The sequence below is a fragment of the Nocardia speluncae NBRC 108251 genome, assembly GCF_001613245.1.
GTDB classification, from domain to species: Bacteria; Actinomycetota; Actinomycetes; order Mycobacteriales; family Mycobacteriaceae; genus Nocardia; species Nocardia speluncae.
The window spans coordinates 1-169,923 of the sequence record NZ_BDBZ01000004.1 but is presented as its reverse complement, the minus strand read 5'-3'; the positions used below and the strand labels follow the sequence as shown (position 1 = coordinate 169,923).

The 169,923-nt window shown below is 68.0% G+C and carries 160 protein-coding genes, 1 tRNA gene and 2 pseudogenes; 97 read left to right on the top strand and 66 right to left on the bottom strand.

The window, feature by feature from the left end:
* The coding region (qcrB, locus tag NS6_RS08055; RefSeq protein WP_068038932.1) for a cytochrome bc1 complex cytochrome b subunit at positions 1-1,319 on the top strand (1,319 nt) is incomplete at its 5' end.
* Positions 1,320-1,412: 93 nt separating this feature from the next.
* On the opposite strand, the gene NS6_RS08050 is transcribed toward qcrB, so the two are convergent.
* Positions 1,413-1,907 (bottom strand): polyadenylate-specific 3'-exoribonuclease AS, encoded by a 495-nt coding sequence (locus NS6_RS08050; protein WP_068038822.1) that lies wholly within the window; start codon positions 1,905-1,907, stop codon positions 1,413-1,415.
* Between the two features lie 125 nt (positions 1,908-2,032).
* Between NS6_RS08050 and NS6_RS08045 the strand changes: the two genes are divergently transcribed.
* Positions 2,033-3,418: a class II 3-deoxy-7-phosphoheptulonate synthase gene (locus tag NS6_RS08045; protein WP_068038819.1), complete on the top strand. Its 1,386-nt coding sequence runs from the start codon at positions 2,033-2,035 to the stop codon at positions 3,416-3,418.
* Positions 3,419-3,464: 46 nt separating this feature from the next.
* Here the strand turns inward: NS6_RS08045 and pknB are convergent, their stop codons facing one another.
* Complete coding sequence (gene pknB / locus NS6_RS08040; RefSeq protein WP_281211406.1) at positions 3,465-5,378, bottom strand: Stk1 family PASTA domain-containing Ser/Thr kinase; 1,914 nt, start codon at positions 5,376-5,378, stop codon at positions 3,465-3,467.
* A 139-nt stretch (positions 5,379-5,517) separates the two neighbouring features.
* Here pknB and NS6_RS08035 point away from each other — a divergent pair, with 139 nt between their 5' ends.
* Positions 5,518-5,886, top strand: coding sequence for an Rv2175c family DNA-binding protein (locus tag NS6_RS08035; protein WP_068038817.1), 369 nt, complete (start codon positions 5,518-5,520; stop codon positions 5,884-5,886).
* Between the two features lie 31 nt (positions 5,887-5,917).
* Here the strand turns inward: NS6_RS08035 and NS6_RS08030 are convergent, their stop codons facing one another.
* The 4 genes from NS6_RS08030 to NS6_RS08015 form a co-directional block, all read right to left on the bottom strand.
* Positions 5,918-6,865 (bottom strand): phytoene/squalene synthase family protein, encoded by a 948-nt coding sequence (locus tag NS6_RS08030; RefSeq protein WP_068038926.1) that lies wholly within the window; start codon positions 6,863-6,865, stop codon positions 5,918-5,920.
* 308 nt (positions 6,866-7,173) lie between these two features.
* Positions 7,174-8,856 carry an alpha-(1->6)-mannopyranosyltransferase A gene (locus tag NS6_RS08025; RefSeq protein ID WP_084470828.1) on the bottom strand — a complete coding sequence of 561 codons (1,683 nt, stop codon included), beginning with the start codon at positions 8,854-8,856 and terminating at the stop codon, positions 7,174-7,176.
* A 58-nt stretch (positions 8,857-8,914) separates the two neighbouring features.
* On the bottom strand, positions 8,915-10,501 hold the full coding sequence (gene crtI, locus NS6_RS08020) for a phytoene desaturase family protein (protein ID WP_068038814.1): 1,587 nt from the start codon (positions 10,499-10,501) through the stop codon (positions 8,915-8,917).
* A gap of 124 nt (positions 10,502-10,625) precedes the next feature.
* Entirely contained in the window at positions 10,626-11,771 is a 1,146-nt protein-coding gene (locus tag NS6_RS08015) for a polyprenyl synthetase family protein (RefSeq protein WP_371859314.1), read from the bottom strand.
* Positions 11,772-12,276: 505 nt separating this feature from the next.
* Between NS6_RS08015 and NS6_RS08010 the strand changes: the two genes are divergently transcribed.
* On the top strand, positions 12,277-13,194 hold the full coding sequence (locus NS6_RS08010) for a methylenetetrahydrofolate reductase (protein WP_068038920.1): 918 nt from the start codon (positions 12,277-12,279) through the stop codon (positions 13,192-13,194).
* Between the two features lie 10 nt (positions 13,195-13,204).
* Here the strand turns inward: NS6_RS08010 and NS6_RS08005 are convergent, their stop codons facing one another.
* The 6 genes from NS6_RS08005 to NS6_RS07980 all read right to left on the bottom strand — a co-directional run bounded on the left by NS6_RS08005 (position 13,205) and on the right by NS6_RS07980 (position 18,871).
* On the bottom strand, positions 13,205-13,567 hold the full coding sequence (locus NS6_RS08005) for a hypothetical protein (protein WP_068038807.1): 363 nt from the start codon (positions 13,565-13,567) through the stop codon (positions 13,205-13,207).
* Between the two features lie 101 nt (positions 13,568-13,668).
* Positions 13,669-14,838: a glycosyltransferase family 2 protein gene (locus NS6_RS08000; RefSeq protein WP_245669182.1), complete on the bottom strand. Its 1,170-nt coding sequence runs from the start codon at positions 14,836-14,838 to the stop codon at positions 13,669-13,671.
* A 218-nt stretch (positions 14,839-15,056) separates the two neighbouring features.
* Positions 15,057-15,833: an LppM family (lipo)protein gene (locus NS6_RS07995; RefSeq protein WP_084470842.1), complete on the bottom strand. Its 777-nt coding sequence runs from the start codon at positions 15,831-15,833 to the stop codon at positions 15,057-15,059.
* Between the two features lie 16 nt (positions 15,834-15,849).
* Positions 15,850-16,686: a carotenoid biosynthesis protein gene (locus tag NS6_RS07990; protein WP_068038911.1), complete on the bottom strand. Its 837-nt coding sequence runs from the start codon at positions 16,684-16,686 to the stop codon at positions 15,850-15,852.
* Positions 16,687-16,688: 2 nt separating this feature from the next.
* Entirely contained in the window at positions 16,689-18,254 is a 1,566-nt protein-coding gene (locus NS6_RS07985; RefSeq protein ID WP_068038804.1) for a phytoene desaturase family protein, read from the bottom strand.
* A complete protein-coding gene (locus tag NS6_RS07980) occupies positions 18,251-18,871 on the bottom strand; it encodes a GNAT family N-acetyltransferase (RefSeq protein WP_068038801.1) in 621 nt (206 codons plus the stop codon). The genes NS6_RS07985 and NS6_RS07980 overlap by 4 nt, the downstream gene beginning before the upstream one ends.
* 242 nt (positions 18,872-19,113) lie before the next feature.
* On the opposite strand from NS6_RS07980, the gene NS6_RS07975 reads away from it, so the two are divergent.
* The 4 genes from NS6_RS07975 to rsmH all read left to right on the top strand — a co-directional run bounded on the left by NS6_RS07975 (position 19,114) and on the right by rsmH (position 22,354).
* A complete protein-coding gene (locus NS6_RS07975) occupies positions 19,114-19,506 on the top strand; it encodes an SAV_6107 family HEPN domain-containing protein (RefSeq protein WP_068038798.1) in 393 nt (130 codons plus the stop codon).
* A 256-nt stretch (positions 19,507-19,762) separates the two neighbouring features.
* Positions 19,763-20,197, top strand: a complete 435-nt coding sequence (locus NS6_RS07970; protein WP_068038796.1) for an SCO2097 family morphological protein — start codon at positions 19,763-19,765, stop codon at positions 20,195-20,197.
* Between the two features lie 474 nt (positions 20,198-20,671).
* Positions 20,672-21,103, top strand: a complete 432-nt coding sequence (gene mraZ / locus NS6_RS07965) for a division/cell wall cluster transcriptional repressor MraZ (RefSeq protein ID WP_068038793.1) — start codon at positions 20,672-20,674, stop codon at positions 21,101-21,103.
* A 270-nt stretch (positions 21,104-21,373) separates the two neighbouring features.
* Positions 21,374-22,354, top strand: a complete 981-nt coding sequence (gene rsmH / locus NS6_RS07960; RefSeq protein WP_068038907.1) for a 16S rRNA (cytosine(1402)-N(4))-methyltransferase RsmH — start codon at positions 21,374-21,376, stop codon at positions 22,352-22,354.
* Between the two features lie 85 nt (positions 22,355-22,439).
* Here rsmH and NS6_RS36185 read toward each other — a convergent pair whose 3' ends face one another.
* Positions 22,440-22,565: a hypothetical protein gene (locus NS6_RS36185; protein WP_281211404.1), complete on the bottom strand. Its 126-nt coding sequence runs from the start codon at positions 22,563-22,565 to the stop codon at positions 22,440-22,442.
* Between the two features lie 24 nt (positions 22,566-22,589).
* Here NS6_RS36185 and ftsL point away from each other — a divergent pair, with 24 nt between their 5' ends.
* The 21 genes from ftsL to NS6_RS07855 all read left to right on the top strand — a co-directional run bounded on the left by ftsL (position 22,590) and on the right by NS6_RS07855 (position 48,069).
* Entirely contained in the window at positions 22,590-23,603 is a 1,014-nt protein-coding gene (ftsL, locus tag NS6_RS36180; protein WP_068038790.1) for a cell division protein FtsL, read from the top strand.
* Between the two features lie 143 nt (positions 23,604-23,746).
* Positions 23,747-25,534: a peptidoglycan D,D-transpeptidase FtsI family protein gene (locus NS6_RS07950; RefSeq protein ID WP_084470841.1), complete on the top strand. Its 1,788-nt coding sequence runs from the start codon at positions 23,747-23,749 to the stop codon at positions 25,532-25,534.
* A gap of 91 nt (positions 25,535-25,625) precedes the next feature.
* Positions 25,626-27,212: a UDP-N-acetylmuramoyl-L-alanyl-D-glutamate--2,6-diaminopimelate ligase gene (locus NS6_RS07945; protein WP_084470824.1), complete on the top strand. Its 1,587-nt coding sequence runs from the start codon at positions 25,626-25,628 to the stop codon at positions 27,210-27,212.
* Between the two features lie 163 nt (positions 27,213-27,375).
* Positions 27,376-28,908 (top strand): UDP-N-acetylmuramoyl-tripeptide--D-alanyl-D-alanine ligase, encoded by a 1,533-nt coding sequence (locus tag NS6_RS07940; RefSeq protein ID WP_068038901.1) that lies wholly within the window; start codon positions 27,376-27,378, stop codon positions 28,906-28,908.
* A complete protein-coding gene (mraY, locus tag NS6_RS07935; protein WP_068038784.1) occupies positions 28,905-29,981 on the top strand; it encodes a phospho-N-acetylmuramoyl-pentapeptide-transferase in 1,077 nt (358 codons plus the stop codon). Before NS6_RS07940 ends, mraY begins: the two co-directional genes overlap by 4 nt.
* Before the next feature lie 49 nt (positions 29,982-30,030).
* Positions 30,031-31,497 carry a UDP-N-acetylmuramoyl-L-alanine--D-glutamate ligase gene (gene murD, locus NS6_RS07930; RefSeq protein WP_068038898.1) on the top strand — a complete coding sequence of 489 codons (1,467 nt, stop codon included), beginning with the start codon at positions 30,031-30,033 and terminating at the stop codon, positions 31,495-31,497.
* Positions 31,494-32,927 carry a putative lipid II flippase FtsW gene (gene ftsW / locus NS6_RS07925; protein WP_068038781.1) on the top strand — a complete coding sequence of 478 codons (1,434 nt, stop codon included), beginning with the start codon at positions 31,494-31,496 and terminating at the stop codon, positions 32,925-32,927. The genes murD and ftsW overlap by 4 nt, the downstream gene beginning before the upstream one ends.
* A 77-nt stretch (positions 32,928-33,004) precedes the next feature.
* Positions 33,005-34,099 carry an undecaprenyldiphospho-muramoylpentapeptide beta-N-acetylglucosaminyltransferase gene (gene murG, locus NS6_RS07920; protein ID WP_068038892.1) on the top strand — a complete coding sequence of 365 codons (1,095 nt, stop codon included), beginning with the start codon at positions 33,005-33,007 and terminating at the stop codon, positions 34,097-34,099.
* Between the two features lie 68 nt (positions 34,100-34,167).
* Positions 34,168-35,607 (top strand): UDP-N-acetylmuramate--L-alanine ligase, encoded by a 1,440-nt coding sequence (gene murC / locus NS6_RS07915; protein WP_068038895.1) that lies wholly within the window; start codon positions 34,168-34,170, stop codon positions 35,605-35,607.
* 33 nt (positions 35,608-35,640) lie between these two features.
* Positions 35,641-36,309, top strand: a complete 669-nt coding sequence (locus tag NS6_RS07910) for a cell division protein FtsQ/DivIB (RefSeq protein ID WP_068038779.1) — start codon at positions 35,641-35,643, stop codon at positions 36,307-36,309.
* 12 nt (positions 36,310-36,321) lie between these two features.
* Positions 36,322-36,543 carry a hypothetical protein gene (locus NS6_RS07905; RefSeq protein ID WP_068038777.1) on the top strand — a complete coding sequence of 74 codons (222 nt, stop codon included), beginning with the start codon at positions 36,322-36,324 and terminating at the stop codon, positions 36,541-36,543.
* Between the two features lie 151 nt (positions 36,544-36,694).
* Entirely contained in the window at positions 36,695-37,987 is a 1,293-nt protein-coding gene (gene ftsZ / locus NS6_RS07900; RefSeq protein ID WP_068038773.1) for a cell division protein FtsZ, read from the top strand.
* 273 nt (positions 37,988-38,260) lie between these two features.
* Complete coding sequence (gene pgeF / locus NS6_RS07895; protein WP_068038771.1) at positions 38,261-38,989, top strand: peptidoglycan editing factor PgeF; 729 nt, start codon at positions 38,261-38,263, stop codon at positions 38,987-38,989.
* Between the two features lie 132 nt (positions 38,990-39,121).
* Entirely contained in the window at positions 39,122-39,985 is an 864-nt protein-coding gene (locus NS6_RS07890; RefSeq protein ID WP_084470822.1) for a YggS family pyridoxal phosphate-dependent enzyme, read from the top strand.
* A gap of 211 nt (positions 39,986-40,196) precedes the next feature.
* Positions 40,197-40,973 (top strand): cell division protein SepF, encoded by a 777-nt coding sequence (locus NS6_RS07885; protein ID WP_068038768.1) that lies wholly within the window; start codon positions 40,197-40,199, stop codon positions 40,971-40,973.
* Between the two features lie 92 nt (positions 40,974-41,065).
* The gene (locus NS6_RS07880; RefSeq protein ID WP_068038887.1) at positions 41,066-41,368 is read left to right on the top strand and encodes a YggT family protein; all 303 of its coding nucleotides are present in this window, start codon (positions 41,066-41,068) and stop codon (positions 41,366-41,368) included.
* A gap of 63 nt (positions 41,369-41,431) precedes the next feature.
* Positions 41,432-42,277: a DivIVA-like cell division protein Wag31 gene (wag31, locus tag NS6_RS07875; protein ID WP_068038765.1), complete on the top strand. Its 846-nt coding sequence runs from the start codon at positions 41,432-41,434 to the stop codon at positions 42,275-42,277.
* Positions 42,278-42,333: 56 nt separating this feature from the next.
* Positions 42,334-42,531, top strand: a complete 198-nt coding sequence (locus tag NS6_RS07870; protein WP_068038762.1) for a hypothetical protein — start codon at positions 42,334-42,336, stop codon at positions 42,529-42,531.
* 358 nt (positions 42,532-42,889) lie between these two features.
* Positions 42,890-46,054: an isoleucine--tRNA ligase gene (gene ileS, locus NS6_RS07865; protein WP_068038759.1), complete on the top strand. Its 3,165-nt coding sequence runs from the start codon at positions 42,890-42,892 to the stop codon at positions 46,052-46,054.
* Positions 46,055-46,343: 289 nt separating this feature from the next.
* Positions 46,344-47,273 carry a hypothetical protein gene (locus tag NS6_RS07860; protein WP_068038757.1) on the top strand — a complete coding sequence of 310 codons (930 nt, stop codon included), beginning with the start codon at positions 46,344-46,346 and terminating at the stop codon, positions 47,271-47,273.
* A gap of 280 nt (positions 47,274-47,553) precedes the next feature.
* Positions 47,554-48,069, top strand: coding sequence for a C40 family peptidase (locus tag NS6_RS07855; RefSeq protein ID WP_068038884.1), 516 nt, complete (start codon positions 47,554-47,556; stop codon positions 48,067-48,069).
* 38 nt (positions 48,070-48,107) lie between these two features.
* Here the strand turns inward: NS6_RS07855 and NS6_RS07850 are convergent, their stop codons facing one another.
* Positions 48,108-48,983 carry a UTP--glucose-1-phosphate uridylyltransferase gene (locus tag NS6_RS07850; protein WP_068038753.1) on the bottom strand — a complete coding sequence of 292 codons (876 nt, stop codon included), beginning with the start codon at positions 48,981-48,983 and terminating at the stop codon, positions 48,108-48,110.
* 386 nt (positions 48,984-49,369) lie between these two features.
* On the opposite strand from NS6_RS07850, the gene NS6_RS07845 reads away from it, so the two are divergent.
* The 5 genes from NS6_RS07845 to NS6_RS07825 all read left to right on the top strand — a co-directional run bounded on the left by NS6_RS07845 (position 49,370) and on the right by NS6_RS07825 (position 58,378).
* On the top strand, positions 49,370-51,052 hold the full coding sequence (locus NS6_RS07845) for a DNA polymerase IV (RefSeq protein ID WP_068038880.1): 1,683 nt from the start codon (positions 49,370-49,372) through the stop codon (positions 51,050-51,052).
* 94 nt (positions 51,053-51,146) lie between these two features.
* Positions 51,147-51,653, top strand: coding sequence for a WKL family lipoprotein (locus tag NS6_RS07840; protein ID WP_068038877.1), 507 nt, complete (start codon positions 51,147-51,149; stop codon positions 51,651-51,653).
* A gap of 310 nt (positions 51,654-51,963) precedes the next feature.
* A complete protein-coding gene (locus NS6_RS07835) occupies positions 51,964-55,119 on the top strand; it encodes an arabinosyltransferase domain-containing protein (RefSeq protein ID WP_245669185.1) in 3,156 nt (1,051 codons plus the stop codon).
* A 34-nt stretch (positions 55,120-55,153) separates the two neighbouring features.
* The gene (locus NS6_RS07830; RefSeq protein ID WP_068038748.1) at positions 55,154-57,580 is read left to right on the top strand and encodes an HAD-IC family P-type ATPase; all 2,427 of its coding nucleotides are present in this window, start codon (positions 55,154-55,156) and stop codon (positions 57,578-57,580) included.
* 177 nt (positions 57,581-57,757) lie between these two features.
* Positions 57,758-58,378: a GNAT family N-acetyltransferase gene (locus NS6_RS07825; RefSeq protein WP_068038741.1), complete on the top strand. Its 621-nt coding sequence runs from the start codon at positions 57,758-57,760 to the stop codon at positions 58,376-58,378.
* Positions 58,379-58,385: 7 nt separating this feature from the next.
* Here NS6_RS07825 and NS6_RS07820 read toward each other — a convergent pair whose 3' ends face one another.
* Positions 58,386-59,153, bottom strand: coding sequence for an AraC family transcriptional regulator (locus NS6_RS07820; protein WP_068038739.1), 768 nt, complete (start codon positions 59,151-59,153; stop codon positions 58,386-58,388).
* Between the two features lie 137 nt (positions 59,154-59,290).
* Here NS6_RS07820 and NS6_RS07815 point away from each other — a divergent pair.
* From NS6_RS07815 to NS6_RS07805, 3 genes and pseudogenes are all read left to right on the top strand, one after another.
* Positions 59,291-60,411: pseudogene (locus NS6_RS07815) on the top strand (MFS transporter).
* Complete coding sequence (locus tag NS6_RS07810) at positions 60,408-60,644, top strand: hypothetical protein (protein ID WP_068038737.1); 237 nt, start codon at positions 60,408-60,410, stop codon at positions 60,642-60,644. The pseudogene NS6_RS07815 and the gene NS6_RS07810 overlap by 4 nt, the downstream one beginning before the upstream one ends.
* Positions 60,645-60,728: 84 nt before the next feature.
* Positions 60,729-61,547 (top strand): PhzF family phenazine biosynthesis protein, encoded by an 819-nt coding sequence (locus tag NS6_RS07805; protein ID WP_068038734.1) that lies wholly within the window; start codon positions 60,729-60,731, stop codon positions 61,545-61,547.
* Position 61,548: 1 nt separating this feature from the next.
* On the opposite strand, the gene NS6_RS07800 is transcribed toward NS6_RS07805, so the two are convergent.
* Genes NS6_RS07800 through lspA form a run of 3 tightly spaced genes read right to left on the bottom strand, consistent with a single transcriptional unit; the run spans position 61,549 to position 63,938 of the window.
* Positions 61,549-62,205, bottom strand: a complete 657-nt coding sequence (locus NS6_RS07800) for a hypothetical protein (RefSeq protein WP_068038731.1) — start codon at positions 62,203-62,205, stop codon at positions 61,549-61,551.
* Positions 62,206-62,265: 60 nt separating this feature from the next.
* Positions 62,266-63,192: an RluA family pseudouridine synthase gene (locus NS6_RS07795; RefSeq protein WP_068038727.1), complete on the bottom strand. Its 927-nt coding sequence runs from the start codon at positions 63,190-63,192 to the stop codon at positions 62,266-62,268.
* Entirely contained in the window at positions 63,189-63,938 is a 750-nt protein-coding gene (gene lspA / locus NS6_RS07790) for a signal peptidase II (RefSeq protein WP_371859313.1), read from the bottom strand. The genes NS6_RS07795 and lspA overlap by 4 nt, the downstream gene beginning before the upstream one ends.
* 135 nt (positions 63,939-64,073) lie before the next feature.
* Here lspA and NS6_RS07785 point away from each other — a divergent pair, with 135 nt between their 5' ends.
* The 7 genes from NS6_RS07785 to NS6_RS07755 all read left to right on the top strand — a co-directional run bounded on the left by NS6_RS07785 (position 64,074) and on the right by NS6_RS07755 (position 70,767).
* The gene (locus NS6_RS07785; protein WP_307647236.1) at positions 64,074-65,021 is read left to right on the top strand and encodes a hypothetical protein; all 948 of its coding nucleotides are present in this window, start codon (positions 64,074-64,076) and stop codon (positions 65,019-65,021) included.
* Between the two features lie 94 nt (positions 65,022-65,115).
* The gene (locus NS6_RS07780; protein ID WP_068038724.1) at positions 65,116-65,577 is read left to right on the top strand and encodes a VOC family protein; all 462 of its coding nucleotides are present in this window, start codon (positions 65,116-65,118) and stop codon (positions 65,575-65,577) included.
* A 109-nt stretch (positions 65,578-65,686) separates the two neighbouring features.
* A complete protein-coding gene (locus tag NS6_RS07775; RefSeq protein WP_068038721.1) occupies positions 65,687-66,427 on the top strand; it encodes a LytR/AlgR family response regulator transcription factor in 741 nt (246 codons plus the stop codon).
* Entirely contained in the window at positions 66,424-66,792 is a 369-nt protein-coding gene (locus tag NS6_RS07770) for a hypothetical protein (protein WP_068038718.1), read from the top strand. The genes NS6_RS07775 and NS6_RS07770 overlap by 4 nt, the downstream gene beginning before the upstream one ends.
* Before the next feature lie 67 nt (positions 66,793-66,859).
* Entirely contained in the window at positions 66,860-68,611 is a 1,752-nt protein-coding gene (locus NS6_RS07765; RefSeq protein ID WP_245669180.1) for a sodium/solute symporter, read from the top strand.
* 174 nt (positions 68,612-68,785) lie between these two features.
* Positions 68,786-69,139, top strand: a complete 354-nt coding sequence (locus NS6_RS07760) for a DUF485 domain-containing protein (protein ID WP_068038713.1) — start codon at positions 68,786-68,788, stop codon at positions 69,137-69,139.
* Positions 69,136-70,767, top strand: a complete 1,632-nt coding sequence (locus tag NS6_RS07755; protein WP_068038711.1) for a monocarboxylic acid transporter — start codon at positions 69,136-69,138, stop codon at positions 70,765-70,767. The genes NS6_RS07760 and NS6_RS07755 overlap by 4 nt, the downstream gene beginning before the upstream one ends.
* A gap of 78 nt (positions 70,768-70,845) precedes the next feature.
* Here NS6_RS07755 and NS6_RS07750 read toward each other — a convergent pair whose 3' ends face one another.
* Complete coding sequence (locus NS6_RS07750; RefSeq protein WP_068038709.1) at positions 70,846-72,024, bottom strand: sensor histidine kinase; 1,179 nt, start codon at positions 72,022-72,024, stop codon at positions 70,846-70,848.
* 244 nt (positions 72,025-72,268) lie between these two features.
* Positions 72,269-72,718 carry a hypothetical protein gene (locus NS6_RS07745; protein WP_068038707.1) on the bottom strand — a complete coding sequence of 150 codons (450 nt, stop codon included), beginning with the start codon at positions 72,716-72,718 and terminating at the stop codon, positions 72,269-72,271.
* 287 nt (positions 72,719-73,005) lie between these two features.
* Between NS6_RS07745 and dnaE the strand changes: the two genes are divergently transcribed.
* Positions 73,006-76,551, top strand: coding sequence for a DNA polymerase III subunit alpha (gene dnaE / locus NS6_RS07740; protein WP_210747323.1), 3,546 nt, complete (start codon positions 73,006-73,008; stop codon positions 76,549-76,551).
* A gap of 377 nt (positions 76,552-76,928) precedes the next feature.
* On the opposite strand, the gene NS6_RS07735 is transcribed toward dnaE, so the two are convergent.
* Entirely contained in the window at positions 76,929-77,543 is a 615-nt protein-coding gene (locus tag NS6_RS07735; protein ID WP_068038870.1) for a class I SAM-dependent methyltransferase, read from the bottom strand.
* Positions 77,544-77,630: 87 nt separating this feature from the next.
* On the opposite strand from NS6_RS07735, the gene NS6_RS33730 reads away from it, so the two are divergent.
* A complete protein-coding gene (locus NS6_RS33730; RefSeq protein ID WP_081595447.1) occupies positions 77,631-77,798 on the top strand; it encodes a DUF4236 domain-containing protein in 168 nt (55 codons plus the stop codon).
* A 111-nt stretch (positions 77,799-77,909) separates the two neighbouring features.
* Here NS6_RS33730 and NS6_RS07730 read toward each other — a convergent pair whose 3' ends face one another.
* Positions 77,910-78,635, bottom strand: a complete 726-nt coding sequence (locus NS6_RS07730) for an amino acid ABC transporter ATP-binding protein (RefSeq protein ID WP_068038705.1) — start codon at positions 78,633-78,635, stop codon at positions 77,910-77,912.
* A gap of 3 nt (positions 78,636-78,638) precedes the next feature.
* A complete protein-coding gene (locus tag NS6_RS07725; RefSeq protein WP_068038702.1) occupies positions 78,639-80,423 on the bottom strand; it encodes an ABC transporter substrate-binding protein/permease in 1,785 nt (594 codons plus the stop codon).
* A gap of 360 nt (positions 80,424-80,783) precedes the next feature.
* Between NS6_RS07725 and NS6_RS07720 the strand changes: the two genes are divergently transcribed.
* Positions 80,784-81,335: a hypothetical protein gene (locus tag NS6_RS07720; protein WP_068038699.1), complete on the top strand. Its 552-nt coding sequence runs from the start codon at positions 80,784-80,786 to the stop codon at positions 81,333-81,335.
* 14 nt (positions 81,336-81,349) lie between these two features.
* On the opposite strand, the gene NS6_RS07715 is transcribed toward NS6_RS07720, so the two are convergent.
* Positions 81,350-82,210 (bottom strand): helix-turn-helix domain-containing GNAT family N-acetyltransferase, encoded by an 861-nt coding sequence (locus NS6_RS07715; RefSeq protein WP_068038868.1) that lies wholly within the window; start codon positions 82,208-82,210, stop codon positions 81,350-81,352.
* A 229-nt stretch (positions 82,211-82,439) separates the two neighbouring features.
* Between NS6_RS07715 and NS6_RS07710 the strand changes: the two genes are divergently transcribed.
* The gene (locus NS6_RS07710) at positions 82,440-83,663 is read left to right on the top strand and encodes a serine hydrolase domain-containing protein (protein ID WP_068038695.1); all 1,224 of its coding nucleotides are present in this window, start codon (positions 82,440-82,442) and stop codon (positions 83,661-83,663) included.
* Between the two features lie 16 nt (positions 83,664-83,679).
* Here NS6_RS07710 and ilvA read toward each other — a convergent pair whose 3' ends face one another.
* Positions 83,680-85,035 (bottom strand): threonine ammonia-lyase IlvA, encoded by a 1,356-nt coding sequence (gene ilvA, locus NS6_RS07705; protein ID WP_068038692.1) that lies wholly within the window; start codon positions 85,033-85,035, stop codon positions 83,680-83,682.
* Between the two features lie 84 nt (positions 85,036-85,119).
* Entirely contained in the window at positions 85,120-85,554 is a 435-nt protein-coding gene (locus NS6_RS07700) for a nitroreductase family deazaflavin-dependent oxidoreductase (protein ID WP_068038689.1), read from the bottom strand.
* A gap of 130 nt (positions 85,555-85,684) precedes the next feature.
* On the opposite strand from NS6_RS07700, the gene NS6_RS07695 reads away from it, so the two are divergent.
* Positions 85,685-85,912 (top strand): hypothetical protein, encoded by a 228-nt coding sequence (locus NS6_RS07695; protein ID WP_068038686.1) that lies wholly within the window; start codon positions 85,685-85,687, stop codon positions 85,910-85,912.
* 138 nt (positions 85,913-86,050) lie between these two features.
* A complete protein-coding gene (locus NS6_RS07690; protein WP_068038683.1) occupies positions 86,051-87,451 on the top strand; it encodes an amidase in 1,401 nt (466 codons plus the stop codon).
* 15 nt (positions 87,452-87,466) lie between these two features.
* Here the strand turns inward: NS6_RS07690 and treY are convergent, their stop codons facing one another.
* Both treY and NS6_RS07680 read right to left on the bottom strand, forming a co-directional pair.
* Positions 87,467-89,869 carry a malto-oligosyltrehalose synthase gene (gene treY, locus NS6_RS07685; RefSeq protein ID WP_068038680.1) on the bottom strand — a complete coding sequence of 801 codons (2,403 nt, stop codon included), beginning with the start codon at positions 89,867-89,869 and terminating at the stop codon, positions 87,467-87,469.
* Between the two features lie 223 nt (positions 89,870-90,092).
* Positions 90,093-90,635: a cupin domain-containing protein gene (locus tag NS6_RS07680; protein WP_068038677.1), complete on the bottom strand. Its 543-nt coding sequence runs from the start codon at positions 90,633-90,635 to the stop codon at positions 90,093-90,095.
* 30 nt (positions 90,636-90,665) lie between these two features.
* Here NS6_RS07680 and NS6_RS07675 point away from each other — a divergent pair, with 30 nt between their 5' ends.
* Both NS6_RS07675 and NS6_RS07670 read left to right on the top strand, forming a co-directional pair.
* The gene (locus NS6_RS07675) at positions 90,666-91,133 is read left to right on the top strand and encodes a MarR family winged helix-turn-helix transcriptional regulator (protein WP_068038674.1); all 468 of its coding nucleotides are present in this window, start codon (positions 90,666-90,668) and stop codon (positions 91,131-91,133) included.
* Positions 91,134-91,495: 362 nt separating this feature from the next.
* Positions 91,496-92,794 (top strand): adenosylmethionine--8-amino-7-oxononanoate transaminase, encoded by a 1,299-nt coding sequence (locus NS6_RS07670; protein WP_068038671.1) that lies wholly within the window; start codon positions 91,496-91,498, stop codon positions 92,792-92,794.
* A gap of 133 nt (positions 92,795-92,927) precedes the next feature.
* Here NS6_RS07670 and NS6_RS07665 read toward each other — a convergent pair whose 3' ends face one another.
* The 4 genes from NS6_RS07665 to NS6_RS07650 form a co-directional block, all read right to left on the bottom strand.
* The gene (locus tag NS6_RS07665; protein ID WP_068038668.1) at positions 92,928-95,195 is read right to left on the bottom strand and encodes a DUF2339 domain-containing protein; all 2,268 of its coding nucleotides are present in this window, start codon (positions 95,193-95,195) and stop codon (positions 92,928-92,930) included.
* A 181-nt stretch (positions 95,196-95,376) separates the two neighbouring features.
* The gene (locus NS6_RS07660) at positions 95,377-96,045 is read right to left on the bottom strand and encodes a response regulator (RefSeq protein ID WP_068038665.1); all 669 of its coding nucleotides are present in this window, start codon (positions 96,043-96,045) and stop codon (positions 95,377-95,379) included.
* A gap of 211 nt (positions 96,046-96,256) precedes the next feature.
* Positions 96,257-96,976 carry a GNAT family N-acetyltransferase gene (locus NS6_RS07655; protein ID WP_245669179.1) on the bottom strand — a complete coding sequence of 240 codons (720 nt, stop codon included), beginning with the start codon at positions 96,974-96,976 and terminating at the stop codon, positions 96,257-96,259.
* A 137-nt stretch (positions 96,977-97,113) separates the two neighbouring features.
* Positions 97,114-97,734 carry a TetR/AcrR family transcriptional regulator gene (locus NS6_RS07650; RefSeq protein ID WP_068038662.1) on the bottom strand — a complete coding sequence of 207 codons (621 nt, stop codon included), beginning with the start codon at positions 97,732-97,734 and terminating at the stop codon, positions 97,114-97,116.
* A 73-nt stretch (positions 97,735-97,807) separates the two neighbouring features.
* Between NS6_RS07650 and NS6_RS07645 the strand changes: the two genes are divergently transcribed.
* On the top strand, positions 97,808-99,010 hold the full coding sequence (locus tag NS6_RS07645; RefSeq protein ID WP_068038659.1) for a cytochrome P450: 1,203 nt from the start codon (positions 97,808-97,810) through the stop codon (positions 99,008-99,010).
* Positions 99,011-99,226: 216 nt separating this feature from the next.
* On the opposite strand, the gene NS6_RS07640 is transcribed toward NS6_RS07645, so the two are convergent.
* The 6 genes from NS6_RS07640 to NS6_RS07610 form a co-directional block, all read right to left on the bottom strand.
* Positions 99,227-99,655 (bottom strand): DoxX family protein, encoded by a 429-nt coding sequence (locus NS6_RS07640; RefSeq protein ID WP_068038657.1) that lies wholly within the window; start codon positions 99,653-99,655, stop codon positions 99,227-99,229.
* A 124-nt stretch (positions 99,656-99,779) separates the two neighbouring features.
* Complete coding sequence (locus NS6_RS07635; protein WP_068038861.1) at positions 99,780-100,652, bottom strand: alpha/beta fold hydrolase; 873 nt, start codon at positions 100,650-100,652, stop codon at positions 99,780-99,782.
* A gap of 140 nt (positions 100,653-100,792) precedes the next feature.
* The gene (macS, locus tag NS6_RS07630; protein WP_068038654.1) at positions 100,793-101,983 is read right to left on the bottom strand and encodes a MacS family sensor histidine kinase; all 1,191 of its coding nucleotides are present in this window, start codon (positions 101,981-101,983) and stop codon (positions 100,793-100,795) included.
* Between the two features lie 8 nt (positions 101,984-101,991).
* Positions 101,992-102,723: a dethiobiotin synthase gene (bioD, locus tag NS6_RS07625; RefSeq protein ID WP_068038651.1), complete on the bottom strand. Its 732-nt coding sequence runs from the start codon at positions 102,721-102,723 to the stop codon at positions 101,992-101,994.
* Complete coding sequence (locus NS6_RS07620) at positions 102,720-103,886, bottom strand: 8-amino-7-oxononanoate synthase (protein WP_068038649.1); 1,167 nt, start codon at positions 103,884-103,886, stop codon at positions 102,720-102,722. Before NS6_RS07620 ends, bioD begins: the two co-directional genes overlap by 4 nt.
* A 383-nt stretch (positions 103,887-104,269) precedes the next feature.
* Positions 104,270-104,848, bottom strand: a complete 579-nt coding sequence (locus NS6_RS07610) for a TetR/AcrR family transcriptional regulator C-terminal domain-containing protein (protein WP_068038643.1) — start codon at positions 104,846-104,848, stop codon at positions 104,270-104,272.
* A 147-nt stretch (positions 104,849-104,995) separates the two neighbouring features.
* Between NS6_RS07610 and bioB the strand changes: the two genes are divergently transcribed.
* The 4 genes from bioB to NS6_RS07590 all read left to right on the top strand — a co-directional run bounded on the left by bioB (position 104,996) and on the right by NS6_RS07590 (position 107,704).
* Positions 104,996-106,024 (top strand): biotin synthase BioB, encoded by a 1,029-nt coding sequence (bioB, locus tag NS6_RS07605; RefSeq protein ID WP_068038640.1) that lies wholly within the window; start codon positions 104,996-104,998, stop codon positions 106,022-106,024.
* Positions 106,025-106,056: 32 nt separating this feature from the next.
* The gene (gene bsaP / locus NS6_RS07600) at positions 106,057-106,284 is read left to right on the top strand and encodes a biotin synthase auxiliary protein BsaP (protein WP_068038637.1); all 228 of its coding nucleotides are present in this window, start codon (positions 106,057-106,059) and stop codon (positions 106,282-106,284) included.
* A gap of 2 nt (positions 106,285-106,286) precedes the next feature.
* A complete protein-coding gene (locus NS6_RS07595; protein ID WP_068038858.1) occupies positions 106,287-107,027 on the top strand; it encodes a DUF2567 domain-containing protein in 741 nt (246 codons plus the stop codon).
* Between the two features lie 146 nt (positions 107,028-107,173).
* Positions 107,174-107,704 (top strand): DUF1353 domain-containing protein, encoded by a 531-nt coding sequence (locus tag NS6_RS07590; RefSeq protein WP_068038634.1) that lies wholly within the window; start codon positions 107,174-107,176, stop codon positions 107,702-107,704.
* 60 nt (positions 107,705-107,764) lie between these two features.
* Here NS6_RS07590 and NS6_RS07585 read toward each other — a convergent pair whose 3' ends face one another.
* Complete coding sequence (locus tag NS6_RS07585; RefSeq protein WP_068038855.1) at positions 107,765-108,514, bottom strand: NUDIX hydrolase; 750 nt, start codon at positions 108,512-108,514, stop codon at positions 107,765-107,767.
* 76 nt (positions 108,515-108,590) lie between these two features.
* Between NS6_RS07585 and nadA the strand changes: the two genes are divergently transcribed.
* The 3 genes from nadA to nadC all read left to right on the top strand — a co-directional run bounded on the left by nadA (position 108,591) and on the right by nadC (position 112,560).
* Positions 108,591-109,646, top strand: coding sequence for a quinolinate synthase NadA (nadA, locus tag NS6_RS07580; protein WP_068038631.1), 1,056 nt, complete (start codon positions 108,591-108,593; stop codon positions 109,644-109,646).
* 198 nt (positions 109,647-109,844) lie between these two features.
* On the top strand, positions 109,845-111,593 hold the full coding sequence (locus tag NS6_RS07575) for an L-aspartate oxidase (protein WP_084470835.1): 1,749 nt from the start codon (positions 109,845-109,847) through the stop codon (positions 111,591-111,593).
* 106 nt (positions 111,594-111,699) lie between these two features.
* Positions 111,700-112,560 carry a carboxylating nicotinate-nucleotide diphosphorylase gene (gene nadC / locus NS6_RS07570; RefSeq protein ID WP_068038628.1) on the top strand — a complete coding sequence of 287 codons (861 nt, stop codon included), beginning with the start codon at positions 111,700-111,702 and terminating at the stop codon, positions 112,558-112,560.
* Positions 112,561-112,605: 45 nt separating this feature from the next.
* On the opposite strand, the gene NS6_RS07565 is transcribed toward nadC, so the two are convergent.
* Positions 112,606-113,424, bottom strand: a complete 819-nt coding sequence (locus NS6_RS07565; protein WP_068038625.1) for a maleylpyruvate isomerase family mycothiol-dependent enzyme — start codon at positions 113,422-113,424, stop codon at positions 112,606-112,608.
* Between the two features lie 272 nt (positions 113,425-113,696).
* Between NS6_RS07565 and NS6_RS34555 the strand changes: the two genes are divergently transcribed.
* Positions 113,697-114,074, top strand: a complete 378-nt coding sequence (locus NS6_RS34555) for a winged helix-turn-helix transcriptional regulator (RefSeq protein ID WP_245669177.1) — start codon at positions 113,697-113,699, stop codon at positions 114,072-114,074.
* A gap of 73 nt (positions 114,075-114,147) precedes the next feature.
* Positions 114,148-115,029, top strand: a complete 882-nt coding sequence (locus NS6_RS07555; RefSeq protein ID WP_068038622.1) for an arylamine N-acetyltransferase family protein — start codon at positions 114,148-114,150, stop codon at positions 115,027-115,029.
* Here NS6_RS07555 and NS6_RS07550 read toward each other — a convergent pair.
* The gene (locus tag NS6_RS07550) at positions 115,003-115,305 is read right to left on the bottom strand and encodes a hypothetical protein (protein WP_068038619.1); all 303 of its coding nucleotides are present in this window, start codon (positions 115,303-115,305) and stop codon (positions 115,003-115,005) included. The two genes, NS6_RS07555 and NS6_RS07550, sit on opposite strands and share 27 nt — an antisense overlap.
* 570 nt (positions 115,306-115,875) lie before the next feature.
* Here NS6_RS07550 and NS6_RS07545 point away from each other — a divergent pair.
* The 3 genes from NS6_RS07545 (at position 115,876) to NS6_RS07535 (ending at position 118,681) form a co-directional block, all read left to right on the top strand.
* The gene (locus NS6_RS07545) at positions 115,876-116,109 is read left to right on the top strand and encodes a DUF397 domain-containing protein (RefSeq protein ID WP_068038616.1); all 234 of its coding nucleotides are present in this window, start codon (positions 115,876-115,878) and stop codon (positions 116,107-116,109) included.
* 59 nt (positions 116,110-116,168) lie between these two features.
* On the top strand, positions 116,169-117,086 hold the full coding sequence (locus NS6_RS07540; protein WP_084470814.1) for a Sco1979 family transcriptional regulator: 918 nt from the start codon (positions 116,169-116,171) through the stop codon (positions 117,084-117,086).
* Between the two features lie 281 nt (positions 117,087-117,367).
* Positions 117,368-118,681, top strand: a complete 1,314-nt coding sequence (locus NS6_RS07535; RefSeq protein ID WP_068038615.1) for a cytochrome P450 — start codon at positions 117,368-117,370, stop codon at positions 118,679-118,681.
* Positions 118,682-118,731: 50 nt separating this feature from the next.
* Here the strand turns inward: NS6_RS07535 and NS6_RS07530 are convergent, their stop codons facing one another.
* The 5 genes from NS6_RS07530 to NS6_RS07510 form a co-directional block, all read right to left on the bottom strand.
* The gene (locus NS6_RS07530; RefSeq protein ID WP_068038612.1) at positions 118,732-119,568 is read right to left on the bottom strand and encodes a hypothetical protein; all 837 of its coding nucleotides are present in this window, start codon (positions 119,566-119,568) and stop codon (positions 118,732-118,734) included.
* A complete protein-coding gene (locus NS6_RS07525) occupies positions 119,565-120,302 on the bottom strand; it encodes an ABC transporter ATP-binding protein (protein WP_068038608.1) in 738 nt (245 codons plus the stop codon). The genes NS6_RS07530 and NS6_RS07525 overlap by 4 nt, the downstream gene beginning before the upstream one ends.
* Before the next feature lie 16 nt (positions 120,303-120,318).
* Positions 120,319-120,801: an MTB12 C-terminal domain-containing protein gene (locus tag NS6_RS07520; RefSeq protein ID WP_157112653.1), complete on the bottom strand. Its 483-nt coding sequence runs from the start codon at positions 120,799-120,801 to the stop codon at positions 120,319-120,321.
* 101 nt (positions 120,802-120,902) lie between these two features.
* On the bottom strand, positions 120,903-121,715 hold the full coding sequence (locus tag NS6_RS07515; RefSeq protein ID WP_245669176.1) for an SAM-dependent methyltransferase: 813 nt from the start codon (positions 121,713-121,715) through the stop codon (positions 120,903-120,905).
* A 272-nt stretch (positions 121,716-121,987) separates the two neighbouring features.
* Positions 121,988-123,055, bottom strand: a complete 1,068-nt coding sequence (locus tag NS6_RS07510) for a hypothetical protein (protein ID WP_084470812.1) — start codon at positions 123,053-123,055, stop codon at positions 121,988-121,990.
* Positions 123,056-123,389: 334 nt separating this feature from the next.
* On the opposite strand from NS6_RS07510, the gene NS6_RS07505 reads away from it, so the two are divergent.
* Positions 123,390-123,854 (top strand): MarR family winged helix-turn-helix transcriptional regulator, encoded by a 465-nt coding sequence (locus tag NS6_RS07505; protein ID WP_068038601.1) that lies wholly within the window; start codon positions 123,390-123,392, stop codon positions 123,852-123,854.
* Between the two features lie 17 nt (positions 123,855-123,871).
* On the opposite strand, the gene NS6_RS07500 is transcribed toward NS6_RS07505, so the two are convergent.
* On the bottom strand, positions 123,872-124,510 hold the full coding sequence (locus NS6_RS07500) for a GNAT family N-acetyltransferase (protein WP_068038597.1): 639 nt from the start codon (positions 124,508-124,510) through the stop codon (positions 123,872-123,874).
* A 26-nt stretch (positions 124,511-124,536) separates the two neighbouring features.
* Positions 124,537-125,715 carry a winged helix DNA-binding domain-containing protein gene (locus tag NS6_RS07495; RefSeq protein ID WP_068038594.1) on the bottom strand — a complete coding sequence of 393 codons (1,179 nt, stop codon included), beginning with the start codon at positions 125,713-125,715 and terminating at the stop codon, positions 124,537-124,539.
* A gap of 373 nt (positions 125,716-126,088) precedes the next feature.
* Here NS6_RS07495 and NS6_RS07490 point away from each other — a divergent pair, with 373 nt between their 5' ends.
* A complete protein-coding gene (locus NS6_RS07490) occupies positions 126,089-127,060 on the top strand; it encodes an alpha/beta hydrolase family protein (RefSeq protein WP_068038590.1) in 972 nt (323 codons plus the stop codon).
* A 13-nt stretch (positions 127,061-127,073) separates the two neighbouring features.
* Here the strand turns inward: NS6_RS07490 and NS6_RS07485 are convergent, their stop codons facing one another.
* Positions 127,074-127,868 carry an SDR family NAD(P)-dependent oxidoreductase gene (locus NS6_RS07485; protein ID WP_068038587.1) on the bottom strand — a complete coding sequence of 265 codons (795 nt, stop codon included), beginning with the start codon at positions 127,866-127,868 and terminating at the stop codon, positions 127,074-127,076.
* Positions 127,869-127,920: 52 nt separating this feature from the next.
* Here NS6_RS07485 and NS6_RS07480 point away from each other — a divergent pair, with 52 nt between their 5' ends.
* Entirely contained in the window at positions 127,921-128,316 is a 396-nt protein-coding gene (locus tag NS6_RS07480) for a MerR family transcriptional regulator (protein ID WP_068038584.1), read from the top strand.
* Positions 128,317-128,371: 55 nt separating this feature from the next.
* On the opposite strand, the gene hisH is transcribed toward NS6_RS07480, so the two are convergent.
* From hisH to NS6_RS07445, 7 genes are all read right to left on the bottom strand, one after another.
* Entirely contained in the window at positions 128,372-128,995 is a 624-nt protein-coding gene (gene hisH / locus NS6_RS07475) for an imidazole glycerol phosphate synthase subunit HisH (protein WP_371859312.1), read from the bottom strand.
* Between the two features lie 5 nt (positions 128,996-129,000).
* A complete protein-coding gene (hisB, locus tag NS6_RS07470) occupies positions 129,001-129,633 on the bottom strand; it encodes an imidazoleglycerol-phosphate dehydratase HisB (protein WP_068038842.1) in 633 nt (210 codons plus the stop codon).
* A 20-nt stretch (positions 129,634-129,653) separates the two neighbouring features.
* On the bottom strand, positions 129,654-130,820 hold the full coding sequence (locus NS6_RS07465; protein WP_371859309.1) for a histidinol-phosphate transaminase: 1,167 nt from the start codon (positions 130,818-130,820) through the stop codon (positions 129,654-129,656).
* Positions 130,817-132,154 carry a histidinol dehydrogenase gene (gene hisD, locus NS6_RS07460; protein ID WP_068038578.1) on the bottom strand — a complete coding sequence of 446 codons (1,338 nt, stop codon included), beginning with the start codon at positions 132,152-132,154 and terminating at the stop codon, positions 130,817-130,819. Before hisD ends, NS6_RS07465 begins: the two co-directional genes overlap by 4 nt.
* An 85-nt stretch (positions 132,155-132,239) precedes the next feature.
* Positions 132,240-132,671: a hypothetical protein gene (locus NS6_RS07455; RefSeq protein ID WP_157112652.1), complete on the bottom strand. Its 432-nt coding sequence runs from the start codon at positions 132,669-132,671 to the stop codon at positions 132,240-132,242.
* 37 nt (positions 132,672-132,708) lie between these two features.
* Positions 132,709-133,311, bottom strand: coding sequence for a maleylpyruvate isomerase family mycothiol-dependent enzyme (locus NS6_RS07450; protein WP_068038837.1), 603 nt, complete (start codon positions 133,309-133,311; stop codon positions 132,709-132,711).
* Positions 133,312-133,357: 46 nt separating this feature from the next.
* Positions 133,358-134,929, bottom strand: coding sequence for a serine/threonine-protein kinase (locus NS6_RS07445; RefSeq protein WP_245669175.1), 1,572 nt, complete (start codon positions 134,927-134,929; stop codon positions 133,358-133,360).
* A 196-nt stretch (positions 134,930-135,125) separates the two neighbouring features.
* On the opposite strand from NS6_RS07445, the gene priA reads away from it, so the two are divergent.
* From priA to hisI, 4 genes are all read left to right on the top strand, one after another.
* Positions 135,126-135,857, top strand: coding sequence for a bifunctional 1-(5-phosphoribosyl)-5-((5-phosphoribosylamino)methylideneamino)imidazole-4-carboxamide isomerase/phosphoribosylanthranilate isomerase PriA (gene priA, locus NS6_RS07440; RefSeq protein ID WP_068038572.1), 732 nt, complete (start codon positions 135,126-135,128; stop codon positions 135,855-135,857).
* A 100-nt stretch (positions 135,858-135,957) separates the two neighbouring features.
* Entirely contained in the window at positions 135,958-136,899 is a 942-nt protein-coding gene (locus NS6_RS07435; protein WP_084470832.1) for an inositol monophosphatase family protein, read from the top strand.
* Complete coding sequence (hisF, locus tag NS6_RS07430; RefSeq protein WP_068038569.1) at positions 136,896-137,669, top strand: imidazole glycerol phosphate synthase subunit HisF; 774 nt, start codon at positions 136,896-136,898, stop codon at positions 137,667-137,669. The genes NS6_RS07435 and hisF overlap by 4 nt, the downstream gene beginning before the upstream one ends.
* A 1-nt stretch (position 137,670) precedes the next feature.
* Positions 137,671-138,021, top strand: coding sequence for a phosphoribosyl-AMP cyclohydrolase (hisI, locus tag NS6_RS07425; protein ID WP_068038566.1), 351 nt, complete (start codon positions 137,671-137,673; stop codon positions 138,019-138,021).
* 268 nt (positions 138,022-138,289) lie between these two features.
* Here hisI and NS6_RS07420 read toward each other — a convergent pair whose 3' ends face one another.
* On the bottom strand, positions 138,290-139,165 hold the full coding sequence (locus tag NS6_RS07420) for a sigma-70 family RNA polymerase sigma factor (protein WP_068038563.1): 876 nt from the start codon (positions 139,163-139,165) through the stop codon (positions 138,290-138,292).
* Between the two features lie 81 nt (positions 139,166-139,246).
* Here NS6_RS07420 and NS6_RS35690 point away from each other — a divergent pair, with 81 nt between their 5' ends.
* Complete coding sequence (locus NS6_RS35690) at positions 139,247-139,420, top strand: hypothetical protein (RefSeq protein ID WP_245669174.1); 174 nt, start codon at positions 139,247-139,249, stop codon at positions 139,418-139,420.
* Positions 139,417-139,785: a DoxX family protein gene (locus NS6_RS35685; protein WP_068038560.1), complete on the top strand. Its 369-nt coding sequence runs from the start codon at positions 139,417-139,419 to the stop codon at positions 139,783-139,785. The genes NS6_RS35690 and NS6_RS35685 overlap by 4 nt, the downstream gene beginning before the upstream one ends.
* Before the next feature lie 87 nt (positions 139,786-139,872).
* On the opposite strand, the gene NS6_RS07410 is transcribed toward NS6_RS35685, so the two are convergent.
* Both NS6_RS07410 and NS6_RS07405 read right to left on the bottom strand, forming a co-directional pair.
* The gene (locus NS6_RS07410; RefSeq protein ID WP_245669173.1) at positions 139,873-140,340 is read right to left on the bottom strand and encodes a MarR family winged helix-turn-helix transcriptional regulator; all 468 of its coding nucleotides are present in this window, start codon (positions 140,338-140,340) and stop codon (positions 139,873-139,875) included.
* 145 nt (positions 140,341-140,485) lie between these two features.
* A complete protein-coding gene (locus NS6_RS07405; RefSeq protein WP_068038554.1) occupies positions 140,486-140,950 on the bottom strand; it encodes a peroxiredoxin in 465 nt (154 codons plus the stop codon).
* Between the two features lie 77 nt (positions 140,951-141,027).
* On the opposite strand from NS6_RS07405, the gene NS6_RS07400 reads away from it, so the two are divergent.
* The 9 genes and pseudogenes from NS6_RS07400 to NS6_RS07360 all read left to right on the top strand — a co-directional run bounded on the left by NS6_RS07400 (position 141,028) and on the right by NS6_RS07360 (position 151,518).
* Positions 141,028-142,608: an anthranilate synthase component I gene (locus NS6_RS07400; protein WP_068038833.1), complete on the top strand. Its 1,581-nt coding sequence runs from the start codon at positions 141,028-141,030 to the stop codon at positions 142,606-142,608.
* The gene (locus NS6_RS33715) at positions 142,605-143,582 is read left to right on the top strand and encodes a TIGR02234 family membrane protein (RefSeq protein WP_084470810.1); all 978 of its coding nucleotides are present in this window, start codon (positions 142,605-142,607) and stop codon (positions 143,580-143,582) included. Before NS6_RS07400 ends, NS6_RS33715 begins: the two co-directional genes overlap by 4 nt.
* 145 nt (positions 143,583-143,727) lie before the next feature.
* Positions 143,728-144,546, top strand: a complete 819-nt coding sequence (trpC, locus tag NS6_RS07390) for an indole-3-glycerol phosphate synthase TrpC (protein WP_068038551.1) — start codon at positions 143,728-143,730, stop codon at positions 144,544-144,546.
* Positions 144,543-145,835, top strand: coding sequence for a tryptophan synthase subunit beta (trpB, locus tag NS6_RS07385; protein ID WP_068038548.1), 1,293 nt, complete (start codon positions 144,543-144,545; stop codon positions 145,833-145,835). The genes trpC and trpB overlap by 4 nt, the downstream gene beginning before the upstream one ends.
* Complete coding sequence (trpA, locus tag NS6_RS07380) at positions 145,832-146,632, top strand: tryptophan synthase subunit alpha (protein WP_068038546.1); 801 nt, start codon at positions 145,832-145,834, stop codon at positions 146,630-146,632. Before trpB ends, trpA begins: the two co-directional genes overlap by 4 nt.
* Positions 146,633-146,754: 122 nt before the next feature.
* Positions 146,755-147,882: pseudogene (gene lgt, locus NS6_RS07375) on the top strand (prolipoprotein diacylglyceryl transferase); the annotation flags it as partial.
* Between the two features lie 540 nt (positions 147,883-148,422).
* Positions 148,423-148,968 (top strand): TM2 domain-containing protein, encoded by a 546-nt coding sequence (locus NS6_RS07370; RefSeq protein ID WP_068038543.1) that lies wholly within the window; start codon positions 148,423-148,425, stop codon positions 148,966-148,968.
* Between the two features lie 212 nt (positions 148,969-149,180).
* Positions 149,181-150,599, top strand: coding sequence for a pyruvate kinase (pyk, locus tag NS6_RS07365; RefSeq protein WP_084470809.1), 1,419 nt, complete (start codon positions 149,181-149,183; stop codon positions 150,597-150,599).
* 25 nt (positions 150,600-150,624) lie between these two features.
* Entirely contained in the window at positions 150,625-151,518 is an 894-nt protein-coding gene (locus tag NS6_RS07360; protein ID WP_068038540.1) for an acyl-CoA thioesterase, read from the top strand.
* Positions 151,519-151,533: 15 nt separating this feature from the next.
* Here the strand turns inward: NS6_RS07360 and NS6_RS07355 are convergent, their stop codons facing one another.
* A complete protein-coding gene (locus tag NS6_RS07355; protein ID WP_068038536.1) occupies positions 151,534-151,941 on the bottom strand; it encodes a hypothetical protein in 408 nt (135 codons plus the stop codon).
* A 126-nt stretch (positions 151,942-152,067) separates the two neighbouring features.
* The gene (locus NS6_RS07350) at positions 152,068-152,694 is read right to left on the bottom strand and encodes an arsenate reductase/protein-tyrosine-phosphatase family protein (RefSeq protein ID WP_068038534.1); all 627 of its coding nucleotides are present in this window, start codon (positions 152,692-152,694) and stop codon (positions 152,068-152,070) included.
* A gap of 176 nt (positions 152,695-152,870) precedes the next feature.
* Between NS6_RS07350 and NS6_RS36175 the strand changes: the two genes are divergently transcribed.
* Positions 152,871-153,005: a hypothetical protein gene (locus NS6_RS36175; protein ID WP_281211400.1), complete on the top strand. Its 135-nt coding sequence runs from the start codon at positions 152,871-152,873 to the stop codon at positions 153,003-153,005.
* 99 nt (positions 153,006-153,104) lie between these two features.
* Here NS6_RS36175 and NS6_RS07345 read toward each other — a convergent pair whose 3' ends face one another.
* Positions 153,105-154,361, bottom strand: a complete 1,257-nt coding sequence (locus tag NS6_RS07345) for an ATP-binding protein (RefSeq protein ID WP_068038531.1) — start codon at positions 154,359-154,361, stop codon at positions 153,105-153,107.
* Between the two features lie 535 nt (positions 154,362-154,896).
* Positions 154,897-154,983 (bottom strand) — tRNA-Leu (locus tag NS6_RS07340).
* Positions 154,984-155,203: 220 nt separating this feature from the next.
* Between NS6_RS07340 and NS6_RS07335 the strand changes: the two genes are divergently transcribed.
* The 10 genes from NS6_RS07335 (at position 155,204) to NS6_RS07295 (ending at position 165,775) form a co-directional block, all read left to right on the top strand.
* The gene (locus NS6_RS07335) at positions 155,204-155,800 is read left to right on the top strand and encodes an ANTAR domain-containing response regulator (protein WP_068038528.1); all 597 of its coding nucleotides are present in this window, start codon (positions 155,204-155,206) and stop codon (positions 155,798-155,800) included.
* A 262-nt stretch (positions 155,801-156,062) separates the two neighbouring features.
* The gene (locus tag NS6_RS07330; protein ID WP_068038827.1) at positions 156,063-157,253 is read left to right on the top strand and encodes a branched-chain amino acid ABC transporter substrate-binding protein; all 1,191 of its coding nucleotides are present in this window, start codon (positions 156,063-156,065) and stop codon (positions 157,251-157,253) included.
* 115 nt (positions 157,254-157,368) lie between these two features.
* A complete protein-coding gene (locus NS6_RS07325) occupies positions 157,369-158,382 on the top strand; it encodes a branched-chain amino acid ABC transporter permease (protein WP_068038825.1) in 1,014 nt (337 codons plus the stop codon).
* Complete coding sequence (locus NS6_RS07320) at positions 158,379-159,773, top strand: branched-chain amino acid ABC transporter permease (protein WP_068038525.1); 1,395 nt, start codon at positions 158,379-158,381, stop codon at positions 159,771-159,773. The genes NS6_RS07325 and NS6_RS07320 overlap by 4 nt, the downstream gene beginning before the upstream one ends.
* A 41-nt stretch (positions 159,774-159,814) precedes the next feature.
* Positions 159,815-160,813 carry an ABC transporter ATP-binding protein gene (locus tag NS6_RS07315; protein ID WP_084470830.1) on the top strand — a complete coding sequence of 333 codons (999 nt, stop codon included), beginning with the start codon at positions 159,815-159,817 and terminating at the stop codon, positions 160,811-160,813.
* Entirely contained in the window at positions 160,813-161,565 is a 753-nt protein-coding gene (locus tag NS6_RS07310) for an ABC transporter ATP-binding protein (RefSeq protein ID WP_068038522.1), read from the top strand. Before NS6_RS07315 ends, NS6_RS07310 begins: the two co-directional genes overlap by 1 nt.
* Before the next feature lie 104 nt (positions 161,566-161,669).
* Positions 161,670-164,414, top strand: a complete 2,745-nt coding sequence (gene polA / locus NS6_RS07305) for a DNA polymerase I (protein WP_068038519.1) — start codon at positions 161,670-161,672, stop codon at positions 164,412-164,414.
* Positions 164,415-164,466: 52 nt separating this feature from the next.
* Positions 164,467-164,916 carry a hypothetical protein gene (locus tag NS6_RS07300; RefSeq protein ID WP_068038516.1) on the top strand — a complete coding sequence of 150 codons (450 nt, stop codon included), beginning with the start codon at positions 164,467-164,469 and terminating at the stop codon, positions 164,914-164,916.
* Positions 164,917-165,109: 193 nt separating this feature from the next.
* On the top strand, positions 165,110-165,244 hold the full coding sequence (locus NS6_RS36170; RefSeq protein ID WP_280463986.1) for a hypothetical protein: 135 nt from the start codon (positions 165,110-165,112) through the stop codon (positions 165,242-165,244).
* Positions 165,245-165,334: 90 nt separating this feature from the next.
* On the top strand, positions 165,335-165,775 hold the full coding sequence (locus tag NS6_RS07295; RefSeq protein ID WP_068038512.1) for a 2-isopropylmalate synthase: 441 nt from the start codon (positions 165,335-165,337) through the stop codon (positions 165,773-165,775).
* 94 nt (positions 165,776-165,869) lie between these two features.
* Here the strand turns inward: NS6_RS07295 and trxA are convergent, their stop codons facing one another.
* On the bottom strand, positions 165,870-166,253 hold the full coding sequence (gene trxA, locus NS6_RS07290; RefSeq protein ID WP_068038509.1) for a thioredoxin: 384 nt from the start codon (positions 166,251-166,253) through the stop codon (positions 165,870-165,872).
* A 125-nt stretch (positions 166,254-166,378) separates the two neighbouring features.
* Positions 166,379-166,912 carry a 2'-5' RNA ligase family protein gene (locus NS6_RS07285; RefSeq protein WP_068038505.1) on the bottom strand — a complete coding sequence of 178 codons (534 nt, stop codon included), beginning with the start codon at positions 166,910-166,912 and terminating at the stop codon, positions 166,379-166,381.
* A gap of 240 nt (positions 166,913-167,152) precedes the next feature.
* Here NS6_RS07285 and NS6_RS07280 point away from each other — a divergent pair, with 240 nt between their 5' ends.
* Genes NS6_RS07280 through NS6_RS07270 form a run of 3 tightly spaced genes read left to right on the top strand, consistent with a single transcriptional unit; the run spans position 167,153 to position 169,723 of the window.
* Entirely contained in the window at positions 167,153-168,016 is an 864-nt protein-coding gene (locus tag NS6_RS07280; RefSeq protein ID WP_068038503.1) for an ABC transporter substrate-binding protein, read from the top strand.
* 4 nt (positions 168,017-168,020) lie between these two features.
* Positions 168,021-168,950 carry an amino acid ABC transporter permease gene (locus NS6_RS07275; protein WP_068038499.1) on the top strand — a complete coding sequence of 310 codons (930 nt, stop codon included), beginning with the start codon at positions 168,021-168,023 and terminating at the stop codon, positions 168,948-168,950.
* A gap of 20 nt (positions 168,951-168,970) precedes the next feature.
* Entirely contained in the window at positions 168,971-169,723 is a 753-nt protein-coding gene (locus NS6_RS07270) for an amino acid ABC transporter ATP-binding protein (RefSeq protein ID WP_157112654.1), read from the top strand.
* A 16-nt stretch (positions 169,724-169,739) separates the two neighbouring features.
* Here the strand turns inward: NS6_RS07270 and NS6_RS35145 are convergent.
* A partial coding sequence (locus NS6_RS35145) for a hypothetical protein (protein ID WP_169812500.1) occupies positions 169,740-169,923 on the bottom strand: 184 nt, incomplete at its 5' end.

The window sequence follows — 169,923 nt, the reverse complement described above, 5'->3', positions numbered from 1 at the left end:
GGCAGGTGCACCACTGGGCGGCGCTGCTGTTCGCGGCGTCGATCATCATCCACTTGTTCCGCATCTTCTTCACCGGCGCGTTCCGCAAACCGCGTGAAGCGAACTGGGTGATCGGGTCGCTGCTGCTGATCCTGGCCATGTTCGAGGGCTTCTTCGGCTACTCGCTGCCGGACGACCTGCTCTCCGGTACCGGTCTGCGCGCCGCGTTCTCGGGTATCACCATCGGCGTCCCGGTGGTGGGCACCTGGCTGCACTGGCTGATGTTCGGTGGCGATTTCCCCGGTGACATCATCGTGCCGCGTCTCTACATCGCCCATGTGCTGTTGTTGCCGGGCATCATGCTGGCGCTCATAGCCGCGCACGTAGCGATCGTGTGGTACCAGAAACACACCCAGTTCCCCGGCCCGGGCCGCACCGAGAACAATGTGGTCGGTTCCCGTATCGTCCCGGTGTTCGCCGCCGACCAGGGCGCGTTCTTCGCGTTCACTCTCGGCTTCGTTGCCCTGATGGGCGGATTGCTGCAGATCAACCCGATCTGGAACATCGGGCCGTACAACCCGTCACAAGTGTCGGCCGGCTCGCAGCCGGACTTCTACATGATGTGGACCGACGGTATGGCCCGCCTGATGCCGGCCTGGGAGCTCTATCTGGGCCCGTACACCATCCCCGGGGCCTTCTGGGTGGCACTGATCATGGGGCTCGTGTTCACGGTCCTCATCGCCTACCCGTGGATCGAGAAGAGACTCACGGGTGATACTGCCCGGCACAATCTGCTGCAGCGGCCGCGTGACGTCCCGGTGCGCACGGCGATCGGCGCCATGGCGATCACGTTCTATGTGGTGCTCACGTTGTCCTGCGTCAACGACATCATCGCGTTCAAGTTCGATATCTCGTTGAACGCGACGACCTGGATCGGCCGTATCGGTCTGCTGGTCGGACCGCCGATCGCGTACTTCCTGGCCTACCGGTTCTGCATCGGCCTGCAGCGCAGCGACCGGGCGGTCCTGGAACACGGTATCGAAACCGGTGTGATCAAGCGTCTGCCGCACGGCGAGTACATCGAGGTGCACCAGCCGCTGGGCCCGGTCGACGACCACGGCCACCCGCTGCCGCTGGAGTACCAGGGTGCGGTGGTACCCAAGAAGATGAACCAGCTGGGTGCGGCAGGCCAGCCGGGCACCGGTAGCTTCCTGCGTCCCGACCCCCGTGCGGAGAGCGAACAGCATTTCGCGACCGAACTGGAAGAGGAGCACAGGCAGCTCGCCATCCTCAAACGAGTGCAGGACGAAGCGCGCTCGAACGGCGACCACGGGCACTGACCCGTGGGCCGGGCGGCGAGGCCCGCCCGTACCGCATACAACAGGCCCCCTGGTTATCCAGGGGGCCTGTTGGCGTTCCGGTGCCGGGCGACCTCAGCTCGCGCGACGGCGGGCCACTTCGATGGCCTCGAATTTGGCGAGATTGTGCCGTGCGTCGGCCAGCGCGTCGTGCGCATCGCGCGGGGGCGGCGGTAGCTCCGGGCGGCCGTGCGCGTCCCAGTGCTGCCGCAGCTCGTTCGTGTAGCGGGGCAGGTCGGGCGGTAGATCCACCATCGAACCCCACAGCTGGCACAGCACCACATGGTCGTAGGCGCCGACCCACGCCCACATCTCGGGCTGCACGGTCGCGCGCGGTACCAGGAACCGGTGCAACTCCTCCCGGATCTGTGCCCGGGTTCGCCACAGTGGCGATGTCTGTGGGGGCAGCTTCGGTAGTACATGCTTGCTCACCCAGGGCCCGGCTCGACCGGCATCGAACTCCGTGGAGACGGCATAGAACTCCCGCCCGTCCTCACAGACGACGCCGATCGATACGAGATCGATCACGCGACCGTCCTCGATGAATTCCGAATCGTAGAAATACCTCAAACCGGTGGGTCTCCTCGGTGGTCGACAGAACGCACCGAGCTTAGTTGTGCGCTCCGACGCGCCGGAGCGCGCCCGGAAACACCTCCGGAAATACCCCGGGATCGGCCACCACTTATCCTGAACTGGTGAATTGGACCGTCGACGTACCCATCGACCGTTTGCCCGAGCTGCCGCCCTTGCCCGCCGAACTGCGTAAACGGCTCGACGACGCGTTGTCGCGCCCGGCTTTGCAGCAACCGTCCTGGGATGCCGGGCAGGCAGCGAATATGCGGACGGTACTGGAGAGTGTGCCGCCGATCTGCCTGCCCGCCGAGGTGGACGAGCTGCGAGAGCAGCTCGCCGAGGTCGCGCGCGGCGAGGCCTTCCTGATGCAGGGCGGGGACTGCGCGGAAACCTTCGCCGACAACACCGAACCGCATATCCGCGGAAACCTGCGAACGCTGCTGCAGATGGCCGTCGTGCTCACCTACGGCGCCAGCCTGCCGGTGGTGAAGGTCGCGCGGATCGCCGGCCAGTACGCCAAGCCACGGTCCTCCGATACCGACGCGCTCGGCTTGAAGTCCTATCGCGGCGATATGGTCAATTCGCTGGTAGCCGAGGCCGGTGTGCGCCAGCACGACCCGTCCCGCCTGGTACGGGCCTACGCCAATGCCAGCGCGGCGATGAACCTGGTACGGGCACTCACCAGTGCGGGTATGGCCGATCTGCATCGGGTGCACGATTGGAACCGGGACTTCGTGGCCCAGTCGCCGGCCGGTGCCCGCTACGAGGCGCTGGCCGAGGAGATCGACCGCGGCCTGCGGTTCATGACCGCCTGCCGGGTCAACGACCCCAGCCTCAAATCGGCCCGCATCTACGCATCGCACGAGGCGCTGGTGCTGGATTACGAGCGCGCCATGCTGCGCCTGGCCGAGAACTCCGCAGGCGATCCGGTTCTCTACGACCTGTCCGCGCATTTCCTGTGGATCGGGGAACGCACCCGCGGGCTCGACGGGGCGCATATCGCGTTCGCCGAACTCCTCGCCAACCCGATCGGCGTGAAGATCGGCCCGAAGACCACCCCGGCGCAGGCGGTGGAGTACGTGGAGCGGCTCGACCCGAACAACGAGCCCGGCCGGTTGACGCTGGTCTCCCGGATGGGCAATACGAACGTCCGCGAAGTATTGCCCGCGATCGTGGAGAAGGTGCAGGCCACCGGCCATCAGGTGATCTGGCAGTGCGATCCGATGCACGGCAACACCCACGAATCCTCGACCGGATTCAAGACCCGCCACTTCGACCGGATCGTCGACGAAGTGCAGGGCTTCTTCGAGGTCCACCATGCCCTCGGCACCCACCCGGGTGGCCTGCATATCGAGCTCACCGGTGAAGACGTCACCGAATGCCTCGGCGGGGCCCAGGACATCTCCGATCTGGATCTGTCCGGCCGTTACGAAACGGCCTGCGACCCCCGGCTCAACACTCAGCAGTCGCTGGAACTGTCCTTCCTCGTCGCCGAGATGCTGCGGTAGTCCTGCGGCGGGAGAAATCGACCTCGAACGTGCCGGCGCGCGAAAACTACGGCACGGCGACCAGCGAGACCGAGGCACCGGATTCGACGTTTGCGTTGGCAGCGGGCCGCTGCGAGATCACGACCGAGGAGTCGAGAGGCGCGAACTGACGTACCTCGACCTGCAAACCCAGCCCTTCCAACGTGCGCCGGGCTTCACTGACAGATTTGCCGACCACCGACGGCATGGTCACCGCCTCGGAGATCATCAAGGTGACCGAGGAACCGGCGTCGACGGTGGTGCCGACGCCGGGTTCGGTGCCGATGACGCGGCCCACCTCCACCAGTTCGTCGTATACGTGCTGCTCACCGGCGACGGTGAGACCGAGGTCCTCGAGTTTCGCGCGGGCCTGCTCCGGGGTGTCGGCGCGGATATCGGGCAGTTGGACCGGTCTGGAACCATTGCTCTTCCACACCTGGACGTGCGCGCCCGCGGGAAGCACGGTGCCGGGCGCGGGATCGATCCGGGCCAGAGTGCCCTCGGGTGCGGTGCTGGCGACTTCGCCGGCGTCGACCGGTTGCAGGCCCTGATCACGGACCAGCTGCTGGACCTCGTCCCAGTCGGCACCGGGCGAGACCGCGGGAACTTCCGGTTTACCGCTGGACACGAGGATATCGACGGTCGAGCCCTTGGTTTCCCGAGCGCCCGGCCCCGGATCCGTGCCCACCACACCACCGACGGGCACGGTATCGGAGGCCTTGTCTCGGGTACCGGTCTCGAAACCGGCCTCCTGGAGTTCCGCGGTGGCCTGTTCGACCGTCATCCCGGCGACCGAAGGCACCGAGTTGTAGCGGCCCATACCCAGCCACCAGCCACCGATCCCGACCAGCAGCGTCAACACCACCACCACGGCCGTCCAGATCATGCCGTTGCGGCGCTTGGCGGCCTGGCTTTCCTGGTAGGCGCTGTACTGGGTGGGGCGCTGCGGTGGAATATAGGCCGGCGGCGGGGGTTCGTTACGCGGCTGCGCCGTGGTCACCATCCGGGTGTGCTGCGGGCCCTGCGGCGTGACGGGTTCGGGCACCGGGCGGGCAACGGGCTGGTGGGCGCTGGTGTGTTCCGCCGATTCCTGCGGCGCGGGGACCTGGTAGTCGGGTAGGTTCAGCCGCCCGGCGACGGCTCGTAGTTCGGCCACCATCTCTGTGGCGTCGGCGAACCGGTGCCCGGGTTCTCGGGCGGTCGCGCGGGCCACCAGCCGGTCGAATTCGGGCGGCACCCCGGAGATGAACTCGCTCGGGCTCGGAACGTCGTTCTCGACCCGCTGATAGGCCACCGAGAGCGAATTGTCGCCGGTGAACGGCACCTTGCCGGTGAGTAGTTCGAAGATCAGGATGCCGAAGGCGTACACATCGCTGCGAGCGTCGGCGTTGCCGCTGGTGACCTGTTCGGGCGAGAGATAGGCGGCGGTGCCCAGGATGACGCTGGCGGAGGTGGTGTTGGCGGCGGCGACGGCGCGGACCAACCCGAAATCGGCGATTTTGACATCGCCGCCGTCGGAGATCAGCACATTCTCCGGTTTCACATCGCGATGCACCAAGCCGGCCGTATGCGCGACCCCGATCGCGGCCAGCACCGGTTCCGCGACGGCGCGGACTGCATGCGGCGGCATGGGCCCGCGTTCGCGCAGCAGCTCCCGCAACGTCCCGCCCTGGACCAGTTCCATCACCAGGAACGGGTACTCGCCGTCCATGCCCTGGTCGTACACCTCGACGAGGGACGGATGTTTGAGCCCCGCCACCGCGCGAGCCTCGAACTCGAACCGGGTCAGGAACTGTGGATCACCGGCGAACTTGGGATCCATCACCTTGATGGCGACCTGCCGGCCCAGCCGCGTGTCCACACCCCGGAACACCATCGACATCCCGCCCCGGGCGATCGGTGCGTCGATCCGGTAGCGCCGATCCAATACGGCGCCGATCAATTCTGCTCCGGCTGTCACGAACCTCTCCACCCTCGTACCGCGTCCACACGGTCGCCGCCGATGCGGCTCCCACATGTTATCGGCCGAGCCGGTGCGGGTGTCTCACTGCGTGCGGGGGCCGCCGTCTACGGTTGTTCCTGTGAGTACCTTTCCCTGCAGTGCCGATGTCCTTCCCGCTTCGGTACCGCTGCTCTCGTTACCCGATGTCGCGAAGAATCTGGGTGTCGTGGTGACCCGGGTCCACCAGATGCTGCGGGACAATCAGCTGCTCGCGGTTCGCCGCGACCGCGTAGTGGGGATCCCGGAGATCTTCTTCGACGAAACGGGTGCGGTGCTGAAGTTCCTGCCCGGCCTGATCACGGTGATGCGCGACGCCAAGTACACCGACGAGGAGATTATGGAGTGGATCTTCACCGACGACGACACACTGCCCGGTAAACCGGTGGAGGCCCTGCACGGGCCGCTGGCCCGCGAGGTACTGCGCCGCGCCGCCGCCGACCCGTTCTGACACCACCGTCGACCGGAACGGCCGCCGGTGGCTACCGCAGCGCGGCGCCGGCCGCCAATCGCAGCCGACGATGACTCGGGACCACGGCGCGCCGCGCGAATACGTCGTAACCATTGTCTTCGATACGGTCCAGGATGGCCGCGTACACGGTGGCGGCGGTGCGGATACCCGGCCGCACCCGCGGACTGAGCAGCGCGATGCCAGGGTATGCGCGGCGGTAGAGGTGGCGGTTGACGGCGATGAGGTGCGCGAGTGCGCGGCGGACCCGGCGATCGGTGCTCCGGGTCCGATGGCAGTACACCAGCAGCTCCTCGCCGACGCCGAATGCGGCGAGCTCGTCTGCGGGCAGGTAGATCCGGTCGCGGTCGAGATCTTCGCCGATATCACGCAGGAAATTGGTGAGCTGGAACGCATTGCCCAACGCTGCCGCCGCAGGCTCGGCCGCCGCGCGGGGCACAACCGTACCGAGCACCGGCAGCAACTGCAGGCCGATGGCCGCTGCCGATCCACGCATGTATTCGTCCAGAGCGGCCATGGTGGGGTAGCGGTTCCGGAACAGCGGTGAACCGGGGGCGTCCATGCGCATGGAGTCCAGGAACGTCCAGAAATGGCGCGGGTCGATAGCGAACCGGGTGACGGTGTCGGTGAGCGCTGGGGCGATCTCGTCGAACTCGGCGGGGAGCGCGCCGGGCCGGGGTGAGTCGAGCGAGGTGGTCGCACAGGAACGAGGTGGGGCGGGCGGCGTGGTCACGCTGGGCGGTGACCACGCGGTGCGAAGGGCGAGCTCGACGGAATCCAGCACTGCTGCCGGGGCCTGCCGAAGCGCCGGGCCGTCGACGATATCGTCCACCATTCTGGCGAAGGCGTAGAGGGCGTGGACGGCGGGGCGCTGCCCGGCGGACAGCAACCGGGTCGCCAGGTAGTAGGTGCGTCCGTGGACAGCCGCCGTCCGGCGGCAGCGGGCGTACGCCCGGCGCAACGTTGCGGCGTCGGCGTCGCGGCGGGAACCGGTGGTGAAGGCGGCCTGGTGCTCGCGTAGTTCCGGGCGGGCCCGGCGATCGACATCCTGTCCAGCTGCGGTGTCGTAGGTAGCGGTAGCGGCGGCACCGGGATCAGGGGGCCGGCCGCCTCTCACATTCCTCGAAATGCGATCCGACGGGGGCTGCGACATCGAGGCCGGTGCGGGTGACTGCGGTGTCGTCGAGGGCGGGGCAGATGCTGCCTCCCCGGACTGTCCCGCGGCGCGGAGACCGAGTTCGCGGGCGATCTGCGGACCGCGCTCGGCGTTCACGGTCCAGCGGTGACAGTGGGCGTCGAGACCTGCCGCGGCGTTCCGCGCAGGCGCAGCGGATCCACTGTCCGCAGCGAGAGCGCAGCGACGACGGCTGCGAAGGTCGCGGCGGCGACATGCCAGAAGTTGTAGAGCCCGATCGAACCGTCCGGCTGGAACACCAGCATCAACCAGGTGCAGACGCCGACCAGTGTCATGAGCGTGGTGGTCGACAGTGCGAACCCGGCGGCCAGCGCCAGCGGCCACGAGTAGTACCAGGGCAGTGCGGCGGGCGACAGGATGATGATCGCGACAAAGGCGATCGAGATACCCAGCACCGCATCGCGTTCGGAGAGCTTGAACCGCCACCAGGTCCATACCAGCAGCGCCAGCAGCGCCAGCATGCACAGGAAACGGGTCACATCGAGTACGGGGTCCTGGTCGAAGGGGGTGATCCAGGTGGTGGCATGCGCCAGGATCGTCGGGAGTGACAACCAGTTGATGATCTTCTGCGACCCGGACAATGCGGTGAGCCAGCCGATCCCGACCCCGGCGATCGCCGACGCTGCCACGAACACCACCGCGAACACCGCCAGGCCGAGTGAGGCGATCTTGGTGAACATCTTCCAGTGGTGCGCCAGGAATTCCCGGCTACTCGTCGCGAGCGCAGTACGCTGGCCGTCCTCGGCGCGTCGGTCGCGTTCGTGCAGCATCCAGATCCACACCAGGAACGGCAGTGCCACACCGGCGGTGGCCTTGATCGCGACCCCGATGGCCACCACCACGATCCCCGCCACATGATGACGCTCCAGGACCAGCGCGATCCCCGCGCACATCAGGCCGACCATCAGCATCTCGTTGTGCACGCCGCCGATCAAGTGGATCAGCACCAGCGGATTGAGTACGGCCAGCCACAGCGCGACCGTGGGCCGGCCACCGAGATGTTTGGTCAGATAGGGCACCGCCCACATCATCAGCACCAGACCCGGCAGCATCACGAACCGTAGCGCGATGGTGCCCGCGACCACGCTGTCACCGGTGACCGCGGTGATGGCGCGACCCATCAGCAGGAACACCGGGCCGTAAGGGGCCGTGGTGGTGGTCCAGACGGTGCTCACGTTGTCGAGCAGGACGCCCGGGTTGGCGACCGGGCCCACCTGATACGGGTCGAAACCGTCGCGCAGTAGCGCGCCCTGGGCAAGGTAGGAGTAGGCGTCGCGGCTGAACATCGGCACCGCGAACATCAGCGGGGTGATCCAGATACCGACGATGGCACGTAATTCGTTGAGGCGCACATCACCGGAGTGGCCGCCGAAGCCCAGTGTGATGCGGCCCAGCCGCACCCAGGCGGCCACCATCATCAGCACGCCGGCCCATACACAGATCATCGACAGCGCGTATCCGTGCCCGAATCGCAACCAGGACAGGTGCACCGCTTCGAGTAGCGGATCGCGTTTGCGCACACTGCCGGCCCCGAACCCGCCGAAGGTGATCATGATCGCCCCGGTGAAGCCGAGTAGCGCCGCATGTCCTTCCGGGCTACGCAGGAAATCAGCGCAGAACCGCAGCCAGCCCAGTACGCCGGGCGCGAAACCGGCCCGGCCGGATACCTGCGCAGGAGCGGGCACGGCCGGTGCAGGGGCGTCGGCGCCGGGGAGCTGGACGGCGGTGGCGGCAGTGTGCGTATGGGGGGCTGGCATCAGTTGTCGTTCCCCCCGGGTGGTCGGCGGTCGCAACCGCAGGCGAATAGGTCGGCGCTCAGTTTACGGCTTCCCTCCGGGAAGCCCGCCGGACGGTCGCGGGGGCACGCGTCCGGGCACCGCGATTCTCGCCCACAATGCGCTGTGCCGCGAGTTTTCCCGACAGCAGCGCGGTGGGAACTCCGACTCCCGGCGTGGTCCCGCAACCTGCCAGGACCACGTTCTCGCTGCCGCGCGGGAAGTTGCGCGAACGAAACGGGCCGGTCTGGCGGAACAGGTGCGCCGCCGAGAAAGGAGTCCCGGCGATCATGCCCTGATCTCGCCACGTCGCGGGCGTGTCGAGCCGGTCGACGACGAATTCGCTCGTAATCCGGTGGTATCCGCGCGCTTCCAGTGCCGAGAGGAGTTCCCGCAAATAGGCCGGGCCCAGCCGGTCCCAATCCAGTGGCGCCGAATCCAGGTTGGGGCACGGTGCGAGTAGTGAAAACGGTTCGTAGCGGACCCCGTCACGAATGAGGTACAGGCCGGGATCGCTCAGGGCGGGGCGGGTGAGCAGCAGCGACGGGTCGCTCATCGGCCGGCCGCCGCGCCGCGCAGTGATCTCGCGGAAGGTCTGCGCCCAGGCGGCACCGAAGTCGATGGTGTGATGCGCCTGCACCGGCCACTGTCCGGTCACCGCGACCGGTACGAGCCCATGCGCGACCACCGCCGCCGGCGAGGCCCGCAGACCGCGGCGCGGCCGGACTCCGAAGCGGTCCAGCGATCCGAGATCCGCGGTGAGCACGACCGCGTCGCAGGGCAAGGTCCGGCCGCCGGCCGTTACCACGCGCTGTGCCCGGCCCAGGTGGTAGTCGATACCCGTCACCTCGGTGCCGAGTGCCAGCCGGCCGCCCGCGGCGGTGAATGCCCCGGCGAGAGTATCGGCGACCGCCCGCATACCTCCTTCGGGGAAAAAGACACCGAGACCCGTATCCATATGAGGAATGGCGCCGTACACGCCCAGCGCCTGCGCGGGCGCCATACCGGCGTACAGCGCCTGGAAGGTGAACAGGCGGCTCAACCGGGGGTCGCGCAGCGTACGGGTGACGCGCCGGCCCAGCCGGCCGAATGCTCCGAGCGCGACGAGGTCGAGCAGAGCCGCGCGTTTCGCCGGAATCCGCACCAGATCCAAGGGGGAATCGAAATTCGCCGCCAGGAATTCGTCGTATTCGGCGCGGTATACCCGCCCGAGCCAGTCACGCAGCCGGCGGTAGCGTACGGCCTCGTCCGGGCCGCAGACCCGCGTCACCTCCGCGCTCATCCGATCGGCGTCGGAGTAGACGCGCAGATCGGATCCGTCGGCGAAGCGGGCGTGATACGCCGGGGCCAGCGGCCGGATCCGTAACGGGGGCACCGCGGAATCGGTATCGAGACCCACGGCGGCCAGCGCATCGTCCACGAGTTCGGGAAGGGTGAGGATGGTGGCGCCGGAGTCGATGTCGTACCCGTCGAACCGGTAGCGCCCCATCCGGCCGCCGGGGTGGTCCGCGCGCTCCAGCACGGTGACGGAGCAGCCGGCGCCGGTCAGGTACAGCGCCGCCGACAGCCCGGACAGCCCGGCCCCGACCACCACGACCCTATCCACCGGGCCCCGCACGGTCCTCATCCGAGCTCACCGAACCCGGACCTCGCAGCCGCCTCCGGTCCTGACCTGTTCATGCTGTGTCGATGGGGCATGTGCGGGGGCCCTGCGTGGTGACGCTGCGCTACCGCCTCCGGGCCCGGCCCGCTCATGCCGCGCGCCGGGTGGCGGCGAGCGCCATCGCCTCGAGCCGGTCCTTGGCCTCGGGAGTGGCGGAGCTGGCTTCGATGGCGGCGAGGCCCTGGTCGGTGAGTTCGGCGATCCGGGTTTCCACGGCATCGACCGCGCCCAGTTCGATCAGCAGTTCGCGTAGTTCGCCCACCTGCTCGTCGGAGAGGTCGGTGCCGATGGCGGTGCGTAACCGGTCGCCGGCGGCGGGGTTGTCCGCCGCGGCCCGCTGCAGCGCCTCGGCGACGAGGACGGTGCGTTTGCCCTCGCGCAGATCGTCACCGGAGGGTTTTCCGGTGACCTCCGGATTTCCGAACACACCGAGCAGATCGTCGCGCAATTGGAAGGCGATCCCGATATCGGTGCCGTAGGTACGGTAGGCCGCGACCAGACTTGCCTCGGCGTCGGCGAGGGCCGCACCGAGATGCAGTGGGCGCTCTACCGTATAGGCAGCGGTCTTGTACCGGTTGATCCGCAGCGCCGCCGCCACGGATTCGTCGCCGCTGGCCTCACCGTGCACATCGAGCAGCTGACCGCCCAGCACCTCGGTGCGCATACCTGCCCACACCGGGGCGAAGCGGCCCAGCGCCGCCGGGTCCAGGCCGCTGCTGTGCACCATATCGTCGGCCCAGGACAGGGCCAGATCGCCGAGTAGAATCGCGACCGATTCGCCGTAGTGCGCGGAATCGCCCGCCCAGCCCTGGTGGCGATGACGCTGTTCGAAGTCCACGTGCACGGTGGGGAACCGGCGGCGGGTGCGGGAACAGTCGATGATGTCGTCGTGGATCAGCGCGCACGCCTGTACCAGTTCGAGCGCGGCGCAGGCCTGGAGAACGGCCGCGGCCCGGTCGCCGGCCGGGTCGCCCCCGGCGCCCAGCCAGCCCATCCAGGCGAAACCGGGCCGGGTGCGTTTACCGCCGCGCAGCACGAACGATTCGAGCGCGCCGACCGCCTCGACGAATACCGGCCCCAGTGCGGTGACGGCCTCCGCGCGGGTGGCGAAGTAGCCGGTCAGCGCCTGTTCGACGGCGGTCGCGAAGGCCGCTGTCCCCGGGACGGCCGAGAGGGGACCCGAACAGTTCGGAGTTTCGGTTCCGGTTCCGGCGGACAGGATGACCTCCCAGATCGTTGCTCGCTATGGGCGCCGGCCACCGAGATCGCCCGCAGGGGTCCCTCCGATGGTGTCCCATGGTCACCCGCCGTGGCGGCGGGACCTGATCGCAGAATACGCGCGGGCAGGGCTCCAGCAGCAACGGGCGGTGCGCTGTGCAAGGGAGAGGCTCCGGACGCCCGGACTCACGGCTCTAGACTGGCCCGGTGACCGGAAAAAGTAGCGCGCAGGCTCGGCCCTTCGGGACCGGGTCGGTCCAGAGCCGATTGTGCTGGTATGGCGCGGCGCATCCTCGTCGCCGGGCGGGCGGGGAGGCCGAACGCCTGCGGAACGGATACGGGACCTCTACCTGTGGGGGCGGTCTGCTGTGAAGCCGGAACCCACCGAGATACCGCACGGCGGTACGGCAGGAGTTCCGGTCGGCAACAGCCGGGAGGACGTCGATCTCTACAACGAGCGAGTCCAGGCCTCCGGCCGGGGGAATCCCACGACACCGCAGCTCTCCACGACCCCTTCGGTCGTGCAGAGCCTGGATCGGCACGCCGGTGCGGGCGTGCCTTTCTCCGTGGAATTCTCGCCGCCCCATGACGAAGCCGGTGAGCAGCGGTTGTGGCGTGCGGTGCGCACCTTCGAGCGCATGCATCCGGCCTTCGTTTCCATGACCTACGGCGCCGGCGGCAGTACCCGAGATCGGACGGTGCGGGTCACCGGGCAGCTCGCTGAAGAGACCACGCTGCTACCGGTCGGGCATCTGACCGCTGTTGGGCACAGTGTCGCGGAACTCCGGTCCATTGTCGGCGCATACGCCGATTCCGGGATCACCAATATTCTCGTCCTGCGCGGCGACCCGCCGGGGGATCCGTTGGGGGAATGGGAGAAACACCCCGACGGTGTGGAGTATGCCGAAGAGCTGGTGCGGATCGTGCGCGATCTCGGCGATTTCCATGTCGGGGTGGCATCGTTCCCGCAGGGGCACCACCGCTCGCCGGACCTGGATTGCGATACCGCCTATCTTGCCGCGAAACTGCGTGCGGGCGCCGAGTATTCGATCACCCAGATGTTCTTCGATGTGGACGACTATCTGCGGTTGCGTGACCGGATCGCCGCCTTGGACCCGGTCGAGGCCGCGAAACCGATCATTCCCGAGTTGATGCCGATCACCTCGCTGCGCACCGTGGAGCGCGCCGAACAGCTGTGTGGCCGCCCGCTTCCGGAGCGAGTCCTGGAGCGGTTGCACCGCGCCGCGGGATCCGGTGCGGAGGAGGATCGCGCCGCGGTCCGGGCCGCCGGGATCGAGATCGCCACCGAAATGGGTGAACGACTGATTGCCGAAGGCGCCCCCTGCCTGCACTTCATCACGCTGAATTTCGCCAAGGCCACCAGTGAGGTGCTGACCAACCTCGGTTATGGGGTTACTGCGGCACCCTTGATCGCCTGACCCCGCGGAACTACGTGGTCCGCACGACGATCGGCGCGTGGACGCGGATCGTCGTGCGTTCGCCTTTCCGGAGAACTTCCAGAGCACGGTTTTCATGGCGCAGGATCAGCCCGGGGGCGCCGTCCACGGGGTCGATGATCTCGATCCCGGCGATCCGGTCGCCGTCGTGGTCGAGCCGGTCGCCCGGTTTGGCGGCGATGAACACCCGCCCGCCGACGACCCACCAGGTGCCCGGGAGGCCGGGCAATTGCTCGGGTGCTTCGCCGAGGTCGTGCTGGGCAATGGGGTCGTGCTCGCGGTGCCCACTATGCAGGAGGTTCGTGTAGCGGCTGTGCCACTGTGCCCACTCGGTCTCGACAACGGCGATGGTCATATGAGCCTCCTCGAACCCGGCCGGAAAGGGCCTGGTGCCCGCCGATCGGTCCGGGCCGGTTCATCATCCGGCGCGGTGCACACCGGGCACAAGACCAAGAATCAGCGAGAGTCCAGCTCTTTGCCCGGGTACAGGGCACGACCTTTCCAGGTGAGAGCATTGCGGCGGCGGTCACTCTGTGAGCGGGCCCACAGAGTGAAATAGACGGTCACGCCCAGTGGGTGAGCCGCGGCGGCGGCGATATCGCGAAATTTCGGCGGCCGGCCGGTTTCCAGGGAGCGGGCGAGCACTCGTCCGGCACCGGCGGCGGCGTACCCGGACAAGCCCCACCACCGCGCCGGTCCACGACCGAATACGGCGGCAAGCGGCGGCAACAAGTATGCCCAGGCGGCGACGACCGCGACCGCGAGCCCACCGGCAACCGAACCTCCATAGGCGGACCACAACCAGCGCCGGTATCCGGCCGCCAGTTCCCGCGCATCCCGGTACATCCGCGTCCGCGCCAGGTCACCGGCCGTCGCCAGCCCGGTGCGGAAGCCGGCGCGACGCAGTGCGCGGGCGATATCGAGGTCCTCGGTGGCACTGTCGGCGACCGCCGCGTGACCGCCGATCGCACGGTAGGCGGCCGCGTCGAACACCAGGAACTGCCCACACGCGACCACCGTCGAGGTCCGGATCCCGCGATCGGTGCAGACCACCGGCAATGTCGACGCCCACGACCAGCACAGCAGCGGTTGTACGAGGCGCTCGGCGAACGACCGTGCCTGCTGCCGCGGCCAGGGCGACAGCAGCGCGATATCCCGGCGGAGCAGTTCGGTCACCGCCGCGGAGAGGGCGCCCGGCGCGAGCCGGATGTCGGCGTCCAGGAACACCAGCACGCCGGCCGCGGTAACAGTGGTGCCGGCGAACTGTTCCGCGGTATCGGCGAGTGCGTGGCAGGCCGCGGCCTTCCCGGTCCAGCCGGGCGGTGGTCCGGTGGTCCCGCGCAGCAGCGTGCAGCGGGGGTCAGCGTCCATGGCCTCGCGTGCGCGCGCGGCCGTATGGTCGCCGGAGGCATCATCGAGCACGAGTATGCGCAGCCGCGGGATGCCGGTCTGGGCGCGTAGATCGCTGATCAGGGCCGGTACCCGTTCGGCTTCGTCGCGGGCGGGTACACAGACCGTCACCGTCTCGGTGATCGGCCCGGTTGCGCGTGACAAGCGGGGCACGGTGACCCGGTTCCACACCGTCAGTGCCGCACCACCCGCGGCGAGCCCGGCTCCCACTGTCACCAGCCGCCGGAGCGCAAGCCCCGGGAAGCGCCCTCGGCTGGACAGTCCGGAGCGGCCCGCTGCGTGGCGCGCTCCGGCGAGGCGGGGCACAGGGGACAGCTCGGCCGGGCGCGCTCGACGAGAGAACGCGAAATAAGCCGGCGTGCGGGCCGATTCCCCCGGCTCCCGCCGGACGGCCGATGGGGGCGGACCCGACGGGCGACTCCGCGTAGTCGTTCTCATGCGTCGTTCTTGACCTGGTCCCACCAGCGGCGCAATGAGAAACCGGCCGGGGCGCCGGAAGCAGGCGGGTTGCGGTAGAGATACGCCAAAGCAGCGACGACGGCTGCGACGGCCAGCGTGATACCGCCGACGATACCGGCCCAGCCGGCGAACGAGCGGGTGTTCGGATCGGCGTAGCCGACCTCGGCGCGCACCGTGCTGACTTCACCGGCGGGTAGCTTCCAGGAGACCACCGCATCGCCCTCACGGGTGCCGTTGGTTTTCGCGACCCGCGCCGGGAACGCCACACTCAACTGCACATCCGAACCGTGCGGGGCCAGCGTCTCCAGATCGACCCGGCCGTTGAGGCTGACCAGATCGCCGTTGCGCTGGAACTTCAGCTCGAACAGGCCCTGTGCCTGCTCCGACAGCTGGCTGAGCTGTTCGACCTCGCCGAAGTTCAGGTCGTCGAAGTAGATTTCGCTGCCGACGTAGCCGTCCTGGTTGTACGGTTCGATCCGCACTTGGGTGGCCAGAGCCTCCGGAGCGGTGAACTGGGGCCCCTCGTCTGCACTGTTCTCCGGGATGACCGCGGCCACGATCCGGCCCGATACCCGGTCGTTGGACGACAACCCCATCGATGCCTGGACCCGCAGGCATCCCGCCAGGGCGGGTACCAGCAGAGCGGCCAGCACGAGGGCCGCTGTCACCCGCGCCCGCAGGCGGCGTGCGCGCAGAACAGGGACCGGGGAGCCGGGTTTCGCGGTAACGGGACTCGAAGGCACGGATGACATGGTGCCAGGCCGCGACTCACCGACGCCATGCGACGGGCCCGGCCGCGTCGCCACCGGGCGAGTCGTCGTGTCCGGTTCCGGTCCGGACTGTCCGGACCAGCAGCGCAACCCCGAGTAGTCCCAGCGTGACTCCGCCGTAGGCGGCCGAGTAGGGCAGGCCGAGAAAAACGGCGTGTGCCAGCACCGAACCCAGCCACGTCCACAGGAACATTGCCACCGGCACGCCCAGCCGGCGGGGGGACGGTGCGGTCCGTTCCCACAAGGTCAGCGCACCGGCGATGAGGCCCGCAACCAGGAACCAGCCGAGATAGTTCGTCCACGGGATGGCTGCGAGCCCCGGAAGCCCCGAATCGGTATCGGCCCACTGCCACTGCCCGTCTGCCACCATCTGTGGGTCCAGGAACAAATCCCAGCCCACCGCACCCGCCGCGGTGGCGGCTATTCGCGCCGCGGGCGTACGGCACAACATTCCCGCGACCACCCAGATCGGATATATCCCGCCGGTCCACGCGAGCGGAACCACCAGCGGCACCTCGAACAGTGCCGGGCCCAGCCGCCCTGCCGCGTAGTCGTAGGAGCCGAACGGGAACCCGGTGGCGGTGCCGATGGACTCGGCGGTGAGACCGATACCGGACACGATCACGCCGAAACCCACCGCATACCGCAAGCCGCGCGTCACTGCCGCGTGCACCAGGGCGGTGCCCGCCGAGGCGAGAACCACCGCCACCGTGACGGTATCGCGGGCGAACCCGCTCGTCAGCGGATACGCGATCTGCACGGCGATGAGCAGGATCAGGCAACCGGCCGGCGCCAGCTCACGCGGGCTGTCCCTCCGGGTCTTCGACGCCGGCATGCTCACCTGCGCAGCCACCGCCACCCGCGCCGGCTGTCGCGCAGGACCAGCCGCGCCGCGGTTCGCCCGCTCGCTCCGGATACCCCGCCGCCCGGATGTGTGGAGGCACCGGTGAGATAGAGACCGGGCGCGCCGGGCACTCGCTGCCCGGACAGTTCCGGTAACGGCCGCCACAGCATCATCTGGTCGAGGCTCATCTCGATATGCATGACATTGCCGCCGCGCAGCCCCATCTCGGTTTCCAGATCGACCGGGGTCTGGATATGGCGGCGCAATACCGTCGCCGCAGCGCCGGGTGCATACCGGTCCAGTTCACCGATGATCCGGTCGGCTTCGGATTCGGCGTGCGACGCCCATTGTGTGCCGTCGGCGAGCCGGTAGGGATGCCACTGCGACCACAGCGAGAGCTGATGCTGGCCGGCCGGGGCGATACCGGGGTCCAACGCGCTGAAACTCATCCCCAGCACCACCGGCCGCGGTGGCAGCCGGCCGCCGAGGGCATTTCCGTGCGCGAGTCGCAATTCCCGGCGGTCGGTGACCAGCAATTGCAGGCCGGTCGCGGATTCGGCGGTCGTCGCGCCCGGATACTGCGGTAGTGCACTGGTCGCGGCACGCACCACCATGCCGATACCGGGGCCGACCCGGATCCGCCGCCGCCACCCGTCCAGCGTTTCCGGGTCGAAACCGCCGGCGCGCAGCAGTTCGAGGGTGGTGAGGATATGGGTTCCGGCGATTACGGTATCGGCGGTGTGGTCGCGACCCGTGGCGGTACGGATCTGCCACCGGTCGCCGCTGCGGGTGAGCGCGGTGACCGAATCACCGGCCACGATCTCCCCGCCGTCGGCGCGCAGCCGGGCCACGAGCGCTTCGGTGAGCGCGCCACTGCCGCCGACCGCGCGCCCTGGTGGCAGGGTATGCATGAGCGCCGCGAACCCCACCATCGGCGCCGTCCCCGGTTCCGACATCGGCGGGCCCGATTGCGCGCCGAACCAGGCCAGCGCGGCCTTGAGCCGCTCGTCGTCGAACCAGCTGTCCAGCAGCGCGTCACCGGTCTGCAGGAATTCCCGTGACAGGGCGCTACCGCCGGCGCGGGCATCCAGACCCCAGAACGAACGCAGGAGATGGCCCGGGGCCGGGGTGCCCCCGAACGAGCGCATCACCCGGCGGGCACGCGGTTCCCAGACCGCCACGAAACGCCGGTAGGCCGCCGCGTCACGGTCGCCGCAGGCGGTGGCCAAGGACGCACAGGTGCGGTCGAGGTCGCGGTGGAAGACGATCGGGGCGGCGCCGGTATCGGGGCAGGCGGGTACGAAAGCCCACGGGTCGCAGTCGAGATAGCGCAGGCCGAACAGGTCCAGCGCCAATTCCTCGATGATGCCGGTATGCCGGATCATCAGATGTGCCGATGATCCGCGATCCACGCGGTGCCCGGGGAAGCGTTCCACGGTCGATACCGCACCGCCCAGTACGCTGTCGCGTTCCAGCACGCGCACCGGGCGGCCCGCCCGGGCCAGATAACACGCGGCGACCAGCGCGTTGTGCCCGGAACCGATGATCACCACCGTCATGGCGGCGGAAGCGGCAACGGCCGGCCGAGAATGCCGAAGCGGCGGCTGTCGCCGGCGAAGACGAAATCGCGCAGCACGTCCTGGAAACCCATCCGCCGGTACAGCCGCCAGGCGCGGTTGTCCTCGGCCGATACTTCGGGTGTGGACAGGAGTACGGCGCGTTCGAGCCGGTCACGCAGGAGTCTGCGGAGCAGGATCGCGCCGATACCGCGACCCTGCGCGCTCGGATGAACATGCAGTTCGGTGAGTTCGAAATAGTCGCCGAGCAGCCCCTGGATCGCCGCTTCCGGCCGGCCGGACCGTCGCATACCCGCGTGTACCTGCTGCTGCCACCACTGATGTGGTCCGCCGCGATAGCCGTAGGCGATGGCGACAAGGGGAGAGGTGCGGATATCGAAGCCGCCGTTGTCCTCGGGGACCACTGCTGCGACGGCCTGCCAGCCGGCGCGCTGGGTGTGCTCGGTCCACATCGGTGCGCGATGGTGTTCGGTGCCGCGCGGATAGTCCATGGCCGCGACGTACACCGACAGCGCATCGTGCAGTCGGGCGCGCAGCGCGGCCACCGAGAGGTCGACGACGACCGGGGCGGGGAGTTGGTTGGGTTTGACGGCGGTCATTGCGGTATCGGTGGGCTCTTTCGCGGTCGGCGGGGCGGAGCTGGGACTTCCGGCGGGCGAACATGTCGGTGGTCGTCTCTATATTCAAGCTCGAGCCAAACGTTCGAATACCTGTTCGGCCCCCCACGGTGCACGCTCAGCCTGCCATACCGGCGGACCGCCACGGGGGTCGGCGGGGGAGATACGGAGGGACGGCCATGGCGGACCGAAACGTTCACCCGGGTCACTCGGGCCGGGCGGGGATGCTGTTGCAACGCGCCGACGGACTGTTGATGGAGGCGGCGGGGGAGAGCGACCCACGGGAGCGGTTCCGGGTCGCCTATCTGGCCGCGTTGCGCGGGGCGGGGGCAGTGCTGGCACTCACCGGCGCTGATGCCGCGCCGCGGGCCCGTTCTCGTAACGCTTGGGTGATGCTGCAGCGCGCCGCGCCCGAATTCGTGATGTGGGCGGACTATTTCAGCGGCCATTCCGCGACCCGGGCGGCGCTGGAGGCCGGGCTGCCGCGCGAGATCGACGACACCCGCGCCGACGAATTCTCTGCGCGGGTGGGCGCATTCCTCCACGATGTGGAGGATCTGATCGCACCGGCGGTGCGGCTGCGGGCCGTGGGGGACGGGAGCGACACACCGCGCTAGCGCGATCGCCGCCGGGATGCCCCCCACAGGCGGCGGGTCGGCAGGCTTGCACTGGTGTCCGGCGCCCGGGCACGGGCCGCCGACCACGGCTTTCGCTGTCGCTCGGGCTCGCTGCGATCACGAAGTTCGCTCAGCTGTACCCATATGGTGGTACCACTCTGGGGGAACTCGTATCATTGATGACAGATAGCCGCCAAGGGGTTATCTGTCGCCTACCCGGAGGCGACAGCCACGTCCTAGTGCCGGGGGAGGTACCGTGCCACTCTCCGAGCACGAGCAGCGCATGCTCGAACAGATCGAGAGCGCTCTCTATGCTGAGGATCCGAAGTTTGCGTCGTCCGTCCGCGGTGGACGCTTCCGTACACCGTCGAGTCGCCGCCGACTCCAGGCCGCGGCCTTGTTCTTACTCGGCCTCGTCCTGCTGATCGCCGGTATCGCCCTGCCGGTGCGGCTGGGTGGGTTCCCGATCATCAGTCTGATCGGATTCATCGTGATGTTCGGTGCGGGAGTACTGGTCCTGCTCGGCGGAACGAAGGGTGGACCGGCGGATGGGGGCGATACATCCCCGAACGATCCGCCGGCCGCGTCGGGATCGTCGCCGCGCGGCGGTGGCCGCGGTCGCCAACGCCGTTCCGGTGGATTCACCGAGCGGATGGAAGACCGGTTCCGTAGAAGGTTCGAACAGGAGTAGTAGCCGGCCGAGGCGAACCTCTCACATATTGCGCGAACAGCGATGCCGCACCGGATTCCGGTGCGGCATCGCTGTTCGCGCTTGTCCGGTGCGGTGCGACCCGCCCTGGCGGTGCGGCTCGTCCAGCGCGGGAGCGCCTCTTTCCACTTCCCCCCACCGGAGTCCCCCACAGCGCCCCACTGCGCGCCGTCACGGCGCGTGAACAGGGGGTTTGCTGGAAGTTGACGGGCGCCGTCTGATGCTCCTTGCGTGGACGCGCGCAAGGAGGCAGAGCGCGCGAAAAGTTCACTCGGTCCGTGATAGCTGGGATGACCTGCGAAATCCGTGAACCGGGGAGCCACATCACCCCGTGTTTCGATTGAAAGTGGGGGAAAGTGGGGTAATGTGGAGCGCGCACTACAGGAGAGGCCGTAAGGCGCTCGGCCGGTCCAGCGGCCGACACCATTCGAGGTGGTCCAGTAGGAGGTATCGGGGTTGTTTCTCGGTACTTACACACCTCGGTTGGACGACAAAGGGCGACTCACGTTGCCCGCGAAGTTTCGAGACGATCTGGCGGGAGGGTTGATGGTCACCAAAGGGCAGGACCACAGCCTGGCCGTCTATCCGAAGGAAGAGTTCAGTGCTCTCGCCCGGAGAGCTGCTTCGGCATCCCGGAGCAATCCGCAGGCGCGGGCATTCATCCGGGCGCTGGCGGCGGGAACCGACGAGCAGCAGCTGGATACGCAGGGCCGGATCGTATTGTCGGCCGAACATCGCCGGTACGCCAACCTCACCCGCGACTGTTCGGTCATCGGTTCGGTGGACTTTCTGGAGATTTGGGACAAGCAGGCGTGGGAGACCTACCTCGCCGAACACGAGGAGGACTACGCGCAAGCGAGAGACGAGGCATTGGGCGGAATCTTCTAGCCCGCGGCGAGTGCCACGCGGCCTCTGCCCGGACGCGGACCCTGACGTACTTCCCCGACGCCAGGTGCCGCTTCGGTCAGAGACCCCGCGGCATTCGTCCGGTCACCGATTTCCTTATGTCGCACATTCTGTGGCCCTCCCTGTCGTGGCGGCGCCGCATCTCACGCATATTTCCGCACCGCTTCGGCGACGGCATACATGCCGGCGCCACGGTCCGATACGACCCGCAGCCGGTCGTTCCGCCGGCAAGGCACAATTCCGGGAGGTCAGGTGAACCGTGAGCAGTACGGCACGCGACACGTCCCCGTTCTGCTCACTCGCGCGGCGGAATTGCTCGACCCGGTGCTCGATCGGCCGGATGCGATATACCTCGACGCCACCCTCGGGCTGGGGGGCCATGCCGAATACTTCCTGCGGACCCACCCGGCTCTGCGCCTGGTAGGGCTGGACCGGGATACCGAGGCGCTGTCCCTTGCCGCCGAACGGTTACAGCCTTACCGGGACCGGACCACTCTGGTGCACACCCGCTACGACGGGATAGCCGATGCGCTCGCCGAAGCGGGGCTGCCTGCCACGGGGTCGGTGCACGGCCTGTTGATGGACCTCGGGGTCTCGTCCATGCAATTGGACGAAGCCGAACGTGGTTTCGCCTATTCGGTGGACGCTCCACTGGATATGCGGATGGATCCGACCACCGGCCTCACGGCCGCCGATGTGCTCAACACCTACAGTCACGGCGAACTCGCCCGGGTGCTCAAAGTTTACGGCGAGGAGCGTTTCGCGAGCCGGATCGCGGCGGAGGTCGTACGGCGCCGGGCAAAGCAGCCGTTCCGGACCAGTGCCGAACTGGTTGCCTTGCTCTACGACGCCATTCCCGCGGCCGCCCGGCGGACCGGCGGACATCCGGCCAAGCGCACCTTCCAGGCCCTGCGGGTGGAGGTGAACGCCGAACTGGAGTCGCTGCGGGCCGCGCTGCCCGCCGCGCTGGACGCGTTGTGCCCTGGTGGGCGGATCGTCGTCATGTCGTATCAATCGCTCGAGGACCGGGTGGTCAAGCACGAGCTGGCCGATCGGGCGAAATCGCGTACGCCGCTCGACCTTCCTGTCGAACTGCCCGGTATGGGTCCGCTGTTCCGGATCCTGACCCGTGGTGCCGAACAGGCGAGCGCCGCGGAGATCGAGGAGAACCCGCGCGCGGCGCCGGTACGGATGCGGGCTGCGGAGAAGATCGCACAGGAGGAGACGGAATGAGCCGGCACCCCCGCCCGTCCCTTCGCCCTGGATCCGGCCGTGCAATTGTATCGAATTCGATTGTCCGCAAAGGAAATATCGGGTACTACATGGTGTATGCGGTACCGGTGTACCGCATCGCGAGCAGGTGTCCGGCGGTATCGGAGGAGAAGCGGCCGGACACAGCGGACGGATACAGCACAGGGGCACGCGCCACGACGTCGCGAGCCATCACACCGATACGGGGGTGTCTGGTATGAGTGTGGGAACACGTACCGAAACCGGCCGGCCGGCCCGGCGCGCACACAGCGCCGAGCGGGTCAAGTCCGGTGCGGCACAGCGGGCCTACGAGCGCCGCCGGCAACGGGTTACCACGCCCGCTGCGCCGGCCGGTTCCGAGCTGACCGGGCGGGCGCCGTTCGTCGCCGCGATCCTGGCCATGTTCGGCTGCGGGCTGGTGCTGACGTTGGTACTGACGACGCGCGCCGCCGAGGACAGCTACCAGCTGAGCGACACTCGCGAGGCCAACCGGGTGCTCTCCGACGAACGTGCGGCGCTGCAACGCGAAGTGGCCGCGGCCGATTCCGCCCCCGTACTCGCCGCCCGCGCCCGGGAACTCGGCATGATTCCCGCCGACGACCCCGCACGCCTGGTGGTGGCACCGGACGGAACGATCACCGTGATCGGTGAACCCGCACCGGCCCAGGGGCCTCCCGCACCGCCGCTGAACGCGCCGCCGCGGGCCGTCCCGCCCAACGGCGCGGATCCGGGGGAGCGGGTCGTTCCGGTTCCGGTGACGCCGCCGGTGCCCGCCGCGAGTCCCGCTCCGGGCACTGTGCTCGCTGCTCCGGGCGTCGATCCCGCACAGCCACAGCCGGCGCCTGCTCCCGGCAGCGCACCGGCACCGGGGCAGCCGCCGGCGGGTGTTGCCCCCGCGCCGGAAAATGCCGGTGCGCCGGTGGTTCCGGGCACGGGGAACGAGCCAGCACCTGCCGCTGTTCCGGAGCCGGGCGCGCCCATGGCGGGAGCTCCCGCTCCGGTGGACGGTGCCGCCGTGCCGGAGCCACCGGTCGAACCGGGCGCGGCGGCCGTACCGCCACCGGGGCCGGCGGGCTCGGACTCAGCTCCGGCCGCACCGCCGTCTGCCGGTGCACCGGTCGCCGGGGAAGGTCCGGCCGCCGGTGAAGGCGGCGCCGCTGTACCGCCGACGGCTCCGGCCGGGGTGCCCGCGGGGGCCCCGGGAGCGGTTGCCGGGGAGGAGATGCGGTGAATCCGCGCGGGTCGGGACGCGGGCGCGGCGCGCCGAAGTCTCGTACCGCGGTGAAACGGGGTTCGGCGAAGGGCCGTTCGGCCCCCGCCGCCGCCCGGCCCAAACGTTCGCGAGCCGGGGCGAAGAAGGACGGGCCGGTGCGGATGCGGCTGGGCGTGGGCCGGGTGATCATGCTCGTCGCGCTGGTCGTGGTGGCCCTGCAGCTGCTGTGGATCCAGACCATCTCCGCGCCTGCACTGTCCGCGCAGGCAGCCGGACAACGGACCACCTACCAGGACCTACCCGCCACCCGCGGAACCGTCACCGACCGGCACGGGAAATCGCTGGCACTCACCGTGATCGCCCAAGCGTTGAGCTTCCAGCCGGTACGGGTTCGCAAGGATCTCGCCGATGCGCGGGCCGCGGACGATACTGCACCCGAACCCGATGAGCGCCTGCAAGAGATCGCGCGCACCGTGCACGAGGTGCTCGGCCCGGACGGGCCCGAAGAGGATGAGCTGCTGGACAAACTGCGCAGTGACGAACCGTTCGTCTACCTGGCCCGCAATGTCGATCCCCGCAAGGCCGACACCATCACCGCACAGTTCTCCGAGATCGGGTCGGAACGGCAGGACCTGCGTGAATACCCGGGTGGCTCGCTCGCGGCGAATATCGTCGGCGCCACCGGATGGGACGGGCACGGCCGGGTCGGTCTGGAGGGCGCGCTGGATTCGGTACTGGCGGGCACCGACGGGTCCTATACCTACGATCGCGGTTCCGACGGCGCGGTTATCCCGGGCAGCTGGCGCGACCGCCAGCCCGCGGTGGATGGCAATGATGTCGAACTCACCATCGACTCGTATCTGCAGTACTACGTACAGCAGCAGATCCAGCAGGCCAAGGACCGATCGGGCGCGAAATCGGCGTCCGCGGTGGTTCTGGACGCCAAAACCGGCCAGGTCCTGGCAATGGCCAACGACAATACGTTCAACCCTGCGCTGGGGCCGGAGCATTGGGATCCCGCAGGACTGGACAACCCCTCGGTGACCCGGCCGTTCGAACCGGGTTCGGTGAACAAGGTGGTGACAGCCGCGGCGGCCGTCGAATACGGCCTCACCGATCCGCACGAGGTACATCAGGTTCCCGGCGAGATCCGGATGTCGGGGGTGACCGTCGGTGACGCTTGGGTGCACGGCGTCGAGCCCTACACCACCACCGGGATCTTCGGAAAATCCTCCAACGTCGGCACTCTGATGCTGGCGCAACGCATCGGGGAGGACCGGTTCGCCGATATGCTCGACCGATTCGGCCTGGGCCGGCGGACCGGCGTGGGGCTGCCCGCGGAGAGTTCCGGCTTGCTGCCCGCCCGCGACCAGTGGTCGGGGGGCACGTTCGCGAACCTGCCGATCGGTCAGGGGCTTTCGATGACGACACTGCAGATGACGAGTATGTACCAGGCCATTGCGAACGACGGGGTGCGGGTGCCGCCGCGTATCCTGCGCGCGACGGTCGCACCGGACGGTTCGCGCACCGAGGAACCGGCACCCGAGGGAGTGCGGGTGGTGAGCCCGGAGACCGCCCGCACCGTACGGACGATGTTCCAGTCGGTGGTGCAGGACGATCCGACCGGAGTACAGACCGGTACGGGGGCCGCCGCCGCGGTCGAGGGATACCGGATCGCCGGGAAGACCGGAACCGCGCAGCAGGTGGATCCGGATTGTGGCTGCTATTCGAGCGATTCGTACTGGATCACCTTCGCCGGTGTCGCGCCTGCGGACGACCCCCGGTATGTGATCGGATTGATGCTGGACGCGCCGCAACGCAGCTCCGACGGCGGCGGTGGCCAGTCGGTGGCACCGCTGTTCCACGATATCGCTTCCTGGGCGCTGCAGCGTGACCGGATACCGCCGTCGCGGCAACCGGAACAACAGTTCGTCCTGCAGGCGTCGTGATTCGGCGAACCGGCTTACCCGGACCGGACGCGGCGTCGGTAACCTGACTCGTCGTCGTATCCGCGCGCTTCATCATGCAGAGAGGAACCCCGTGCCCGCGCAGTCCAGCCAGCATGTGCTGCGGCCCGCCCGGCCGCCATCGACCCCGCTGTCCGACCTGCTGAAAACGTTCGCCGCCGATCCCGGACCGGCGGTGCCCGCCGACCTGCGGATCACCGGTATCGAACAGCGCTCCGACGCCGTGTTACCCGGCGATCTGTTCGCTGCGCTACCGGGTTCGCGCGCGCACGGTGCCCGGTTCGCCGCGGATGCGGTGGCGCGCGGTGCGGTCGCGGTGTTGACCGATCCTGCGGGCGCCGAGACGGCGGGTGATCTGCCGGTGCCGGTCGTGGTGCGGGAGAATCCGCGCGCTGTCCTGGGTGAGTTGTCGGCGGCGATCTACGGCCATCCGTCGGAGCGGCTGGTAATTGTCGGGATCACCGGTACCTCCGGTAAGACCACCACCTCCTACCTGGTGGAGGCCGGGCTTGCCGCCGCGGGCCGTTCCACGGCGCTGATCGGCACCATCGAGACCCGGATCGGCGGTCGTCGTGTGCCCAGCGCGCTCACCACCCCCGAAGCGCCGCAGCTGCACGCCATGTTCGCGCTGATGGTGGAGCAGGGCGTGGACGCGGTAGTGATGGAGGTGTCCAGTCACGCGCTGGCACTGGGCCGGGTCGACGGTGTGCGATTCGCGGTAGGCGCGTTCACCAACCTGACGCAGGACCACCTGGATTTCCACGCCGATTTCGAAGACTATTTCGCCGCCAAACGCCGGTTGTTCGAGCCGGCTTCGCCGGTCGCGGCGCGGACGGCGGTGGTGAATATCGATGACGCGTGGGGCCGCCGGCTGGCCGACGGCCTGGCCGCGCCGGTGCGGGTCTGTACGACCGGCCCGGCGGACTGGTCGGTGGCCGGGCCCCCGCGCGCGCACGGCGGTGAACAGGAATTCACCGCGGTCGGCCCCATGGGGGAGCGGGTGGTGCGGTTGCGGCTGCCCGGTGACTACAACGTCGCCAACGGGTTGCTCGCTCTTGCGGTGTGCGCGGCAGCGGGCGTCGATCCGGCCACTGCCGCGCCCGCGCTGGCCACCGTGGACGTACCGGGCCGGATGCAGCGGGTGGATCAGGGCCAGGGGTTCCTGGCCCTGGTGGACTATGCGCATAAACCCGCCGCGGTGGAATCGGTGATCGCGACCCTGCGCGCCCATCTGGCCGCTGCGGGCGGCGCGGGCCGGTTGGCGGTGGTGGTGGGTGCCGGTGGCGATCGTGATACCGGCAAACGTGGACTGATGGGTGCGGCCGCGGCGCGCGGCGCAGATCTGCTGATTGTCACCGACGACAATCCGCGCAGTGAGGATCCGGCCGCGGTCCGGGCGGCGCTGGTGGCGGGGGCGCACAGTGTGCCCGCCGAACAGCGCGGCGAAGTGCGTGATATCGGCGACCGGACGGCGGCTATCGAGGCCGCCGTGACCTGGGCGCACGCCGGCGATGTGGTGCTGGTGGCTGGTAAGGGACACGAAGTTGGACAGGAGATCCAGGGCGTGAAATATCCGTTCGACGACAGGGCGGCGCTCACCGCGGCGATCGCGTCGACCCGTCCGCAGGGTGCGAATGCGGAGGACTTGACGATTCCATGATCGACATCACCTCGCGGCGCGGCGTACGCGGAGCCGGCTACCGGTGGAGACCGCGTAGAACCGAGATCGTTTCCGGCGGTGGCCGGTGAACCAGGAACCCACCGAGTCACCGGACACTCACACGGCGGACAGTCCGTCCCAGCCGGCCCGGGCAGGATTCACATTGCGGGAAATCGCCGAGATCGTGGGCGGTGAGCTCCACGATGTGGACGATCCCGAGGCAATGGTTACCGGTTCGGTCGAATTCGATTCGCGTCGCATCGGCTCCGGCGGTCTGTTCATCGCTTTGCCCGGGGAACAGGTCGACGGCCACGATTTCGCGGCGACCGCGCTCGCGGCGGGCGCCGTGGCGGTGCTTGCTGCCCGGCCGGTCGGTGTCCCGGCCGTCGTCGTCCCGTCGTCGTCCGCCGCCTCGACCAATGCGCTTGCCCTCGAACATGATTCCGACGGTTCCGGGGCCGCCGTATTGACCGCGCTGGCGATGCTGGCCGCGGCCCACGTGCGACGGTTGGTCGCCGCGGGTGGGTTGACGGTCATCGGTGTCACCGGTTCTTCGGGGAAGACCTCGACGAAGGATCTGCTGGCGTCGGTGCTGGCTCCGCTCGGTCCGGTGGTGGCCCCGCCGGGATCGTTCAACAACGAACTCGGGCATCCGTGGACTGCGCTGCGCGCCGGACCGGATACCCGGTTTCTGGTGCTGGAGATGTCGGCCCGCGGGCCCGGCCATATCGCCGCGCTCGCCCGGGTGGCGCCCCCGAGCATCGGTGTGGTGCTCAATGTCGGTACCGCCCATCTCGGCGAATTCGGTAGCCGGGAGGCGATCGCCGCGACCAAGGGTGAGCTCGTGGAGGCGCTGCCCGACACCGGTCTGGCCGTTCTCAACGCCGACGATCCACAGGTCGGTGCAATGGCCACGCGGACTTCGGCGCGGGTGCTGATGGTCGGGCAGGCCGCCGGGGCGCAGGTCCGGGCGGCGGGAATCACGCTCGACGAGCAGGCCCGCGCCTCGTTCACGCTGCATACCCCGCAGGGCGACCGCGACATCACCCTGGCCGTCCACGGCGAACACCAGGTGGGCAATGCACTGTCGGCGGCCGCGGTGGCGCTGGAATGCGGCGCCGATCTCGATACTCTCGCGGCCGCGCTGGCCGGGGCCCGCGCGGTCTCGGCGCGCCGGATGGATGTGCGCACCAGTGCCGCCGGGGTCACGGTGATCAACGATTCCTACAACGCCAACCCCGATTCCATGCGTGCCGCGCTCAAAGCGCTGGTCACCATGGCCCGGTCGGGGGATGCACCGCGCCGCAGCTGGGCGGTGCTCGGGGAGATGGCCGAATTGGGGCCGGAATCGGTGGTCGAACATGACGGTATCGGTCGCCTGGCGGTCCGCCTGGATGTGGACCGGCTGATCGTGGTCGGTACCGGACGGCCCTCCCGGGGCATGCACCAGGGAGCGGTCATGGAAGGCTCATGGGGTGAGGAGTCGGTGCTCGTCCCGGATATCGAAGCGGCCGTGCAGTTGCTCGATGCCGAAGTCGAAGCGGGTGATGTGGTGCTGGTGAAAGCATCGCAGTCGGTCGGATTGTGGGCGGTGGCCGAGGAGCTGCTGACGGCGGCAAGCAATGACGCGGGTGCCGCTACGCCGGCGCCGGGCAGCTCGACCGCCGATGGGGCAGGCACGGAGGCAGTGCGTTGAGACAGATCTTGTTCGCGGCGGCGATTGCGCTGACGGTGTCGATCCTGTTGACCCCGCTGCTGATCCGGATATTCGCCCGGCGTGGCTTCGGGCAGGAGATCCGGGTCGACGGACCGGCCAGCCACCAGTCCAAGCGGGGCACCCCCACGATGGGTGGGGTCGCGATCATCATCGGTATGTGGGCCGGGTACCTGGGTTCGCATTTGATCGGAATCGGCTATGACGCCGAGGGGCCCACCGCTTCCGCACTACTGGTGCTGGGCCTGGCCACAGCGCTGGGCGTGGTCGGATTCATCGACGATTTCATCAAGCTCCGCAAGGGCCGCAATCTCGGGCTCACGGCGGCCGGTAAGTACCTGGGACAGGTCACCGCCGCGGTCGTGTTCGGCGTGCTGGCTCTGCAGTTCCCGGGTGGCAACGGGCTCACCCCGGCCGGCCAGCAGCTGTCGTACGTGCGCGATATCAACACCGTCACCATGAGCGTGGTGGTGTTCCTGGCCTTCATCTGTTTCATCGTCGTGGCCTGGTCGAATGCGGTGAACCTCACCGACGGCCTGGACGGCCTGGCCGCCGGGTCGATGAGCCTGGTGCTCGGCGGCTACGTGGTCATCACGTTCTGGCAGTACTACCACTCGTGCGAGACCAAACCCGAGACCGGCTGCTACAACGTGCGTGACCCGCTGGATCTGGCACTGGTCTGCGCCGCCGGCACGGCGGCGTGTATCGGATTCCTGTGGTGGAACGCCGCGCCCGCCAAGATCTTCATGGGCGATACCGGTTCGCTGGCGCTCGGTGGTCTGCTCGCCGGTATTTCGGTCACCACTCGCACCGAACTGCTGATGGTCGTTATCGGCGCGCTGTTCGTTGCCGAGGCGGCGTCGGTGGCGCTGCAGATCGCGGTCTTCCGCACCACCCGCAACCGGCTGTTCAAGATGGCGCCGTTCCATCATCATTTCGAATTGAGCAAATGGGCGGAGACCACGGTGATCATCAGGTTCTGGTTGCTGGCCGCGATGGCCTCGGCGGCCGGACTCGCGTTGTTCTACAGCGAATATCTCTCGGCGGTCGGGTGAGCTGACGATGGAGGATCATGCACCGCGGGCCCTGCGTTCGCCGGGGCCCATGCTGGAATTCTTGCGCGGCCGGGACGTTCTGGTCGCCGGGTGGGGAGTTTCGGGTCGTTCGCTGATCGCCCCGCTGCGCGATATCGGTGCCCGGCCCGTCGTCACCGACAACGGCCCACGCGCACTGGCGGAGGCGGCCGAACTGGGACTCGATATCGCCCCGGCCCCCGAATTGGAGAACACCGACTGGTCGAGGTTCGCGCTGGTGATCACCAGCCCGGGCTGGCGGCCGGATTCACCCGTACTGGCCTCGGCGGTGGCCGAAGGAATACCGGTCTGGGGCGATGTGGAGTTCGCCTGGTGGGTCGACCAGGCTCGGCTCTACGGCCCGGTACGGAAATGGCTGGTGATCACCGGAACCAACGGCAAAACCACCACCACCGCGATGACCCACTCCATACTGCGGGCCGCAGGTATCCCCAGTGTGGCCTGCGGGAATATCGGTCTGCCCATTCTGGACGCATTGCGCCGCAGCCCGGGTCCCCAGGTGCTGGCGGTGGAACTGTCCTCGTTCCAGCTGCACTGGGCGCCCTCGGTGCGGCCGGAGGCCGGTGTGGTGCTGAACGTGGCCGAAGACCATCTGGACTGGCACGGCGGACTCGACGCGTACGCCGCGGCCAAGGCGCGGGCCCTGCTGGGCAGGATCGGGGTCGTCGGACTCGACGATCCGATCGCCGCGGGGCTGGCCCGCCGGTCCAAGGCACGCCGCACCATCGGGTTCCGTATCGGTGTGCCCGCCGACGGTGAACTCGGCGTGGTCGACGGCAAACTCCTCGACCGTGCGTTCACCAAGGCGGCGATCCTGGCCGAGGCCAAGGAGATCAGTCCGCCCGGCCCGGCCGGTATCGCCGATGCGCTGGCCGCAGCCTCGCTCACCCGGGCGATCGATGTGGCGCCGCAGTTCGTTCGCGAGGGGCTGGTGGCGCACAAGGTCGGCCCGCATCGGTCGGCGCTGGTACGGGAGCTGGGCGGTGTCGAGTTCGTCGACGATTCCAAGGCCACCAACCCGCATGCCGCGCGTTCGTCGATCCTGGGTCACCAGCACGTGATCTGGCTGGCCGGTGGTCAGCTGAAGGGTGCCGCTGTCGAGGATCTGGTGGAGGAGGTAGCCGGGCGGCTGGTCGCCGTGGTGTTGTTCGGTATGGACGCTCCGGTGATCGCGGCAGCGCTGGCGCGACACGCGCCGGAAGTCCCCGTCCTGGAGCTGGATACGCGAGACCATTCCGGCATGGGTCAGGCCCTCATGAACGAAGCGATCACCGGTAGGCCGGATTCCGATATCGCCGACGCGGTCATGGCCCGCGCGGTGCGTGCGGCGGCGGAGTTCGCCGGGCCGGGCGATACGGTGCTGCTGGCACCGGCCGCGGCTTCGCTCGATATGTTCACCGATTACACCCACCGGGGCCGCAGTTTCGCCGGCGCGGTCGAGGAGTTGAAGGACGAGGATCTCGGGCGGCGATTATGAGACCGCGCGGTACGCGACAGGTGCAGGTCGGCCGGTTCGGCGCCTGGCTGGCGCGGCCGCTCGCCTCGTTCCACCTGGTGGTCACCATAGCCACCCTGCTCACCGTGCTGGGCCTGGTGATGGTGTTGTCGGCGTCGAGCGTGGAGTCCTACGCCGACGGCAGATCGGCGTATGCGCTTTTCGTGCAGCAGGCCATGTACGCGCTGATCGGCGCGGTGCTGTTCTACGTGGCCCTGCGGATCCCGCTGCGCCGGCTACGGCAGGTGTCGTTTCCGCTGTTCGCGATATCGGTGCTGCTACTGGCGCTGGTGCTGATTCCCGGGGTGGGCAGTACCGTCAACGGCGCGCGCCGCTGGATCGACCTGGGCCTGTTCTCGATCCAGCCCTCCGAGGTCGTGAAGGTGACTTTCGTGGTCTGGGGCGCCCACCTGCTGGTCTCGCGCCGAGCGGCGGCGCGGGCCGCCAACGATCCCGGCGGCCTCAAGAACCTGCTGGTCCCACTGGTGCCCGCCGGGCTGCTGGTCTGCCTGCTGATCGTGCTGCAGCCGAACTTGTCCACCACCATCGCCATGGGCATCGTCCTGCTGGCGCTGCTGTGGTTCGGCGGCCTGCCGTTGCGGCTGTTCCTGGCGATCCTCGCCTCCGGGGCCATCGCCGCCCTGGTACTGGCGCTGTCGGCGGGTTACCGCTCGGACCGGATGCGGGCATTCTTCAACCCCGGTGACGATCCGCAGGGCATCAACTACCAGGCCCGCCAGGCGACGTACTCGCTCGCCGACGGCGGGCTGTGGGGTCGCGGGCTGGGACAGAGCCGGGCCAAATGGAGCTATCTACCCAACTCACACAACGACTTCATCTTCGCCATCATCGGTGAGGAGCTGGGTTTCCTGGGGTGCGCCCTGGTACTGGGTCTGTTCGCGCTGTTCGTCTACACCGGTCTGCGGATCGCGGCGCGTTCGGTGGACCCCTTCCTGCGGTTGCTCACTGCCACCGCCACCACCTGGATCACCGGCCAGGCGCTCATCAACATCGGGTACGTGGTCGGCCTGCTGCCGGTGACCGGGCTGCAGCTGCCGCTGGTTTCGGCCGGTGGTTCGTCCCTGGCGCTGACCCTGCTGATGTTCGGCATCATCGCCAACGCTGCCCGGCACGAACCCGAGGCGGTGGCGGCCCTGCACGCGGGGCAGGACGGCCGGGTGAGCCGGCTGCTGCGCCTGCCCAAACCGGAGATCTACCACCCGCCCCGCTCGCGTTCGGGTACGCCGGCCGCGGGCGATAAATCACCCGCCCGAGCTACCCCGCGCGACGGGGACCGCCCGCGTACCCGTACCCGAGCCAACAGTCGCGGTACCGATACGCTGCGGGCGACGCGGGCCTGGGAACCCAGTTATTCGGTGACACACGGACGAGAACGGGGAAAGTACAGGTGAGCGCAGCTCAGTCCGCCTACGAGGATTCGAACCGGCCGGATGCGGGCCGAGAGGGTCCGGCACCGCATGCGGACGGGATATCGGTGATCGTCGCCGGTGGCGGCACTGCAGGACATATCGAACCGGCCCTGGCCGTGGCCGATGCGCTGCGCCGGCTGGCCCCGGGCATTCGGGTGACCGCGCTGGGCACCCAGCGCGGTCTGGAAACGACGCTGGTCCCCGAACGCGGCTATCCGCTCGAGCTGATCCCGCCGGTGCCGCTACCGCGGAAACCGAGTATGGATCTGCTGCGGCTGCCGGGCCGGGTCCGAGCCTCGGTAGCGCGTACCAGGGAGATCATCGACGCGGCCGGCGCCGATGTGATCGTCGGGTTCGGCGGCTACGTCGCGCTACCGGCGTATCTGGCTGCCGGGCCCGGTGTGCTGCGCCGCCGGCGTGCGGTGCCGGTCGTGGTGCACGAGGCCAATGCCAAGGCCGGTATCGCGAACAAGGTCGGCGCTCGCCGTGCCGCGCGGGTACTCGCGGCGGTCCCGGATTCGGGCCTGGACGCGGACGTCGTCGGGATACCGGTGCGTTCGGCGATCACCTCGTTGGACCGGGCCGGACTGCGGGCGCAGGCCCGTGACCATTTCGGCTTGCCCGCGGAGGGCCCGGTGCTGCTGGTGTTCGGCGGGTCGCAGGGCGCGCGGTCGATCAACGACGCGATCTCCGGCGCCGCGCCGCAACTGGCCGCGGCCGGTATCTCGGTTCTGCACGCGCACGGTCCGAAGAACACCCTCGCGGTGCCGGCCCCGGATCCTCGCGCTCCTTACGTCGCGGTGCCCTATCTTTCGCGGATGGATCTGGCCTACGCGGCGGCCGACGCAGTGGTCTGCCGTAGCGGCGCGATGACCGTTGCCGAAGTGTCGGCGGTGGGCCTGCCCGCGGTGTATGTGCCGCTACCACACGGAAACGGCGAACAAGAACTCAATGCCCGGCCCGTTGTCGCCGCCGGTGGTGGCAGAATCATCGGGGACCCCGAACTGTCCGCGAAGTATGTGATCGATGAGGTGATACCGCTGCTCACGGATCCAGCACGCATTGCCGAGATGGGCCGCGCCGCCGCCGGTGCCGGTCACCGCGACGCCGCCGACGAGGTCGCGCGGATCGTGCTGCGGGCGGCGGGCCGGTGAGCGAGGACCAGGTGACGGCGGTTCCCGCCGGGCCGGGCACGCTCCCCCCGGAGCTGCTCCGGGTACACATGGTCGGAATCGGTGGCGCCGGCATGTCGGGGATCGCCCGGATCCTGTTGTCGCGCGGGGGTGCGGTTTCCGGTTCCGATGCCAAGGAGAGCCGCGGTGTGCTGGCCCTGCGGGCACGCGGGGCGCAGGTGCGCATCGGGCACGACGCCGGTGCCCTGGATCTGTTGCCCGGCGGCCCCACGGTGGTGGTGACGACCTACGCCGCCATCCCGAAGACCAACCCCGAACTGGTCGAGGCCCGGCGCCGCGATATTCCGGTGCTGCTGCGGCCGGCCGTCCTCGCCGCGTTGATGAGCGGCCATCGCACCCTGCTGGTCTCGGGGACTCACGGTAAAACCTCCACCACCTCCATGCTCATCGTCGCGCTCCAGCATTGCGGTGTCGATCCGTCGTTCGCGGTGGGTGGTGAGCTCAACGAGGCGGGTACCAATGCCCATCACGGCAGCGGCGATACCTTCGTCGCCGAGGCCGACGAGAGCGACGGATCGTTGCTGCAGTACGACCCGGATGTCGCCGTGGTCACCAATATCGAATCCGACCACCTCGACTTCTTCGGCTCCGACGATGCCTATGTGCAGGTATTCGACGATTTCAGCGACCGGCTCGTCGCGGGCGGCCTGCTGGTGGTGTGCTTGGACGATCCGGGTGCGCGGGCGCTGGCCGAGCGGGTCGGGCCGCGGCTGGTCGAACGGGGGGTCGGGGTCCTCGGTTACGGTTCCGGTGACCTGCCCGATGCGCCGGTCCCGGTCGGGGTCCGGTTGCACAGCTGGGAACCGCGGGATGTGGGCGGTATCGCCCAGTTCCAGCTCAGCGGCGAACCCGCACCGCGGACCCTGCGGCTGTCGGTACCCGGCCGCCATATGGCGCTCAACGCATTGGCCGCGCTGCTGGCCGCGCGGGCGGCGGGCGCCGATATCGACGAGATCATCCAGGGGCTGGAAGGTTTCGGCGGCGTCCATCGCCGGTTCCAGTTCGTGGGCCGGGAGAACGGTGTCCGCGTTTTCGACGATTACGCTCACCATCCCACCGAGGTCCGTGCCGTGCTCGGCGCCGCGGCGGAGCTTGTCGATCAGGAGGCGCGCGACGGCGCGCGATCGCGCCGCGGCCGGGTGATCGTGGTCTTTCAGCCGCACCTGTACAGCCGCACCGCGACTTTCGCAGCCGAATTCGGGTCCGCACTCGATCTGGCCGACGAGGTGGTGGTGCTGGATGTGTTCGGCGCCCGGGAAGAGCCGTTACCCGGTGTCAACGGAGCTCTGGTCGCCCAGTCGGTCGGCAAACCCGTGCACTACCAGCCGGATATGTCGCGGGTCGGCCGGCAGGTGGCCGGATTGGCTCAGCCCGGCGATGTGGTGATCACGATGGGCGCCGGGGATGTCACCATGCTCGGCAGCCAGATCCTGGACGGACTACGCGCGCGTCCGCAGTACGGGCGGTGACGCGGAGTGCGGTCGGGGACGCGGCGATTCGGGATGCTCGGGTCACGGCGTTTCCGGTTGTGGGCGGTGCCCGCGGTAGCGCTGGTGATCACATTCGCCGCGCTGGCGTGGTTCTCGCCGATGCTGTCGGTACGCGAGGTGCGCATCGAAGGGGCGGCGGGTGCGATCCCCGAAGACCAGGTCCGCGAACTGCTGCAGATTCCGGACCGGGGATCGATTCTGCGGATCGATACCGCCGCAATGGCTCAGCGGGTGGCGAGTATTCCGAAGGTGCGCAGTGCGCGCGTACAGCGGGTGCTGCCGTCGACGGTGCGGGTACGGATCGAGCCGCGAACTCCGGTGCTGTACTACGACACCGCCGAGGGGGCGCATCTGCTCGACGCGGACGGGATCGAGTACGCCATCGAGCCTGCGCCGATCGGAGTTCCGAAGCTGGAGACCGAGAAACCGGGCAGTGCGGATGCACTCACTCGGGCGGCGGTTTCCGTGGTGAGAGTGCTGCCACCGGAATTGACGGCGCAGGTGGACAGTGTGCATGCCGAAACCGTCTCGGATATTTCGCTGACACTGCGCGACGGTCGCACTGTACTGTGGGGCAGCAGCGAGGACGGCGAACGCAAATCGGCGGTGGTGTTACCGCTGCTGACGCGTCCGGGATCCGTGTTCGACGTCTCGAGTCCCAGTCTGGTCACGGTAAAATGAGTTCCAGCAATCTTGTTCGGTTCGACCCTGTCCGGTTCGCCGCGCTGCGGCGTCCCCGGGCAATCGCGCGGCGATTACCTACCGCGGGTGCCGGGGGCGTACCACGATGTGGGCGCGGGCCGTACGGCAACCGTTCACAATACGACGGGCAACGTCGTGGCGGCGGCGAGTTCGCCGAAGAAACTGCTGATCGTCTCGGCGCGCCTGCGAGCGGATCGAGACGGCGGCGAATAGCGTTCGGCACCAGTCGGATACTTGACATAACTCCAACCCTATGGTTGAGGTTCAGGGTTCGCCCGGATCACGGTTCGCGGATTGCGATCGGACGGACCAATACGGGGTATCCGGAAACGACAGACTTTGGATCGAAGGAAGGCGAGAGCTCATGACGCCCCCGCACAACTACCTTGCCGTGATCAAGGTCGTCGGTATCGGCGGCGGCGGCGTGAACGCCGTCAACCGAATGATCGAGCAGGGTCTGAAGGGGGTCGAGTTCATTGCGGTGAACACCGACGCCCAGGCACTGCTGATGAGCGATGCCGACGTGAAGCTCGATGTCGGGCGCGAGCTCACTCGGGGACTCGGCGCCGGCGCCGACCCGGAGGTCGGCCGTAAGGCCGCGGAGGATCACAAGGACGAGATCGAAGAGGTGCTCAAGGGCGCCGATATGGTCTTCGTGACCGCGGGTGAGGGCGGCGGTACCGGCACCGGCGGCGCTCCCGTGGTCGCGAGTATCGCGCGCAAACTGGGCGCGCTGACCATCGGTGTGGTCACCCGGCCGTTCTCGTTCGAGGGTAAACGCCGCGGTAACCAGGCCGAGGTCGGCATCAATATGCTGCGCGAATCCTGCGACACCCTGATCGTGATCCCCAACGACCGCCTGCTGCAACTCGGCGATGCGGCGGTGAGCCTGATGGATGCCTTCCGCTCCGCCGACGAGGTACTCCTCAACGGTGTGCAGGGCATCACCGATCTGATCACCACCCCGGGCTTGATCAACGTCGACTTCGCCGACGTCAAGAGCGTGATGTCCGGCGCCGGGAGCGCGCTGATGGGTATCGGTTCCTCCCGGGGGGAGGGGAGATCGGTGAAAGCGGCCGAGGCGGCGATCAACTCACCGCTGCTGGAGGCATCGATGGACGGTGCGCACGGTGTCCTGCTCTCGATCGCCGGCGGTTCGGACCTCGGTTTGTTCGAGATCAACGAGGCCGCGTCGCTGGTACAGGAAGCCGCCCATATCGAGGCCAACATCATTTTCGGTACGGTGATCGACGATTCGCTCGGTGACGAGGTACGGGTAACGGTTATCGCCGCCGGGTTCGACGGCGGCGGCCCGACGCGACGCACCTTCGATACGGCGAGCAGCCGGGGATCGCTCGGTTCCGGGCGCACCGCGGATATCTCCGCGCAGTCCGCGCGCAGTGCCGAACTCGGGCACTCTCGCTCGGCCGAACTCGGTGCGGTGCGCGGTCACTCCGAAGAGCCCGCGTCCCTACGGTCGTCGGATTCCGGTTCGTCGGTCGCCCGGGGCCCGGCCCCGAGCTACCGCGATACCGAACGCGGCCGCCCGCCGGTCGATCCGACCCTCACACACAACAGCCGGTCGCATATCCAGCCGTCGCCGGAGCTGCCCGACGATGATGACGACGTCGACGTCCCGGATTTCATGCGCCGCTGATTCACCGCGGCCTGACCGGCTTCCGGCGCGGTCGGCAGTGGCGCCGGAAGCGCCGGGGCCTTCCGCTGCGTTCGTCGCTCCCGATACATGGCCGGGCGGACGCGGGTCTGCACCGGCGTCCGGGTGTGTAGTGCCACATCCCGGGCGCTGTCTGCCTGTTCGTACGGTCCTGGGCAGGTGCCGGCCGGGTGCCGCGGTTGATCGGCCACGCTCCTTTCGCCGTGCACTGCCGGTGAATGGGTCACACACGCCGTGCCCACTAGGCTCGACATCATGACTGCGCCACCGGTACTCACCGTTCGACGGGTAGTGACCACGCGCGCGGGGGGTTTCTCCGCGCCGCCCTACGATTCCTTCAATCTCGGCGACCACGTCGGTGACGACCCGGAAGCGGTGCGGCGCAACCGTGCCCGCCTGGCCGCCTCCCTGGATCTGCCTGCCGATCATCTGATCTGGATGGACCAGATCCACGGGCGCACAGTGGCGACAGTCGACGGCCCGCGCGCGGAACCGGTGCCGGGCACCGATGCGCTGGTCACCACGCGGCCCGGCCTCGCCCTGGTGGTATTGACCGCCGACTGTGTACCGATCCTGCTCTCCGACGACGAAGCCGGCGTGATTGCGGCGGTCCACGCGGGCCGGGTCGGGGCGCGGATCGGCATCGTGGGGCGGGTGCTGGAGGCGATGATCGCCGCCGGGGCGCGTCCGGAACGGATAGGTGCACTGCTGGGGCCGGCGGCAAGCGGCCGGCAGTACGAGGTGCCCGCCGATATGCGTGCCGATGTCGAGGCGCATCTGCCGGGCAGTGCTACGACAACGGTGCGGGGTACGCCCGGACTGGATCTGCGCGCCGGGATCCGGCGTCAGCTCACCGCGGCCGGTGTCGGCGCCGTCGCCGAGGACCCGCGCTGCACGATCGAGGACACCACCCTGTTCAGTCATCGGCGCGGTGCGCCCACGGGCCGCCTGGGCAGCGTTATCTGGATGGAGCCCGCCAACTAGGTGTTCCGGCGCCGTCGGGTGGGAACTGCCGGGTATCCGGCGCTACACGGTCCGTGGTTGTGGTAGCCGAGTGCGGAGGAGGAGATTCATGATCACAGCAGTACATCGCGGGAAGCGGATCGGCGACGGCCGATGAGTGGGATCGGGCGCGCTGACCGCGAACGCACCTGGGGTTCGGTGGGGCGTGTGCCCGTCGGCGAGCCGGACGAAATAGGCGCGCCGGGTCACCGAGCCGCCGGCTCCGCTGTCCCGGACAGTGGTCGGACGGAAGCGGGAAACTCGGCCCGCGCCGATGTGCTGGCCCGCCGGCTCACCGGCCTGCTCGCCCGCATAGATGCTGCGTGCGTGGCCGCGGGCCGCGATTCCGGCGAGGTGCGCCTGCTGCCGGTGACGAAATATTTTCCGGCCTCGGATATCGCATTGCTGCATCGTCTGGGCCGCCGGGACTTCGGGGAGAACCGGCCCCAGGAGGCCGGAGCCAAGGCCGGCGAACTAGGGGAGTTGGGGCCGTTGCGCTGGCATCTGATCGGCCGGTTGCAGCGGAACAAGGCGCGGCAGGTGGCGCGCTGGGCCTACGCGGTCCAGTCGGTGGACAGCGAACGCCTGGCGACCGCACTGGAAGCGGCCGTCGCCGGGGCGCTGGACGCCGGTGAACGGCAAGAGCCACTGGAGGTACTGATCCAGGTGAGCCTGGATGCCGACCCGGCGCGCGGCGGGGTGGAACCGGCCGGTGTCGCGGCGCTGGCGGACCGGATCGCGACATCCGCGGAACTGCGGTTGGCAGGGATTATGGCCATTCCGCCGCTGGTAGCAGACCCGGATGCGGAATTCGCGCGGCTGGCCGAGATCCAGGCCCGGTTACGGGCCGCGCATCCCACCGCCACGGAACTGTCCGCCGGTATGTCCAATGATCTTGAAAGAGCCATTGCCCATGGATCGACGTGTGTGCGTGTCGGTACCGCCCTCATGGGCGAGCGACCGATAACCTCGGCGTAGCAAACAAACCTCATCAGTCACATTCGACACATATGCTGGGACACGACGAGGGCTGAGCAAGACTTCAACACCCGGCCGCCACCGGGGCCGAAGGAAGGTCGACCAGAATGAGCGAGCGCAGCGAGCGAATAATCGACGCAGCCACGAGCGTGCTCGTGACGGAGCCGAGCGGCAGCGAGGCGCAGTCGCCGAGCGGCAGCGAGGCGCAGTCATGAGCACGCTGCACAAGTTCAAGGCGTACTTCGGCATGGTTCCGCTCGAGGATTACGAAGACGACTACGTCGACGATCGCACCCCCCGCGGGGTCGAGGATCGCGGCGGGCGCCGGCCGCGTGATTACCCCGACCGCGCTCCCCGCGACTACGACGACCGTCCGGACTACGACCGGTACGCCGAGGACCGTTACGACGGCCCCGACTACCGCGAGGCGCCGTACAAGTCCTCGTACCAGCCCAGCTACCCGCCGCCCCGGCGGGACGACTACCCGGGCGACACCTACGCCGACGATTACGAGGGCCCGCGCCGCCCCACCCGGATCGACGCCGCCGCCTCCGGCCGGTATCGTCCCGGCGGCGGTGCCTCCCTGCGCGGCGCGACCAGGGGGGCGCTGGCAGTCGATCCCGATGCCGAAGAGCGCAGGCTGGCCGAACGGGTCCGTCCCGAACCGGCAGCCGCCCGCCGTCCCGCGATCTTCGAGGACGGAGGTCCCTTGTCCAAGATCACCACGCTGCGCCCGCGTGACTACAGCGAAGCGGCGATCATCGGTGAACGGTTCCGGGAGGGCAACCCGGTGATCATGGATCTGGTCGACCTCAGCAACGCCGACGCCAAACGCCTGGTCGATTTCGCCGCCGGGCTGGCGTTCGCCCTGCGCGGCTCGTTCGACAAGGTGGCCACCAAGGTGTTCCTGCTCTCTCCGGCCGATGTCGACGTATCGGCCGAGGAGCGCCGCCGGATCGCCGAAACCGGTTTCTACAACCAGAAATAGCGGCGGTCGCGCCCGCGGCGGGCGCGACGCGGCCGGGACCGAAGTCGGCGCGGGCATTTTGCACCGCGCCGATTTTGCGGCAGAGTGAGACCGTGGCCTTGTTCGCGGTGCTGTACTTCGTACTGTTCATCTTCTGGCTGTTGCTGATCAGCCGGGTGATCGTCGAGTTCATCCGTAGTTTCGCCCGCGACTGGCGTCCCACCGGGGTGATCGTCGTGATACTCGAGGTGATCTTCACGATCACCGATCCTCCCGTGAAGCTGCTGCGACGGCTGATACCACCGGTCTCGCTGGGCGGAATTCGACTGGATTTGTCGATTATGGTCCTGCTGTTCCTGGTGTTCATCCTGATGTCCGTTGTCAGCGGCCTCGGCGGGTCGGTAGCTCCGGTGTGACAGAATGGTCCGAGAAGACTTGCCAGAGCCGCTAGATCTGACAACGCGCGAAGGGATCCTTCCATGCCGCTGACTCCAGCCGATGTGCACAACGTCGCGTTCAGCAAACCGCCTATCGGGAAACGCGGCTACAACGAGGACGAAGTCGATGCCTTCCTGGATCTGGTCGAGCAGGAACTTTCCCGATTGATCGAAGAGAATGCGGATCTTCGCCAGCGGGTTGCCGAGCTCGATGCGGAGCTGGCCGACGCCAAGAGCAGCCGCGGCCCGGCCGGTGCCGGTCTCGGTAAACCGGTGCAGCAGGCACCGCCGCCGGAACCGGTGAAACCGCCGGTCCAGGCGCCGCCGTCGGTCCCCATCCCGGCCGTTCCGGTCGCACCGGCCGCGGCGGATGCCGGTGCCGACGCCAATATGCAGGCCGCGAAGGTGCTGAGCCTGGCGCAGGAGATGGCCGACCGGCTCACCACCGATGCGAAAACCGAAGCCGAGAATTTGCTGGCGAGCGCCCGTGCCAATTCCGAGCGACTGGTCAACGATGCGCGGGCCCGCTCCGAAGAGATGGTCGCCGACGCGCGGCACAAATCCGATTCCATGCTCTCCGATGCGCAGACCCGGTCCGACGGCCAGCTGCGGCAGGCCAAGGAGAAGGCCGACGCGCTGCAGGCCGATGCCGAGCGCAAGCACACCGAGATCATGGGCACCATCACCCAGCAGCGCAATGTACTCGAGAGCCGGATACAGACCCTCAAAACCTTCGAACGCGAGTATCGGGTGCGCTTGAAATCGTATCTGGAATCGCAGCTCGAAGAGCTGGAGAACCGTGGGTCGGCCGTACCGGTGGATGAGGGCGACACCTTCGATACCGGGGCCAACCAGCAAGCGCTCGCCTCGTTCGGTCAGGGCGAGTAAGCGCTCGATACTGCTGGGCGCGAACGGGCACCCGGCCTGCTGTCCTGGGGGTCATCATGCTTGTCTTGACACTGGCGCTTGCCGCGATCGGCCTGGCTCTGCTGATACTTTCACTGACCACCGGATCGGTGGTCTGGGCCTGGGGCTGCATCGTGGTGTGCGGACTCGGTGCTGTGGTGTTGCTGGTGAGCGCACTATCGATGCGCGCGCCCGAAGAGGAGTTGCCGCCGCGAGACCAGCACGCGAAACGCTGACGAGGACTACTGCGAACGAGAACCGAACTGTCCTTCCGTGGTGTGCGGCGGGGCGGGCCTAATAAGTAGTTGACCATCGCGGTTAGAATCAAACCTTGATAGGCGACGATCCGGCCATCACCGGGGAGCTTTCGGAAGAACGGCGTCGTGCAGCGGCTCTGGTGCGCTGCCGCCCACGCCCAGTAGAACCGAACGGGTCAGCCCGTCACAGCTGGAAACGAGTGGTCCGCCCGCCCTGCCGGGTAGGTGGACAAGCGGGGTGGTACCGCGGTACCGGAGCACCGATTGCGCCGGTCGTCGTCCCCGTGCCGGATACGAGAGCGCTGCGGCGCCGGGCACGAGGAGATGTGAATCCGCGATGGCGGACGAGAATTCCAGCAGCGCATATCCGCGAGTCGAACTCGGTGGCGGATCGGGCACGACCTTCCCCGAGTTGGAACGGGCCGTCCTGGACGCATGGGCCGCCGACGGAACCTTCCGCGCCAGCATCGACAACCGTGCCGCCGCGCCCGATGAGGCGGGCCCGGCCGGGGCCGGCGAGTTCGTGTTCTACGACGGCCCACCGTTTGCCAACGGTCTGCCGCATTACGGTCATTTGCTCACCGGATACGTCAAAGACGTCATCCCCCGTTTCCAGACCATGCTCGGGAAACGGGTCGATCGGCGATTCGGCTGGGACTGCCACGGACTGCCCGCGGAAATAGAAGCGGAGAAGCAGCTCGGTATCACGGACAAATCACAGATCGACTCTATGGGTCTCGCGGAATTCAATGCGGCGTGCAAGAATTCGGTCCTCCGCTACACCGGGGAATGGCGCGACTATGTGACCCGTCAGGCGCGCTGGGTGGACTTCGACAACGATTACAAGACCCTCGATCTCGACTTCATGGAGTCGGTGATGTGGGCATTCAAATCGCTGTACGACAAGGGCCTCGTCTACCAGGGTTTCCGGGTTCTTCCCTACAGCTGGTACGAGCAGACTCCGCTGTCGAACCAGGAGACCCGGCTCGACGACGCCTACAAGATGCGCCAGGATCCGGCGGTCACCGTGGATATGGTGCTGCGGGTCCCGGCCGAGCATCCGCTGGCCGGACTGGACGGTGCGGCGGCGCTGGTCTGGACGACCACTCCCTGGACCCTGCCCTCGAACCTGGCGGTCGCGGTGCATCCGGATATGCGCTACGTGCAGGTCCGTGGCGTCGACGGCAAGCGGTACCTGCTGGCTGCCGAACGGCTCGGCCACTATGCCCGCGAACTCGGCGAGGAACCGGCAGTGCTCGGCGAGTACGACGGCGCCGCGCTGGTGGGCCTCGAATACCTGCCGCCGTTCGACTTCTTCGTCGGGCATCCCCGGGCCCACCGGGTGCTTTCGGCCGACTATGTCGCCACGGACTCCGGTACCGGCCTGGTGCATCTGGCACCCGCGTTCGGTGAAGAGGATATGGAGGTGTGCAGCGCCAACGGGATCGAACTGGTGCAGCCGCTCGACCCGGGCGGCAAGTTCACCTCGATGGTGCCCCCGTACGAGGGGCTGATGGTCTTCGATGCCAACCCGGTGATCATCAAGGATCTCAAGGCCGCCGGGAAACTGCTGCGGCACGAGACCATCGAGCACTCGTATCCGCACAGCTGGCGGTCGGGGCAGCCGCTGATCTATATGGCGGTGCCGTCGTGGTTCGTCGGGGTCACCGAGTTCCGCGACCGGATGGTGGAGCTGAACAAGCGGGTCAACTGGGTGCCCGAACATATCCGGGACGGCCAGTTCGGCAAATGGCTCGAAGGCGCCCGGGACTGGAACATCAGCCGTAACCGCTACTGGGGCAGCCCGATCCCGGTGTGGACCTCCGACGACCCCGCCTATCCGCGTATCGATGTCTACGGTTCGCTCGACGAATTGGAACGCGACTTCGGTGTCCGGCCCACGGATCTGCACCGGCCGATGATCGACGAGCTGACCAGGCCCAACCCCGATGACCCGACGGGGCGCTCGACCATGCGCCGGGTGCCGGAAGTGCTGGACTGCTGGTTCGAATCGGGTTCCATGCCCTTCGCTCAGGTGCACTACCCGTTCGAGAACAAGGAGTGGTTCGACTCCCACTTCCCGGGCGATTTCATCGTCGAATACAACGGGCAGACCCGCGGCTGGTTCTACACCCTGCATGTGCTGGCCACCGCTCTGTTCGACAGCCCCGCATTCGAGAACGTGGTCGCGCACGGCATCGTGCTGGGCGACGACGGCCTGAAGATGAGCAAGTCCAAGGGTAACTATCCGGATGTGAACGAGGTGTTCGACCGCGACGGCTCCGACGCCATGCGCTGGTTCCTGATGAGTTCGCCGGTACTGCGCGGCGGGAACCTCATCGTCACCGAACGCGGTATCCGGGAGGGCGCGAGCCATGCGCTGCGGCCGCTGTGGAATGCCTGGACCTTCCTGCAGCTGTACGCACCCGAAACCGGCACCTGGCGGACGGATTCGGCGAATGTGCTGGACCGCTACATTCTGGCGAAGCTGGCGCAGACCCGGGATGTGATGACCGCGGCGCTGACCGAGTTCGATATCGCCGGGGCCTGTGAGGAGCTGCGGACCTTCGCCGACGCGCTCACCAACTGGTATGTGCGCCGGTCGCGTTCGCGTTTCTGGGCCGAAGAACGGGATGCGGTCGACACCCTGCACACCGTGCTGGAGGTCGTGACCCGGTTGGCGGCGCCACTGCTGCCGTTGATGACCGAGGTGATCTGGCGCGGTCTCACCGGGGGGCGGTCGGTGCATCTGACCGATTGGCCTGCCGCCGAGACGCTGCCCGCCGACACGGAACTGGTCGCGGCGATGGACGAGGCGCGCACCGTGTGCTCGACCGTGCTCAGTCTGCGCAAGGCACAGCAGCTGCGGGTCCGGTTGCCGCTCGCGGAGGTGACCATCGCCGCCGCCGACGCCGAACGGCTGGTGCCCTACGCCGATATCATCGCCGACGAGGTGAACGTCAAGAAGGTCGATCTGACCACCGACGTCGCCGCGCACGGCCGGTTCGAACTGGCCGTCAACGCCCGGGCAGCGGGCCCGCGGCTGGGTCGTGAGGTCCAGCAGGTGATCAAGGCGGTCAAGGCCGGCGATTGGACGGAAAGCGCCGACGGTGTGGTCACCGCGGCCGGAATCGAGTTGCTCCCCGAGGAGTACACGCAGCGACTCGTGGCCGCCGAACCGGAATCCACCGCTGCGCTGCCCGGTAACGCCGGGCTGGTGGTGCTCGATTCGGTGGTCACCGAGGAACTCGAGGCCGAGGGCTGGGCCCGCGATATAATCCGGGACCTGCAGGAGACCCGGAAATCGCTGGGACTGAATGTCTCCGACCGGATCACCGCGACGCTCGAGGTTCCGGCGGACCGGCTGGAGTGGGCGCGGGCACACCGCGATCTCATCGCCGGTGAGGTACTCGCTGTCGAACTGGAATTCGGCCCCGTCGGCGCGGACGGCGCCGAGCTGACGGGCGGATCGCGAGCTCGGGTCGCGAAGGCTACCCGGTAGGCCGGCTCTCGCCGATCCAGGGCTCCTTCCGATGATCGGCGGTGTGCGAACGCCGCACACCGCCGATCCGCCCGGTTTTCCCCGGATCGGCGGAGCCGGACTTCCCGGCCATTTCCGTGCCGACTGCGGAATACCTGTGCCGGTCTGCCGGAGCCGGTTGGTGCGGGGGTTCGCCGCAGGGGATGGGCGGCGGTGTTCCGGGGCTTTGCGCGGCGGTCACCCGGAGGTGCGGGAGCCCGAGAACTTATGGCCATGACCGAGATGGAGTGGCGCACTAGGGTATGCACCTATGACTTCGGACAACCCCGACGAGTGGTGGCAGCACGCGCCCGAGGGGCAACAGAACAAGGAATCCCCCTCGGGGCAGTGGCAACAGGGGTATCGGTCCCAGGGCGGTCAGCCCGGGGTGCAGTGGGGACAGACCGCGGGGCAGACCCCGCAACCTGTTCCGCCGTCGGGCGCATGGGAGGTACCGCCGCTCGGCTCCGGTGGGCAGGGAGGCCCGCCACGGAACAACAATGCCACCTTGATCGCGGTGCTGGCCGTGGTGGTGGTTCTGGTGCTGGCCGGTGTGGCCGGGCTGGTGATCCTACGGTCGGGGGGATCGGAGGAGAACACCGCCGCGGCGGCGAGCACCACCACGGAAACGACCGGCGCGACAACGACTACGGCGACCGAGACGACAACGAGCGCGGCCCCGCCGGTGGAAGGCGCACCGGCCTTGAAGGAGGGACTGTCGCCGGTCGTGCTGTTCGGTCCGACCTTCGAGGACGGTGAGGACACTTACACCATGGCCTTCAAGGATTGGCCGTTCGCGTTCCGGACGCCGGGGTCCTGGGGCTGCATGAAGGGTTCGATCGAGACCATCCCGGATGCCCAGGCGTGGGGGTGTATCGACGAAGGGAACTCCTCGGCCGGCCAGCGAGTGAACCTGATTTTGCGTAAATGCCCGTCCACCTGTGACGCGGGAACCCGGACCGGGTTCGACGGGGACTGGTTCGACAAGGAAGGTGCCGCGAAGCGGTTCGACCCCAACACTTCATATGTCGAGACGCCTACGAGCGACAAGGGCAAGTACACCATCGATCTCAGCCGGTACGTCGCCGCCGAGCCCGGCGGTGAACCGGTCTGGCAGGTGGGGGTCTTCGTGGAGTCTCCATCGGCCACCAAGGATGCGGTCCTGAAGACCCTGAACGACATCCTGACGCAAACGCAATAAACATTTTTGTGATTTAGATCACATGCTAGAAGTTTGCCAGGTTGCTTGGTGAACGCCCTTCTGCCGGGCACAATCATCGCGATACCGCCGCGACCGTTCTATCGGGAGCAGCGGGAACGGTGATCATTTCGCTCGGTACTACCTGAGTGGAGCTGTGTCGGAGTGAATTCGCTCCGGCATAGCTCCAATGGTCCGCGGTAGCCAGCTGCTCGGCGGATGCCGCGAGTACACCGGGGCGCCGCATGGTGTCTCGTGCATCGACCGGCAGAAGGGTGGGCACGTGATCGGGATCGCACTGCGGCGAGGTATCGCCGGCGTACTTCTCACAACGGCCGTCACCGCGGTTGCCGCCGCACCGGGTTGGGCACAACCCTCCGGCAGCGCGAGCGGGTCGGCTTCGGGCTCCAGCTCACTCAGCGCCAGCGGATCGGCCGGGCTCCCGGTATCGACCATCGCCGGCCTCGGCGCCCTCACCGCGGCCACCACGCAGACCGGGAAGATGTACGAATGGGGCGCCACCGGGCCCGATACCTGGGACTGCTCGGCGCTGGTGCAGTGGGCCTTCCGGCAGGTCGGGGTCGCGTTGCCGCGCACCACCTGGGAACAGGCGGAGGTCGGCGCCGCCGTGCCGCCGTATGCATTGGCCCCCGGCGATGTGGTGATCATCAACCAGGATGCTTCCCACGTCGGTATCTACGCCGGATCCGGGCAGGTGCTCAATGCCTACGGCGCCGGGGTACCGGTCGGGCTCACTCCACTCGAACAGTTCTACGTGCACAGCATCCGGCGGTTCTGAGCCGGCCGCGACGTCCGGCATTTCGGGGCCGGCCCGCGCTACTCCACCTGGCGCCGCAACAGCGGGCCGTAATCGGGATGGGCCAGTGCGGAGGCGAACTGCGCGACGAGGTAGTCGCGGGGGTTGCCGGTGTCGTACCAGCGGCCCTGGATGACCTGCCCGTACACGGCGTGGTCGGCGGCGTAGGCGTTGATCGAATCGGTCAGGTATACCTCGCCGGTGCGATGGGTGTACCAGTTCTCGGTCTGCGTACGCAGTTCGTCGATGATGCCGGGCGTGACGACATAGCCGCCGATCGCCGCATAGGCCGACGGCGCGTCGGCGGGTTTCGGCTTCTCCACCAGACCGGAGATTCGCAGCAATCCGTCGTCCAGATCTTCACGCACCACCGGGACGCCGTAGCGCTGGGATTCGTTCGGGTTCATCGGCATCAACGCCAGCACCGGGCACCCCGTGGCCTCGTAGGCGCGAATGAGCTGCTGCGCGCGCGGAACCTCGGCCACGAACACATCGTCGGGCCACAGCACCAGCATCGGCTCGTCGCCGGCGGCGCGAGCCGCATTCAGCACCGGGGTCCCGTTACCGTACGGACCGTGCTGGTCCAGGTAGGTGATATGCCCGAGCCGCGACAATTCGCCGACCTCTTCCACGGCGTCGGCATAGGCGTCCTTGCCGTCGGCACGCAACTGGGCGACCAGCGCCGGATTGGGTCGGAAATGATCCTGGATCAGCGATTTTCCGCCACTGACCACGATGGTGATATCGGTGATACCGGAGGCCACCAGTTCGCGCACCGTATGCTCGATCACCGGCTTGTCGCCGACCGGCAGCATCTCCTTGGGGATCGCCTTCGTCAGCGGCAGCAACCGGGAGCCGATACCGGCAGCGGGAATGACAGCCTTGCGGATCATCATGGGGCCGAGTTTATGGCGAACCCGGGGTGCGCGCGGGTTCCGGCCCCGAGGTTGCGCGTTTCCGCCGTCCGGATGCCGCGCATGACCTCGCCGAACGCGCCGCCCGGCGGGCACCCGGTGTCCAGGTGGATATCTACGCGTGCCCGCGCGCGAGTCCGGTGCCGACCGCGCTGGGCGCGCGGACCCATGCTGTCGATGCGGAGGTAGAGGTGTCTTCGTCGCGGATGGTGGGCGGGTGTGTCGAGGGCTCGGTGTGGTGCGTGCCGCCTGCTCTGGCCGGCGCAGGGCGCTGTCGGTGCCCACGCGTAGATTGCGCGGTATGGACCAACAGGGCCGTGACCAGCGGTGCGAGTGATGTGGGCCGGGGCCCGGCGGACCGTCCGGTGGTGAGTGCGCCCCGCCCCGAGCGTTGTTCCGGAGCACTGCCGCACCCGTTCGCCCGGGAATCGGCGCGACGCTGGGTGCTGCATATGGATATGGATGCGTTCTTCGCCTCCTGTGAGCAGCTCACGCGGCCGACGTTGCAGGGGCGGCCGGTGCTCGTCGGAGGGGCCGGGGCGCGTGGAGTGGTGGCAGGGGCCAGCTACGAGGCGCGGGTGTTCGGGGCGCGGTCGGCCATGCCCATGCACCAGGCGCGGCGGTTGGTGGGGGTGACGGCGGTGGTGGTGCCGCCGCGCGGAGCGTTGTACGGCGTGCTGAGCGGGCGCGTGTTCGACACCCTGCGGGCGCGGATTCCGGTGCTCGAGACACTGTCGTTCGACGAGGCGTTCGGTGAGCCCGCGGAACTGGCGGGTGCGACTGTGCCCGCGGTACTGGATTTCTGCGCGGAGCTACGGGCCGCAGTGCGGGAAAGTACCGGATTGGTGGCCTCGGTGGGTGCGGGTACGGGCAAACAGCTCGCCAAGATCGCGTCGGGAATGGCCAAACCGGACGGGATCCGGGTGATCGCCCCCGGCGAGCAGCAGGAGTTGCTGGCCGGGTTGCCGGTGCGCAAACTATGGGGGATCGGTCCGGTGGCGGGGAACCGGTTGCGGGCACTCGGGATCGAAACGATCGGGGCATTCGCCGCCCTGCCCGAGGTGGAAGCCGTATCGATCCTGGGCGGGAGTATCGGTGCGGCGCTGCATCGACTGGCCCGCGGTATCGATGATCGGCCGGTCGCCGAGCGTGCCGAAGCGAAACAGATCAGTGCCGAAACCACGTATGAGAGCGATATCGTCACTCTGGAACGGTTGCGGCCGGCGATCACCGAGATGGCCGCGGCCGCGCACCGGCGGCTGCTGCGCGACGGGCGGGCCGCGCGCACTGTGGTGCTGAAACTCAAACGCGCCGATATGAGTATCACTACGCGGTCCAGCACCCTGCCCTATGCGACCGAGGATCTGGCCACGCTCACCGCCGCGGCCCAGCGGGCGGCACTGGATCCACGGGAACTGGGGCCGGTGCGGCTGGTAGGGGTCGGGTACGCGGGTTTGTCCACGATCCGGCAGGAATCGTTGTTTCCCGAATTGGACCGATTGGGCGCGGATCCCACGGATCCCGCTGCCGACGTCGCCGGCCACGGCGAAACGGTATCGCCGGCACGCCATTTCCCGAATGGGTCGGCGCATGACGATACGAGTGGACCGGTTGGGCAGGGGTTTCCCGCGGCACCCTCGGTTGCGGGCTCGGCGGACGGCGACCCGGATCCGGCGGGCAGGGGGCAGCGGGTGGTCGCACCCGAGTTTGTGGCAGCAGAGCAAGAGAGCTCTGTGGATTCGGTGAGATCTCCCGTGGGCGAGTCCCCGTCCGAAGCTTCGGACGGGCCCGCCGGCGCGGCGCGCGACGATACCGCCGAAACCTTCGGCGCGGCGGCAGATCCGGGAGTAACCGCTGGTGAAGTCGTGCAATGGCGGGCCGGATCGGATGTCCGGCATCCGGAGTTCGGCTTCGGCTGGGTTCAGGGGTCGGGCCACGGGCGGGTGACCGTCCGGTTCGAGTCTCGCTCGACAGGGCCGGGGATCGCGCGTACTTTCGCTGCCGACAACACCGAGTTGCGCCCTGCGGACCCGCTCGGCAGCCTGTCCTGAATCCCTCCGGGTAGGTTGGTGCCGGGCAGCGTCGCCGGTTCCGGTGGGGCTGCCGCAGCGCACGACACCGACCCCGAACGCAAAGGACGAGCAGTTGAAGCTTCGCAAAACCGGACGTATCGCGATCGCCGGCCTGGCCGCCGCGGCCGCGCTGACCCTGACGGCGTGTGGTAGCGATGATTCCGACTCGGACACCGCAGCGGCTACGAGCACCACGGCCGCGGCCGAGACCACGGAGGCGGAGGCCGATACGCCGCCCGTTCCGACGGCGGCCGATCTGAACGCCCAGCTCCAGCGCGCGCTCGACCCGAACGTTCCGAACGAGGAAAAGCTGGAGATGGTGCAGGGTGCCGAGGCGGATCCGGAGCTGCCGTCCAAGCTGAGCCAGTTCTACTCCCAGTCGGGCGCCACGATCGAGGTCACCGAGGTGCAGGATTTCGGTACCGAGATCCAGGCCAAGGCCAATCTCACACTGAACGACCAGACCAGTGTGGCGGATGTGCCGTTCGTAGCCGAGGACGGGGTGTGGAAGGTCCAGCAGCAGTGGACCTGCACCATGCTCGCCAACGCGCAGATCCAGTCGCCTGCCTGCGCGGCCTGAGTCGGGCGTATGCAGAATCGGCCGGTCCGCACTCGCGCGGACCGGCCGATTCCGTGTCGGGTGGACCTCTCCCCGGATCGGCACGTATGGGCCGGGCACAGAGGTACTCGCGCACTGTCCCGATGGTCGCCGGCCGCGCAAGCGCTGGTCCGGGCACTGCGCCCGTGAGTACCGGTGCAGCGGCTCGTATCGCAAGTGTCTGTGGATGAGCCCTCCGTGATCGCGCCCGTTAGGATGGCGCTCCGTGGCTGACACGATGGTGGTGGCGGCGTCCGAGCCGGCAGAGATCTCCGAAAGTCCGCGACCCCGAATGCGGGGCGGCTGGGCACGGCCGGTGGCCCTGGTATCGGCACTGATCGGGGCGTTACTGGCGGTAGCGGTTCCGTTCCTGCCGGTACGAGTGGACGCCGCGACGTTGTCCTGGCCGCAGGACGATTCCGCCGCGTCGATCGAGGCGCCGCTGGTCGCCTACGCGCCGCTGAACTTCGAAGCCACCGTGCCCTGCGCGGCGATCCAGCAGTTGCCCGCCGGCGGGTTGCTCTCCGCCACCGCGCCGTACGGTGCCCCCGATCTGGAGCGGTACGGATTCCTCGCCCAGGTCCGGCCGCCCACACCGGAATCCGGGCCGGTACTCGACGTTGTGCTGCGTAACCAGTCGCTGTTCAGCGTGCCGGTGGCCGAACTGGCGCCAGGGTGTGAGCTCACCGTGGGTGCGGGGATGACCGAATCGGTGGCCACGCTCACCGGGCACGAACCCGTGGTGCTGGGCGGGGATTACCGGCCGCAGATGGTGGGGGTGTTCAGCGATCTCGCCGATTCGGCGGGTGCTGCCGTCACCGCCGAGGTGGACAGCCGGTACAGCTCCACCCCGACCCTGCTGAAACGCCTCGCGATCTGGGGCGCCGTGCTGGCGACCGTGATCTCGCTGGTGGCCCTGCATCGCCTGGACAACCTCGACGGCCGCCGCGCTCGCCGTTTCCTGCCCGCCCGCTGGTGGACTTTCCGGCCGGTGGATTTCGTGGTGCTCGGCACGCTGGTGCTCTGGCATTTCATCGGCGCCACCACTTCCGACGACGGCTATCAGTTCGGGATGGGCCGCACCTCGCAGGTTGCGGGGTATATGGCGAACTACTTCCGGTACTTCGGCGTGCCGGAGAATCCGATCGGCACCCCGTACTACGACCTCATCGGTGTGATGGCCGATGTGAGTACCGCCAGTCCGTGGGTGCGGCTGCCGACCTTGCTGGCGGGGATCGTGGCCTGGCTGGTGATCAGCCGGGAAGTGGTGCCCCGGTTCGGGGCCGCACTGCACCGCAACCGGTTCGTGCCGTGGACCGGTGCGCTGGTCTTTCTCGCAGTGTGGCTGCCGTACAACAACGGCCTGCGGCCGGAGCCGTTGGTTGCGCTCGGTGTGCTGCTGACCTGGTGTTCGGTGGAGCGCGGGATCGCGACCCGGCGGCTGCTGCCGTTCGCGGTCGCCATTCTGATCGCGGCGTTCAGTTGTACGGCGGGCCCGCACGGGCTGATCTGTCTCGCCGCACTGCTTGCGGGGCTGCGCCCACTGTTCAAGATCATTGCGGCGCGGGCGCCGCGGGTCGGCTGGCTCGCGCAGTTGCTCCCGCTCGGCGCCGCGGGCGTCCTGGTACTCGTCGTCGCCTTCGCGGACCAGACGTTCAGCGCCATGCAGGAAATGCGCCGGGTGCACGAACTGGCCGGGCCGAATGTGCTGTGGTTCGACGAGTACCTCCGCTACCAGTACCTGTTCATGGGCACGGTGGACGGCTCGCTGGCCCGCCGGTTCGGGATATTCGTGCTGGTCGTCGGGCTGGCTGTCTGCCTGGTGACCCTGCTGCACAAGGGCGGCCGGATCCCGACCGCCGCGGTGGGGCCGTCCCGCCGCATTCTGGGGGTCACCGTCGGCGCCATGGTGCTCATGATGACGACGCCGACCAAATGGACCCACCATCTCGGGGTTTTCGCCGGGCTGGCAGGTGCGGTCGCGGTGCTCACCGCGGTGGCGGTCGGGCCGCGGGTCATGCGCGGGCCGCGTAACCGGGCGTTGTTCGCCGCCGGGGTCGCGTTCCTGATGGCACTGGTGTTCTCCGGGCCCAACGGCTGGTGGTACGTCTCCTCCTTCAGCATCCCGTGGTGGGACAAACAACCCTCGGTCGCCGGTATCGCCCTCAACAAGGTGTTCCTGCTGGGTGCGTTACTGCTGCTGGCGCTGGCCGCATGGTGGCATGTGCGGGCACCCGATACCGGACATCACCGGATCTCCCGGTGGGGTTGGCGCTTCGCGAAGATTCCGCCGCTCACGGTGGCGGCGGCATTCATGGTGCTGTTCGAGGTCGCCTCGTTCGCCAAGGGCGCGGTGAGCCAGTATCCGGCGTTCTCCCTGGCCGGGTCGAATTTCAGTGCGCTCACCGGAAACGCATGCGGGCTGGCCCCGCACGTCCTGGTGGAAACCGATCCGAACCGCGGCATGCTCGCCCCACTGGCCGGCGACCCGGCCACCACCCTGGCCGGCAACGGCGCGGGGTTCACGCCGACCGGTGTGGCGGCGGACCTGAGTGCCGATGCCGAACAGGGCGCCGATGCCGCCATCGCCGATTCGATGGGGGGCGAGGGGAGCGGAACCGGGGTCGCCACCGAAACTGCCGGTCCCGCCCTGCCGTTCGGTCTCGACCCCGGGACTCCGGTGCTGGGCAGTTTCCAGGCCGACGGTCCGGCGGAACTGACCAGCGGCTGGTTCCGGCTGCCGTCCGTCGCGGAGCGCGCCGACATCCTCGCGGTGAGCGCCGCCGGACGGATCTGGTCGCGCAACGCCGACGGGGTTGTCACCCACGGACAGTCGTTCGAACTCGAATTCGGGTCGACCACCGCTCCCGGCGCCTCGGCCACCGAACCTGTCGCGCTGCGGCGGGTGAACCCGATCGATATCGGTCCCGCGCCGTCCTGGCGCAACCTGCGGGTTCCGCTGGAGCCGTACGCCGATGCCGATACCGTGCGCATCGTGGCCCACGACCGGGACCGTGATCCGCGGCAGTGGCTCGCCTTCACCCCGCCCCGGATGCCGCAGACCCAGGACCTGAACACGGTCGTGGGCTCCACCGATCCGGTGCTGCTCGACTGGGCTGTCGGCCTGCAGTTCCCGTGCCAGCGGCCGTTCGACCACCGCATCGGCATCGCCGAGGTGCCGAAGTACCGCATCCTGCCGGACCGGGTCGGCGCCCACGACACCAACCTGTGGCAGAACCACGACGGTGGTGGCCCGCTCGGCTGGACCGAACTGCTGTTGCATGCCCGCACCCTGCCGACCTACCTGAACCACGACTGGGACCGCGATTGGGGACAGCTCCAGCAGTTCCTGCCGCGGGATCCGGCCGCGGTACCGGCTCGCCCGCAGGTCATCCAGGAGGATCACCCGGGCACCTGGACGCCCGGCCCGATCAACGTCACCTGGTGAACCCGAGGCCGTCGCGCTGGATACGCTGACCGTCATGTCGACAACTGTGGAGGCTGTCGGGTCGCCGGGGCTCACTGCCGCGGAGGTGGCCCAGCGGCGCCGGGACGGGCTCACCAACGATGTACCGGACCGGGCGGGCCGCTCGGTCCGCGATATCGTCCGGGCGAATGTGTTCACCAGGATCAACGCCATCCTGGGTGTGCTGTTCGTCCTGGTCATGGCCACCGGTTCAGTGATCGACGGCATGTTCGGGCTGCTGATCGTGGCCAACAGTGCGATCGGCATCATCCAGGAGGTCCGGGCGAAGCGGACGCTGGACCGGCTGGCGATCGTGGGCCAGGCCCGGCCCACCGTGCGCCGCGACGGCCGCGCCGAGCAGATCGCACCCAAGGACGTGGTGCTCGACGATCTGATCGAACTCGGTCCCGGTGATCAGATCGTGGTCGACGGTGTGATCGCCGAAGCCGAACTGCTCGAGGTCGACGAATCGCTGCTCACCGGCGAATCCGACGATGTGACCAAAGAGCGGGGCGCACAGGTGCTCTCGGGTAGCTTCGTGGTGTCCGGTTCGGGCGCCTACCGCGCCACCAAGGTCGGTAAAGATGCCTACGCGGCGAAACTTGCCGACGAGGCCAGCAAGTTCACCCTGGTGAACTCGGAGCTGCGCAACGGAATCGACACGATCCTGAAGGTCATCACCTATCTGCTCATCCCGGCCGGCGCGCTCAGCATCTACAACCAGCTGGTGTCCAGCGGGGAGTCCTGGCGGCCCGCGGTCACCGGAATGGTGGCGGCGCTGGTGCCGATGGTGCCGGAAGGCCTGGTGCTGATGACCTCGATCGCGTTCGCGGTCGGGGTGGTGCGACTGGGGCAGCGCAAATGCCTGGTGCAGGAATTGCCCGCGATCGAGGGCCTGGCGCGGGTGGACGTGGTGTGCGCGGACAAGACCGGCACATTGACCGAGAACGGGATGCGACTGGCCGAACTCCGCATGCTCGACGACAGCGCGGGTGCGGAAGACGCTGCACGGCAGGCGCTGGCCGCGATGGCGGCCGACGATCCGCGGCCGAACGCCAGCGTGCAGGCGATCGCGGAAGCGCTGCCGGATACTCCCGGCTGGAAATACACCGCGGTGGCGCCGTTCTCGTCGGCGAAGAAGTGGAGCGGTTTCTCCTACGGTGAGCACGGCGACTGGATGCTCGGAGCTCCCGATGTGCTGCTGGACCCGGGGTCGGTCGATGCCCGTGCCGCGGAGGAGCTGGGCGCCACCGGCCTCCGCGTGCTGCTGCTCGCCCGCGGGGACCGGGTCGTGGACGCCCCCGGTGCGCCCGGGACGATCACTCCCGTCGCGCTGGTGGTGCTGGAGCAGCGGGTCCGGCCCGATGCCCGCGACACCTTGGACTATTTCGCGAGCCAGGACGTTTCCATCAAGGTCATCTCCGGTGACAACGCAGTCTCGGTCGGCGCTGTCGCCTCCTCGCTCGACCTCCCCGGTGGTGACCACGCCGTCGACGCGCGCACCCTGCCCGAGGACAGCGACGAACTGGCCGGGGTTCTGGAGAAACAGACCACCTTCGGCCGGGTGCGGCCCGACCAGAAACGCGCCATGGTGGGTGCACTGCAGTCGCGTGGGCACACCGTCGCGATGACCGGGGACGGGGTGAACGATGTGCTGGCGCTGAAGGACGCCGATATCGGTGTCGCGATGGGTGCCGGGAGCCCGGCGACCCGCGCGGTCGCGCAGATCGTCTTGCTGGACAACAAATTCGCGACCCTCCCGTACGTGGTGAGTGAGGGCCGGCGAGTGATCGGCAATATCGAACGGGTCTCGAATCTGTTCCTCACCAAAACCGTGTACTCGGTCCTGCTCGCCTTCCTGGTAGGCGCGGCGGGAGTGGGCTCGCAGATCTTCGGCTACGACCCGATCGGCTACCCGTTCCTGCCCCGGCACGTGACGATCGCGGCCTGGTTCACCATCGGTATCCCCGCCTTCATCCTGTCGCTGGCCCCGAACAACGAACGCGCCCGGTCCGGTTTCGTCGGCCGGGTGATGCGATTGGCGATCCCGTCGGGTGTGGTGATCGGCACGGCGACCTTCATCGCCTACCTCATCGCCTACGCCGGACCCGAAGCCAGCGACGAACAGAAGGTGCAGGCGGGTACTACCGCCCTCATCACGCTGATCATGATCGCGGTCTGGGTACTGGCGATCGTTGCCCGGCCGTACAACTGGTGGAAGATCGTGCTGCTGGTCGTCTCGGTGGTCGCGTACCTGGTGCTGTTCACGGTGCCGTTCACCCGTGAGTTCTTCGCACTCGACCCGTCGAACATCGCCCTCACCACCGCTGCCTTGCTCTGCGGCGCCGTCGGCATCGTACTGGTGGAGGTTGCCTGGTGGGTGAGTGCGACGCTACGCGGCGAATCGCACAAGTTGCTCCCTGCGGCCCCGGGTGAATCCTGAATCGATGTCTTGTGAGTACCGCACCGCTCGCGTCGTACGCCGCGGCCCGGCACTTGTCACCGTGCCGCGTTACTGTCACGGAATCTCCGCGGGCCGGCCGGCGTCCCCCGGGGCCGGGCCCAGGCGAGTCCGGTCGGCGCGGGGCAGAAAGCTCTTCGACGAGAGGTAGACACCACAATGCCGACCGAGCTCGACGTACGTCCCGCACGTCGCGATGAGATCGCGGCGTTGGCGCGCACGCTGGCCGATGCCTTCCAGGACGACCCGGTGATGGAGTGGATGCTGCCGGACTCACGGCGCCGTGCGAAGGGCTTGGCGCGACTGTTCGCCGCCCAGACCCGGTATCAGCATTTCGCCTCCGGCGGTGTGGATATCGCCGTGGATTCGGCGGGGACGATCGCGGGCGCCGCGCTGTGGGATCCACCCGGCCGGTGGAAAACCTCGTCACTGACCGAGTTGCGGATGCTGCCACAGATGGTGCGGGTGTTCGGCAGCCGGATGCGGGCCGGGAAGCAGCTGGTCGAGCTCATGACCGCCGCCCATCCGGAGGAACCGCACTGGTATCTCGCCACGATCGGCACCGATCCGCGGCAGCGCGGTGGCGGATACGGGCGGGCGCTGCTGAACGAGCGCCTCGCGGTCTGCGACCGCGAGGGAATACCGGCCTACCTGGAATCGAGTAAACAGGCGAACCTCGGCTACTACGAACGGTTCGGATTCGAGGTGACCGGGACGATCACCGTCCCGGACGGGCCCGATCTGTGGCCGATGTGGCGCACGCCCCGAACCGGAGCCTGAAGTCGCTTCAGCGGGTGGGAGCCGGTTCTGGTTTTCCGGCGTATCGTGCGCGGCCGGGGGTACGGCCGAGCACGGTGCGATAGACGTCGATGAAGGCACTCGCGGAGGCCCAGCCGCAGCGACCGGCCACCGTGGTGACGGGCAGCCCCTCGGCCAGTAGCCGGACGGCCCGGTGCAGGCGCAGCTGGGTCCGCCACTGCGGGTAGGTCATGGCCAGTTCGGTGCGGAACAGGCGGGTGAGCGTGCGTTCGCTCGCGCCGATTCGCCGGCCCAGGGCGGAGAGTGTCCACCCGGCTGTCGGATCCTGTTCGACCAGCGCACAGGCTCGCCGGAGTCGTTCGTCGCGTGCGGCGGGGAGCCCCAGCTGCTGTGGCGGGCTGCGGCGTAGCTGATCGAGCAGCACCTGTTGTAACCGATCCAGCTCGGCGCCGGGCAGACCGGCCGGTGACGAACAGGTGATCACGAGTTCGCGGACCAGCGCTGGGGTGCCGACCACCGTGGGGGTGGTCCAGCCGGGGGAGCGGCCGGGCGGGAAAGCCACGCAGTGGAAACGGGTGGGACCGTAGAAGTGGTGTTCGTGCCAGTGCCCGGCCGGGATCCAGATCGCCCGATCGGCCGGGGCGATCCAGCAACCGGTATCGGTGCGTACTTCGGCCGCGCCGGAACTGGCGTAGACGAGCTGATGTTCGCTGTGCCGGTGCCGGCTGATCTGTGCACCACCGGACAGATCCTGTACCGAGGTGGGCGCAGGGTAGGTTTGGCGGGTTTCCGGCATAACTTGTCATTTTATCGGAAGTCCGTAACCGTCCGGATTCCTACCGTGAATGTGGAGGAATCGCGGGAAGGGTACCGAGAGTGTGGGATACGGTCGACGCCGGAGCGGCGGAACACCGGGAAACCGTGTGGAAACGTATGCGGTACTGGGTGTTCGCGCATATCGTCGACGACTTCTACCAGGGGCTGGTACCGGCTGCCGTCCCGTTCTTCGTACTCGAACGTGGCTACAGCTATGTCGCCGCGGCCGGCCTCGCGCTGGCTGCGACCCTGGGCAGTGCGCTGCCGCAACCCCTGCTGGGGATCCTGGTCGACCGCTGGAAACTGCTGTGGCTGGCACCGGCGGGTCTCGTGGTCGCCGGGGTAGGTGCGGGACTCGCCGGCCTTGCACCGACATATTGGCTGGTCTGGTCGCTGCTGCTGGTCTCGGGACTGGGCGTCGCCGCATTCCATCCGGCGGCCGGCCGGGACGCGCGGCGCGCGGCCGGCGAGAGCACCACCGCCATGAGCCTGTTCGCCGCCGGGGGAAGTATCGGCTTCTTCCTCGCTCCTGCACTCGTCACACCCGCCCTGGTTTCGCTGGGGGTGGCCGGTACGGCGCTTTTCGTGCCGCCCGCCGTGCTGATGGCCTTCGTTCTGTGGCGGCATCAGCAGCGTTGCAGCGCCCGGAAATCGTTTGTTCCCGCCGTGACCGGCCGGGACCGCTGGCTGCCGTTCTTCCTGCTGACCGCCGTGGAAGTGGTCCGCTCGGTGGTGTTCACCGGGATCAACACCTTCCTCGCGCTGTATTTCATCGTCTACCTCGGTGCCGGCCGGTTCCTGGGTGGTGTCGCGCTGACCGCTTTCCTGGTCGGCGGTGTACTCGGGACGCTGGCCGGGGGCCGGGTGGCGGACCGGATCGGGATGCTGGCAACCATCCGGATCGGCTGTGCCGCCGCCGTTCCCGCACTGGTCGCGTTACGCCTGATATCGGATGCCGGACCGGCGCTCGCGGCCGCGATACTCGCCGGGGTCGCCGTGAATCTGCCCTTCGCGGTCTTCGTGAAGCTCGGGCAGGACTATCTGCCCGCCCGGCCGGGCACAGCGGCGGGCGTGACCCTCGGACTAGCGGTGAGCGCCGGTGGCATGTTCGTTCCCGTTCTCGGCGCCCTCGCCGACCGCCACGGCCCCAGGCCGTCCTGAGCGCGGTGTGCTGGCTGCCGCTCGCCGCGCTCGCGCTCGCCCTCCTGCTGCCCCGGCCTCGAGCCGGCCTTGCTTGACCCCGCAGCGGCTGGATCGCAGCACCGCCGAGTTCGCGGCACTCACTGCGCCCGTGCTGGTGTCCCCCGGCGTCGACTCGCGGCATCCGGCGGCTCTGGCCGAGGAACTGGTCCGCCGCATGCCGCGTGGATACCTGGCGCCGGCGTTCGCGGGTGGTATGGCCTCCGCCGCCGAACTCGCCGATTCCCTCGCACCACCGATACGGAGGTTCCTGCGCACTGCCGGTGCCTGACCGGGGAGATTTGCGGCACGTGCTCCATAGAGGCTCAGATGGCTTGTGCAGGGCGTCTATTCGCGGCTGGAGTACCTTCATGGCATGGAGGTTCTGCTGCACCAGATCGACGCGTTCGCCGACGCACCGTTCTCCGGGAACCCGGCCGCGGTCATGCCGTTACCGGATTGGTTACCCGACAGCGTGCTGCAACAGCTGGCCGAGGAGAACAACCTGGCCGAGACCGCGTTCTACACCTCGCGCTTGCCTCCGGAGGCCGGACCGCCGCCCGGCGACGGGCCCGCCTACCACCTGCGCTGGTTCACCCCGGCAGTGGAAGTGGCGATGTGCGGGCATGCGACCCTGGCGAGTGCCGCGCAGATCCTCACCGATACCGCGCCGGGGGAGGACCGGGTCAATTTCTTCACCCGCAGTGGCTGGCTACCGGTAGACCGCACGGACGACGACGTCTACGTTCTGGACCTGCCGGCCGTCGCGTCCGTGCCGGGCGATTCCGATCCGGCGCTGGTGGCCGCGCTCGGCGTGGAACCGGTGCGGGCGTTCACCGGAACCGATGTGGTGCTCGTGATGGAGTCCGAGCAGCAGGTCCGGGACCTGGCGCCGGCGCTGAGCGCGTTCCCGCCGCTGGCCCGCGGTGTGATCGTGACGGCGCCCGGTGACGAGGTGGACTTCGTATCGCGGTTCTTCGCCCCCGGCGCCGGCGTACCGGAAGATCCGGTGACCGGTTCGGCGCATGCGCAACTCGCGCCGTTGTGGAGCACCGAACTCGGGCGGCACCGAATGGTCGCCCGGCAGCTGTCCCGGCGCGGCGGCACGCTGGGGGTCGAACTGGCCGGTGAACGAGTACTGCTGAGCGGCCGGTGCCGCCGGTATCTCGACGGTGTGGTGAGTCTGGATTTCTGAATCAGCCCGCCGGGACGGCGCCGTCGTCGGGCCGCGGGGCGACCGGGTCCGCGCTATCCGGTAGCAGAGGCGCCACCGCGAAACGTTCGGCGACGGCATCCGCCGGGAGAGCCTGGACGGTGCGGATCCCGGGCCGGCCCGCCAGTTCGCGTAGCCGGGACAGCGGCGCCCGGATGACCAGCCCGGGTGAGCAGGCGCAGCCGGTCCGCAGCCGGACGATGGACACATCCAGAACCTGGGCGCCGCGGGTGCCGTCGGCGGTGTAACGGCGGCGGTCGGCCAACTGCCAGGCCGCGTCCGTACCGGACCGGGTCAGCGCTGTTGCGTTCTCGGGAACCTGGACCGCCACCAACGGGGTCGCCACCCGGGGGATCGGTACTCGATACAGCGCCCGGCTCACCCGCAGACCACCCGACAGGCCGGGGAGAGCGGCGGCGGGACCGTAGTCGGTGAACGACACGAGCGCCCAGCGGTCGCCGTCGTCGGAGCCGGACAGCGAATCACGTGCCCGGTCGAGGTATTCCGCGATCGTTTCCCCGGTTTCGGGGCCGAGCCGGTCGGTGGAGACCCCGTCCGGGGCGGGCGGGGTCGCGATACCGAGCGCCACGACGACCGCCGCGCATACCGCGGCCGCGGCACCGAACCCCAGGGCCCGCAACCGGCCACGGTCGCGTACAGACTGTGATGCCGGGGGATCCTGGTCTACGGGCACGGCGGGTCAGGCCTCGCGCAAGGTCCGCAATGCCACGGCGAGGTCGTCGGGGTAGTCGCTGGTGATCTCCAGGTAGCGGCCGTCGGCCGGATGCTGGAAGCCCAGTGAGCGGGCGTGCAGCCATTGGCGTTGCAGCCCGAGCCGCTCGGCCAGCCGCGGGTCCGCGCCATAGGTGAGGTCTCCGCAGCAGGGATGCCGAATGGCCGAGAAATGCACCCTGATCTGGTGGGTCCGGCCCGTTTCCAGATGGATATCGAGCAGGCTGGCGGCCTGGAACGCCTCCACCGTGTCGTAGTGGGTGACGCTGGGCCGGCCGTCGGAGGTCACCGCGAATTTCCACTCGCCGCCGCGAGCCCGGCCGATGGGGGCGTCGATGGTGCCGCTGCTGGGATCGGGATGGCCCTGCACCAGCGCGTGATAGCGCTTGTCCACGGTGCGCTGCTTGAAGGCACGCTTGAGCACGGTGTAGGCGTGCTCGGACTGCGCGACCACCATGACCCCCGAGGTGCCGACATCGAGCCGGTGCACGATGCCCTGCCGTTCGTGGGCGCCGGAGGTGGAGATCCGGTACCCGGCTGCCGCGAGACCGCCCACCACGGTGGGCCCGCTCCAGCCGACGCCGGCGTGTGCGGCCACACCGACCGGTTTGTCGACGGCGACGATATCGTCGTCGGCGTAGAGGATCCTCATCCCCTCCACCGGCGCGGCCTCGATGGTCAGCGCGCGGCGGGGTTCGGGGAACACCACTTCCAGCCACGCGCCCGCGATGAGCCGATCGGATTTTCCGGCGGCCGCGCCGTCGAGCTGTACCGACCCTTCCTCGGCGAGGGCGGCCACTGCCGTCCGGGACAGGCCGAGCAACCGTGCGAGTCCGGCATCCACCCGCATGCCGTCGAGCCCGTCGGGTACGGGCATGGTTCTGGTCTCCCTCATGCGGCGGTGTCCTTGCCGGTGCGGGTGGCCGGGGTGCCGGCGGCGGCCTCGGGTTCCGGGTCGCGGCGGGGCTCGCCAGGATCGGGTGCGGGGGATTCGCCGGTTTCGCTGCCGGGGTCATCGGCCGGGCCGGGCCGGGTGGTGGCGGGCGGCGGCGTAGCGGAGGCAGTGGTGTCCTCGGCGGGGTCGTTGCGGTTGTAGCGGGTGCCGTCGGGTTCGAAGCCGAACACCGTCAGCACCACCAGCAGGATGGCGCCGCAGACGATCGAGGAATCGGCCACATTGAACACCGGGAAGGAGCCGACCGAGAAGAAGTCGACCACATGCCCCTGCATCGGGCCCGGCGCCCGGAACAACCGGTCCATCAGGTTGCCGAACGCGCCGCCCAGTACCCCGCCGAGGCCGATCGCCCACAGCGGCGAACGCAGGGTACGGCCGATCCGCAGGACACCGATCACGACTGCGGCCGCGATGAGCGTGAGCAGCCAGGTCATTCCCGTAGCCATCGAGAACGCGGCGCCCGGATTACGCACCAGGACGAGCTGGACGAAATCCCCGATCAGCGAGATCCGTTCACCGGGCTGGATCTGCTGGACGACCACAACCTTCGTGATGAGATCCAGCGTGAACAAGGACACCGCGATCGTCAGCAGGAGCGCCAGCCGCTGGCGGGGCTGTTGTTCGTCCCCACTCGGGCGGTCGGGGTCGTCCTGCTCACGCGTCCGGTCCTTGTTCACGCCGACCATCATCTCTCGAGGCAGCCCGGCCCGGCACGTGGGCACCCGCCACGTGTGCATATGGTGCCCCCACCGGTGTTCCTCGGAATGATTGCCCCCGAATGTCCCAGCCCTTCCTCAGGAACGCCTCGTAGGCTGTCGGGCGTGACGGTGTTGTGTTCGCTTCCTTCGGCCCGCCAGGCGCGGTCCAGAGTGCTGATGCTGGTTCTCGCGCTGGGACTGACCACTTTCGGGGCCGGTTGCAGCGATGCGGGGGATTCGGCGGCCGAGGCGGACGGTACCGAACCCCTGGGTATCGGTAACGAGGTCACGGTGCCGATCGCCGCGGCGCAGGTGAACGTCGTGGACCCCGGTAGCGAACCCCGAACGCTACTGCGGCCCTCCTATTACGACGGCACGATCCAAGCAGTCACCCTGCGCACCGATCACCACATCCAGCAGCAGATCGATGCCCAGCAGGTGCGCGACTTCTCCAGTCCCGCGCTCACCATCCCGATGACAGCCACCGCGGACTCCGACGGGGTGGAACTGACCCTCGGCGAGGTCACCACCCCTGATCCGGCGCTGTCGGAGGCGCTGACCGCGGCCGGTGGTTCGCATGCCGGACTGGAGATGAGCGAACTCGGCGGTATCACCGCGCTGCGGCTGGCGCCCTCACCGGAAACGTCGAACTCGGCGCGGGCCGCCTTGGAGCAGGCCTTCTACCAGGCTGTCTACCGGTCCATCACCTTCCCCGACGAACCGGTCGGGGAAGGTGCGGTATGGCAGGTACGACAGACGGTCGGCGGCGGGGTCGACCTGGACCAGGTCACCACGGCCACGCTCATAGCGCGGGACGGAGGCAGGCTGTCCATCCGGCTCGACGTCACCCAGACGCCGCAATCGAGTACCTGGGATCTGCCGAACGCGGCCGGCACCCTCGATATCGAGGACTACACAATGCAGGGCAGCGGCGAGATCACCGTCGATCTGGGGTTACCGCTTCCCATCTCCGGATCGATCAGTATCGGCGGGCATCAGTTCTACCGGAACCCGCGTAACGCGACCGAGTTGCGGCAGGTCATCGAGACGAACGTGAGCTGGGGCGACTGATTCCGGCCGGGTTGTGCCGGTCACCGGCGCTCGGCGCGGCGGGGGCCTAAGCTCGCAGTATCCGACAATTCGATCCGAGACCGGAGGTCTTGTGATGTCTGATGTCTCCCCGATTCCCGAAGGTTATCCCACTATTTCGCCCGGTTTGGCGATCGCCGGCGCCGCCGAGGCGGTCGAGTTCTACAAACGTGTCTTCGGCGCCACCGAGCGGATGCGCATCCCCGGGCCGGACGGCACGGTGATGCACTGCGAATTGCTCATCGGAAACTCCGTGCTCATGCTCGGCGATCCGGCACCCGATATGGCCTTCCGCGATCCGCATTCGATCGGCGGTACACCGGTCAACCTGTACGTGTATGTGGCGGATATGGATGCCGCCTACGCCGTCGCGCTGGCGGGCGGGGCGACCGAGATCAGCGCCCCGGAAACCCAGTTCTACGGCGACCGCACCGGTTCGTTCGTCGACCCGTGGGGACATCAGTGGACTGTCTCCACTCATGTGGAAGATATCGAGCCGGCGGAAATGCAGCGGCGCATGGATCAGCTGGGATCCTGACCCGGTGCCGCTCCCGGCGCTGTTCTCGACCGGATAACCGGACCCGCCCCCGCCGCTCGGTGCCGATGATTACCATGATCGGGTCGATGTAGCGGGAAAGGTCGGGCGGATGCGGGTGCTGGCCGTGGACGACGAGCCGCCGGCGCTGGACGAGCTGCTGTATCTCCTGCGCGCCGAGCCCGCGGTGACCGAACTCCACGGCGCCGCCGACGCGACCGGTGCGCTGCGGATACTGCGTGCACACGGCGCCGATGTGGTGTTCCTCGATATCAACATGCCGGGCCTGGACGGTATGGAACTGGCGGGCGTGCTCGCCGAATTCGCCGATCCACCGGCCATCGTCTTCGTCACGGCACACGAAGACCACGCGGTGGCGGCGTTCGACCTCGGCGCGGTGGACTACCTGCTCAAACCGGTGCGACAGGTTCGCCTCGGCGCGGCATTGCGGCGGGTCACCGACCGGCGAGCCCGCATCGGACCGGATCCCGCGCCGGCCGGGAACAACGAGGTGATCCCGGTCGAACTCGGCGGCGTGACCACGCTGGTGCACCGGTCACAGGTGAGCTGGGTGGAGGCGGAGGGCGACTACGCCCGGCTGCATACCGATACCGGTTCGCATTTGGTACGGATCCCGCTGTCGGCACTGCAGGAACGCTGGCGTGACGGCTTCCTGCGGGTGCACCGGTCGTACCTGGTGGCACTGGACCGGGTCACCGGCCTGCGAACGGTCGGCGCCGCGACCCGGGTCTGCCTGCGTGGCGCCCCGCAGGTGGAACTACCGGTGAGTCGGCGGCAGGTCCGTGAACTCAAACAGCGGCTGGTGCAGGGCCCGCATCCGGACCGGCGATGATCGGCCCGCCCCCCAAAGGCCCGCGCGAGCGGGTGGTACTCGCCGAACGCCGCGGCGCGCGGCGGGTGCGCACGCGGGTGGAGGTCGCCGAGCAGACCGAGATCGGTGCTGCGCTGATCGGCGGTCTGATCCGCGCGCAACTCGGGCTGGCATTGAGTTGCGCACTGGTGATGGCACTGCTGCTCGCGGCGCTACCACTGCTGTTCCGGGTGACCGCGGTGGCCGAGACAGTGGTACTCGGGATCCGGTTGCCCTGGCTGATCCTGGGCGGGGCGGCGTATCCGCTGCTGTGGCTGACCGGCCGGATCTACGTGCGGCTCGCCGAACGCAACGAACACGATTTCCTCGAACTCACCAGGGATTGACGAGGGTGCCCGCAACCACGACAGCCGGTACCGGATGCTCCGCCGCGCGGAGTACGGGGGACGTGCGGTGAACTCGTCCGGACTCACTGTGGCCGCATTGCTGGCGGCGGCGGTGGCGACGGTGACACTCGGCGTGTACGGGGTCCGCTGGGCGCGCACCACCTCGGATTTCCTGGTGGCCTCGCGTAGTGTCGGACCCCGGTGGAATGCGGCCGCGGTATCGGGCGAGTACCTCTCGGCAGCCTCCTTTCTCGGTGTGGCGGGATTGATTGCCAAATACGGTGCCGACGCCCTGTGGTACCCGGTGGGATTCACGGCGGGCTATCTGGCATTACTCCTGTTCGTGGCGGCACCGCTACGGCGGTCCGGCGCCTACACTGTGCCGGATTTCGCCGAGTTCCGGTTGGGTTCGCCGCGGGCGCGCCGGTTCGCTGCCCTGGTGGTGGTGCTGGTGTGCGCGGTGTACGTGATCCCGCAATTCCAGGGCGCCGGTTTGACCCTGCGTATCCTGCTCGGAGTGCCCGGGTGGGTCGGGGCGGTGGCGGTCGCCGGGATCGTGGTGGCGAATGTGGTCGGCGGCGGGATGCGTTCGATCACTCTTGTGCAAGCCTTCCAGTACTGGCTGAAGCTGACTGCGGTGGCGTTGCCCGCCCTCGTCCTGCTGATGCATTTCTTCGGTAGCGGTGCGGAGGAACGCGAGATCGGCGCGGCGGTCCCGCCGACGGTCGGTGAACGCACCACGGTGGAGGTGACGACCCCGGTATTGGTGCAGTTGCCGGCGCCGCAATGGGTTTCGGTGCACGGGGAACTCGACGCCCGTCCGGTGGACGGGCCGGTGCTGCTCACCGCGGGCACCCATGAGCTGGCGCGCGATACCCGGCTGGTCCTCGAACCGGGGTCGGCGGTGCCGGTGGTGGCGGGTGCGCCGGCCGACGGGGCGCACTGGTTGCGGCCGGGGGGCGGTTTCGCCGGGCCTCATCCGCAGTACCAGGTGTACTCGCTGATGATCGCGACCTTCCTGGGCACCATGGGGCTGCCGCACGTCCTGGTCCGCTTCTACACCAATCGTGACGGCCGGGCCGCGCGCGCCACCGCGCTGACGGTGATCGCGATGGTCGGGGTGTTCTATCTGTTCCCGGTCCTGCTCGGGGTTTTCGCGCGCCTCTACGTTCCGCAGTTGCTGATTACCGGGACGTCCGACGCCGCGGTTCTGCTGCTACCGTCCTCGGCGCTGGCCGGATTGCCGGGGCAGTTGCTGGCCGCACTGGTCGCGGCCGGGGCGATGGCGGCGTTTCTGTCGACCTCCTCGGGTCTGGTGGTGAGCATCGCCGGGGTGCTGAGTACGGATGTGCTGCGCGGCCGGATCCGGGATTTCCGGCTGGCGGCGCTGGCTGCGGGGGCGGTTCCGCTGGCGTTGTCACTGTCGGTGGTGTCACTCGACCTGTCGCGCACCGTGGGGCTGGCCTTCTCGCTCGCGGCATCCACCTTGTGCCCGCTGCTGGTGCTGGGAATCTGGTGGCGTGGGCTCACTGCGGCGGGCGCGGTAGCGGGTCTGGTGGCCGGTGGTGTCGTGGCAGGCGGTGCGACCGTGGTTTCGGTATTCGGCGGTATCTCTGCGGAACTGGCCGGCGGGTGGCCGGCCGCGATACTCGGGTATCCCGCAGCGGTCGCGGTACCACTGTCGTTCGGGACGATGGTGCTGGTCAGCCGGTTCACCGCGAAGCCCGCGGAGTTGGGCCGGATTTTCGTCCGGATGCATGCGCCGGAACGGCTCGGCATGGGCGCCGACCGTGAGCCGGGAACGCGCTCGGATCGCTGATACCGCCGGCCGGGTTCGCTGCGGAGTTCGGCCCCGACCGCTCATCGCGTGACAGCGACCATTCACCGCACAGTCGCATACCTTCGCCGAGTGATCGGCATCACATCTGTTGCTGTCCTATCGGACTCGCTAGCTTCAGTTCAGGTAACACACATCACATTGCGAGGACCCGGCATGACCGATACGGATCTCGACGACAGCGGCGGGCAGCCCACGGCGCCTCCCGATTTCGTCGCAGTACAAGCCAGCCCGGAGTTCGCCGAACTCCGCAATCGGCTGCGCCGCTTCATCTTCCCCATGACCGCCCTGTTCCTGCTCTGGTACCTCGGCTATGTGCTGCTCGGCGCCTACGCACACGATTTCATGGGCACCGAGGTCTTCGGTGAGGTCAATATCGGGCTGCTGCTCGGCTTGGGACAGTTCGTCTCGACCTTCCTCATCACCGGTCTCTACGTCCGTTTCGCCAACCGGGAACTGGACCCGCGCGCGGCCGCGCTGCGCGCCGAACTGGAAGGAAGCGGGTCGTGACCACGCTGTACGCTGCCGAAGATACGGTCGGCAACCCCGCGGCCAATATCGGGATCTTCGCCCTGTTCGTCGTCGTCACAATGGTCGTGGTGTTCTGGGCCGGCCGCAACACCTCCGGCGCCACCGACTATTTCACCGGCGGCCGCGGCTTCACCGGCCCGCAGAACGGGGTCGCCATCGCCGGCGACTATCTGTCCGCCGCGAGTTTCCTGGGCATCGCCGGCGCCATCGCGGTCTACGGTTACGACGGGTTCCTGTACTCCATCGGCTTCCTGGTGGCCTGGCTGGTGGCCTTGCTGCTGGTGGCCGAAATGCTGCGTAACACCGGCAAATTCACGATGGCCGATGTATTGAGTTTCCGGTTGCAGCAGCGCCCGGTGCGTACCGCCGCAGCGATCACGACGCTGGCGGTATCACTGTTCTATCTGCTCGCGCAGATGGCCGGTGCGGGCGGTCTGGTGGCGCTGCTGCTGGACGTATCCAGTGAGGCCGGGCAGGCCGTGGTGATCGCCGTGGTCGGCGTGCTGATGATCGTCTACGTGCTGGTCGGCGGGATGAAGGGCACCACCTGGGTACAGATCATCAAGGCGGTGCTGCTGATCGCGGGCGCCGCCGTGATGACCGTGATGGTGCTGGCGAAATTCGGGTTCGATCCGTCCGACATCCTGGGCGGCGCCCAGAGTGCCATCGCGGGATCCACCGATTCGACGGTCGCCGCCCGCGACGTATTGGCGCCCGGCGCCCAGTACGGCGGCAGCGAGATGTCGAAACTGAACTTCCTGTCGCTGGGCCTGGCCCTGGTGCTCGGTACCGCGGGCCTGCCGCATGTGCTGATGCGCTTCTACACGGTGCCGACCGCCAAAGAAGCACGCCGCTCGGTGGTCTGGGCGATCGCCCTGATCGGCGCCTTCTACCTGTTCACCCTCGTTCTGGGTTACGGTGCGGCGGCCCTGGTCGGCCCCGATCGCATCCTGTCCGCGGCCGGTGGGCAGAATTCGGCGGCCCCGCTGCTGGCCTTCGAACTGGGCGGGGTGATCCTGCTCGGAGTCATCTCCGCGGTGGCTTTCGCGACCATCCTCGCGGTGGTCGCCGGGCTCACCATCACCGCGTCGGCCTCGTTCGCGCACGATATCTACGCCAACGTGATCCGCCGCGGAAAGGTGGACGAGAACGCCCAGGTGCGGGTCTCCCGGATCACCGCCGTGGTGATCGGCGTACTGGCCATCGCGCTGGGCATCCTGGCCAACGGGCAGAACATCGCGTTCCTGGTGGCACTGGCTTTCGCGGTCGCCGCCGCGGCCAATCTGCCGACCATCCTGTACTCGCTGTTCTGGCGCCGCTTCAACACCCGGGGCGCACTGTTCAGCATGTACGGCGGGCTGATCTCCACGATCGTGCTCATCGTGTTCTCCCCGGCGGTATCCGGATCGGCGAGCGCCATGCTGCCGGATATGGATTTCGATTGGTTCCCGCTGTCCAATCCGGGCATCGTCTCCATCCCGCTGGCCTTCGTGCTCGGTGTGGTGGGCACCTATCTGGGCGGTAACGACGAGGATCCCGCCAAGGCCGCGGAAATGGAGGTCCGGGCACTGACCGGTGTCGGCGCGGAGAAGGCCGTCGCGCACTGATACCGGGCGTTCGATTCCCGGTGCGCAGGGCCGGACCCCGTTCTGTGAGGGTGAACGGGGCCCGGCCTTGTCCGGCGCTCAGGGCCGGATTCCGGCGCGGAATTTCGGTACCCGCATACTCACCTTCGTGCCCGCCCCGGGCGCCGTATCCACCACCAGCCCGTAGTCGTTGCCGAACGCGGCGCGTAGCCGATCGTCCACATTGGCCAGCCCGATATGCGGTGCCTCGCGCATATCTCCGGCGGCATCCAGCGTTCCCGACCGCAGAACCTCCGGGTCCATCCCGGCGCCGTCGTCCTCCACGCTGATCAGGCAGTCGGTTCCGGCGTCGAGCGCTTCGATGGTCACTGTGCCGCCCCCGGCCCGGCCCGTCAGCCCGTGCCGGACCGCGTTCTCCACCAGCGGCTGTAACGCGAGGAACGGCAGTGTCACCCCCAGTACCTCGGGTGCGATCCGCAACCGCACCTGCAGTGCCGGCCCGAACCGGGCGCGTTCCAGCTCCAGATACCGTTCGATATTGCTGAGTTCATCGGCCAGCACGGTGTACTCGCCGGCCACCCGGAACGAATAGCGGGTGAAATCGGCGAAATCCAGGATGAGCTCGCGCGCCCGCCCGGGGTCGGTGCGGACGAACGAGGCGATGGTGTTGAGTGCGTTGTAGATGAAATGCGGGCTGATCTGTGCTCGCAGCGCCCGCACCTCCGCCCGGTCCAGCCGGGCCCGGGAGGCGTCGAGTTCGGCCAATTCCAGCTGCCCACACGCGTAGCGGGCCACCTCGGCCAGCGCGCCGAGGGTACCGGGGCCCGGCCGGGCCGAGGTGACCATGCCCAGCGCTCCCGCCACCGCATCGCTGTCGGTGAGCAGGGGCTGGGCCACCAGGGTGCGGCCCGGATGCTCGGGATCGGGTAGATGAACGAGTACCGGCCGCCGCCCCGCGATGGCTTCCCGGACGGCCGTGGTGAATTCACCGGCCGGTACATGACGCGCGCCGTCCCATGCCAGGAGTTCACCATCGGGATCGGCCACGCCCAGTCCCTCGGCCCCCACCAGTGCCCGCAGATGCGGCACCGCGTCGAGCGCCGAGGTCGCGGTGAGCCCGCGGCGCAGTGACCGGGCCGCAAGTGAAGCGGTATGCAGGGCGGCGTGCACGGCGCGTTCCGCGGGTGTGGTGACCATCCGCCGCGGCCGCGCCCAGATCAGCAACCCCGCGGCGAGCAGTACCGCGCAAGCGCAGATCACCACGACGGTCGCGGCCATTCGGCCACCCCTTCTCTCGTAGACCACCCGCCGGCTCGCCGGCCGGGGCCGGTCATCGTCTCACGCTTCCCGCAGCAACCGCCATTGCTGCGGGAAACCTTCTCCGGAGGCGATAACCGGCCCGGGCCGGCGAGTCGGCCCACGAGGGGGCTCGACGAGATGGGGAGCAGGGCCGGCCGGGAATACCGCCGGCTGTCCCGGGCCGGTCGTGACCAGCGCGCTTCGCGCTATCGGGGGCCGGCGCTCACCCCCGGTACTCGGTGACGGTGAAGTCCACCGAACCGGGTTCGGGTACATGGGCCGCGCCGACCGTGATGGTCGCGGTGAACCGGCCCACGCCGGGGCGGAACAGTGCGGAGCGCCCGTCGTTCATCCAGTGCCCGGGCCCGTTCGCCGTCCGGGTGACCGATCCGGTGGCGCCGGTGTCGAGATTGCGCCAGTTCAGGGTCACCGGCAGGGTGCACGGGCCGACGCCGAACATGATGGTCGAGACGGTGAAAGCCGCGTGCTCGGGATAGGCATCACCGTTGACGGATGTGTCGAGCTGGGCGACGCAGGCGCCCTGGGCGAGCGAATAGACGGGCTGGAACGTGCCGCCGTCCGCCGCCGCGGGTGCCGCGGTGGCCGTGAGAGCCCCCACCGTCAGCGCCGTCGCGGCCGCCGGGAGGGCGATCGCCGTCATACGTGCTGTCATCGTTCACCTCGCTGGGTCGTTCGTGGGCTGTGCGGGGTCGATCCTCGGCGGTCCGGGCCGTAGTGGTGCAGGCGGATCTCCGAATCTCCGATTGATCCGATCGTGACGCGGCCCGACCCTACCAGCGTCCGGCCCGGACGGTGGCCGATTCGGCGGCGCCGCAAGGTCGCCGGGACCCGACACGCCCGGTCCTTCCGGGCGCGCCGATCCGGCGGCGAAGCTGTCGGTGCGTACGCATAAACTCGCTACACCAACCCCCGCCGAGCCCCTGGGAGGAAGGACCGATCTTGGCCTCGTCCGGATTCGTTCATCTGCACAACCACACCGAGTACTCGATGCTCGACGGTGCGGCCAAGATCTCGCCGCTGTTCGCCGAGGCCGAACGCCTCGGCATGTCCGCGGTCGGGATGACCGACCACGGCAATATGTACGGTGCCGCGGAGTTCTACAACTCGGCGACGAAGGCCGGGATCAAACCCATCATCGGGATCGAGGCCTATATCGCGCCCGGCTCCCGGTTCGACACCAAACGTACCCAATGGGGCGATCCGAGCCAGAAGAGCGACGACGTCTCGGGTTCGGGTGCCTACACCCATATGACCATGGTCGCCGAGAACGCGACCGGCCTGCGCAATCTGTTCAAACTCTCGTCGCTGGCCAGTATCGAGGGCCAGCTCGGTAAATGGGCGCGGATGGACGAGGAGCTCATCGCCACGCATGCCGAGGGGATCATCGCCACCACCGGCTGCCCGTCCGGCGAGGTACAGACCCGGTTGCGGCTGGGGCACGAGCGTGAGGCGCTCGAGGCCGCCGCGAAGTGGCAGGAGATCTTCGGCAAGGAGAACTTCTTCCTCGAGCTGATGGACCACGGCCTGTCCATCGAGACGCGGGTTCGCTCCGGCCTGATCGAGATCGGCAAGACGCTGGGTATCCCGCCGCTGGCCACCAACGACTGCCATTACGTGCACGAATCCGATTCGACCAATCACGAAGCGCTGCTGTGCATCCAGACCGGTAAGACGCTGTCGGATCCCAACCGGTTCAAATTCGGCGGTAGCGGCTATTTCTTGAAGTCGGCTGCGGAAATGCGGGAACTCTGGGATGCCGAAGTACCCGGGGCCTGCGACAACACGGTGCTGATCGGCGAGCGCGTCCAGTCCTATGAGGAGATCTGGACCCACCGCGACCGGATGCCCAAATTCCCGGTCCCGGAGGGCGAGACCGAGGGGTCGTGGCTGCGCAAGGAGGTCGCGCGGGGGCTGGAATACCGCTTCCCGGCCGGCGTCCCGCAGAAGTACCTCGACCAGGCCGATTACGAGATCGGCGTCATCCTGGAGATGGGCTTCCCGGCCTACTTCCTGGTCGTCGGCGACCTGATCAATCATGCCCGCGAGGTCGGTATCCGGGTCGGTCCCGGTCGTGGTTCGGCGGCCGGTTCGCTGGTCGCCTATGCGCTCAAGATCACCAATATCGACCCGCTGCCGCACGGTCTGCTGTTCGAGCGGTTTCTCAACCCCGAGCGTGTATCGATGCCCGATATCGATATCGACTTCGATGATCGCCGCCGCGGCGAGATGGTCCGCTACGCCACCGAGAAATGGGGCAGCGACCGCGTCGCCCAGGTGATCACCTTCGGCACCATCAAGACCAAGGCGGCCATCAAGGACTCGGCCCGCGTACTGTTCGGGCAGCCGGGTTTCGCGATCGCCGACCAGATCACCAAAGCGCTGCCGCCGCCGATCATGGCCAAGGACATCTCGGTTGCGGGGATCACCGATCCCGATCACGAGCGCTACAAAGAGGCCGCCGAGGTCCGCACGCTCATCGAGTCCAATCCGGATATCGCCAAGATCTACGACACCGCGAAGGGGCTGGAAGGCCTGATCCGCAACGCGGGCGTGCACGCCTGCGCGGTGATCATGTCGTCGGAGCCGCTCACCGACGCCATCCCGGTGTGGAAGCGGGCTCAGGACGGCGCCATCATCACCGGCTGGGACTACCCGTCCTGTGAGGCCATCGGCCTGCTGAAGATGGACTTCCTGGGCCTGCGCAACCTCACGGTGCTCGGCGACGCGATCCACAACGCCAAATCCAACCGCGGTGTCGATATCGACCTGGACGCGCTGCCGCTGGACGATCCGAAGACCTTCGAATTGCTCGCCCGCGGCGAAACCCTGGGCGTGTTCCAGCTCGACGGTGGGCCGATGCGCGATCTGCTGCGCCGGATGCAACCCACCGCCTTCGAGGACATCGTGGCCGTCGGCGCGCTGTATCGCCCCGGCCCGATGGGCATGAACGCGCACAACGACTACGCGGACCGCAAGAACGAGCGCCAAGAGGTCAAGCCGATCCACCCGGAGCTCGAGGAACCGCTGAGCGATATCCTCGGCGAAACCTACGGTCTGATCGTCTACCAAGAGCAGATCATGCACGTCGCCCAGAAAGTGGCCGGGTACTCGCTCGGACGAGCCGATATCCTGCGCCGCGCGATGGGCAAGAAGAAGGCCGAGGTCCTCGCGCAGGAGTTCGAGGGGTTCGAGAAGGGCATGCAGGAGAACGGTTTTTCCAAGGCCGCCATCAAGGCACTGTGGGATACCATCCTCCCGTTCGCCGGATACGCCTTCAACAAATCGCATGCCGCTGCCTACGGCCTGGTGTCGTACTGGACTGCCTACTTCAAGGCCAACTATCCCGCGGAGTACATGGCCGCGCTGCTCACCAGCGTCGGTGACGACAAGGACAAGGCCGCGGTCTACCTGGCGGACTGCCGGCGCCTCGGGATCACGGTGCTGCCGCCGGACGTCAACGAGTCCGAGCACAACTTCACCTCGGTCGGCAAGGACATCCGCTTCGGCATGGGCGCGGTCCGCAATGTCGGTACCAACGTGGTGTCGTCGATCATCTCGGCGCGCGCGGAGAAGTCGAAGTTCGTCGACTTCTCCGATTACCTGAACAAGATCGATACGGTCGCCTGCACCAAGAAGGTCACCGAATCACTGATCAAGGCCGGTGCCTTCGACGATCTGGGTCATCCCCGCAAGGGGCTGATGCTCGTGCATTCCGATGCCATCGACGCGGTGATGTCCACCAAGAAAGCCGAGGCCATCGGCCAGTTCGACCTCTTCGGTGGTCTGGGCGCAGAGGGCGAGGAATCCATGTCCTCGGTGTTCGATGTGAAGGTGCCCGAGGAGGAATGGGATAGCAAACATCGCCTCGCACTGGAACGGGAGATGCTCGGCCTCTACGTTTCCGGTCATCCGCTCAACGGAATCGACCATGTCCTCGCCGCCGCGGCCGATACCCAGATCCCGGCGATCCTCGAGGGCGATATCAAGGACGGCACCCAGGTGACCGTCGGTGGCATCCTGGCCTCGGTGAATCGCCGGATCAACAAGAACGGCCTGGCCTGGGCGTCGGCGCAGCTCGAAGATCTCACCGGCGGTATCGAGGTGCTGTTCTTCCCGCAGGCCTACTCCGTCTACGGAATGGACGTGGTGGAGGACGCGGTGGTGCTGGTGAAGGCCAGGGTTTCCATGCGCGACGACCGTATCTCGCTCATCGCCAACGATCTCGCCGTCCCGGACCTGTCCGCGATCGGGGTGGCGAAACCGCTGGCGGTGACGATCTCCACCCGGATGTGCACCCGGGACAAGATCGGCGAGTTGAAGCGGGTGCTCTCTCGGCACCCGGGCACCTCGGATGTGCACGTGCGGCATGTGGGCGCCCGGGAAAAAACGACCCTGCTCAAGGTCGACGACAGCCTCCGGGTCGAGCCGTCGTCGGCCCTCATGGGCGATCTGAAAGCGCTACTGGGTCCTGGCTGTCTGACCTGATCCGGCGTCGGTGTGGGTGAGGTGCCTGGTGCGAGCCGCGCTCTGCACGGCCTCCAGGATCGAACGCCCGAGTTTTCCGGGCGTGGACCGTTCGAATGCCTCCAGAGTCGGCTTGCGCATCCACCGGGGCACCTGCGGCCTCGGGGTCGACGCGGACCGGATGGCCCGCCGACCGGACTGTCACCGTGATCGCCGCCGGCCGTTGCCGGGCATCCGCCGTTTTCCGCGCTGCCGTTCGAACATGGCCATGAGCTCGTCCACGCTCTCGCTCAGGATCTCGCTGATTGCGTGAGTGGCCGCGCGGTACGCATCACCCGGCAGATCGTTCGCGGATCAGGTGGTCGGACCCGGCCCGTCGAGTAGCGCGTCGGCCGGGGTCACGCAGACGAGGCGACTCCGAGCGACTGTGAGTCGATGAACGCGGGCCCCCGCCCCTTGAAGACATCCAGCTCGCTGATCTCGAACCCGCCGGCCCGGATGATGGCGACGATATCGCGGTTCAGATGGCAGCCACCGGCGATCCGCTGCTGGAGCGGGTCGAGCCGATGCTGCCAGCGCTGGACCTTCGGGTCCGGGGCGAGACCGTGTTCGACGAAATGCAGGGTGCCACCGGGCACCAGGACGCGGCGCAACTCGGCGAGGGCAGCGTCGATATCGGGGATCGTGCACATGGTCCAGGTCGACAACGCGGTATCGAAACTGTTCTCCGGGAACGGTAGCCGCTGACCGTCCAAGCCTGCCCGGTCGACCGGCACCCGGGCCGCGGCGAGCCTTCCGGCGGCGAGTTTCCACCCCAGATCGGCAGGTTCGACGGCGGTCACCGAGGTGACGGCGGCCGGATAGAACGGCACATTCAGGCCGGATCCGAAGCCGGGTTCGATCACCCGGCCCGACAGTCCCGAGCACACCCGCTCGCGCAGTGGCTCGTTCGCTTTCATCCCGCAGGCCACATCGACCAGGCGGGGCACGAAACGGTCGCGGTAGATTCCCACGTCCTCCACTCTTGCACTCGGCGCGATCGATCGCCATGGGTGAATACCCCGAACCGCTATCCTGGGGCCGAGTCATGGAGGTCGATCATGCCGATCAGGTTCCGTAAACGCACATCCTTCGGACCGCTGAAGTTCAATTTCACCCAGTCGGGTATGTCCTCGTGGGGGATAAAAATCGGCCCGTGGTCGTGGAACTCCCGGACGAAGAAGAACAGTGTCGACCTACCCGGTCCACTGAGCTGGCGGCAACGCTGAACACCGGCCGCGCACGCTGTCCCCGGGGGCGGCATCGATCCCTCGTGCCGCCGGACGCTCCGGCTTGTCCCCCCGCGGGGGCCCATGCTCCCGCGGCATTCGCGTCGAGACTCAGAGCACTTGATCGAGGAAGCGGCGCAGCCGGGGTGTTTCGGCATCGTCGAACAGAGCTCCGGGCCGCCCGGATTCCACGACCTGGCCGGCGTCCATGAACACCACATGATCGGAAACGCTGCGTGCGAAACCCATCTCGTGGGTAACCACGATCATCGACATCCCGCCCGCGGCCAGATCCGACATCACCGCCAGGATGCCCTTGACCAGTTCCGGGTCCAGGGCCGAGGTGGCCTCGTCGAAGAACATGATGTCGGGTTTCATGGCCAGCGCCCGCGCGATCGCCACCCGCTGCTGCTGGCCGCCGGAGAGATTGGCGGGCCGGGAATCGGCTTTACCGGCCAAGCCCACCACCTCGAGCTGTTCCAGGGCCAGTGCGCGCGATTCCTCCTTGCTCAGCCCGCGTAGCTTGCGCGGGCCCAGCGCGATATTGTCGGCGACCGTCCGGTGCGGGAACAGGTTGAACTGCTGGAACACCATCCCGATGCGCTGGCGCAGGCGGTCGGGATGCTCGGCCAGTACCGATGTGCCGTCGAGCAGGATATCGCCGGAATCCGGTTCGTAGAGCCGGTTGAGGACCCGCAGCAGGGTGGATTTGCCCGACCCCGACGGCCCGATCACGGTGGTCGTCCGGCCCGCCTCCACATGGATGTCCACGCCCCGCAGGATCTGGTTGTTGCCCAGCCGCAGATGCAATCCGGTACCGGTCAGTGCGGAACTCATCGCTTACCCCCGCCCTTCGGTGATGGTCTGCTGTTCGACCGGGTCGATCGGCTGGTCGGGGCGCCCAGTGCGCATCCGGTGGTCGATGTAGTTCACCAGATGTGTCAGCGGAATGGTCAGCAGCAGGTAGACGAGACCGGCCGCGACCAGCGGCGACAGATTCCCGGTCTGCGCGTTCAGATCGCGGCCGACCGCGAACAGTTCGCGCTGGGTCGCCAGCAGTCCCAGGAAGTAGATCAGCGAGGAATCCTTGATCAAGGCGATGAACTGGTTCATCAGGGCGGGCAGCACCCGGCGTACGCCCTGCGGGATCACCACCAGTGTCATCGCCTGCCGGTAACCGAAGCCGATCGCGCGGGCCGCCTCCAGCTGGCCGGGCTCCACCGATTGGATACCGGACCGGAAGATCTCACCGATATAGGCCGAGGCGAGCAGGGCCAGCGCCACCGCACCCAGCCAGTAGGGGTTGTTACCGGTGATCCCGCCGACGACCGGCCCGATACCGAGACCGATGATCAAAATGATCACCACCGCGGGCAGCCCGCGGAATATATCGGTGTAGATCCGGGCCGGCCAGCGCAGCCAGCGGGTCCGGGAGATCCCTGCGACCGCCAGCAGCATGCCGATGACGGTGCCCAGGATCCCGGAGACGACCGCGAGGATCAGGGTGTTGGGCAGCCCGGTCTTGAACAGCTCGGGGAACGCCTGCTTGTACAGCGACCAGTCGAAGAAGGTGTCGCGCAACTGTTCCAGCGTCGATTTCGGTCCCTGCTCGGTGCGTTCCTGCGGTCCGCGCTCGGCGGCGAGCGCCGCGAAATCCGGAAGATCCGGGGCGGGCGCGGCCTTGGACCCGGGTTTCCAGCCGGGCGGTGGTTCCCGGGGCACCCAGTCGCTGTACAGGCGGGCGTAGGTGCCGTCGGCGATCACCGCGTCCAGGCCGGCATTGAGCGCGTCGATCAGGGGCTGGTTGTTCTTCGCGACGGCCCAGGCCGCGAAATTGTCCAGGCTGAACGAGTTCTCCACTACCGACGTGGCATCACCCGGTGCGATAGCGCCGTCGGCCTGCGCCGACGGGGCGATCCAGGCATCCACCTGGCCGGTTTTCACATTCGCGTAGGCAGTGTTGTAGTCAGGGAATTTGACCGGGTCGAGGCCGAGCTCGTTCACCACGTACTCGTCCTGAACGGTGCCCTGCACCACCGCGACCCGCGACCCCGGACCCAGATCGTCGAATCCGTGAACCGGGCTCCCGTCCTTGACCACCAGCGAGTGGTAGCCGAAATCGTAGCCGTTGGTGAAACCGACCTGCTGCCGCCGGGCATCGGTCGTGGTGATGTTGGACGAGCCGGCATCGAAACGTTTACCGGCGACCTGGGCCAGCAGACCGGCGAACTCGGTTCCGGAGAATTTCACCTGCAATCCGAGTTTCGCCGCCACCGCCCGCAGCAGTTCGTTGTCGAAACCGGTGAACGAGCCGGCCGAGTTCACGCAGATACTCGGCGGTGCGTCCGACAGCGTGCCCACACTGAGCACCCCGGGCTCGATCAGGCCCAGCCGGGAGATATCCACCGATTCGACCGGGGCAGTGGACGGGGTGGTGAACCGGTCCTCCGACGCGCCGCCGGGCGCACTCAGTTTCTCCGGTGCCGCCGACGCCGCCTCGAGTCCGGGGGGAGCGCACAGATCACGGGCGGCGGTGTCACCGCCGTCGCCACTACCGCATGCCGTCGCGAGCAGCGCGACGGCGAGCAATAGCGCCGCGAGCAGCGCACGGGACAGTCTGGCCATGATCGACAACCCTAAACCCCGCTCTACCCGGGACCGGACACCCCTGGTCGGATGTCCACGGCCGTGCTTTCGCGTTCCCGGCCCGGACGAACAGGCATTTCCGGGCCCCGCCGGCGAATTCGGCTCAGCCCGAGCCGAATAGCGGCCGGGGTAAACACCGGGCGCCTGCCCGCGATCCCGCATGACCGCCCCGCCCCGCCCGGGGGGGCGATCGGACCGATACGGGCAACGGCCACGAGCGCGTGCGCGGAGGTGTCGCGGGGTCGGTCCGGCGGTTAGGGTTGGCGAGCAGGCGGAGGCCGGGTACCGGACCGTAAGCGGCGCCGTGGTAGCAGGATCGATTCGGTACGGGGCAGTTCTATGAGGATTTCGGCCGGTGCGCCCGGATGGTATGACGCGTGCACGCCGGACGAGCGCGCCGATACGGTGGCCCTGGCGAAGTCGCGGCGGAAATGGTCGGTGGTGTGGTCGGGGATCGCGGCCTCGGGGGTGGCGCTCGCCGTCTGCGGGCTGGTGAGCGGTGTCCTGCCCGTGGCGTGGCCGGTGACCGCTGTTCCGCGCGCGGCGCTCGGGGTGGCACTGGTGGCGTTGCTGATCGATCTGGCCGTACTCGTCCCGAACGGTGTGGCCTGGCTACGGGTGGAGCACGTGTTCTCCGGCCGGGCGCCGGACGAGGTGGTGCGGCCGTTCCGCCGGCTGCGCTGGGTGCCGACCTCACTCGTCTCGTTGCTCGGTACCCTCGCCATGCTCACCGTGGGTATCCATCCGCTCGCCGTTCTGGGGGAGCACGGTCTCGGCGGGTTGTCGTTTCTCGACTGGCTGACCGCGGTGGTGGCGGTGCTGTGTGTGCTGTGCGGTCTGTCGACCATGTGGTTGAAAGTGATATTGCGGCCGGTACGTACCGGCCCGTGAACCGCCGGCCGTGCTCAGTTGAGTGGGCTGCGGCGTTCCAGTAGCACCGCGTCGCGCCAGCGTCCTTCGAACCGGCCGATCCGCTCCCGGATACCCACCGTGCGGAATCCTGCCGCGTGATGGACCGAGATACCGATCCGATCCTCGGGGTACAGGGTGGTTTGAAGCGTGCGCAGCCCGGCCTCTTCGGCGGCCATCACCTGCCGGCGAAGCAGTGCGGTGCCGAGGCCGCGGCCTTCGAGATCATCGGCGACCATAACGCAGCTGTCAGCGATATCGCGGTAGAACTCGTGTCCGGAGATAGGAGTGAGGGCGGCCCATCCGGCGACCCGGCCGCCGGTTTCGGCAATCCAACGGTGCCCAGGCTGCCACTGCCGGTCCAGGACCTCCCGCTCGGGTGCTCCGGCGGCGAAGACCGCGGGGTAGGTGGTGCCGCGGCTGGCGTAGATGGCCCGGACCGCGGGCCAGTCGTCGCTGTTCATCGCCCGCACCGTGACATCCGGGTGGGGATCGTCGGGGCACAGCGGTTGCGGGGTCAGGATGCCCATCACCGCGTCGGCGGTATGGGGGAGTTCCGTGCAGCGGTCGGGGTTGATCGTGACGAGTGTGGCGGTGCCCTTTTTGTGTACGGTGACGAATCCGGCGTCGTTGAGTTTGCGTACGTGATGGGAGACGGTCGGCTGACCGATTCCGAGCGCTTCGGCGATTTCGCCGATATGGATTCCGGCGGGGCTCATGGCGACCTGGTGCAACAACCGGACCCGGGTCGGGTCGGCCAGGCAGGAAAACCAGCCGGCATACAGGGTCGCGTCGGCGACCGGGAGCGCGTCGTCGCGCACCTGGTCCCGCACGATCGGCGGTTCCAAGGAGGTCATGCGGCCCACTATATCCGCGGAAATATTCGTTTCGAGAATTTCGCTGTTCGAATGTTTATCGAGTGTCCTCGATATTTCGCAAAGGAAATCTTCCGGAATCATTTTGCGGCCCGAAGGTGACTTTTTCGTATCCTCGGCCGGGAATTATCTCGGCCGATTACACAGTGTGCCGGCCGGGCGGTCCGGGACGGCGTTGCCGGAATGTGCCGAAGGACCTTACTGTGTAAGGATGAGCAGCGTCGCTTATTCCGGCACCGCCGGAGCAGGATTTGGGCGGCTGACGTCCGCCTTCACCCGGGTCTACGGTGGCCGGAAGGGTGTCGGTGCGGCATTGGCGGTCTATCGGCACGGGGAGCCGATTCTGGATATCTGGACGGGGGAGTCCGCCCCCGGGCAGCCGTGGACCCACGACACGGGGGCCATGGTCTTCTCGGCGACCAAAGCGATCGCCTCGACCGTCGTGCACCGGCTCGCGGACCGCGGACTGATCGACTACGACGCCCCCGTGGCCGAGTACTGGCCCGAGTTCGGCTGCAACAAGAAGGATTGCATCACCGTCCGGCAGGTACTCACCCATTCGGCGGGGTTGTCCGGGGTGGGCACACTGGCCGCGCACGGTTCCGAACTGCTGGACCACGAACTCATGGCGCAACGGCTGGCCGCCGCCACGCCCGACCGGCTGCTCGGTGTGCCTGCCTATCACGCGATGACCTACGGCTGGCTGCTTGCCGGGCTGGCGCGGGCGGTGACCGGGGCGAGTATGAAACAGCTGTTCCAGCAGGAGGTTGCCCAGCCGCTGGGTACCGAGGGAATCCATCTGGGTCGCCCGCCCGCAGGGTCGATAACCCTGGCCGCGGAAAGTTTCGGGACCGGCTTCGCCTTCGCCGGCACCCCGCACGGCTCACGGTTGGTCACCCTGCTGCAGAGTATTCCCGGCGTACTCGGCGTGAGCAGCCGGTCGCTGTTCATCCCGGGCGCGGAGGCCATTCTCGCCGGCCCGAACCCGCCGGTGCTGGACAGTGAGATGCCCGCTGCCAACGGGGTGTGCACGGCCAACGGGCTGGCCGCCATGTACGAACCGCTGGCCTGCGACGGTATGGCCGGTGGGCAGCGGTACCTGTCCGGAGCCACCATGCAGGCGATTCGCCGGATCGAGCGGTACCGCCCGGATACGGGGCTGTTCCTGTATATGGGGCCGCTGTGGCATCTGGGTTATCACTCGATGCCGACTGTCGGCGCGCCGCGTGGTTTCGGTCATATCGGCCTGGGCGGGTCGTTCGGCTGGGCCGATCCGGACAGCGGGTTGTCGGTCGGCTTCGCCCACAACCGGCTGTCGCTGGACATGATGGCCGTAGACCAGCCGGCCTTTGCGTGGCTGCTGCCGCTGGTGGTCGGCGGTGCCCGGTCGGCCCGCCGGATCGCCCGCCGCGCACCCCGGGAAGCCGCCGCTTGATCCGCAGGCCGGCCCGTCAGGTCAGATAGCGATAGGCCGGTGAACCCGGTTCCAGCCGTTCGCATTGGATCGGCGATCGCGCGACCCGGTCCAGCAGCGGCTGTAGCCCGGTGCGTTCGCCGAGCTCCACGCCGACCAGTGCCGCTCCGGTCTCCCGGTTGTTGCGTTTGACGTACTCGAACAGCGTGATGTCGTCGTCGGGCCCGAGTACCTCGTTCAGGAAGCGGCGCAGCGCGCCGGGTTCCTGCGGGAAATCCACCAGGAAGTAGTGCTTGAGGCCCTGGTGCACCAGGGATCGTTCGATCACCTCGCCGTACCGGGAGACATCGTTGTTGCCGCCGGAGATCAGGCAGACAACCGTCGAACCGGGTTCCGGGCGGGCCTCGAGCAACGCGGTCACCGCGAGGGCGCCCGCCGGTTCGGCGATGATGCCCTCGTTCTGGTAGAGCTCCAGCATGGCCGTGCAGATGGCGCCCTCGTCGACCCGCAGCAGGCGGAACGATCCCGCACCGGGTGGGTAGTCGGTGCCGGTGAGCAGGGGCAGCGACGCATGGGAGACCACCCGCCCGCCGAAATCCGACACCGCGTCGAAAGGAACCTTGCCGATGCGGCGTACGGCGGCACCGTCGACGAACGGGTCGACCTCCGGCAGGGTGACCGGCGTTCCCGCGATCAATGCCGCCGTCATGGACGCGGCCCCGGCCGGTTCGACCCCGAGGATGCCGGTCTGCGGCGAGCGTTCCCGCAGGTAGGTACCGACCCCGGCGAGGCATCCGCCGCCGCCCACGGGGACGACCACCAGATCGGGGGGTGCATCGAGCTGGTCCAGGATTTCCGCGGCGATCGTGCCCTGCCCCGCCGCGGTGCGGGTGTCGTCGAACGGAGGCACCATGGTGGCGCCGCTGCGCCGGACATCGGCGGCCGCGGCCGTGGCGGCGGCGTCGAAGGTTTCCCCGACCGCGATGAGTTCGACGAATTCACCACCGTGCACGCGGATGCGGTCGCGTTTCTGCTTAGGGGTGGTGGTCGGCACGTAGATCCGGCCGGTGATCCCCATGGCCCGGCAGGCGAATGCCACCCCCTGGGCGTGATTGCCGGCACTGGCGGTGACCACGCCGGCGGTCCGCTCGAGTTCGCTGAGCTGCACGACCAGGTTGTAGGCGCCGCGGAGCTTATAGGACCGCACGACTGTCAGATCTTCGCGCTTCAGATACACCTGCGCGCCGGTGAGCTGGGACAACCGGGGGCACAGCTGCAGCGGAGTGGGCTCGATAATGTCGGCGATACGCTTGGCCGCAGCATCGATCTCGTCCGCGGTGAGCGCGGGACGGGCTTCGGGCAGATGGGTCAGCACATCGGGCACCCGCCCCATGCTGCCACCCGCCGCCGTCGTTGACTGCGGCGGGTGGTCTGTACTGGGGTTTTCGTTCATTTCACTGGGGTCGGGGTCCCGGGGTCAGCGCCGTGTCAGCACGAAGACGGGGATCTGGCGTTCGGTCTTGCGTTGGTAATCGGCATAGGGTGGGTACGCGGCTACGGCACGTTCCCACCAGAGGGCTTTCTCCTCGCCCGATACCTCGCGAGCGATGTAGTCCCCGGTCACCGGGCCGTCCTGCAGTTCTACATGCGGTTCGGCGACGATGTTGTAGTACCAGACGGGGTGTTTGGGCGCTCCACCCAGTGAAGCGACCACGGCGTACTCGCCCTCGTGCTCGACTCGCATGAGTGCGGTCTTTCGTAGTTTGCCCGATTTGTTTCCGACGGTGGTGAGCACGATGACGGGCATACCGTTCATGGTGGTGCCCTCGGTGCCACCCGAGTTCTCGATCTTCTCGGCTTGCTCGCGGGCCCAATCGGACGTGGACGGTGCATATTCTCCGGTCAATGGCATACCACCGGAAACGCCGGGAGTTCCGGGGATTGTTCCCGGGCCCGCTCACGGTGGTCGCGTCATGGGATATGTGTGCAGAAAGACAAAAGTTCGATGGCCCGAACACTGGGTGCACGGGTAGCCTTAATGCATGACCGCATCGCAGACTCTCGACACCCGCGTTCCCGCACGCGCCGGGGTGGAGGTCGATATCGCGGGGACGTGCTGGCCGGTGTACAAGCTGGAGGCGCTGGGGGCCGGTCTGCTCTCGTTTCTGGCCGTGGCGCTCGTTCTCGGATCGCTTCAGGCCGGCGTATTGCTGAGTACTGCTGTCTGTGCGGTGCTGTGGACGCTGGGATGGTGGCGGACAGCGCGGTAGTTCGCGCGGCGCCGCCGGTTCGGTGTATCGCTCCGGCCCGCGCCGGTCTTGCACGCACTACGCTGGGCCGAGCTGAACTTCTGTCCAACTGGGCCCGGCCGGCCCGCCGCCGGCCCCGAGGGATACGCGAGCCGAGATATGAGCGATCGAGTACATGCCTTCACCGACGATGTGCTGGGCGACCACGACGCGGTAGCGCTGGCGGAGCTGACCCGCTCCGCAGCGGTGCGCCCCGACGAACTCGCGGCGGCATCGCTGGCCCGCGCGCAGGCGGTGAATCCGCGGCTCAACGCCATCGCGTACCACTGCCGGGCCCCACGGCACGCGGCCGGCGATTCCGGGATCTGGTACGGCGTCCCGGCCTTCGTGAAGGACAATGCCGACGTGGCGGGTTTACCCAGTTGTCACGGTAGCGCCGCCGTCACCGCGCATCCGGCGGGAAAGGACGACCGTTTCACCGCCCAGCTGCTCAGCACCGGGATCACGGTTCTCGGCAAAACCACGATGCCGGAGTTCGGATTCACCTCCACCACGGAATTCGAGAGCAGTGATCCCACCCGCAATCCGTGGGATACCGGCTACACGGTCGGCGGGTCGTCGGGCGGTTCGGCGGCGATGGTCGCGGCGGGTGTGGTGCCCGTCGCGCACGGTAACGACGGCGGCGGTTCCCTGCGGATACCGGCGGCCTGCGCCGGTCTGGTGTCGTTGAAACCCAGCCGGTTCCGGCATCTCGACAACGCGCAGGCCCGGCAGTTGCCGATCAAACTGGTCTCCGAAGGCGTCCTCACGCGATCGGTGCGCGACCAGGCCGCCTACCACGCCGCCGCCGAAAAATACTGGCGCAACCCGAAACTCCCGCCCATCGGGATCGTCGAGGGCCCGTCGGCGCGCACCTTGCGGATCGGGCTGCTCACCACCGCGTGCAACGGCCGCGAACCCGATACCGCGACCGCGGCGGCTGTCCACAGCACCGCCGAGATTTTCGAAGCGGCAGGGCATTCCATCGAGCCGATGGCGTCCCCGGTTGCGCCGAGCCTGGTGGACGATTTCCTGCGCTACTGGGGTTTGCTGGCGCAGATGTCGGGAGTGACCGGCAAATTGAGCCACGGCCGCAGCTTCGACGCCGCTCGCCTGGATGCTTTCACGAAGGGCCTCGCCGCTTCCTTCCGCCGGCGACTCCTGGCGACCCCGGGCTCCCTGTACCGGCTGAACAAGGCCCGCGCCGACTACGACGAGGTCCTCACCCGCTACGACGTGATCCTGTCGCCGGTACTCACCCACACCACACCCGAACTCGGGTATCTCCGCCCGGGCGTGCCGTTCGACGAACTACTCGACCGGGTCACGAATTTCGTCGGCTATACGCCGATCAACAATGTCACCGGATCGCCGTCGATCGCGGTCCCGGCCGGGCTCACCGATACCGGCCTGCCGGTCGGGGTGATGCTCAGCGGTGCCTACGGCGACGAACGGACACTGCTCGAACTGGCGTTCCTGCTGGAGGCGCAGCGCCCGTTCCCGCGGATCACCGAATCCTGACGGTTACCGCAGTACTCAGCGGACCAGGAGTGCCACAGGGAGGCGGGCGAACAGTTTCTCGGTCCGGGCCCGGTTCTGGAAGGTGTGGCCGGTGAGCCGGTCGGTCCAGGAGCCGGACAACAGGTCGATATAGGTATCGCCCCAGCCGGTTTCGCCGATCGCCACACTGTGCCTGGTCACCGCCACGAGGATCTCCGGATCCGCCCCGACTCGCCCGCGGGCGTAGGCGAGAAGTTTATCGGCGTGCTCGCCGTGCCCGAACACGGGCGTATAGCTGCCGCCGACGAAACATTCGGGCCGCTCCCGGCGCAGCCACAGCGCGTACGCCACCGCCCACATCTTCGCGGCACCCGTGATATCCAGGGCCGGAGTAGTGGTGAGGGTGTGCAGCATTGCGATCCGGGAACCGAAATCCACCGGGCGGCGGTTGTCCGGATCGACCAGGGAGTCTTCCCAGATCTCGCAGCCCTGGTAGATATCCGGGATACCCGGCCCACACAGCTGCAAGAGTTTCTGCGCGAGCGAATCCGACCAGGCGTGCGGTGCCAGATCGTGGGCGAGATCGGTGAGCTGGCGGCCCACCGGCCCGTCGATCACCTGGTCCAGCCAGGTGTGCACCGCGTTCTCGAACTCCAGGTCGGGTTCCTCCCAGGCGGTGTGCAGCCCGGATTCGCGCATGGCCTTCTCGGCGAAGCGGTGCACGCGTTCGCGCAGTCCGGGCACCGAGGACGCGGGGCGGCCGTCGGCCGGCCACATGCCGAACATGTTCTGTAGTAGGAACAGTGCGGTCGCACCGTCGGGTGGCGGTAGCTTCTCCAGCCACAGCATCACCGCCCGCGCCCACATCCGCGGCACCTGGGACAGGATCCCGATCCGCGCCCGCACATCCTCGCCGCGTTTGGTGTCGTGGGTGGACAGGGTGGTCATCGAGGCGGGCCAGCGCAGCGCCCGCGACGCATTGGCGAGATGGAATTCGTTGACGGTGCGACCGAAACGGGCCGGATTACCACCGAGTTCCTGCAGCGACACCAGCCGCACCGCCCGATAGAACAGGATGTCCTCCACGGCCTTCGCGCCGATCGCCGTACTCACCTGATGGAACCGGCTCCACGCGGAAGCCCCGCGGGTCAGCGCCGTCACCAGCACCGACAGCGGGACCCGCAGTTCGGCATTGCGTTTCTCCACCTCGGCCAGCACAGCGCTGATCATGCCCGCGAGCGGGGTGTAGTCGGCCCGGGCCACCGGCAGGAACGACAGCACTTCGATGGTGGCGTTGGTGAGCGCCATGGTGTCGAAATCCTCGGCGCCCGCATCCTGTTTGATCGCGGCGACCAGCCGGCGGATCTCCGGCAGCAGAATACTTTCCGCCACCGCGCGTTTGATGCGGTGTTCTTTTTCGCCCACCCATACGCGGTCGCTGCCGTGGCCGGTGATACGCCGGGACAGTTCGGTGAGGACCGGCTCGCCGGCGGGTTCGAGCAGTACACCACCGAAATCGGCGAGAGTGTCGTAGCCGGTGGTGCCGTCGATCGGGAGGGTGGCGTCGAGCGGTTCGCGGTTGGCGAGGGTCTTCTCCACCAGTAGCAACCGGTTCGGGCCGATCAGCAGGCGCAGGCGCTGCAGGTAGTCCGTCGGGTCGGCCAGTCCGTCGGGGTGGTCCACCCGCACACCGTCGATGAGGTCGTGTTCGCACCAGGCCGCCAGCTCGCGGTGGGTGGCCTCGAAAACGTGCGGATCCTCCTGGCGCAGCGCGGCCAGCCCGTCGATCGACAGGTAGCGCCGGTAGCCACAGATCCCGGATTTCCGGCTCACCAGCCGGTAGTGCTGTTTGTCGTGGATTCGCAGCGCATTGTCGCCGTCGGTGCCCGGCGCGATCGGGAAACGTAGGTCGTGGAGCGCGAGCAGCGGTTCGGGCCCGGACCGGTCGACGGTCAGCGCGGCCGGATCGTTCTCGCTGCGCAGCACCGGTAGGGCCAGCCGCCCCCCGACGCCGTTACCCGGACTCCAGTCGATATCGAAGAAGGGAGCGAACTGGGATTTGCGGCCGTACTGCAGCACATGCCACCACCAGGAGTTCTGCTGCGGATCCGCGACTCCCACATGATTGGGGACCAGATCCATGATCAGTCCCATACCGCGGTTGCGGGCCTCGTCGGCCAGCACCTTCAGGCCCACCGGGCCGCCGAGCGCGGGGGAGACGGCGGTGGGGTCGGTGACGTCGTAGCCGTGCGTGGAACCGCGCGCGGCGGTCATCACCGGGGAAAGGTAGATATGGGAGACCCCGAGCTGCTGGAGATACTCCGCGATCGCCGCGGCCTGTGCGAAGGTGAGGCCGTCCGGTCGCAGCTGCAGCCGGTAGGTGCTGCGGACCGGAGTGAGTCGCGGATTGGGGCGAAAACGCGGCGGGTCTGCGGGCATACGGTTCTCGGTCGGGTCCTGGGGTGGCACGGCGGGCAGATGTGGGCTGCGAGATTATGGTGGCGTACGGATCACTGCGGGTGATAGGCGTGGACCCGTGGCCGGGTGAGATCCGGCGTTCGCGGTGGTGGTGCCGCACCCTCGGGCAGCGGGTCGGACGCGTGCATGGTCAAACCCTAGCGCCAGCCCGGCGAACTTCCGCCGGGGGCCGTTGGTCGACTGCTCAGTCCGGTTCCGCCGGTGCCTTCAGGCGGCGGGCGTAGCCGGTTCGCCGGGCGAGTGTGGCGAGGCTTCCGAAGACGATGCGTTGCAGCAAGGGTGGTATTCCGGCGAGGTAGCCGTCCTGTAGCTCCCAGAGTAGGGCGAGCGCCAGCGGGTTGCGCGGCATGCCGGACCCCGTGGTGGCGCCGGCTTCGTCCAGGGCGCTCCACAGGGTGAACATCTGCCAATGCCGCAGCGGTGGCCGGATCTCGTGGTCCAGCACGGTATCGCGGGCCTCGTTGTGGAATTCGTGCACCGCGCCTGCCGGAGCCGTGACGGTATCGCCGGGGCGGGCGAGGATGTCGCGGCCGTCGATCCGGAATCGCACGGCGCCCTGACGCACCGTCCACGCCTCGGTGAGTACCGGATGCCAGTGCGGACCGGCCTGGCGGCCGGGTTCGGGAAGCTCGTGCCGCAGGCGCAGATACGGGCCGCGGTCGTCGGTGCCCTGGTCGACCAGCGTGACGCGATGACCGTTGCGGAAGGTGAGGACCTGGGATGCCATATCGTCAATTAGAAAGGTAACCTTCATAAGGTGTCAACACTCGAACGCTCTTCCCTGTTGAAGCTGCTGACCCTTGCCGTCCGGGCCGTCGAGGACGAACTGAACGCCGATTTGCGGGCCCGGCTGTCCGACGACCTGCGACCCGCGCACTACGCGGTATTCCGCTACCTCGACCCGGCCGGCTCGCGGGTGGGCGAACTGGCGCAGGCGGCGGGGATGACTCAGCAGTCGATGGGGGAACTGGTGGGGCAGCTGGAAAGTGCGGGGCTGGTGCGCCGGCAGGTGGATCCGGCCGACCGGCGGGCCCGGCAGGTGGTGTGCACTCCCGCGGGCCGGGCGGCGCTGACGCTGGCGGGGGAGCGGATCACCGGAATCGAGAACCGGATCGCGGGTGCGGTCGGGGAGGCGGGGATGGGCGAATTGCTGAACCTGCTCACGCGGGTTGTGGACGTCCTCGGTGAGCCGCAGGCCGGGGGTGTCGGTGAGCCGCGGCGATAGCTTGTCGGTGCGGGATCTGCCGGTTATCGCGTGCGGTGTCGTCGATCGCGGGGGCGCTGCCGCTCATGTCGCCGACCGGTTGCCGGTCGAGGCCGCCGCAACGCCCGGTGGGACGTTCTCGCATTTGTCGGGCGGCGGCGGGCGGGCCTGTCGTGTGGTCGCGGGTGTGTCTCGATCGGCCGCTACATCTCCTGATTCCGGGGTCGTGACCGGCTCGGCGGCGATATCGCGGGCGGGGTCGGGCCGGCGTCGGACGCTCAGCTGTGCGACGAGGGGGCACCGGGACCGCTGATCGGCTTTTGGTAACTTGAACGGTGTTCAGGTCGCCTGGGGTGGCCGCCGTCTCGGAGGTGAGGACCTTGATGACCACTGCCGCCGCGCCGCTCACCGCGGCGCAGACCTCGGCGCTGGACGCGCGCCACGTCTGGCATCCATACGGCGGATTTCCGGCCACCACCGCCCCCCTGGTCGTCGCCTCCGCCTCGGGAACCAGGCTCACCTTGGCGGACGGACGGGAGCTCGTCGACGGAATGAGCTCGTGGTGGGCGGCGGTGCACGGCTACCGGCATCCGGTCCTCGACGCGGCACTGGCGGAGCAGGCCGGACGAATGAGCCATGTCATGTTCGGCGGGCTCACCCACGAACCCGCCGTCCGCCTCTGCGAGCTCCTGGTGCGGCACACTCCGGCCGGCCTGGACAAGGTGTTCCTCTGCGACTCCGGTTCGGTATCGATCGAGGTCGCGGTGAAAATGTGCCTGCAGTACTGGCGGTCGGTGGGTAAACCCGGCAAACGCCGCCTGCTCACCTGGCGCGGCGGCTATCACGGCGACACCTTCACCCCGATGAGCGTTTGCGACCCCGACGGCGGTATGCACGCGCTGTGGACCGATGTACTGGCCGACCAGATCTTCGTCTCCGCGCCCCCGCAGGAGTACCGGCCGGACTACGTGCGCGAACTCGAAGCGGCCGTCGCCCGCAATGCCGCCGAACTCGCCGCCGTGGTGGTGGAACCCATAGTGCAGGGTGCCGGCGGGATGCGCTGGCACGACCCCCGCTACCTGGCCGATCTGCGCCGCCTCTGCGACGAGCACGCAGTGCTGCTGGTCTTCGACGAGATCGCCACCGGATTCGGCCGCACCGGAACACTGTTCGCGGCCGAACAGGCAGGGGTGTCACCCGATATCATGTGCGTGGGCAAGGCGCTCACCGGCGGCTATCTGACTCTCGCCGCGGCACTGTGCACCACGGAACTCGCCGAAACCGTCAGCGCGGCCCACGGCGGCATCATGCACGGGCCGACGTTCATGGGGAACCCACTGGCCTGCGCGGTCGCGGCCGCCTCCGTCGAACTGCTGCTGTCTCGTGATTGGCGCGCTGACGTCGCGCGGCTGGAGAACGGGTTGCAGGAAGGGCTGGCACCGGCCCGGGACCTGCCCGGCGTCACCGATGTGCGGGTGCTCGGCGGCATCGGGGTGATCCAGCTCGACCGCCCCGTGGATATGCGCGCGGCCACCGACGCGGCAGTCGGTGCGGGCGCCTGGATCCGGCCGTTCCGCGACCTCGTCTACGCCATGCCGCCGTTCATCAGCGATACCGCGGATCTCGACACCGTCACCCGCGCCATGGTCGCGGCCGCGAGCACCGGGATTGCGGGGTCATGAGGGACACCTGACCTCGCTGGTCACCCTCCCGCGGTACGGCCGCCGCTGCGCACCCGGAGGGGAGTGCGCAGCAGCGGCCGGTCGATGCGATGCCCGGAATCGGTCGGTACACCGTCCATGGTCGAGCGGCGTGCTATCCGGTCCCGGACTCCCGCGACCCGGTTTCGGCGAACGCCCGGGCATAGCGGGTTCCCGCGACCAGCAGCAGAATTCCGACCATCAGGAAGGCCGCGACCCGGATCAACCCGTCCAGCGTCGACAAATCGAACAGGAACAGTTTCGCCAGTGCGGCAGCGGTCACCAGCAGCCCGGACCCCAGTGCGACCTTCACCGTCGCCGATGCTTCGGCACTCAGCCGTCGCAGGCCGTACAGGAGGGCGGCCAGCGCGCCGGCCATCCAGATGATGGTCGATACGCTGTGGCCGACGACGAAACCGTCCGCGGCGTCCGCCGCGACACCCAGCGATACCGACGCGGTCGTCACCAGGTAGAGCGCCGCCACGCTGGCGCCGATCCACAGCAGCGTGGTCACCGCTTCGTCGGTGGTCGTGCCGAAGAGACGGCGCAACATCCACAGCGCCACCGCGAGGACGCCCAGGCCCGCCGTCGCGGTAGCCGCGGTCGCGGCGCTCAGATCCTCGATCGCCAAGCGGGATACGGCCAGGGTTTCCGCGTCGGCGATGCTGAGCAAACCGAGACCGCCGAGTGCCGCGTAGCCGGTGCCGAACAGGGCCGCGACCCGATTCCGGGCCTGTCCCGCGATGCCCAGATAGCAGGCGGCCACGAGCAGGAGCCCCAACGGCAAGGCCGAGCCGGTCGTCACACCCCAGACTGCTTCCAGCAGAGCGAAGGAGCCGCCGGTGCCCGCCACGATCGCGGTATGGGCCGGGATACGGGCGATATCACGCAATTTCGGGACAAGCGTGGTGGCGGCGACCGCCAGCAGTACCGCCGCGTAGCTCGCGGACAGGATTGTGGCGGCCGGCCGGTCGATCAGGGCGGGTGCGGCGAGCAGCGGTGTGATGGCCAGCGCGGCCGCCAGGCTCGCGACGAGATCGCCCGGCCGCTGCCGCGTCACCAGGATCGCGCCGCCCACGCCGACCGCGGCCACCGCCGCCGCCGCGAGTACCAGAACCCGGCGCTCGTCCGGTTGTCCGATCACGAACGCGAGGATCGTGAGATGGGTGGCCAGCACCGCCGGGGCGGTGCGCACCAAGTGCAGGAACGGCCAGTCGTGGCGCATCTGCACCGGAACGCAGGCCAGTTGCAGCACGATCAAGAAAGCGAGCAGGGCGAGTTCGGTCGTGACGAACGGCGCGAGCACGGCCGCCCCCGCCACCACCAGCACTGCCAGCGGCTGCGACCGCCACTGCACCGCCACCCCCACCCCGGCCGCCGCCACGCCGAGGGCAGCGGCGAAGCCGGGCACCGGATGCAGCCAGTCGTAGATCGTGGTCATCGCCACGACATCGAGGTACGCCCCCGCGAAACCGGTGGCCGCCAGCGCGATACCGCCGACCCGCCCGCCGGGGCGCCGGAATACCCGCATCCCGGCGCCCACCAGCGCGGCGGAGAAGACGGCGCCGGCGACTACCCGCGGAACCGGCCCGAAGATCCCGGCCTGCGCGGCGAGGACCAGCAGCATCACCACCCCGATCAGCGTGACCGCCACCCCGGCGACCGCGAGCAACCGGCTGATGACGCCCTCCCGCTGCCACCACGGTGGCGACGGGGTACGCGCGCCGGGGACACCTCGCGGCGGGATCGGGCCACGCGGCGGGGGTGCCGTGGGCTGCACCTGGCCCATCGCTGCCCGGTACTCCCGCGCGGTCGTGGCGGGCCTGCCGGGCCAAGGCGCGATACCGCCCGGCTGCGCGTTCTGCGGCGGCTGCTGTGCCGGTCCGAATTGCGGCGGAGGCATCTGTCCGCCCTGGAGGGGTTCCGGCGGGCCGGTCGTGCTCGGCGCCGGAGCGCCCCATGCAGGCGGGGGAAATGCCGCGCCTGCACGGTGCTGCGGGGCAGCGGTGGACTCGTTCGCCGGCGGTGCGGTTCCGGGTGAGGTGCCGGGCCCGGCCTCTCTTTCGGGAGAGGCCGAGCCCGGCCGGTCCGGTGTGTGCACCCCGCCGACGCGCACACCGGATGACGGCGCCTTCCCCGGCGGAGCGCCGGGTGGAGCCGTGGTCTTCGCTGTTGCGTGTCCGGTGCCGGACCCCGAAGCTGCTTCCCCGGCACCGGACTCCCCGCGGCCCTGGCCCGCGGCCGGCAGCACCTGCCGGTGCAGGGAAGCCAGGTCGCGGCCCAGGGTGTTCATCTGCCTGCCGAGCGCGGTGAATTCCCCGGCCAGCGAGTCGAACTCGCCGGACAAGCGGGCGATCAGCGCCGGGTCGATCGAAATCGTCATATTTCGATGGTCGGGCGCGCGGGTTCTCCGCGGATGAGTAGAAGTACCTGCTGCCTCTCCGGGGACTACCCGTTCCCGCCGGCCGGGCCGTGCGGATCGTGGCCCGGACCGGGTCCCGGCGTCCACCGGACCGGCGCATGACGGCGCCCGACGGTGGTCCTCGACCCTCGGACAGCAGGACTCAACCGTCGAGGCCCTGTTCGATCACGTAGCGCGTGAGCTCCACCCGGTTCGCGAGTTGAAGTTTGCGCAGGGTCGCCTGCACATGGTTCTCGACCGTGCGATGACTCAGATGCAGGCGGGTGGCAATCTGCTTGGCGGACAGCCCCTTGGCGACCAGGCGCAGCACCTCGGTTTCGCGTTCGGTCAGCGCGGGCCGCTCCGGGGTGCCGGGATCGCTGGGCGCGGTGGCCATCCGCCGGTATTCGCCCAGCACCAGACCGGCCAGCCCAGGCGTGAAGACCGCCTGACCGGCGGCCGTATCGTGGACCGCGGTCACGAGCTCGGTCGCGGACGCACTCTTGACGAGGTAGCCGGAGGCCCCCGCTTTCACGGCATCCAGGACATCGTCGCGTTCGTCGGACGCCGAAAGCACCAGCACCCGGCTGTCCGGGGAAACCCGCAGCACATCGGCTGTGGCCTGGGCGCCGTTGCCGTCCGGGAGCTGCATATCCATCAGCACCACCCGCGGCCGCACCGCGGCGGCCCGCCGGACCGCGGTGGCCGTGTCCTCGGCGGTGGCCACCACCCGGAAACCGGCCGCCTCGAGATCCCGGGCCACACCCTCCCGCCAGATCGGGTGATCGTCGACCACCATCACCCGAATGGGCGCCGCCGCGTCGTCTGTCATGCCACCGCTCCTTCCGGGCCGGGGCGCCGCGCGCGCCCCGGCAGGGCCCGAATTGCCGGATTCCGCCCGGTGCGGACCAGCCCGGCGCAGATCTCCACGCCAGTTTGCCTGCCGCCCCCCTCGGGAGAAACCGCAACGGTCGCACTGCCGGAGAATCCACACCGGAAGGCACCGGAGCAGCTTCAAGGGCGATTCCGGTCGTTCGCGGATGTCAAGGTATGCGGAAACCCCGAAATGTCACCTGCGTGCGTGTGCGGAATCCGAGCCGTTCGTACAGGGCGATCGCACCGGTATTGGTCTCGACCACATGCAGAAACGGCCGTTCGCCGCGCGCCACGATCCGCGCGACGAGCTCGCCGACCAAACGAGCCGCATACCCTTTGCCGCGTGCCTCCGGTGCCGTGCAGACAGCGCTGATCTCGGTCCATCCCGGTGGCCGGAGCCGTTCTCCCGCCATCGCCACCAGCCTGCCGTGGTCGCGGATGCCGAGGTAGGTACCGAGTTCGTGGGTGCGCGGGCCGAACGGTCCCGGCTGCGTCCGCGCGGTCAGCTCGAGCATCTCCGCCACGCTGTCCGCGCCCAGCTCCACCACATCGGCGCTGGAGCCCGGCGGTTGTTCCGGCCGGTTCGCCGGTCCGATCATCCGCCGGCCGCCGAGAGCGAAAACCGGTTCCCAGTCCGCGGGCGGCCGCGCCGGACAACTGAACATGTCCGCGATCTCACCCCGCCCGACCAGCCGGGCAAGCCCATCCCACGTCTGCTCGTCCGGGGCGTTGCCCACCGTCGCGAACGACGCGACCTCCGGCAGATACGTGCCGGCCCGCCCGGCCCACCGGCTCAGATGCCCATGCCGCCCCCGCAGCGATTCACCGACCGGGTCGTCCAGTTCGGCGGCGCAATCCACAGCTGTGCTGTACCCCTCGTTGTTCACACCGTGAGTATGCCGGGTCGGCAGGAAGCCGAACGGGTCGCGTTTGCCCCGGTCGCTTACCGGTCCGGCCGGCCGGTGAGCGACCGAACCGATGTCCATCGACCGGGTCGGCGAATGCCGGGTGGCGAACAGTCGCGTCAGTGGGGAGGGGCGAAGAGAAGGTGCGCGGCGCGGGTGATGGTGCGGCGGATATCGGTGATGTCGGCGGGATTGGTGGTCAGGTCCAGTAGGCAGGTGGTCAGGACGTGACCGAGGATCAGGGCTCGGTCGTGGTCGTCGGTCCAGTCGGGGTCGGTGAGCGCGGCACGGACCAGTTCGGTGAACAGTGGTCGCCACACCCTGATGCCGGGTCCGTCACCGGAGTGCACCGAACTCATGCCGGCGTGTAGCAGGTTGCGGTCTTCGGCCGCCCAGTCGATGAGTTGAGCGAAAGCGCCGGCGACTCGCTCGGCGGGGCCGGCGCCGGAGGTGGCGGGTAACCGGGTGATGCGGTCGAGGGTGTCGAGGGCCCATTCGGCCATCAGGTGCTGGACCAGGCCGTCTTTGGAGCCGAAGTAGCGGTACACGGTGACCGGGGTGGTGCCTGCTTCGGCGGCGACCTGCCGGATGGTGACGCCTTTGTAGCCGTCACGGGAGGCCATGACGCGTGCGACGGCGGCGATTTCGCTGCGGCGCCGGCGTTCGGTGGGCCCGAATTCGCGCACGACGCGCAGGGAGTCACGGGATTCGCGGAGCAGGGCAGCAGCGTCATCGACCACGAATCGAAGGGTACCGCAATCCCGGCACATGTTGTATAACACGTTATACAACATGTGAAAGGATGATGCCGCTATGGTTGCCCCGGACCTGTTCTCCCCAGCCGCGATCGAAAATCCCTACCCGATGATCGACCAGTTGCGTGCGGCAGGCGATGTGCATTTCCTGCCCGGCCAGCAGTTGTATGTGGTGCTGGGATTCGACGCGATCCGCACCGTGCTGGCCGACCCGCAGACCTATTCGAGCAATCTGGTCGCGGTGTTGTCGGCGGCCTCCGGTTCTGCGTCGATATCGGTGGCCGAGGCCGCCGGCGGGGTGGATGTACTGGCAACCGCGGATCCCCCCACTCACACCGAGCAGCGGGCACTGGTGATGTCGCGATTCAGCCCACGCTCGGTCGCGGCGCTGACCGAAATGATCGACGCCGCCCTCCGCCCCGCGGTGAACGGGTTGGTCGCCGCCGGTGGCGGTGACTGGATGGCAGAAGTCGCCCACCGGGTGCCGGTGCAGGTGATCGGGCACCTGATCGGGCTGCCGGACTCCGATCATCGGCAATTGGCGCGCTGGTCGGACGCCGCGATCGATATGGTTTCCGGCGTCGCCTCCCCCGACCGCGCCGGGCAGGCCGCACTGGAGGTCCTGGAATTCATCCGATACCTGGGCGAACGCCTCGATCACGCCTGCCCGGGCGAAGAGGACGGGGTACTGGGCAGCGTGGCCGCGGCCGTGGCCGCGCAGACTATGACTCGTGAACAGGCCGCGATCCTGTTGCTGCAATTGGTGACAGCAGGCGCCGAATCGACCACGAGCTTGCTGGGCACCGCGGTCCGGTTGCTCGCCGGAGACCAGGAGCTCCAGGACTCGCTGCGCGCCGACCACGGCCGCGTCGACGCGCTCGTGGAGGAGGCCGTGCGGATCGAGAGCCCGTTCCGCGGCCACTTCCGCGTGACGACCGCACCCACCCGCCTGGCCGGGGTCGAGCTCGAATCCGGTGCGCGCCTGATGCTGATGTGGGGTGCCTCCAACCGCGATCCGCGGATCTTCGACCATCCCGATCGTGTCGACCTCGACCGTGTCCAGCGCACGCGGCACCACAGCTTCGGGCGCGGCATCCACTTTTGTCTCGGCGCCCACCTCGCCCGCAAGGAAACGGCCCAGGCTGTGCACACCCTGCTGGACACCACCAGCAACGTCACGCTGCGCGGGCCGCAACCGTCCTACGTCCCCAGCCTGATCGTGCGGCGCCTCGCCCGCCTGCCCCTAGCTGTCACCGTATGAGCGCCCGGCCACGCACCGGGCCCGTACCTGCCATGGCTACCACAGCCGGATTCCGGTTCGGGAGCTGCCGATGCCGCCGTCCGAGGAGGACAACCACGCGTGGGCTGCTGGACCGGCCGGACGGATCGTCGCCGCCAACCCGACGGGTGATCGATCCGGGAAATGCACGATCGGCGAACGGTGGGGCACCGGTCGCCGATCGTGCTCATGGGTTTGTCATCGTGCGAAAGAGTCGCGCAGGTCGGTGACGGTGGCGCGCCGCTCGTAGGCGATCCAGGCGAAGATCGCGGCGAGGACCAGGGGGAAGATCGCCATCGCGGGTTTGTCGGCGATGAAAGCCTGTGTCCCGGCGGCGAGCACGGTGAGGACGGTCAGGCCCGCGGCGGCCAGGGCCGACAACCGTGGCACCATCAGGCCGATACCGCCCGCGACCTCGACCAGTCCGATGAAGACGAGCAGCGCGAAGGGAATGGTCAGATTCTCGGGGGCGTTGTCCGCCAGGGCGTTCGGCATCACGAGCTTCGGTCCGCCGGAGGCTATGACGAAGAACAGGCCGAGCACGATTTGCAGGGTCCACAGGACGCGGTTGCGGATTGTGCCGGGGCGGTCGGTAGCAACGGTGGTGGTGGGGGTCTCGGTGGTCATGGCCGGTCCTTCTGGTCGGTCGCGCCGGGTTGGTAGCGCGTTCAACCGATAGGACGGGGCATCGTCGGCGGAGTCATCGCTGTCCGCAAAGTTTCTTCCGGAACTCACTTCGGGCGCAGGTGTACTACGTCGGGGTACCCGGCGATTGCGCGAGAAGCTGCCGGAGGATTTCGCCGGCGTGGGTCCACAGCAGTGCGGCGCCGCTGTCGGGTAGGTAGTGCCTGGTGGCGTTCGGGATCCGGGCGGCGAGGGTGGTGCCGTGGTCCGGGGAATGGGTCGGGTTGTCGTCTCGCCCTCCGTACCAGAGATGTACGCGGGCGGTGAGCTCCTCTACCCGGAACGGCCACCGCGCGAAATGCAAGACCGTATCGCGCGCATAACCGGCCGGCCCCTGCGCGAATCCGGTATCCAGTGCGCGCCGGAACGCCGCGGCGAAGTCCGGTTGCAAGTAGATCTCCCGATCGGCCTCGGAACTGCCTTCGACGCTCAACCGCCACAGCGTCTCGGCGCTCCCGAAGCGCGCGAAATCGCGTTCGGCGCCGGCCGGATCGGCGGCCACCAGATCGACCAGCCGCCGGACCTCGTCCGGCAGAGTCGTTCCGGGGTGAGCGAGCTCGTCACCGCCGGATACGATCGCCACCTCGGAGGTGATCCCGCGGGCAGCCAGGGCCAGCGCGAACGGGGCTCCCTGTGAAAAACCGACGACCGCGGGATCGGCGAAGCCGAGCTGGCCGATATCGTCGGCCCAATCCAGTAGCGTGCGTCCCGGCATTCCGGTGGATTCTCCCGATCCCGGCCGTTCCACCGAGATCAGCCGGACGCCGAGCGCGGTTGCGGCGCCGAACCCGAATCCGAGTCGGCGCCCCCATCCGGCGCCCGGGCAGAACAGCACCGGCCGGCCATCCGCCGGACCCCATTCCGCCCATGCCGATCGGCGCCCATCGCGCAGCGTTGTTACCCCGGCCCGCGCGGGATCCTCCATATGTAGCCTGTCCATCCAGGTCATGATCGCCATCGGTCGGTGGTCGGTGCAAACGGTTTCGCGGCTGTCGGCTGGGCTCGCCGGCTGATATCGGTGCGAGCCGAGGCACCCGGGTCGATGGACCCGGCCGCTACGTCGTCCGGCCGTGGGCGGTATCAGGCGCGCGGGATGTGGAATTCCCATTCCGTACCTTCGCCGACGATATCGGCGGTGAGAAGTTCGACAGTGCCGCCGAGAGCAGCGATCCGACCGGTTATCGAGCGGGACACCCCCATCCGGCCCTCGTCCTCGGCCTCGGCCAGGCGCCCTGGCGCAATGCCGGCGCCGTCGTCGCGGATGCTGACGACCAGGCCGGTATCGGTGTCCTCCAGGAGTACATAGGTGCGGGCATCGGGACCCGCGTGGAGTTCGACGTTGGTGAGGGCGGCGGCGACCGCGGCCGTGATTTCCTGGGCCGTCCAGCGGCCGACGAGTACGGGTTCGCCCGGGGTGGAGACCACCACCCGGGGTGTGCTGTGCGCCGTCAGTAACGGACGCAGGTCGACGGTGGTATCGCCGACGGTCGAGTGTGCGGTCTGTTCGGAGATGAGCCGCCGCAACGCGACCTCCTGCTCGGCGGCCCGCTGCGCCAATTCCACTGCCGGACCACCTATTTCGCTACCACGCCGGCTGATATAGGAAAGGATCTGCAGGACGCCGTCGTGCACCTGGCGGGCCAGTCGTTCCCGTTCCTCGGTGGCCGCGGTGAGGCGTACCGCGCGTTGTAACTGTTCCTGGGCGCGGCGGGCGGTATTGGCGGCCATGCCCAGCGCCAAGCCCACCGATACCAGAACGGGTGCCGTCGCATCGGCCCATACATCGTCGCCCCACTGCTGCCGCATGGTGATGATCGTGGCCGCGATGAGCAGGCCCGAGGTGACCCCGGCGAGCGGGCCGCGCAGGATGGCGGCGGAGATGACTGCGTTCGCCGACCACATGGTGGTGGGCAGCGGTTGGTGCCCGTGATACCAGGCGTAATCGGCGACCAGGGGAGTGGCCGCGATCAGTCCGAGCACTACGAGATGGTCGCCTACGACGACAAGCGTGCGCGTGCGCGTGGTGTCGGATGTGCGCCAGTGGGTCAGGAGCAGGGCGGAGATGCCGGACCAGATCACCATCAGCGCGATGAAAAACCAGCTCAATAATTGGTTCTCGTAGTACTGCACCGACGCGATCTGCTGTCCCACCGCGTACAGCAGCGTGACCAGCCGGAATGCCTGGACCGCACGCCACAGGGGTGCAGTCGCGGCGTCGGCGGGGTCGGGTGTGTGGTGCGCCGACTCCTGCGGGGACCTGGTCGTGGCCATACCGCACTCTAGGCAGTGATCGTGCCCGGCTCCGGGCGAAATGCGTGCTCGTCTTCGGGTATCCCCAAGTACCGCTGTGCCCAAGTCGGGGTGAACCAGCCGGGCGCGACTGCCCGGAACCGCGGCGGCGACCACGACGCCGCGCCCGCGGGGAGCGTGCCGACGACTTCGGTGCCGGTGACCCTGGGCAGGTCGGTGCGATTGGTCCGGGCTGCCAGGTCGGGATGTTGCGGCCAGGAACCCACCACCAGGCCGGCGCACGGCACACCGGCCTGCGCCAAAGCGCGAACGGTGAGTTCGCTGTGGTTGAGCGTGCCCAGGCCCGGCGCAGTCACCACCAGTGCCGGTGCCGCGAGTTCGCGGGCGAGGTCGAGGAGGGTGAATTCGCCCAGCCGTACCAGCAGGCCGCCGGCGCCTTCCACCAGTGTCAGGTCCGCGGAACCGAGAGCCGCTATGGCGGAAGCGGTTTCGGTCAGCGTGAGGAGTGCGGCACCGCACCGGCGGGCGGCGGTATCGGGGGCGAGCGGGGCAGGGTAGCGGGCCAGTTCGAGCGTGCGGGTCACGCCGGAGAGCGCGGTGATCGTGGCGAGGTCACCGGGGTCGGTGGCCGCGACCCCGGTTTGTGCGGGTTTGCAGACGGCGACGGTGCGGCCGGCGGCGCGGGCGGTGGCCGCGAGGGCGGCAGTGGTGACGGTTTTGCCGACCTCGGTGGAGGTGCCGGTGACGAACAGTACGGTCATGCGGGCACCGTCGTGCTGTTCCGTGCGTGCGTCAGCACCGGTACCAGGACCTTCGTGAGGGTGTCGAGATCGGCGGGGGTCAGATCGGCGCGGGCGGTCAGGCGCAGCCGGGAGGTACCTTCCGGAACCGACGGCGGCCGGAAGCACCCCACCTCCACATCCTGTTCGCGGCAGGTGTGGGCGGCGTCGTGGGCGGTCTGCGGGTCACCGAGGATGATCGGGACGACCGCCGAATCCGGTGCCGCTACTCCGGCGATCCGGGCGATATCGGCGGCGCGGGCCAGTACCCGCGGCCCGAGCCCGGGGTCGCGGCGCAGAATCCGCAGGGCCGCGCGGGCGGCGCCGACGGCGGCGGGTGCCAGCCCGGTATCGAAGATCATGGTGCGGGCGGTGTCGATCAGATGCGCGCGCACTCGCTCGTCACCCAATACCGCACCGCCCTGGGCGGCGAGGGCCTTGGACAGGGTCACGGTGACGATCACATCGGGTTCGCCCGCCAGTCCGGTTTCCTGGACGAGGCCCCGCCCTCCGTGGCCGCGCACGCCGAGTCCGTGCGCCTCGTCGACGAGCAGGAGCGCGTTGTGGTCGCGGACCACGCGGTGCAGTTCGGTCAGGGGTGCCAGATCGCCGTCGGCGCTGAACACCGAATCGGTGAGTACCAGGGCGTGCTCCTCGCTGCGGTCCGCAAGTAGCCGGGCAACGGCGGTCGAGTTCCGGTGCGGCGCGATCGCCACCCGGGCCCGGGACAGCCGGCAGGCATCCACGAGGGAGGCGTGGCAGCCGGCGTCGGAGACGATCAGTGAACCCCGGCCGGCCAGGGCGGTGACGGCGCCGAGGTTGGCGGCATAACCGGAGGAGAAGACCAGACCGGCCGGGAATCCGGTGAATTCGGCCAGTTCACCTTCCAGGAGTTCATGGTCGGTGGTGGTTCCGGTCACCAGCCGGGACCCGGTCGACCCGGCACCCCAGCGGCGTACCGCCTCGATGGCTCCGGCGCGGACTTCCGGATGCCGGGTGAGGCCCAGGTAGTCGTTGGAGGCGAGGTCCAGGGCCGGTGAACCCGCGGCGCGGGGGCGTAGTTGCCGTCGTAATCCGGCGGTCACGCGGGTCGCCGCGTGGTCGTCGAGCCAGGCCAATGGGTCCGAGGTCACGTCGGGCACCATACTTGAACACCGTTCAAGATTGCTACCGGACGCCCCTGCTCCGCGAAAGGCGGCCGGGGTGCCGGTGGCCGCGGGAGGGGCGGATGGGCCGGGCGGTAGGCGGCTCGGTGACCTGCATTCCGTGGCCGCCGCCGGTGGTATCCGGTATCCGATCAGCGGGCGTGGCTACCGGGGGCGGGTGCCCGCGGTGGTGTTCGGGCGCGACCTCCGGAGTGGCGGCCGCGGGGGTTTCTGTGCGTGGTATCTGCGCGGACATGCGGCGGGTGCTTGCCGTCGGTCTTCGGGTTTATCCCGGCCACCGGTTGCGGGTGCGGCTCGCCGACCGGGGTCGCGGCGTCACCGATCCGCTGCTGGGTCTGGTGGCGCTGCTTCTGGAGCGGCGCTCAGCGGATCTCCGCGCCCAGCTGGTGCCGGATGCCGGCGGTGAACAGTTGTAGGCCGAAGTCGAATCGGGCGGTCGGGTCGGGGCCCTCGGTGGGCTCGGGGGTGGGTAGCGCCCCGGCCGAGTCCATCTGCATCCGGGACTGTTCGTCGACGGTGTGGCCGAGCACGTAGTAGAGCAGCGTGTAGGCGGCGAGTTCGGCCTGTTCGCGGGGCACGCCGGCGCGGATCACCGCACCGGCGATACGTTCCCGGCCCTTGCTGGTGGTGAGGCGGGAGGCGTAGGTGGCGGAGACCAGCTCCGCGCCGTCGCGGTAGGTGAGCAGGCAGTTGCGCAGCCGGTGCGCCAATTCGCTCAGTGCGTCCGGCCAGTCGCTCGCCGTGACGGGCTGTTCCATCGGGGCCAGGATCCGGTCGGCGACGGCGCCGAGTAACGCCTGCTTGTTCGGGAAGTGCCAGTACAGTGCGCCGGGCTGGACGCGCAGCGAACCCGCGAGCCGGCGCATGGTGAGGTCGGCGAGTCCGTACTGGTCGAGGATGGTGAGTGCCCCGTCCACGACATCGCCTCGGTGTAGCTGCACAGTCCGTCCTCCCGGTGGCTTCGATCCATCCCAGACGCTACCCCAGCCTGAACGCTGTTCAATCTTTGCCGCTACCCTGTCCTGAACGCTGTTCAAGTCCGGTGTGCCGGCCCACAGCCGGGCACCTCCCGACGAAGGGATTCGCCAGTGACTCAGGCCCCTGTCACCACCGAGATATCCGCGGACGATGTGCTGACCGTTGCGCGGGAACAGGTGCTCGAACGCGGTATCGGGCTGTCCCGGAACCAGGTCCTGGACGTTCTGCGCCTCGGAGACGACCGGCTCGGGCAATTGCTCGAACTCGCGCACGAGGTCCGGGTGACATGGTGCGGTCCGGAGGTGGAGGTCGAAGGCATCATCAGCCTCAAGACCGGCGGCTGCCCGGAAGACTGCCATTTCTGCTCGCAATCGGGGCTGTTCGCGTCCCCGGTCCGGGCCGCCTGGCTCGATATCCCGAGCCTGGTCGAAGCGGCCAAACAGACCGCCAAGACCGGAGCCACCGAATTCTGCATCGTCGCCGCCGTGCGCGGGCCGGACGAACGGCTGATGGCGCAGGTGGCCGCAGGAGTGGAGGCCATACGCAACGAGGTCGACATCCAGGTCGCCTGTTCGCTCGGGATGCTCACACAGGACCAGGTCGACCGCCTCGCCGCGATGGGCGTGCACCGCTACAACCACAACCTGGAAACCGCGCGCTCCCACTTCCCGAAGGTGGTCACCACCCACACCTGGGAGGAACGCTGGGACACCCTGCGAATGGTGCGAACAGCCGGAATGGAGGTGTGCTGCGGCGGCATCCTCGGCATGGGTGAAACCCTCGAACAGCGCGCCGAATTCGCCGCCGACCTGGCCGCACTCGAACCCGACGAGGTGCCGCTGAACTTCCTCAACCCCCGTCCCGGCACACCGTTCGGCGACCTCGAGGTCCTGCCGGCCGCGGACGCACTGCGCGCTGTGGCCGCCTTCCGGCTCGCACTGCCCCGGACCATCCTGCGTTTCGCCGGCGGCCGCGAGATCACCCTCGGTGACCTGGGCGCCCGCCAGGGCATCCTGGGCGGAATCAACGCCGTGATCGTCGGCAACTATTTGACCACCCTGGGCCGCCCGGCCGAACAGGACCTCGACCTGCTGGGTGAACTCCAGATGCCGATCAAGGCACTCAACGAGACATTCTGATCGGCGGCGCCAACCGCGGAAGGCGGGGTCGGATGAGTACTGTCGGCGATATGGACGAGCGCTACAACCCGTTCACGGGTACGCGGGTCGTGCCCGGGCACGACGAGCCGGACTCCCGGGCCGTGGCACTGGGCCTGGAACCCCCGCGGTTCTGCGCGCATTGCGGGCGCCGGATGGTCGTGCAGATCGATCCGGGCGGCTGGCAGGCCCGCTGCTCGCGGCACGGGGTCCTCGATTCCGTGTGCGCGGAGAGGCGGTAGTGGTGCCCGGGTCACGCGGTGACGCAGCGCGTCGGGAACACCGCGGCGGCGGGCGTAAGGAGCTGCGTGCTGCCGCTGTACTGCTGGCCGCGGTGGTCGTACTGAGCGTGTTCGCGGGCGCGGTCTGGGGCCTGCTGGCACCGACCGAACTGGTGCTGGTGGTCGAACCGGGCCGGGGCGCCACACTGGTGGGGGAGAGCCTGCACCGGTTCGACGCCCTGGCGATCTTCGCGGGTCTGGGCGCGGTCACCGGGGTACTGTCGGCTGCCGCGGCCTGGCGTTGGCGGCGGATGCGCGGACCTATCCAGCTCATCGGGCTGCTGCTGGGGTCGGTGGCCGGCGCGTGGGTGATGGCGTGGGTCGGTGAAACGATCAACGACTGGGACAACCCCCGGCCCGGCGATCCGCCGGTGGGGCAGATCGTGTCCTTGCCCGTCGGTCTGGAAAGCCCCCTCGCCCTGCTGGTTCAGCCGCTGACCGCGGCGCTGGTCATCCTGCTCCTGGCCGGGCTCAGCACGACCGAGGATCTCGGTAGCGGATTCATGAGTCCCTTCGGGGAATCGCGTCCCCAGCCGTATGCGGAGCCGGAATACCCGGATTACGACCAGGCCTTCTATCCCGGTGAACCGTCCGCCCGGGTACCGGTGCACGGCACCGCGGAACCCGGAGCCCAGGTGCCGGCCGGTGGCGAAGCCGCGCTGTCACCGCAGGAGTCGCCGCCCGGACCGTCGCTGTCGAAGTAGCGTTCGGCCGATCCGGAAAGGCCGGCAACGGTTCTCGCCGGCCGAGCCCCGTCCCGCGCAGCGGGACCGGATGCTGCCCACCGCGCGGCCCCGGCCGCCCCGCCGTAGGCTGACTGCGTTCGGGAGGACGACAGGGAGAAGACGTCGTGGGGTTCACCAGTTCACTCGTGGTCGAGGAGATCGACGGGAAGTTCTGGAAAGTCCGGGAGCCGCTGACCTATCAGGGGGCGGCCGAAGAATTCGTGGTACCCGCGGATTTCCGCACCGATTTCGCCTCGGTGCCGCGGCCGCTGGTCTGGCTGATCCCCCGGTACGGGGTGTACACGCGGGCGGCAATTCTGCACGATTACCTGCGGCGCACGGAACGAGTCGGCGCGGCCGACGCCGACGGTATCTTCCGGCGGACGCTGCGGGAATGCGATGTGTCGCGGCCGCGGCGCTGGATGATGTGGGCAGCGGTGCGGTTGGGCAGCCGATTGCAGGGGATATCACCCACCGCGTTCGCGGTGCTCCTGGTGGTCGCCGTGCTGTCGATCGTTTTCGTGGCGATACCGACGGTTGTGGTCGCGGTATTCCTGGTGCTGTTCTGGTTCATCGAACTGCTCGCCTGGCCGGTGGACCGGCTTGCGCCGCCGGAGCGGCGTACCCGGGTTCCGCGGCCACAGATGCGTACGTGAACCGGTTCTCCGCCGGTGCTCGTCGCGTGTCAGGTATTGCGGCGGTGAGGGTTCCGCGTTTCAACCGCGGGGCCGGAGTGCCGCGAACTCGTCGGTGACCCGCAGGTCCGAATCGGTGAAGCGGTACACCGACGCCGGCCGGCCACCCGCTCGGCCCGGTGTGGCGGTATCGCCGGTGGGGGTGATCACCTTGCGGCGCGTCAGGACGCGTTGCAAGTTGGTGGTGTCGACGTCGTAACCCAGTGCCGCGCAGTAGATCTCCCGCAGCGTGGACATGGTGAACCGGTCCGGCGCCAGGGCGAAGGAGATATTGGTGTAGGACAGTTTCGCGGCCAGGCGGGTGCGGGCATGCTGTACCACGGTGCCGTGGTCGAAAGACATCTCCGGAAGTGCGGACACCGGATGCCAGCGGGTATCGGAGGGGAGCTGCGGGTCGGCGGTGAGCGGGACGAGCCCGAGGTAGGCGGACGCGATCCGGCGCGGGCCGGGCACCCGGTCCGGGGCGCTGAACACCGAGAGCTGCTCGAGGTGGTCCACCTCTCGCACATCGACCTTCTCGGCCAGCTGGCGGCGGGCCGAGGTGTCGAGGTCCTCGTCGTTGCGTAACCGGCCGCCCGGTAGCGACCAGGTGCCCTGCTGCGGGTCGAGTGCGCGCTGCCACAGCAGGACGGCGAGCTCGCTGCGCCGGCCCGGCGGGCGGCGGGCGATGGTCCCGGCGTGACCGCTCTCACCTGCGGCGATATCGGCGGGGAAGCGGCGAACCTGGAACACCGCGGTGAGCGATTCATGGATGGTGCTAAACTGGTCCATGTTTTCGATCATAAGTCGAAAACCTGGTTGAGTGTGAATCGGCAGAGTTGCCGAGCGCGCGAAGGAAGGAGCGACCATGGCGACGATGGGAGCAGAATTGGCCCCGGCGCCGGGTACCGCACTGCGGGAGCGGATCGTCGACGGGCCGACGGGGTATACCGGGGTGGAGGCGACACCGGAATGGGCGGCCGAGGTGAAACGCCTGGCGCGGCAACGCAACGCGACCATTCTTGCGCACAACTACCAGCTCCCGGAGATCCAGGACGTGGCCGATCACGTCGGTGATTCCCTGGCGCTGTCCCGGATCGCGGCCGAAGCACCCGAAGGCACGATCGTGTTCTGCGGTGTGCATTTCATGGCCGAAACCGCCAAGATCCTGAGCCCCGAGAAAACCGTACTGATCCCCGATCAGCGGGCGGGGTGCTCGCTGGCCGATTCGATCACCGCCGAGGATCTGCGCGACTGGAAAGCCGAGCACCCCGATGCGGTGGTGGTGTCCTACGTCAACACCACCGCGGCAGTGAAAGGACTGACCGATATCTGCTGCACGTCCTCCAACGCCGTGGACGTCGTGGCCTCCATCGATCCGGACCGCGACGTGCTGTTTCTGCCCGACCAGTTCCTCGGTGCGCACGTCAAACGGGAAACCGGCCGCGAGAACATGCACATCTGGATGGGCGAATGCCACGTCCACGCCGGTATCAACGGTGACGAACTCAACGACCAGGCGCGCGCCCACCCCGACGCCGAACTGTTCGTGCACCCCGAATGCGGCTGCGCGACCTCGGCGCTCTATCTGGCCGGGGAAGGCGAATTCCCGGCCGACCGGGTGCACATCCTGTCCACCGGCGGCATGATCGACGCGGCCCGCGCCGCCAAGTCGAACCAGGTACTCGTGGCGACCGAGGTGGGCATGCTGCATCAGCTGCGCAAAGCCGCCCCCGGTATCGATTTCCAGGCCGTGAACGACCGCGCCGCCTGCAAATACATGAAGATGATCACCCCGGCCGCGCTGTTGCGTTGCCTGGAGGAGAACCGCGACGAGGTACACGTCGACCCGGAAACCGCTGCCAAAGCACGCAATTCGGTCCAGCGCATGATCGAGATCGGGAACCCCGGCGGCGGGGAATGACACAGAGTTCGGAGGCTGCGGGCACCGCTGGCCGCCCGCGTCATCCGATCCTCGACGGATCCGGCCGGCTCGGTGCGTGAGCGCTGGCGCGGCATGTGCCACGAGTGGCTCGTGCCGGTGGGTACGCGATACCTGCTGGTTCAGGTGCCTGTCCTACAGGCGTCTCGTCGGTGACTGCTCCGGGCAGTGGAGGACACGATGACTGGTGAACTATGGAATCCAGCGTGGGAAGAGCGCGCGGACCTGGTTGTGATCGGTGGCGGCGTCGCCGGGCTCACCGCCGCGCGCGCCGCCTCACGGCTGGGACTGCGCGTGCTGATTCTGAGCAAAGGGGGCCCCAGTGATACCGCCACCCAATACGCGCAGGGCGGTATCGCGGTGGTCGCGCCGCAGGGCGATTCGGTTGACTCCCATGTCGCCGACACCCTCGCCGCGGGCGGCGGGCTGTGCGAGCCCGCCGCGGTGCGATCCATCGTCGAAGCCGGACCCGCCGCGGTCGCCGCGCTGACCGATCTGGGCGCGGTATTCGACCTCGGGCGCGACGGCCAGATCTCGCGAACGCGCGAGGGCGGGCACAGCACGCGTCGCATCATCCACGCGGGTGGCGACGCGACGGGCGCGGAAGTGCAGCGGGCGCTGTCGGAGGCGGGCCTGCCCGTGCTCTTCGGGACTGTCGTACTCGACGTGGTCACGGACGAGTCCGGTGTCCAAGGGGTCGTCGCGGTCTCCGGCCGAGGTACCGGAGTCGTGCACGCTCCGGCGGTACTGCTCGCCACCGGTGGTCTCGGGCAGTTGTACGCGCTGAGCACCAACCCCGCCGGAGCCACCGCGGACGGGCTGGCGCTGGCTCTGTGGGCGGGCGCGGCGGTGGCGGATCTCGAATTCCTGCAGTTCCACCCCACCGTGCTGTACTCGCCCGGTGGGATCGGCCGGCAGCCGCTGATCAGCGAGGCGGTGCGCGGTGAGGGTGCGGTGCTGATCGATTCCCGCGGAGAATCGGTAACCGCCGGGGTTCATCCGCGCGGCGATCTGGCGCCGCGCGACGTTGTGTCGCGGTCGATCGCCGCCAGGCTGCGGGAGTTGGGCGAGGACCACGTCTACCTCGACGCCCGCGGGATCCCCGATTTCACCGCCCGGTTCCCCACGATCACCACCTCCTGCCGGGTCGCCGGGATCGACCCCCGCCGCGACCTCATCCCGGTGGCGCCCGCCGCGCACTACCAGTGCGGGGGAGTGGTCACCGACCTGCACGGCCGCACCGGTGTACCCGGGTTGTACGCGGCCGGTGAGGTCGCCCGCACCGGGTTGCACGGTGCGAACCGGCTCGCCTCCAACAGCCTGCTCGAGGGGCTGGTGATGGGCGAACGGGCGGGCTTGGCGGCGCTCGAGCGCCTGGGCGAACCGGCACAGGTACCCGGCGGGTCGGTGCCGGAACGTCCCGCGCTGCCGCGGGCGCTGGTCCAGCGAACGATGACCGAACACGCGTCGGTGGTGCGCGAAGGGCGCGGCCTGGCACGGGCCACGGCCATCCTCGAAACCGCTGCCGGCCAGGGTGTTCGGTTCCCGGCCGAAAGTGCCGAGCCGCACTCTCGGGCCACCGTGCCGATGTCTGCGGAAACCTTGCAGACTCCGGCATCCGGTCGCCTGCCGGCCGGCCCGGCAGAGTTGATCGCGCGCTTCGAAGATTCCGCTCTGACCGTCACAGCCCGCGCCGTACTGCTGGCGGCGGCGGTACGCACCGAGAGTCGCGGCTGCCATACCCGCGCCGAACACCCCTTACCGCAGGAGGATTCGGCCGAGCCCATGGTGATACGGCTGGCCGGTTCCGGCGCCCCGTACCTCGCCACAGCTGCCACGGGGTCGCCGGTTGTGCATGGACTGGGCATGCCCTCCCACCCCGGTGGTCGTGCCGCCGCGAGGGCAGTCCCATCGGACGCACCATCGTGATCGGCGCGGAAGGAATCGGGGACCGTACCTGTTGCGCACGGGCCCAGGGCTCGCCCGTCATCCGGCATCGCGCGGCGCACGCGGAGAAGGAAAAAAGGAGTACAGAATGACTTTGGACCCCGGGCTGGACCCCGACGCGATCCGCGGCCTCATCCGCACCGCGCTCGACGAGGATCTGCGCTACGGCCCCGATATCACCACCGTCGCCACTGTTCCCGCGGAAGCCGTGGTGAAGGCCGTGGTCATGGCACGTCAGCCGGGCACGGCCGCCGGTATCGATATCGGTCTGCTCGTGCTCGACGAGGTGATCGGCGCCGACGGTTACGAAATCACCGAACGCGTTCTCGACGGCACCCGCATCGCCGCCGGCGACTCTGTGCTCGGTGTCGTCGCCCCGACTCGCGGCCTGCTCACCGCCGAACGCACCATGCTCAACCTGCTGTGCCACCTGTCCGGTATTGCTACCGCGACCGCCTCCTGGGTGGATGCCGTAGCCGGGACGAACTGCCGTATCCGCGACAGCCGCAAAACCCTGCCCGGCCTGCGGGCCCTACAGAAATACGCGGTTCGCGCCGGCGGCGGCGTCAACCACCGTATGGGCCTGGGCGACGCGGCGCTCATCAAGGACAACCACGTCGTCGCCGCCGGATCGGTGGTGAATGCCCTGCACGCCGTCCGCACCGCCGCCCCCGATATCGACTGCGAAGTGGAAGTCGACAACCTCGACCAGCTCGACGCGGTCCTGGCCGAGAACGTCCAGCTGGTCCTGCTGGACAATTTCCCGCTCTGGCAGACCCAGGCCGCCGTCCAGCGCCGCAACGCCGCCGCCCCCGAGACGAAACTCGAATCCTCCGGCGGACTCACCTTGGACATGGCCGCGGACTACGCCCGCACCGGCGTCGACTACCTTGCCGTGGGCGCCCTGACCCACTCCGTCCGGGTCCTCGACCTGGGCCTCGATATGTAGCGCGATATCCCTGCAACGGGCCGCCGGCCCTATGCGCCGCGTGGCTCAGGCGACTACCGCGAGCAGCGTGGTGGCGGCCGCCGTCAGTTCGGGATCGCCGGTCGCCTCCGCGCGCCGGCGAGCCTCCTCGACGGTGATGCCGCGGCTGCCCAGACGCCATACCGTATCGGCGTCCATCCGCACCGCGGCCGCGGGGGCCGGGCAGACCCGGTCCAGAAGACCCCATCCCGTGCCGTCGCTGACGGCCGCCCAGCACCCACCGGCCGAGCCGGTGACCTCGAAGCTCACCTCGGTGCCCGCGGGCCGAACCGACCCGCGCAACGCCACCGGCAGCGCGTGCAGAAAGGTCACCACTACCGGTCGGAGCAGTTCCGGCCCGTCGGCCCCGGGCCGACCCACCGCGTCCCGGATCTGTTGCTGGTGTACCCAGAACTCGGTGTACTCACGAGCACAATCGAGCCAGGCCGGGCTCGTGCCCGTCCCAGCCCAGGACACATCCAGGTATGCGAGTCCGGCGGGATCGGTACGTTCCCACATCTCGTCCAGCTGAGGGCCCAGATGGGTCAGTAGGTCCACCATGGTGGCCGGGCTGCACTGGCGCATCGCCGCCACGAATTCACCGTTTATCCGCGCCAGATAGACGGGCAGTGATTCACCCGGGGCGAAGGGAACGCCGCTGTACCCGTCCCGGCTGCCCGACAACCTGCGCAGATAGTCGTCGACAAGATGCGCAACCACTTCCCGCACTGCCCACCCCGGACAAACGGTGCCCGCGGACCACTCCGCCTCCTCCAGTGATCCGAGCAGGTCCAGCAGTGCGCGACGTTCCAGCACGAACAACGGCCGAGCATCGAATACCAGCATGCCCCCAGTGAAACGGCGACCGCGCTCCCGCGCCACCCATTTCGCACCCGCAGGGAGGTAGGTTGCCGGACACCATTGACCACCACATGGGTGTCCAGGGCGGCGAGACGTTGCGCCGTGGCGGCGCAGACTCAGCGGGAGGCGCCGGTGATCAGCACCACCCGCCGGCTCGTATCCGAGCGGCCCATCGAGACTCCTCCCACTCCGGTGCTTCTAATTCAGAATCAAATACGGTGCTTCGAAATGAGAAGTGCAACTGCTGGGATCTTACGGTGAGCGGCGGCGACGACCCGGCACACCGCCCGATCCTGGCCGTCATCGAGCTGCTGGGGCAGCGATGGATATTGCGCGTCCTCTGGGAACTGGAACCCGGGCCACTCGGATTTCTGGAACTGCGCCGCCGGATGGGCAATTGCTCCTCGAGCATGCTGTCGAATCGGCTACAGCAGTTACACGCGGCGGGGTTGATCGAGAAGCATGGATCCAACGGCTTCTACGAGTTGACGGCGGCAGGGATCGGCCTCAGTGAGGCGTTGCAGTCTCTCTGGGATCGGTCCGAGTCCTGGGGCTGGTGGTGGGTCGGGCGGCGTGTGGACGCGCGGCAACCGGAAATAACGCGGCCGAGCTCGATCGGCAGGTCGTGGTCGTGATCCGGTGCGTACGGAACATATGCCGTGTGCGGAAGGTTGCTCGTATCGATACCGGGCGACAACGAGGAGTGCCATGCCGAAGCCTGCCGATGCGGCATACCACTGGAACGGCGACCAGCTGGATCTCGAGCTGTACCTGAACAGGGTCGGGTACTCCGGGCCGCGTACCCCCACGTCGACAGTGCTGCGGTCACTGGTTGCTGCCCATACGACTTCCATCCCGTTCGAGAACCTCGAAGCGGTGCTGGGCCGGCCCGTTCCGCTGGACCTGGAAACTTTGCAGGACAAGCTGTTACGGCAGCGGCGGGGTGGCTACTGCTACGAGAACGTCACCGTATTTGCGGCGGTGCTGGAACGGCTGGGTTTCGGGGTGACCGGGCTGTCCGGGCGGGTCACGATGGGGGCGGACGGCTTGCGGCCCGCCACCCATGCGTTGCTGCGGGTCACCACCAGCGACGACGACCGGATATGGATCGTCGACGTCGGGTTCGGTGCGGGTCCGGCCGAACCCTATGCGCTCGTCGACAGCCCGGCGGAGTTCCTGCTCGGTGAATGGCGGTTCCGGCTCGCTCGGGAATTCGGCGAGCTGGAAACCGAACAGTGGGTTCTGCACCAGTTCGCGAAGGACGGGTGGGTCGACCGCTACACGTTCACCCTCGCCCCGCAGTACCGGATGGATTACGAGGTCGGCAATCATTTCGTCGCGACTTCGCCGCGTTCGCCGTTCACCCGGCGTCCGTTCGTCCAGCGTTTCCATCCCGACAGCCACCACATCCTCGACGGTCGCATCCTGACCACGGAACACCCCGACGGATCCAGCCGGTCACGGGAACTGGACTTCACGGAATTACCGGAAACGCTGGCCGAGGTGTTCGATATCGAACTTCCCGACGAGGATGCCGCGGCGTTGCTTCGCGCCCCGTGGGCCTCAGTGGGGTTGGTTGACGTCGAGTAGGGCCGCCCAGAATTCCTGTTGCACCGCATCCCACAGGTCCTGGTGTTGCGGCAACACTTCACGGGCACCGGCAAGATCGAGCGGGCCCGCATCGCCGGCGAAGACGACCATTCCACGTTGCGCCGTCGGCAGTGGCTTGTCGGGCCACTGGACCGCGGGACGCGAGTCGCCGAGCAGCAATACGCGCCGAATCCACGGGCGTCTGCTGGTCAGCGACCAGTCCGCGGTCTTCTTCCCGTCGGTGGTTGTCGTCGTACGCAGTCCTTCTCGCTTCATTCGGCTTCCTTGCGGCTGATGGTTTCGGGTCCGGGGACTCTGCACCCCGCACCGCGACGACTCGAATTCCCTCATGCCGATCCGAACGGCCTGGCATGCTGCGAAACCGTGTGCGCGGCGGCATCGTCGGCCGTGACACGCGTTGGCGATCCGGCCGCGTGAGGTCGGTCCCGTGTCGGCTGTTCCGTCGAAACGAACTGCGCGCCGAACGGAATAGGTGTAGCCCCAACGGCATGCGCCGCCCGTGGGAAAGTGGGGCCGTGGCGTCAGAACGAAATCGCGCGCCACCTCGCGGCCGCGGATCGGTACGAGAGATATGGGGCAGACGAGTTGGCGACCGGCCGCACGATGCGGAGCCCGCATCCAGTCCTCCTGTCACAGAACAGCACTCGACTGCCCGCGGTGCACGATGGCACCAGGCGTTACCGGTTGATGGCAGTGTTCCAAACTCCGGGTGAAGATGCAACGGGAGATGCATCTGCATCTTCGATTGGAAATGCACCTGCAAGTGCATCTGTGTGTACGGTAAAACCGCGAGTCTCGTTCATCGACAGGAACAGTGAGAGAATCATGTCCGATCCCATCTCCGAATCCTCATCGAAGCCGAGTGTGATCGCTTGGCGGAAAAGCTCTTTCAGTGGACCGAACGGCAACTGCGTCGAGTTGTCGCAGCTTCCCGGCGACCTGATCGGAATGCGCAACTCCCGGGACCCTCAGGGGGCCGTGCTGTCCTATACGCGGGCGGAGTTCGCTACCTTGCTGCGCGATATCAAGGGTGGCCGCTTCGATAGCCTCATGCTGTAAGGTGTTGCGGGGGCGCAGCCACTAGGGGATACGTTGCTTGCCGGATGGGAGTCGACTCGATGACAGCCAGGGCCGACTCCACGGCGGCGAGGTTCGGCCACAACGGTGATGTGACGGCCCGAGCCCCCGTCGACCGCGGCCCCACCGTTCTGCGGATCGCGCTCGGTGTCCAGCTACGGAAACTGCGCGAGGAGCGCGGTATCAGCCGCGAGACCGCAGGCGAGGCGCTGCGGGCATCCGAATCCAAGATTGCCCGACTCGAGTTGGGGCGAACCGGATTCAAAGTACGCGATATGGGCGACCTCCTCACGCTGTACGGCGTGCACGACGCCGACGAGCGTGACCGCTTCCTTGCGCTGGCTCGTCAGGCCAACCAGCCGGGCTGGTGGCATCGTTACAATGACCTGCTGCCCTCGTGGTTCGAGACCTATGTCGGTCTGGAACAGGCCTCCCTCGGTATTCGTATCTATGAGACCCACTACATACCGGGCCTCTTCCAGACCGCCGATTACGCCCGCTATATCTTCGGTCTCGATTCCCGGGAGGACGCCCAGCGCCTGGTCGATATGCGGATGCGGCGCCAGCGCATATTGACTCGTACACCGACCCCTCCCACCGTATGGGCGGTTGTCGATGAGCATGTGCTGCGCAGGCTGCCCCCGGATCCGTGCGTGGCCCGCAATCAGCTGCTGCACCTGCTCGAGCTGACCGAGCAGCCCAATATCACCATCCAGGTGCTCCCGGAATCGGTCGGTCCCACGCCGGCCGAAGGCGGCTCATTCAGCATCCTGCGCTTCCCCGAAGAGGAACTGCCCGACATCGTCTATCTCGAGCAGCTCACCAGCGCACTCTATCTCGACAAAACCGTCGACCTGCAGCACTATCGGAAACTGATGGACACCCTGTGCGCAGGTTACGCCCACCCCGTAGGGAGAACCCCCATTCTCCTCCAGGAGCTCCTCGACGCAGTCGGCTAGCGTCAAGGGCCGGAGAATCACTCTCGGCCGGACGACCCGAATCCGCACTCGCCACCGTGTCCCTTCACTGGGGAAACGACCGACCACCGACCCCGTGCCGGAGCGGTTGTTCCTTCGAAGCGTGACGTTATGCTCTGCGGGACATACGTATTCGCCTGTCAACTCCACGGCGCACGTATCCGGGCTGAGGTAGCGTGTGGATCGATCACAGGCTTCAGCGATCCGACCGATCCGCCGAAGTCCGTGGCCTCGGACCTGCCGATTATGAGGGGCAAGATACTGTGGATATCCACGACGTGCCGCGTGCGCCCGGCCGTTTGCCTGTCGTCGGGCACGGCTGGGGACTATGGCGTGATCCGGTCCGCTTCATGGCGGAGCTGGCCGGTGCCGGAAAGATCGCGCGTGTCGATATCGGCAGTCGCGTCATCTATGTCATCACCGATTTCGAACTCCTCCACAGGGTGTTGGTCGAGAACTCGGATGCCTACGAGCGAGGGCTCCTGTTCGAGCGTATCCGTCTCATATTCGGGGAATCGCTGATCGTCGCGGACGGTGAGCAGCACAGGGATCTTCGTCGTCTGCTTCAACCAGCGTTCCACCGAACAGAGTTGGCAAGCCACGCGCACACCATGAAGCGGAACGCGGACGCATTGGCGAGTTCATGGCGGCCGGGCCAACACGTCGAGGCGCGTTCGGCCATGCTGGAAGTGGTGATCGCCAACGTGCTCGAATCCATGTTCTCGCACGAACCCGGTACCGGGGAGCTGCAATTCATCTCGGGTCTCGTCGAGGACATCGGCGCAGGTGCGATGGTAGGCAGTGTGCTGCCCGGTAAGCTGGCGAACCTGCCATTGCCGGTGAACCGTAAATTCCTCTCGGCCGGAATGCAGTTGCGCGACTATTGCCGGGAGCTGCTCGTCGCGCGCCGAGCCGGCGGTGATCGCCGCAACGACTTGATCGACATCCTGCTCGATTCGTCGATCGACAATCACCACAGCGACAAGTTCCTGGCGGAGCAGGCCGTGACCGTACTCTTCGGCGGGATCGACCCCTCGACCACCACGCTGACCTGGGCTCTGTACGAGTTGTCGCAACGTCCGGAGATGGCTTCGAGATTGCAGCAGGAGATCTCCGATGCAGGAGAACTCGATCCCGGAAGCCTCGGCCGCCTCGACTATCTGAACCGGTTCCTGAACGAGGTCACGCGGATCCATTCACCACTACTGCAAACCAGACGCACCGTCACCACTGTCGATCTCGGCGGTTTCACATTTCCGGCCGGTACAGATATCGGCTACAGCATTGCAGCCATTCATCGAAACCCGGATATATTCGCCGAGCCGGACACTTTCGACCCCGATCGGTGGCCGGCCTCGACCGCCGGGACGAAATGCCGGAGCTTCGTCCCGTTCAGCATGGGCAATCAGATGTGCATCGGCAACAATTTTGCTTGGATGGCATTGCAGACGACGCTCCACAGTTTGTTGTCGAAGTGGGAGTTTCGGCCGGTCGTCACCGAGAAGGTCCCGCGGGCCATGGGGCCGATTCCTGGGATCGGCAAGCTTCCGCTCGAGGTTCGTCCCGTCTTCCGGTAACGGTGCGGCCGATTCGATTGCCGTGACGATCCCGCAGTGGGCGCCGTGAATCAGGCCCCTGATTTGGTGATCGCAGCTCTGCGATATGCCGAAATCTTGCGAATCAGGGCAGGCAGGACAGCCGCGGCGACGAAAAGGACGACTGCGCAGAGAACGAAGTAGAGCAGAGATCCGTTGCGGCCGAAGCGGGGGAGGAACGCGACTTCCTGGCCGGTTGCGGCGACGGCGTTGAGGAACGGGGCATAGGCCTGCAAGGTGTACCCGTGGGGCAACATATTGACGGAATTCTCGGCCACATAGACCCAGAACAGAAGGACGGCCACAGCGGCGGACGGAGTGCGAATCAACGACCCGACCGCGACACCCACACCGCAAGCGGCGAACCCGTAGCTCGGGACGGTCCAGAGGAACCGGATACCGGCCGGGTCCGTGATGTCCACAGCACCATAGATCTGGGGGAACTGGGCCGGCAGCGTGAGCATGACGACGACGAGCAGAACGACTGTCGACACCGCAGTGATGGTGCCGTAGTAGAACCACCGGGCCAGCGCAACCGTCCAGAACCGGGGAAACAGGAACTCATTGAGATCACCTGTCTGACCGCGCCATTGCGCGGCGTGGGCGTAGGTGGTGGTGACCATCATGACCGATACGGCCAAAGTGATCACCCAGTACACCGAGTTGGTTGTGGAGACTGTCGCCAGGTAACTCTGTCCAGGGAGTTTTGCGAGCCGTTCTGCGACAGCGGCGATTCCGACGGTGACGATCAGCGGCAGCAAGAACGTGAGGGGAACCGCGACGATCCACAGAAAACTGCGCCCGGTGGTGCGGGTCCATTCGGCGGCGATGCCGCGGCGGATCAGTGTGGCCGCACCGGGACTGTTCATGAGGCCGTGCCGGACGCGATATCGGTAGGCAGGTCGGCGATTCGCAGATAGACGTCTTCGAGGCTGGTTTCGCCGGGACCCAAGGTGTCCATGAGGTGGGCGAACGGCTGGTCGGCCAGAATGCGCCGGTTTCCGAGGATGACGATGTGGTCGGCGTTGCGTTCGACCTCATCGAGCAGATGCGTGGCAACCAGGACACAGGTCCCGGCATCGGCGAGGTCGCGTAGCAGTTCGCGTATCCAGCGGATACCCGCGATGTCGAGGCCGTTGAGAGGTTCGTCGAGCAACAGGGTTCGAGGTTCGGAAAGTAAGGCGGCGGCGATGCCGACACGTTGGAGCATGCCGAGCGAATAGTGCCCGAGTCGGCGATCGGCGACCCGGGCGAGGCCGACGATCTCGAGAACGTCGCCCACCCGCCCGGCGGGGAGCCCACGGGCGCGGGTGATCCAGCGTAGGTGCCGCCGTGCGGTGTGACGTGGGTCGAAGGCCCGGTAGTCGATATGCAGTCCGAGCGTTGCCGGTGTGGTGTGATGGGCCCGGACGAGGGTGCCGTCGACCTGGATGGTGCCCAGGGCGGGCGTGATGACTCCGCAGATACTCCGCAGCAGTGTGGTTTTACCGGTGCCGTTGAGACCGAGCAGGTAGGTGAGTGCCCCGTCGGCCACCGTCAATTCGGGGATTTCGAGAACGGTGACGCCTGGATAGCCCAGAGTGAGGTCACGGATGTCGATCACAGTGCGCGCAGCCGGTCTAGAAATCGCAGGCCATCGCCAGCCCCACGGCCTTGACACCTTCGCACACGGAGCTGTTGGACAGCTTCCAGACGCCGTCGATACGCTTCCAGACCACGCGTGCAACCAGATCCGGTTGGCCCGCTGTCTTGCTGCGCAGCATAGCGGTGTGCACGTTGCCGTCGTGGGTTTCGGGACCGGTGATCTCGTTCGACCCGCGCGGGGCTCGATACAGGCCGATGTTGTAGAGGGTGCGCGCCACCACGACGGCCCTCGTACCGCCTTCCATATTGGCCGCCTTGGCCTCGTCGGGGGCGGGTTTCTCGATCAGGAACGCGACCTGGGCGTCCAGATCCTCCAGGGTAGGGACCTCCCGGGTGATGAGGAACTCACCCGGCGCCGCGGAGGCGGCAGGAGCATTGACAATCGAGGCGCCGGTTGTGACCGCGGCGACCGTTGCGATTGTCGAGATGACACCAGCGACAATTCTGAGAGTCTTCATTTTCATCCTCTGATGGACTGGGACAGCACCCGTTGCACGCTCGAATATGCAGGTGGCCGAGAAATCCGCGTGTTCGGACTACTTCTGGTCATCTCGGGTCCTCAGGGTTTGCGGCCGACCGCACCGAGCATGACCATTCGAGTGTCCGGCAAGCCGGGGCGGAGCCACTGCTGTACCGGCACCACACCGGGATCGAGCAGCTCGAAACCGGTGAGGAATGCCTCCGTCTGCGCTGTGGACCGAAAGGCCACCTGCGCCGATGTGCCGTCGGTGCCGGCGAGTACCTGGAGTATCTCCGGGGAGGAATCACTGGAGCCATGAGTGATCGCCAGGTAACTGCCCGGTGCCATCCGCTCACGGAGGGCGGCGAGGATCTCGGCAGGGTGTTCGTCGTCCATCACGTAGTGCAGCACACTGACGAGTGTGATGGCTACGGGCTCCTCGAGATCGATCAGGTCGTTCTCGATCAGCTGATCGAGAACGTCGTGGGGGCGACGAACGTCTCCCAACAGTGCTGTGACACCGGGCGATCGGGCCAGCAGTGCATCGCAATGGGTGACCACGACCTGGTCGTAGTCGATATACACCACCTGCGCCGACGGTTCGATCTCCCGAGCCACCTCGTGCACATTGGGCGAATTCGGGGTACCCGAGCCGAGATCGATGAACTGACGGATACCGGCGTCGGCGGCTATCTCGACCGCTCTGCGCATGAAACTCCGGGTGAACCAGGCCAGCGTCTTGAGTTCGGGTGTGCTGGACAACATTTGACGAGCCATGACTTGGTCGACATCGTAATTGTCCTTTCCGCCCAACAGGTAGTCGTACACCCGGGCGGAAGCCAGCTGTTCGGTGTCGAATGGGCGCGGCATCCGGCTGCTTTCCGGTGCAGGGCGTTCGATTCCTTCGACCACGGGTGCAATCGTAGCCGACGGCGACCTCGGATATGCGTGCCTCGGGGGATCTCTCGGCCTCACACGGAGTGGAGTACGCGTTACGCGGACGAGTCAGCGCTCAGCCCGGCCGAACCGCGCTCCCCGGCCCTGGCTGTCTACGAAACATGTTCCGAAGAAATGTGATCCGGAAAGTCGGAGTCCGGTGCGCGAGCACATCCTTCCACGTGTCGTCGCCGGTCGGCTCGGGCCGGCGAGGAGGGCCGGCGACGTTGCCGTGACCACCGGCCGTTTCACAGATCGGTTTCGGCCAGGGCGACTGCGTGTGCTACTGCAGACCGTGCCCGGTCGACGGTGCTGTACCGGCCCAGACCACAGGGGGCCGCGATGTCCAACAGGCCGCCGTAGGCCGACTCCGCCGCCGCAAGGCTCAGTCGTGCTTGCTCGAGCGGCTGCGCCGGATGCGCGAGCCCGGCGGCAACTCGCGTAGTGGCAGGCAATTCGAGGCGGGCCAAAGGCTCGTAGTACCGCGGTCGCACCGGTGCCGACTTGCCGTTGCCGATGGGCAGGTGGACGAACGCGAGATGTCTTCCCGCAGGCCAGTATCGCGCAATCGCGTTGGCCAGCACAACGACCGCCTTCGTAGACCTCGGCGCCACGACGGGCTTGTCGTCGAGGCTTCCGTAGCAGAGGTGTACCCCGAAACGGGCACCGTAGGGTGCCTGTGCAACGAGGCGTGCGATCGCTCGACCTGCTGCGGTGGCCGCAGCCTGCCGCAGGACCGCGGGCATCCGCGCACAGAGGAGCGTCTCCGCGGCAAGTTCGAGTTGGAATACGACGTTGTCCCCCAACGTCTCGTGGATCCGCAGGATTTCCCTGACGGTGGCGTCGACGATCGGGCGGTAATAGGGGAAGCGTCGGTCACCGCGGTGCGCCGAGCGTCGGCGCCACACGAGCATCCGTGCCTCGAAAGCGATGAAACCGATGACGAACGGCGTCGGTATGCCTACCTGTAAACGTAGGCCGGGATCTGTTCGGCGCATATCGGCCAACGCCTCGATGGCACGACCGGCTTCCTCCGCATAGCCGAGTGCGGCGTCGATATCCGCTTCGCCCAGCGATCGGCCCGGCCGGAGCCGAAAAGTGTTGCGGGAACGCAGCGTCGACCAATCACCGCGCCGCACCGGCTCCAGTACGGGGATGCTGTCGAGCCGATCGATGACGGGTCTGATGTACCACTGGGCGCGATAGGGATCCGCTTCGCCGCCGGGAACCAGGCCATCCAGGAACTCACCGGCAGTGTCGACGGCGAACACCATCGCCTTCGCTGGACTGTCCAACTGTGCGGGCAAGCTGCCCACGAAGTGAACCCTACGCTTCGGTTGCACGTCGTCAGTGTCGCACAGGGCTGTCGTGAGAGGACGGTCAGATCCCGATGAGCTCAATGATGAAGTCGAACCGCTCGCGCGATCGGTGGGGCGGGAGTGAAGGCCGGTTGTCGCGCAGCAGTGCCTACAGCACGCCGACGCGTCGAAGGGCCAGGGCTTGACGGCTTGGACGTGTTCGAGGCCTTCAACGCGTTTTCGAGGTAGAAGTCGCAACCGGCATCAGCCCGGCGTGAACAACCTCGATGTGCCTGCGCGGGAGCGGAGGGTTTTATGGGTCCTGCCAACGGGTGGTTGCTAGATTGCCGATATGAACGTCGCGCACCAGGGGGCCGCGAGCAGGCTACGTAGTCTGCCGACGCGACTGATCAACCAGACCGCGCTACTCGCCGACCGGGCGACCGAACAGGCGCTGGCCGGTACGGGTTCGCGCCGGTACCACTACGCGGTGCTGACCACGCTGGACGAAGGCGGTGCCGGCAGTCAGGCCGAACTCGGGCGCCGCACCGGAATCGATCGCAGCGATATCGTGGCCGTCCTGAACGATCTGGTGGCCAGGGGCCTTGTGGAGCGCGCCGCCGATCCGGATGATCGGCGGCGCAATATCGTGAACCTGGCGGATCCCGGCCGGGAACATCTCCGCGAGCTGGACCGCAGGCTGGACCTCGCTCAACAGGATCTCCTCGCCGCTCTATCCGCCGCGGAACGCCGAACTCTGGTTACGCTGCTCGGCCGGGTGCTCGACGATCACGCGACGCGGCCGGCCGGGAAATAGTCCGGCGGCGGAGTCTGTCAGCAGCTGCGGACCATGGTCTGCTGGTGAACTCGTTTGCCCTGGTAACGCAGCCCCGGCACCGCTTGCGTCGGTCCGTGCGGGACAAAGCCCATCCGTCCGAAGAACCGGACGGCCCGGGTGTTCTCAACCAGTGTCTGCAGATAGCACCCGGATGAACCCACCGACCGGAGCCGCGCGAACCAATGCTCCATCAGTCTGTCCGCCGCGCCGGTGCCGCGGGCCTCGGGCACGACATTGATGTGCAGATGAGAAGGCCAGCGCGGATCGTGGATTTCGCCGGCGGTCGGTGTACGGCGCAGCGCCGCGCTCGCGGCGTCGAATGCGCTGCGGGCGAAGAACAGAACCGGCCGGCGACGCAGGATCAGGCGGTGCGTCCGGATGGCGTCCGCGATTCGCTGGTCCTCGCCCGGGAAGGCATCCGTATTCACGCAACCGGTGAGGTAACCGATTGGTTCGCCGTCGGATTCGGCCAGGAACAACGATTCGGGTTCGCGATCCATGTAGGGATCGAGGTATATCTGCGCCTCGGATTCCGGATGGCCCCACAGGGATTCGGTCGGCGAGCCCTGCCCCGCCCGCAACGCCAGCTGCCGTAGTGCCGGTCGGTCCCGTTCCTCGAACGTTCGGATTCGCATGGCGGCAATCTATCTCGAAGCGCCGCTCAGGCGGTGAGTTCCCGCTCCAGGGGAGTGCGGAAGCGGGGGGTCGGGCGGAGCTCGCCGTACCAGCCGGCCGCGCGCTCGGCCTCGGCGGTGACGAGGGCGCGGGCATCGGCCCCGATATCTTCCAGCAGCCGGGTCGCGATCTCGCCGTCCTTACGTTGCGCCCAGCCGCCGACGATCCGGCCGTCGAACCAGATACTCGGCCCGATATTGCCGTTGCGGTCGAACAGTTGTTCTTTGTGGCCGCCCAGGTACCAGTCGCGGGATTGCCAGCCCATCGGTGTGGGGTCCAATGCCGGTAGCAGGGCGGCCCAGGGCGGCGGGGCAGGAACCGGATCGAGATCGTCGGCGAGCAGCAGCCCGGTGGTGCCGTCGAGATCGACCTCCACCGTCTCCAGCCGGGCCAGTGTTGTGCGGACCTGCCCCAGCGTCCAGCCTGTCCACCATTTGATATCCCCGATCGGAGCGGGGCCGAAGGTCTGCAGCCAGCGGCGTACCAGTTCGGTGCGGGCAACACCTGCGTCCAGGTGGTCGATGGGCGCGGGCAGCCAGGATTCGGCCGGAGCCCACGAATACTGGCTGCTGGACCAGCTGCCGCCCGGCCGGGCGCGGACGATCCGGCCTTCGGTGCCGAGCAGTAGGAGCACCCAGGTGGTGATCGAGGTCGGTTTGGAGTACGACTTCTCAGGGCTCGTGTTCACCTGGGTGCGCAGCGCGGGGACATCCTTGCTCAGCTGGGCGCCGGTAGCGCTGCCCCGTGCCAGAAGCGCGCGATAGGTGTCGTCTGCGACGGCGGCCAGCCAGGACTCTGGATCGCCGTCGCCGATATCGGCGTCCGCCAGGTACTTCGCGTAGGTGCGGCGTTGCCGGGCAGCCAGGTCGCCGGCGCAGGAGGCGTGCAGTACGGGCGCCAGCTCGACCGGCGCCACGAACATGGTGCGCCGCATCGCCAGCATGCGCAGCAGCGAACGATCGTCGTACAGCGCGCGCTCCACGTGGGCCGGAGCGAGCGCCGTGCCCCGAGCGGCCACCGAGAGGTGCACGGTGGCCGGATCGGTGGCGTGCAGTACCACCAGGGAGCGCGCGATTTCGGCGACGTCGCTGCTACGGGATTCGACCGCCAGCCGATGCCGGATCCCGAGGCGTGCCCGTCGCTGCTCGGTGGTGAAGGCGTACATGAGGCGGATGCTAGCGGTGCCCACCGACATTCGCGGCTGCGGAGTCCGGGGCCCGGGTTGCCCCGCCGCTCACCGCCGTGCGGTGCGCAGCAGCCCGCGAACCATCGTTTCCGGGCCGGCCGTGGGCAGGTTCCCGCACCGGAACGGCTCTACCCCGGCGGTGGGCCTGTGGCCGCGACGCGAGAGACCCAGCGGTCACCCGGATCGGAGCGAGCGCTCGGGGCCGGGGCTCGGTGACCGGCCCGCAGCATGCCCCGCAGTGGCGGCTCATAGGGGGCGAGAGGATTACCCACTCAGCGTTGTTGCGGCGAATTGCCGACGGGCCCAGTGTGGTTCCCGCTCACCCGGCCTCTGGCGTGGAAATATTCCTGTTATGAGCAGACGTGCACTGAGCTATTTGGCCGGGTTGTTGCTCCCGGCGTTGACGGCGACCCTGCTGGCCGCACCCGCGGCCGCGTCCGACGCCTGCTCGGTGCATACGCGCCCGGTCGCGGTGCCGGTCGACGGTGAAATGGCCACCGGACTGGTGTACGAACCGCAGGGCTGTGCGGTCGGCAATGCCCTGGTGGTGGCCGCGCACGGGCACAAGGGGTCCGCGGCCCAATACTCCGAGTACCTGACCTCGATCGCCGCCCGCACCGCCACTCCGATCCTATCCATGGATCTGCGCGGCAGCCCGCAGTGGCCGACAGGCGACTGGAACCTATGGGCCGGCTGGCACGATCTGGTGGCCGCCACCCAGTGGTACAAGTGGATGAATCCCAGGGTTGCGCGCACCGTGCTGTGGGGCTGGAGCCAGGGCGCCATGACTTCCGGCCTGGCCGCCGCCTACGGCCCCGCCGGTTTGTTCGACTACTGGGTCGACACCTTCGGCCCGTCGGATCTGTTCACCCATTTCCACGGGCCCGCCGCCGACTATCCTGCGCTACAGGCCCAGATCCAGCGCGATGCCGGTGGATGTGCCCCCACCCTCTGCCCGCTCGCCTACGCCGAACGTTCCCCGGCGCTCCAGGCCGGCCGGATGAGCATCCGGCACGCCTTCCTCGTTCACGGCACCGCCGACGAGGTGGTGCCCTATGCGGCCAGTATGCAGATGCGTGCCGCCCTCATGCTGGCCGGTAAACCGAGCACCATGTACTCCATCGTCAGCGGGCGCACCCTGGACGGTGTGGTGGAACCGGGCCGCCACAATGTCGGCCCGGCGCTGTTCGAAGCGGGATGTGTGGTCGAACGACTGATCCAGGGCACCGAACCCCTCGACGGCAACCGCGACTTCCTGGTCGATGTCGCGGGCGGGGTGGTCGCCGCGCCACCGGCTCCACCCAACGCGAAATGCGCGGCATAGCGGTTCGAGCCGGTCAGACCACCGAATACCCGCCGTCGACACCGAGCACCTGCCCGGTGATCCAGGAGTCCGGGCGGGCCAGCGCGACCACCCACTCGGCCACATCGCTGGGTTGGCCTCGCCGGCCCAGCGGAATATTCGCAGTTTCCTGTGCCCTCGCCTGTTCGGCTTCCGTAGCGGACAGGCCCATGCGGTCCAGCGCTTCGCTCTCGGTCGGCCCGGGAGCCACCGCGTTGACCCGGATTCCCGCGTCGGCCAATTCCACCGCCCAGCTCCGGGTCAGCTGTTCGAGCGCGGCTTTTCCCGCCCCGTAGTGGCTGATACCGGGCGCTGTCCTGGTGCCGAAAGTACTGGAAATGTTGATCACCGCGCCGCCGCGGACGCGTAGATCCGGCAGCGCGGCCTGTGTCACCAGAGTCGGTCCCAGCACATTGGTGGCCCACATGCGCTGGGCATCATCCGGATCGATCTCGCCCAGCCGGGCCGCGATACCGAACCCGGCATTGTTGACGACCACGTCGAGGCGCCCGTTCACGTCCTGTGCGGCGCGCACCATGGTTGCGGCGTCGTGTGGATCGGAGACGTCGCCGACGTGGATGCGCAGCGCCGGGGACCGGCGGGCCGTGTTCTCGAGCGCCGGACGCCGCCGGCCGGTCACCACGACATCCATCCCACGGTCGGCCAGCGCCACCGCGACTGCGGCCCCGATACCGGAACCGCCGCCGGTGACCAGGGCAGTACGGCCGGACAGGTCACCGTGCGGCCCGCGGCTCGGCGGGTAATCATGTGCGGGGGAATCAATCGCCATGGCACCAACGCTAAACAGTGACACAGGTGTCAATAGCAAGCCCGGAGGCGATATGCGTATCGGTGAACTGTCGCGGCGAACCGGCGTGAGCCGGCGTTCCCTGCGCTACTACGAACAGAACGGGCTGCTCCGGTCCGGCCGCAGCGCCAACGGCTGGCGGGAATACGACGAATCGTGTGTCGGTCGAGTGCGCAAGATCGCCGACCTGCTGCGGCGGGGACTGACCATGGAAGGAATCGGACAGCTCGACGCCTGCCTCGATCTGTCCGATATGGACGCGTGCGACGATCCCGGCCACGCCCTCGAGATCTACCGGGCCCGCCTGGCTGTCCTCGACGATCGGCTCGAACGCCTGCACGAGCACCGCATGAGCCTCATGGAGACGCTCGGCGAACTGGAAGTGGCGCAGTTGCGGGCGGACCCTGTGAAGGCGCCGGGACCTGTCTGACCGGCAGCCGGGCCTGCTCAGCGTGCACGGACGCCCTGTCGAGGGGCGGCCGGGCTCAGAGGGATTTCACCCAGTTGGAAAGCAGCTGGGCACCCGCGTCACCCGACTTCTCGGGATGGAACTGGGTGGCCGAGAGGGCGCCGTTCTCCACCGCGGCCAGGAAGCGGCTGCTGCCGTGTTCGGTCCAGGTGAGCGCGGGGCCGGCGAGGTGGTCGCTGGGCGGCAGTTCCCAGGACCGGGCGGCGTAGGTGTGGACGAAATAGAAACGGGTGCCGACATCCATACCGGCGAACAGCACACTGTCCGCGGGGGCGTCGACCGTGTTCCACCCCATATGCGGTAGTACGGGGGCGTCGAGTTTGTCGACGGTACCGGGCCATTCCCCGCAGCCTTCGGTTTCCACACCGAATTCCACCCCGCGCTCGAACAGGATCTGCATACCCACACAGATCCCGAGGACCGGCCGCCCACCGGCCAGCCGCTGACCGATGATGCGTTCTCCGCGAACGTCCCGCAGACCCGCCATACAGGCCGCGAAGGCGCCGACGCCCGGAACCACCAGACCGTCCGCCGCCAGCGCCGCCCTGTGATCAGCGGTCACCTCGACCTGCGCACCCGCCCGGACCAGGGCGCGTTCGGCGGAATGCAGATTGCCGGAGCCGTAGTCCAGCAGAACCACCGAGGTCACAGTGCCCCCTTCGTCGACGGCACACCCTGCACTCGCGGGTCCGGTTCGACAGCGGCGCGCAAGGCCCGGGCGACCGCCTTGTATTCGGCTTCGGTGATGTGATGCTGATCGCGGCCGTAGAGCACCCGCACGTGCAGCGCGATCCGGGCGTTGAGCGCGATGGATTCGAAGACGTGCCGGTTGAGCACCGTCGAATACGGTGCGCCGGGATCGTTGCGGCCGCGCACCGGGGCACCGGGAATCACAGCGTGCAGCAGGTGATCGGGTTCGCCGGTGTGCACACAGTAGGGGCGGCCGGAGACGTCGACGGCGGCGTGCGCCAGGGTTTCGTCCATCGGGATGTAGGCGTCGCCGAAGCGGCGGATGCCCTTCTTGTCGCCGAGCGCCTGGCCGAGTGCCTGGCCGAACACGATGGCGGTGTCTTCGACCGTATGGTGTGCCTCGATCTCGATATCGCCGTCGGCGCGCACCGTGAGGTCGAAACTGGCATGGGTGCCGAGCGCGGTGAGCATATGGTCGTAGAACGGGACACCGGTGGAGATATCGGTCTGCCCGGTGCCGTCCAGGTTCAGTTCCACCACGATGCCGGATTCCTTGGTGGTGCGCTCCACTCGCGCGGTTCGGTTCATGCTCACTTCCGGTTGTCGCTTCAGTTCTGCGTGTTCAGTTCGGTGGCGGCCAGTTTCGCGCTGACCCGCAGGAATTCGTCGTTCTCGGCGGCCAGCCCGACGGTGGCGCGCAGGTGGCCGCGGATCCCGACGTCACGGATGAGGACACCTTCGTCCAGGTAGTGCTGCCAGGCGCGGGGCGCGTCGTGGAACGTCCCGAACAGCAGGAAGTTCGCGTCGCTGGGGACCACATGGAAACCGAGGGCGGACAGTTCCCGGGCGACCCGGTCGCGCTGGGCGGACAGTTCCGCGACACTGGCCAATGTTTCGCCGGCATGCCGCAGGGCGGCGCGGGCGGCCGCCTGGGTGACCACCGACAGGTGGTACGGCAGCCGCACCAGCAACAGGGCGTCGATCACGGCGGGCGCCGCGACGAGGTAGCCGAGCCGGCCACCGGCAAAGGCGAACGCCTTACTCATGGTGCGGCTGACCACCAGTTTTGCCGGATAACTGTCGATAAGACCGATCGCGCTGGGTTGTGCGGAGAACTCGCCGTAGGCCTCGTCCACGATGACGATCCCCGGAGCGGCTTCGAGGATCCGGGCCAGCTCCGGTGCCGGGATACTGTGCCCGGTCGGGTTGTTGGGGCTGGTCACGAACACCACCTCGGGCCGGCGTTCGGCGATGGCGGCCAGGGCGGCATCGATATCGATGGCGAAATCGGCGGACCGTTTCGTCTCCACCCATTCGGTGTCGATGCTCTCGGAGATGATCGGATGCATCGAGTACGACGGGACGAAACCCAGTGCCCGCCGGCCCGGACCGCCGAAAGCCTGCAGCAGCTGCTGCAGGATCTCGTTGGACCCGTTGGCCGCCCACACATTCGCCGCGTCCACGGCGATACCGGTCTGGCGGGTGAGGTAGGCGGCGAGGTCGGTGCGCAACCCCACCGCGTCGCGGTCGGGGTAGCGGTGCAGATCGGCGGCCGCGGCGCGCACCGCCTCGGCCACGTCGTCGATCAGCGCACGGGTCGGCGGATGCGGATTCTCGTTGGTGTTGAGCTGGACCGGAACACTGAGTTGCGGTGCCCCGTAAGGCGATTTACCGCGCAGGTTCTCGCGCAGCGGGAGTGCGTCGAGCCCGATACGGGCCCCGGGCACCGCGGGGCCCGGCCCGGCCGGGGCAGTGCCGGGAGTGCGGGCGGTCACGACAGCGCCTCGAAGCGGACCTGGACAGCTTGGCCGTGCGCAGGCAGGTTCTCGGCTTGGGCCAGTGCCACCACGTGGCCCGCGACATCCTTCAATGCTGCCTCGGTGTATTCCACGACATGGATACCGCGCAGGAAGGTCTGCACGCTCAGCCCGGACGAATGCCGTGCGCATCCGGCGGTGGGCAGGACGTGATTGGAGCCCGCGCAGTAGTCGCCGAGGCTCACCGGGGCGTACGGGCCGACGAAGATCGCGCCCGCGCTGCGCACCCGGGCGGCGACCGTGGTGGCCTGCGCGGTCTGGATCTCCAAATGTTCGGCGGCGTAGGCGTTCACCACCTGCAACCCCTGGTCGATATCGTCGACCAGCACTGTGCCGGATTGGGCTCCGGTGAGCGCCGCGGTCACCCGTTCGGCGTGTTTCACCACGGTCATCTGCGTGGTCAGCGCCGCGTCCACGGCGTCCGCGAGGGCGGGGCTGTCGGTGACCAGCACGCTCGCGGCGAGCACATCGTGTTCGGCCTGGCTGATGAGGTCGGCGGCCACATGCACCGGGTCGGCGGTGGCGTCGGCCAGGATCGCGATCTCGGTGGGGCCGGCTTCGGCATCGATCCCGACCAGGCCGCGGCACAGCCGCTTGGCGGCGGTGACGTAGATATTGCCGGGACCGGTGATCAGGTCGACCGGGGCCAGATCGGCGCCGTCGGTATCGGAACCCCCGTAGGACAGCAGGGCGACCGCTTGCGCGCCGCCGACGGCCCACACTTCCTCGACGCCCAGCAGCCGGGCGGCGGCCAGTACGGTCGGATGCGGCAGCCCGCCGAACTGTTCCTGCGGCGGCGAGGCCACCACCAGCGACTCCACCCCGGCAGCCTGCGCGGGGACGACGTTCATCACGACACTGGACGGGTAGACGGCGTTACCGCCGGGCACGTACAGCCCGACCCGCTCCACCGGCACCCAGCGTTCGGTGACGGTGCCGCCGGGAACCACCTCGGTGGTGGTATCGGTGCGCCGCTGATCCGCGTGCACGGCACGGGTCCGCGCAATCGCGACCTCGAGCGCCGCCCGGACCGCCGGATCCAGCCCGTCGAGGGCGGTGGCGAGTGCCGCTGCGGGGACGCGCACGGTGTCCGGAGTCACCCCGTCGAATTTCGCGCCGAATTCCAGGGCCGCGACCGCGCCGCGGTCGCGGACCGCCTCCACCACGGGCCGCACCTGATGCAGTACCGAGTCCACATCGACCCCGCCGCGCGGGAGCGCGGTGCGCAGCTGCGCGGTGGTGGGTGTGTGGCCGCGCAGATCGACGCGCGCGAGCTCGATACGGGATGTCATAGTGGTATCGATCCTTGTCCGGCTGTCCGAGTTGACACCGACCAGCCTATCGGGCCGGTACCACCGGTTATTCGCGTGGTCCGCCTCAGCCGATCCGGGTGAAGACGATATCGAGTTCGTGTTCCCAGGTGCGAGGGTCCAGTTCGGCCTCGGAACGCTCCCAGGTGGCCCGGAGTGTGGTCTGGGTCTCGTCGAGGTTGCCGGTCAGGCGTTGTGAGTCTCCAGGGGCATCCCGCCAGACTCGCCACAGCGGCCCGGTGACGGCTCCGTTGAAGATCCGGCGCTGACCGTTTCGGTCGTATTGCAGGACCTTCAACCGTTCGGGATAGGCGTCGTCGGTCCCCATGACCCAGGTTCTTTCGATCGCCGCTGTCGGCACGGTATAGCGCACCAGGAGGAAGGCCTCGCCGGCCAGCCACTCGATCGTCGTCCGCCCGTCCACGCCGGGGAACCTATCGGTGGTCGTCTTCCATTCACCGATCATCGCTGCCATGGCGGCGAGTGGCGAATCGGTCATCTGGGCGTCTCCCATCGGTGAAGCGAACTTCGGATGTTCAGCTGCAGCGACGACGCAGTTCCGCAACCCCTTCGCCGTCGAGTTCGTCGAGGACCACCGGCCGGCCCACCATAGCCAACGCTAGTGCCTCGCCGCGGCCGCGGACCGGAAGCCCGGATCCCTTGACCCAGTCGAAATCTGTCGCGACGAACTGTAACCCTCTGGTGAGGCGCCCGGGGCGCGCGAAGGGGTCGGGATGGTCGAGCACGGCTTTCAGCCGGTCGGCGGGGATTTCGCGGGGCCGGCCCAGGGGGCGCCGGATGTCCTGCTGGTGGACCAGCAGGTCGGCCAAGCCCAATCGCGGCCACAGCCGCGATATCGTGCGCGGAGCGGATTCGAATTCGGCCAGCAGTTCCGCGGGTGTCCGGCGCGCCCCTTCCGCGGCCATGGTGTTGTTGACGCCGTCGATGGAGAAGCGGTTGCGCACGGCGATGCCGGCGTATTCGGTGAGCGGGATCGCTTCGTACCGCAGATGCCCGACCAGTTCCCGTACCCGCCAGCCGGTGCACAGAGTCGGCGCGTCCCATTCCGCGTCGCGCAGATCGCGCAGCAGGGTGGTGAGCTCGGCTCGCTCGGCGGCGAGCAGCCCCCGAATATTCATGTCGCACACCATAGCCCGGCGCCGGGCCGGGCGTTCGAGTTACGGTTCAGTGGGTATCGCTGTCGATGAGCAGCGACCCGCCGGAACTCACCACCCGGAGTGTCGGATTACTGGTCTGGCCGCCGTAGCTGAGGTTGTTCACCCGCATATCCACCGAGCCGTCGGGATTGTTGCCCTTGAACGCTTCGATGCGGCTGAAACTCTGTACGGTGCGGGTCGACCAGTACTGTTCGAACTCCTGACGGCTGCTGTAGGCCTGTTGTGCGGCCGGGGTCAGCAGCGACCACGAACCCGCCGGATTCATGTAGAACTGCTCGAGCAGCTGGCCGGCTTGGACCCATTCGACCTGCCCGGTGCTGGGGGTGCTGCCCAGCGCGGGCGCGGCCGCCGCCGTGGTCCCGGGTGTCCGGGGTGCCGAGGTCGACGAGGTATCGGTTTGTGCCGATCCGCTGTCGCCGGAATCGGAGGCACTGAACCAGAGCACACCGCCGACCACCGCCGCCCCGGCGATACCGCCGATGAGTACGGCCCGCCGGACGCCGCCGCCGGAGCCTTCGGCGACGGGCTGGGTGGTGGTGGGCGGATTATTCGGTGCCCGCCGCGGTGGGCGGCCGTCGGTTCGGTCGTCCTCGCGGGGTTCGGCCCGCCGGCGCGGGGCCGGGGCGGGTGCGGCACCGCGGGTGCGGCCGGGGACAGGTGTTTCCATCGTGCTGACGGCAGCTCCGCCGGAGTGCCCGTTGCGGTCGAAGGCTTCGCGTGCGGGCACGAACCCGGAGTGCTCGGCATTCGCGCCCGGATATCCGGCGAACTGCGACAGCTGTTCGCGGGCCTCCTGCATGCCCGGCCGCAGCCGCGGATCGGCTTCGAGCAGGTCGAGCAGGAAATCGGTGGCCGGTCCGGCGTTCTGGGGTTCGCTGACCTGACCGTTGGCCGCGGCATACAGCACTTTGAGTGGGTTACCGGACCCGAAGGGCGGCTCTCCTTCGAGGGCGTGGAACAGCGTCGCCCCCAGGGCGAAAACGTCCGCGGCCGGGGTAGGGTCCGCGCCGCGCGCAACTTCGGGTGCCAGGTAGGCGGCGGTCCCGCAGATCAATCCGGTCTCGGTGAGCGTCACATCGCCGGTGGCGCGTGAGATACCGAAATCGGTGATCTTGACGGTGCCGTGGTCGTCGAGCAGGATATTGCCCGGTTTCACGTCGCGATGCACGATCCCGGCCTGATGCGCCGCGATGAGCGCCGCCGCGACCTGTTCCCCGATCCGCGCGACCTGAGGCAACGGCAGCGGCCCCTCGGAGGACAGCACCTGCGCCAGGCTCCGCGACTTCATGTACTCCATCACCAGGCACGGATCGCCGCCGTGTTCGGTGATATCGAACACCACGATGGCATTCGGATGCTGGAACCTGGCCGCGTTGCGGGCCTCGCGGGTCGCGCGCTGGCGCAGCACATCGCGCTCGGCGGGCGGCAGACTGGGCTTTATATGGATCTGCTTGATCGCCACCGACCGTTGCAGACGCTCGTCGACGGCACGCCAGACCACGCCTGTGCCGCCGCTACCGATCTGCTCGACCAGGCGGTAATGATCCGCGATCAACTGACCGGTATCGATGGCGCCCACTCCGAACTTTCTCGAATCGTGACTTGACGCGTCGGTGACCTCTCACGCGTTCGCCGACGAGTGTAGCGGGCACCCCGACCGGCCCAGTGGGTGATATCACCCAACGCTCGCCGCCCCCGTCGCGGCAGCGCCCGCCCCGCCGACTCGCCACCGGGCGCGCGGCGCGGGCGAACGCCGGGCTACTAAGCTGTTGCGCGTGAGTCTTGTGTTGCTGCCCGCTGTCGATGTCGCCAATGGAGAGGCCGTCCGCCTGGTACAGGGCGCGGCGGGCAGCGAAACCAGTTACGGTTCGCCGCGCGATGCCGCCCTCGCGTGGCAAGATGCGGGCGCCGAATGGGTGCATCTGGTCGACCTGGACGCGGCGTTCGGCCGCGGGTCCAACCGGGAGTTGCTGGCGCAGGTCGTCGGTGAACTGGATGTCGCTGTCGAACTGTCCGGCGGTATCCGCGACGACGAATCGCTGAAGGTCGCGATGGCCACCGGTTGCGCCCGGGTCAACCTGGGTACCGCCGCGCTGGAGGATCCGCAGTGGTGCGCCCGGGCGATCGCCGAATACGGCGACCGGGTGGCGGTCGGGCTGGACGCCCGGATCGTGGACGGCGACTACCGGCTGCGCGGCCGCGGCTGGGTCAGCGACGGCGGGGATCTGTGGGAGGTCCTGGAACGGCTGGAACGGGACGGCTGCGCGCGCTACGTCGTCACCGATGTCACCAAGGACGGCACTCTCACCGGTCCCAACCTGGATCTGCTGCGCGAGGTGTGTATGGCCACCGATGTGCCGGTGATCGCCTCGGGCGGGGTCTCGGCCCTGGCCGACCTGACCGCGATCGCCGAACTGGTGCCCGAGGGCGTGGAAGGCGCGATCGTGGGCAAAGCCCTGTACGCGGGCCGGTTCACCCTGCCCGAGGCGCTGGCCGCCGTCCGTTGACCGCGCGCGGGGTCGTGCCGGCCGGGCTCGGGCGCCGCGGCCTGCCCACCGGATGCACGCCCGGCCGCACACCGATCGCGAGAAACCGGGAGCCGAAGCGATGACCAGGGCAGAGACCGAACTATCCGGGCTGCTGACCACGGCGGCCGAAGTGCTCGACGGTGCCGGTGCCCGTTTCCTCGAAGGTCGCGGCGCACCGAGCGCCGTGGCCAAGGGGGCGGGGGATTTCGCCACCGAACTCGACCTGGAACTCGAGCGCACCATTTCCGAGCAGCTCCTGGCACGGACCGGTATCGAGGTACACGGCGAGGAATTCGGCGGGCCGTCACTCACCAGTGGCACCGCATGGGTGCTGGATCCGATCGACGGCACCTTCAACTATTCGAACGGTCATCCGCTGACCGGCACCCTGCTCGCGTTGATCCGCGACGGAGAACCGGTGCTCGGGCTGGCCTGGTTTCCGCCGCTGGATCGCCGGTATGCCGCCATCGCCGGCGGACCGCTGATGATCGACGGGGTCGCCCGGCCGCCGCTGCCCCCCGGTGTGCTCGACGAAGCGATGATCGGGTTCGGCGCCTTCAATATCGAATCCACCGGCCGGGTTCCGGGAATGTTCCGGCACCGGGTCCTCGGCGCGCTCAGCCGGTTGTCGTCGCGGGTGCGGATGCACGGCTCGACCGGCATCGACCTGGCCTTCACCGCCGACGGCACACTCGGCGGCGCGATCGTGTTCGGTCACCATCCGTGGGACAACGCGGCGGGCGCGCTGATGGTGCGGTGCGCAGGCGGGATCGTCACCGACCTCGAGGGGGCGGACTGGACCATCGAATCCGGTTCGGTGCTGGCGGCGGCGCCCGGGGTGCACGCCGAACTGCTCGAAATGATCGCCGCGACCCGCACTACCGGGTTTGTTGCACCCGGTAGTGATCGCGACAACAGTGCGGCCGGTACCGACGCTGCTTTCGCCGGCGGTGGGGACAGTGCCGCGACCGGCGGCGAGATGGACGGTACCGCTCCCGGTGCCGGTGAGGAGCGCTCATGACCCTGGCAACGCGTGTCATCCCCTGCTTGGACGTCGACGCCGGTCGAGTGGTCAAGGGCGTCAACTTCCAGAACTTGCGCGATGCCGGCGACCCGGTCCGGCTCGCCGCCGCCTACGACGCCCAAGGTGCCGACGAGCTCACCTTCCTCGACGTCACCGCTTCCAGCGGTGACCGCGCCACAATGTTCGATGTGGTCACCCGGACCGCCGAGCAGATCTTCATCCCGCTCACCGTCGGCGGCGGAGTGCGCACCGTCGACGATGTGGACCGGCTGCTGCGCGCCGGTGCGGACAAGGTCTCGGTGAACACCGCCGCCATCGCCCGCCCCGAGGTGCTGCACGAGATGTCGCAGCGGTTCGGATCGCAGTGCATCGTGCTGTCGGTCGATGCCCGCACTGTGCCCGACGGTGAACCGGACACCCCGTCGGGCTGGGAGGTCACCACCCACGGCGGTCGCCGGGGCACCGGGATCGACGCGGTCGAATGGGCGGTGCGCGGGGCCGAGCTCGGAGTGGGGGAGATCCTGCTCAACTCGATGGACGCCGACGGCACCAAGGCAGGGTTCGATCTGCCGATGATCCGCGCCGTGCGCGCCGCGGTCTCGATTCCGGTGATCGCCTCGGGCGGGGCCGGCGCGGTCGAGCATTTCGCTCCCGCTGTGCAGTCCGGAGCGGACGCCGTGCTGGCCGCCAGCGTCTTCCACTTCGGGGACCTGACCATCCCGCAGGTCAAGGACGCTCTGCGCGCGGCCGATCTGGTGGTGCGCTGAAATGGCCTTGGATCCGGCGATCGCCGCCCGGCTCAAACGTGACGCCGCCGGGTTGGTGGCCGCGGTGGCGCAGGAACGCGCAACGGGCGCGGTGCTGATGATGGCGTGGATGGACGACGAGGCGCTGGCCCGCACCCTCGAAACCCGCCGCGCCACCTACTATTCCCGGTCTCGGAAGCAGTACTGGGTCAAGGGGGAGACCTCCGGGCATACACAGTACGTGCACGAGGTCCGGTTGGACTGCGACGGCGATACGGTGCTGCTGGTGGTGGATCAGCGGGGCGCGGCCTGCCACACCGGAACACACACCTGTTTCGACACCGACGTGCTGCTTCCTTCCGAACAGGTGTGACGACCGTCCGGTTGCGGCAGAGTACGGCGCTGTCGAGCGCCTGCGCCATCGCACCGGTGAGCCGATGAGCAGGTGACGGTAAGGCCCCGGAATCGGCGATAACCGCACTGCTCGGCAGGGACACCCGCGACGACCGGGAGCGGTCGGGCATGTGCGGACCTGACCGGTGTGTGGCCGCTGGTGAACAACGGGAAGCCGCGAGATCGCCGTCGAGCGTCTCGTCGTCTCGAGGACGTCGACGGCTCCCGCATGCCGGGACCGCGCACGGTCAGCCCGGCGATATCGTGCCGGGCGTATAGCGGCTGATCTCGATTCCCTGGACGAGCCGGTCCTCGATCCGGAGACGGATGAGTGCGTAGGGGTGCCCGCCGGGCGCGATAACCGCCGCTGGGCTGCCGGCGAGAAGAAATGTCGCGGTGACGGCGATCCGGTCGGCGAACAACCGTGTTTCCTCGGCGACGGCGGTGGCGCCGCGAACCTCGGTGGGCGCACCCGCCGGGAGCAGGCGCGGGTCGGCGATCCGGACGGCATCGGGGGCCAGCAGGGTGACCAGCCGGGCGATATCGCCGCCGCGTGCCGCGGCCAGGAAGGCCTCGACGATCTCGAGATGCTCGGCGATATCGGGTGTGCCGGAGGTGCCGGGATATCCGGTGGCAGTGCCGGATTCGGGTGGCCGCGCATCGCGCAGCCTGCCGCGGGCCCGGCTGGCCAGTTTCTTCGCTGCCGCCGGGGTCGCGTCGAGTACCGTGGCCACCCGGTCGAACGGCACAGCGAAGAGATCGTGCAGCACATAGGCCACCCGCTGGGCCGGCGACAGTTCGCCGAGCAGCACGAGCAGTGCCCGGGACACGTCCTCGCGGCGGAGGAATGCTTCGTCGGCGCCGGCCTGTTCACCGCCGATATCGTCGAGCAGTAGCGGGAGTTCGCCACGGCGCTCCCGGGCTCGGAGCAGATCCAGGCACAACCGTGCCGTCACGGTGGTGAACCAGGCGTCCGGTTCGGCCACCTCGGACAGGTCTGCCGCCTGCACCCTGGTCCATGCGGTCTGCACCGCATCCTCGGCGTCCTGGTAGGAGCCGACGATCCGGTAGGCCAGCGATAGCAGCCGCGGCCGGGCCGCCTCGAATTTCTCGACCATTTCCACGAGCGCGTCACCTTTCGTGCGTGCGGGACGTCAGAAGGGTGAGAACGAATCGTCCGACGTGCACGCCCCCGAGGAGCCACCATGAGCGTACCGATCCACCGATTTCCTTCCGGAACCGATCGAGGCCCGCGGCGGCATATCGGCGCCGCTGTGGCGCCGATGAACGGAATGGCGCCGGAGCCGGCGTCGTGGACCGGGCGCGGTGCGTGCGGCTGTGTCCGGGTCGCCGCGCTGTGGCAGGGCGGCATCCGGTGAACGGGGCGATCGAGATCGCACTGCTCGCCGCGACCGTGGGCTGCGTGCTGGCCAACGCCGCGGAGGTGGTCGCGAAGGCCGTGGGCGCGCAATTCGTGAGGCAGAATTCCGCCGAGGTGGGCGTGGCGCCGAAATGGATTCCGTATCTGGCGGTGATCGAAGGCGCCGGGGTGGCCGGGTTGGTGGCCGGGTTGTTCGGGGCGCAATCCCTCGGGCTGGCCGCCGCGGCCGGGCTGGTGCTGTTCTTCGTGGGAGCGGTCGCTGCCCACATCCGGGCACGGGTATTCCACAACCTCGCGTTTCCCGGAGGTTTCCTGGTACTGGCGCTGGCCGCTACTGCCTTCTTCGCCTGGTCGGCGGGCTGAATCGAGCGAGCCGGGATAGCGGCGGTACTACGCCGACCCGATCGGCGTGGGGGGTTTGCCGCCCGGCGGCCCGGGGCACCGGCGTGACTACGGGGCAGTACGGCCGAGGACCGTGCTCAGGTGGGTGGCGAGCGTATCGCCGAGATCCGCCATCGCCGCGGTTTGCTCGGCATCGAGCCCGTCGAAGACCAGCCGGCGCACCACATCCATGTATCCGGGCGCGGCCTCCAGGACCTTCTGGTGGCCCTCGTCGGTGAGTTCGGCCAGGACACCGCGACGTCCGGTGGTCGCGGTGCGCGTGGCCCAGCCCATACGTTCGAGCTTGGAGACCACATGCGAAAGTCTCGATAGCGATGAATTTGCTCGATGCGCGAGCTCGCTCATCTGCAGTCGCCGGTCCGGCGCCTCCGAGAGCAGGGTGAGCACCCAGTACTCGAAATGAGTCACGCCGGACTCGCGCTGCAGGTCGGTGTCCAATGCCCCTGGCAAGCGGTTCAGCACCGCGACCACTGCGCGCCAGGCCCGTCCCTCGACCGGGTTCAGCCACTCCGTCACTAATCCGCCTTCTCTCCGGTCCGGTGACGATTCCGGCATGTGTCACCGAGCTACCGGAGAAAAGTTTGCCACGACTTCGCTCGAACTTGGGTCAACTCAGAAACGAAGGTGAGGCCATTCACACGAATCGGGCGGATCGAAGCCGCTACGCGCTTTTTCGCCTACGGAGAAAATCCAGTGCGCCGTCGGCGTGTACATTCGCGCGCAGTTCGCTGCTGATCACGGTGAGAACGGTGCGGTCGGTGTCGATGACGAAGGTGTGCCGTTTCACCGGCATGAGCTTGCCCAGCAGTCCGCGTTTGACCCCGAAACTCTCCGCGACCGACCCGGCGGCATCCGACAGTAGCGGGTATTCCAGCCGCTGCGCCCCCGCGAACCCGGCCTGGACGTCGACGGCATCGGCACTGATCCCCGCGCAACTCGCGCCGAGCTCCGCGAACTCGGCGGTGAGATCGCGGAAATGGCAGGCCTCGGCCGTGCACACCGGCGTATTCGCGGCGGGATAGAAGAACAACACCAGCGGCCCGCCGCCCAGCAGCGAATCGAGGGAGCGGAGGGTACCGGTCTGATCCGGGAGTTCGAATTCCGGGGCGAGCTGGCCGATCTGCATACCCGGACACTACCGCCGGCGGCGGTCCCCCGGGGTGCATCGAGCACGCCGGGGACCCGGCTGGAATGATGGTCCGAATGCACGGCGCGACCACTCCCGCGACTACCTCCCGCGAACGATTCCACGAACTCGCCGCCGAACACCGGGTCGTCCCGGTGACCCGGAAGGTGCTGGCCGATTCGGAGACCCCGCTGTCGGCCTACCGCAAACTGGGCGGTGACCGGGCGGGCACGTTCCTGTTCGAATCCGCGGAGAACGGCCGATCCTGGTCGCGCTGGTCGTTCATCGGCGCGGGCAGCCCCTCGGCGCTCACGTCGGTCGACGGCGCCGCCGCCTGGCTCGGCGCCACTCCCGCGGGGGCTCCCGCCGGCGGCGATCCGCTGGACGCCCTACGGGAAACCCTCGAACTGTTGCGCACCGAACGGATGCCCGGTCTGCCTCCACTGACCGGCGGAATGGTCGGCTATCTCGGCTACGACGCGGTGCGCCGCATGGAACGGCTGCCCGAATACGCCGAAGACGACCTGCGCCTGCCGGAAATGGTGCTGCTGCTGGCCACCGACCTGGCGGCCTTCGACCATCACGAGGGCGCGATCACCCTGATCGCCAACGCCGTCAACTGGAACGGCACGGACGAGAATGCGGACGCCGCCTACGACGACGCCCTCGCCCGCCTCGATCGGATGACCGCCGCCCTGGCCGCGCCCGCGGTCTCCACGGTTTCGGTTTTCGACCAGCCCGAACCGGACTACCGGCGCGCCCGGACCCCGGACGAGTACGGGGCCGGGGTCCGCCGCCTCGTCTCGGAGATCGAGGCCGGTGAAGCCTTCCAGGTGGTGTTGTCGCAGCGTTTCGAAATGGACTACGGCGGCACCCCCATCGACCTCTACCGGATGTTGCGCGCGGCCAACCCGAGCCCGTACATGTACCTGCTGCACATCCCGGACGGCGACGGGAACACTGCGTTCTCGATCGTCGGATCCAGCCCGGAAGCGCTGGTGGCCGTGCAGGACGGGGTCGCGACCACGCACCCCATCGCAGGTACTCGCTGGCGGGGTGCCACCGAAGAAGACGATCTGCTGCTCGAGAAGGGCCTGCTGGCCGACGAGAAGGAGAACGCCGAGCATCTGATGCTCGTCGATCTCGGACGTAACGATCTGGGCCGGGTCTGCGTGCCCGGGACGGTGCGGGTCACCGAGTACCGCCACGTCGAGCGCTACAGCCATGTGATGCACCTGGTCTCCACGGTGACCGGCCGCCTGGCCCCGGGCAAGATCGCGCTCGACGCGGTGCGGGCCTGTTTCCCGGCAGGAACGCTGTCCGGCGCCCCCAAGGTGCGGGCCATGCAGTTGATCGAGGAACTCGAACCCACCCGGCGCGGGGTATACGGCGGCGTGGTCGGCTACCTCGATTTCGCCGGTGACGCCGATACCGCGATCGCCATCCGCACCGCCCTCCTCAAGGACGGCACCGCCTACGTCCAGGCCGGCGCGGGTGTGGTGGCCGATTCCGAGGCCGAATACGAGGACACCGAATCCCGGAACAAGGCGATGGCGGTACTGCGTGCGGTGGCCGCCGCCGAAACGGTGCGTGCCTACGGTGACGACGAATCCGAGGACAGGGCGCCGGTGGCTTCCGCATCCGGAGACGGCGTATGAACTCGGACGACACCGAACGGCGCCCCAGCGCCGCTGCGGCGCGGTCGATCGCGGCGGATGCGGTGGGTTCCGCGGAAGGGACCGGAACTCCGGGTGCGGCGGAAGCGGCCACCGGATCCCCCGGTGAATCCGTCGCTGCGCGGCACCGGCCGATCGACTGGGGCGACGAGGAGATCGCGCCCGCCGCCGAAGCCGGGTCCCCCCGGGGCGGGCGGCACCCGGTTGCCGCGCTGGCCCTGCTCCTGCTCGGTGCTGCCGCGCTGTGGGGTTCGTCCCGGCTCACGTGGGTCACGGTGACCTCCGCCGACGGTTTGACCGAGCCGCGTACCGACGCACTGAACGGCGGGGTCTGGTTCGGTGCGCTGACGCCGCTGGCACTGGTTCTACTGGCCGCCGTCGCCGCTGTCCTGGCGACCCGGGGCTGGCCGCGCCGTCTGGTGGGTGTGGTGGTCGCCCTGATAGCCGCTGTGACCGCGGTACCGGCGCTGGCGCTGCTCACCGGGTCCGGGGCCACCGAGCAGCGGGCCGCGGATCTGGCCGGGCTGCCGGGCCGGGCCCAGGTGCAGGACCTGGTGACCTCGGGCGGTCCGGCCGTGCTGACGCTGTGCGGTGCGCTGGCCGCGTTCGGTGCGGGGCTGCTGCTGGCCCGGATGCCGGCCGGTACCGGGCAGCTGTCCGGAAAGTACGACAACCCTGCGACGCGGAAGGCCGCGGCCACCCAGGCGGTGCAGCAGGGTGGGTCCGGCGAGGTGCTGCCGGAGCGGGTGCTGTGGGACGCGCTGGACGCCGGTGCCGATCCGACCGACCCGGCGGGCGCGGACGGCGCAGAGGAGCCGGCGGCCGGATCCGCCGCCGCCCCGGCGAACGAAACGACCCCGTCTGCCTCGGCCGAATCGGCGAAACCGGCGGACCGGGCCGGAACGGCCCGTGACGCAGATCGCACGGACGGCCCGGGGCCCGGTGATACCCCCTAGCAGGCCGGTCGCGGCCGGGTGATCCGCCCCCGGCGTCAGGGCGCCGCGGCCTGCCATTTACTCTTGTTCAGCATCGGTGAGACAGCTCCTGGGGGAATCCTTCAGGTAGTAATTTGCGTGTCTCCCCAGAAAGGATTCGAGCCAGATGACGGTACTCGACTCGATTCTCGACGGGGTCCGCTCGGATGTAGCCGCTCGGGAGGCGGTGCTCGACTTCCCCGCGGTGAAGGCAGCGGCCGCCGCCGCGATCCCGCCGCTCGATGCGAAGGCGGCCCTCCTCGAAGACGGCATCGGTGTGATCGCCGAGGTCAAGCGGGCCAGTCCGTCCAAGGGCGCGCTCGCCGATATCGGTGACCCGGCCAGCCTGGCCAAGGCCTACGAGGACGGTGGGGCCCGGATCATCAGCGTGCTCACCGAGGGGCGGCGCTTCCACGGATCGCTGGACGATCTGGACGCTGTCCGCGCCACGGTCGATATTCCGGTACTGCGCAAGGATTTCGTCGTCGGCCCTTATCAGATCCACGAGGCGCGGGCGCACGGCGCCGATGTGATCCTGCTGATCGTCGCCGCCCTGGAACAGGACACGCTGGCTTCGCTCATCGATCGCACCGAATCGCTCGGAATGACCGCGCTCGTCGAGGTGCATACCGAGGAGGAGGCCGATCGGGCCCTCACCGCCGGTGCGAGCGTGATCGGTGTGAATGCGCGCAACCTGAAAACTCTCGAGGTCGACCGGGATTCCTTTGCCCGGATCGCGCCCGGTCTGCCGACGGAGGTCGTGCGGATCGCCGAATCCGGGGTCCGTGGCACGGCCGACCTGCTCGCGTACGCGGGCGCCGGTGCGGACGCGGTACTTGTCGGCGAGGGCCTGGTCACCAGTGGTGATCCCCGGGCGGCGGTCTCGGAGCTGGTCACCGCCGGTACGCATCCCTCCTGCCCGAAACCGGCCCGGCGGGGGCGATGATGGCGGCGTCCGGTTCGTCCACCGACCATGCACTGCCCGCCGCGAGTCGCGGGGTGGCGCAGCGTAGCGAGCACGAGCCCGATGAGGGCGGCCATTTCGGTGTCTACGGCGGCCGGCATGTGCCCGAGGCGTTGATGGCGGTGATCGAGGAGGTCACGGCCGAATACGACAAGGTCCGCCTGGACCCTGATTTCCTCGCCGAACTCGATCGGTTGCAGCGCGACTACACCGGTCGTCCCTCGCCGGTCTTCGAATGCACCGGGCTGGCCGAGCATGCCGGTGGTGCGCGGATTCTGCTGAAGCGCGAAGACCTGAACCACACCGGTTCCCACAAGATCAACAACGTGCTGGGGCAGGCGCTGCTCGCCAAGCGAATGGGTAAGACCCGGATCATCGCCGAAACCGGCGCCGGGCAGCACGGGGTCGCCACGGCCACCGCCTGCGCCCTGCTGGGGCTGCGCTGCATCATCTACATGGGTGCGGTCGATACCGCCCGGCAGGCCCTGAACGTGGCCCGGATGCGGCTGCTCGGTGCCGAGGTCATCTCGGTGACCCTCGGTTCGCAAACGCTCAAGGATGCGATCAACGAGGCGCTGCGCGATTGGGTCACCAACGCCGAGGACACCTACTACTGCTTCGGCACCGCCGCCGGACCCCATCCGTTCCCGATGATGGTTCGCGATTTCCAGCGGGTGGTCGGGATGGAGGCGCGGGCCCAGGTCCAGAGCCTGACCGGCCGCCTGCCCGACGCCGTCGCGGCCTGCGTGGGCGGGGGATCCAATGCGATCGGCATCTTCCATGCCTTCATCGACGACCCCGGCGTCCGGCTGGTCGGTTACGAAGCCGCCGGTGACGGTGTGGAAACCGGCCGGCACGCCGCGACCTTCGCCGGCGGCTCCCCGGGCGCCTTCCAGGGCGCCTACTCGTACCTGCTGCAGGACGAGGACGGCCAGACCATCGAATCCCACTCCATCTCGGCCGGCCTGGACTATCCGGGCGTGGGTCCCGAGCATGCGTTCCTGAAGGATACCGGCCGGGCCGAGTACCTACCGGTCACCGATACCGCCGCGATGGACGCGCTGCTGCTGCTCAGCCGTACCGAGGGCATCATCCCGGCCATCGAGTCCGCGCACGCGGTGGCGGGGGTGCTCGAATTGGGCCGCGAACTAGGCGAGGGCGCGATCATCCTGGTGAACCTCTCCGGGCGCGGCGACAAGGATATGGATACCGCCGCCCGCTGGTTCGGGCTCTTCGACGATCCGGACACCGGCAAGGAGAACGGTCAGTGAGTTCCGAATCCCGTCTCGGCGCCACCTTCGCCGCCTGCAAGGCCGATCGTCGCGCGGCGCTCATCGGGTACCTGCCCGCCGGCTATCCAGACCTCGAGGGTTCACGCAAAGTTGTACGGGCGATGGTCGAATCCGGTTGCGATATCGTCGAAGTCGGCATCGCCTATTCCGATCCGGTGATGGACGGGCCGACCATCCAGGCCGCCGCCGATCAGGCGCTGCGCGGCGGAGTCCGGGTCCGCGATGTGTTCTCCGTGGTCGAAGCGGTGGCCGACGCGGGTGCCCAGGCGGTGGTGATGAGCTACTGGAATCCGGTGCTCAAATACGGTGTCGACCGGTTCGCCCGCGATCTCGCTGCCGCCGGTGGCGCCGGCGTCATCACGCCCAATCTCATTCCCGAGGAAGCCGCGGACTGGTTCAGCGCCTCCGCCGCGCACAACCTCGACCGGATCTTCCTGGTGGCACCGTCGTCCACCGAGGAACGTCTCGCCGCCACCCTCGATGCCAGTTCGGGTTTCGTCTACGCCGCGTCGACCATGGGTGTCACCGGCGCCCGGGACGCGGTCTCCACCATGGCTCCCGCGCTGTGCGCCCGGATCCGCGAGCACAGCGATATTCCCATCGGGGTCGGCCTCGGGGTCCGCTCCGGGGCGCAGGCGGCCGAGATCGCGGCCTACGCAGACGGGGTGATCGTCGGCTCTGCGCTGGTCAGCGCCGCCGCCGAGGGGCTGGACGCGGTCCACGCCCTGACCGCGGAACTGGCCGGCGGTGTCCGCGCCGCCACGGTCGCTTCCTGAGCCCCTCACCGCGCGCAGGACACCGCGGTGAGAAGCCGGCGAGGCACCCCGCCGGGCGCGGGTAGAACACGCGAGCCGGAGGCCGAACTTGCCAACGTGGCCTCCTGGACTACGGTTGCCCCGTGACCGTTCTCGCCGTACCGGAAACCACCTCGGCCGTCGTATCGCCCGCCACCGAGCTGCTGGCCTATCTGCCCAGCCCGCCGCAGGGGGTCTGGGAGATCGGGCCGTTCCCGCTCCGCGCGTACGCGGTCTGCATCATCGTCGGGATCATCGTCGCCATCTGGTGGGGCGAGAAACGCTGGCAGTCCCGCGGGGGCGAGGCGGGCACGATCCTGGACGTCGCCGTTTTCGCCGTACCGTTCGGGCTGATCGGCGGCCGGATCTACCATGTCGCCACCGACTGGCAGAAGTACTTCGGGGAAGACGGCAACCCCATGGACGCCCTGAAGATCTACCAGGGCGGTCTCGGTATCTGGGGTGCGGTGTTCTTCGGCGCGATCGGCGCCTGGATCGCCTGCCGGATCTACAAGGTCCCGCTGCCCGCGCTCGGTGACGCGATTGCCCCGCCGATTCTGCTCGCCCAGGCCATCGGCCGGCTCGGCAACTACTTCAACCAGGAGCTCTACGGTCGCGAAACCGATCTGCCGTGGGGTCTGGAGATCTACCTCCGCTTCGACGACGCCGGTCGCCTCGACATGATGAACGGTGTTTCCTCGGGCGAGGTCCATTCCGTCGTGCATCCGACGTTCCTTTACGAGTTGCTGTGGAATGTCGCGGTCGTGCTCGCACTGGTCTATATCGACCGGCGTTTCCGGATCGGGCACGGGCGGCTGTTCGCCCTGTACGTCGCCGGCTACTGCTTCGGTCGCTTCTTCGTCGAACTCATGCGCGACGACGAGGCCACCCAGATCGCGGGTATCCGGATCAACTCCTTCACCTCCGGCCTGGTCTTCCTGGCCGCGATCGCCTACGTCCTGTTCGCCACCAAGGGCCGGGAGACTCCGGAACAGCTCCGCCCCGAGTGGGGGCCGCGCCCGTGGCCCTGGCAGTTCGGTGCGTTGCGGACTGCAGGCGAGGCGTCCGAGACCGGTTCCGGCGCGGAAGCTTACGCCGCACCCGATTCCGAGACCGGAAAAGAGTCCGGGGAGTCCGGTCCCGCCGATCCACTCGAGAAGGCGGCGGCGTCGAAGGAGGGCGGCGAATCCGGCGCCGGCGATCCGCTCGCGAAGCCGAAGGACGCCGACGAGTCCGCGAAAACCGACGACCCCGCCGATTCCGCAGCCGGCCCGCAAGATTCGTCCGCCGAGGCCGACCCCGCGGAGCTGGGCGGGTCCGCGGAGCCGCCGAAATCCGCGACAGGCGAAGATGCCGTAGATCCGAAGTCCAGCGCGAGCGAATCCGACGCTTTACACACCGATTCCGTGTCACCAGCGGATACGGATTCCGCGGCCACCGCACCGAAAAACCCCTGAGCCGACCGGAACACAGCCTTCCACGGCCCAACCCCAAGGTATGGGCCCGAACCGTGCGCGGCCGGAGCCGGCGCCATGAAACAGCGGGGTAGCCAGTAAAGAACAACGAGACAGATATCCCCAAGGGCCTGCGCCGGAGAAATCCTCCAGTGACTGCCCACCTCCATGGTTCGGGGCCCGTCTCGTTCTGGAGCGACAGAGCGGGGGAGCGAAGCGGAGGAGCGGCGGAGTGAAGAACGAGACCCAGGGGGCCCCGAACCCCGCGCCGCCGGAGGCGGCGCCGATAACACAGGCACCGATAACACAGGAGGAGCAGTGACCGATCCGTACCAGCAGGGCGGACCGCAGTACGGCCCGCCGGGCACCGGCCCGGATCTGGGTAAATCGCCGGGGTATCCGTCGCAGGGGCAGCCCTACCCGTCCCAGCCGTACGCCTCGCAGCCGTACCCGGGGCAGCCCGACCCGCAGTACGGGGCCGCACCGGGCTACGGGCAGCCGGGCCCCGGATACGGTCAGCCGGATCCCGCCTACGGGCAGCCGGGCGCGTACGGGCAGCCGGGACCTGCCTACGGTGCGCCCATGGGCTACAACCCCATGGACCCGGAGGCCCCTTACGGGCGCGATATGTACGGGGTGCCGCTGTCGGACAAGCAGAAGATGGTAGCGGGTCTGCTGCAGATCTTCTTCGGCTATCTCGGGATCGGCCGGTTCTACCTCGGTGACACCGGAATGGGTATCGGCCAGATCGCGGCCAGCATCTTCACCTGCGGTATCGCCGGGTCGATCTGGGGGCTGATCGACGGCATCATGATTCTCACCGGCAAGGTGACCGATACCCACGGTCGTCCACTGCGGGACTGAACTATCCCGGTGTGCAGGGTGCGGGTCCGCCTCGGTGGGCCCGCATTCGTGTATCCGGGGCAATTCGTAGCGCCGAGGTAACAGGCGCGTAAGGCATTCGGTTCATCGTGAAGCAGGCGGCGTTGGGTCGCCGTTCACCCAGAGTTCGGCGCCCCCGCCGCCGCCCGCGGGCCGGGCGGGGCGCCGTATCCCGGCAGGATTAGGCTCGACACGTGATGCGACGGACGAAGATTGTGTGCACCCTCGGCCCGGCCACTGCCACCGAGGAACGTATTCGAGAGCTCGTCGAAAGCGGTATGGACGTCGCGCGGCTGAATTTCAGCCACGGCGAGCACTCCGACCACGCCGAAAACTACAAGAAGGTGCGGCAGGCCTGCGAAGATCTCGGCCGCGCCGTCGGTATTCTCGCCGATCTGCAAGGCCCCAAGATCCGGCTGGGGCGTTTCGCCGAGGAACGCACCATCTGGGCGACCGGTGAGGTCGTGCGCATCACCGTCGACGATATCGTCGGTGATCACGATCGCGTATCCACCACTTACAACCGGCTCGCCGCCGACGCCAAATCCGGGGACCGGCTGCTCGTCGACGACGGGAAGGTCGGGCTGGAGGTGATCCGCGTCGAGGGCAACGACGTGGTGTGCGAGGTGACCGAGGGCGGCCCGGTCAGCAACAACAAGGGCGTATCCCTGCCGGGGATGGATGTCTCGGTGCCCGCGCTCTCCGAAAAGGATATCGAGGATCTGGAATTCGCCCTGAACCTGGGCGTGGATTTCATCGCGCTCTCGTTCGTCCGCTCACCGTCGGATATCGAGCTCGTCCACGATGTGATGGACCGGGTGGGCCGGCGGGTCCCGGTGATCGGCAAACTGGAGAAGCCCGAGGCGATCGACAACCTCGAGGCCGTGGTTCTGGCCTTCGACGCGGTGATGGTGGCCCGCGGCGACCTCGGCGTCGAATTGCCCCTCGAGCAGGTGCCGATCGTGCAGAAGCGCGCCATCCAGATGGCGCGGGAGAACGCGAAACCGGTGATCGTCGCGACCCAGATGCTCGAATCCATGATCGAGAACTCGCGACCTACCCGCGCCGAGGCCTCCGATGTGGCCAATGCGGTCCTCGACGGCGCCGACGCGGTGATGCTGTCCGGGGAGACCTCGGTCGGCAAGTATCCGATCGATACCGTGCGCACCATGGCGCGCATCGTGCACGCGGTGGAAACCGAATCCACCAACGTGCCGCCTCTGACGCATACACCGCGCACCAAACGCGGTGTCATCTCCTACGCCGCCCGCGATATCGGGGAACGGCTCAACGCCAAGGCGCTGGTGGCGTTCACCCAGTCCGGCGATACGGTGCGCCGGCTGGCCCGCCTGCACACGCCGCTACCGCTACTGGCGTTCACCCCCCTTCCGGAGGTGCGCAGCCAGCTGGCACTCACCTGGGGCACCGAAACCTTCATCGTGCCCACCGTCGACAGCACGGACGCGATGATCCAGCAGGTCGATCAGGCGCTGCTGAGTATGAATCGCTACCGCAAGGGTGACCTCGTGGTCATCGTGGCGGGCTCCCCACCGGGTACCGTCGGGTCCACGAACCTGATCCACGTGCACCGTATCGGCGAGGAGGACCACTGATGCCGAGTACACCCGGAGTCGCCCGGTGAGCGCGCCGGTCGACGAGGCAGTCACCGACCGGCACCGCGATCTCGACACCCTGCTCGAGCTGCTGGACCTGGAGGAGGTGTCCGAGGATGTGTTCCGCGGGCACCATCCGGAGAAGGTCGCCAGCCGCACGTTCGGCGGGCAGCTGGTCTCCCAGGCGGTGATCGCCGCCGGCCGCACGGCCGGGGAGCGGCCGATCCATGTGCTCAACGCCCATTTCGTGCGTGGCGGGGATGTGAAGAAGCCGATCGATTTCCACGTCGAACGGCATCGCGACGGGCGCGCGTTCGCCAACCGCACCGTCACCGCGGTCCAGGACGGCCAGGAGCTGTTCGTCATGCTGGCCTCCTTCCAGGAATGGAGTAAGGGGCTCGAGCACGCGCACGAACGGCCGGAGGTGCCGGATCCGGAGACGCTGCCGCGGATCCAGGAGAGTTTCGCCGGGTTCGAGGACAAGCTGGAGATGTTCGTCAACGCTCCGCACCCGATCGATATGCGCTACACCAACGATCCGGCCTGGATCCTCAAGGGCACCGGCGAAAAGCTGAACCACAACCGCGTATGGATGCGCGCCGACGGCACCCTGCCCGACGATCCGCTGCTCCATGTGGCCGCACTGAGCTATTCCTCCGACACCACAGTGCTGGATTCGATCATCACCACCCACGGCCTGTCGTGGGGGCTGGACCGGATCGTCGCCGCCACGGTGAACCATTCGATCTGGTTCCACCGCCCGTTCCGGTTCGACGAATGGGCGCTGTACGCCACCGAATCCCCCGTGGCCGCGGGCTCACGGGGGCTGGCGACCGGGCGTTTCTACTCCCGGTCGGGCGATCTGCTGGCCACCACCGTGCAGGAAGGCGTTATCCGCCATTTCCCGGCACGGCGCTGACGGCGGCCGAGCGGTTCAGAGCCGCTCGGCCAGGAGCGGCTCGAGATCGATATCGGTGCGTTGTGCGGCGCTGAGCGTGAACGGTGCCCCGGAGCCGAGTTCGTCCAGCCCCCGCAGCAGCCGATGCTCCAGCGCATCGATATAGCCGTCGGTCAGTTCGGCCGGATCGCCGGCCAGGCTCAGCGCGATCTCGAATGTTGCGTGGCCGCAGGGTTCTGCGCCGGGATTCCCGGCGCGCCAACGGCTGTCGAATTCCCGGTGCCGCGAATCGTCCTCGGCGACGGGCAGCGTGCACCGCCATGCGCAGACCTCACCGTCGTCGAGGTGTTCGGCCAGATCGGTGCGCACGGACTCGACGAGTCTGTCCAGGGTTTCCGGTGTCACATACACATGAAGCGAAACATCCGAAATGCGTTTCGGCATGCGCGATTCCTGTCGTGTGTCGAACCTGCCACGGGATGGGATTCTCGGTGTTCCGGACCGCGAGTGTAGTGCCCGTCGCCGGGAAAGTCAGACTCCGAGTCATCATCGTTGTCTTTTACCGGCCTTTCACGCGTACCAGCCGTTGTGCTGGGCGGCGACCAGCGGTGACAATCGCGCCTGCGACCGGGCCGGTTGCACCACCGGCGGCGGCCGCCCCCACTGCCGTCCGGCCGGTGTGTGCACGGGTGCCAACGCCACCAGCAACGGCACCAGCGCCTCCGCGATCGTGTCCCCGGCCTCGCAATACGCTTTCGCCGAAAGCCCCACCGGATCGCTGATGTTCTCCCGCCCGACCAGCGACAGGTTGTGCCGGTTGCGATGCAGTTCGGCCACACTGCGCGCCCCGGTGACCCGGGCGATCCGATGCGCCTCCAGCAGCGTGAACGTCCGCGCCCCCGCCGCGGTCATCTCGGCAATCTCGTCCCGGATGTTCTCGGTCATGGTGAGAATCAGATCCGCGCGATCGATATGCTCGGGTTTGAGTTTGCGGGCCCGGAAATCACTCGGATCCCCACCCAGACCGGTGATGGCCTCGGCAGCCCGTGGTTCCACCGGAAACCCCACCAGTGCGCGGGTCCCGGCGCTCTCGGCAGTGACCCCGGCCAGCCGGTATTCGACCGCGATGGAACGGGTGAGTCGTTCGGCGATCACCGAACGGCACACATTGCCATTGCAGACGAACAGGATGTGCATGCGGCTACGGTAAGTCGCCCGCGACCTGCACAGAACCGGTGTTCGCTCAATGTCACACCACCCGGACGGTGAATTCATCTCCGCTTAGCACGTTGTTTCTCTGCACTGTTTTCACGGTAGCCGAGTGCCGTCGGCGGCGACGATATCGGCGAGCCCGGTCCGAGCAACGCGCGACCTTGCTGGTGGAGCCGGACAACGAACATGCCTACGCGCGGTATCGCAAATGGGGCTGGTACCGGGTCGGTTGGCTGCGCCCGAACTGGGAGAACGCCCCCACGTTCGATGTGCTGATGCACAATCTGCCACTCTGAACCACCTCGACTTCGCGACTACCGTTGTGCATGACCGGGCCTGGGGTTCACCTCTCGAGAGTCGGTCCGGTGACCTCGCCGGATGAGTAGGCCAACGGCTCAGTGATCCCACAGTGTCGAGATCGGGAGCGCCCAGAGTCGATCGCCGAAGGAGCGCGAGGCAGTCCCCGTATGGAGTACGACCCCGGTGATGAATCGGTCGCCCAGGAGGTCACGGAGGAAAGTGAGCCCGTTGAAGTCAGGACTGCGGGGGCTGGTGGTCGTTTTTACCTCGATGCCGACTATGTCGCGTCGGCGGTCTTCGAGGATGAGGTCGACCTCGTATCCGCCCCGGCCACGGAAATGCGATACCCGGGTCGACTTCGCCGACCACGTGCTCTGCTTGGCGAGTTCGCCGGTGACGAAGCCCTCGACGAGGCCACCGGTCAGCGTGGACGAGATCTCCCGTTCCAGGCCGTCGACTTCGACGCCGGTCAGGTGGGCGGCGAGTCCGGTGTCGGTGATGGCGACTTTCGGCCTTGATATGGCACCGGAGGCGATATTCTTCGACCATCCCGGAACCGACCGTACGAGGAACACTGATTCGAGCGCGCGCAGGTAGGTGGGGATAGATCGTTCGGGGATATCGAGTTCGCGGCCGATACGAGCGGCGACGAATTCGCCGGCGTTGCGGGCGGCGATCACGTTGAGTAGTGGTTCGAGCCGGTCGGGGTGGTAAATGCCGGTGATATCGCTCGAATCCTTCGACACCACGCGTTGCGTGTAGTTGGAGAGCCACCGGTCGCGCTGCCGGGCGGTGCGGTCCACGATCTCGGGGAATGTGGGTGTGGTGACGAGTTCCAAGTAGTCGCGGCGAGTGAGGTCGGATCGATCGTCGGGGGTGCCGGTGGTCGGCAGCGACCATGCGAAGGTAGCGAAATCAGCTGACCGGCCGGACAACTCGTCACGGCTGAGTCCCTCGAGCGGGATCGTTTGTGCGCGTCCGGCGAGCGATTCCTGCGCGCCTCGCAGGGACAGTAGGTCGGCGGATCCGGTGACGATGAATCGCCCGGGGCGGCGGTCCCGGTCGACAGCCGCCTTCAACGCGGTGAGCAGCGCGGGGACTCGCTGGATCTCATCGATTGCGAGAAGTCCCTGCCGATACTGCGCAGCGAACCCATCAGGATCGGCTTCAGCGGCTTCGCGGTCGATGGTGTCATCGAGACTCACCACACGTGCGTCACGATCACGGACGAGTTGCTGCATGAGGGTGGTCTTGCCGACCTGGCGCGCGCCACTGATGACCGTGATCGGTGTATCGGCGAGGGTCTCCTGTGCGAGAGGAGTCGCGTTCCGCCTGATCAGATCACTTGTCATACCTGCCATGGTAGGCGTGAGTTGCGGATTTTTCGAAGTACTTCTGCGGATTTATCAAGCAAACTTTGCGGATTTCTCGAGGGAGAGTTGCGGATTTATCACGCTGATGTTGCGGATTTCTCGAGTATTGGTTGCGATCCGCAGGGCAAGGCGAGGATGCGTCTACGTCGGAGGCGGGTCGGCGCGGGGGCGGCGTCGCGCGTAGTCGCCGCACCAGCGCCTCTACGGGTAGAGCGCGTGGACCCTGCCGCTCGGGGCGGTCGTGCGGCGGTGGTGGTGCGCTGCGCCGGTGCCTCTTGATCTGGACGCGGTGGCGGACGGAATGGACTCCGGCGCGTGGACTTATCAGAAGGGGGAAGGGAACACGCTGACATGAGCGCGAAAGCGCCGGTCGCGACGAGTGCCATGAGTTTGGATCTCATTGCTGTGCGACTCCCCGGACGATCTGGACGCGGTGGCGAATGGAATGGACCTCGGGGCGCGGACTGCCTGACGTCGGGGGAGATGGGCAGCGCTGCGAAATACCGTCCGACCTTGGTGCCGAGTGTGGGACTCGAACCCACACGTCCTTTCGGACAACGGTTTTTGAGACCGTCGCGTCTGCCAGTTCCGCCAACTCGGCGCACCGGGTGCAAATAATAGCCCGCGCCGGCCGGATCACCGAATTGCGGGTCGGGTGCGGGAGCGGTAGGGGCGGTAAGCAGGGCAAATGCAACCGTCTTCCTGGTGAACGGTAGTCTCTACACCACCCGATCGCGTGACGGCGGATCGACGGCCGGGCATCGGTGTCGATCCGCTGTCCGCGATATCGGGAAGAGGCATCGGAACCAGAGGGGTCGTTTATGGGCACTAGTGCGGACGCCGGGGCGAAACGTGTGGTTGTCGCCGAGGACGAGGCGTTGATCCGGATGGATCTGGTGGAGATGCTGACCGAGGAGGGCTACCAGGTCGTCGGGGAGGCCGGGGACGGGCAGCAGGCCGTCGATCTGGCGGTGGAGCACCGGCCCGATCTCGTGATCATGGACGTGAAGATGCCGCGCCGCGACGGGATCGATGCGGCGGCCGAGATTGCGTCGAAACGGGTTGCGCCCGTGGTGATTCTGACGGCGTTCAGTCAGCGGGATCTGGTGGAGCGGGCGCGGGACGCCGGTGCCATGGCCTATCTCGTGAAACCGTTCACCAAATCGGATCTGGTGCCGGCGATCGAGTTGGCGGCGAGCCGGTTCCACGAGATCACGGCGCTGGAGAGCGAGGTCGCCGGCCTGGGGGAGCGGCTGGAGACCCGTAAGCTCGTCGAGCGGGCCAAGGGGGTGCTGATGCAGACGCAGGGGTTGAGTGAACCGCAGGCGTTCAAATGGATTCAGCGCACGGCGATGGATCGCCGCACCACGATGAAGGCGGTGGCCGAGGTCGTCCTGGAGAATCTCACGCCGCAGTGAGGCGGCCCGCTCGCCGGCGGTTCGTTACCGGCGAGTGGGACGGTTTTACCAGCTCGAAACAATACTCGGGCAAGAATCTGCGACGAGATCATTGCGATGACCCGAATGTCACGCGCGATCAACATACCGGAGTTATGTTTCTCACAGGTCGGCGTAGTCGGCTTCCCCGGTCCCGGCCGGGGATTGATGAGGAATATAGGGGTAGATCGTGTTCTTTTCGACATGGTCGGGTAAGCCGCGGCGAAGCCGCAGAGTACGCGTGATTCTGGCGGTCGGCGCTGCGGCCGCATTGGTTCTGACAGGTTGCGGGGACAAATCCGCGAGTGATCCGGAGGGGGCCGGTACCGGCGGGCCGTCCATCGGGCCGCTGATGCAGATCGATTCTGCGGGCAAGGAAGTCCCGGCCGCCGACGCCGCTACCGCGGCCGATCCGGCGGGCGACGGTACAGCGACCTGTCCGCCCACCACGTCGATCGCCATGGCCGGTGCGCTGACCGGCCCTGATGCGGCGCTCGGCATCAACATCGTCAACGGTGTGCGGCTGGCGATCGACCAGCACAACAAGGCCAATCCGGGGTGCCAGGTCCAGGTGAAGCCGTTCGACACCGAAGGTGATCCGCAGAAGGCCAGTCAGGTGATTCCGCAGATCGTCAACGATCCGTCGATCATCGGGGTGGTGGGCCCGGCATTCTCCGGCGAAACCAAGGCCACCGGGCAGATCCTCAGCGATGCCGGTCTGGTCGCGGTGTCCTCGTCGGCCACCAATGCGAGCCTGACGCAGAACGGATGGAAGACCTTCTTCCGTGGTCTGGCCAACGACGATGTACAGGGTCCGTCGGTGGCGAAGTACCTGGTCGATACCGCCGGCTACAAGAAGGTCTGCGTGGTCCAGGACAACACCGATTATGGTGTCGGGCTGGCGAAGAGCATCACCGCCGGGCTGGGTGCGGCCGCCGATCCGGCGTGCGCGGCCAGTATCAAGAAGGGTGACAAGGATTTCTCGGCGACCGTCACCAAGATCGCGAACGTAGGGCCCGACGCCATCTTCTACTCCGGCTATTACGCCGAGGCGGCGCCACTGGTGCAGCAGCTGCGCGACGGCAATGTGGAGGCGACGTTCGTCTCCGCCGACGGCACCAACGATCCGCAGTTCGTGAGCCAGGCCGGTGATTCGGCGACCGGTGCGGTCCTGTCCTGCCCCTGTGGCCCGGCCCCGGCGGAGTTCGCCACCGCCTACGAGGAACTGCACGGTCAGGCGCCCGGGGTGTACTCCGTGGAGGCCTACGATCTGGCCACCATCCTCGCGACCGGTATCGACGCCGGTGAATCGACCCGCCCCGGCCTGCTGGAATACGTCCGCGGCTACGACGGTGACGGCCTCGCCCGGCACTACGAGTGGGACGCGGACGGCGAGCTGTCCGCCGCGTTGATCTGGGTGTACGAGGTCGGCTGACCGCTACGCGAGCGGTACGCGACCGGGAAGGATCCGGGCGCGCACCGCTCGCTGCTCCGGTGCGGATCCGATGGATGAGGGCGGATAGCCGATGACAGCAGCCGTTGCGGCCGATATGGCGGTCTGGGCGCAGGGATCGATCGATTTCAACTACGAGGGGGTGGTAGACCAGTTCTGGCGGCTCACCGTCGACGGACTGTCCTACGGTGCGATATACGCGCTGGTCGCGGTCGGTTACACCCTGGTCTACGGGGTACTCCGGCTGATCAACTTCGCCCACTCCGAAGTGTTCATGCTCGGGATGTTCGGTCAGTACGTGGGCCTGATGCTGCTGGGTTTCGCGCCGAGCGGTAACGCCTACAGCGAGGGCATCGTGCTCACGGTCGTCTACCTCGGGGTGGCCATGCTCATCGGTATGGCGGTGTCCGGGGCGGCCGCGGTCGGGTTGGAACGGGTGGCTTACCGGCCGCTGCGGCGCCGCGGCGCCAAACCACTGACCTTCCTGATCACCGCGATCGGTATGTCGTTCGTACTGCAGGAGTTCGTGCATTTCGTGCTGCCGGAACTGTGGCCGGGGCTCGGCGGGAACAATGCCCAGCAGCAGATCACCCTGGTCGAACCCGAAACCCAGTTCACCGTCGCCGGGGCCGAGGTCACCAATGTGACCCTGGTGATCGTGGTATCGGCGGTGTCGCTGGCGCTACTGGCGGAGGTGCTGATCAACCGCACCCGGTTCGGCCGCGGAATCCGCGCGGTGGCCCAGGACCCCGATACCGCGACCCTGATGGGTGTTTCGCGGGAGCGGGTCATCATGCTCACGTTCCTCATCGGCGGCCTGCTGGCCGGCGCCGCCGCCATGCTGTATGTGATGAAGATTCCGCATGCCGTGATCTTCAACGGCGGATTCATCCTGGGTATCAAGGCTTTCGCCGCCGCCGTGCTGGGCGGTATCGGCAATGTGCGTGGCGCAGTGCTCGGCGGCCTTCTGCTCGGCCTGGTGGAGAACTACGGGCAGATGCTGTTCGGCACCGAGTGGCGCGATGTGGTGGCCTTCCTGGTGCTCGTGCTGGTGCTGTTCTTCCGGCCGACCGGCATTCTGGGAGAAAGTCTCGGAAGGGCGCGCACATGAGTATTGCGGCGACCGAGAAGAACGGTCACGGATTCGGCGACGAACTGCGGGCGTGGTGGACCGGGCTCAGCAGGCCGGCGCAGTGGGCGGTCGGGATACCGGCGCTGTTGCTGCTCGCATTGCTTCCGCTGTTCCCGCCGCCGCTGCTGGACACCCCCGGCACCAGTTTCGGTGGTGTGCTGGCGCAGTTCGCGATGTACGCGCTGATCGCCATCGGCCTGAACGTGGTGGTGGGACAGGCCGGTTTGCTGGACCTCGGTTATGTCGGGTTCTATGCCGTCGGCGCGTACACGGTGGGCCTGCTGACGAGCCCGAACAGCCCGTGGAACCAGACCGGCGACGGCTGGCTGAACTCCGATTGGGCCTGGCTGGCGTGTGTGCCGCTGGCGATCATGGTGACCGCCGTATCGGGTCTGCTGCTCGGTTCGCCCACGTTGCGTCTGCGGGGTGACTATCTGGCCATCGTGACCCTCGGCTTCGGTGAGATCGTCCGCCTGCTCGCCGACAATCTGGGCGAGCTCACCAACGGCAGCCTGGGCCTGTCCGGTATCGCCTATCCGCGGGTCGGTGAATCCGAGGCCCACCCCAACGGCGTGTTCTCCGCCGGGAATGTCGGCGCACCGGAGAGCTCGAATCTGCTCGACCGCGCCAGTTCCGGAACCTGGTGGTACTGGGTCGGGATGTTCGCGGTGGTCGTGGTGCTGCTCGTGGTGGGCAACCTGGAGCGGAGCCGGGTGGGCCGGGCGTGGGTGGCGATCCGCGAGGACGAGGACGCCGCCGAGATCATGGGCGTACCCACCTTCAAGTTCAAACTGTGGGCGTTCATGATCGGCGCCGCCATCGGCGGTCTGTCCGGGGCGTTGTTCGCCGGGCAGGTGCAATTCATCAATCCCACCGGGTTCAACATCATCAACTCGATGTTGTTCCTGTGCGCGGTGGTGATCGGCGGTCAGGGCAATAAACTCGGTGTCATCGTTGGCGCCTTCCTCGTGGTGTACCTGCCGAACCGGCTGATGTCGGTGTCGATCGTCGAGACCCGGGCCGACGCCTATGTGCAGCTGGCGATCGTCGCGGTAGTCTGCGCGGCGCTGCTGGCCGGCCGGCGGTTCCGGGGGCCGGCGGGCTGGTCACGATGGGTGTACCTCGTGGTGAGCGTGGTGGCGGCGGTATACGCGGTGCTGTTGCTGAGCAGTCTGCTGCTCTTCGACGAAGGCGGGGAGCAGCGCCTCGGCGACCTGAAGTATCTGTATTTCGGTATTGCACTGGTGGTGATGATGATCCTGCGCCCTCAGGGCTTGTTCCCGGTCCGCCAGAAGCTGCTCGCTTTCGGCCGGCAGATTGTGCGGGCGGTTCGCCGCCCGGCGCCGGAGACCGTGGAGGTGACCTCGTGACCGGACCGAACCCGGGCGATGCCCTGTTCGACAACGAAGATATGGCCGCGGGCTATACCGCCGAACCTCGCACCGAATCAGCGGGGGAGGTGGACGTGATCGCGGTCGATCCGGCGCTCGCCGACGACGCCGCGGTCGCCGAGGCCGTGGCCGCGCACCGGGAGATCCGGACCGAGGTCGGCGCGCCGCTGCTGCGCACAGAGGGCCTCACGGTGCGGTTCGGTGGCCTCATCGCCCTGGATTCGGTGGATTTCGATATCCGCCGCGGTGAGATCCTGGGACTGATCGGGCCGAACGGTGCGGGGAAGACCACCTGTTTCAACGCCATCACCGGGGTGTACCGGCCGAGCGCGGGGACGGTGTTCTTCGACGGGAAACCGCTCACCAAGACCAAACGGCACGCGATCACCCGGCTCGGTATCGCGCGGACCTTCCAGAACGTGCGCCTGTTCGGCGAGATGACCGCCCTGGAGAACGTGGTGGTGGGAACCGACGCCCGCCACCGTACCTCCGTGCCGGGGGCGATTCTGCGGAGTGCACGGCACCGGAGCGAGGAACACGATGCGATCGCCCGGGGGATGGCCCTCCTGGAATTCGTCGGTATCGCCCCCCGCGCGGTGGAGAAGGCCCGCAATCTCTCCTACGGCGATCAGCGCCGGTTGGAGATCGCCCGGGCGCTGGCCACCGAGCCGAAACTGTTGTGCCTGGACGAACCGGCCGCCGGATTCAATCCGAGCGAGAAATCCGCGCTCATGGATCTGATCCGCAAGATCCGCGACGACGGATTCACGGTATTGCTGATCGAACACGATATGCGGCTGGTCATGGGCGTGACAGACCGGATCGTGGTGCTGGAATTCGGCCGCAAGATCGCCGACGGCCTGCCCGCCGATATCCGGACCGATCCTGCGGTGATCGCGGCGTATCTCGGGGTGCCCGACGACGAACTGACCGCCGAGGACGTCTCGGTTTCCACCGTGGCGCTGCGCGCGGAACACGATCCGGCCACCGGTGCCGGTAAGGAATCGGAGGATCGGTGATGGCCGCATCCGAGAGCGGGACACCCGGCGGCGAACCGCTCCTCGAGGTCGAGGATATCGTCGTCGGCTACGGCAGAATCGAGGCGCTGCACGGTATTTCACTACAGGTGGCCGAGGGGGAGCTGGTGACGCTGCTCGGTGCCAACGGCGCCGGGAAGACGACCACCATGCGCGCGCTCTCCGGCCTGCTCCCACTGACCCGCGGCCGCATCGTGTTCGAGGGCAGCGATATCAGCCGCGTACAGGCGCACCGGCGGGTCCTGGCCGGGCTGGTACAGGCACCGGAGGGCCGCGGGGTGTTCCCCGGGATGACGGTGCGGGAGAACCTCGAAATGGGGTGCTACGCCCGGCCCTTCCGGAACAAGGGCGATCATGACGCTGCCCTGGACCGGGTTTTCGAACTGTTCCCGCGGCTGCGGGAGCGGGAGAAACAGGTGGGTGGCACCCTGTCGGGCGGCGAACAGCAGATGGTGGCCATCGGACGTGCGCTGATGGCGCGGCCGCGGCTGCTGCTGCTGGACGAACCGTCCATGGGGCTCGCGCCGATGGTGATCCAGCAGATCTTCCGGATCATCGCCGAGATCAATGCCACCGGCACCACCGTGCTGCTGGTGGAACAGAACGCGCGGCAGGCACTGGCCCGCAGTGATCGCGGCTACATCCTGGAGACCGGTGTGGTCACCAAATCCGGGCCCGGTCGCGAACTGCTGGACGATCCTGCTGTCCAGGCGGCATATCTCGGTGTCGGCTGATAGGGGCGCCCGCCGGTCGTCCGGTCGGCGAATATGCGGTCGAGAAACTCGATGGTCACACTCACTGGGCCCGGTGTCGGGGGTAGTCCCTAGACTCTGCGGGTGTGACCCCACCGACCACTGCGCAGCCGAGCCTCCCCGCCACCGCCGATACTTCCGGATCGCCGGAAACCCGGCCCACGCTGCTGCTACTGGACGGACACTCACTGGCCTACCGCGCGTTCTACGCGCTGCCGGCGGAGAACTTCCAGACCGTCACCGGCCAGACCACCAATGCGGTGTACGGATTCACCGCGATGCTCATCAACCTGCTGCGGGACGAGAAACCCACCCATGTCGCCGCCGCTTTCGATGTTTCCCGGCAGACCTTCCGCGTGGAAGCGTTCCCCGAGTACAAGGCGAATCGGGTGAAGACCCCGGACGAATTCCGCGGCCAGGTAGAGCTCACCAAAGAGGTGCTGGGTGCCCTCGGTATCCCGGTGATGGCGATCGAGGGCTATGAGGCCGACGATCTCATCGCTACCCTCACCACCCAGGCGGTACCGCAGGGTTACCGGGTGCTCATCGTCACCGGCGACCGCGATTCCCTCCAGTTGGTCGACGAGAACGTCACTGTTCTCTATCCGCGCAAGGGCGTCTCCGAACTCACCCGGTTCACCCCGGAAGAGGTGGAGAAGAAATATGGTCTGAGCCCGGCGCAGTACCCGGACTACGCGGCCCTGCGCGGCGACCCGAGTGACAACCTGCCCGGAATCCCCGGAGTGGGGGAGAAAACCGCGGCCAAATGGATCCGTGAGTACGGCGATCTGAATTCCCTGGTCGACAAGGTGGACGAGGTACGCGGCAAGGTCGGTGACGCCCTGCGCGCCAATCTCAGCAGTGTGGTGCTCAACCGCCAGCTCACCGAGATGGTCCGCGATGTACCGCTGCCCTATACGCCCGATCAGCTCGCCCAGGGCGCCTGGAACCGGGAGCGGATCCATCAGTTGTTCGACGATCTGGAATTCCGGGTCCTGCGCGACCGGCTGTTCGAAACCCTGGCCCCGCCCACCGTCGAAGCCGAATCCGGTTTCGAGATCAGCGGGCAGACGCTGACGCCGGGCAGTGTCGCGGATTGGCTCGGCGAGCATGCCGGAGTCGGTGCACGGCACGGTATTTCGATCGCCGGTAGCGGCACTCCGGCGGCCGGGGATGTGCGTGCTCTCGCGATTTCCGCCGCGGACGAAGAGTCCGCCTATATCGATGTCACCGCTCTCACCCCCGAGGACGAGACGGCACTCGGGGCCTGGCTGGCCGATCCCGGCCCGGGTAAGGCTCTGCACGAGGCCAAGAGCGCGCTGCACGCGCTACGGGGTCGTGGTTGGACCTTGGCGGGGCTCACCAGTGATACAGCCCTGGCCGCCTACCTGGTCCGGCCGGGTCAGCGCAGCTTCAACCTCGACGATCTGTCGCTGCGCTATCTGCATCGTGAACTGCGCGCCGAAACCGAGGCGGCGCCGCAGCTCTCGCTGCTGGACGCCGAGGATGCCGTCGATACCGAACTCGCCCAGGGGGAGATGCTGCGTGCCCGCGCCGTGGCCGATCTGGCCGGGGCCCTGGACGAAGAGCTGGGCAAGATCGAATCCCGGCCGCTGCTGGACGAGATGGAACTGCCGCTGCTCGGGGTGCTCGCCGAACTGGAGGACGCCGGAATCGCGGTGGACAACGACCAGCTCACCGCGCTGCAACGCCGGTTCGCCGATCAGGTCGCCGATGCCGCGAACGCCGCCTACGACGTGATCGGCAAGCAGATCAACCTCGGCTCGCCGAAACAGCTACAGGTGGTGCTGTTCGACGAGCTCGATATGCCCAAGACCAAACGCACCAAAACCGGCTACACCACCGACGCGGACGCGCTGGAATCCCTGTACGAGAAAACCGAGCACCCCTTCCTGCAGCATCTGCTCGCACACCGCGACGCCACCCGCCTCAAGGTCACCGTCGACGGCCTGTTGAAAGCCGTCGCGGACGACGGCCGGATCCACACCACCTTCAACCAGACCATCGCCGCCACCGGCCGGTTGTCGTCCACCGAACCCAATCTGCAGAACATCCCCATCCGCACCGATACCGGCCGGATGATCCGGGATACGTTCGTGGTCGGCGACGGCTACGAATCGCTGATGACCGCCGACTACAGCCAGATCGAAATGCGCATCATGGCGCATCTGTCCGGTGACGAGGGGCTCATCGAGGCCTTCAATTCCGGCGAGGATCTGCACAGCTTCGTCGCCTCGAAGGCCTTCGATATCCCGATTTCCGAGGTGTCGCCGGAGCTTCGCCGCCGGATCAAGGCCATGTCCTACGGGCTGGCGTACGGCTTGAGCTCCTACGGGCTGTCCGCCCAGCTCAAGATCAGCACGCAGGAGGCGAAGGAGCAGATGGATGTCTACTTCGCCCGGTTCGGTGGGATCCGCGATTATCTGCAGGCCGTGGTCGAACAGGCTCGCAAGGTCGGCTACACCCAGACCCTGTTCGGCCGCCGCCGCTACCTGCCCGACCTCGATCACAGCAACCGGCAGCGCCGCGAGTCCGCGGAACGGATGGCGCTCAACGCCCCCATCCAGGGCACGGCCGCCGATATCATCAAGGTCGCCATGATCAACGTGCACCGCGCGCTCGCCGACTCGGGCCTGCGGTCCCGTATGCTGCTGCAAATCCACGACGAACTCGTCTTCGAGGTGGCACCGGGTGAGCAGGAACAATTGCAGGAGCTGGTCCGCGAGAAGATGTCCTCGGCGATCGAATTGTCTGTGCCGCTGAGTGTTTCGGTCGGCGTCGGGCGCAGCTGGGACGCCGCCGCGCACTGACTCTCGCGAGCGCCGGGCGCACGCCGCGCCGGTGAACACAAGGCTGACAGCAATGCTCGACTCGATCATCCCGATGCTCGCCGGCCCCGCCGCGACAACGGTCGCCGGCGCGGTCTTCGGACTCGCGTATCACCACATTCTGGTACCGCTGAACGAGGCGTTGCGCACTTGGGGCGGGCCGGCCTACACAGGCCGGCGCCCGGCCCTCGCGATTGCCCACAGTTGCGTATCCGAACATGATCCCGAGGTATGCCCGTGCCGGCCGTGGCGGCGGCGCACAGTACTCGAATACCAGGGTGCGGACTGGCAACGGCGGCGGTATGCGGTGCCGGGTACGTACCGGCTCGAGGCAGAAGTGACGGTGCGGGTCGGCTATCGCGGCAATCGCCCGTATCCACTCACCCCTATCACTGCTTTTCGCTGCGCCCATCGCGGCGCCGCGATGGGCGCCGCTCTCGGCCTGTTCTACGCCGCCCTGCTGTGGTTCCTGCTGTACCTGTGAGCTGTCCCCCCGGACCCGTAGGGGGCCGGTCGACAGGCGGCCGGCCCGGTCGCTGGAGTCCGGTTCGTCACTGCCGTCTCCGGCGAACGCGCGGTTACGTGCCGGTGACCAGCGAAAACACTACTGCGGAGTAGGGCAAACCGCGGCGTGTATATGGTTGCTATCCGCCAGGTGAGTCTTTATCCTCGACACCGTGCAAATCCACGCCGACGGCCTACGTGCCGCGCCGATTCTCGCGGACCGCGAGGGCGCGGTGCTTCTTGCGCGCATCGCCAAGCCGGCCGGGCGGGTTCTTGCCGTAGTAGTAACCCGCCGTAGCGGGGTCTGATTCGGACCGGCCCCCTCGCTGCGGGCCCCCTTTTCTCGATTTTGCTGGTCCCCCAACCTGCCGACCTTCTCTGGGAAGACCTACGTGCTCATGACCACACCGACGCTGGACAACAACGCCCTGACCACTGCCGCTCCGCGTAGCCTGCGCACCGAATGCGCGGAGTTGAGCGTGGCCCAATTCAACGAACGTTTCGGCGAATGTGCCGGCCCGATCCGCCTTGCGGGCTGGTCGTCCACCGGTGCCCGCGGCGGCGCGTTCACCGCCACCCTCGAATTCCCGGGGTGGTCTCGTTCGGTGGTGGCCGCCGGCAGCCCGATCGCGGCTATGACCTCCGCCCTCTACGAGGCGGGATACCCCGTGGAGATCCTGCGTTTCCATCAGCGCCGGACCGCCGCCGGAACCGCCACCTTCGTGCAATGCGAATTCGACGGCCGGCGCGGCTGGGGCGTGGCCCTCGCGGTAGACGGTGCGCAATCCTCGGTGCGCGCCATGATCGCCAGCGTGAACCGTTTGGTCGCTCAGCGCTGATTCGGCGCCGGGGCGGATTCGGCGCCGAATACGGCACGACGGTGGGCTCCACACCATCCCCGGAAAGTGTGGAGCCCGCCGTCGTTCGCCGATTCTATTCGGACACTTCGCCGTTGGCTGCTTGCTGCTCGGCGAGTTGCTGACGAACCTCGTCCATGTCGAGCGATTGCACCTGGGAGACCAGATCCTCGAGCGCGGCGGGCGGCAGCGCACCCGGCTGGGCGAAGACCAGGACGCCTTCGCGGAAGGCCATGATGGTCGGGATGGACTGGATATTGGCGGCCGCGGCCAGGCCCTGCTCGGCCTCGGTATCGACCTTGCCGTGGACGACATCGGGATGTTTGTCCGCCGATGCCTCGTAGGTGGGTGCGAAACTGCGGCACGGTCCGCACCAGGAAGCCCAGAAATCGACGAGTACCACGTCGTTGCTGGTGACTACCTCATCGAAGTTCTGTTGCGTCAATGTCTGGGTGGCCATGACGTCCTCTCGTGGTCGGTATACAGGCTGCAACGCCGGACCCGGCCGCGGTTGTTCCACGGCGGTGTCGTACGCCACCGGGCCCCACCCTACGTTGTCACATATCGGCTTGCGCGGGCGTTCGGTCAGCCGTGTTCGGCGATCGGCCAGGCCTGGCGGCGGTCCCCGTCCCAGCGCCGCAGACCTACCACGGTCGCCGCCGTGTCCTTGTCCGCGGCCACCGCGCTCACGGCCTCCCCGATCCGTTGCGGCAGCACCCGCCGGGCCAGCGTGATATGCGGAGTCCACTGGTTCGGATGCAGGTTCGCCGGCACATCCGGGCACGGTGCCACGATCTGATACACCCGCCGATGCCAGGCCAGTAGTTGGTCCGACGGCACCACTGCGCGCACCAGGATGGGCCGTCGTGCGCCGAACACCAGGACACCGCCGAGCCGGATCGGAAACGGCCGGAAAGGTAAACGGTCCAGGTCGGTTTCGATCCGCGGCCAGATCTGCCGGGTCACCGCCACGGTGATATGTGGCCGGTGACTATCGGTGTCGCCGGCGCGGCCTCCGCGCCCCAGACCGGGCAGGCCCGCTTCGGCGAGCAGTTCCCACTGTCGCCGGATCCGCTGCTCGGACGCCTCGTCGAGCAGTAATTCCACCGACTGCACCATGATCTGCAGACGGTAGCCGTTCGCCCCACGGATTTCCGGCGGATCGGCCGGGCTCGTGCTGCGCCCGGGGTCAAATCTCGGTTACTACGGCCGTGTTCTACCCGTGGTTCGCCTACTGTGCTGACAACGTCCTCGAGTGGAAGTGCCGGAAGCGTGCACCGAGGCGGACTGCGGGCCCGATTCCTTGCGACGGCAGGTGGTGTGACGGTGGCTGATCGATCCGGTTCCCGGATCCGGTGGATGGTGTGCGTGATCGCCGGTGTGCTGCTGACGCCCGGGTGCGTGACCAATATCGAGGACACCGGGCCCGTCCCTCCGAAGATCACGGTGCAGCCGGTGCCGGAACTCGCGGCCCGTGTTCCACCCGATATCGCCGCGGCGGGGGAGATGGTGGTCGGGGTCAACGTGCCGTATCAGCCGAACGAGTACCGCGACCGGCACGGTGAGATCGTCGGCTTCGATATCGACCTGATGGATGCGGTGACTGCGGTGCTGGGAATCCGTGCCCGTTACACCGAATCGGCGTTCGAGAAGATCATCCCCGCCGTCCAGTCCGGGACCTATGACCTCGGGATGTCGTCGATCACCGATACCCTTGACCGGGAGCAGCAGGTCGATTTGGTCACCTACTTCAGCGCCGGTGTGCAGTGGGCGCAGCGCACGGGCGACGATATCGATCCGGAGAACGCCTGCGGTAAACGTGTGGCGGTCCAGGCCACGACCGTGGAGCATATCGAGGAGGTCCCGGCCAAGAGCGAAGCATGTGTCGCCGCCGGGAAGGATCCGATCATCATCGATGCGTTCGACGAGCAGAGCGCGGTCACCAACGCCCTGGTCCTGGGCCAGGTCGACGCCATGTCCGCGGATTCCCCGGTGACCGCGTACGCCATCGAACGGACCGACGGGAAGATCGAACCGGCGGGTCCGGTATTCGACGCCGCACCGTACGGATGGGCGGTGGCCAAGGGGTCCCCGCTCGCGCCGGTACTGCGGGATGCGGCGCAGCATCTGATCGACAGCGGGCAGTACCGGCGGATCACCGAGAACTGGGGTGTGCAGGACGGTGCGCTGGGCACCGCCGTGATCAACGGCGCGAGGAGCTGAGGCCATGACCGCCGACCCGGATGCGACCCGTGACGAGCACGAACCCGAACCGATCAAGGCAGTCCCGCTGCGGCGCCCGGGCAGGTGGCTCGCGGCGGTCCTGATCCTGGTCCTGGTGGGCCTTTTCGTCTACGGCGCGGCAACCAATCCCGCCTATCGCTGGGACGTGTACTGGCAGTACCTGCGGGATAACCGGATCGCGGCCGGTGCCGTGGTCACCCTGGAACTGACCGTGCTGGCGATGGTGATCGCCGTGGCGCTCGGCACAACGCTCGCCGTGATGCGGCTGTCGCCGAACCCGGTGCTGCGTGCCACCGCCTGGGTGTACCTGTGGATCTTCCGCGGTACCCCGGTGTATGTGCAGCTGGTGCTCTGGGGCCTGGTGCCGTCGCTGTACCAGCACGTCGCGCTCGGTGTGCCGTTCGGGCCGCGCCTGCTCGAGCTCGATGTGCAGAGCCTGCAGGCGGCGTTCGCGTTCGCGGTGATCGGGCTGGGGCTCAACGAGGCGGCATATATGGCCGAGATCGTCCGGGCCGGTATCAATTCCGTGGGGGAGGGGCAGCGGGAAGCCTCCACGGCGCTGGGAATGTCCTGGTCACAGACCATGCGCCGGACGGTACTGCCGCAGGCCATGCGGGTGATCATCCCGCCGACCGGCAACGAACTCATCAGCATGCTGAAGACCACCGCCCTGGTCACCGCCATCCCGCTCAGCACAGATCTGTTCGGGCGGGCCCGCGATATATACGGCGTGAACTTCCTGCCCATCCCGCTGCTACTGGTCACCGCGACCTGGTATCTGGCGATCACCAGCGTGCTGATGGTCGGCCAGTACTACCTGGAGAAATACTATTCACGCGGGATATCGCGGAAACTGACGGCCAAACAGCTCCGGGAACTGGCCGACGCGCACGGGGAGGCACGGGCGAAATGACCGCGACCAGTACCGGGCCGATGGTCCGCGCCGACCGGGTACACAAGAACTTCGGTGCGCTGCGCGTACTCAACGGGATATCGCTGGAGGTCCACCGCGGTGAGGTGCTGTGCCTCATCGGCCCCTCCGGGTCGGGAAAATCCACGTTCCTGCGCTGTATCAACCATCTCGAACAGGTGAGCGCGGGGCGGTTGTATGTGGCCGGAGAACTCGTCGGCTACCGAGAGAAAGCCGGGCGGCTCTACGAACTGCACCCCCGCGACGCCGCGCGGCAGCGCCGGGAGATCGGGATGGTCTTCCAGCATTTCAACCTGTTCCCGCACCGGACCGCCCTGGGCAATGTCATCGAGGCACCGATGCAGGTGAAGAAGGTTCGCAAGGCCACGGCGACCGCCCGGGCGAAGGAACTGCTGGACCGAGTCGGGTTGGCGGACAAGGCGAATGCCTACCCCGCGCAGTTGTCCGGCGGGCAGCAACAGCGGGTCGCGATCGCCCGGGCGTTGGCGATGGACCCGAAACTCATGCTCTTCGACGAGCCCACCTCCGCTCTGGACCCCGAACTGGTCGGCGAAGTACTGACGGTGATGCGGGAACTGGCCGATTCCGGAATGACCATGGTGGTCGTCACCCACGAGATGGGTTTCGCACGGGAGGTCGGCGATCAGCTGGTGTTCATGGACCAGGGGGTGGTGGTCGAGGCCGGGGCACCCGCGGACCTGCTGGCCGCGCCGCGCCACGATCGCACGAAGGAGTTCCTCTCCCGCCTGTTGTGAGGGCAGCGCCGGGCGGTCAGCGCACCGGCCACTCAGCGGCGACAGTGCCGGTGCTCTGCACGTAGGCCAGCCGGTCGAGGACGCCGTCGATACTGCTGTCGCTGAGCTCGAGATCTTCCAGGGGGCTGCCCAGGCGGTCGCGCGTGGCAGCACTCACGGGACCCAGGACGTTCTGTTCCAGTTCCTCGCCGGCCCAGCGG

What these genes read in the sequence shown, in the direction of transcription:
- NS6_RS07485 (WP_068038587.1), bottom strand. Translation starts at nt 127,868, where the DNA reads ATGGCGATTGATTCCCCCGCACATGATTACCCGCCGAGCCGCGGGCCG.
- ilvA (WP_068038692.1), bottom strand. Translation starts at nt 85,035, where the DNA reads ATGGGGCGGGTGCCCGATGTGCTGACCCATCTGCCCGAAGCCCGTCCC.
- NS6_RS07345 (WP_068038531.1), bottom strand. Translation starts at nt 154,361, where the DNA reads ATGACAAGTGATCTGATCAGGCGGAACGCGACTCCTCTCGCACAGGAG.
- murC (WP_068038895.1), top strand. Translation starts at nt 34,168, where the DNA reads ATGGTCGGAATCGGTGGCGCCGGCATGTCGGGGATCGCCCGGATCCTG.
- NS6_RS07350 (WP_068038534.1), bottom strand. Translation starts at nt 152,694, where the DNA reads ATGCACATCCTGTTCGTCTGCAATGGCAATGTGTGCCGTTCGGTGATC.
- NS6_RS07520 (WP_157112653.1), bottom strand. Translation starts at nt 120,801, where the DNA reads ATGAAGACTCTCAGAATTGTCGCTGGTGTCATCTCGACAATCGCAACG.
- NS6_RS07710 (WP_068038695.1), top strand. Translation starts at nt 82,440, where the DNA reads ATGAGCAGCGTCGCTTATTCCGGCACCGCCGGAGCAGGATTTGGGCGG.
- nadC (WP_068038628.1), top strand. Translation starts at nt 111,700, where the DNA reads ATGACTTTGGACCCCGGGCTGGACCCCGACGCGATCCGCGGCCTCATC.
- NS6_RS07910 (WP_068038779.1), top strand. Translation starts at nt 35,641, where the DNA reads ATGCTCGGGTCACGGCGTTTCCGGTTGTGGGCGGTGCCCGCGGTAGCG.
- NS6_RS07400 (WP_068038833.1), top strand. Translation starts at nt 141,028, where the DNA reads ATGCACGGCGCGACCACTCCCGCGACTACCTCCCGCGAACGATTCCAC.
- lspA (WP_371859313.1), bottom strand. Translation starts at nt 63,938, where the DNA reads ATGGTCGGCGTGAACAAGGACCGGACGCGTGAGCAGGACGACCCCGAC.
- ftsW (WP_068038781.1), top strand. Translation starts at nt 31,494, where the DNA reads ATGAGACCGCGCGGTACGCGACAGGTGCAGGTCGGCCGGTTCGGCGCC.
- NS6_RS07820 (WP_068038739.1), bottom strand. Translation starts at nt 59,153, where the DNA reads ATGCCGGAAACCCGCCAAACCTACCCTGCGCCCACCTCGGTACAGGAT.
- NS6_RS07310 (WP_068038522.1), top strand. Translation starts at nt 160,813, where the DNA reads ATGGCCGCATCCGAGAGCGGGACACCCGGCGGCGAACCGCTCCTCGAG.
- NS6_RS07870 (WP_068038762.1), top strand. Translation starts at nt 42,334, where the DNA reads ATGCTTGTCTTGACACTGGCGCTTGCCGCGATCGGCCTGGCTCTGCTG.
- NS6_RS07495 (WP_068038594.1), bottom strand. Translation starts at nt 125,715, where the DNA reads ATGTACGCCTTCACCACCGAGCAGCGACGGGCACGCCTCGGGATCCGG.
- NS6_RS07505 (WP_068038601.1), top strand. Translation starts at nt 123,390, where the DNA reads ATGAACGTCGCGCACCAGGGGGCCGCGAGCAGGCTACGTAGTCTGCCG.
- ileS (WP_068038759.1), top strand. Translation starts at nt 42,890, where the DNA reads ATGGCGGACGAGAATTCCAGCAGCGCATATCCGCGAGTCGAACTCGGT.
- wag31 (WP_068038765.1), top strand. Translation starts at nt 41,432, where the DNA reads ATGCCGCTGACTCCAGCCGATGTGCACAACGTCGCGTTCAGCAAACCG.
- nadA (WP_068038631.1), top strand. Translation starts at nt 108,591, where the DNA reads ATGGCGACGATGGGAGCAGAATTGGCCCCGGCGCCGGGTACCGCACTG.
- ftsZ (WP_068038773.1), top strand. Translation starts at nt 36,695, where the DNA reads ATGACGCCCCCGCACAACTACCTTGCCGTGATCAAGGTCGTCGGTATC.
- NS6_RS07490 (WP_068038590.1), top strand. Translation starts at nt 126,089, where the DNA reads ATGAGCAGACGTGCACTGAGCTATTTGGCCGGGTTGTTGCTCCCGGCG.
- NS6_RS08025 (WP_084470828.1), bottom strand. Translation starts at nt 8,856, where the DNA reads ATGCCAGCCCCCCATACGCACACTGCCGCCACCGCCGTCCAGCTCCCC.
- hisB (WP_068038842.1), bottom strand. Translation starts at nt 129,633, where the DNA reads ATGAACCGAACCGCGCGAGTGGAGCGCACCACCAAGGAATCCGGCATC.
- NS6_RS07335 (WP_068038528.1), top strand. Translation starts at nt 155,204, where the DNA reads ATGGGCACTAGTGCGGACGCCGGGGCGAAACGTGTGGTTGTCGCCGAG.
- NS6_RS07980 (WP_068038801.1), bottom strand. Translation starts at nt 18,871, where the DNA reads ATGACCGCCGTCAAACCCAACCAACTCCCCGCCCCGGTCGTCGTCGAC.
- NS6_RS07280 (WP_068038503.1), top strand. Translation starts at nt 167,153, where the DNA reads ATGGTGTGCGTGATCGCCGGTGTGCTGCTGACGCCCGGGTGCGTGACC.
- NS6_RS07325 (WP_068038825.1), top strand. Translation starts at nt 157,369, where the DNA reads ATGGCGGTCTGGGCGCAGGGATCGATCGATTTCAACTACGAGGGGGTG.
- NS6_RS07435 (WP_084470832.1), top strand. Translation starts at nt 135,958, where the DNA reads ATGACCAGGGCAGAGACCGAACTATCCGGGCTGCTGACCACGGCGGCC.
- NS6_RS07825 (WP_068038741.1), top strand. Translation starts at nt 57,758, where the DNA reads ATGCCGACCGAGCTCGACGTACGTCCCGCACGTCGCGATGAGATCGCG.
- NS6_RS07975 (WP_068038798.1), top strand. Translation starts at nt 19,114, where the DNA reads ATGCTGTTGCAACGCGCCGACGGACTGTTGATGGAGGCGGCGGGGGAG.
- NS6_RS07530 (WP_068038612.1), bottom strand. Translation starts at nt 119,568, where the DNA reads ATGAACAGTCCCGGTGCGGCCACACTGATCCGCCGCGGCATCGCCGCC.
- NS6_RS07860 (WP_068038757.1), top strand. Translation starts at nt 46,344, where the DNA reads ATGACTTCGGACAACCCCGACGAGTGGTGGCAGCACGCGCCCGAGGGG.
- bioD (WP_068038651.1), bottom strand. Translation starts at nt 102,723, where the DNA reads ATGACCGTACTGTTCGTCACCGGCACCTCCACCGAGGTCGGCAAAACC.
- NS6_RS33730 (WP_081595447.1), top strand. Translation starts at nt 77,631, where the DNA reads ATGCCGATCAGGTTCCGTAAACGCACATCCTTCGGACCGCTGAAGTTC.
- NS6_RS07660 (WP_068038665.1), bottom strand. Translation starts at nt 96,045, where the DNA reads ATGACAGACGACGCGGCGGCGCCCATTCGGGTGATGGTGGTCGACGAT.
- ftsL (WP_068038790.1), top strand. Translation starts at nt 22,590, where the DNA reads ATGAGTGTGGGAACACGTACCGAAACCGGCCGGCCGGCCCGGCGCGCA.
- NS6_RS07990 (WP_068038911.1), bottom strand. Translation starts at nt 16,686, where the DNA reads ATGCCGGCGTCGAAGACCCGGAGGGACAGCCCGCGTGAGCTGGCGCCG.
- NS6_RS07585 (WP_068038855.1), bottom strand. Translation starts at nt 108,514, where the DNA reads ATGGACCAGTTTAGCACCATCCATGAATCGCTCACCGCGGTGTTCCAG.
- NS6_RS07805 (WP_068038734.1), top strand. Translation starts at nt 60,729, where the DNA reads ATGGAGGTTCTGCTGCACCAGATCGACGCGTTCGCCGACGCACCGTTC.
- NS6_RS07315 (WP_084470830.1), top strand. Translation starts at nt 159,815, where the DNA reads ATGGCCGCGGGCTATACCGCCGAACCTCGCACCGAATCAGCGGGGGAG.
- NS6_RS07670 (WP_068038671.1), top strand. Translation starts at nt 91,496, where the DNA reads ATGACCACTGCCGCCGCGCCGCTCACCGCGGCGCAGACCTCGGCGCTG.
- NS6_RS07620 (WP_068038649.1), bottom strand. Translation starts at nt 103,886, where the DNA reads ATGGTGCCCGACGTGACCTCGGACCCATTGGCCTGGCTCGACGACCAC.
- NS6_RS07555 (WP_068038622.1), top strand. Translation starts at nt 114,148, where the DNA reads ATGCCGAAGCCTGCCGATGCGGCATACCACTGGAACGGCGACCAGCTG.
- NS6_RS07640 (WP_068038657.1), bottom strand. Translation starts at nt 99,655, where the DNA reads ATGACCACCGAGACCCCCACCACCACCGTTGCTACCGACCGCCCCGGC.
- NS6_RS07690 (WP_068038683.1), top strand. Translation starts at nt 86,051, where the DNA reads ATGAGCGATCGAGTACATGCCTTCACCGACGATGTGCTGGGCGACCAC.
- NS6_RS07745 (WP_068038707.1), bottom strand. Translation starts at nt 72,718, where the DNA reads ATGACAGCACGTATGACGGCGATCGCCCTCCCGGCGGCCGCGACGGCG.
- NS6_RS07500 (WP_068038597.1), bottom strand. Translation starts at nt 124,510, where the DNA reads ATGCGAATCCGAACGTTCGAGGAACGGGACCGACCGGCACTACGGCAG.
- NS6_RS07835 (WP_245669185.1), top strand. Translation starts at nt 51,964, where the DNA reads ATGCGGGGCGGCTGGGCACGGCCGGTGGCCCTGGTATCGGCACTGATC.
- NS6_RS07480 (WP_068038584.1), top strand. Translation starts at nt 127,921, where the DNA reads ATGCGTATCGGTGAACTGTCGCGGCGAACCGGCGTGAGCCGGCGTTCC.
- trxA (WP_068038509.1), bottom strand. Translation starts at nt 166,253, where the DNA reads ATGGCCACCCAGACATTGACGCAACAGAACTTCGATGAGGTAGTCACC.
- NS6_RS07695 (WP_068038686.1), top strand. Translation starts at nt 85,685, where the DNA reads ATGACCGCATCGCAGACTCTCGACACCCGCGTTCCCGCACGCGCCGGG.
- trpC (WP_068038551.1), top strand. Translation starts at nt 143,728, where the DNA reads ATGACGGTACTCGACTCGATTCTCGACGGGGTCCGCTCGGATGTAGCC.
- NS6_RS07890 (WP_084470822.1), top strand. Translation starts at nt 39,122, where the DNA reads ATGAGTGGGATCGGGCGCGCTGACCGCGAACGCACCTGGGGTTCGGTG.
- NS6_RS07995 (WP_084470842.1), bottom strand. Translation starts at nt 15,833, where the DNA reads ATGTCATCCGTGCCTTCGAGTCCCGTTACCGCGAAACCCGGCTCCCCG.
- NS6_RS07795 (WP_068038727.1), bottom strand. Translation starts at nt 63,192, where the DNA reads ATGAGGGAGACCAGAACCATGCCCGTACCCGACGGGCTCGACGGCATG.
- NS6_RS07275 (WP_068038499.1), top strand. Translation starts at nt 168,021, where the DNA reads ATGACCGCCGACCCGGATGCGACCCGTGACGAGCACGAACCCGAACCG.
- NS6_RS07770 (WP_068038718.1), top strand. Translation starts at nt 66,424, where the DNA reads ATGATCGGCCCGCCCCCCAAAGGCCCGCGCGAGCGGGTGGTACTCGCC.
- NS6_RS07575 (WP_084470835.1), top strand. Translation starts at nt 109,845, where the DNA reads ATGACTGGTGAACTATGGAATCCAGCGTGGGAAGAGCGCGCGGACCTG.
- NS6_RS36185 (WP_281211404.1), bottom strand. Translation starts at nt 22,565, where the DNA reads ATGGCTCGCGACGTCGTGGCGCGTGCCCCTGTGCTGTATCCGTCCGCT.
- NS6_RS07665 (WP_068038668.1), bottom strand. Translation starts at nt 95,195, where the DNA reads ATGACGATTTCGATCGACCCGGCGCTGATCGCCCGCTTGTCCGGCGAG.
- NS6_RS07300 (WP_068038516.1), top strand. Translation starts at nt 164,467, where the DNA reads ATGCTCGACTCGATCATCCCGATGCTCGCCGGCCCCGCCGCGACAACG.
- NS6_RS07680 (WP_068038677.1), bottom strand. Translation starts at nt 90,635, where the DNA reads ATGGCATCCCAGGTCCTCACCTTCCGCAACGGTCATCGCGTCACGCTG.
- NS6_RS07405 (WP_068038554.1), bottom strand. Translation starts at nt 140,950, where the DNA reads ATGCAGATCGGCCAGCTCGCCCCGGAATTCGAACTCCCGGATCAGACC.
- NS6_RS07985 (WP_068038804.1), bottom strand. Translation starts at nt 18,254, where the DNA reads ATGACGGTGGTGATCATCGGTTCCGGGCACAACGCGCTGGTCGCCGCG.
- NS6_RS07540 (WP_084470814.1), top strand. Translation starts at nt 116,169, where the DNA reads ATGACAGCCAGGGCCGACTCCACGGCGGCGAGGTTCGGCCACAACGGT.
- NS6_RS07295 (WP_068038512.1), top strand. Translation starts at nt 165,335, where the DNA reads ATGACCACACCGACGCTGGACAACAACGCCCTGACCACTGCCGCTCCG.
- NS6_RS33715 (WP_084470810.1), top strand. Translation starts at nt 142,605, where the DNA reads ATGAACTCGGACGACACCGAACGGCGCCCCAGCGCCGCTGCGGCGCGG.
- NS6_RS07850 (WP_068038753.1), bottom strand. Translation starts at nt 48,983, where the DNA reads ATGATGATCCGCAAGGCTGTCATTCCCGCTGCCGGTATCGGCTCCCGG.
- NS6_RS07700 (WP_068038689.1), bottom strand. Translation starts at nt 85,554, where the DNA reads ATGCCATTGACCGGAGAATATGCACCGTCCACGTCCGATTGGGCCCGC.
- NS6_RS07730 (WP_068038705.1), bottom strand. Translation starts at nt 78,635, where the DNA reads ATGAGTTCCGCACTGACCGGTACCGGATTGCATCTGCGGCTGGGCAAC.
- hisI (WP_068038566.1), top strand. Translation starts at nt 137,671, where the DNA reads ATGGCCTTGGATCCGGCGATCGCCGCCCGGCTCAAACGTGACGCCGCC.
- murD (WP_068038898.1), top strand. Translation starts at nt 30,031, where the DNA reads ATGCTGGAATTCTTGCGCGGCCGGGACGTTCTGGTCGCCGGGTGGGGA.
- NS6_RS07725 (WP_068038702.1), bottom strand. Translation starts at nt 80,423, where the DNA reads ATGGCCAGACTGTCCCGTGCGCTGCTCGCGGCGCTATTGCTCGCCGTC.
- NS6_RS07550 (WP_068038619.1), bottom strand. Translation starts at nt 115,305, where the DNA reads ATGAAGCGAGAAGGACTGCGTACGACGACAACCACCGACGGGAAGAAG.
- NS6_RS07320 (WP_068038525.1), top strand. Translation starts at nt 158,379, where the DNA reads ATGAGTATTGCGGCGACCGAGAAGAACGGTCACGGATTCGGCGACGAA.
- trpB (WP_068038548.1), top strand. Translation starts at nt 144,543, where the DNA reads ATGATGGCGGCGTCCGGTTCGTCCACCGACCATGCACTGCCCGCCGCG.
- hisD (WP_068038578.1), bottom strand. Translation starts at nt 132,154, where the DNA reads ATGACATCCCGTATCGAGCTCGCGCGCGTCGATCTGCGCGGCCACACA.
- NS6_RS07715 (WP_068038868.1), bottom strand. Translation starts at nt 82,210, where the DNA reads ATGACCTCCTTGGAACCGCCGATCGTGCGGGACCAGGTGCGCGACGAC.
- NS6_RS07355 (WP_068038536.1), bottom strand. Translation starts at nt 151,941, where the DNA reads ATGCCGAAACGCATTTCGGATGTTTCGCTTCATGTGTATGTGACACCG.
- NS6_RS07565 (WP_068038625.1), bottom strand. Translation starts at nt 113,424, where the DNA reads ATGCTGGTATTCGATGCTCGGCCGTTGTTCGTGCTGGAACGTCGCGCA.
- crtI (WP_068038814.1), bottom strand. Translation starts at nt 10,501, where the DNA reads ATGAGGACCGTGCGGGGCCCGGTGGATAGGGTCGTGGTGGTCGGGGCC.
- NS6_RS07450 (WP_068038837.1), bottom strand. Translation starts at nt 133,311, where the DNA reads ATGAATATTCGGGGGCTGCTCGCCGCCGAGCGAGCCGAGCTCACCACC.
- NS6_RS07830 (WP_068038748.1), top strand. Translation starts at nt 55,154, where the DNA reads ATGTCGACAACTGTGGAGGCTGTCGGGTCGCCGGGGCTCACTGCCGCG.
- hisF (WP_068038569.1), top strand. Translation starts at nt 136,896, where the DNA reads ATGACCCTGGCAACGCGTGTCATCCCCTGCTTGGACGTCGACGCCGGT.
- NS6_RS07645 (WP_068038659.1), top strand. Translation starts at nt 97,808, where the DNA reads ATGGTTGCCCCGGACCTGTTCTCCCCAGCCGCGATCGAAAATCCCTAC.
- NS6_RS07720 (WP_068038699.1), top strand. Translation starts at nt 80,784, where the DNA reads ATGAGGATTTCGGCCGGTGCGCCCGGATGGTATGACGCGTGCACGCCG.
- NS6_RS08005 (WP_068038807.1), bottom strand. Translation starts at nt 13,567, where the DNA reads ATGACCATCGCCGTTGTCGAGACCGAGTGGGCACAGTGGCACAGCCGC.
- NS6_RS07750 (WP_068038709.1), bottom strand. Translation starts at nt 72,024, where the DNA reads ATGGCCGCGACCGTCGTGGTGATCTGCGCTTGCGCGGTACTGCTCGCC.
- NS6_RS07775 (WP_068038721.1), top strand. Translation starts at nt 65,687, where the DNA reads ATGCGGGTGCTGGCCGTGGACGACGAGCCGCCGGCGCTGGACGAGCTG.
- NS6_RS07545 (WP_068038616.1), top strand. Translation starts at nt 115,876, where the DNA reads ATGTCCGATCCCATCTCCGAATCCTCATCGAAGCCGAGTGTGATCGCT.
- NS6_RS07285 (WP_068038505.1), bottom strand. Translation starts at nt 166,912, where the DNA reads ATGGTGCAGTCGGTGGAATTACTGCTCGACGAGGCGTCCGAGCAGCGG.
- NS6_RS07455 (WP_157112652.1), bottom strand. Translation starts at nt 132,671, where the DNA reads ATGACCGATTCGCCACTCGCCGCCATGGCAGCGATGATCGGTGAATGG.
- NS6_RS07635 (WP_068038861.1), bottom strand. Translation starts at nt 100,652, where the DNA reads ATGGACAGGCTACATATGGAGGATCCCGCGCGGGCCGGGGTAACAACG.
- macS (WP_068038654.1), bottom strand. Translation starts at nt 101,983, where the DNA reads ATGGCCACGACCAGGTCCCCGCAGGAGTCGGCGCACCACACACCCGAC.
- bsaP (WP_068038637.1), top strand. Translation starts at nt 106,057, where the DNA reads ATGAGTACTGTCGGCGATATGGACGAGCGCTACAACCCGTTCACGGGT.
- NS6_RS35690 (WP_245669174.1), top strand. Translation starts at nt 139,247, where the DNA reads ATGAGCGTACCGATCCACCGATTTCCTTCCGGAACCGATCGAGGCCCG.
- NS6_RS07760 (WP_068038713.1), top strand. Translation starts at nt 68,786, where the DNA reads ATGACCGATACGGATCTCGACGACAGCGGCGGGCAGCCCACGGCGCCT.
- pgeF (WP_068038771.1), top strand. Translation starts at nt 38,261, where the DNA reads ATGACTGCGCCACCGGTACTCACCGTTCGACGGGTAGTGACCACGCGC.
- NS6_RS07780 (WP_068038724.1), top strand. Translation starts at nt 65,116, where the DNA reads ATGTCTGATGTCTCCCCGATTCCCGAAGGTTATCCCACTATTTCGCCC.
- NS6_RS07270 (WP_157112654.1), top strand. Translation starts at nt 168,971, where the DNA reads ATGGTCCGCGCCGACCGGGTACACAAGAACTTCGGTGCGCTGCGCGTA.
- NS6_RS07950 (WP_084470841.1), top strand. Translation starts at nt 23,747, where the DNA reads ATGCGGCTGGGCGTGGGCCGGGTGATCATGCTCGTCGCGCTGGTCGTG.
- NS6_RS07885 (WP_068038768.1), top strand. Translation starts at nt 40,197, where the DNA reads ATGAGCACGCTGCACAAGTTCAAGGCGTACTTCGGCATGGTTCCGCTC.
- treY (WP_068038680.1), bottom strand. Translation starts at nt 89,869, where the DNA reads ATGCCCGCAGACCCGCCGCGTTTTCGCCCCAATCCGCGACTCACTCCG.